The sequence below is a fragment of the Acinetobacter sp. ANC 4218 genome (assembly GCF_002135245.1).
Taxonomy (GTDB): Bacteria; Pseudomonadota; Gammaproteobacteria; order Pseudomonadales; family Moraxellaceae; genus Acinetobacter.
Genome location: NZ_NEGD01000003.1, coordinates 57,672 through 279,319, shown reverse-complemented (window position 1 = coordinate 279,319; position 221,648 = coordinate 57,672). Strand labels below are relative to the sequence as shown.

Annotated in this window: 211 protein-coding genes, 5 tRNA genes and 6 pseudogenes (1 of these 222 only partly in view); 137 read left to right on the top strand and 85 right to left on the bottom strand. The window is 41.5% G+C overall.

Annotation, left to right across the window (positions count from 1 at the left end; translation table 11 throughout):
* A partial coding sequence (locus tag B9T38_RS04610; protein WP_143222659.1) for a DUF4372 domain-containing protein occupies positions 1-167 on the bottom strand: 167 nt, incomplete at its 3' end.
* A 156-nt stretch (positions 168-323) separates the two neighbouring features.
* Between B9T38_RS04610 and B9T38_RS04605 the strand changes: the two genes are divergently transcribed.
* Entirely contained in the window at positions 324-995 is a 672-nt protein-coding gene (locus B9T38_RS04605; RefSeq protein WP_086195666.1) for a hypothetical protein, read from the top strand.
* 52 nt (positions 996-1,047) lie between these two features.
* Positions 1,048-2,010: a protease SohB gene (gene sohB, locus B9T38_RS04600; RefSeq protein ID WP_086195665.1), complete on the top strand. Its 963-nt coding sequence runs from the start codon at positions 1,048-1,050 to the stop codon at positions 2,008-2,010.
* Positions 2,011-2,260: 250 nt separating this feature from the next.
* Here the strand turns inward: sohB and B9T38_RS04595 are convergent, their stop codons facing one another.
* From B9T38_RS04595 to B9T38_RS04550, 10 genes are all read right to left on the bottom strand, one after another.
* The gene (locus B9T38_RS04595; protein WP_086195664.1) at positions 2,261-2,953 is read right to left on the bottom strand and encodes a DUF2238 domain-containing protein; all 693 of its coding nucleotides are present in this window, start codon (positions 2,951-2,953) and stop codon (positions 2,261-2,263) included.
* 144 nt (positions 2,954-3,097) lie between these two features.
* Positions 3,098-4,486 (bottom strand): adenylosuccinate lyase, encoded by a 1,389-nt coding sequence (purB, locus tag B9T38_RS04590; protein ID WP_086195663.1) that lies wholly within the window; start codon positions 4,484-4,486, stop codon positions 3,098-3,100.
* Between the two features lie 63 nt (positions 4,487-4,549).
* Complete coding sequence (hflD, locus tag B9T38_RS04585; protein ID WP_086195683.1) at positions 4,550-5,281, bottom strand: high frequency lysogenization protein HflD; 732 nt, start codon at positions 5,279-5,281, stop codon at positions 4,550-4,552.
* 16 nt (positions 5,282-5,297) lie between these two features.
* Positions 5,298-6,431: a tRNA 2-thiouridine(34) synthase MnmA gene (gene mnmA, locus B9T38_RS04580; RefSeq protein WP_086195662.1), complete on the bottom strand. Its 1,134-nt coding sequence runs from the start codon at positions 6,429-6,431 to the stop codon at positions 5,298-5,300.
* 4 nt (positions 6,432-6,435) lie between these two features.
* On the bottom strand, positions 6,436-6,921 hold the full coding sequence (locus B9T38_RS04575; RefSeq protein ID WP_086195661.1) for an NUDIX hydrolase: 486 nt from the start codon (positions 6,919-6,921) through the stop codon (positions 6,436-6,438).
* Between the two features lie 579 nt (positions 6,922-7,500).
* Positions 7,501-7,776 carry a hypothetical protein gene (locus B9T38_RS04570; RefSeq protein ID WP_086195660.1) on the bottom strand — a complete coding sequence of 92 codons (276 nt, stop codon included), beginning with the start codon at positions 7,774-7,776 and terminating at the stop codon, positions 7,501-7,503.
* Between the two features lie 183 nt (positions 7,777-7,959).
* Positions 7,960-8,502, bottom strand: coding sequence for a gamma carbonic anhydrase family protein (locus tag B9T38_RS04565; RefSeq protein WP_086195659.1), 543 nt, complete (start codon positions 8,500-8,502; stop codon positions 7,960-7,962).
* A 95-nt stretch (positions 8,503-8,597) separates the two neighbouring features.
* Positions 8,598-9,746, bottom strand: a complete 1,149-nt coding sequence (dacC, locus tag B9T38_RS04560) for a D-alanyl-D-alanine carboxypeptidase PBP5/6 (RefSeq protein WP_086195658.1) — start codon at positions 9,744-9,746, stop codon at positions 8,598-8,600.
* Positions 9,747-9,865: 119 nt separating this feature from the next.
* Positions 9,866-10,240: an MCR_0457 family protein gene (locus tag B9T38_RS04555; protein ID WP_373423515.1), complete on the bottom strand. Its 375-nt coding sequence runs from the start codon at positions 10,238-10,240 to the stop codon at positions 9,866-9,868.
* 245 nt (positions 10,241-10,485) lie between these two features.
* Complete coding sequence (locus B9T38_RS04550) at positions 10,486-10,860, bottom strand: MCR_0457 family protein (RefSeq protein ID WP_086195656.1); 375 nt, start codon at positions 10,858-10,860, stop codon at positions 10,486-10,488.
* A gap of 110 nt (positions 10,861-10,970) precedes the next feature.
* Between B9T38_RS04550 and surE the strand changes: the two genes are divergently transcribed.
* The 3 genes from surE (at position 10,971) to B9T38_RS04535 (ending at position 13,690) form a co-directional block, all read left to right on the top strand.
* Positions 10,971-11,741 (top strand): 5'/3'-nucleotidase SurE, encoded by a 771-nt coding sequence (gene surE, locus B9T38_RS04545; protein ID WP_086195655.1) that lies wholly within the window; start codon positions 10,971-10,973, stop codon positions 11,739-11,741.
* Between the two features lie 116 nt (positions 11,742-11,857).
* Positions 11,858-12,667, top strand: a complete 810-nt coding sequence (locus B9T38_RS04540; RefSeq protein ID WP_086195654.1) for a peptidoglycan DD-metalloendopeptidase family protein — start codon at positions 11,858-11,860, stop codon at positions 12,665-12,667.
* Positions 12,668-12,760: 93 nt separating this feature from the next.
* Positions 12,761-13,690: a LysR family transcriptional regulator gene (locus B9T38_RS04535; RefSeq protein WP_086195653.1), complete on the top strand. Its 930-nt coding sequence runs from the start codon at positions 12,761-12,763 to the stop codon at positions 13,688-13,690.
* 54 nt (positions 13,691-13,744) lie between these two features.
* Here the strand turns inward: B9T38_RS04535 and B9T38_RS04530 are convergent, their stop codons facing one another.
* Positions 13,745-14,956 (bottom strand): aspartate aminotransferase family protein, encoded by a 1,212-nt coding sequence (locus tag B9T38_RS04530; RefSeq protein ID WP_086195652.1) that lies wholly within the window; start codon positions 14,954-14,956, stop codon positions 13,745-13,747.
* 163 nt (positions 14,957-15,119) lie between these two features.
* Here B9T38_RS04530 and grxD point away from each other — a divergent pair, with 163 nt between their 5' ends.
* Positions 15,120-15,461 (top strand): Grx4 family monothiol glutaredoxin, encoded by a 342-nt coding sequence (grxD, locus tag B9T38_RS04525; protein WP_086175639.1) that lies wholly within the window; start codon positions 15,120-15,122, stop codon positions 15,459-15,461.
* Between the two features lie 66 nt (positions 15,462-15,527).
* Here grxD and B9T38_RS04520 read toward each other — a convergent pair whose 3' ends face one another.
* On the bottom strand, positions 15,528-18,167 hold the full coding sequence (locus tag B9T38_RS04520; protein ID WP_424623941.1) for a Lon protease family protein: 2,640 nt from the start codon (positions 18,165-18,167) through the stop codon (positions 15,528-15,530).
* Positions 18,168-18,350: 183 nt separating this feature from the next.
* On the opposite strand from B9T38_RS04520, the gene B9T38_RS04515 reads away from it, so the two are divergent.
* The 4 genes from B9T38_RS04515 (at position 18,351) to rpmE (ending at position 22,862) form a co-directional block, all read left to right on the top strand.
* Positions 18,351-20,513, top strand: a complete 2,163-nt coding sequence (locus B9T38_RS04515) for an AmpG family muropeptide MFS transporter (protein ID WP_086195651.1) — start codon at positions 18,351-18,353, stop codon at positions 20,511-20,513.
* Between the two features lie 294 nt (positions 20,514-20,807).
* The gene (gloA, locus tag B9T38_RS04510) at positions 20,808-21,209 is read left to right on the top strand and encodes a lactoylglutathione lyase (RefSeq protein WP_086195650.1); all 402 of its coding nucleotides are present in this window, start codon (positions 20,808-20,810) and stop codon (positions 21,207-21,209) included.
* 226 nt (positions 21,210-21,435) lie between these two features.
* Positions 21,436-22,434, top strand: a complete 999-nt coding sequence (locus B9T38_RS04505; RefSeq protein ID WP_086195649.1) for a bile acid:sodium symporter family protein — start codon at positions 21,436-21,438, stop codon at positions 22,432-22,434.
* A gap of 203 nt (positions 22,435-22,637) precedes the next feature.
* On the top strand, positions 22,638-22,862 hold the full coding sequence (rpmE, locus tag B9T38_RS04500; RefSeq protein ID WP_001200845.1) for a 50S ribosomal protein L31: 225 nt from the start codon (positions 22,638-22,640) through the stop codon (positions 22,860-22,862).
* An 87-nt stretch (positions 22,863-22,949) separates the two neighbouring features.
* Here the strand turns inward: rpmE and B9T38_RS04495 are convergent, their stop codons facing one another.
* From B9T38_RS04495 to epmB, 3 genes are read right to left on the bottom strand one after another with little or no spacing between them, the layout of a single operon-like run.
* The gene (locus tag B9T38_RS04495) at positions 22,950-25,064 is read right to left on the bottom strand and encodes an EAL domain-containing protein (RefSeq protein ID WP_086195648.1); all 2,115 of its coding nucleotides are present in this window, start codon (positions 25,062-25,064) and stop codon (positions 22,950-22,952) included.
* Positions 25,046-26,791 (bottom strand): cyclic-di-GMP receptor FimW-related protein, encoded by a 1,746-nt coding sequence (locus B9T38_RS04490; RefSeq protein WP_086195647.1) that lies wholly within the window; start codon positions 26,789-26,791, stop codon positions 25,046-25,048. Before B9T38_RS04490 ends, B9T38_RS04495 begins: the two co-directional genes overlap by 19 nt.
* 13 nt (positions 26,792-26,804) lie before the next feature.
* A complete protein-coding gene (gene epmB, locus B9T38_RS04485; RefSeq protein ID WP_086195646.1) occupies positions 26,805-27,821 on the bottom strand; it encodes an EF-P beta-lysylation protein EpmB in 1,017 nt (338 codons plus the stop codon).
* 70 nt (positions 27,822-27,891) lie between these two features.
* On the opposite strand from epmB, the gene efp reads away from it, so the two are divergent.
* From efp to B9T38_RS04445, 8 genes and pseudogenes are all read left to right on the top strand, one after another.
* Entirely contained in the window at positions 27,892-28,461 is a 570-nt protein-coding gene (gene efp, locus B9T38_RS04480) for an elongation factor P (RefSeq protein ID WP_086195645.1), read from the top strand.
* A gap of 173 nt (positions 28,462-28,634) precedes the next feature.
* On the top strand, positions 28,635-30,740 hold the full coding sequence (locus B9T38_RS04475; protein ID WP_086195644.1) for a carbon starvation CstA family protein: 2,106 nt from the start codon (positions 28,635-28,637) through the stop codon (positions 30,738-30,740).
* The gene (locus B9T38_RS04470) at positions 30,737-31,039 is read left to right on the top strand and encodes a YbdD/YjiX family protein (RefSeq protein WP_086195643.1); all 303 of its coding nucleotides are present in this window, start codon (positions 30,737-30,739) and stop codon (positions 31,037-31,039) included. The genes B9T38_RS04475 and B9T38_RS04470 overlap by 4 nt, the downstream gene beginning before the upstream one ends.
* A 108-nt stretch (positions 31,040-31,147) precedes the next feature.
* Positions 31,148-32,098: an AAA family ATPase gene (locus B9T38_RS04465; RefSeq protein ID WP_086195681.1), complete on the top strand. Its 951-nt coding sequence runs from the start codon at positions 31,148-31,150 to the stop codon at positions 32,096-32,098.
* Between the two features lie 24 nt (positions 32,099-32,122).
* On the top strand, positions 32,123-33,028 hold the full coding sequence (locus B9T38_RS04460) for a DUF58 domain-containing protein (protein ID WP_086195680.1): 906 nt from the start codon (positions 32,123-32,125) through the stop codon (positions 33,026-33,028).
* A 3-nt stretch (positions 33,029-33,031) separates the two neighbouring features.
* On the top strand, positions 33,032-35,041 hold the full coding sequence (locus B9T38_RS04455) for a transglutaminase TgpA family protein (RefSeq protein WP_086195679.1): 2,010 nt from the start codon (positions 33,032-33,034) through the stop codon (positions 35,039-35,041).
* A 31-nt stretch (positions 35,042-35,072) separates the two neighbouring features.
* Positions 35,073-35,149: transfer RNA gene (locus tag B9T38_RS04450), tRNA-Val, on the top strand.
* 175 nt (positions 35,150-35,324) lie between these two features.
* A pseudogene (locus B9T38_RS04445) lies at positions 35,325-36,250 on the top strand (tyrosine-type recombinase/integrase).
* A gap of 27 nt (positions 36,251-36,277) precedes the next feature.
* Here the strand turns inward: B9T38_RS04445 and B9T38_RS04440 are convergent.
* From B9T38_RS04440 to B9T38_RS04430, 3 genes are all read right to left on the bottom strand, one after another.
* Positions 36,278-37,117 carry an SPFH domain-containing protein gene (locus B9T38_RS04440; RefSeq protein WP_086195642.1) on the bottom strand — a complete coding sequence of 280 codons (840 nt, stop codon included), beginning with the start codon at positions 37,115-37,117 and terminating at the stop codon, positions 36,278-36,280.
* Between the two features lie 139 nt (positions 37,118-37,256).
* A complete protein-coding gene (locus B9T38_RS16950) occupies positions 37,257-37,424 on the bottom strand; it encodes a hypothetical protein (protein WP_251992206.1) in 168 nt (55 codons plus the stop codon).
* Positions 37,424-37,624, bottom strand: coding sequence for a hypothetical protein (locus B9T38_RS04430; protein WP_086195641.1), 201 nt, complete (start codon positions 37,622-37,624; stop codon positions 37,424-37,426). The genes B9T38_RS16950 and B9T38_RS04430 overlap by 1 nt, the downstream gene beginning before the upstream one ends.
* A gap of 27 nt (positions 37,625-37,651) precedes the next feature.
* Here B9T38_RS04430 and B9T38_RS04425 point away from each other — a divergent pair, with 27 nt between their 5' ends.
* A complete protein-coding gene (locus B9T38_RS04425) occupies positions 37,652-37,891 on the top strand; it encodes a hypothetical protein (RefSeq protein WP_086195640.1) in 240 nt (79 codons plus the stop codon).
* A 50-nt stretch (positions 37,892-37,941) separates the two neighbouring features.
* Positions 37,942-38,127, top strand: a complete 186-nt coding sequence (locus tag B9T38_RS17120; protein ID WP_353615844.1) for a helix-turn-helix domain-containing protein — start codon at positions 37,942-37,944, stop codon at positions 38,125-38,127.
* Positions 38,128-40,395: 2,268 nt separating this feature from the next.
* On the opposite strand, the gene B9T38_RS04415 is transcribed toward B9T38_RS17120, so the two are convergent.
* The gene (locus B9T38_RS04415) at positions 40,396-40,881 is read right to left on the bottom strand and encodes a hypothetical protein (RefSeq protein WP_086195639.1); all 486 of its coding nucleotides are present in this window, start codon (positions 40,879-40,881) and stop codon (positions 40,396-40,398) included.
* Positions 40,882-40,961: 80 nt separating this feature from the next.
* Positions 40,962-42,212 carry a YncE family protein gene (locus B9T38_RS04410; RefSeq protein ID WP_143222655.1) on the bottom strand — a complete coding sequence of 417 codons (1,251 nt, stop codon included), beginning with the start codon at positions 42,210-42,212 and terminating at the stop codon, positions 40,962-40,964.
* 352 nt (positions 42,213-42,564) lie between these two features.
* Here B9T38_RS04410 and B9T38_RS04405 point away from each other — a divergent pair, with 352 nt between their 5' ends.
* The 4 genes from B9T38_RS04405 to ahpF (B9T38_RS04390) all read left to right on the top strand — a co-directional run bounded on the left by B9T38_RS04405 (position 42,565) and on the right by ahpF (B9T38_RS04390) (position 47,263).
* Complete coding sequence (locus tag B9T38_RS04405; RefSeq protein WP_086195638.1) at positions 42,565-43,353, top strand: tellurium resistance protein; 789 nt, start codon at positions 42,565-42,567, stop codon at positions 43,351-43,353.
* Positions 43,354-43,373: 20 nt separating this feature from the next.
* Positions 43,374-44,507 (top strand): toxic anion resistance protein, encoded by a 1,134-nt coding sequence (locus tag B9T38_RS04400; protein WP_086195637.1) that lies wholly within the window; start codon positions 43,374-43,376, stop codon positions 44,505-44,507.
* A gap of 43 nt (positions 44,508-44,550) precedes the next feature.
* Positions 44,551-45,474, top strand: coding sequence for a hypothetical protein (locus B9T38_RS04395; RefSeq protein WP_086195636.1), 924 nt, complete (start codon positions 44,551-44,553; stop codon positions 45,472-45,474).
* A 223-nt stretch (positions 45,475-45,697) separates the two neighbouring features.
* Positions 45,698-47,263: an alkyl hydroperoxide reductase subunit F gene (gene ahpF, locus B9T38_RS04390; protein ID WP_086195635.1), complete on the top strand. Its 1,566-nt coding sequence runs from the start codon at positions 45,698-45,700 to the stop codon at positions 47,261-47,263.
* A 239-nt stretch (positions 47,264-47,502) separates the two neighbouring features.
* Here ahpF (B9T38_RS04390) and B9T38_RS04385 read toward each other — a convergent pair whose 3' ends face one another.
* The 3 genes from B9T38_RS04385 to B9T38_RS04375 all read right to left on the bottom strand — a co-directional run bounded on the left by B9T38_RS04385 (position 47,503) and on the right by B9T38_RS04375 (position 49,671).
* Complete coding sequence (locus tag B9T38_RS04385; RefSeq protein ID WP_086195634.1) at positions 47,503-47,757, bottom strand: YfhL family 4Fe-4S dicluster ferredoxin; 255 nt, start codon at positions 47,755-47,757, stop codon at positions 47,503-47,505.
* A gap of 13 nt (positions 47,758-47,770) precedes the next feature.
* Complete coding sequence (trhP, locus tag B9T38_RS04380) at positions 47,771-49,171, bottom strand: prephenate-dependent tRNA uridine(34) hydroxylase TrhP (protein ID WP_086195633.1); 1,401 nt, start codon at positions 49,169-49,171, stop codon at positions 47,771-47,773.
* Between the two features lie 71 nt (positions 49,172-49,242).
* Positions 49,243-49,671 carry a Cd(II)/Pb(II)-responsive transcriptional regulator gene (locus B9T38_RS04375; RefSeq protein WP_086195632.1) on the bottom strand — a complete coding sequence of 143 codons (429 nt, stop codon included), beginning with the start codon at positions 49,669-49,671 and terminating at the stop codon, positions 49,243-49,245.
* 82 nt (positions 49,672-49,753) lie between these two features.
* Between B9T38_RS04375 and B9T38_RS04370 the strand changes: the two genes are divergently transcribed.
* Positions 49,754-50,389 (top strand): cation efflux transmembrane domain-containing protein, encoded by a 636-nt coding sequence (locus B9T38_RS04370; protein ID WP_086195631.1) that lies wholly within the window; start codon positions 49,754-49,756, stop codon positions 50,387-50,389.
* Between the two features lie 60 nt (positions 50,390-50,449).
* Here the strand turns inward: B9T38_RS04370 and B9T38_RS04365 are convergent, their stop codons facing one another.
* Positions 50,450-51,229, bottom strand: a complete 780-nt coding sequence (locus tag B9T38_RS04365; RefSeq protein WP_005236496.1) for a ferredoxin--NADP reductase — start codon at positions 51,227-51,229, stop codon at positions 50,450-50,452.
* A 105-nt stretch (positions 51,230-51,334) separates the two neighbouring features.
* Here B9T38_RS04365 and tsaA point away from each other — a divergent pair, with 105 nt between their 5' ends.
* Positions 51,335-52,057 carry a tRNA (N6-threonylcarbamoyladenosine(37)-N6)-methyltransferase TrmO gene (tsaA, locus tag B9T38_RS04360; protein WP_086195630.1) on the top strand — a complete coding sequence of 241 codons (723 nt, stop codon included), beginning with the start codon at positions 51,335-51,337 and terminating at the stop codon, positions 52,055-52,057.
* Here tsaA and B9T38_RS04355 read toward each other — a convergent pair.
* A complete protein-coding gene (locus B9T38_RS04355; protein ID WP_086195629.1) occupies positions 52,054-53,304 on the bottom strand; it encodes an MgtC/SapB family protein in 1,251 nt (416 codons plus the stop codon). The two genes, tsaA and B9T38_RS04355, sit on opposite strands and share 4 nt — an antisense overlap.
* A 258-nt stretch (positions 53,305-53,562) precedes the next feature.
* Between B9T38_RS04355 and tfpB the strand changes: the two genes are divergently transcribed.
* From tfpB to B9T38_RS04335, 4 genes are all read left to right on the top strand, one after another.
* Positions 53,563-55,320 carry a type IV pilus assembly ATPase TfpB gene (gene tfpB / locus B9T38_RS04350; protein ID WP_086195628.1) on the top strand — a complete coding sequence of 586 codons (1,758 nt, stop codon included), beginning with the start codon at positions 53,563-53,565 and terminating at the stop codon, positions 55,318-55,320.
* A gap of 98 nt (positions 55,321-55,418) precedes the next feature.
* The gene (locus B9T38_RS04345; RefSeq protein ID WP_086195627.1) at positions 55,419-55,781 is read left to right on the top strand and encodes a NirD/YgiW/YdeI family stress tolerance protein; all 363 of its coding nucleotides are present in this window, start codon (positions 55,419-55,421) and stop codon (positions 55,779-55,781) included.
* A gap of 144 nt (positions 55,782-55,925) precedes the next feature.
* The gene (locus B9T38_RS04340) at positions 55,926-56,585 is read left to right on the top strand and encodes a response regulator transcription factor (RefSeq protein WP_086195626.1); all 660 of its coding nucleotides are present in this window, start codon (positions 55,926-55,928) and stop codon (positions 56,583-56,585) included.
* Position 56,586: 1 nt separating this feature from the next.
* Positions 56,587-57,930: a sensor histidine kinase gene (locus tag B9T38_RS04335; protein ID WP_086195625.1), complete on the top strand. Its 1,344-nt coding sequence runs from the start codon at positions 56,587-56,589 to the stop codon at positions 57,928-57,930.
* 63 nt (positions 57,931-57,993) lie between these two features.
* On the opposite strand, the gene hemP is transcribed toward B9T38_RS04335, so the two are convergent.
* Positions 57,994-58,164 (bottom strand): hemin uptake protein HemP, encoded by a 171-nt coding sequence (hemP, locus tag B9T38_RS04330; RefSeq protein WP_086195624.1) that lies wholly within the window; start codon positions 58,162-58,164, stop codon positions 57,994-57,996.
* Positions 58,165-58,303: 139 nt separating this feature from the next.
* On the opposite strand from hemP, the gene B9T38_RS04325 reads away from it, so the two are divergent.
* Entirely contained in the window at positions 58,304-59,203 is a 900-nt protein-coding gene (locus B9T38_RS04325; protein WP_086195623.1) for an NUDIX domain-containing protein, read from the top strand.
* Between the two features lie 50 nt (positions 59,204-59,253).
* Here the strand turns inward: B9T38_RS04325 and B9T38_RS04320 are convergent, their stop codons facing one another.
* A complete protein-coding gene (locus tag B9T38_RS04320; RefSeq protein WP_086195622.1) occupies positions 59,254-59,820 on the bottom strand; it encodes a hypothetical protein in 567 nt (188 codons plus the stop codon).
* Positions 59,821-59,835: 15 nt separating this feature from the next.
* Positions 59,836-62,229 (bottom strand): penicillin-binding protein 1B, encoded by a 2,394-nt coding sequence (mrcB, locus tag B9T38_RS04315; RefSeq protein ID WP_086195621.1) that lies wholly within the window; start codon positions 62,227-62,229, stop codon positions 59,836-59,838.
* A gap of 446 nt (positions 62,230-62,675) precedes the next feature.
* Between mrcB and B9T38_RS04310 the strand changes: the two genes are divergently transcribed.
* Both B9T38_RS04310 and B9T38_RS04305 read left to right on the top strand, forming a co-directional pair.
* Positions 62,676-63,581 carry an NAD(+) kinase gene (locus B9T38_RS04310; protein ID WP_086195620.1) on the top strand — a complete coding sequence of 302 codons (906 nt, stop codon included), beginning with the start codon at positions 62,676-62,678 and terminating at the stop codon, positions 63,579-63,581.
* Between the two features lie 3 nt (positions 63,582-63,584).
* Positions 63,585-63,857, top strand: a complete 273-nt coding sequence (locus B9T38_RS04305) for a YeaC family protein (protein ID WP_086195677.1) — start codon at positions 63,585-63,587, stop codon at positions 63,855-63,857.
* A gap of 273 nt (positions 63,858-64,130) precedes the next feature.
* Here the strand turns inward: B9T38_RS04305 and B9T38_RS04300 are convergent, their stop codons facing one another.
* Complete coding sequence (locus tag B9T38_RS04300; protein WP_086195619.1) at positions 64,131-65,135, bottom strand: glycosyl transferase family protein; 1,005 nt, start codon at positions 65,133-65,135, stop codon at positions 64,131-64,133.
* 428 nt (positions 65,136-65,563) lie between these two features.
* Here B9T38_RS04300 and B9T38_RS04295 point away from each other — a divergent pair, with 428 nt between their 5' ends.
* Both B9T38_RS04295 and B9T38_RS04290 read left to right on the top strand, forming a co-directional pair.
* Positions 65,564-66,910, top strand: a complete 1,347-nt coding sequence (locus B9T38_RS04295; protein WP_086195618.1) for a dicarboxylate/amino acid:cation symporter — start codon at positions 65,564-65,566, stop codon at positions 66,908-66,910.
* 150 nt (positions 66,911-67,060) lie between these two features.
* Positions 67,061-68,203, top strand: a complete 1,143-nt coding sequence (locus B9T38_RS04290) for an acyl-CoA dehydrogenase family protein (RefSeq protein ID WP_086195617.1) — start codon at positions 67,061-67,063, stop codon at positions 68,201-68,203.
* 93 nt (positions 68,204-68,296) lie between these two features.
* Here the strand turns inward: B9T38_RS04290 and B9T38_RS04285 are convergent, their stop codons facing one another.
* Positions 68,297-68,815 (bottom strand): type 1 glutamine amidotransferase domain-containing protein, encoded by a 519-nt coding sequence (locus B9T38_RS04285; protein ID WP_086195616.1) that lies wholly within the window; start codon positions 68,813-68,815, stop codon positions 68,297-68,299.
* 759 nt (positions 68,816-69,574) lie between these two features.
* Between B9T38_RS04285 and pheA the strand changes: the two genes are divergently transcribed.
* The 4 genes from pheA (at position 69,575) to B9T38_RS04265 (ending at position 74,603) form a co-directional block, all read left to right on the top strand.
* Positions 69,575-70,684, top strand: a complete 1,110-nt coding sequence (gene pheA, locus B9T38_RS04280; RefSeq protein ID WP_086195615.1) for a prephenate dehydratase — start codon at positions 69,575-69,577, stop codon at positions 70,682-70,684.
* Positions 70,685-70,759: 75 nt separating this feature from the next.
* On the top strand, positions 70,760-71,866 hold the full coding sequence (gene hisC / locus B9T38_RS04275; RefSeq protein WP_086195614.1) for a histidinol-phosphate transaminase: 1,107 nt from the start codon (positions 70,760-70,762) through the stop codon (positions 71,864-71,866).
* A gap of 3 nt (positions 71,867-71,869) precedes the next feature.
* Complete coding sequence (locus B9T38_RS04270; protein WP_086195613.1) at positions 71,870-74,116, top strand: bifunctional prephenate dehydrogenase/3-phosphoshikimate 1-carboxyvinyltransferase; 2,247 nt, start codon at positions 71,870-71,872, stop codon at positions 74,114-74,116.
* Between the two features lie 109 nt (positions 74,117-74,225).
* Positions 74,226-74,603 carry a hypothetical protein gene (locus B9T38_RS04265; RefSeq protein ID WP_086195612.1) on the top strand — a complete coding sequence of 126 codons (378 nt, stop codon included), beginning with the start codon at positions 74,226-74,228 and terminating at the stop codon, positions 74,601-74,603.
* A 110-nt stretch (positions 74,604-74,713) separates the two neighbouring features.
* Here the strand turns inward: B9T38_RS04265 and B9T38_RS04260 are convergent, their stop codons facing one another.
* On the bottom strand, positions 74,714-75,346 hold the full coding sequence (locus tag B9T38_RS04260; RefSeq protein WP_086195611.1) for an alpha/beta hydrolase: 633 nt from the start codon (positions 75,344-75,346) through the stop codon (positions 74,714-74,716).
* A 124-nt stretch (positions 75,347-75,470) separates the two neighbouring features.
* On the opposite strand from B9T38_RS04260, the gene yaaA reads away from it, so the two are divergent.
* The 5 genes from yaaA to B9T38_RS04235 all read left to right on the top strand — a co-directional run bounded on the left by yaaA (position 75,471) and on the right by B9T38_RS04235 (position 79,831).
* Positions 75,471-76,253 (top strand): peroxide stress protein YaaA, encoded by a 783-nt coding sequence (yaaA, locus tag B9T38_RS04255; RefSeq protein ID WP_086195610.1) that lies wholly within the window; start codon positions 75,471-75,473, stop codon positions 76,251-76,253.
* A 140-nt stretch (positions 76,254-76,393) separates the two neighbouring features.
* Positions 76,394-76,627 carry a hypothetical protein gene (locus B9T38_RS04250; RefSeq protein ID WP_171263168.1) on the top strand — a complete coding sequence of 78 codons (234 nt, stop codon included), beginning with the start codon at positions 76,394-76,396 and terminating at the stop codon, positions 76,625-76,627.
* A gap of 368 nt (positions 76,628-76,995) precedes the next feature.
* The gene (locus tag B9T38_RS04245) at positions 76,996-78,318 is read left to right on the top strand and encodes an NCS2 family permease (protein WP_086195608.1); all 1,323 of its coding nucleotides are present in this window, start codon (positions 76,996-76,998) and stop codon (positions 78,316-78,318) included.
* A 76-nt stretch (positions 78,319-78,394) separates the two neighbouring features.
* Complete coding sequence (locus B9T38_RS04240; protein WP_086195607.1) at positions 78,395-79,396, top strand: adenosine deaminase; 1,002 nt, start codon at positions 78,395-78,397, stop codon at positions 79,394-79,396.
* Between the two features lie 75 nt (positions 79,397-79,471).
* The gene (locus B9T38_RS04235) at positions 79,472-79,831 is read left to right on the top strand and encodes a hypothetical protein (protein WP_086195606.1); all 360 of its coding nucleotides are present in this window, start codon (positions 79,472-79,474) and stop codon (positions 79,829-79,831) included.
* Positions 79,832-79,909: 78 nt separating this feature from the next.
* Here the strand turns inward: B9T38_RS04235 and B9T38_RS04230 are convergent, their stop codons facing one another.
* Positions 79,910-80,464, bottom strand: a complete 555-nt coding sequence (locus B9T38_RS04230) for a cytochrome b (protein ID WP_086195605.1) — start codon at positions 80,462-80,464, stop codon at positions 79,910-79,912.
* Positions 80,465-80,697: 233 nt separating this feature from the next.
* Here B9T38_RS04230 and B9T38_RS04225 point away from each other — a divergent pair, with 233 nt between their 5' ends.
* Positions 80,698-81,090, top strand: a complete 393-nt coding sequence (locus tag B9T38_RS04225) for a hypothetical protein (protein WP_086195604.1) — start codon at positions 80,698-80,700, stop codon at positions 81,088-81,090.
* Between the two features lie 72 nt (positions 81,091-81,162).
* Positions 81,163-81,741, top strand: a complete 579-nt coding sequence (gene rnhB / locus B9T38_RS04220; RefSeq protein WP_086195603.1) for a ribonuclease HII — start codon at positions 81,163-81,165, stop codon at positions 81,739-81,741.
* A gap of 52 nt (positions 81,742-81,793) precedes the next feature.
* On the opposite strand, the gene csrA is transcribed toward rnhB, so the two are convergent.
* The 3 genes from csrA to alaS form a co-directional block, all read right to left on the bottom strand.
* Positions 81,794-82,057 carry a carbon storage regulator CsrA gene (gene csrA / locus B9T38_RS04215; protein ID WP_067723263.1) on the bottom strand — a complete coding sequence of 88 codons (264 nt, stop codon included), beginning with the start codon at positions 82,055-82,057 and terminating at the stop codon, positions 81,794-81,796.
* A gap of 248 nt (positions 82,058-82,305) precedes the next feature.
* Positions 82,306-83,586: an aspartate kinase gene (locus B9T38_RS04210; RefSeq protein ID WP_086195602.1), complete on the bottom strand. Its 1,281-nt coding sequence runs from the start codon at positions 83,584-83,586 to the stop codon at positions 82,306-82,308.
* A gap of 65 nt (positions 83,587-83,651) precedes the next feature.
* On the bottom strand, positions 83,652-86,345 hold the full coding sequence (alaS, locus tag B9T38_RS04205) for an alanine--tRNA ligase (protein ID WP_171263167.1): 2,694 nt from the start codon (positions 86,343-86,345) through the stop codon (positions 83,652-83,654).
* 431 nt (positions 86,346-86,776) lie between these two features.
* Between alaS and B9T38_RS04200 the strand changes: the two genes are divergently transcribed.
* The 6 genes from B9T38_RS04200 to B9T38_RS04175 all read left to right on the top strand — a co-directional run bounded on the left by B9T38_RS04200 (position 86,777) and on the right by B9T38_RS04175 (position 92,851).
* A complete protein-coding gene (locus B9T38_RS04200) occupies positions 86,777-87,805 on the top strand; it encodes a type I glyceraldehyde-3-phosphate dehydrogenase (RefSeq protein ID WP_086195600.1) in 1,029 nt (342 codons plus the stop codon).
* A 378-nt stretch (positions 87,806-88,183) separates the two neighbouring features.
* Positions 88,184-88,501: a hypothetical protein gene (locus B9T38_RS04195; protein ID WP_086195599.1), complete on the top strand. Its 318-nt coding sequence runs from the start codon at positions 88,184-88,186 to the stop codon at positions 88,499-88,501.
* 404 nt (positions 88,502-88,905) lie between these two features.
* Entirely contained in the window at positions 88,906-90,072 is a 1,167-nt protein-coding gene (locus B9T38_RS04190) for an ATP phosphoribosyltransferase regulatory subunit (protein ID WP_086195598.1), read from the top strand.
* Between the two features lie 69 nt (positions 90,073-90,141).
* Positions 90,142-91,461 carry an adenylosuccinate synthase gene (locus B9T38_RS04185; RefSeq protein ID WP_086195597.1) on the top strand — a complete coding sequence of 440 codons (1,320 nt, stop codon included), beginning with the start codon at positions 90,142-90,144 and terminating at the stop codon, positions 91,459-91,461.
* A gap of 190 nt (positions 91,462-91,651) precedes the next feature.
* On the top strand, positions 91,652-91,960 hold the full coding sequence (locus B9T38_RS04180; protein ID WP_086195596.1) for a hypothetical protein: 309 nt from the start codon (positions 91,652-91,654) through the stop codon (positions 91,958-91,960).
* A gap of 114 nt (positions 91,961-92,074) precedes the next feature.
* Positions 92,075-92,851 (top strand): M48 family metallopeptidase, encoded by a 777-nt coding sequence (locus B9T38_RS04175; protein WP_086195595.1) that lies wholly within the window; start codon positions 92,075-92,077, stop codon positions 92,849-92,851.
* Positions 92,852-93,042: 191 nt separating this feature from the next.
* On the opposite strand, the gene B9T38_RS04170 is transcribed toward B9T38_RS04175, so the two are convergent.
* On the bottom strand, positions 93,043-94,092 hold the full coding sequence (locus tag B9T38_RS04170) for an NADP(H)-dependent aldo-keto reductase (RefSeq protein ID WP_086195594.1): 1,050 nt from the start codon (positions 94,090-94,092) through the stop codon (positions 93,043-93,045).
* A gap of 185 nt (positions 94,093-94,277) precedes the next feature.
* Positions 94,278-94,985 carry a cAMP-activated global transcriptional regulator CRP gene (crp, locus tag B9T38_RS04165; RefSeq protein WP_086195593.1) on the bottom strand — a complete coding sequence of 236 codons (708 nt, stop codon included), beginning with the start codon at positions 94,983-94,985 and terminating at the stop codon, positions 94,278-94,280.
* A gap of 147 nt (positions 94,986-95,132) precedes the next feature.
* Here crp and B9T38_RS04160 point away from each other — a divergent pair, with 147 nt between their 5' ends.
* The 3 genes from B9T38_RS04160 (at position 95,133) to B9T38_RS04150 (ending at position 100,089) form a co-directional block, all read left to right on the top strand.
* Positions 95,133-95,555, top strand: a complete 423-nt coding sequence (locus tag B9T38_RS04160) for an OsmC family protein (RefSeq protein ID WP_086195592.1) — start codon at positions 95,133-95,135, stop codon at positions 95,553-95,555.
* Between the two features lie 453 nt (positions 95,556-96,008).
* Positions 96,009-98,591, top strand: coding sequence for an ATP-dependent chaperone ClpB (clpB, locus tag B9T38_RS04155; RefSeq protein ID WP_086195591.1), 2,583 nt, complete (start codon positions 96,009-96,011; stop codon positions 98,589-98,591).
* A 220-nt stretch (positions 98,592-98,811) separates the two neighbouring features.
* The gene (locus tag B9T38_RS04150) at positions 98,812-100,089 is read left to right on the top strand and encodes a DUF945 family protein (protein WP_086195590.1); all 1,278 of its coding nucleotides are present in this window, start codon (positions 98,812-98,814) and stop codon (positions 100,087-100,089) included.
* Positions 100,090-100,153: 64 nt separating this feature from the next.
* Here B9T38_RS04150 and rlmKL read toward each other — a convergent pair whose 3' ends face one another.
* The gene (rlmKL, locus tag B9T38_RS04145) at positions 100,154-102,361 is read right to left on the bottom strand and encodes a bifunctional 23S rRNA (guanine(2069)-N(7))-methyltransferase RlmK/23S rRNA (guanine(2445)-N(2))-methyltransferase RlmL (RefSeq protein WP_086195589.1); all 2,208 of its coding nucleotides are present in this window, start codon (positions 102,359-102,361) and stop codon (positions 100,154-100,156) included.
* 235 nt (positions 102,362-102,596) lie between these two features.
* Here rlmKL and B9T38_RS04140 point away from each other — a divergent pair, with 235 nt between their 5' ends.
* From B9T38_RS04140 to B9T38_RS04110, 7 genes are all read left to right on the top strand, one after another.
* Positions 102,597-102,917 carry a hypothetical protein gene (locus B9T38_RS04140; RefSeq protein ID WP_143222652.1) on the top strand — a complete coding sequence of 107 codons (321 nt, stop codon included), beginning with the start codon at positions 102,597-102,599 and terminating at the stop codon, positions 102,915-102,917.
* 156 nt (positions 102,918-103,073) lie between these two features.
* Positions 103,074-103,412 (top strand): hypothetical protein, encoded by a 339-nt coding sequence (locus B9T38_RS04135; protein ID WP_086195587.1) that lies wholly within the window; start codon positions 103,074-103,076, stop codon positions 103,410-103,412.
* 223 nt (positions 103,413-103,635) lie between these two features.
* Positions 103,636-104,652, top strand: a complete 1,017-nt coding sequence (locus B9T38_RS04130; RefSeq protein WP_086195586.1) for an aspartate carbamoyltransferase catalytic subunit — start codon at positions 103,636-103,638, stop codon at positions 104,650-104,652.
* A gap of 9 nt (positions 104,653-104,661) precedes the next feature.
* Positions 104,662-105,897, top strand: coding sequence for a dihydroorotase (locus B9T38_RS04125; protein WP_086195585.1), 1,236 nt, complete (start codon positions 104,662-104,664; stop codon positions 105,895-105,897).
* A gap of 163 nt (positions 105,898-106,060) precedes the next feature.
* The gene (locus tag B9T38_RS04120; protein ID WP_086195584.1) at positions 106,061-107,548 is read left to right on the top strand and encodes an OmpA family protein; all 1,488 of its coding nucleotides are present in this window, start codon (positions 106,061-106,063) and stop codon (positions 107,546-107,548) included.
* Between the two features lie 138 nt (positions 107,549-107,686).
* Entirely contained in the window at positions 107,687-108,469 is a 783-nt protein-coding gene (locus tag B9T38_RS04115; protein ID WP_086195583.1) for a Rossmann-like and DUF2520 domain-containing protein, read from the top strand.
* A 47-nt stretch (positions 108,470-108,516) separates the two neighbouring features.
* A complete protein-coding gene (locus tag B9T38_RS04110) occupies positions 108,517-109,191 on the top strand; it encodes a class I SAM-dependent methyltransferase (RefSeq protein ID WP_086195582.1) in 675 nt (224 codons plus the stop codon).
* A 169-nt stretch (positions 109,192-109,360) separates the two neighbouring features.
* On the opposite strand, the gene B9T38_RS04105 is transcribed toward B9T38_RS04110, so the two are convergent.
* The 14 genes from B9T38_RS04105 to B9T38_RS04050 all read right to left on the bottom strand — a co-directional run bounded on the left by B9T38_RS04105 (position 109,361) and on the right by B9T38_RS04050 (position 120,167).
* Positions 109,361-109,747, bottom strand: coding sequence for a hypothetical protein (locus B9T38_RS04105; protein WP_086195581.1), 387 nt, complete (start codon positions 109,745-109,747; stop codon positions 109,361-109,363).
* Between the two features lie 10 nt (positions 109,748-109,757).
* Positions 109,758-109,895, bottom strand: coding sequence for a hypothetical protein (locus B9T38_RS16725; RefSeq protein ID WP_171263166.1), 138 nt, complete (start codon positions 109,893-109,895; stop codon positions 109,758-109,760).
* 86 nt (positions 109,896-109,981) lie between these two features.
* Positions 109,982-110,158, bottom strand: a complete 177-nt coding sequence (locus tag B9T38_RS16720; protein WP_171263165.1) for a hypothetical protein — start codon at positions 110,156-110,158, stop codon at positions 109,982-109,984.
* A gap of 10 nt (positions 110,159-110,168) precedes the next feature.
* Positions 110,169-110,513 carry a hypothetical protein gene (locus tag B9T38_RS04100; RefSeq protein WP_086195580.1) on the bottom strand — a complete coding sequence of 115 codons (345 nt, stop codon included), beginning with the start codon at positions 110,511-110,513 and terminating at the stop codon, positions 110,169-110,171.
* 207 nt (positions 110,514-110,720) lie between these two features.
* Positions 110,721-110,858, bottom strand: coding sequence for a hypothetical protein (locus B9T38_RS16715; protein ID WP_171263164.1), 138 nt, complete (start codon positions 110,856-110,858; stop codon positions 110,721-110,723).
* A complete protein-coding gene (locus B9T38_RS04090; protein ID WP_086195578.1) occupies positions 110,855-111,874 on the bottom strand; it encodes a hypothetical protein in 1,020 nt (339 codons plus the stop codon). Before B9T38_RS04090 ends, B9T38_RS16715 begins: the two co-directional genes overlap by 4 nt.
* Positions 111,875-112,323: 449 nt before the next feature.
* Positions 112,324-112,707 carry a hypothetical protein gene (locus B9T38_RS04085; RefSeq protein ID WP_086195577.1) on the bottom strand — a complete coding sequence of 128 codons (384 nt, stop codon included), beginning with the start codon at positions 112,705-112,707 and terminating at the stop codon, positions 112,324-112,326.
* 428 nt (positions 112,708-113,135) lie between these two features.
* The gene (locus tag B9T38_RS04080; RefSeq protein ID WP_086195576.1) at positions 113,136-115,046 is read right to left on the bottom strand and encodes a VapE domain-containing protein; all 1,911 of its coding nucleotides are present in this window, start codon (positions 115,044-115,046) and stop codon (positions 113,136-113,138) included.
* Between the two features lie 96 nt (positions 115,047-115,142).
* Positions 115,143-115,481 (bottom strand): hypothetical protein, encoded by a 339-nt coding sequence (locus B9T38_RS04075; protein ID WP_086195575.1) that lies wholly within the window; start codon positions 115,479-115,481, stop codon positions 115,143-115,145.
* Positions 115,478-115,792, bottom strand: a complete 315-nt coding sequence (locus B9T38_RS04070; protein ID WP_086195574.1) for a helix-turn-helix transcriptional regulator — start codon at positions 115,790-115,792, stop codon at positions 115,478-115,480. Before B9T38_RS04070 ends, B9T38_RS04075 begins: the two co-directional genes overlap by 4 nt.
* Positions 115,793-115,804: 12 nt before the next feature.
* A complete protein-coding gene (locus B9T38_RS04065) occupies positions 115,805-116,029 on the bottom strand; it encodes a helix-turn-helix transcriptional regulator (protein WP_086195676.1) in 225 nt (74 codons plus the stop codon).
* A gap of 407 nt (positions 116,030-116,436) precedes the next feature.
* Positions 116,437-117,675, bottom strand: coding sequence for a tyrosine-type recombinase/integrase (locus tag B9T38_RS04060; RefSeq protein WP_086195573.1), 1,239 nt, complete (start codon positions 117,673-117,675; stop codon positions 116,437-116,439).
* 196 nt (positions 117,676-117,871) lie between these two features.
* Positions 117,872-118,588 (bottom strand): tRNA (guanosine(46)-N7)-methyltransferase TrmB, encoded by a 717-nt coding sequence (gene trmB, locus B9T38_RS04055; RefSeq protein WP_086195572.1) that lies wholly within the window; start codon positions 118,586-118,588, stop codon positions 117,872-117,874.
* 130 nt (positions 118,589-118,718) lie between these two features.
* On the bottom strand, positions 118,719-120,167 hold the full coding sequence (locus tag B9T38_RS04050) for a SulP family inorganic anion transporter (RefSeq protein ID WP_086195675.1): 1,449 nt from the start codon (positions 120,165-120,167) through the stop codon (positions 118,719-118,721).
* Between the two features lie 220 nt (positions 120,168-120,387).
* Here B9T38_RS04050 and B9T38_RS04045 point away from each other — a divergent pair, with 220 nt between their 5' ends.
* The 3 genes and pseudogenes from B9T38_RS04045 (at position 120,388) to B9T38_RS04035 (ending at position 122,112) form a co-directional block, all read left to right on the top strand.
* On the top strand, positions 120,388-120,999 hold the full coding sequence (locus B9T38_RS04045; protein ID WP_086195571.1) for a glutathione binding-like protein: 612 nt from the start codon (positions 120,388-120,390) through the stop codon (positions 120,997-120,999).
* A gap of 185 nt (positions 121,000-121,184) precedes the next feature.
* The gene (locus tag B9T38_RS04040) at positions 121,185-121,766 is read left to right on the top strand and encodes an NAD(P)H-dependent oxidoreductase (protein ID WP_086195570.1); all 582 of its coding nucleotides are present in this window, start codon (positions 121,185-121,187) and stop codon (positions 121,764-121,766) included.
* A gap of 26 nt (positions 121,767-121,792) precedes the next feature.
* A pseudogene (locus tag B9T38_RS04035) lies at positions 121,793-122,112 on the top strand (putative quinol monooxygenase).
* 59 nt (positions 122,113-122,171) lie between these two features.
* On the opposite strand, the gene B9T38_RS04030 reads toward B9T38_RS04035, so the two are convergent.
* The 5 genes from B9T38_RS04030 to B9T38_RS04010 form a co-directional block, all read right to left on the bottom strand.
* Complete coding sequence (locus B9T38_RS04030) at positions 122,172-122,957, bottom strand: thiazole synthase (protein WP_086195569.1); 786 nt, start codon at positions 122,955-122,957, stop codon at positions 122,172-122,174.
* Positions 122,958-122,968: 11 nt separating this feature from the next.
* Positions 122,969-123,166: a sulfur carrier protein ThiS gene (gene thiS, locus B9T38_RS04025; protein WP_086195568.1), complete on the bottom strand. Its 198-nt coding sequence runs from the start codon at positions 123,164-123,166 to the stop codon at positions 122,969-122,971.
* A gap of 16 nt (positions 123,167-123,182) precedes the next feature.
* A complete protein-coding gene (locus B9T38_RS04020; RefSeq protein ID WP_086195567.1) occupies positions 123,183-123,548 on the bottom strand; it encodes a DUF423 domain-containing protein in 366 nt (121 codons plus the stop codon).
* A 147-nt stretch (positions 123,549-123,695) separates the two neighbouring features.
* Complete coding sequence (gene rpoH / locus B9T38_RS04015) at positions 123,696-124,565, bottom strand: RNA polymerase sigma factor RpoH (RefSeq protein WP_086195566.1); 870 nt, start codon at positions 124,563-124,565, stop codon at positions 123,696-123,698.
* A gap of 140 nt (positions 124,566-124,705) precedes the next feature.
* Positions 124,706-124,939: a sulfurtransferase TusA family protein gene (locus B9T38_RS04010; RefSeq protein ID WP_086195565.1), complete on the bottom strand. Its 234-nt coding sequence runs from the start codon at positions 124,937-124,939 to the stop codon at positions 124,706-124,708.
* A gap of 382 nt (positions 124,940-125,321) precedes the next feature.
* Here B9T38_RS04010 and B9T38_RS04005 point away from each other — a divergent pair, with 382 nt between their 5' ends.
* Positions 125,322-125,534: a cold-shock protein gene (locus tag B9T38_RS04005; RefSeq protein WP_004648643.1), complete on the top strand. Its 213-nt coding sequence runs from the start codon at positions 125,322-125,324 to the stop codon at positions 125,532-125,534.
* Between the two features lie 99 nt (positions 125,535-125,633).
* Positions 125,634-126,785 (top strand): ATP-dependent RNA helicase RhlB, encoded by a 1,152-nt coding sequence (gene rhlB, locus B9T38_RS04000; protein WP_086195564.1) that lies wholly within the window; start codon positions 125,634-125,636, stop codon positions 126,783-126,785.
* A 126-nt stretch (positions 126,786-126,911) separates the two neighbouring features.
* Here rhlB and B9T38_RS03995 read toward each other — a convergent pair whose 3' ends face one another.
* Complete coding sequence (locus B9T38_RS03995) at positions 126,912-127,289, bottom strand: hypothetical protein (RefSeq protein ID WP_086195563.1); 378 nt, start codon at positions 127,287-127,289, stop codon at positions 126,912-126,914.
* Between the two features lie 227 nt (positions 127,290-127,516).
* Here B9T38_RS03995 and B9T38_RS03990 point away from each other — a divergent pair, with 227 nt between their 5' ends.
* The 14 genes from B9T38_RS03990 (at position 127,517) to B9T38_RS03925 (ending at position 140,712) form a co-directional block, all read left to right on the top strand.
* Positions 127,517-128,092 (top strand): nitroreductase family protein, encoded by a 576-nt coding sequence (locus tag B9T38_RS03990; RefSeq protein WP_086195562.1) that lies wholly within the window; start codon positions 127,517-127,519, stop codon positions 128,090-128,092.
* Positions 128,093-128,125: 33 nt separating this feature from the next.
* Positions 128,126-129,199: an NAD(P)H-dependent glycerol-3-phosphate dehydrogenase gene (locus tag B9T38_RS03985; protein ID WP_086195561.1), complete on the top strand. Its 1,074-nt coding sequence runs from the start codon at positions 128,126-128,128 to the stop codon at positions 129,197-129,199.
* Positions 129,200-129,270: 71 nt separating this feature from the next.
* Positions 129,271-129,726 carry a SixA phosphatase family protein gene (locus B9T38_RS03980; protein ID WP_086195560.1) on the top strand — a complete coding sequence of 152 codons (456 nt, stop codon included), beginning with the start codon at positions 129,271-129,273 and terminating at the stop codon, positions 129,724-129,726.
* A gap of 30 nt (positions 129,727-129,756) precedes the next feature.
* The gene (gene gspL / locus B9T38_RS03975; RefSeq protein WP_086195559.1) at positions 129,757-130,896 is read left to right on the top strand and encodes a type II secretion system protein GspL; all 1,140 of its coding nucleotides are present in this window, start codon (positions 129,757-129,759) and stop codon (positions 130,894-130,896) included.
* Entirely contained in the window at positions 130,896-131,375 is a 480-nt protein-coding gene (locus B9T38_RS03970) for a type II secretion system protein M (RefSeq protein WP_086195558.1), read from the top strand. The genes gspL and B9T38_RS03970 overlap by 1 nt, the downstream gene beginning before the upstream one ends.
* A gap of 90 nt (positions 131,376-131,465) precedes the next feature.
* On the top strand, positions 131,466-132,476 hold the full coding sequence (locus B9T38_RS03965) for a quinone-dependent dihydroorotate dehydrogenase (RefSeq protein WP_086195557.1): 1,011 nt from the start codon (positions 131,466-131,468) through the stop codon (positions 132,474-132,476).
* Entirely contained in the window at positions 132,473-133,057 is a 585-nt protein-coding gene (locus B9T38_RS03960) for a CvpA family protein (RefSeq protein WP_086195556.1), read from the top strand. The genes B9T38_RS03965 and B9T38_RS03960 overlap by 4 nt, the downstream gene beginning before the upstream one ends.
* A gap of 24 nt (positions 133,058-133,081) precedes the next feature.
* On the top strand, positions 133,082-134,620 hold the full coding sequence (gene purF, locus B9T38_RS03955) for an amidophosphoribosyltransferase (RefSeq protein ID WP_086195555.1): 1,539 nt from the start codon (positions 133,082-133,084) through the stop codon (positions 134,618-134,620).
* 129 nt (positions 134,621-134,749) lie between these two features.
* Positions 134,750-136,600, top strand: a complete 1,851-nt coding sequence (locus B9T38_RS03950) for a M48 family metalloprotease (protein ID WP_373423497.1) — start codon at positions 134,750-134,752, stop codon at positions 136,598-136,600.
* Positions 136,601-136,697: 97 nt separating this feature from the next.
* Positions 136,698-137,363 carry a hypothetical protein gene (locus B9T38_RS03945; protein ID WP_086195553.1) on the top strand — a complete coding sequence of 222 codons (666 nt, stop codon included), beginning with the start codon at positions 136,698-136,700 and terminating at the stop codon, positions 137,361-137,363.
* Entirely contained in the window at positions 137,360-138,328 is a 969-nt protein-coding gene (locus B9T38_RS03940) for a 2-hydroxyacid dehydrogenase (protein WP_086195552.1), read from the top strand. Before B9T38_RS03945 ends, B9T38_RS03940 begins: the two co-directional genes overlap by 4 nt.
* 85 nt (positions 138,329-138,413) lie before the next feature.
* Positions 138,414-139,853 carry a M48 family metalloprotease gene (locus B9T38_RS03935; protein ID WP_086195551.1) on the top strand — a complete coding sequence of 480 codons (1,440 nt, stop codon included), beginning with the start codon at positions 138,414-138,416 and terminating at the stop codon, positions 139,851-139,853.
* A 46-nt stretch (positions 139,854-139,899) separates the two neighbouring features.
* Entirely contained in the window at positions 139,900-140,268 is a 369-nt protein-coding gene (locus B9T38_RS03930; protein WP_086195550.1) for a GFA family protein, read from the top strand.
* A gap of 81 nt (positions 140,269-140,349) precedes the next feature.
* Positions 140,350-140,712 (top strand): hypothetical protein, encoded by a 363-nt coding sequence (locus tag B9T38_RS03925; RefSeq protein ID WP_086195549.1) that lies wholly within the window; start codon positions 140,350-140,352, stop codon positions 140,710-140,712.
* Between the two features lie 90 nt (positions 140,713-140,802).
* Here the strand turns inward: B9T38_RS03925 and B9T38_RS03920 are convergent, their stop codons facing one another.
* Positions 140,803-141,249 carry a GatB/YqeY domain-containing protein gene (locus tag B9T38_RS03920; RefSeq protein WP_086195548.1) on the bottom strand — a complete coding sequence of 149 codons (447 nt, stop codon included), beginning with the start codon at positions 141,247-141,249 and terminating at the stop codon, positions 140,803-140,805.
* 34 nt (positions 141,250-141,283) lie between these two features.
* Positions 141,284-141,499: a 30S ribosomal protein S21 gene (gene rpsU, locus B9T38_RS03915; RefSeq protein WP_001136722.1), complete on the bottom strand. Its 216-nt coding sequence runs from the start codon at positions 141,497-141,499 to the stop codon at positions 141,284-141,286.
* Between the two features lie 145 nt (positions 141,500-141,644).
* On the opposite strand from rpsU, the gene tsaD reads away from it, so the two are divergent.
* Both tsaD and B9T38_RS03905 read left to right on the top strand, forming a co-directional pair.
* A complete protein-coding gene (gene tsaD, locus B9T38_RS03910) occupies positions 141,645-142,661 on the top strand; it encodes a tRNA (adenosine(37)-N6)-threonylcarbamoyltransferase complex transferase subunit TsaD (RefSeq protein ID WP_086195547.1) in 1,017 nt (338 codons plus the stop codon).
* A gap of 148 nt (positions 142,662-142,809) precedes the next feature.
* On the top strand, positions 142,810-143,049 hold the full coding sequence (locus B9T38_RS03905) for a hypothetical protein (RefSeq protein ID WP_251992205.1): 240 nt from the start codon (positions 142,810-142,812) through the stop codon (positions 143,047-143,049).
* Positions 143,050-143,215: 166 nt separating this feature from the next.
* On the opposite strand, the gene B9T38_RS03900 is transcribed toward B9T38_RS03905, so the two are convergent.
* A complete protein-coding gene (locus B9T38_RS03900) occupies positions 143,216-144,088 on the bottom strand; it encodes an ATP-binding protein (protein ID WP_086195546.1) in 873 nt (290 codons plus the stop codon).
* Between the two features lie 187 nt (positions 144,089-144,275).
* On the opposite strand from B9T38_RS03900, the gene B9T38_RS03895 reads away from it, so the two are divergent.
* The 6 genes from B9T38_RS03895 to B9T38_RS03870 all read left to right on the top strand — a co-directional run bounded on the left by B9T38_RS03895 (position 144,276) and on the right by B9T38_RS03870 (position 147,183).
* Positions 144,276-145,787 (top strand): DUF3336 domain-containing protein, encoded by a 1,512-nt coding sequence (locus B9T38_RS03895; RefSeq protein ID WP_086195545.1) that lies wholly within the window; start codon positions 144,276-144,278, stop codon positions 145,785-145,787.
* The gene (locus B9T38_RS03890) at positions 145,747-146,604 is read left to right on the top strand and encodes a protein kinase domain-containing protein (protein WP_086195544.1); all 858 of its coding nucleotides are present in this window, start codon (positions 145,747-145,749) and stop codon (positions 146,602-146,604) included. The genes B9T38_RS03895 and B9T38_RS03890 overlap by 41 nt, the downstream gene beginning before the upstream one ends.
* Before the next feature lie 107 nt (positions 146,605-146,711).
* Positions 146,712-146,796 (top strand) — tRNA-Leu (locus tag B9T38_RS03885).
* Between the two features lie 34 nt (positions 146,797-146,830).
* Positions 146,831-146,904: transfer RNA gene (locus tag B9T38_RS03880), tRNA-Trp, on the top strand.
* A gap of 37 nt (positions 146,905-146,941) precedes the next feature.
* Positions 146,942-147,026: transfer RNA gene (locus tag B9T38_RS03875), tRNA-Leu, on the top strand.
* A 71-nt stretch (positions 147,027-147,097) separates the two neighbouring features.
* Positions 147,098-147,183, top strand: a tRNA-Leu gene (locus B9T38_RS03870).
* A 140-nt stretch (positions 147,184-147,323) separates the two neighbouring features.
* On the opposite strand, the gene B9T38_RS03865 is transcribed toward B9T38_RS03870, so the two are convergent.
* Entirely contained in the window at positions 147,324-147,527 is a 204-nt protein-coding gene (locus B9T38_RS03865) for a hypothetical protein (protein WP_086176023.1), read from the bottom strand.
* Positions 147,528-148,023: 496 nt separating this feature from the next.
* Between B9T38_RS03865 and B9T38_RS03860 the strand changes: the two genes are divergently transcribed.
* A complete protein-coding gene (locus B9T38_RS03860) occupies positions 148,024-148,296 on the top strand; it encodes a hypothetical protein (RefSeq protein WP_086195674.1) in 273 nt (90 codons plus the stop codon).
* A gap of 29 nt (positions 148,297-148,325) precedes the next feature.
* Here the strand turns inward: B9T38_RS03860 and gloB are convergent, their stop codons facing one another.
* A complete protein-coding gene (gloB, locus tag B9T38_RS03855; RefSeq protein WP_086195543.1) occupies positions 148,326-149,057 on the bottom strand; it encodes a hydroxyacylglutathione hydrolase in 732 nt (243 codons plus the stop codon).
* Between gloB and B9T38_RS03850 the strand changes: the two genes are divergently transcribed.
* The 3 genes from B9T38_RS03850 (at position 149,052) to B9T38_RS03840 (ending at position 153,031) form a co-directional block, all read left to right on the top strand.
* Positions 149,052-149,246, top strand: a complete 195-nt coding sequence (locus tag B9T38_RS03850) for a hypothetical protein (RefSeq protein WP_086195542.1) — start codon at positions 149,052-149,054, stop codon at positions 149,244-149,246. The two genes, gloB and B9T38_RS03850, sit on opposite strands and share 6 nt — an antisense overlap.
* Positions 149,247-149,303: 57 nt before the next feature.
* Positions 149,304-150,128 carry a PhzF family phenazine biosynthesis protein gene (locus B9T38_RS03845; RefSeq protein ID WP_086195541.1) on the top strand — a complete coding sequence of 275 codons (825 nt, stop codon included), beginning with the start codon at positions 149,304-149,306 and terminating at the stop codon, positions 150,126-150,128.
* Positions 150,129-150,262: 134 nt separating this feature from the next.
* On the top strand, positions 150,263-153,031 hold the full coding sequence (locus tag B9T38_RS03840) for a M16 family metallopeptidase (RefSeq protein WP_086195540.1): 2,769 nt from the start codon (positions 150,263-150,265) through the stop codon (positions 153,029-153,031).
* A gap of 136 nt (positions 153,032-153,167) precedes the next feature.
* Here the strand turns inward: B9T38_RS03840 and B9T38_RS16945 are convergent.
* Together B9T38_RS16945 and B9T38_RS03830 are read right to left on the bottom strand one after the other, a co-directional pair.
* Positions 153,168-153,617: pseudogene (locus B9T38_RS16945) on the bottom strand (amidohydrolase family protein); the annotation flags it as partial.
* 130 nt (positions 153,618-153,747) lie between these two features.
* Positions 153,748-154,149: a DUF3144 domain-containing protein gene (locus B9T38_RS03830; RefSeq protein ID WP_086195539.1), complete on the bottom strand. Its 402-nt coding sequence runs from the start codon at positions 154,147-154,149 to the stop codon at positions 153,748-153,750.
* A gap of 111 nt (positions 154,150-154,260) precedes the next feature.
* Between B9T38_RS03830 and B9T38_RS03825 the strand changes: the two genes are divergently transcribed.
* Positions 154,261-154,893 (top strand): hypothetical protein, encoded by a 633-nt coding sequence (locus B9T38_RS03825; protein ID WP_086195538.1) that lies wholly within the window; start codon positions 154,261-154,263, stop codon positions 154,891-154,893.
* 21 nt (positions 154,894-154,914) lie between these two features.
* On the opposite strand, the gene B9T38_RS03820 is transcribed toward B9T38_RS03825, so the two are convergent.
* A complete protein-coding gene (locus tag B9T38_RS03820; RefSeq protein ID WP_086195537.1) occupies positions 154,915-156,375 on the bottom strand; it encodes a CYTH and CHAD domain-containing protein in 1,461 nt (486 codons plus the stop codon).
* 183 nt (positions 156,376-156,558) lie between these two features.
* Positions 156,559-158,019, bottom strand: coding sequence for a CYTH domain-containing protein (locus B9T38_RS03815; protein ID WP_086195536.1), 1,461 nt, complete (start codon positions 158,017-158,019; stop codon positions 156,559-156,561).
* Between the two features lie 273 nt (positions 158,020-158,292).
* On the opposite strand from B9T38_RS03815, the gene B9T38_RS03810 reads away from it, so the two are divergent.
* The 9 genes from B9T38_RS03810 to B9T38_RS03770 all read left to right on the top strand — a co-directional run bounded on the left by B9T38_RS03810 (position 158,293) and on the right by B9T38_RS03770 (position 167,712).
* Positions 158,293-158,676, top strand: coding sequence for an Mpo1-like protein (locus B9T38_RS03810; protein WP_086195535.1), 384 nt, complete (start codon positions 158,293-158,295; stop codon positions 158,674-158,676).
* Between the two features lie 676 nt (positions 158,677-159,352).
* The gene (gene thiE / locus B9T38_RS03805; RefSeq protein WP_086195534.1) at positions 159,353-159,973 is read left to right on the top strand and encodes a thiamine phosphate synthase; all 621 of its coding nucleotides are present in this window, start codon (positions 159,353-159,355) and stop codon (positions 159,971-159,973) included.
* Between the two features lie 43 nt (positions 159,974-160,016).
* A complete protein-coding gene (gene hemL / locus B9T38_RS03800; RefSeq protein ID WP_086195533.1) occupies positions 160,017-161,324 on the top strand; it encodes a glutamate-1-semialdehyde 2,1-aminomutase in 1,308 nt (435 codons plus the stop codon).
* Between the two features lie 66 nt (positions 161,325-161,390).
* Complete coding sequence (locus B9T38_RS03795) at positions 161,391-161,810, top strand: GlcG/HbpS family heme-binding protein (protein WP_086195532.1); 420 nt, start codon at positions 161,391-161,393, stop codon at positions 161,808-161,810.
* Complete coding sequence (locus B9T38_RS03790) at positions 161,810-162,517, top strand: phosphopantetheine-binding protein (RefSeq protein WP_086195531.1); 708 nt, start codon at positions 161,810-161,812, stop codon at positions 162,515-162,517. Before B9T38_RS03795 ends, B9T38_RS03790 begins: the two co-directional genes overlap by 1 nt.
* A 132-nt stretch (positions 162,518-162,649) precedes the next feature.
* Positions 162,650-163,294, top strand: coding sequence for an RluA family pseudouridine synthase (locus B9T38_RS03785; RefSeq protein WP_086195530.1), 645 nt, complete (start codon positions 162,650-162,652; stop codon positions 163,292-163,294).
* 143 nt (positions 163,295-163,437) lie between these two features.
* Entirely contained in the window at positions 163,438-166,275 is a 2,838-nt protein-coding gene (gene rapA, locus B9T38_RS03780; RefSeq protein WP_086195529.1) for an RNA polymerase-associated protein RapA, read from the top strand.
* Positions 166,276-166,412: 137 nt separating this feature from the next.
* Positions 166,413-166,679, top strand: coding sequence for a PAAR domain-containing protein (locus tag B9T38_RS03775; RefSeq protein ID WP_086195528.1), 267 nt, complete (start codon positions 166,413-166,415; stop codon positions 166,677-166,679).
* A gap of 154 nt (positions 166,680-166,833) precedes the next feature.
* Complete coding sequence (locus B9T38_RS03770; RefSeq protein ID WP_086195527.1) at positions 166,834-167,712, top strand: alpha/beta hydrolase; 879 nt, start codon at positions 166,834-166,836, stop codon at positions 167,710-167,712.
* Position 167,713: 1 nt separating this feature from the next.
* Here B9T38_RS03770 and fabR read toward each other — a convergent pair whose 3' ends face one another.
* Positions 167,714-168,409: an HTH-type transcriptional repressor FabR gene (gene fabR / locus B9T38_RS03765; protein WP_086195526.1), complete on the bottom strand. Its 696-nt coding sequence runs from the start codon at positions 168,407-168,409 to the stop codon at positions 167,714-167,716.
* Between the two features lie 139 nt (positions 168,410-168,548).
* Between fabR and B9T38_RS03760 the strand changes: the two genes are divergently transcribed.
* The gene (locus B9T38_RS03760; RefSeq protein WP_086195525.1) at positions 168,549-169,619 is read left to right on the top strand and encodes a ferredoxin reductase; all 1,071 of its coding nucleotides are present in this window, start codon (positions 168,549-168,551) and stop codon (positions 169,617-169,619) included.
* Between the two features lie 14 nt (positions 169,620-169,633).
* Positions 169,634-170,728, top strand: a complete 1,095-nt coding sequence (locus B9T38_RS03755; protein WP_086195524.1) for a fatty acid desaturase family protein — start codon at positions 169,634-169,636, stop codon at positions 170,726-170,728.
* Positions 170,729-170,959: 231 nt separating this feature from the next.
* On the opposite strand, the gene B9T38_RS03750 is transcribed toward B9T38_RS03755, so the two are convergent.
* Together B9T38_RS03750 and B9T38_RS03745 are read right to left on the bottom strand one after the other, a co-directional pair.
* Positions 170,960-171,613: an HAD-IB family hydrolase gene (locus tag B9T38_RS03750; RefSeq protein ID WP_086195523.1), complete on the bottom strand. Its 654-nt coding sequence runs from the start codon at positions 171,611-171,613 to the stop codon at positions 170,960-170,962.
* Entirely contained in the window at positions 171,580-172,788 is a 1,209-nt protein-coding gene (locus B9T38_RS03745) for a DUF1615 family protein (protein ID WP_086195522.1), read from the bottom strand. The genes B9T38_RS03750 and B9T38_RS03745 overlap by 34 nt, the downstream gene beginning before the upstream one ends.
* Positions 172,789-172,870: 82 nt before the next feature.
* On the opposite strand from B9T38_RS03745, the gene dusB reads away from it, so the two are divergent.
* Both dusB and B9T38_RS03735 read left to right on the top strand, forming a co-directional pair.
* A complete protein-coding gene (dusB, locus tag B9T38_RS03740; protein ID WP_086195521.1) occupies positions 172,871-173,896 on the top strand; it encodes a tRNA dihydrouridine synthase DusB in 1,026 nt (341 codons plus the stop codon).
* Positions 173,897-174,180: 284 nt separating this feature from the next.
* The gene (locus B9T38_RS03735; protein ID WP_086195520.1) at positions 174,181-174,801 is read left to right on the top strand and encodes a hypothetical protein; all 621 of its coding nucleotides are present in this window, start codon (positions 174,181-174,183) and stop codon (positions 174,799-174,801) included.
* A gap of 63 nt (positions 174,802-174,864) precedes the next feature.
* Here the strand turns inward: B9T38_RS03735 and B9T38_RS03730 are convergent, their stop codons facing one another.
* Entirely contained in the window at positions 174,865-175,908 is a 1,044-nt protein-coding gene (locus B9T38_RS03730; RefSeq protein WP_086195519.1) for an NAD(P)H-dependent flavin oxidoreductase, read from the bottom strand.
* A 218-nt stretch (positions 175,909-176,126) separates the two neighbouring features.
* On the opposite strand from B9T38_RS03730, the gene B9T38_RS03725 reads away from it, so the two are divergent.
* From B9T38_RS03725 to B9T38_RS03715, 3 genes are read left to right on the top strand one after another with little or no spacing between them, the layout of a single operon-like run.
* Entirely contained in the window at positions 176,127-177,386 is a 1,260-nt protein-coding gene (locus tag B9T38_RS03725) for a putative DNA modification/repair radical SAM protein (RefSeq protein WP_086195518.1), read from the top strand.
* Positions 177,386-178,165 carry a TIGR03915 family putative DNA repair protein gene (locus tag B9T38_RS03720; RefSeq protein WP_086195517.1) on the top strand — a complete coding sequence of 260 codons (780 nt, stop codon included), beginning with the start codon at positions 177,386-177,388 and terminating at the stop codon, positions 178,163-178,165. Before B9T38_RS03725 ends, B9T38_RS03720 begins: the two co-directional genes overlap by 1 nt.
* A gap of 52 nt (positions 178,166-178,217) precedes the next feature.
* The gene (locus tag B9T38_RS03715) at positions 178,218-178,736 is read left to right on the top strand and encodes a putative periplasmic lipoprotein (protein WP_086195516.1); all 519 of its coding nucleotides are present in this window, start codon (positions 178,218-178,220) and stop codon (positions 178,734-178,736) included.
* A gap of 95 nt (positions 178,737-178,831) precedes the next feature.
* On the opposite strand, the pseudogene B9T38_RS03710 reads toward B9T38_RS03715, so the two are convergent.
* The 4 genes and pseudogenes from B9T38_RS03710 to ahpF (B9T38_RS03700) form a co-directional block, all read right to left on the bottom strand.
* Positions 178,832-179,017 (bottom strand): annotated as a pseudogene (locus tag B9T38_RS03710) (YeeE/YedE thiosulfate transporter family protein); the annotation flags it as partial.
* Positions 179,011-179,166: pseudogene (locus B9T38_RS16940) on the bottom strand (VIT1/CCC1 transporter family protein); the annotation flags it as partial. The pseudogenes B9T38_RS16940 and B9T38_RS03710, both read right to left, overlap by 7 nt.
* A 122-nt stretch (positions 179,167-179,288) precedes the next feature.
* Positions 179,289-179,633 (bottom strand): hypothetical protein, encoded by a 345-nt coding sequence (locus B9T38_RS03705; protein WP_086195514.1) that lies wholly within the window; start codon positions 179,631-179,633, stop codon positions 179,289-179,291.
* 188 nt (positions 179,634-179,821) lie between these two features.
* Positions 179,822-181,387 (bottom strand): alkyl hydroperoxide reductase subunit F, encoded by a 1,566-nt coding sequence (gene ahpF, locus B9T38_RS03700; RefSeq protein WP_086195513.1) that lies wholly within the window; start codon positions 181,385-181,387, stop codon positions 179,822-179,824.
* 263 nt (positions 181,388-181,650) lie between these two features.
* On the opposite strand from ahpF (B9T38_RS03700), the gene B9T38_RS03695 reads away from it, so the two are divergent.
* Positions 181,651-181,872: a DUF1653 domain-containing protein gene (locus tag B9T38_RS03695; protein ID WP_086195673.1), complete on the top strand. Its 222-nt coding sequence runs from the start codon at positions 181,651-181,653 to the stop codon at positions 181,870-181,872.
* Positions 181,873-181,934: 62 nt separating this feature from the next.
* Complete coding sequence (locus B9T38_RS03690; protein ID WP_086195512.1) at positions 181,935-182,525, top strand: O-methyltransferase; 591 nt, start codon at positions 181,935-181,937, stop codon at positions 182,523-182,525.
* A 48-nt stretch (positions 182,526-182,573) separates the two neighbouring features.
* On the opposite strand, the gene B9T38_RS03685 is transcribed toward B9T38_RS03690, so the two are convergent.
* Together B9T38_RS03685 and ahpC are read right to left on the bottom strand one after the other, a co-directional pair.
* Positions 182,574-182,780, bottom strand: coding sequence for a KTSC domain-containing protein (locus B9T38_RS03685; protein ID WP_086195511.1), 207 nt, complete (start codon positions 182,778-182,780; stop codon positions 182,574-182,576).
* A 382-nt stretch (positions 182,781-183,162) separates the two neighbouring features.
* Positions 183,163-183,726 carry an alkyl hydroperoxide reductase subunit C gene (ahpC, locus tag B9T38_RS03680; protein ID WP_086195510.1) on the bottom strand — a complete coding sequence of 188 codons (564 nt, stop codon included), beginning with the start codon at positions 183,724-183,726 and terminating at the stop codon, positions 183,163-183,165.
* Positions 183,727-184,276: 550 nt separating this feature from the next.
* On the opposite strand from ahpC, the gene hrpA reads away from it, so the two are divergent.
* From hrpA to B9T38_RS03645, 7 genes and pseudogenes are all read left to right on the top strand, one after another.
* Complete coding sequence (gene hrpA / locus B9T38_RS03675) at positions 184,277-188,098, top strand: ATP-dependent RNA helicase HrpA (protein ID WP_424623632.1); 3,822 nt, start codon at positions 184,277-184,279, stop codon at positions 188,096-188,098.
* Positions 188,099-188,126: 28 nt separating this feature from the next.
* Positions 188,127-189,236 carry a beta-ketoacyl-ACP synthase III gene (locus B9T38_RS03670; protein WP_086195508.1) on the top strand — a complete coding sequence of 370 codons (1,110 nt, stop codon included), beginning with the start codon at positions 188,127-188,129 and terminating at the stop codon, positions 189,234-189,236.
* Between the two features lie 11 nt (positions 189,237-189,247).
* A pseudogene (locus B9T38_RS03665) lies at positions 189,248-190,007 on the top strand (lysophospholipid acyltransferase family protein).
* Between the two features lie 181 nt (positions 190,008-190,188).
* On the top strand, positions 190,189-192,195 hold the full coding sequence (locus B9T38_RS03660; protein WP_086195507.1) for a hypothetical protein: 2,007 nt from the start codon (positions 190,189-190,191) through the stop codon (positions 192,193-192,195).
* A gap of 88 nt (positions 192,196-192,283) precedes the next feature.
* Positions 192,284-193,999: a DEAD/DEAH box helicase gene (locus B9T38_RS03655; protein WP_086195506.1), complete on the top strand. Its 1,716-nt coding sequence runs from the start codon at positions 192,284-192,286 to the stop codon at positions 193,997-193,999.
* A 110-nt stretch (positions 194,000-194,109) separates the two neighbouring features.
* Entirely contained in the window at positions 194,110-195,093 is a 984-nt protein-coding gene (locus B9T38_RS03650) for an ion transporter (protein WP_086195505.1), read from the top strand.
* 312 nt (positions 195,094-195,405) lie between these two features.
* Positions 195,406-195,768 carry a hypothetical protein gene (locus tag B9T38_RS03645; RefSeq protein WP_086195504.1) on the top strand — a complete coding sequence of 121 codons (363 nt, stop codon included), beginning with the start codon at positions 195,406-195,408 and terminating at the stop codon, positions 195,766-195,768.
* Between the two features lie 65 nt (positions 195,769-195,833).
* Here B9T38_RS03645 and metE read toward each other — a convergent pair whose 3' ends face one another.
* The gene (gene metE / locus B9T38_RS03640; protein WP_086195503.1) at positions 195,834-198,125 is read right to left on the bottom strand and encodes a 5-methyltetrahydropteroyltriglutamate--homocysteine S-methyltransferase; all 2,292 of its coding nucleotides are present in this window, start codon (positions 198,123-198,125) and stop codon (positions 195,834-195,836) included.
* Between the two features lie 178 nt (positions 198,126-198,303).
* Between metE and B9T38_RS03635 the strand changes: the two genes are divergently transcribed.
* Both B9T38_RS03635 and B9T38_RS03630 read left to right on the top strand, forming a co-directional pair.
* On the top strand, positions 198,304-199,224 hold the full coding sequence (locus tag B9T38_RS03635; protein WP_086195502.1) for a LysR family transcriptional regulator: 921 nt from the start codon (positions 198,304-198,306) through the stop codon (positions 199,222-199,224).
* A gap of 168 nt (positions 199,225-199,392) precedes the next feature.
* Positions 199,393-200,568 carry an MFS transporter gene (locus B9T38_RS03630; RefSeq protein ID WP_251992204.1) on the top strand — a complete coding sequence of 392 codons (1,176 nt, stop codon included), beginning with the start codon at positions 199,393-199,395 and terminating at the stop codon, positions 200,566-200,568.
* A 53-nt stretch (positions 200,569-200,621) separates the two neighbouring features.
* Here B9T38_RS03630 and B9T38_RS03625 read toward each other — a convergent pair whose 3' ends face one another.
* Positions 200,622-201,074, bottom strand: coding sequence for a DUF441 domain-containing protein (locus B9T38_RS03625; protein WP_086195501.1), 453 nt, complete (start codon positions 201,072-201,074; stop codon positions 200,622-200,624).
* A gap of 139 nt (positions 201,075-201,213) precedes the next feature.
* Here B9T38_RS03625 and B9T38_RS03620 point away from each other — a divergent pair, with 139 nt between their 5' ends.
* Positions 201,214-201,924: a pseudouridine synthase gene (locus B9T38_RS03620; RefSeq protein ID WP_086195500.1), complete on the top strand. Its 711-nt coding sequence runs from the start codon at positions 201,214-201,216 to the stop codon at positions 201,922-201,924.
* A 3-nt stretch (positions 201,925-201,927) separates the two neighbouring features.
* Here the strand turns inward: B9T38_RS03620 and B9T38_RS03615 are convergent, their stop codons facing one another.
* From B9T38_RS03615 to B9T38_RS03605, 3 genes are all read right to left on the bottom strand, one after another.
* Positions 201,928-202,371 (bottom strand): GNAT family N-acetyltransferase, encoded by a 444-nt coding sequence (locus tag B9T38_RS03615; protein ID WP_086195499.1) that lies wholly within the window; start codon positions 202,369-202,371, stop codon positions 201,928-201,930.
* A gap of 92 nt (positions 202,372-202,463) precedes the next feature.
* Positions 202,464-202,799 carry a type II toxin-antitoxin system RelB/DinJ family antitoxin gene (locus B9T38_RS03610; RefSeq protein WP_086195498.1) on the bottom strand — a complete coding sequence of 112 codons (336 nt, stop codon included), beginning with the start codon at positions 202,797-202,799 and terminating at the stop codon, positions 202,464-202,466.
* A 114-nt stretch (positions 202,800-202,913) separates the two neighbouring features.
* Complete coding sequence (locus B9T38_RS03605) at positions 202,914-203,819, bottom strand: pseudouridine synthase (RefSeq protein WP_086195497.1); 906 nt, start codon at positions 203,817-203,819, stop codon at positions 202,914-202,916.
* Between the two features lie 150 nt (positions 203,820-203,969).
* Between B9T38_RS03605 and tsaE the strand changes: the two genes are divergently transcribed.
* The 4 genes from tsaE to hfq all read left to right on the top strand — a co-directional run bounded on the left by tsaE (position 203,970) and on the right by hfq (position 207,969).
* Positions 203,970-204,446 carry a tRNA (adenosine(37)-N6)-threonylcarbamoyltransferase complex ATPase subunit type 1 TsaE gene (gene tsaE / locus B9T38_RS03600; protein WP_086195496.1) on the top strand — a complete coding sequence of 159 codons (477 nt, stop codon included), beginning with the start codon at positions 203,970-203,972 and terminating at the stop codon, positions 204,444-204,446.
* Positions 204,439-206,412: a DNA mismatch repair endonuclease MutL gene (mutL, locus tag B9T38_RS03595; RefSeq protein WP_086195495.1), complete on the top strand. Its 1,974-nt coding sequence runs from the start codon at positions 204,439-204,441 to the stop codon at positions 206,410-206,412. The genes tsaE and mutL overlap by 8 nt, the downstream gene beginning before the upstream one ends.
* Positions 206,413-206,418: 6 nt before the next feature.
* Positions 206,419-207,363 carry a tRNA (adenosine(37)-N6)-dimethylallyltransferase MiaA gene (gene miaA, locus B9T38_RS03590; protein ID WP_086195494.1) on the top strand — a complete coding sequence of 315 codons (945 nt, stop codon included), beginning with the start codon at positions 206,419-206,421 and terminating at the stop codon, positions 207,361-207,363.
* Between the two features lie 90 nt (positions 207,364-207,453).
* Positions 207,454-207,969 carry an RNA chaperone Hfq gene (hfq, locus tag B9T38_RS03585; RefSeq protein WP_086195493.1) on the top strand — a complete coding sequence of 172 codons (516 nt, stop codon included), beginning with the start codon at positions 207,454-207,456 and terminating at the stop codon, positions 207,967-207,969.
* Between the two features lie 210 nt (positions 207,970-208,179).
* On the opposite strand, the gene B9T38_RS03580 is transcribed toward hfq, so the two are convergent.
* Both B9T38_RS03580 and B9T38_RS03575 read right to left on the bottom strand, forming a co-directional pair.
* Complete coding sequence (locus tag B9T38_RS03580; RefSeq protein WP_086195492.1) at positions 208,180-209,490, bottom strand: peptidylprolyl isomerase; 1,311 nt, start codon at positions 209,488-209,490, stop codon at positions 208,180-208,182.
* Entirely contained in the window at positions 209,490-211,937 is a 2,448-nt protein-coding gene (locus B9T38_RS03575; RefSeq protein WP_086195491.1) for an LPS-assembly protein LptD, read from the bottom strand. The genes B9T38_RS03580 and B9T38_RS03575 overlap by 1 nt, the downstream gene beginning before the upstream one ends.
* A 120-nt stretch (positions 211,938-212,057) precedes the next feature.
* On the opposite strand from B9T38_RS03575, the gene B9T38_RS03570 reads away from it, so the two are divergent.
* The 11 genes from B9T38_RS03570 to B9T38_RS03520 all read left to right on the top strand — a co-directional run.
* Entirely contained in the window at positions 212,058-213,071 is a 1,014-nt protein-coding gene (locus tag B9T38_RS03570; RefSeq protein WP_086195490.1) for an aminoglycoside phosphotransferase family protein, read from the top strand.
* The gene (murU, locus tag B9T38_RS03565; protein ID WP_086195489.1) at positions 213,072-213,761 is read left to right on the top strand and encodes an N-acetylmuramate alpha-1-phosphate uridylyltransferase MurU; all 690 of its coding nucleotides are present in this window, start codon (positions 213,072-213,074) and stop codon (positions 213,759-213,761) included. It begins immediately after the preceding gene.
* Between the two features lie 84 nt (positions 213,762-213,845).
* A complete protein-coding gene (rsmG, locus tag B9T38_RS03560; protein ID WP_086195488.1) occupies positions 213,846-214,478 on the top strand; it encodes a 16S rRNA (guanine(527)-N(7))-methyltransferase RsmG in 633 nt (210 codons plus the stop codon).
* A 24-nt stretch (positions 214,479-214,502) separates the two neighbouring features.
* The gene (locus B9T38_RS03555) at positions 214,503-215,285 is read left to right on the top strand and encodes a ParA family protein (protein WP_086195487.1); all 783 of its coding nucleotides are present in this window, start codon (positions 214,503-214,505) and stop codon (positions 215,283-215,285) included.
* Complete coding sequence (locus tag B9T38_RS03550; RefSeq protein ID WP_086195486.1) at positions 215,282-216,169, top strand: ParB/RepB/Spo0J family partition protein; 888 nt, start codon at positions 215,282-215,284, stop codon at positions 216,167-216,169. The genes B9T38_RS03555 and B9T38_RS03550 overlap by 4 nt, the downstream gene beginning before the upstream one ends.
* Before the next feature lie 28 nt (positions 216,170-216,197).
* Positions 216,198-216,836 (top strand): MotA/TolQ/ExbB proton channel family protein, encoded by a 639-nt coding sequence (locus B9T38_RS03545; RefSeq protein ID WP_086195485.1) that lies wholly within the window; start codon positions 216,198-216,200, stop codon positions 216,834-216,836.
* An 11-nt stretch (positions 216,837-216,847) separates the two neighbouring features.
* Complete coding sequence (locus B9T38_RS03540) at positions 216,848-217,273, top strand: ExbD/TolR family protein (RefSeq protein WP_086195484.1); 426 nt, start codon at positions 216,848-216,850, stop codon at positions 217,271-217,273.
* Entirely contained in the window at positions 217,270-218,997 is a 1,728-nt protein-coding gene (gene msbA, locus B9T38_RS03535) for a lipid A export permease/ATP-binding protein MsbA (RefSeq protein ID WP_086195483.1), read from the top strand. Before B9T38_RS03540 ends, msbA begins: the two co-directional genes overlap by 4 nt.
* A 3-nt stretch (positions 218,998-219,000) precedes the next feature.
* On the top strand, positions 219,001-220,008 hold the full coding sequence (lpxK, locus tag B9T38_RS03530; protein WP_086195482.1) for a tetraacyldisaccharide 4'-kinase: 1,008 nt from the start codon (positions 219,001-219,003) through the stop codon (positions 220,006-220,008).
* 12 nt (positions 220,009-220,020) lie between these two features.
* Positions 220,021-220,782 carry a 3-deoxy-manno-octulosonate cytidylyltransferase gene (gene kdsB, locus B9T38_RS03525; RefSeq protein ID WP_086195481.1) on the top strand — a complete coding sequence of 254 codons (762 nt, stop codon included), beginning with the start codon at positions 220,021-220,023 and terminating at the stop codon, positions 220,780-220,782.
* Positions 220,783-220,795: 13 nt separating this feature from the next.
* Positions 220,796-221,648, top strand: partial view of a DNA polymerase III delta subunit-related protein gene (locus B9T38_RS03520; RefSeq protein WP_086195480.1) — the 5' portion only. 131 nt of this gene lie beyond the right edge of the window; the window shows 853 of its 984 coding nt (coding positions 1-853); the start codon lies at positions 220,796-220,798; the stop codon falls past the right edge of the window.

Genomic DNA, 221,648 nt, shown 5'->3' with positions numbered 1-221,648 from the left:
AAGCTTTGCCGACAAGAAAGTTGGGACATCAATATGGCAACAAACTGATCCCAGCGGGTGGCTGATCTTAATTTTTGCCCAGAGTGGTGCAGTTTAGCCAGACGTTCAAAATCTTGTCTTAAAATGGGTTTGAGTAATTGATGAAATACGGTATTCTGATGTGACAAAACCTGAGTCCTTTATAGTTAAAGTGTTTGTTTGCACTCATATTTTAACTATTTAGACTCAGGTTTTTTTATTTAAAGCAAACTATGGGACAGTAGTGCCGTAAGGCTCTTTTTTCGTTATAATTAACAGATTAAGAATCAAACCCGAAAAGAAGAATGCAGCCTACACTTGAAGAGCGAGAGCACGCTAAAATCAAACGTCGTGCCTTAAAAGAGGTGTTTCAAATCGTATTTGGCTCAGTGTATATAGATCAATATTTTGCTGTTTTCATGGTTGGGCTGAGTATAGTCATTGCAGTTTTGATCCTTGATTATGACGGCTTGTTTCTAACGTCGCAAAGCCGCAGCATGACAAATTACCATCGATGGCTTTATGATATTTTTGTGATTGTGTCGAGTTTGATGGGTTTTGTCCTTTATTTTTTATTGAAAAGACAAAAATATAATACTGAGTTTGGTCAAAAGTGGCGTGCCTACATTAGAGCAAATGCTGAATTTAAACTATATCGTTATCAAAAAGCTCAACAGAAAGGTAAATTCCCTTTGTTGCATACACGCTTTGGGGAGTATTTCTTTCTCATTTTTTTGATTATATTCTTTATTTTAATGTATTCATTAATCATACCAATTGAAAATTCAAGACGTGGTAATTTCTTTATTCAGACGTGGTGGCCAATCAATGCGGTCATTATAGGGGTGTTATATTCGGGATGGTTTTGGCTGTATTTTCGTTTATTCGCGGTGAAAGCTATTATGACACAATATAGGGGGTTGATTCGATGTGAACAAGCTAAACGCAATCGTAATAATACTATTGAAAAATGCTGAAATTGACCTAATCTAAAGATATAAACCGAATTAAACTGAGAATAGATTTTTTATGTTATTTCACAACCCCAAATTACCCGCTGAAATCCGTATCAACCATTTAAACGCACGTGTAAATGAACAACGAAAAAAAATTGCACAAGCGACTGCATCTAAATTGGAACAACTACATCTTGCCCAACAATTTTCAAAAGAAGCGCGTTTACGTAAAAAGAATAATCAAAAAATTTATGTGCTTGACTTCAAAGGTGACACAGCAGCCTCTGCCGTAGAAAACTTGCGTGAAGAAATTACCCTGATTTTAGCCACTGCAAAAGCAGGGTGTGATCGTGTTGTGGTGCGTCTGGAAAGCCCAGGCGGTATGGTACACGGCTATGGTCTGGCAGCTGCTCAGCTGGTGCGTTTGCGCGATGCCGGTTTTAACCTGACGATCTGTGTCGATAAAGTCGCAGCCAGTGGCGGCTATATGATGGCCTGTATTGCCAATCAAATTGTATCTGCACCATTTGCTGTGGTCGGTTCCATTGGTGTGGTTGCACAGGTACCAAACTTTAACCGTCTGCTGAAAGAAAAGCACATCGACTTTGAACTTTATACCGCAGGTCAGTTTAAACGTACCGTGACCATGTTTGGTGAAAATACCGCTGAAGGTAAAGCCAAATTTGAACAAGAGCTACAGCAGACGCATGAGCTGTTTAAGCACTTTGTTGAAAAGTACCGTCCGCAGTTGAATGTTGAAAAAGTGGCAACAGGTGAGCACTGGTATGGAAAAGATGCGCTTGAATTGAATCTGGTAGATAAGCTGCAAACTTCAGATGAATATTTACTTGCTTTATTGCCACAACATGAAGTCTTTGTGATTGAAACTCGACGTAAACCGACACTGGGTGAAAAGCTGGGTCTACAAGCGGCGCAAATAGCTGACGGTCTAGTCCCTGCAGTGATGAATAAAGTGATGGAATCATTGAGTAAAGCCAATGCAAATTTGCTACAAATGCGTGACCCTAAACTTTAATTGAAAGCTGTTTGCTGATTTTAAAATTGTGCTCTGATGAGCGCAATTTTTTTGACTGTAGCTTAATATCCGATTTAGTTTGATCCCCCCTTATGAGGGAATTAAAATAAATGAGCACAGGTTTTTTATGTTTCAGCATATCACCACTTCTGCAACGTATTTACTGATCCGGTTTCAGTATATTAAGATTAAATAGTATTCTGCTTGAAAAATGGCTGACAAAGTAGAGCTGGGGGAGACTGAAGCTGACTCATGGTTCCCTGTTTGCCTGAATGCTATCCTTGGACGTGTGGTCACTTTCTGGTTGCGGTATTTTAGCTAAGCTTTTATAACATAAATCAAGAAGGCCATAGCCTGCAGCGCCGACTGTTGCAAGCAGCATATCTTTATGTGCATCCCACATATCTCCCTGTTGCCCATTATAATTTTCTGCTTCTTCCGGTGATAAACCAATGGCAATCAGCCATTCAAGCCATTCATAAATTAAGCTGGTGGCCATGATAAACTGCACTACCAATAAAAATAGCGTGAAGGGTTTAGCCTCAGGCAGCCATACATGAAACAGCCGTAGTAACACTGGATAGAGCAGTACACCACAGGCAAGATGCACCAGACGGTCATACATATTGCGTGACCAGCCCATCGATTGGTTGAGGTCAAAATTGAACAGTTGAATCAGCCATTCGTTATAGGGAACATAGGAATAGAGGTAATGTGCACCGATAATATGGATCAGTAAAAAAACCAGATAGAGCACAAAACTATAAAAACTCATGCCAATTTTTTTTTGGGTAAACAATAACAGCACCAGCATAAACACGGTACCGGCTTGATGCAGTAGATATGCTTCAAATTCTAAAGGATGGATACTGGCGATGATTACCGCAATAGTGAGTACTGCAAGAGCAACCCAGTGTTTGATATTCAATTGATGTTCAATCATTATTTCTTGTATTGGCAAAGTTTTATTGGGAGTGCTGAAATTTTATCAATGGCTTATGTGGTTACAAACATAGATGAATTATCAACAGATTCTATTCTAATAAAAAAGCGAAGCCGAAGCTTCGCTTTTTAGATTTATTTCGAATTAAATTTTAGAAATTAAATCCTTAATCTGTTTCGCTTGAGTTGACGCATTACCTGTATAAGTTGCAGGAGTCATTTCAGCCAGACGTGCACGGTCAGCAGCAGGAACGGCTTCTAACTCGTTACCATTTACGAAGTTCACCATCATGTCGCGAGTCATTGCTTGACCACGAGTCAGGGCTTTTAATTTCTCGTATGGTTTTTCAACTGCATAACGACGCATTACCGTTTGAATTGGTTCAGCAAGCACTTCTTGAGCATGGTCAAGATCTTCCAGAATACGCTGTGCATTCAATTCAAGTTTGCCAATACCTTTAGAGCAAGCTTCGAATGCGATCAAGCTTTGCGCAAAACCAACCCCCATGTTACGAAGCACAGTAGAGTCAGTTAAGTCACGTTGCCAGCGAGAGATTGGAAGTTTTTCGCCCAAGTGTGCAAGAACTGCATTGGCAATACCCAGGTTACCTTCAGAGTTTTCGAAGTCGATCGGGTTGACTTTGTGCGGCATGGTTGAAGAACCCACTTCGCCTTCTTTCAAACGTTGTTTGAAGAAACCAAGCGAGATATAACCCCAAACGTCACGGTTAAAGTCGATCAAAATCGTGTTGAAACGACGTAACGCATCAAAAAGTTCCGCCATGTAGTCATGTGGTTCGATTTGAGTAGTGTACGGGTTAAACTGTAAACCTAAAGATTCCACAAATGCTTGTGAATGAGCAGGCCAGTTGATTTCTGGGTAAGCAGAGTAGTGCGCGTTGTAGTTACCTACAGCACCGTTGATTTTGCCTAGAAGTTCAACTTGTTTGAACTGTTTGATTTGACGTGCAAGGCGGTAAGCCACGTTCGCCATTTCTTTACCCAAAGTGGTTGGGCTGGCAGTTTGACCATGGGTACGAGACAACATTGGTTGTTCAGCATGAGTTTCAGCCAAAGCAACGATTGAGTCGATAATTTGTTGCATTGCAGCAACCAGTACGTCACGACCATTTTTTAGCATTAAAGCATGAGATAAGTTGTTGATGTCTTCAGAAGTACAGGCAAAGTGAATGAATTCACCGGCATTCTTCAATTCTTCGATATCAGCAATCTGTTCTTTAAGGAAATACTCAACTGCTTTAACGTCATGGTTTGTGGTACGTTCAATTTCTTTAATGCGGTTGGCATTATCTTCAGAGAAGTTGGCAACAATTGCATCAAGCGCAGCATTGGTTTCTGCACTGAAAGCAGGAACTTCAGTGATTTCAGGACGGTTTGCAAGCGCTTGTAACCAGCGTACTTCAACAGTCACACGAGCGTGGATTAAACCAAACTCAGAGAGGAAAGGGCGCAAAGCATCACATTTGCTAGCATAGCGTCCATCTAATGGAGAAAGTGCGGTTAAAGCGTTCATAGCGATTCCTTAAACTTTGGAATTAAACGTAAAGCGAATAATAAAAATTCGTTCATGATCAGGTTAAACTACTTGATACTGTAAACGGGCAAGATCTTGAATATCCTGGAGCAGTTTGCGCTTGCTAAAAATCATGCCCCATGAGCTGCCACCTAACTGACGCCATAAGTGCGCCAGTTGCAGGCCAGTAAACAGGGAAGCGCGAATTCGGTTGGTATGGGCACTATCTTTAAATGCTTCGGCATTGCCCTTAACCATAATCCGCGGATTAATTTGTCCGGCAGTGTCTATATAGGTTTGGGCAAGGTTAGCAATAATGCTGGGATGCAGATAGTTGTTATCGAAAAAAGACAGCTGTTTTAGAATTTTTTGTTGTGATTGTTCAATAATTTCAACAAATTTGGGATTGCTATAGACTTTTTTCTCTAACTGTAACAACGCCATGGCATAGCTCATTGGCAATTTGGCGTTGGAAAATTTCGGTAAACGTGATTTGGGAGAAGGATTAAAGGGTTGGGTAATGCTGCTTTCTAATGTTTTTAAGCCAAGGGAAATATCGGCCAGTTGATTAAAGAAGTCTAGGGTTTGACAGGATTCATTGGAAGTAGGGCGAATATTCAGGCTGGCTTTAATCAGTTGTTCTAAATAGAAGCTACCATTTTCACCAATACTGTGTTGTCCTGACATGGCTGTCATATGGGTCAGCTGTGTTGACTGGAACACAGCTGCCAACGCCAAAGCACGGTTCTGACGTACATTCAAAGTCCGAGGCTGTTGAAAGGGTAACTCAGCCATGCCTATCGCTTCCTTTTTAAATAAAATCAGGTTTTGGTGCATTGGTATGATGAATCACACCGCCACCTAAACAAACTTCATCTGCGTAGAACACTACACTTTGTCCTGGAGTCACCGCACGTTGCGGTTCGTCAAATTCAACACGTACGCCACTTGGCATATCGGCATCTTGATAAATGACACAAGCCTGATCCGGCTGGCGATAACGGGTTTTAGCCGTACAGCGGAAACCTGTTACTGGAATATTCTGCTCACCCGCGACCCAGTCAATTGCTTCACTCCAAAGTATAGTACTTTGCATTAGTGGATGCTCATGACCCTGACCAATAACAAGGCGATTGTTTTCAATATCTTTATAAAGCACAAACCAGGCACCTTCGGCTTCGCCTTTCAGACCACCTAAGCCGATACCGCCACGTTGACCGAGGGTATAGTACATTAAGCCGTGATGTTCACCAACCTCTTTGCCGGTATCCAGTAAAATTTTTCCGGGTTGGGCTGGAAGATATTGTTTTAAAAAGTCATTAAAACGGCGTTCACCAATAAAGCAGATTCCGGTGGAGTCTTTTTTCTTTGCAGTTGCCAGACCCAGTTCTTCAGCAATTTTACGTACTTGTGGCTTTTCAATTTCACCGACAGGGAACAAAGTCTTGTTAATTTCACGGCCATGTACGGCATGCAGGAAATAAGTCTGATCTTTGTTTTGGTCAAATCCGCGTAATAAAGGTGCATATTCTTCACCACGCGAGTTGGTCATGGTTTCACCACGACGGCAGTAATGACCTGTGGCAATAAAGTCTGCACCCAAGTTCACGGCGTGATCTAAAAAGGCACGAAATTTGATTTCTTTATTACATAAAATATCCGGGTTTGGGGTGCGACCAGCCGCATATTCAGCCAGGAAGTGCTCAAACACACGATCCCAATATTCCATGGCGAAGTTGGCTGTATGCAGTTTGATGCCGATTTTGTCGCACACGGCTTGCGCATCGGCCAAATCTTCCATAGCTGTGCAATATTCCGTGCCGTCATCTTCTTCCCAGTTTTTCATGAAAAGACCTTCAACCTGATAACCTTGTTGAAGAAGAAGTGCTGCAGACACAGATGAATCTACACCACCAGACATACCGACGATGACACGTTGTTGCATAGGATTAGGCATCCAAAGTTGTAAATAGGGGAGAATTTTGGTGCTCATAAACGAGCGATAAAGGATATTTTTGACCGGATAAGGCATCTTTGACGGCTTTAATCACCAAGGGACTACGTGCGCGTGCAGATTCTTCCAGTTCGTCCAATGTCATCCAGACGGCACCCACGATTCCAGTATCCAATTTTGCATCTGTATGATGATGCAGATCTGTGGCTAAAAAGCAAAAACGGAAATAGGTACGGTCAGGGAACATTGGTGGAGTATAGGTATATATGCCAAGCAGGTCTGTAATTTCTACATCATGCCCGGTTTCTTCCATGGTTTCACGAATGGCTGCTTGTATGAGCGTTTCGCCACATTCGACATGACCTGCAGGCTGGTTAAATACAGTATGTGTTACCCCTTGAGTATGTTCTTCAACAAACAGGAATTTTCCATTTTTTTCAACAACAGTAGCGACGGTAACGTGGGCAGTCCAAGCGGTCATAGAAAAGCACCATGGGATAAAAGGGGTATTCTACAAAATTTAGCGCGCGGTGGCTATGCTGATCTGAATTGAAACTTCAGTTGGTTAATTGATTTTAAATTTAGCCGCTAGTTCTTGTACTTTCTTAAGCAAGAATAAATTGCGTGATTTATTTTGAATTAAAGCCAGATATTCATTTCGAGCTTTGTCCAGTTATCCATATTCTGCATAAGTAATTAATTTAGCAAAAGGAATGCCTAAAATTATTTTGTTATTATTAAGAAAATAAATAAGTTTTTGTTTAGAATTGGTTTTTTCAAAAAAAGATAAATATTACCATCTAAATTTTCGACCCTTTCATTACTCAAGTCATTAAAATGTGTATTTTCAGTTAAGCTATACCGAATCTCAGCATTATTCGATCATGCAGTAATTCGGTAACCACAAGTATTCAGATTCAGTTGAAAAAGTAGAGATATTAGTATTTGAAAAGTTGTAGGCCGATAGTCAATATTCAGGTGAAAAAAATACCAATATATATCGTAAAATTAATTTCATCTTTAATATTTCATTAAATTTGACTTTTATTAGGTACTAAACCTAGTTTTTTTGGCATCTAAACTTTAATTCAGTAGAACCTAGTCTTGCAGGAATAGCGGATATAGTTTTTTCGTCCAGAATTATCATCGTTTGATTGTTTTTTTTACAAAAGTCATTAGCTTCTCTATATACAGAAGCTTTGTTTTCTAAAGATACTCCTAGCCCAGGTGTACCATCTTTTTTGCCAATAAAATAAGAATCTGTACCAATAGGGATGACTCCTGTACTTGCACAGCCAGTAATTAACAGTAACCCGACACAGAGAAAATGCTTCATATATTTCCTAAAATTAATCAACTCTAATAGTTATTTTGCACCTGTTTAAATATTAAATGGCATGCAATATAACCTATTGTTTATCATGTCTTTAATTTTTTGCATTCAAGACTAATAAATGTTCATTTAGTGATATCTTATTTTTAATGCTCATTAATTCTATCGGCTTCTATAGCTTAATAATTAATGTGTTTCATCTAAATAATTATTCGCCACTTTCACATAATGTCTTGCCGAATAAGGCAAAAATTCTTTTTCTTTATCGGTTAAAGGGCGAACTTTCTGTACCGGACTGCCGACATATAAATAACCACTTTCCAGACGTTTACGTGGTGGAACCAAAGAGCCCGCACCAATCATCACGTCATCCTCAATAATGACGTCATCTAAAACGATGGTGTTGATCCCCACCAATACCCGATTGCCAATGGTACAGCCATGTAAAGTCACATGATGGCCAATGGTCACATCTTCACCAATAATTAAAGGTGAACCTTCAGGTTTATCGGCTTTTTTATGGCTGACATGCAGCATGGCATGATCCTGCACATTGGAGTTTTTGCCAATATGAATATGATTCACATCACCACGAATCACGGCAAAAGGCCACACCGAAACATTTTCAGCAAGTACCACATCGCCAATGACGACTGACATATCATCGATATAACATGATTCATCAACTTGCGGTGCGGTATTTAAATAGGGACGAATGTTTTTAGCCATGTGAGGGTTTCAGTCTTTCAAATTTTCAAGCATTATAAAATAAAAAAGCACCCAGACCGAAGTGTGGATGCTTTAACTTAAGTCTAAAGCTGGGCTTAGAACAAGTTTGCGAAGAATTGCTTGATGTGATCAATCATTTTTGCAAAGAAACCAGCTTCTTCAACCGCCTGAAGAGCAACCAGCGGTTTTTCTGCAATCACTTTACCATTTAAAGTAGCTACATATTTACCTACCACTTGACCTTTTTTCAACGGTGCAGTCAGTTTAGGTTGTACGACCAATTGAGTTTTAATGGCATTGGCTTCGCCTTTAGGCATGGTCACGTTAAAGTTTTCTGCCAGACCAATTTGAACATCATTGCTTTTGCCATACCAAACTTTTGACTTGGCTAAAACCTGATTGGCAGGTTGAACCTTAACAGTTTCAAAGTTTGCATAACCCCAAGCCAAAATTTCACGTGTTTGTGAGGCACGTTCGTTCATGCTTGGTGCGCCAAAAATCACGGAAATTAAACGCATTGGGCCACGTTTAGCGGAAGTGGTTAAGCAATAGCCAGCTTCTTCAGTATGACCGGTTTTTAAACCGTCTACACTTGGGTCAGTATAAAGCAAGGCATTACGGTTACCTTGTTTAATGCCGTTAAAGCTAAATTCTTTTTCAGAGTAGATTGGGTAATATTTTGAACTGTCATGAATGATATGTTGCGCAAGTGTTGCCATATCTTTGGCAGTCGAGTAGTGACCTTCTGCAGGCATACCGGTTGCGTTGATGAAGCTGGTATTGGTCATGCCAATACGTTTTGCTTCCTGATTCATCATGTGCGCAAAGGTACCTTCATTGCCGGCAATATGTTCTGCCATAGCTTTAGAGGCATCGTTACCAGATTGGATGATAATCCCGCGCAGCATTTCCAGGGCTGTCGCAGTACCGTTAAGCGGGACATACATACATGATTCCGTGCTGCTACCACGACACCACGCAGATTCGTTCATACGAACTTTTTCATTTTCAGTGAGTTCACCGCTCAATAACTTTTGTTCGATGATATAGCTGGTCATCATCTTGGTCATTGAAGCAGGTGCTAATTTTTCATTTTCATTTTTTGATGCGAGGATTTGCCCTGTCTCATAATCCATTAAAACATAAGATTTATTATTGAGTTCTGGCGGTGCAGATAAGACAGTTGCTGCGTATGTAAAGCTCGGCAATAGTAATAATGCAGCAAGGGCGCTTTTGTGGGTCATTCTGGGTGGTTCCAATATCTTAATAATAAGCACAAAGAGCTTTGCATTTTAGGACAAAGCAAAGCTGACTTCTATGGGGGAAATCAGCTTATTTTCAAAAGTATTGTAACCAATTTGTGTTATTTGCTGTATGTGGTGAGTTCTTGGCAAATTTCCTGATTTTTTGCATCTCCAGCTTTTTTTGCATCGTTACGTGCTTCAGCTAAAACAGGCTCAAATTTTTTCTCTTGGCTGAGTTTAGCCAGGCTCGAAACCGCATTATTGTCGGCAGGTAAATATTCTTGTGCCAGCTTGGCATAACCTTGTTCAAATTGAGCGCGATCATTCACTAAATCTGGACATACTTCTGAAAGTACATAAATGGCTGCCAGCTCTTGCTGGGTGACTTTTTGTAGTGGCGTCACTTCAATATTTTCATCTGGTGTGGCTGCATGAATCATAGACAGGGTCATGGCAGCAGTGGTTAACAGTCCCAAAGAAAGCGGTTTAAGCATAGATAATTTCATTAAACAGACCTGAATGATTTAAAAACATCACAATAATAAAAATAAGATTAATGGTATTTTGGGTAATTGTAAGTACACAAATGTATTAAAGCTGTTGAAAATGATGACGTTCATCAAGAAAATATGAAAACAGCAAAGAATTAAAAAGGCATAAAGAGGAATCTGCTTTATGCCTGTGGTCATAATAAGATGTTTAATATTTTAGATAACTTATATAAAACAAGAGCGAATGATCAAACCTGATAATTTACAACATCTTCGCAAACCGATTTTTGTTCATCTTTACTGGTTTCTTTTGCAGCTTGGCGAGCTTCCTCCAGGACAGATTTATACTCTGAATCTGCTTGAATTTTATCAAAAGTCATCGACTGATCTGAATAGTCTTGCAGATAAGCTTTAATCAACAGCTGAATGTTTTGATCAAATTTTGCATTTTTACCAATAATGGCAGGACATACTTCAGCCATCACCTGAGTTGAAGCAAGGTCTTCTTTCACAATTGTATTGGCTTCTTCCAAAGATAAACCGTCATTGGCTAACACAGTAGAAGATAATAATGCCGCAATGCCTAACCCCAATAAGCCACGAAATGATATGCTTTTAGTCATTTTTAAATCACACTTTTTGAATGGATGTTGAGCGTCAAATATATATAATTTTCTATACAATTCAATCAAATGTTCTGATTAGTCATTTTTAACCGTTAAGAGATGTTTAAGTGAATATATTAATTGCCAATGATGATGGCGTTTTTGCTCCCGGTATTCAGGCCTTGGCTCAAGCTTTGGCTCCGCTTGGTCGTGTAGTCATCGTTGCTCCTGAAAGTGAACGCAGTGGTTTTTCCAGTGCACTTACCTTAGATCGTCCTTTACGACCTGTTCAAATTTCAGCAGATGTCTGGGCAGTCAATGGAACACCCGCAGATTGTGTATATCTGTCCATGAACGGCTTATTTGATTTTGAATTTGATCTGGTGGTCAGCGGAATTAACAGTGGGGCAAATCTGGGCGATGATGTGCTTTATTCTGGTACTGTCGGAGCAGCCTTCGAAGGCCGCCTAATGAAACAACCGGCTATTGCCGTCTCCATGGCCGGTCCCAATGTTCGTTCTTATGACAATCCAAATGATTATGCCGTAGCAGCAAAATGGGTACATGATTTTATTGCCCAGGGTTTGCCGACTTTACCGCCACGTCATATTTTTAACGTGAATATTCCAGATATATCTGAATTGAGAGGTTCGAAAATTACTTATCAGGGACGTCGCAGTCAATCTAAACCGATTACCAGTCATGTAGACCCTCGTGGACGTCAGGTTTATTGGATTGGTTTGTCAGGTGAGGCTGTCGCTGAACCTAAAAAAGGTTTAACTGAAATAGAATCGGATTTTTTTGCGGTGGCAAATGGCTATGTCAGCATTACGCCGATTCAAATGGATGCGACAAATTATGAGATTTTGCACACATTACATGCAGAGTTTTCCAAATAATGCCCAGTAGTGTTATAACTTTGTGAAAAAGCAGAATTGACCCTATTTTTCAGATGCTTTTTTGCTAATCTTAGTGCAAACCAATAAATAGACTTAATGTGTAGAGAGGAAGATTAATGCACTTGGTGTCACCATATCGCTTATTTGCTGCGCCTGCGGGTTTGTTGAAAACCATGGTCTTGTCTACAGCTGTTATTGCCACAGCCATTTTGAGTGGCTGTGCTTCAAAACCACAAGTTCATAATGCGACACGTTATGCGGCTGCACCGGATTACTATACGGTTCGATCTGGAGATACATTAAGCGGAATTGCTGCACGTTATGGTCTGTCTTATACCAGTGTTGCCGATATGAACGATATAGCGCCACCCTATCGCATTTATGTCGGTCAATCTTTACGTTTAAAAGATTCAGGCTCACGTCGCACCACCACTACACAAGCGGTGACCCAAGCCGCACCGATTCAGCGTCAAACCGTTCAACTTCCGACTACACCGGCTAAAACTACAGTTCCTGCAACCACGGCGACTGCCCCCGTAGCATCTTCGAAAGTCTCTGCTTTGCGCTGGGTAAAACCAAGTAATGGCGCAGTCATTGCAAACTTTAATGTGGCTGCAAATGTAAAGGGTATTCGTTATGGTGGTAATACTGGAGATGCGGTTTTTGCTGCGGCTGATGGTCAAGTGGTCTATGCGGCTGATGGTTTGAAAGAATATGGCAATTTAGTTCTGATCAAGCATATCGATGGCTACATTACCGCTTATGCCCACAACAGCAAAATGAATGTGAGCAGTGGCCAGAATGTGACAGCAGGGCAGAAAATTGCTGAAATGGGTTCAACGGGTACAAATCGTACTATGCTGGAGTTTCAGGTGCGTTTAAATGGTAAACCTATCAATCCGACCATCGTTTTACCAATAAATTAAATTTTACAAATACAAAACATAAATTTCGCCGTATAATACAATGAGTTGCTTTTATCGGAAAGATAAAGTAATTATAAGTTCAGAGGGAAATTTATGTTAGATCAACTTCGAGCAATGGGTGTGTTTGCTTGTGTTGTTGAAAAAAACTCGTTTAGCGGTGCTGCACGTGAGTTAGGAATCACGACCAGCGCCGTGAGTCAGCAAATTCGTTCTTTAGAAAATGAAATGGAAGTGACACTTCTACATCGATCTACAAGAAAATTGAATTTGACTGAAGCTGGACAGGCTTTTTTCCACAGCTGTCAAGAAATGCTTGCCGCTGCAGAGCGTGGGAAAATCCGTATCAACGAGTTACGCGATGACTTGGTGGGGGATTTACGCATTGCTACAACCCCGGAACTTGGTGCCAATCATGTTATTCCTGCATTGTCTCACTGGATGCAGGCACATCGTGGTTTAGCAGTCCATTTAGAAGCCGATAATCAATATATTGATATACTTGAAGGGCGTATCGATATCGCTTTACGCATGAGCCCAAAAATAGAAGATCATCATTTGAATGTGATGCCTCTGGCTGTGGTAGAGCAGGTGTTGGTGGCTTCTCCAAGTTATTTGAATCAGTCGGCGCCTGTATCGCGGCCTGAAGATTTAAACCATCATGACCTGATTCCAATCAATATTATGAAAAATTATCAACATTTTTCATTTCAACATGCGGCGTCAGATAAAACAGTGAATCTGGAAATGAAATCACGTTTAAGTACCAATAATGTCCTGGTTGCAAAATCATTATGTTTGCAAGGGCATGGTATTGCACGAATTTTATATCTGGATGTACAAAAGGATTTAATGAATGGTGCTCTGGTGGAGGTTTTACCAGAGTGGAAACTGGAAAATTTCACTTTATATGCCATCACGGCAAAAAAAGATCAGCAACCCATGAAGGTTCATCGTTGTCTGGATGCATTAAAACAATACTTTAGCCAGTTACCCGGCGGAAGAATTTACCAGGCAGTTTCATAAAAATGAAGCATAAAAAAGCCGCGATTAGCGGCTTTTTTAGACTGGATTGAAGGCTTAAGCTAAATAAGCCTTGATCATTTTAACCAGACGTTCAATCAACTGATCAGCCTGTTGTTGGCTAATGTTGAGTGGCGGTAATAAACGGATTACAGAACCTGCAGTCACATTGATAATTAAATGATATTCATCACGTGCCACATTGACCAATTCGCCACAGGCTTTTGGTAACTCAATACCAATCATCAGACCGAAACCACGAACGCTAATATTTTGATCAGCCAGTTGCTGGGTTAACTGCTCAACGATATAACTTCCCATTTTTGCGGCATTTTCAACCAGATGTTCTTTTTGAATGGTATCAATAACCGTATAAACCACACGTGAACCCAGAGCAGTACCACTATAAGTTGAACCATGGTTGCCGGCAGTTAAAACACCAACGCCACGGCCTTGAGTCATCACAGCACCAATCGGGAAACCATTGCCTAGCCCTTTGGCAGTGGTGAGTACATCTGGAACAATATTGGTGTGCTGATAAGCAAAGTATTTACCGGTACGGCCATTACCCGTTTGAACTTCGTCCAGCATCATCAACCAGTTATGCTGATTACAGATTTGACGGATCTCTTCCAGGTAGCTAAAACCTTGAGGTGCAGTATTGACACCACCTTCACCTTGAATTGGTTCAACTAAAATCGCAACGATATCTGGATGGTGAATTGCAGCTTCTTCAATCGCTTCGATATCCCCGAAAGGCACACGGATAAAACCTTCAACCAAAGGCGCAAAACCTTCCTGAACCTTTTTGTTACCCGTTGCTGAAAGGGTCGCTAGAGTACGACCGTGGAAAGAATGATCTGCAACAATGATTTTAGGTGTTGCTACCCCTTGCATATGACCAAATTTACGCGCAATTTTAATTGCACCTTCATTTGATTCTGCACCACTATTCGAGAAGAAAATTTCTTCCATACCTGAAACTTCAGCCAGTTTCTGTGCAGCAGCGGTTTGCCAAGGTACTTCAAAAATGTTGCTGGTATGAATCAGGGTAGCTGCCTGTTCAGCAATTGCTTCAGTTACCGCAGGGTGTGAGTGACCCAAGCCACATACTGCAATACCGGTCAATGCATCTAAATATTCAGTACCGTCTTCAGTATAAAGATAAGAACCTCGTCCTCGGACAAAGCTGATCGGCTGACGGCCAAATACCGGCATCAAATGAGATGGTTGATCAGTTTGCACAGGAGCAAGGGTAATGTTATTCATGACTAACTCTTATCTGTTAGGAGGGAAAAATAAAAGTTTATATAAGCAAAATCCAGGACAGATTAAAAGCCCAAATGTAAATAAAAATGGAATTATTGCTTTAGACATACTGTTTCCTCCAGTTTTGGGTATAATGCGATGCAGATTAGTTGAGGATTTATCAATGACTGAACAAGTACGCGATACTGAAGCGTTAATTCGTGACCAAATTGCTAAACATGCAGTATTACTTTACATGAAAGGTACACCACAATTTCCACAATGTGGTTTCTCTGCACGTGCAGTAGAAGCACTCAGTCAAATTGGTCGTCCATTTGCTTATGTCAACATTTTGGAAAACCCGGATATCCGTGCAACTTTACCGAAAATTGCTAACTGGCCTACGTTCCCACAATTGTGGATCAATGGTGAATTGATCGGTGGTAGCGATATCATGCTGGATATGTTCCAAAAAGGTGAGTTAAAACCTTTGGTCGAACAGTACAGCCCGGCACCTGAAGCTTAATTCAGTGATGTGAAGTTGAATTAAAAAAAGCGCCTTTAAGGCGCTTTTTTATATCTCAGAAAAAAATCATGCTTTTTCTGTGAGCGGGTCTTGCTCATTGGCTTTCAGCTCAACCGTTGCAGTGGTTACAGCTTGATTGGTAGATGCTTCACCTTTGGTTTTTTTCTTGTCTTTCTTCTTTTTTTTCTTTTTCTTCGGTTCTTCTTCCAGTTCAGCACCATCTTCAAGCGCCTGCCAATATTCTAATTGCGCCATGACTGCTGCATAAATGGAACCTTTACTGTAACGGCCTTTTTTATTCAGTGTGCCGACAGGACGTGCCATTAAAATTTCTAGAGCCTGGTCAATGGTTTCAATGGCGTGAATATGGAACTGACCTTTGGCTACAGCTTCAATCACATCATGACGTAACATCAGGTGTTCCATATTTTGATGCGGAATAATTACTCCCTGTTTGCCCGTTAAGCCTTGCAGCTTGCAGGCATCATAGAAACCTTCAATTTTGGCATTGACACCCCCAATTGGTTGAACCTGACCCAACTGGTTCATGGAGCCGGTAATGGCCCAGGACTGGTCAATCGGTAACTGGCTAATGGCAGAAATAAGGGCAGAAAGCTCAGCTACGGTTGCGCTGTCACCGTCGATTTGACCATAACTTTGTTCAAAGGCCAGGGCAGCCGAAAAATGCAGCATCTGTTCACGACCAAAATGCGCTTTCAGAAAACTCGACATCAGCAATATGCCTTTGGCATGCAGTGAGCCGCCCAGTTCGACACTACGTTCGATATCCAGAATGTCACCGCCACCTTGATAGACCGATGCAGTCAAACGTGAAGGCAAGCCAAATTCGACATCGGCATACTGAATCACCGACAGGGCATTAATTTGACCCAAACGGTGACCTTTGGTTTCGATTAACTGCGTGCCACGCGTTAAATCTTGCCAGTACAATTCACGTAAATAACCTAGTCGATACTTGCGATGATCAAGTGCGGTATTGATATGTTTTTCTGAGACGGTTTTATCACCGGCTTGCGCTGCATGATGATGCGCTTCCCGGATCAGATCTCCCAAAGTTAAGGCATGCAATGACAATGAACTTTGATCTTCCGCCTGACGGCTTGAGTCGGTGAGTAGTGCAGCTAGTGCAGAACGGTCAAAAGGTAACAGTTTGTCAGCCTGAACATAGTCTGCAATCAGTTGCATATAGGCTTGTTCGTTAATGTCATTACGTTGTAATGTATCGGTGAAATCGGCACGAATTTTAAACACGCTGCCAAGTTCAGGTTCCAGTTCTAAAATTTCATAATAAATTTCAGGTTCTGCAAGCAAAATCACTTTAATATTTAATGGAATCGCTTGTGGTTCGATGGAGATGCTGCCGGTTAAGGTCAGCATATGTTCCAGCGAGGACAGCTTTAATTTTCCGGATTTCAGGGCACGTTTTAAACCTTGCCATGCATAAGGCTGTTCCAGCAGTTGTTCAGCTTCGAGTATCAGAAAACCGCCATTCGCCCGATGTAGTGAACCCGGACGAATCAGGGTGAAATCGGTGGTGATGGTCCCATTTTGAGTAAGCTGTTCCACGTGTCCTAACAAGTTATAGTGGGTCGGGAAATCTTCAAAAATCACCGGCGCACCGCTATTGGGTTTGTAGGAAACAATGATGTTGGCCTGATAACGTGAAGGCACGCGACTGAAGATGCCTGGAGCAAAATCATCCTCTTCTTGCTCAAGGATAATTTCCACATTATTGATAATATCTTCCGCATAATATTGCAGATATTCTGTCAGGACATCGACATCGGGATATTTGTTCTGAATCAGATCAATGCGCGGCATCACCACCTGTTTAGCAATGTCACGGTTGAGATGCTGGACCTGATCGCGTGCATCATCTTCCAGATCACCTAAATGTAGGCCCAAGCGCTCCAGTTTTTTATTCATGTAGCGAATGTTTGCAGCAATTTCTGCGCGCTGTTTGCTATCCAGGGCATTAATGTCTTCTTTGGACATTTCCTGATATTCATTGTTTTTCAGATGAACCGGCACGAAACAGTGTTCATCATCTTGCGAAATCAGTTTTAAGTCAAAGTTTGCACCTTCTTTGGTCAATTCGACCAAGGCCGATTGCTGTTCATCGCCAGTTTGTTCGCGAATCATTTCAATACGATTGTGATAGGTTTCCGCAGTAAAGCGCCGTTCCAGCTGTTTTAAAATGGTTTGCCAGGTTTGATGCAGCAATGCCTGGAATTTAGGTGCTTGTCCTGGCGGCAGTTCAAGTGCGATCGGCTGACGCGGGAACTTGAAATTGTTGACATAGACCCAGTCATTCGGGGTTTGCATGGTCTTGGCATGCTGTTGCAGTAAACGCTTGATCATGGTGCGTTTACCTAAGCCTGCCGTACCGACTGCAAAAATATTATAGCCCGAGTAAGGCAAGGCGATGCCTGCTTCAACCGAGGCACGTGCGCGATCTTGCCCAAGAAAGTCATTGAGCGGTTTGATTCTTCGTGTTGACGCAGGAATTTTTTCAAGATTGGGAATATGCGTCAGTTGCTTGGGCTGAAGCTGTGTTTTGGTTAGTGTGTTTTGAATTTCCGGTTGATCGAATGCTGAAATTAAACTGCTTTGTAGAGGGTCTGGTTGAGTCACTGTAGTTGTTGCAGATAATGAAGAATTCATTTGATCGAGTTTTTGGGGCACTGTTTAAATCCAAAACTAAAATATTGCAATAGAGCTTTAAGGTATACAGGTTTAGTTGAAAAATTCAAGCGCGCAGGTCGTTTTTATCGACAAAATAAAATAATGATTTCACAATTATTGTTGAAACTGAACTTATTAAGCGTTTGAATAGCAGCATTCAGTTTTGCAGAAAAAAACAACGTAATGACAACACAATCTACAGGGTGGAAATCTGCCTTTACTGCTTTTCTCGATCGTCGTGCATTGATCATGCTGTTTTTAGGCTTTTCAGCCGGTATTCCCATTCTTTTGATCTTTTCCAGTCTGTCCTTATGGCTAGGTGAAGCCGGTATTGAAAAAAGCGCAGTAACCTTTTTTAGCTGGGCAGCCCTGGGTTATTCATTCAAATTTGTCTGGGCACCTTTGATTGACGAGTTGCCGGTGCCATTTTTGACCCAAAAGCTGGGGCGACGTCGGGCCTGGTTGCTGATTGCACAAGTTTTAATTATCAGTGCCATTTGTATGATGGCTTTTTCTAATCCAGCACTCAGTCAGGGCTATTTATATCAGATGGCAGCAGGAGCCATATTACTCGGTTTTTCAGCAGCGACTCAGGATATTGTGATTGATGCCTATCGTATCGAACTTGCAGAAACTGAAATGCAGACAGTGCTTGCCTCGACTTATAATGCAGGTTATCGCATCGGGATGATTGTGGCCGGTGCAGGTGCATTGTTCCTTGCGGCCTCGCTTGGAACGGCTAAGGGAAACTATATTTATAGTGCCTGGAAGATCACTTATTTAGTCATGGCGGCAGTCATGCTGGTGGGCATTATTACCACTTTAGTGATTCGTGAACCAAAGGTTGATCGTACTTATAAAGATTATAAGCGTAGTGATTACTATCGTCTGGTGGCCGTGTTTTTTGTTGCCGTGATTGGCTTTGTACTGAGCTATATTTTTTCCGGAACTTTAACTGAATCTGTTAAGACACAATTTGCAATTACCGATTCATTATTGTTGTTTTGCTTTGAAAGCTTACGTTTTATTGGATCTGCTGCGGTAGCCGTATTAGTTGGCTCATTACTGGTCAAAATGGGTGCGGTCAACAAGCAAATGGCTATGGAAACCTGGATCAGCCCGATTGTCGATTTCTTTAGACGCTATGGCTTAAAGCTGGCTTTGGTTCTGTTATTGCTCATCGGTTTCTATCGCATCTCAGACATTATTGCCGGGGTCATCTCCAATGTGTTCTATCAGGATTTAAACTTTAGCAAAGAGCAGATTGCGGAAGCGGTAAAAATCTATGGGGTGATTTTCAGCTTGGTCGGTGGTTTCTTGGGTGGCTTGCTGGCACAGCGTATGAACATTATGAAACTGATGTTTGTCGGTGCAGTGCTGGCCAGTTCAACTAACCTGATTTTTATTGGCTTGGTGAAATCTGGTCAGCCGACTCATGATGTTCAAGTCATGGTAGGTCAGCACAAGTATCAGGTTCAGTCGGATGAAGTGGGTTACTGGAAACTGAAAGTGCCGAGTCAGGTTTTGGCACAAGCCAATGCAGTACAGGTTCAAGTGCAATATCAAAATGATACACAACCCTCAGTAGTGAGCACAGTTCCCTATTTAAAACAGGATGCGCAACAGAAAGGTGCTCAATCAGGCATGATGCAAATTCTGCCGGTGACCAGCGATAATGTTATTGCTTCAAATGAACAACAGAACAGTCTGGTGGTACGGGGCCAGTATGTTGGGCAACCCTTGAATGAAACACAAAAAATTGTCCTAAGTTTGGACGGTCAAAAATTTGATGCCAATCTGGACAAAACAGGTGTATTTAGCACCGCTATTCCAGCAGAAAGCCTGGTAAATTCAGCATCAAAACAGCTTGTGGCTGAAGTGGTGGATCATGACAAAGCCACTTTAAGCGCACAGCATCGCTATACGGTCGATATGAACTCAACTACAGCCAAAGATCTGGATATTGATGTACAGCCTTTAGCGGCAATCGATGTTCAATCGGTTGACGATGTTGAAATTAGCGGTAAGGTGATTAAACCTTATAGTTCGCTGTGGTTATATTTTGCCATTATTGTCGATAACCTGGCATCGGGATTGGCAGGTGCAGCATTCATCGCATTTTTGTCCAGTTTAACCAGTGTATCTTTCACTGCAGTACAATATGCCATTTTCAGTTCGCTGATGACTTTAACGCCGAAGATTTTAGGCGGCTATTCAGGAACCATTGTGACCAATATCGGTTATCCAAATTTCTTCCTCATGACCACACTGATTGGCATTCCAATTTTAATCTTGGTGGTCTGGGTGGCGAAGCTGTTGCGTGAACATCAGCAACAGTCCAATTAAGCTCAAATTTTTAAAAAATGAATGAAAAACCCATTTTGTCTTGAGGATGAAATGGGTTTTTCTTTGGCTAAAAATTGCTGCAAAGGTTCAGTCTTATTTTTAAAATAGCCTAAGTAAAGACTCCATCATTAGGGTGTGCTGTACTGTTAAACTAAACAGAGCATTGATTTAAAAATTTAATAATAATGGGGACGTGGAACAATAAATGATATCAACTGCCAGATTGCTAAATTGAATTTTCCACGCTGAATCCCTATAGTGTCTATAAAAATGGAAAACATAGGAAACAGAATCATGCGCATGCTGCATACCATGTTACGTGTAGGCAATCTGGAACAATCTTTAAAGTTCTATACTGAAGTACTCGGTATGACTTTGCTTCGTAAACGCGATTATGAAGAAGGTCGATTCACTCTGGCTTTTGTTGGCTATGGTGATGAAGAAAACCATACCGTACTGGAATTGACGCATAACTGGGACACAGAAAGTTATGAGCTGGGCAATGGCTATGGCCATATTGCGATTGCGGTTGATGATGCCTATAAAGCTTGTGAAGAGATCAAGGCACGTAGCGGTAAGGTGGTGCGTGAAGCGGGTCCAATGAAGGGTGGTGTTACAGTGATCGCTTTTGTTGAAGATCCAGACGGCTATAAAATCGAGCTGATTCAGCAAGATGTCAATGCTAGAAATAACTAACAGACTTCTTTGCTCATTATTGACACTCTTTTTATTTTTTCCCCATAAGGATAAATAAAAGGAATTGATGACAGGAATCTCATCATAAAGTGATATAGATAAACTAAATATTCAACATTAAGTTGAAACACTGGCTTTATTTATTCAGCCCAGTAAGATGAAACTTTACCGCAAGATAAAATCACTTATTGGGTTTTTTATTGGCTGTCATTTACAGGACGTAATAATGTTAAAACTGTTGGCATTAGACCGCTTTACCATTTTGCTGGTAGTGATGGTAATTTTGGCCAGTATAGCTCCAGTAGCAGGCGGAGCTGCAGATGTTTTTGGAATTTTAACCAGCATTGCCATTGCAATCCTGTTTTTTTTACATGGAGCAAAACTGTCCCGAGAAGCGGTGATGCAAGGCATCATGCACTGGAAGTTTCATGTGGTGGTTTTTACATTTACTTTTGCATTATTTCCGATCCTTGGATTACTTGCACAACCCATTCTGTTACCTCTATTAGGTAAGGAACTGTATTGGGGCTTCCTGTTTATGTGCTTCTTGCCCTCTACCGTGCAATCTTCCATTGCGTTTACTTCGGTAGCAAAAGGCAATGTCGCCAGTGCAGTGTGTAGTGCTTCATTTTCCAATATCGTCGGTATGTTTATTACCCCGGTATTGGTCAGTTTCTTTATTCTAGGTCAGTCACAGCATGGTTTTGATCCAACTTCCTCGATTGTTCAAATCACCTTGTTATTACTTGTGCCGTTTATTTTAGGGCAAATCCTGCGACCATATGTTTATCCTTTGATGCTGAAAAAGCCAGGTATAGTTAAAGCCTTTGATCAGGGCACTATTTTAATGGTGGTGTATGGGGCATTTAGTGGGGCAGTGGTTGCCGGTTTGTGGCAAGAAGTGAGCTTGCAAACGTTGCTAGCTTTGACCGTGGTCTGTTCAGTCTTTTTGACTATCATCATGTTACTGGCTTTATATATTCCAAAATGGCTGGGTTTTAACCGAGAAGATCAAATTGCCATGTTCTTTTGTAGTTCGAAAAAAACACTGGCCAGTGGTGTTCCAATGGCGCAAATCCTGTTTATTGGGCAGCCTTTGGGCATGATTGTGTTGCCAATTATGATTTTTCATCAAGTTCAGCTTATGGTCTGTGGAGTCATTGCCAATTACTGGTCAAAACATCCTGTAGATGAGTTTAAAGAGATAGAAGAGGGTAAAGAATAATTCGCTATCTGTTATTTTTTCCCGTATAATTGCGCCCACTTGTTGTGCTTAGCTCTGACGGTATCCGTCTCGGTGGGCCAAAAGAATGGTCTGTTGTGGTGTTGGTCTGGCTTTTTCCTGGATCAAGCTTATTCCTCATGAATCATGAGAGTGATCAATTGCGATGACAGCATAAGCCTTTCTTAACTTAGGAGTAATCGACGATGCGCGCCGATATTCACCCAAAATATGAAAAATTAGTTGCTACTTGTTCATGTGGTAACGTAATCGAAACTCGTTCAGCGCTTGGTAAAGAAACAATTTACCTAGATGTATGTTCAGCATGCCACCCATTCTATACTGGTAAACAAAAGAATGTGGACACTGGCGGCCGTATCGACAAATTCAAACAACGTTTTGCAGGTATGTCACGTTCTATCAAACGTTAATACCCAAAATGAAAAAAACGGGCTTCTTGCCCGTTTTTTTATGTCCGTTATTTCATCAATGACTCAATTACAGACCTTGTACAAGACCTATTGGTCTTGTACATCAATCAAATGATCCAGTTTTTTCTGGAAATAATCGCCCTGAATAAAACGAGCATCCACGTTCCATGCATTTGCAAACAGAGTCATGTCATTGAGATCGCGCAGCATGATTTCGCTAGCTTTAATTTCCTGGAAGGCACTCAGCTTTTCCTGTAATTCTTGCGTCGATTTTTCTGTTTGCAGCATTTTGGTCAAATTCTGATGTAAAGTTAAACAATTTACATCAAGTTGACGTAGCATCGACTCGCTATAAATGCTATTACCAAAGTCTCTGAGGGAAACTTCAGCGCCAAATTGACGTAACTGGGCAATATACTTTTGAGCATCTGAGATATTTTGACTAATATCTTCTTCTGAAAATTGTAAAACTAATGGATGCTTCAATTTACTGCGGACAATGGTAATGAGTTTGGAAATGAATTCAGGGAAGCTTCGGTCGTGTAATAGTACAGCTTTATTCAAATTCACAATTAATTTTGCTTCAGGATATTGAGTAATGAAATTATGCAGTTGTTTACATGATTCCACTAATATCCAGCGATCCAGTTTAATGGATAACTCAGGATCGTCTGCAAGTTCTCTTAAGCCAGCCAGATCTTTCCAGGCATTTTCATAAATAAAACCGCTGGTGACTTCATAAGTATATAAATTAGTGTCTTGCTTATCGTAAAGTTGCTGATATTTAAGGTGAATTTCACCGCGATCCAAGCTTTGTTGCAAGGCTCTGAGTAGGGCTGCTTCAGGTGAACTAGGTACTGCCTTAATTTCGGGTTGCTGTAGCTCAATGCTTGGAATGTTTAACGGTGTTTCTAATTCAAGTGCAGGAGTCGGCTGATTTTCCGGTAAAGCAGTCTTGTAAGCTGTAGCAATAAATTGTTCAAAATGTTTTTCATCACGTATTTCAGTATCGAGCAGTGTATAGCCAATTCTGAGATTTAGCGGATAGGATGTGTGATCAATTGACAATAATTGCGGTTTAGTTAATGAACTTAAACCAATAAGTTTGGACTCTAATTTGGCTTTAGATTCGGCTTGGAACAAGCCCACATAAATACCAAAACTTGTTTGAAATAAGGGAGCATGAGTTTGCTCTTTTAAAAAATCCTTGATATTAGTGGAATAATTTTTGAGTGTATCCCACTCCTCTTTAAAAATATTATCAGGACAAGAAGCCAGGGAAAATACCACGAGGGCATTAATATCTGAAGGTTGTTGAGTGATTGTACGATTAATCAGCTGATAGGTATTGGACCTTGGAGCATCGGCTGTTGTAGATGTAGGCTGAGCTGATGGTGAGGATTCAATATCAATCGTAATTTGTACGGCATCTTCTTCATTCGTAGAAGGTAAAAACTCAACTTTAAGCGGGTTTGGAACAGATATTTGATGATTTAAGCTGTTGATTTCAAAACGCCCTAAATCAAACTGACCTTGTGAAATTTTTTTAAAACGTAACTTAAAGTCATTTAAATCTTTAGGCTGAAGTAGGTCGAGTAAGGGAAGTCCAACAATCTGATCTTCATTATTAAGACCAAAAAGTGCTAAATATTCAGGGTTCGCCTGGACATGAATACCTTCCTGAATCAGTGCAATCGCTTTGTTGCTCTCTTGAACTAAAGACTGGGCCTGGGTTTGAGCTGTTTCTAGCTCTTCCATTAAATGTTGTTGTGTCAGCAGCAAACGACTGAGTGAAAGGGCACGTAAAAGACCAATATAAAAACGATCTGGATAATCCAGATTAAGAATGTCATAAATCCCTTTACGAATATAACCTGCGTATTGATCGGCCTGATAATCATCAGGTTTGAGCAGGATCATTGGAAGGTTTGGTTGCTTGGACAGGCGGATTAAGCTTAACGCCTGTTCATATTTTAAGTCATAAGCACGACCAAAAATAACCAGATCCCAAGTGTGATGTAATTGCTTTTCGAAGTTTTGTAAATCATCCAGCAAGGTTGCATGTACTAAATGTTCACTGGATGTTAAAAGGTCACGAATTTGGTTAAAACGTATTTGATTATCATCGATAATGAGTAAACGTGTTTCAGTACGTTTTAACTTTTTAGACAATAATGGATTTCTCACTTTAATGCTTCCCATAAATCGTGATTCTTGACTTCATTCGTTTGCTTATTAATAAAGTTGTTGATCAAGTTTTCTTGTTGCTCATTCAGTAATTCGAACTCAAAACGGATAAAACTTTGTGTAATGATTTGTGCTTTGGTGAGATAAATTTTTATTTCTTCTCGTCCTAGGCGTAAATGAATAGTTTGTTTTTCCCTAAACATATGTGAACCAGACACGATCAGGCTGGTGGATACCTCATCAACTTGGCTAGACTGAACGATTAGGGCAGGCTGGTAATTATTGCTATGACGATCTGTTTTGATCATGACAGCACAAGGGAATAAATCTTGTGCCAAGACTTCTAGTCCCAGTTCCAGGCTTTTGGCTGTTGACTGCTTGATCCAGCGGATCACACCGCCACGCCATGGGCTATGGGTATTTTCCTGAATTAAAATAAATTCACCAGTTTTCAAATTCGAAGGTGCAGAGCCATTCCATTTAATTCTGTAACCATTGACACTGATGTCCAGAACTTCTGCAGAATAAATCTGTTTGGCTTCACGATCTAAAGTTTTTGCTGTGGTAATTTCGGCCGGGATATTCGAATTCATCGAATTAATAAAGCTGCTTTCATTATGGAATTGATAATTGATATCTAAATCCAGAGTTTCATGAAAGTTTTTGCCATTAGAGAGGTAAAAGTGTGCCACCAAAAGACTAAAACAGATTTGTAATTGTGCAGAATATTCATAACGTTCATGAAGGCGTTCAGTATTACTGGTAAGCAGGTTGTGAATATGAAAGTGCAGTGCCGGGGTTAAAAATAGCTTTTCATTACGTGATAAATAACCAGACTTTTTGGTTTGGGTTTCAGACAGATGATCTAATAAATTTTGTGTTGAAATATAGATAGTCGGTTTGTAAAGACTGGCCTGATTGATATTAAAAACAGGTGGATAGTCTTTATTGATATCGACAATATAGCGAGAAAGCGAAGTTTCTTTGGGTAATACATTAACCAGTTTGGCCCAGTCAAAACTGCATAAATATAAGCCCTGCATTTCAGAAGGCCGAATTTGATGGGTATTCAGAATTTCCAGCAACACCAGTTGTGAATAAGCCTGAGCAACGGTTTGTAAAGGATGCTGCGTGTCTAAAATCTGATTGATATTGGTTTGATAAAAATTATTTTTAATTGCACATTCAATCAGTTGATGTGCAATTAACCATTGTCCAAATAAAGGCGTGCTATAGAGCAGATGTTGTTGATAAAGCAATAAAGACAATTGCTGCAAAGCATAATAAGTAGAAACAATTCTGGCCGTTTGCAAACTCTTCTTTTGGTTGAATGCAAATAGAGAAAACTTTTGCATGCTGAGCTGGGTGTTGCAGCGTTTTGAAATATCGATATAAATTTTGGCAAAATGACTACGTAGAAGCATCGCTAGCTCAATGATCTGGTCGCTGCGGTCATTACTCATCAGCCCCTGATTGAAAAAATGCTTTTCCAGGCTGCCTAAAACATTATCCAGGGTAGGATGCAGGATTTGAATCAAGTCAAAACGCAACATTTCCGGACATTTAAGTTCTGATATTTCCAGCAAGGCATTGAAAAGTTCTTTGGACGAATTCCCCAATTGAAGAATGGATAAATTGCATACCCAGTCTTGTAAGCCTTTTGCATTGGTTGGGCAGAAGCTTAATTTTTCCAACTTTAACTCTGTTGGTGTTTGGAAGATATCTGAATTACTCATAAGCATCGTTATTATTAACTCAAAAAGTTGAAACCCCAAAAAGCGGTGTTTTATTTTTTTCGCCCGCTATTTCCCTAACGAGTTTAGGAACCAAATATCCCGGCAGGTTCTCTAAAACCTCTTTATATATCAGATTAATTTCTTCAGGACTTAAGTCAAAATGATGGGCACCTTTTACTTTGTCTAATACATGTAAATAGTATGGCATCACGCCCGCTTCAAACAGACGATAACTTAAGTCCACTAACGGCTGCGCAGAATTATTAACCCCTTTTAATAAAACTGCCTGATTCAGCACGGTAATTTGATGTTGAACCAACGCTGAAAGTTTGGAACAGGTAAACTCGTCCAGCTCAGCGGCATGATTTGAGTGTACCACTAGAATAATGCGCAGCCTACTGTTTTTTAATAAGGAAATCAGCTCTTCATCGACACGGTTGGGGATTACGATCGGAACCCGTGAATGAATTCTCAAAAATTTAATTTGCGGCATGGACTCAAGACGTTCAATCCACAGGGCAAGTTTTCGATTTGACAGGGTAAGCGGGTCACCACCGCTCAAAATAACTTCGTTTATATCTGGTTGATTTTGAATATATTGTTTAATATTTAGCCAATCTTCGTTTTTTGGCAGGTTTTCTTGATAAGGAAAATGGCGGCGGAAACAGTAACGACAATGAACTGCACAAGCTCCGGTTAAGGTGAGTAAAAAACGCGATTTATATTTATGTAATACGCCTGGCTGTTGATTGGCCTGTTCCTCACCTAAAGGATCGGTTACAAAACCAGGATGATCTTCAAGTTCCAGATGATGGGGCAATACTTGTAACAGCAAAGGGTCAAGCGGGTCACCAATGCTCATTTTTCCGACGAACGCACGGGGAACACGCAACTTAAACTTTTCAGAAGCCAAGATTGCCCCTGATAATAATTGATCAGGCGAGAGCTGAAGTGTTTCAAGCAACTCTAAAGGGTCCGTAATCAGGTCACTCAGTTGAGATTGCCAGTTTTGCTCTTGATACAAATAGTTTATCATGCCAGATGTTAAAAATAATGCTAGTCTAGCATTAATAGATTTAAGTTAGTAAGTTTGGAGCGAGCCTTTCATGGCCAATTATTCTACAAATGACTTTAAGCAAGGCCTTAAAGTAATGCTTGACGGCAACCCATGTTCAATCATGGAAAATGAATATGTAAAACCTGGTAAAGGTCAAGCATTCAACCGTGTAAAACTTCGTAACCTTAAAACAGGTAAAGTTTTAGAAAAAACTTTTAAATCGGGTGACTCTTTAGAAGCAGCGGACATCGTAGAAGTAGAAATGAACTACTTGTACAACGATGGTGAAATGTGGAACTTCATGGATCCTGAAACTTTTGAACAGATTACTGCAGACAAAACTGCAATGGGTGATGCTGCAAAATGGTTAAAAGACGATTCTAACGAACTTTGTACAATTATGTTATTCAATGGCGTTCCATTGACAGTAAGTGCACCTAACTTCGTGGTATTGAAAATTGTGGAAACTGATCCAGGCGTACGTGGTGATACTTCTGGCGGCGGCGGCAAGCCAGCTAAACTCGAAACTGGCGCTGTTGTTCGTGTACCATTATTCGTACAGCAAGAAGAAAGCGTTCGTGTAGACACTCGTACGGGTGACTATTTAGAACGTGCATAATGGTTTTAAAATAGACTATTATCGAAAGGGATGATCAAAATCATCCCTTTTTTTATGCCAAAGTATTAGATGAAAAGCAAAATATGAGGAGTACAGTCGCAAGGGAAAAAACAGCAGTATACCGAACAATAAAAAATGAAGGCTGATTTATGCATTAGATATGAGGGCTTTACATGGAAACGATTCAACCGAAGTTATCAATAACTTCCAAAATAGTGTGGCTTCTGGTGGCAGTTCTAGGTGCGGTGTCCTTTGGGATACTTGCAATCAGCAGAGGTGAGCATGTCAATGCAGTTTGGCTGGTTTTAGCTGCCATCTGTGTCTATAGCATCGCTTATCGCTTCTATAGCTTATTTATTGCCAATAAAGTTTTTGAACTCAATGCCAGACGTTTAACCCCCGCTCATCGTCTGGCAGATGGTCTGGATTATGTGCCGACCAATAAATATGTCTTGTTTGGACACCACTTTGCAGCCATTGCCGGTGCCGGGCCTTTAGTCGGGCCAATTCTTGCGGCACAAATGGGCTACCTGCCAGGAACCATCTGGTTGCTGGTCGGTGTTGTACTTGCAGGCGCTGTGCAGGATTTTTTAGTCCTGTTTATTTCGACCCGCCGTGATGGACGATCACTGGGTGAAATGGCAAAGCAGGAGCTTGGTTCTTTTGCCGGTATTATTGTGATGCTAGGTGCATTAGGCGTCATGATCATTATTCTTGCTGTGCTTGCCTTGGTGGTGGTGAAAGCCCTAACCAACAGTCCATGGGGTGTATTCACCATTTCAGCCACTATTCCAATCGCCTTGTTCATGGGCGTATATATGCGTTATATCCGTCCGGGAAAAATTGCCGAGGTTTCAATCATCGGTTTTGTGCTGATGATGCTGGCGATTGTCTATGGCGGTAATGTGGCAGCTGATCCGTACTGGGGGCCCATCTTTACCCTTTCAGGTACGCAGTTGACCTGGTGTCTGATCACTTATGGTTTCATTGCTTCTGCATTACCGGTCTGGCTGTTGCTAGCTCCACGTGATTACTTGTCTACCTTCTTGAAGATTGGCGTGATTGCCGGTCTGGCCGTGGGCATTATGGTGGCATTGCCTGAAATGAAAATGCCGGCGGTAACGCATTTCGTGGATGGTACAGGTCCTGTCTTTGCCGGTTCGATGTTCCCGTTCCTGTTCATTACCATTGCCTGCGGTGCCATTTCCGGTTTCCATGCCCTGGTTTCTTCAGGTACGACACCTAAACTGGTTAATAACGAAGTGGATATTCGTGTGATCGGTTATGGTGGCATGTTGATGGAATCTTTCGTTGCGGTCATGGCAATGATTTGTGCCACCATTCTTGAACCAGGTGTATATTTTGCCATCAATGCACCTGCTGCGGTACTCGGTACAACGGTGGAAAGCGCGGCAGAAGCGGTGCGTACTTTGGGCTTTGTGGTGACACCTGAAGCCTTGACCCTGCTTGCTCAGGAAGTAGGTGAGAGTTCAATTCTATCGCGTACCGGTGGTGCTCCAACATTTGCCATTGGTATGGCGCACATTATTACGGAAATTTTCAATAACCGTTCCATGATGGCGTTCTGGTATCACTTTGCCATTCTGTTTGAAGCATTGTTTATTTTAACAGCGGTAGATGCCGGTACACGTGCTTGCCGTTTCATGGTTCAGGATACTGTCGGTATTGTAATTCCTGCGGTGAAACAATCGCATAATTTCTTTGGTAACTTGTTGGGTACCGCAGTCGCTGTTGCAGGCTGGGGTTTCTTCGTTTATCAAGGTGTGATTGATCCACTGGGCGGGATTAATAGTTTATGGCCACTATTCGGTATTGGTAACCAAATGCTGGCAGCTATGGCACTGATTTTAGGTACAGTCATTCTGTTTAAAATGAAGAAAGAAAAATATGTATGGATCACGATTGTTCCTACCATTTTCCTGTTCATTACCTGTATGACTGCTGGCTGGCAAAAAATCTTCCATGAAAATCCGAAAATTGGTTTTCTGGCACAGGCCAACCGTTTCTCTGATGCCATTGCTCGTGGAGAAATCTTAAAGCCAGCCAAAGACATTGCTGAAATGCAAACGATTGTGTTCTCTAATCAGATTAATGCGGTACTGTGCGGTTTCTTCATGATTGTGGCAGTTGTGATGCTGTTTGCTGCGATTGGTGTCATTCGCCGTGCATTGGCAAATCCAAATCCGACTGTGCACGAATCTGAAGCCATTTACAGTGATGAGATTAGCTCAAATGAAGTGGCAGGAGAGGTGAAATGAGTTTAAAAGATCAAATTCGCCAAAAACTGGCCTTGGGTAAAATCATTAAGTTTACGGTATTGGCTCAACCGAAAAAGTTTTTGATGTTGAATGGCATTAAAACCATTCAATTGATTTGGCAACGTCTACAGCAAAGCTTTCGCTTGATGGTGGGGGTTCCGGATTATCAGACCTATTTGGAGCATATGGAAAAGAATCATCCGGACTTGGTGCCGATGGATGCAAAAACATTTTACCGTCACTGCGTGGATGCACGTTATCCAAGCGCAAGCGGTGGAATGAAAAAATGTCCCTGCTAGCCTGAAGATATCTTTGTCTGAAATCTTCTGATTTATTTGGAAAAACCGGAAAACGGTGTATGTTAATCATGCACCGTTTTTTATTGGGGAAAGAGTGTGATTTGGGGTATGAATAAAGTTCAAAAACAGGAACTCACGCTAGCGCAACAAGAGCTGAATTTTCAGGTGGAATCTTATGCTGCAAAAATTCAGGCATTCTTGACTCAAATCAATCACATTATTTTGGATAAAGAACAGCAAACCAAACTGGCTTTATGTTGTTTGCTATCCGGTGGACATGTGCTGTTTGAGGATTTACCGGGGCTGGGTAAAACCACCTTGTCCAGTGCCTTGTCGCATATTGCCGGATTAAAGTTTCAGCGTATTCAGTTTACCAATGACATGCTCGCCAGTGATGTGATTGGGGTGAACATGTTTAATCAAAAAGAGCATCAGTTTGAGTTTAAGCGTGGACCCATTTTCACTCAAATCTTGCTGGCTGATGAAATTAACCGCTGCAGTCCCAAAACACAAAGTGCTTTACTGGAAGCCATGGAAGAAGGTCTGGTGACGGTAGATGGGGTGCGTTATGATTTGCCGCAACCGTTCTGGGTCATTGCTACCCAAAACCCGCTGTTCCAAAGTGGAACCTATAGCCTGCCCGAATCGCAGCTCGACCGTTTTTTGATGCGTTTGTCACTGGGCTATCCATCACGTTCTGCAGAAAAACTGCTATTACAGCAAGATTCCCGCTATGCCTTGATTTCAACCTTGCAACATGTCTTTAATGAAGATGAAGTTTTGACGATCCAGCAGCTGGTGACGCAGGTTTATATTGCCGATGCAGTGCTGGATTATCTGCTGGATCTGGCTGCTGAGACCCGTAAAAGCCCGCATGGTTTATCGACCCGTGGATTATTGGCTTTGAAAAAAGCTGCTCAAGCGCATGCCTTTATTGAACAGCGTAGTTATGTGACTCCAGATGACGTGCAAGCGGTGTTTACTGCCGTGGTGTCGCATCGTATAGGCTTAAGCGAAGCAGAAACCTTGCAGCTGATGCAGCAAGTTAATATCAGCTAAAGGGTGATTGAGTTGACTACACCTTTGACCAAGCCTTGGCAAAAATGGTTGGCGAAACGCTTCCAGTTTAAAAAAATCAAACAGCTCTCGCAAAAAGACATTCTGATTTTTATCTATCAGCAGGGATACCTGTATCTGGTGTTGATCTTGCTGACCTTCATTGCCGGGGTAAATTATGCTAATAACCTGATTCTGGGTTTCTGTTTTCTGGTCAGTGCCATTTTATGTATCAGCTTTTATTTAACTTTTAAGCAGCTGCATGGGCTCAAGGTTGAGATTTCAGTCAATGAAGTTGGACAGGTGGGGCATCAGCTGGATTTGCAACTCCATTTCCAGCAAGCGCAGAAGCAGCCACGTTATTTGTGGGTTAAAACCGGTCAGCATCTGGAAAAAATATTCATTTCCGAATTGAGGCAAAACATGACCTTATCTTTTTTTACTGAAAAAAGAGGGAGGTTTGATTATCCAACTCTTCAGGTCTATTCAGTTTATCCTTTTGGGCTGGTGCGGGCCTGGACCTATTTTTACTTGAAAGAATATTCGTGGGTGGCACCTAAAGCTGCCTTTTATAATGCGGAAAACAAGCAGCATCAGCACAGTTTTGAACCGGATATGGATGAATTCCGTGAACTGCGTAATTTCAAGGCTGGAGATAGCTTGCAAGCCGTATCATGGAAGCAGGCAGCACGCGGCCAAGGTTTATATATCAAAGTCTTTGAACAGCACAATGAGCAGCCGAATATTGAAATTAATTATCAGAATATGCCGAGTACTCAACATGAAGAAAAACTGAGCCTCATGATGGGCTTAATTGAACAATGTGAGCAAATGCAGTGTGCATATGCAGTTTTTTTGCCGCAAGCTGAACTGGCTGCAGGTTTGGGTAATAGCCAGTTATTACAGGCTAAAAAACTTTTGGCACAGGCTTAAATGATGATTGATACACAGATCAGAACCTCGATACTGATGACCCTGTCATTGATACTTCTGGCACAGGTTGTGTTTAATCCGCTGCTATTGAGCCTTATTTTTGCCCTGATTATCTTTTTTTTATTTTATAGCTTAAAAGATCAGTCCAAGGCTTTATCCAGAATGTGGACCTTTGTGCTGACTTTAGTTGCCTTGGCTGCAATTTATTTTAACTATCAAACTTTTATTGGTATAGAAGCCGGTGTTGCCATTTTATCGACTTTTTTATTTGCCAAAGCCTTAGAAAGCAAAAATAAACGCGATGTCATTATCCTGTTTAATTTTGCCATGTTTGTCAGTGCCAGCTCCTTCCTGTTTAGCCAGTCCATCTGGATGGCGCTGATGGTGCTGCTCTGTTTACTCAGCTGCCTGATCGGCCTGTATCGTTTACAGACCCATGAATTTAGACAGTTACAAAATTCATCTGGCGCATTGCAAACTGATGCCAAGCATGTAGGTAAATTCCTGATTCTGGCTTTGCCTTTTTTTATCTTGCTGTTTGTATTTTTCCCCCGTTTGCCGCCGCTTTGGGCAATTCCGATTCCGGTACAAAAAAGTGTTACCGGGATGAGTGACAGCATGTCACCAGGGGATATTGCCGAGTTGTCACAGTCGACCAGTCTGGCATTTCGAATTATTGGCGATATGAATCAACTGCCCAGCCGTGATGATTTATATTGGCGAGCAATGGTTTTAGACCAGTATGACGGTAAAACCTGGACCAGTAGCTTGGTCAATGAAAAACCGATCGAAATTCAAAATCTAAAGAACGGAAAATACAGTTTTAATTATCAGTATTTAGCTGCTGATCCTCATGTGATGTGGGTGATGGGACTCGAACAATCACGACCATTACAGCAGCACTATCAGTTAAAACAGGATGGCCGTATTACGCCGGTACGACAAATTTTGCAGAATCAGCCGATTGCATTGCGATGGCTGGGCAATGCTCAGTCGCAAGAACAGACTTTATATAAAACAGGATTTTTGCAACAGATCAATACTAAAATTCCAGAGCGCTTGGATGAGCAATCACGCCAGTTTGCATTCGAGATGTTCAAGCGGAGTGGACAGCAACCTGAACGCTATGTCAGCAATATTTTGCAGTGGTATAAAAATAATGGTTTTGCTTACACCTTGAATCCCGGCTTGCTGGGAGAAAACCGGATAGATGAATTCCTGTTTCAATCACGTCGTGGTTTTTGCGAACATTATGCCTCAAGTTTTGCTTTGCTTATGCGTTATGTCGGCATACCTGCACGTGTAGTAGTGGGTTATCAGGGTGGACAACTTGCTCCTGATCGAGCCAGCTGGGAGGTGCGACAGCTCGATGCACATGCATGGACCGAAGTCTTATTGCATGGAAAATGGCAAAGAATCGATCCTACAGCGATTATTGCACCACAACGCATAGATGGGGGAATGCAAAATTATATTGAAAGTGATCGCAGTATTTTGGGCAATAAAGAACAGAAATGGAGATATCGCCAGTTTGCAGTGATGAAAAACCTGCGAATCTGGAGTGACTATGCGAGTTATCAATGGCAAAGCAAGGTGGTGGGCTATGATGCCGAAAAGCAGCAAGGCTGGTTGTCCAAGCTGGGTATTAAAAATGCTTATGCCAGCAGTATCATCATGTTATTGAGTATTCTGCTGGTGGTGGTGGTTTATTTTATCTGGATTTTTTATCGAAACAGTCGGTCGGTTTCAGCTTATGAGCGTGCCATTCAACAATTTTCCAAACAATTGGAACTCAGCTTGCGCAAGCAGCCTGCAGAAACTTTTTATAGCTGGATGCTTCGTTTGGCTGAACGGGCAGAACAGGATCAGCAACAGATATTTACTCAAACAGCACAATATTATCAGCAACAGCACTATTCTTTAATGCAAAATCATCAGCAAATAAAGCAATTTAGGAAAATGCTTAAAACATGTTCAAATACTTTAAAAAATAATAGAAAGCACTTGTCTTAAAAAATAAAAGTGAATATGATTCAAACCACTTAGGTGTATAGCTCAGTTGGTTAGAGCGCTACGTTGACATCGTAGAGGTCAGCAGTTCGAGTCTGCTTATACCTACCAAGATTCCAAACGTTATGTTATAAGGGTTTTAAGCGAAATCAGTAGCTTAAAACCCTTTTTTGTTGTCTTGAATAAAGTCTACCCTTAACAGCACTATCTTTAAAATCGCTATTTTTTGCCGATAATGTCGTTAAATTTAGACCAAGATTAGACCAAGAATATAGAGTTATAGACCATGAAAATGCCCAAACCGATCAAGCGCGGTGAAAGCTATAGAATTAAAATAATGATTGCTGGAAAAACATATTCAGCAACTAGAGATACCGTAAAAGAATGCGAGCAATGGGCCGCGCAAAAATTACTTGAGGCAAAAGCTAATAAGCTTGCGGAAGACCAGGGTATAAAACAGCATTACCCATTCAAGACACTTTTTCATAAGTATTATGATGAGCATGGGCGAAAGCTTCGTAGATCTAAATACGTGAAAGAACAATTAGGTCCTTTTGATGAGAAATTTGGTGCACTGGCAGATATGTCTATTCATGACATCACACCAAAGCATTTAACAGCCTGGCGAAATCAACGCCTAAAATAGGTTGGGGCTATACAGTGCTCCGCGAAATCGCTCTTTACTCATCTGTATTCAGTTATGCCGTAAAGGAACTATTTCTGCTTGAGACAAACCCATGGATGGGTTTAAGAAACCAGCAAAGCCTAAAGCTCGTAATCGCCGTATTCGTGATGATGAAATTGATTTAATTCTGGAAGGTTTAGGTTACCAGCAAGGGCAGGTGCCAACATTGCCAGAGCATTATGTTGCCTGGGCATTTTTATTTGCCTTAGAAATGGCGATGCTCGTAATGTGCCACTGACTAAAAAGGCTTTAGTTTTGTTGGATCTGATTGATCATGATGGTGATAAGTTGATTCCACAGAATGAGAATGCTTTCAGGTTGATGTGGGAACGCCGTAAAGCGAAAGTAGGGCTATCGGACATACATTTCCATGACACACGCCATGAAGCGATTACTCGGTTCGTGAATAACCAAAAATTACCAGTGGAAGTTCTGGCCAAGGTGACAGGACATAAAATATTAAAGTTTTGGTGAATACTTACTACAACCCAGATGTTGAAGATATTGCAGATATGATGGATGCTTGAAAAAGCCCTCATAAGAGGGCTTTTTCATTATTTTAATTGACCTACACCAGTGAATTTGTCTGGAACAATTACCATAGTATTCAGTGTTCCTTTTTCAGCAGCTTTGAGCAATGCTTCAGCTTTAGTTTTTTCGGCTTCTGCACGTAGTAGATCTACATATTTTTCAGATGCATTTTCTGCTAAAACTTTTTTTATTTCAGTTTCAACACGTGCAGTTTCTAATTCATTTTTCTTTGTCTTTAAAGCATTTTGAGAATTAACAATTGCTAATGATGAATCTAAAATAGATTTAGGTGGTGAAACTTTTAAAATATTAATTTCATTAACTTTGACAAACTTATCTTTGCCTTGAGCTTTTAATTTAGTATTAATACTGTTCTTTATTTCAGTCTCTATGACCGCTCGATTGTCATTTACAGCTAAAGCTTTATATTTACTCACAACATCATTGATTGCCGAGTTTGCAACGTATTGTACATATTGACCTAGCAAATATACATCACCATCATCTGTAATAATGTGCTGTGCTTTTTCGGTCTTATAAGCGATTGCAGCATTTGATGGCACAATCCCGTAATTCACTTTTAATTGAAAATCTTGCATTGGAATCTTTTCGACTACAATGGGTTGAGATTCAACATTAAGTACAAGATTTCGCTTTGATACTTTGATTACATCACCGACCACGGTTTGATGTAATCCTTGCCCCAGTACGGTATCTTCAATTTCACCGCTGAACGTTTGACGAATACCAACATCTGCATCAGTGATGCGCGTAAAGCTTGCAGGTATAATAATTAAAGCCAGAATAATTGCGACGATGATTGTGGCTACTATGCCAACAGTCCTATATGGCTTTTTTTCCATGTTTTACCCCTTTATCAAAAAATAATTAATTTTTTCTACTGCGCCCACGTTTAGCCACAGGCCTAGCCGTTAAAATCAAGTTCGCCTGTTCTGGATCATAAAGACATTTTCCTCGAGTACCTTTATTGATCTCAGCACATCAATCACGGACCGCATCAACACTAATTCCATATTGTTGAGCCAATTCAGAAGCTGATACTAATTTAGGGCTTACATCCTTAATCGATACGATCTTTGCACCGCCTACCTCAGAGCCTACAAATAGCTGAGGTGCTTCACCATGTACGGTGATTTGAAAAACTCCCATTATGGCATCTCCCGCAAACTCTGCAAAACTTCAAAAGGCAATTTCACATTTGGCTCATCATTCCGCATCCAAAAATCAACAGCGATATAATAAAGTGCAGATACTTGCTCAGCTGTAAGTGTTCTGACTGTGCCAGTTTGACTGGTTACATGCGGTGCCAAGTCCTCAGCAAAGTCTTTTGCAATTTCTAGAATATCCATCACGCCACCTCTCGTCTGACATTAGATATGGTAGTTAAACTCGGTAACTACAAGGAAGGCCTAGATAAAGCAGGTCGTCATGCTAAAAAATCAGGCAAGGAAATCGAAAGTGGTTTAAATGTTGGTTCATTTGCAATTAAAGCTCTAGGTGGAGCCACAAAATTTCAAAATTATTTAGTATGTACTCTGTGTGGTAAGTGCAATATTTTGCACTTAAAGCTACTTTTTGCTGATTATGTACAAATTAATGTACTTAACCACATGTAACGCCAAATTTACATCAACAAAAGGAAATCGCATATCTTTGTAAAGGTCTTATGAATGTCATCAAAGATATGCAATTTCATCGCAATGATTTCCCTGTTTCAATTGCTGAGGCCTTAGGTGATAGGCTCAAACGTGCACGTCTCAATAAAAACTTAACTCAGAATGAAGTTGCTCAACTTGCATGGATATCGAGACGAACAGTGCTCAATTTCTTATATCACCACGTGTATCACTGAATTTTTTAATTAAAAAATATATAAAAATCAAAATTTTAAAAATGTGTTCGGTAAAGGATATCCCTATCAAGATTCCAAACGTTATGTTACAAGGGTGTTAAGCGAAATCAGTAGCTGAAAACCCTTTTTTATTGTCTTGAGGAATGTTCACCGTTATCTGCACTATCTTTTTTATAATTGCTACTTTTTACCGATATTGCAGATAAATTTAGACCAAGATTTTTGGAATTTACGTCATGAAAATACCTAAGCCAAGAACGTGTGGTTTACGCCATAGCCGTGGTGGCTTAAACCTGCTTTGGTGTCGCTTAGCAGAACATGCCTTAGAGTAAAAACCTCGCACGGGTGTGACAACTCAAACAAAACTTAGAATGAAAGCAAGTAAAGCAGATCATGCATGTTAGGTTGGTGTGATTGTGAGTCGCTATGGACCACAGCATAGAACTTCTGTGGTGATCAATTCAAAATCAGATCAGCTGTGAAATAAACGTGATATTTATCAAAAAATTACGAAATAAACTGATTGATTAAATAGCAAATACCGGGTAATTTTTTATCAGGTTAGACGAAGTTATATATCGCCTAGCTGGGAAAAACGACTGACACTCGGAAAGACGAGAAGCACCATAACTGCTCACAGCAATGTGAGCGTTTTTAATGCCCTGAGAAATGTTTTTTGTGTAAGCAATATCAGGGCACCCAGATTAGATTTTAATAATTATTATTGTCTAACAAAAATCAAAAATAACTTAAAGTAACCGAACAGAAACTATTTATGCATATTTTTTATACTTTGTAATTTGCTTTAGAGTGATAATTTTTAACTACATCAAGAGAGCACAGCATTAATAAAAATAATAAAATGGTTATCAAAGACTTCACCTGCTTAATCACATCCCCAGATTAAGCGGGTTTTTTAATATTTAATATATTATTAATCAAGTCTTTCTAAAATTTTGATTAAATTAGTAATATTTTAATTTTTGGTATATTCCGCCACTGAATGTTACTTGAATAGTGTACAAAATAGTCAATAGAAACTGCTAATGGTCTTTCAAGATCCTTAGTTTATAAGCCCACATAGTCTTTCCATGTGTGGGCTTTTTTTTGCATGGAGAAAAGTAATGCTTCATTGTTTCTTAAGGCGTTTATTTGGTCTTCATGATGCGACTGAAATTGAATACACGATTGATGGTAAAGAAATTAAGTTATGCCGTTATTGCTTGAAAGAAGTGAAGTAATCACTGATCAAAAAAAATGCGATTAATTAAATTAATAATCATATTTTTTTATTTTCACAATGCTGAAATAATTTAATCTTATATTCACTGAAAACAAATAATAACTCCAAAAATTCTAAGGTATTGGCGCAATTAAGCCTGTTTAATTTTGGAGAGTTAAGCAGGCTTTTTTATTGAAGATTTTTATCTTTTGTCGAAAGTATTACGACATATAAGCCTCGTCATTAATATGTCGGGGCTTTTCTTTATCTAGAATATGTATAAAAACTAAGGCATAAAAATACTCTGGTTTTTATTTATAAAATTTCATCTTTTATAAATTTTGGTAGTTTTTGATATTCATATATTTTAAATACATATTTAGAATGCGCCAACAAATTGAAACGCTGTAGTTTCTCTGGTTTTGGTCCTATGCATCCCTCGCATGGGACTTTTTTTTGGAAAAAATTATGCTCCAATTCTTAATGTGTTTATTTGGCCTGCATGGTGCTACTGAAGTTGACTACACGGTTGATGACAAAGAAATCAAGGTGTGTCGGGATTGTTTGAAAGAGATTGGTTAAGGCGGTTTTCATTTTTTATCATGCTTTAGATAATCAATTTTTAGAACTTAATAAGAATGAAAAATGCATTGTAAGCACATTGGCTGAGAAAGTAATTAGATCAAAATATCAAAGGTGAAAATCTTGATGTATTGGGATTGGTAGTTCCCTCAAGTTTAGAATAAATTGGATTGTAGGGTCTTGGGCTTTCCTTTGCTAAATGTGCGAAAGTTGTAAATGATCATCTATTTAGCAAAGCCTTTGAAAAATTTTGTCAAGAATTAAGAGGATTGACACCTGAGCTGCAAAAATGATTGGACGAGTACACTATTTATTAATATTGGACGAAATAGATAAGGCAACATATTTTAATGTTTCAGACTATATTAAATTTTTCCATACTTGATAAATCGTCTTTATTTTTCTCTCTTCATAGGAAGAAATAAAAGGTGCTGATGAAAGAAGTTCATTAATGTTATTTATCATCACGACTGTAATTTTTGTATAGCACTACGCTTAAGCTGTTCTAACTCTATAATATTTTGGTCAATCTGACGTTCCATTGCCGGTAAAATCTGCCTTAAAAACTGGCAATATGAAATAGCTTCATTCGCAGCAATCGTGCCTGTTCTGACCAGCTGTTTTTGCTGTTCCAACATTTGGCTCACCTGACGTAAATCGGGCTGCTGTCCATGACTTAAAGCGTCGCTAATGGCTGCAAAATTTTTATATAGCTGGTCGCGTTGTTGAAGTAATGCTGTCTGATTTGGCACCGATACGGTATCTGTTTGAACGGGTGTGGTAGATATAACTTTTTTTTCAACAGGAGCTACTACAAGAGCTGGAGTGGGTTTTGCTTTTGCTATATCTACCGGTGGAGAGGAAAGCGGTTTAAATATATAAACCACCACGAAGAGTGATAGGGTCACCATAAAACCAATGATAAGACCAAATTTTATGCTGCGATCCATGCCGGAAATCCTATTCATGCATTTAAATGAAAACAGACCCAATCTTCAGATCAGGCCTGTACGATTTATAAATTAAACAGTTAAGGGGTAGACCAGCCCGCAGGTGCATAACCGATACGAACCCGTTGTGGGTGATTTCCAACAGGAACACTCAGTACTTTTTCACCCGTTGCGAAATCAATCACGGTAACCACATCAGCCGCACTTTCAGAAATTACACAGCTTTTCCCATCTGGACTTTGTGTTGCCCAATAAGGCTTGCCTGCAGCAATCAGCTTTCCGGCTTTCAGGGTTGAGCGGTTGACAATGGTTGCATAGTCATCCATGGTTCCGGCGACACATAGTTTTTCACCATCAGCACTAATTGATAATCCATGATGACGCGAGTCATTTACATATTTGGTCCGGTCAGACGGAATAGTCGAACTACCTGGGAGTTGACCAATGCGAGTCACTTTATTCTGATTCAGGTCATATTCGATCAAGCCATTAAAAAATGAAACTTGGGCATAAATTTTACTTTCATCATTACTCAGGACTATCGGACGTACAGAATTGGACAGATCTTTACGGCCAACTGCATCGAGTGCTGGACGGAAATCAATGGTTTTGAGGACTTTAAAGGTATTGGCATCGGCAATGGTAAGGAGTCGTTTCCCTTTGGTGAAATCTTGCCATGCGGCATCCATGGATGTTTCCACATTACCAATGGCTGAGTTTAGAATTTTTGTGCCACCGTTAAAGAAAATATTTTCATGTGGTTTGTCGCCAGTTGCAAAGCGTCCCAATTCTTTACCGGTATTGATATCCAGCACCTGAACCACATTGCCTGAAGATGCCGATACCGCTAAGCGCTGACCATCAGGAGAAACTGCCATATGATCGGCACGGAAGCCTTCTACAGGAGTACGCCAGTTGATTTTACCCGTCGCAATATTAATCGACACTACATCGGCAAAACTTGGGCGTGATGCCACCACAGATTTGCCATCTGGTGTGGAATACATATCATCCACCAGCTGATCATGACCTTCTCCAGCAGTGGACTGAATGTAAGTATAGGCAATCAGTTTAATTGGATTGAGGTGGATTTCCGTCAAACGCTCTTTGCGATCAGGAACCATGTTGATCACACCGATTTTACTAAAATCACCCGATGGACGAATGACGGTTACCGTTCCATCCCAGTTATTGCCCACAAAAAATACCTGTTGGCTATTCGCCGGGGCAGGCATTGAAGATGTCGTGGCATGGCTATTCAGGGATGTGAATGCGATTGATGCAAATAACGCATTTACACTCCATTTGAGGAAAAGATTTTTGTTTTTCATCTCATTATTCTCCGATTCAGATCCATGAAATCGATTTTTTATTTGAATTTTCATTGCCGCTGAATACTCCTGTATTCGCTGAAGCATAGAATAAAGAATTCAACTATCAAATCTTGGATAATCCGATAAAAACACGCGCTAAAAATGACCTGAAAGTGTCTTTTATTTTATAAACATTTGAATAATAAATTTATTATGAGTACAGAGCAGATTGTTTTTCCGACGGATTGCCAAACCCTATTTTAGCTTTTAGCCACATCTCTGATGGAGGTACGGAAAAATTGCAAAACACTACATGATCTTTTATACAAAAGTCGTACTATAAAAATGATTTTGTTGAGTTTCCAATATTATGTCCCAGATAGATGTACTTGTTAATTTGGCTGATATTGAAGTAAATCGGACTGAACTGCTTTCCATTCAGCGTAATGATTTGGTCCCTTTGCTTCAGGATCAATATCGTCTGAATCATTATGCCGATTCAGTCATTCAGGCTCAGTCAGTGTTATTAAGTGGTGTCGATCCACATCTGACCCAGCAATTAAGTAGCACCATAGAACAGCTGATTCAGGCGTTGGCCGATTCAAAAAAATACTTAAAAACGCGCAAGTTTAATGCGCTGCAAAAGTGGCTGGGGATTGATCTGGAATATGGTTCTGGGCAGGTTGAGTATTATAAAAATCTGGATCAACTGCTCAATCGGGCCAATCATTTAAGTCAAAAATTGCAGATTGAGATACAAAAGTCGCAGGCACGTTTCCAGCAGTTAATCGGGCATCGTGAGCAAATGGCGAAATACATTCGGGCTGCACAAGAATTTTTGCTGGAATATCCAAATTTCGTTAAGAACATACATCCTCTGGATAATTTTTCAGAAAGATTGTCAAAGAAAATCAATTCATTACAAACGCTACAAGCCAGTAATGATATTGCAATTACACAGATGCAATTATCGCAGCAGCTTTCTTTAACTTTGCTGGACCGTTTTAAAGAAGCACAGCAAGTATTGATTCCTGCCTGGCAATATCATGTTAAACAAAGTAACCAAAGCAGTTCACACATTGAACTGGAAAAGCTGGATCATAGTAGAGAGAATTTAATTCATACTTTAAGAAAATCACTCGAGAAACCTATACATTAAACAGACTATTCAGGTGAAGCATGACCGATTTTGAACACAAAGATCTTCCTGTTGAAGTGAACACTGATATGGTTCAGCAAAAATTTCAGCAACTGAATTTACAAGAAATGGGTTTGCAGCATTCAGACTTTAATGAAGTGATGAATGCCCATAAAGAACTGGCTGCAATGAACCATACCGCAGTGGCAGAATATGGCAAAAATATTGCCACAAAGACTTCGAGTTATACCGATGAACTGCTGAATCTGGTACAAAATAAAGACCTGGATACGACCGGTCAAAAACTGAATCAGGTAGTGCAGGTTGCCCAGCAGTTGAATAGCAGCAGTATTTTAAACCAGAAAAAGAGTTCCAGTTTCCTGGGTGGCCTGATCAGTAAAATGAAAGGGGCCAAGCAGAGCTTTAATCAGCATTTTAATAGCACCAAAGAACAGATTGATGTACTGGTCAAAGAAATTGAAACGTCCCAGTCGGGCTTGAAAACCCGTGTGGACACTTTGGATAAAATGTTTCAGGGTGTGCAGGAGGAATACAGACAGCTGGGTATCTATATTGCAGCGGGGAAATTAAAAGAGCAGGAAATTCAACAGCAAATCGCACATTTAACGGCCAAAACCCAAGATCAGCCTACGGTACAAAAGGTCTATGACCTGAATCATCTGGCCAATAATCTGGAAAAACGGGTCAGTGATTTACAGGTTTTACAGCAGTCTGCCATGCAAACCTTGCCGATGATCCGGATTATTCAGTCCAATAACCTGATGCTGGTGGATAAGTTTTATGCCATTAAAAACATTACCTTACCGGCATGGAAAAACCAGATCAGCTTAGCTATTTCCCTGCATGAACAGAAAAACAGTGTCCAGCTGGCGAATAGTATAGATGATGCCACCAATGATCTGTTACGCCGTAATGCCGACTTGCTGCATCAAAATTCGGTGGCTACGGCCAAAGCCAATCAACGTTCAGTGATTGATATCGAAACGCTTGAACATGTGCAGAATACCCTCATTAAAACAGTGAATGACGTGATTCAGGTACAAAAAGAGGGAATGCAAAAACGTGCTGAAGCGACAACGCGTTTACGTGCCTTGCAGGAAAATCTGAATCATCTGGTTATAGAATCAAGTAGTAGTGGAATGAATAAATCTTAACCCTTTGTTTAAGTTTAATGTCAGCACTTTTAGGAGAAAGCGTTTGCCTCCCTTGGATGAATATGCTGTGAATTCGCAACAGATTGAAAATGGTGTGGTGATGCTGAAGAAGCGTCAACGCAATGTGATGTTATGGGCGATCACCAGCAGCACTATTTTCCTTGCTTCAGTGGTGGCTTTTTTTCTACAGCATGATTTTGTCTATAGTTTTTTCGGTATTACCACGGAACTGAAGCAATTGCATATACCGCTCAGTGTAGATGCAAACCTTGCTGAACTTGGCCAGCATCGTGATTATTTTAGCAACCTGTTGTCATGGTTTGGCTGGCTGATTCTAAAGCTGCTTGTTTCTTTTATGGGCGCATTTTTTGTCATTCATTTTCTAAAAAAAATCCGCTTTTTCTATGTCCGTTTTCAGTCTTTTATTTTGAAGTTTGTGGGCTGGATCATTGCTTTTATTATGCTGTGGTCAGGTCTGACCTGTCTGCAATATGATTTAAATAATGAAGAGAATGATGCCTATAGGGAAGCGATTCACTATGATAAAAATATTCAGCAAAGCGAGCTGGCACAATATTTACAGCGTAGTGAAGTCGATGAACCAGTCAAAGCTTATCTGCTGGCGCAGACAGCGTTACTACATCAACCGATAGATAAGGATTCCGCTATTCCACAAGTTCTAGCTTTAGTGAAAGCGGAAAAAACAGATCCTGATTTTTTTGAATATGGTTTTAAGCCTGAACAGCTTTGGACCATGCAGCATCAGCTTTATGGGCAAAGTCTAACGCCAATGGCAAAAATTGTTTCCAGACAGGTGACTCAGGCAGAGCAGATGAGTTCAGTGGTGCAAATTTTGATTATTGCTGCTTCCATACTTTTCGGAATGTTAAGTGCAATTCTATTGCTGCTGTCGCAGCATTTAAAAAGGCGAATATTCAGGGTTGAGCAACGTATGCAACTGAAATGATGCAATACAAAAGCCCGAGAAGGGCTTTTATTATTTTTGTGATACCTTCTTTTAGTCAGATGATTTTAGTCATTCTTAAGGGCAGGATACACCAAAGCAGGATAAAATCCATTTGATTTGATATTTCGATTGTAATTATAAAAACAAACTGTTTTACCTATTTAAATATTTAGCCTACTATAGCTTTATTAAATAAGCATTTACTCCCTTGGAGACGTTAGCCATGTTAGACCAAAATACTTCAGCACAACTTAAAACATTATTGGAACGTCTGGAAAGCCCGATTGAACTGGTCGCGACTTTAGACACTTCAGATAAGTCTGACAAGATTAAAGAACTGGTGACTGAAGTTGCAGCTTTATCTGATTTAGTGACTGTACGCTTCGACGGTACAAATAAACGTGCCCCAAGCTTTGGGGTGGCAAAACAAGGTGAAGAACCGCGTGTCTTCTTTGCCGGTTTGCCGATGGGACATGAATTTACTTCTTTGATCCTAGCTTTGCTACAAGTGTCAGGTTATGCCCCAAAAGTGTCAGATGAAGTCCTAGCACAGATTAAGGGTTTAAATTTAACGGCTGATTTTGAGGTGTTTGTCTCGCTCAGCTGCCATAACTGTCCGGACGTGGTACAAGCCCTAAACTTAATTGCGATCTATAACCCGGGCACCACGGCCACCATGATTGATGGCGCATTTTTCCAGGATGAAGTGGAACAGCGCAAGATCATGGCGGTACCAATGGTGTTCCAGGACAACGCCCACATCGGTCAGGGCCGCATGACGCTGGAAGAGATCATTGCCAAACTGGACAGCAATTCTGCAGCCAAAGATGCTGCAAAGTTAAATGCCAAAGACGCCTTTGATGTGCTGGTGATTGGTGGCGGCCCTGCAGGTAACACCGCAGCGATCTATGCCGCGCGTAAAGGCATTAAAACCGGAATTGTGGCAGAGCGCATGGGCGGTCAGGTCATGGATACCATGGACATTGAAAACTTCACTTCCGTGCAGAAAACCCAGGGTCCGAAATTTGCCGCCGAAATGGAAGCGCATGTACGTGAGTATGGTGTGGACATTATGAACCTGCAACGTGTATCCAACATCAAAGGTGCGGATGAAACGGCCAACGGTTTAGTTGAAGTCACTCTGGAAAATGGGGCGAAGTTAGAATCGAAAACCATCATTTTATCGACTGGTGCACGCTGGAGAGAGATGAACGTTCCGGGTGAACAGGAATACAAAACCCGTGGTGTAGCATACTGTCCGCACTGTGATGGTCCACTGTTCAAGGGCAAACGCGTTGCGGTGATTGGTGGAGGTAACTCGGGTGTTGAAGCGGCGATTGACCTGGCCGGGATTGTAGAGCATGTAACTTTGGTGGAGTTTGATACCAAACTGCGTGCCGATCAGGTGCTTCAAGACAAGCTTAACAGCTTGCCAAATACCACCGTGATCAAGAATGCGCTGTCGACTGAAGTAGTCGGTGACGGTTCACAGGTCACTGCACTGAAATACAAGGACCGTACAACGGATGAAGAACATACGATTGAACTGGCGGGAATTTTTGTACAGATCGGTTTGTTGCCAAACACGGATTTCCTGAAAGAAACCGCTGTTGAACTGACCAATCGTGGCGAGATCGTGATTAACGAACGCAACGAAACCAATGTCAAAGGCGTGTTTGCTGCCGGTGACTGTACCACCGTGCCGTACAAGCAGATTATTATTGCTACAGGTGAAGGTGCGAAAGCATCTCTATCTGCCTTTGATTACATTATCCGTTCGGGACAGTAACTAAAAAAGCCAAAGTGGCTATGTACATTGACATAGACACTTTGGCTTTAGTTCCCCAAGTTTTTGTTTTACCCTGTTTATAGGAACTCAGCATGCTAACTCTGGGTTCCTTTTTTTATTATGACCATTTCCATGGTTATTCTGTTCTTCTGCATTTTTTGTTTTGCCTTTTTTATTGTTCTTTCCCCAAACTTGTTGTATTTAATTAAGCAATTTTAATGCCATCTCCAAAGATTTTTTTAAGATTTGAATAAATTCAAGTCCTTAAACTTCTGCATCAACTGTTCTTGCGTCTCCATATGTTCAGGATGAGGAATAATGCACTCAATTGGACACACGGCTACACAGGTTTGGTGCTCATAAAAGCCGACACATTCTGTACAGCGCTTCACATCAATTTCATACACCTTGTCACCCTCATAAATGGCCTCATTCGGACATTCAGGCAAACACATATCGCAGTTGATACATTTGTCAGTAATCAATAGAGCCATGTTGTATGGATACTCAAACAGCTTGGTACGCTAAAGATGAAGCCGAGATGTCTGCTGTTGAATTCGGTAAGTTGCGAATCAACAGGGCATAGTTCATGTCAACATCGGCAGGGACAGGAATATCCACGATATGGCCTGAACCTTTGGCATCCTCAATCAGATTACCTTTTTTATCTTTCATTTCTGTTAAAGTAAAAGTGATATTGCCTGAAGTGGTCATCAGCTCAAGCGAGTCACCCACTACAAAACGGTTTTTCACATCAATCTTGATGTAGTCACCGTTACGCTCTAACACTTCACCGACAAACTGCTGGTGGTCAAAACGCGATGAACCGGTTTCATAATTTTGATATTCAGTATGTACATGACGACGCAGGAAACCTTCCGTATAACCACGATTCGCCAGGCCTTCCAGCTGAGTCATCAGGGATGGATCAAACGGTTTGCCCTCTAGCGCATCATCAATCGCTTTACGGTAAATCTGTGCAGTACGTGCGCAGTAGAAATATGATTTGGTACGACCTTCAATTTTTAAGGAATGAATACCCATTTTGGTTAAACGGTCGACATGCTGTACTGCACGTAAGTCTTTAGAGTTCATGAAGTAAGTGCCATGTTCGTCTTCTTCAGCAGCAAACATGTCTTCTTCATTGCGTTGTAATAAAACCGGTTCGCCAAATTGGTGTTGTTCTAGGGCGTGTTGCTCATCGGCATCTTTGTTTTTGCAGCATGATGATGATTCTTCAATTTGTTGAACTGGAATCACATCTCCAGTTTCATCTTCAGCTGCTTCGTGAATTTTGTAGTCCCAGCGACAGGCATTGGTGCAGGCGCCTTGATTAGCATCACGTTTATTCATATAGCCAGAAAGTAAGCAACGACCGGAATAAGCCATACATAATGCACCATGCACGAAAACTTCAATTTCCATGTCAGGAACATTATTTTTAATTTCTTCAATTTCTTCGATAGAAAGTTCACGTGACAGAATGACACGAGTGAGTCCCATGTTTTTCCAGAATTTGACTGTTGCCCAGTTGACAGCATTGGCTTGTACAGACAGATGTACCGGCATGTCTGGAAAATGTTCACGCACCATCATGATTAAGCCTGGGTCGGACATGATCAGCGCATCCGGATTCATGGCAACCACAGGTTCCAGGTCACGAATGAAGTTTTTTAACTTGGAGTTATGCGGCTGGATATTCACCACCACATAAAACTTTTTACCTACGGCATGGGCCTCGGCAATACCAATGGCCAGATTGTCATGATCGAAAGCATTGTTACGCACACGTAAACTATAACGTGGCTGACCTGCATATACCGCATCTGCACCATAGGCAAAAGCATAGCGCATGTTTTTTAGTGAGCCGGCAGGTGAAAGAAGTTCTGTAACGTGAGTAATGCTCATGACAAAATTAAAGGCATATTAAAAATATGGCTTAATTGTATGGATTTAAAAATTAGATTCAACCCAGTAAATTAGTTGGATATTTCCTTATTTTCGGCTTCAAGTTGTTTTAAAATCTGGCAACTGTCAATGGTTTTGGTGCTACTGCAAGAGGCGCGTAGCCGGATGAGCTGTTGTTGAAATTTTTGTAATTCTATAATTTTATCAGTGACTTGTTTAATATGTTGTTCAATTAGCTGATTCACTGCATGGCAGCTTTGGGAGGGCTGCTGTTCTAGTTCAAGCAATGCTTCAATCTCGCTGAGTGAAATATCGAGCGTGCGACAGCGTTTAATAAACATCAGTCGTTTGAATGTATTTTCATCATAATAGCGATAATTATTGTCGCCACGAAAGCTGGATTGGAGCAGATTTTTCTTCTCATAAAAACGGATCGTGTCAGTGCTGAGCTGGGTTTTATTGGCTAATTCTTTAATTAAATAATATTTAGGTGTATTCATACTTGACCTTGGAGTTGCTCCATAGTTTTGAATAACAATAATACAAACAAGGTTTTAAATAAAGTCATAGAGGTGGTGAAAAATGGCATGTAGTTGCAGTCATGAACCTGCACCGCAAAAGCCACATAGTAAATTTCGGACTGCTTTGTGGATTGCGCTCATTATTAATATTGTGATGTTCATCGTGGAATTGATTGGGGGAGCATATGCCCATTCATCGGCACTGTGGGCAGATTCCCTCGATTTCTTTGGGGATGCGGTGAATTATGGCATCTCACTTGCCGTATTGGGTGCAAGCCTATACTGGCGTGCTACGGTGGCGTTGTTAAAAGGCGTGACCATGGCGCTGTTTGGTTTCGTGGTTATGGGTAAAACTATTTATGCCTATCTACAAGGTATTCCGCCTGAAGCCATGACTATGGGGGCAATTGGTCTGCTTGCTTTAATTGCCAATGTCACTGCGGCAGTGATTTTATATGCCTTTCGTGATGGTGATTCAAATATGCAGTCGGTCTGGCTGTGTAGCCGTAATGATGCCATTGGTAATGTCGCGGTGATTTTGGCTGCCGTCGGTGTGTTTGGTACAGGGAGCATGTGGCCTGATATTGTCGTCGCTTTAATTATGGCAAGTTTAGGTTTAACGGCAGGATATCAAGTCATTCAAAAATCTTTACAAGAGCGCAAAGAGAATAAGCCTTTTGTACATGCATCTGAGTAATTAAATGAAAAAATGAAAAAACCGGGCTTTTTAGCCCGGTTTTTTATGATTTAAAGCATCTTATTTTTCAACGAATGCACGTTCAATTACGTAGTCGCCTAAAACGCCCATACGTGGAGATTCTTTTAGACCATGCTGATCAAGAAGAGCAGCTACGTCATCAAGGAATGCCGGGCTACCGCAAAGCATGGCACGGTCAGTTTCCGGGTTGAAACGTGGCAGACCGATTTTTTCGAATAATTGACCAGATTCAATGGCAGTGGTTACACGACCTTGAGTATGGAACTCTTCACGAGTTACAGTTGGGTAATACACCAGTTTTTCTTTAGCACCTAACTCACCAAAGAATTCATGGTTTGGAATTTCGTTGAGAATCAAATCTTGGTATGCCAATTCTGAGATGAAACGTGTACCGTGAACCACGATGATTTTTTCGAAACGTTCGTAAGTTTCAGGGTCACGAATTACAGACAGGAATGGAGCAAGACCAGTACCAGAAGAAAGAAGGTACAAGTTTTTACCCGGGTTCAAATCGTCCAGAACCAAAGTACCTGTAGGTTTTTTAGAAACCAGAATTTCGTCACCCACTTTTACTTTTTGCAGAATAGAAGTTAAAGGGCCATCTGGAACTTTAATAGAGAAAAACTCGAGTTCTTCTTCGTAGTTAGCACTTGCAATTGAATAAGCGCGCATTAAAGGCTTACCATTCACTTCAAGACCGATCATCACAAATTGTCCGTTTTTAAAACGTAATGCAGTATCACGAGTTGTTTTAAAAGAGAATAAAGTGTCATTCCAGTGGTGGACGTGAGTAATCTTTTCGACGTTGAAAGCAGCCATTAAAGGTCTCAATAAGTTATCAAATTAGAACAGCTTACTATTCTAATCTAAAAACATTCTCGATAAACTGAATATATTTAATTGAACTTATCAGAAAAAGTGATTATGACTGAGCTTAAAATGCCAATAATCGGGTATATGAGATCGCCCTATAAAGAAAAATTTGGCATTCCACGCCAACCCAATCTGGTACAGGTTGAGTCCTATATTGAAATGGTTGAACCTTATAATGATTTGTCTGCTTTTGAAGGGATTGATGAATTTAGTCATCTCTGGCTGTTGTGGCAGTTTCATGAAAATAAAAATCAGCAAGAAAGTCAAAAATTTAGACCACAAGTTCGTCCACCGCGTCTGGGGGGAAATACAAAAATCGGGGTATTTGCAACACGCAGTATGTACCGTCCATCACCGATAGGTCTATCCGTTGTCCACCTGAAGACAGTGAAAAAAGTTGGCAAGTCTGTACGTGTGTATGTGACAGGGAGCGATCTTCTGGATGGCACGCCGATTGTGGATATTAAACCTTATATCCAATATTCAGATGCTGTAGTTACGGCGCAAAGTGGTTATGCACAGGATGAACCTGAACGACATTCTGTGATCTGGACAGAAAATGCCGAACAGCAAAAGCAAGATTTAATGAAAGGCCGTAGGTTAAATAGTCAAATTGTGAGTGAACTGGAACAGGTTTTATCGCTCGATCCAAGGCCGGCTTATCAAAATGATGCGGAGCGGATTTATAAAATGAAGTTTGCCGATTTTGATATCAGTTTCAGGGTGGAGGTAGAGTGCATTACAGTCATGGAAATTGTTGAGCTTTCTGCTTAACGCTGTACCAGCCACCAAAGTACACCGATCAAAACAGCCATATGCAGAATTTGTATAGGTGCAAAATAAAGTGCAAATTTTAATCCTCCGCTTATGGCTGCATTAATGCATTTAGAAACGGCATGAGCACCCAGACCTAACATCATTGCATAGAGTAAACTGCTATTTTCAGGTTCACCTTGAACAACTACAGCGGCCGCAGCGGCATGAATTTCAAACAGTGAAGCCAGCAGTGTACCTGCAATTAAACCGGAATCACCCAGTAAAAGTTCCAAGCCATGCACACCCGCCTGAATGACCGTTAATGTCCCTGCAATAATCGCTGCTTCCTTTAGGCTAAACATGGCACTATCTACAGGTTCTGTTTCTTCGACAGGCCCTGCTTTACGTAAAAGCCAGTAAGCGCACAGTGCTAAAATGCTGATTGCAATGAGCGAGGGAAATATCAGCAGCTTTAGCCAGATTAAGGAGACTCCTCCTACCACAATCAATAAAAGTACCAAAGTGGATATACATGACATCAGTGCTGCACCGGCATTGGATCGGGCATCGGCTTCTTCATTGCGTACTTGTATACCTAAATGTGCAATCATTGCTGTACTGGAAACAAATCCGGAAGCAATTGCAGAAAGTATGAGAGCTTTCTTACTTGAAAGTAAACGTTTGGCAATGTGTGCCAATGCTTGCACGACAAGAATCAGGGTGAGCAGTTTTAAAATAATATGCGGATTAAGCACGTTGCCCCATAAAGGCGTATCAGGGGTCAGCGGTAAAGCGATTAAGATTAGGGCCAGTAAAAATACACCATCTTTAAGTTCTGCCCCGGTAATCCATTTTCCAGCAATCCCGTGCATGGACTGTTTCATCATTAAAATGAAGGTCAGTATCACAGAGAGACTGGCAGCCAGCGTAATATTCCACACACACAGCGCACCAATGAAATAAGTCATGACAAAAGCCAGTTCGGTGGTCACCCCGGGATCTTGCAGCTGGTTCTTCAGGGAGAAAATACCGATACCCCCTACAATCAGCGCACCAATCACGCCAAAGATATCGCCAAAAGCAAAACACAAGGCACCCAGTAAAGCGCAGATTGCGAATGAGCGAACCCCGGCAAAGCTATGCTGATTTTCACGTTGCTTGCTACGTTCACGTTCCAGACCAATCAGCAAGCCACAGCCCAATGCTGCTGCCATAATCATCAGCAAGGCTTGAAATGATGTACTTTGAAGGGGCAGATTCAGCATATTATTCACAGGGAAAATCCAGTTATCGGGTTATGCATATTCAGCTGCTGAATTAAACAGCATATTCGGCATTATTGGCTATAAATGTCCGAAAGTAAAAGCATAATGCTGATGAAAAACAGCTATAGTTTATTTTGCAGTAAACGGTTGTATAAATCAGTTTAGAAAAAGATATGGGGATATCTTTTTCTAACAACGGACTGAAGCGGGATGATCTTTAGTTTGTTATAGTGTGTGAATGTTTTGGGGCATATAACAATGAAGTTTAATTTTGAAATGGATACATCTTGGTGTCTGGAACAACTACAAAAAGACGGACGTATTACCGAACGTAACAAGCTGCTGATCCAAACCACACACCGTCAACGTGAGCAACTGAAATGGCATCCCTTGCAGTGGATCGCACATTTTAATCTGGTCGATCAGGCGCATCCGCAATCGACCTTAACCTTAAACCGCTTGTGCCAGTGGATTGCAGACAAAGCCAAGATTCCTTTTTATATTATTGATCCCTTGAAGGCCGATGTTGGTGCTTTGACCAATATCATGTCGCAAGAATTTGCTGTGCGTAATAAAATTCTGGCCGTTGAAATACAGCCGGACAAAGTCCTGATCGCCACCGATCAACCGTTTAAAACGGAATGGGTGGCCAATCTTGAACATAGTATTGCCCCGAAAAAAATTCAGCGTGTACTGCTCAGTCCGGATCAGTTGCAGCGCTATCTGGTGGAATATTATCAGGTGAGCCGGGCGGTTAATTCATCGCAAAAAAACAGTGCTTATGACCGTGATAACAAAGGCGTAGAAGCACTATTGCAACTGGGCGATACGCAAAACCCGGATGCCAATGATCAACATATTGTCAAGCTGGTGGATTGGGTGTTGCAGTTTGCCTTTGAACAGGGTGCCAGTGATATTCATCTGGAACCCCGTAAAGATACCGGCAAGGTGCGTTTCCGTATTGATGGGGTATTACATACCATTTATAAAATGCCGGCCAATACCCTGACTGCCGTGATTTCACGCATTAAAATTTTAGGCCGCATGAATGTGGCAGAAAAACGCAAACCGCAAGATGGCCGTTTAAAAACCCGTACGCCTAAAGGACAGGAAACTGAGTTACGTCTATCCACCTTGCCGACCGCTTTTGGCGAAAAAATGGTGATGCGTATTTTTGACCCGGAAGTATTGGTACGCAGTTTTCAGCAGCTCGGTTTTGAAGGCGGGTTACTGAATGATTGGCAGGCTTTAACTGCACACAGTCATGGCATTATTTTAGTCACGGGTCCGACCGGTTCAGGTAAAACCACCACGCTGTATTCGTCGCTGAAACAGTTGGCTACTGAAGAAGTCAATGTTTGCACCATTGAAGATCCGATCGAGATGCTGGAACCGAGCTTTAACCAGATGCAGGTGAATCAGGGGATTGATTTAGGTTTTGCTGATGGGGTACGTGCGCTGATGCGTCAGGACCCGGATATTATTATGGTCGGCGAAATTCGTGATCAGGATACCGCCAATATGGCGATTCAGGCTGCATTAACCGGTCACCTGGTGTTATCGACCTTGCATACCAATGATGCACCATCCAGTCTGACCCGACTGCATGATTTAGGGGTACAGCCATTTTTAACTTCAGCCACGATTTTAGGTGTACTGGCACAGCGTCTGGTACGTAAGCTTTGTCCGCATTGCAAACAGGAGACCTTTATTAATGAGCAGGAGTGGAAGCATTTAACCTTTGATTATGCACTGGAAATGCCAAACTTCGTATTTCAGGCGGTGGGTTGTGAAGAATGTCGCCACACCGGCTATAAAGGACGTGTCGGCATTTATGAGTTTATGCCTTTAAGTCTTGCGACCAAACAGCTGATTGGTGCAGATGCGACTTTAAACCAGCTCCGTGATCAGGCGAAAAAAGAAGGGATTGAGCCGTTACGTATCGCGGGGGCGCGCAAAGTGCTGGCAGGGATGACCACGCTGGAAGAGGTGTTACGCGTTGTTCCACTGAATTGAAATACTGTTTGAAAATGAAGCTATCTTAAGATTCACCTCATCTTGATTTGTTTTAATCATGCTATTGAAATGAGCAACAACTTAATGAGGGTTTGAGCATGAACATGATTTCTAAAATAGCTTTAATGACTGCTTTGGTCGGTGCAACAACATTCGCCGTTGCAAATACTACCGTAAATCAAGCTGCAATTGCACCACAAAAAGCCACTACGGTTAAACAGGCTTTAACTTTAAAAGATGACAGTAAGGTACAGCTTAAAGGCTATGTGGTAAAAGCAGTCGGGGATGAAAAATACCAGTTCCGTGATAATACCGGCACCATGACCGTCGAGATTGACGATGAGTTATGGCAAGGTAAACCCGTAAATGCCAAAACGCCAGTGACCATCATCGGTGAAGTTGACATCGATTACAAACCGGCTAAACGCATTGAAATTGATGTGGATGCCATCCGTTTTTAAGTGATGCCATGATAGATCAAGATGTAAGAGATTCTTCCTGATTTCTCCCCAAAACCACATGCATGTCATGTGGTTTTTTTGCAATCATGTGGTTTAAAAAACTGTTATCTTAAACAAAAACATATCCAGACATGAGAACAAGACATGCGAATCTTACTGGCAGAGGATGATGCTTCCCAAGCAGAAAGCATCAAAACATGGTTGGAAATGGATGGCTACAATATTGACTGGGTGGAACGTGGCGATCATGCCATTTTAGCCATTGAACAGCATCAATATGACTGTATTCTGCTCGATCGTGGGCTACCCAAAGCCAGTGGCGATGACATTCTTAAAGCTCTACGTGCGCATCAGCAACAAACCCCTGTGATTTTTATTACTGCACGGGATAGTATTCATGACCGTGTTGAAGGGCTGGATTTGGGTGCCAATGATTATTTGGTCAAGCCTTTTAGCCTGGAAGAACTTTCTGCGCGTGTACGTTCGCAATTACGCCAGCATCAAAGCAGTGCCGGACAATATCTGCGCTATGCAAATTTAGTCCTCGATCCACAGGCCAAAACGCTTATTCAGGATGGAAAGACCGTCAATTTAACCGCCAAAGAGTTTCAGATTTTACATAAACTAATGCAAAAGCCGGAGCATGTAATTACCCGTGAACAGCTGGAAGAATCACTTTATGCCTGGGGCGATGAAATAGAAAGCAATGCCATAGAAGTGTTTATCTATCAATTGCGTAAAAAGATTGGCAGCCAGTATATCAAGACCCTTCGTGGTTTGGGCTATCGCATGAGTCAGGGTTAGTATGTCAAAAGCCATTTCTCTACAAACCAGGTTAATCAAGACCTCATTATTCAGTTCCATGTTGGCTGGGGTTTTGGCCTTGCTGCTTTTTGTGGGGATTTCCCTGTACCAGACCATGCAGGTACAAGACCAGATCATGGATGAAATTGCAGATATGCTGTTGATTTCAGATGTAAGTACGAGTTCAGGACAACAGGTCGATGAACTCAGTGATGAATTTGATATTCAATACCAGTTAAAAGATCAGCAACAGCTGCTGAGCGAATCAGAAAATTTCCATTTGGACCATCTGTCTTCAACGTTCAAAAATAATGCCGATGAAGGTTATGATCTGATTTGGCACGATCAGCAGTTGTGGCGTATCTACACCTCGCAAAATCCTGAACTGAATACGTCGGTATTGCTATTGCAGCCGATGGGAGAGCGCTTTAAAGCTTTGGCTCAAAATGTCATGGGCTATGGCCTGATTTTAATTGTGCTCTGGTTCATTCAGTGGCTGATTTTACACTTTGCCGTGAAACACCAATTTAAAGTCATTCATCAACTGTCCAGAGAAATTTCAGCTAAAAGTGCGGATGATCTCGCACCGATTCAGCAGCAAGTACCTGAATTAAAAGAATTACAGCCGATGGTATGGCAACTGAACCAGCTATTACAGCGGCTTGAACAATCTCTGGTGGCAGAACAGCGTTTTACTGCGGATGCTTCGCATGAATTACGTTCGCCCTTATCGGCTATTCAAATGCGTTTGCAGGTACTGAAACGTAAATATCCGGAACTCGACCAAGACTTGGCGAGTATTCAAAATGATGTCAACCGTGGTACACAGGTGTTAGAAAACTTGCTGTTACTGGCACGACTGGACCCGGCCCATACGGGTCAACTGCCCAAGTCTGAAATGGATATGAACAGGATGATCAATGAGGTCTTGCAAGCCTTACAGCCCTTTGCAGCCGAGAAAAATATTCAAATCCAGACACAATTCGCCGAAAATCTGGTGATTACTGGCAATGACAAACTCATTTTCAGTTGCCTGCGCAATCTGCTGGACAATGCCATCCGTTATGCTGGGCAAAATGGTCATGTATGGATTGAGATGCAGCACAAGCAATCATACATCAGCATCGTGATTGAAGATGATGGACAAGCTGTGACAGAAGAAGTTTTACAACGACTGGGTGAGCGCTTTTATCGGGCATTGGGTACTAAAACCCAAGGTTCAGGATTAGGGCTGTCGATTTGTAAAAAGATTATTGAATTACATGCCGGTGAAATTCATTTTTCTCGGTCCGCACATAGTGGATTAAAAGTTGAACTGCAATTTCCATTGCATATCCAGCGTTAAAAAGCAGTATGTTTGTGCTCATACTGCTTGTTTCCACGTTTATTATTGTTGAGTGAATTATTTTTATTTGGTCAGAATAAGACGATTGTTACGGGTTAAACGTAGACGGTATTCTTCTCCAGCATGCATAATCCGAATTTCTCGTCCAAGAGCAAACAGGTTGTTCGAGTGCAACATGGGAAGTGAGTGAGCTGCATCGTTATTACGGGTAAATAGGCTAAATGGTGCGTTCATTCCGTCGATTCCGTGGTATGTATTAAATTATTTAAATGATAATCATTATCAAATAATTCTGTCAATTAATTATTTAAGATTTTATAAAAAACTTAAATTTGCTTACACTCTGTAATATTTTCATGCCGAGGAACAGGGAATGTTTAAACCCATTATTGATGTTGCCATTGCAATTTTACTCCATCAGAACAATGTGCTGGTCGGCTGGCGTGAAGCGAAACAGCATCAGGGCAATAAACATGAATTTCCGGGAGGAAAAGTGGAGGAGGGTGAAACGCCTTTGGCGGCATGCCGCCGTGAAATTTATGAAGAAGTGGGCATTGGTCTGCATGACTGGCATGCCTTTGATGTGATTGTTCATGAATATGATGATGTAATTGTCAAGCTGCATTTATTTCATGCCGTTGTACAGACTGCTTTATTGAATGAAATTCAACAGCCGTGGAGCTGGTACAGTCGTGAAGAATTGTTGAATCTAAATTTCCCTAAAGCCAATTTAGCCATAATTCAGCGCCTGTATTGGCCCCATCAGATTAAAATTTCAGTGCAGCTGGATGAGCTTGCACAGTTAAAACAGGATCAGTTGTTATATTGGCGTGTCGAGGGAACTCAGCAGCAGCTCATGGAACTGGCTAAGCGCAGTGTGGAGCATTTATCTCGTCTGATTGTCAATGTTGATATTTTTGAACAATTAAACTCGATTCAACAGCAAGCCATTTCCGCCATTCATTTAAAACAGCCACAACTGATGGCATTAAAGCCGGGTGATTTGCAGATCGGTAAACGTTACATTGCGGCATGTCATGATTTGGCTTCAATGCAACAGGCGCAAAATATCGGTTGTGATGCAATCTTGCTGAGTCCGGTTCTGCCTACAGCCACCCATCCAGAGGCTGTAGCATTGGGATGGGAACAGTTCAAGTGCTGGGTTTCACAGGTCGAGATACCGGTTTTTGCCTTGGGCGGCATGCAGGCGGGTGATCTTGCCATTGCCAAAGAGCAGGGTGGTTATGGCATTGCCGGGATGAGATTTTTATAAAACAAAAACAGAGGATGTATTGAGACGATCAGTTCAATATATCCTCAAGTTTATAAGCCTTGCAGGGCTTTTTGCGCCTGTTGAATGGTTTTTTGATCTTTTTGCTGTTGTGCAGCTTTTAAAATGACCTGCCAAAGCTGTTTCTTCATGGCATTGGTTTGTGCATAACTAAGCCCGCGTTGTGCCAAAGCTTGAGCATTTGCCGGCCGATTCTTTTTATTGGCAATCAGGGCCAGGTACAAGAAGGTTTCAGCAGATTGCGGCGCAAGGCGTTGAGCTTGCAATGCCGCAGCCTCAGCTTCATTCCATTGCCCTTGCTTATAGGCGAGTTGAGTTTTTTGCATGAGCTTTTGAAATGCAGGTAGCTGGCGGCCATCATCAAACTGCTGTTTGCTCTGTTGCTCAGGAACAATCACCTGCATCTTTTTACGTTGAATTTCTTCACGTTCATAAGGGGTAATGACCACGCCCGAGGGTGTTTTAATGTCCTGTTTTTGTGTAGATGCAGGCTTCGACGGCTGTTTGGTCTCAGGGGCAGGCAGGCTTTGACAGCCCACCAAACCGATCAGGATCAGGGCGATTAGCCCGTGTTTATGCCGTTTAAATTGCCCATTCATGCTTAACGTTCACCCTTAATTGTCAAAACTACCGCTTGAAATGACCTGATTGGTAGAACCATCGTTCTGGGTTTCAGTGTCACTTTCACGAATATAGTTACCAATACTATCGTTTTGATCGACGGGTGTCTGATTGTTTTCAGTATCAGGTGTGTCAGCAGGTTCTACCTGATAATGCGGTATACCACAACCGGTGGCCTGACGTGGCATGTTACTGCGTAGTAATGGAATGTACATCGCACCTTCACAGCCTTGTGCGGATAGATGACCCGTCGAACGGTCAATCCATTGCCATTGCACACTGTCAGTTTGACGCAAGTTAACCGGTTTTTGACGCAACTGTTTCATGACATTAATCCAGACCGGAAGTGCACCTGAAGAACCAGTTAGACCAGTCACCTTGTTATTATCCAAACCCAACCAGACTACGCTGAGATAATTGCCTGAATAGCCTGCAAACCATGAGTCACGGGTATCATTGGTGGTACCTGATTTGCCTGCCAGTTTCAAGTCGGCAGGGAAAGCGCTATAAGCGGCACGCCCCGTACCTGAGCTCATCACTTGTTGTAGGCCATAGTTTAAGATATAAGCTGCAGAAGCATCGATGGTTTGTTGTGGCGTCAGACCATAACGATCGAGCAGGCGTCCATTGGAATCGACCACTGAGCGAATGGACTTGATAGGATATTTGAAACCGCCGGTTGCAAAATTGCCGTAAATACTCATCACTTCCATCGGTGACATATCAATTGCACCCAGGAAGATCGACGGATAGTTTGGAATATTGGCAGTCACGCCAAATTTTTTCAGATGATTGCTAAAGGTGGAAATACCAAATTCCTGACCCAAACGTACTGCTGCGAGGTTATACGAGTTTGCCAGGGCTTCCGACATTGGAATAACACCGTGTGCACCACCACTGTAATTCCTAGGTGTCCAGTTTTTACCTTCACTTAAGATGCTGATGGCACTATCTTCAATGGGGCTGGCCCAATTATAGCGTCCAGACTCGATTGCGCTTAAGTAAATGACCGGTTTAAGCAAGGAACCGACCTGACGTTTTGCATCCAGCGCACGGTTAAAGCCAGTAAAGTCCTGAGTCGAACCTAAAGCGGCAACCAGTTCGCCATTTTCAGGATGAGAAATTAAAACAGCACCTTGCAAATCTTTTAAACGTTTCGGGTTGGCATTGGCCAAATTGGAAACAGAGGCTTTAAATGCTTCCTGTACCTTGCTTTGGGCAATCGGGTCCAGCGTGGTAAAGATTTTTAACCCTTGATTGGTCAGGTCGCCTTCCTGATATTCGGTGCGTAGCTGTCGACGTACAATATCCATGAAATCCGGGAAGCGGGCAGGTCCCAAAGTGGGTTTTGCAATGACATTTAATGGTCGTGCAACTTCTCGTTCATACTGTTCTTGGGTCAGATACCCCATCACCAGCATGTTGTGTAACACGATATCGCGACGTTTTTTTGCACCTTCCGGATTTTTCCATGGATTAAACAGGGACGGTCCTTGTACCAGACCGACTAAATAAGCCTGCTGGGCAATATTCAGTTCACGTAGCGGTAAGCCAAAATAAAACTGTGAAGCCAGACCATAGCCATTAATTGAATAATTGCCATTTTGCCCCAGATTCACTTCATTTAAATACGCTTCCAGAATTTCATCTTTGTCATAATGAAGCTCAATCAGCATGGCCATCAGGGCTTCATTGACTTTACGTTTTAAGGTTCTTTCTGGACTTAAATAGAAATTCTTCACCAGCTGCTGGGTCAGGGTAGAACCGCCCTGACGTTTGCCACCAGTGAGATTGCTGACTACAGCACGCGCTGTACCACGAACAGATATGCCATGATGATGATAAAAATTACGGTCTTCTGTTGAGATCAGGGCTTCAATGAGCGGTTTAGGCACATTATTAAGCTTAATCAGCACACGGTCTTCATTATGTTGCGGATAAATTCCGCCAATCAGTAAGGGTTCTAAACGTGCAATGCCGGTAGAAGAAGGTTTGGTTGCACTGACTTCACCAACCTGATTATCATTAAAGGTAACTTTTAACACCTGCTCAGGTTCAACGCTGTCGCCAAAGTCGAAGCCGCGGGTATGCACATAGATTGCATCACCGGAGCTTACATAATTGCCAGATTGGGCATAGCTATCAGAACTTTTATAGCCCAGCAGTTTGAGTTCCTGAGTGAAGTCTGTCTGGTTGACCGGCGCATTGCTATAAATCTCCAAAGGACGGGCAAAAACTTTTGCCGGAATGTCCCAGCGTTGACCTTCAAATTTATTGCGTACAATATTATCCATTCGGATTAAATAGATACTAAAAGCTAAGAAGATGCCAATGACTAATATTGAGAAAATAAGGGCCACTAAACCGATACCGCGTTCAGACTTCATCAATGATTATAAGATCCAAATAAATTGTGCTAATCATGCGAAGCTTTTTATTTTTTTGCAATAATTAATCTGTGAATGAAGAGAAAATATAACAATAAACCGCACAAAATATTTGTAATGAGTCTTTGATTTTGTAAAAGATATTATTTTTAGTATTCAAACCGTATTTGCAAATAAATATGTTCATATTAAAGCAAGTGAACAACACTACACCTCTGAGTTATTCTGCTCAAAGCAATTTTGTAAACTAGGTGGCTTTTAGCATAAAAAATCAGGTTGATTATGGTTTTAAGTCCATGCAAGGTGAACAGCTCTGAAGAGCTGGTTAAAATCAGGTTTAGTTTTTGAAATCGCTGGATGGTCAATGCAATCAGAACTTAAAGTTTTTTAAAATGAACAGGGTTAATGCTATGATAGGCAGGAATCGTAGCGGAGCGATGACCTAGGTGCAAATTTCACATAAAACTTTTCGTAACATTGGACTAATAGGACGTCCAGATAAATCCTCCGTCGTGGAAACTTTAAGTCTTATTCATGACCATCTTTTAAGTTTGGGTTTACATCCTGTTTTTGATTCGGAAACAGCAGCCCTCGTCCCTTATAGCAATACGCAAACGGTAAGCCGCAGCTTACTGGGTGAAGTGGTGGATCTGGTCATTGTGGTCGGTGGTGACGGTTCTTTACTGCATGCCGCACGTGCCCTAGTCAGATATAATACTCCTGTCATTGGGGTCAACCGGGGTCGTTTGGGTTTTTTAACCGATATCAAACCGACCGAGGTTATTTTTAAGCTGGATCAGGTGCTCAAAGGCGAATTTCAGCTCGACCGCCGTTTCTTGCTGGAAATGGAAATCCGCTCCAAAGGTGAAAGCATTTATGATGCGATTGCCTTGAATGATGTGGTTTTACATTCCGGCAAGTCGGTTCATATGATTGACTTTGAACTGAATATTGACGGTCAATATGTCTATCGTCAGCATAGTGACGGTTTGATTGTTTCGACGCCTACCGGCTCTACCGCTTATGCACTTTCTGGTGGCGGGCCAATTGTCCATCCAAGTATGGATGCCATCTCTTTGGTGCCGATGCACCCGCATACCTTGTCTTCACGCCCGATTGTGGTCGGTGGACATAGTGAAATTAAGATTATCATTCGTGAAAACCGTGTCTTACCGATGGTCAGTGCCGATGGTCAACACAGTGTTTCACTCAGTGTTGGGGATAGTTTGCATATCCGCAAACATCCATTTAAATTGAATCTACTTCATCCACCCGGTTATGATTTTTATATTGCTTGTCGTACCAAGCTGGGCTGGAACCAAGATTTTGACTCTTTACAACAGCAGGATTAAATGATGAATATTGAACAAATGCTGGCCGTACTCGATCCTGAAATTGTTGCGCGTTTAAAGACAGCAGTGGAAATTGGTAAATGGCCGAATGGCGTAGCACTTACGCAAGAGCAACGCCAAATTTGTATGCAAGCAGTTTATGCTTGGGAAATAAAAAATTTACCTGAGACTGAACGCAGTGGCTATATTGATCGCGGTACCAAAGAAGAAGATGAACACTGCGATTCACATGATCCGCAGCAAGATGAAGAATTCAAGCCGATTCGTTTTGTTTAAATATTTATTTGTAATAAAAAAGACACTGCGGTGTCTTTTTTTATATTTTAATTTTTTGAAAGGTACGACGGATGTCTTACCGATAAACCTCAATTTATAGAAGCTCATCTTGTTACTTTGGATAAGCCCAAAGTAACCAAAGGCATTGCCATCCGCAAAACTCGTTCCATACTATCATTTGATGAATGTTTCGCAGAACCATTTTTATCAAATGAAGTCTTGCCTCGAACAATTGCGAATGGCTTTGTCACGTATCATCTATTCTGCATCAAATCAGATTTTAGACTGGCGATTTAGCCATAGCTCTTTGGCTTTTAACATCGCCTCTTCATAAGAAGCACATGCTCCCATCGTGTATAAAGCAATTCCCATGGTTTCAGTGACAGCAATTTCGCCATATTCATGATGTTGTTTGCCTTCCCAAACCGCTTTAAAAACCGCTAAATCCAGTTCTTCTTCAACAGGACTACGGTTTTCAGTTAATTTCGGTAATTCATGTTCGTACAGCTCGCCATTTTTAATCCCACAGATTAAGGTTTTAGCATCCGGATTCCGTTCAAATTCACCACCTTCACCCTTAATCACCGCACTATTTTGATAGCCCAGTTTAAATGCGGCCTGCTGGTGTGAAGTACGATAAGCCGGATGGAAAATAGCCTGCACTGTAGCTTTGGCATTAAAAGGATTGATTAAACGCGCTAAAGTATGAATAGGTGAGCGCAAGCCCATTACATTACGTAAAGAAATTAGATCGCTCAAAATAGGTGAAATTGCTGCTAAGGGCATATAAGCAAAATTGCGTTGTTGCAACTGCTGTTCCACCTCGCTGTCATTCTGGCAAATTGGATAACCCAGATATTCCAGAACCTGTTCAGTATAAAGGCGGTTAATGGTATGTCCAGATGCGCCATGCATCACGACTTTATAGCCGTGTTGTGCCAGGGTCAGCGCTGCCAATAAGAACCAGGGATAATGTTTGCGTTTGCCAGCATAAGATGACCAGTCCAAATCCACATCTAAAGCTTTAAAACTGAGCTGATCACGGGTGGCTTGTACAAAACCGGCCAGCTCATCGACAGACTCTTCTTTAACACGCAGTAGCATGAGGAAAGCCCCCAGTTGAACATCCAAAACCTCATTTTTCAGGATCATGCTGAATGCCTGATAGGCTTCGTCAAAAGTCAGCGAACGGGCACCGTTTTTTCCTTTGCCTATAATACGGACATATTGTGCGAAAGGGTGTTCAGCATCTTTGTAGATATTTCTTTTGGTTTGCATAAGGAGTATTTCTTGGCAAAGGAAAATAGGATGGATAATAGTTTATAAAGATAAGGTAAATATTTCAGCCTAATTTAAATAAAAGTAACTTTAGTTATTTCGACTAATGTCTAATGAGTGGCGATGGTATTTTAAACAAACTTAACAATATAGACCGCATCAACAAATAAAAATTAGGTAAAATTTAACATTAGGTAAAATTATGTAGATTTGCTTATCAGCATGTGTGATCGAATAGGTGGATTTTTTATAAATTCAATTCATTCATGATGATAAGTTTATGATTTTTTTATATCCCAGTATTTGAGCTTACTCAATACTTTTTGTATGTTCTTTTGTGATGAATACAAAAGGATTAAAGGCTGTGTATTCGTAAGAATAGGCAAAACTGAATATTTCTAGTCTGAAATATCTAAAGAAGTAATGTTATGGCTAAGAAACCAATTTATAAGTCACTGTATTTTCAAGTGATTGTTGCCATTATTTTAGGTGTGATTGTTGGGCATTTTTACCCAAGTTCATCTGTAATCGTTGATGGCGTTAAGCAAAGTGTTCCAGGCTTGGGCGAGCAATTAAAACCATTAGGTGATGCTTTCATTAAGCTCATTAAAATGATTATTGCACCGGTGATTTTCTGTACTGTGGTTAGTGGTATCGCAGGTATGGAAAGCATGAAATCTGTGGGTAAAACCGGTGGTATCGCGCTGCTTTATTTTGAGGTTGTCTCAACACTAGCATTAATTATCGGTTTGCTGGTGATCAATATTGCAAAACCGGGTGTAGGTATGAACATTGATCCTGCATCTTTAGATACTTCAGGTATCGCCAAGTATGTGGAATCCGGTGCTTCACAATCGACCGTTGATTTCTTTATGAACATCATCCCGAATACGGTGGTGGGTGCCTTTGCCGAAGGTGAAATTCTTCAAGTCCTTTTATTTGCATTGCTGTTTGGTTTTGCGTTACATAAATTGGGCGATGCAGGTAAACCGGTCCTTAAATTCATCGATCAAATTTCGCATGTATTCTTCAATATCGTAAACATGATCATGAAACTTGCACCGATCGGTGCGTTCGGTGCGATGGCATTTACGATTGGTAAATATGGTATTGGTTCACTTGCTCAGTTAGCTCAACTCATCATCTGTTTCTATATTACCTGTTTGCTGTTTATCTTCATTGTATTGGGTAGTATTGCGCGTTTCAGTGGTTTTAGTATCCTGAAATTGATTCGTATGATTCGTGAAGAACTCTTGATTGTCCTGGGGACATCATCTTCTGAATCCGTACTTCCACGCATGTTGAAAAAACTGGAAATTGTCGGGTGTGAAAAGTCAGTTGTGGGTCTGGTGATTCCTACCGGTTATTCATTTAACCTGGATGGTACTTCAATCTATTTAACCATGGCTGCAATCTTCATTGCACAGGCAACTAATACTCAGCTTGATTTAGCACATGAAATTACACTTTTAGCGGTGTTGTTGATATCTTCTAAAGGTGCGGCAGGTGTAACAGGTTCTGGTTTTATTGTCATGGCGGCAACATTGTCTGCTGTAGGAAATATCCCTGTCGCAGGTCTGGCATTGATTCTGGGTATTGACCGCTTCATGTCAGAAGCACGTGCCTTGACGAATCTGGTGGGTAACTCATTGGCGACCATTGTCGTTGCAAAATGGGTGGGTCAATTAGATACAGTTAAATTAAATGAAGCATTAAAAAATCCTGAAATGGTTGACCAAAAAATGCAGGAAGAAGCGGCTCAAACACACGCTTAATCGATGCAGATTTAAAAAGGAAGCTACGGCTTCCTTTTTTATTGACCCTAAGGTCATAAAATATAAAGCCTATACGACATGACAGATATCTATAAAGTGGATAGCATGAGAAAGGGACAGAACTACAACAACTCAATATAAGGATGCCGTATGTTGGCTTATGATGCTGATTTAGAATTATTCCGCGACAATTTCAAACGCTTTATGAATGAGCATATTGCTCCACATTATGAACAATGGGAACAGGAAGGCATTATGCCACGTTCAGTCTGGAACTTGCTGGGCGAAAACGGTTTCCTGTGCGTGGATGTTCCTGAAGAATATGGCGGTTATGGCGTGCCAACCCATTATTCACTGATGCTGGTAGAAGAATCGGCACGTGCCGGATTTAGTGCGCTATCCACCGGTATTTCCTGCCACTCTGAAATAGCAGCACCTTATATTTTGCATATTGGGACAGAAGAACAAAAGCAGTACTGGTTACCCAAAATGGTGACGGGTGAAGTGGTAGGGGCGATTGGCATGACGGAGCCGGGTGCCGGTTCCGATTTGCAGGCCATGCGTACCAATGCCATCCTGCAGGAAGATCACTATCTGCTCAATGGTTCCAAAACTTTTATCTCGAATGGTCAACATGCTGACCTTGTGGTACTGGCGGCTAAAACTGATCCGCAAGCACGGGCAAAAGGCGTGTCTTTATTGCTGCTGGATACCCATCTGGAAGGTTTTAAAAAGGGCACCAACCTCAACAAAATTGGTTTGCATTCACAAGATACTTCAGAACTGTTCTTCGATAATATCAAGGTGCCTAAAGATCAGTTGCTGGGGCAGGCGGGGCAGGGTTTTGCCTATTTAATGCAGGAGTTGCCACGTGAACGTACTGCCATTGCCGCAACGGCGATTGGTGCCATTCGTGGTTCAATTGATGTCACCATTGCTTATGTCAAAGAACGACAAGCCTTTGGTCAGCCAATTAGCCAGTTCCAGAATACCCGTTTTGTTTTGGCTCAGGCGAAAATTGAGGAACAGGCGACTGCTGCTTTTTATAACCAGAACGTTGAGTTATATATGCAGGGTAAACTGGATGTGGAAACGGCAGCAGCTTTAAAAAGTTTCGCAACCGACATGCAGATGAAAATAGCGGATAAGCTGTTACAGCTGTTTGGTGGCTATGGCTATATGACAGAATATCCAATTTCACGTTTCTTTGTGGATGCCCGTATTCAGCGAATTTACGGCGGAACCAATGAAATTATGAAAGAGATTGTAGCGCGTAGCTTATTGGGGCGTTAATTCATGAATAAGACGCTACAATAAAAAAAGAGCTGAATAAATAGAGAGGCACCCTAAAAGCTGGACACCAGGTCTGACTTTGCAGGGTGCTTTTTATTGATTCAAAACCATTAAGCTTTCTTCTATAAACGCAGGTAAATCATCAGGAGAGCGTGATGAGATATACAGATTATTATCGTTGACCACACCAACATCATAATAGACTGCGCCGGCATTAATCAGATCCTTGGCAACCGTTTTAATGGTGGTCATTAAGCGGCCTTTGACGACTTTGGCTGTAATCAGTAACTGCGGACCATAACAAATGCTCAAAATGGGTTTTTCTGCATGGGCAAATTTACGTACAAAATCCACGAAGCGGTCATCGCCACGGAGCCGGTCTGGAGAATAACCGCCAGGAATGAGCAAAGCATCAAAATCATGCACGGTGACATCATCTATACTTTGGTCAATGGTGACGGCTGATTTTCGCTTATGACCATAGACAATATTGCCTGCTTTGTTTTCAATATTTAAAATACTATGCCGTGCTGCACGAAAGGCTTGCACAGGTTCAGAATATTCGACATCTTCAAAATCATGGGTCACTAGCACGGCGATTCTTTTGGACATTATTTTTCTCCGAATTGCTTTGTTCACAGACTATAAATTAAACATTAAACTTTTGTGATGGAGTTTGGTAAAGGACTCTTGCATCTGTAAAATATCTGTAAGTTTACCTAGATAAGTGTTTTCAAGTATTTGTAAATATTAAAAAATTAAACTAAAAACTTTTGTTTCTACATGTGTCAAATGGTCAGCATGCAGAATTTTTCCGATGATTGATTTTGTTAATTATTTCAAAATGGCTGTGGATTCTGCGACTTTGTATGCGGTCAGATGGGCTTGATTGCGTTTTGTGACGTTATTCATTGCGAGATGAAAAGCTATCCTGGCTATCCAGGTTTGAAGCGGCTCCTGAATGTGTTGATCTACAATACCGATCACTGTTGCTTGCAGAACTTGAAGATATTCGACCAGAATCGCTTAATCGAATCTTTTAAAACAAGAAAAATGGCTAAAAATAATTCAGTATTAAGTGTTTTAAACGATGAGCTTATTTGCAAATAGTAATAAATTTATTGAATGAAATGACATAAAATTGCGAGCCAGATTGCTGAATTACAGATGTATAGCCGTGGTGTCTTTTTTAGCGAATTGGCAAAAGCTCAGCAATTTAAAATAATCAGGACAAAAACATCAGCAATAAAATTGCTGATTAAATCAACTGTATGTTTTTAAGACTGAATCAATCAAAGTCTTATTGCGTAACATTTGAAAGCTAACTATTGTTATACTGTTTGCATAACGTTTTTGAAGGGCAACATAACAATGATCAACGACGATCAAAACACATCGACTTCTCTTGATCTGGCTCAAATCCGTCAGGATATTGATTCTGTAGACCAACAGATTCAACAGCTTATCAATAAAAGAGCAAAACTGGCTGAAGCTGTCGCAAAAGCAAAATTTGCTGCTGAAGAGAATCCATTGTTTTACCGTCCTGAACGTGAAGCACAAGTTTTACGTAATGTTATGCAGCGTAATGAAGGCCCATTGTCTGATGTCACCATGGCGCGTTTATTCCGTGAAATCATGTCGGCATGTCTGGCATTGGAAGCACCACAAAGTATTGCATTTCTAGGGCCTGTGGGCACTTATACCCACTCGGCAGTACTTAAACATTTTGGTCAGGATGCTATTGTCCGTCCATTGCCTACCATTGATGAAGTGTTCCGTGAAGTCGAAGCAGGCAGTGCACATTATGGTTTGGTGCCGGTCGAAAACTCATCTGAAGGTGTGGTGAACCATACTTTAGACTGTTTTAAATCTTCGCATTTAAACGTGATTGGTGAAGTGGAACTGCGTATCCATCACCAGTTTCTGGTGTCCTCCAATACCCGTAAAGACAGCATTAAACAGATTTATGCCCATCAGCAGACCTTGGCACAATGCCGAAAATGGTTAGATGCCCATTATCCAGGCGTGGAACGTGTTGCCTTAAGTTCCAATGCCGAAGCGGCACGCCGTATTCGCAATGAATGGCATTCCGCAGCGATTGCGTCAGAAGTGGCTGCCAATATTTATGACCTGGAAATCCTGCACAGCAATATTGAAGATAATCCGGAAAATACCACCCGTTTCCTGGTAATTGGCCGTGAAAAAGTACCGCCAAGTGGCAATGACAAAACTTCATTGCTGATTTCTGCACATGACCGTGCCGGTGCATTACTGGAAATTCTGGCACCCTTTGCCAAACACAATATTAGTCTAACCAGTATTGAAACCCGTCCTGCATTGCCGGAAAAATGGGCTTATGTATTCTTTATTGACCTGGAAGGCCATATTGAGCAAGAAAATGTGAAAGCGGCAATTGAAGAAATTCGTCCTTTGGTCAAAGAAGTTCGCGTATTGGGTTCATATCCGATCGCAGTTTTATAAATCATTCTGGTGATCGGCTTGATTTTTTAATTTTAGGCTGATCCCTTTTATCACTTGAAATAGCGGAAGAGTAACATGTCGTTTGTCCCTGCCAATGAAGGCATCTCAAAGTTAAAGCCTTATCAACCAGGTAAACCTATTAGTGAACTTGAGCGCGAGTTAGGGATTACTGATATTGTCAAATTAGCCTCAAACGAAAATCCGTTGGGCTGTTCTGAAAAAGTCAAACAGGCTGTGGCGGCTGAACTGGCAGAAATTGGTCGCTATCCGGATGGTGGCGGTTTTATCTTGAAAGACCAGATTCAGGCACAATTTGGTGTAACTGCTGACCGTATTACTTTAGGTAATGGGTCAAACGACTTACTGGAAATGTTTGCCCGCGCATTCGTTTCAGAGAAAGACTCGGTAATTTATAGCCAGCATGCTTTTGCCGTATATGCTTTGGTGACTCAAGTGATTAATGCAGAAGCGATTGAAGTGCCGGCCAAAGGTTTTGCTCACGATCTGGATGCTATGGCAGCGGCAATTAAAGACAATACCAAACTGATCTTTATTGCCAATCCCAATAACCCGACGGGAACCTGGTTTGAAGAAGCCGAATTTGAAGCTTTCATGCAAAAAGTTCCGGAAAATATCATTGTTGTTCTGGACGAAGCTTATGTGGAATATTTCCCGGAAAACTTCAACAGCCTGAAATTCCTTGAGCAGTATCCAAACCTGATTGTCAGCCGTACCTTGTCTAAGTGTTATGGTCTGGCTGCACTGCGTGTTGGTTTTGCCTTGGCATCGCCAGAAGTAACAGATTACCTGAACCGTATTCGTCAGCCATTTAACGTCAATCATCTTGCCATGGTAGCTGCGGTTGCTGCACTGAAAGATGAAGCATTTATCGAGAAATCTCGTGAAGTGAACAAGGCGGGTATGGCTCAGCTGGAAGCTGGTTTTAAAGCTTTGGGTCTGAACTATGTACCTTCTCGTGCCAACTTTATTTTAGTCGATGTACAGGCTGATCCTGCGCAAACGTTCAATGCCTTGTTAAAAGAAGGCGTGATTGTACGTCCTGTGGGTATTGCAAATCACCTGCGTGTATCGATTGGTACGGAAGCGGAAAATGCTAAATTCCTGACAGCACTGGCGAAAGTACTCGATTTAGCTCCTGATGCGGTAGAGGAAAAAGCCTAAGCCATGTCTCAGCCACTGTTTGAAAAAGTTGCTTTTATTGGACTTGGGCTGATTGGCTCAAGTCTGGCTCGTGTCATCATTGCTGAAAAACTGGCAAAGCAAATTGTTGCCTCAACGCGTTCGCAAAAAACTCTGGATGATGCAAAAGCGCTTGGACTAATTCAAGAGGGCTATAGCAATCCCGTAGATGCGGTGCAAGGTGCAGATCTGGTGGTTTTGGCTTTACCTGTGCGGGCAACGCAAAAGGTGTTAGAAACCATCAAGCCTTATCTGTCAGACAACACCATCATTACCGATGTGGGCAGTACCAAAGGCAATGTAGTGGATGCAGCCAAAGCCGTATATGGTGAAAACCTGCCGGCAGGTTTTGTTCCGGGTCATCCGATTGCAGGTGCGGAACATACTGGCGTACATGCAGGTAAGGTCGATTTGTTTGCTAATCATAAAGTCATTTTGACGCCATTACCAAGCAGTGCTGACTGGGCTGTGGATAAACTGATTCAACTGTGGCAAGCTGCCAAGGCAGAAGTGATTTGTATGGATGTGGACAAGCACGATGAAGTGCTGGCCCATACCAGTCATCTTCCGCATTTAATGGCCTTTAACCTGGTTGAGCAACTGGCCAACCGGGAAGATAATCTGGATATTTTTCGTTATGCCGCTGGGGGCTTTCGTGATTTTTCCCGAATCGCGGCGAGTGACCCGCAAATGTGGCATGACATCTTTTTTGCCAATAAAAAAGCCATTTTGAATGCTGTAGACGGTTTTGAGCAGCAACTGGCTCAAATTCGAAAACTGATTGAAAATGAAGATTCCAAAGCATTGATTGGACTATTAGAGCATGCACAGGCAGCACGACAGCATTTCAATCATATGCTCGCTAAAAAACCTTTGATGGAGAACGATAACGTGACACAACAATTTACCATTTTGCCGGGTGATAAGACATTTAAAGGTAAATTTACCGTGCCAGGTGACAAATCTGTGTCACATCGCTCTATCATGTTTGGTGCGATTGCTGAAGGAACTACCCATGTTACTGGTTTCCTTGAAGGTGAAGATGCATTGGCAACACTTCAAGCATTCCGTGATATGGGCGTGAGCATTGAAGGGCCTAAAAATGGTGAAGTGACTATTCATGGCGTAGGAATGAATGGTTTAAAAGCTCCTGTAAGTGCCTTATACATGGGTAACTCGGGTACTTCCATGCGCCTGCTTTCCGGTATGCTCTGTGCACAGAAGTTTGATTCAGTCATGACCGGTGATGCGTCATTGTCTAAACGTCCAATGGAACGGATTGCTAAACCGTTACGTGAAATGGGAGCACAGATTCAGACTACAGGTGAGCGTGGTACGCCGCCTGTTTCCATTACCGGCAATCAAAAGCTCAAAGGTATTTATTACGACTTACCAATGGCTTCGGCTCAGGTGAAATCAGGGATTTTACTGGCGGGTCTTTGGGCAGAAGGGGAAACATCGGTGACTGAACCGGAACCGACCCGTGACCACTCCGAACGTATGCTGCGTGCCTTTGGTTATGAAGTAAAAACCGAGGGTAACCGTATTTCCCTGCAAGGTGGCGGTAAATTGGTCGGTACTGATATTCAGGTTCCATCTGATATTTCATCCGCTGCATTCTTTATGGTGGGTGCTGCCATTACTGAAGGTTCCGATGTCACTTTGGAAGCGGTAGGAATTAACCCGACCCGTACCGGTGTCATTGAAATCCTGAAACAGATGGGTGCAGATTTAACGGTTGAAAATGAGCGTATTGCAGGTGGTGAACCGATTGCAGACATTCGTATTCGCGGCACACGCACCTTAAAAGGCATTCATATGCCTGAAGATCAGGTGCCATTGGCCATTGATGAATTCCCAGCTTTATTTATTGCTGCAGCTTGTGCTGAAGGTCAAACCATTTTAACCGGTGCTGCCGAGCTTCGCGTAAAAGAATCTGACCGTATTCAGGTGATGGCAGATGGCTTGCAGACTATGGGCATTGACTGTACGCCAACCGATGATGGCATCATCATTGAAGGTAAGGGCAAGTCTGGTGACTGGTCTGCAATTTTCACAGGTGGTGAAATTGAATCGCATCATGACCACCGTATTGCCATGAGTTTTTCTATGGCGGGCTTGCGTACTTCCGGTGAAATTAAAATTATTGGCACCGAAACTGTAGCAACCAGTTTCCCAACTTTCACTGAGTTGGCCAATCAAGCTGGTTTAGCCATTCAAGTCAGTGAATAATTAGTCTAATTTTGTGTATTTGTTAAACAACAGCCAAGCTTTTGCTTGGCTGTTTTGTTTTTATTGCTTATGCTAAAACCATACAACAATAATGTCTTTGGATACACAGATGAGAAAATTACAATTTACTGCAAACTGTGAAAAGCATAATCATGTGTCACAGCAAACGAATGACTGCCATGTGACTCAGGAATATGTTGCAGATTTATTGTCTAAAGAACTCGGTCAATACGGTTTCCAGACCTTGTCGCAAAGTGGTGATCAGGTTGCGGTAAGTGTAGACAATCAATCTTTGCCATTATCTGTCACCTGCCAGAGTCGTGATGCAGAAGGGCACCTGGTCTGCGAGATTACTTCTTACCCAGCTGAAGATCAGGACTGGCTAGATCGTATTACGGAACAAAGTTTATTGAATCAATTGGCCCAAGCAGTAGAAAATACCTTAAAAGAAGACGAATCTTTTAGTGGTTTTACATGGAAAGGTTAAATATTTATTTTGACCTGATGAGTAAAATAGGAGGAGGGCTTAGCCTCCTCTTTTTATTTGCAGCCATGCATAAACCATATATAAAATAGATGCTCTATACTGCTGTCAGCTTATTCGTCTACAAGAAAGCGGGAGATAGCAACGCGTAATTGCTTTAAATATCCAGTAAAGAAATGATTTGCACCGGGTAAGATGGTTAGTAGATGGCGTTGCGGTTTGGCCCATTCAATCAAGTCGGACAACAAGGTTACTTCGTCAGCTTCACCATGCAGGAACAGAATATCACCTTTAATGTGTGGTGTAACATAATGACGTACACCTGCAACTGTTGCAGTCGGTAGTCCACATAAAATCAATTGTTTGGGTTTAATTTCATCGGGCAATACATGAAAACACTTTGCCATGACATGGGCACCAAAACTAAAGCCTGCTGCATAAAAAGGCAAATTGATATGCTTACAGCGAATCTGTTGAATAATTTCTAGAATATCATCCGTTTCGCCATGGCCTTTATCGTGCTCACCCGTACTTTGGCCAGAGCCTCGGAAACTTGGACGATACACAATACAGCTGCGTTCAAGAAACATCTGAGCAAGCAGAACTGGAACTTTATGCTGCGGAGTGCCGCCTTGTAGGGGGTGAGGATGACATACCAGCGCAAATCCTTTCACTTCACCCTGTGGATAATCAACAAAAACTTCCAGTTGACCTGCAGGACCTTGAATGAAAATTTGCTCGGACATGTAATAACCGACTCATGACAGAAGAGAGGGCTATTTTAGCGTTAAGACCCAGTAAAAACACAGATTGGCAATAAGACAATGCTACTGTTATAGTCTGTTTAATTGTTTTTTGACCAGGTTATTCATGCTCGCCTTAATTTCTCCAGCCAAGACTTTAGATTACGAATCTGCACTTCCAACCGATGCACATACACTGCCAAGATTACTAGAACATTCACAAGAACTTGTAAATGTGAGTCGTAAGCTTTCTGCAGCAGATATCGCCAATTTAATGAGCGTGAGTGAAAAAATTGCCAAGTTGAATGTCGAGCGTTTTAATGATTGGCAGCCAGAGCTGAGCTTTTCTAATGCGCGTCAGGCTTTATTTGCCTTTAAAGGGGATGTGTATACCGGACTGGATGCTTATGCGCTGAATGATCAGCATATTGCCTATGCACAGCAGCATTTGCGTATGTTGTCTGGACTGTATGGTTTGTTGCGTCCTCTAGATTTAATGATGCCCTATCGCCTAGAAATGGGAACCAAGCTCAAAAATCCACGTGGTCATCATCTTTATGATTTTTGGGACAATATCATTACTGATTTGATTAACCAGGATTTAGCCGAGGTGCACTCAGAACTATTGGTGAATCTTGCTTCGGATGAATATTATAAATCGGTCAAACCAGGCAAAATTAAAGCCGAGATCATTAAGCCGGTTTTTCTGGATCAGAAAAACGGCAAATATAAGGTGATTAGCTTCTATGCAAAAAAAGCACGCGGATTAATGGCACGTTTTATCATTGAAAATCAAGCAGAACGTGCTGAGGACTTAAAATCATTTAATCTGGATGGTTACTATTTTGATGCAGAGAGTTCGCTACAAGGTGAGCTGGTCTTTAAACGCGACGAGCAGCAAGCTGCTTAAATGAGAGTAACAAGGTAAAAATCCCGATAAATTTCGGGATTTTTATTGCGAAAAAATAAACAGGATTTTGAAATATTTTATCATTATATTTTAATTCATGTTTGTTAACATCATGATGAATTGTTGAACAATAAAATTTTATGATGAAAAGATTATTAGTTCCAACCTTTATTTTTGCAGTGGTTTTACTGGGGTACGGGGTTTATCGCGACAGTCAAATGAAAAAAAGACAGGAAATGGATCAACTGATTCAGGATGCGCATCAATCTTTGAAGGCTGTAGAAGCAAATCCAAATAATAGGGTGGTAGAGCAGAGTGAAACTTCGGATCCCCATTTTGCAGCGCCCTTGCATGTGAAATCCAGCAAGTTTTAACGCCTGGGTTTTTACTATATGTTTTAAATATATTGTTAAGTTATTTAAATTTAATTAAAAATAAATTTTAGAAACAATAAAAAGCATTGTGTTATAATTTACCAAGATCTGAATTCTTATATTTACATTGTAAGTGTTTGACTTTCTATCTCAGGAGGCTGCATAAAAGTTATGCGGCTTTTTTGTTTATGGTTTTTGTTATCCGGTTGTTTTGTCGTCTACGAAACATTGTAGAAAATATTTGTTTTTAATGAAAATATTGGCATATCGATTGCTTGGACATCTATAAACTTAATGGTGATTTGAGAAACGGATCATTAATTTTATAGCGTGCTGATAGCATAAAGTTTACTTACAGGGGTAAAGTCATGACGACTCCTAATCCATCTTCAGAGAATATGCTAGAACGCTTATTTAAGCTCAGTGAAAACAAAACCAGTTTTCGCACAGAAGTTCTTGCAGGTGTAACCACTTTCTTAACCATGTGTTACATCATTATTGTCAATCCAATGATTTTATCCGAAACCGGGATGGATCATGGGGCTGTTTTTGTTGCAACCTGTCTTGCAGCTGCAATTGGCTGTCTGGTGATGGGGCTTGTTGCAAATTATCCGATCGCGCTTGCACCGGGTATGGGGCTGAATGCCTACTTTACCTATTCGGTGTGTATGGGCATGGGCATACCTTGGCAAACTGCACTGGCTGCCGTGTTTGTCTCGGGACTGGTGTTTATTGCCATCAGTATGTTTAAAATCCGTGAAGCGATTGTCAATGCCATTCCTATGTCGCTGAAATTTGCGATTGGCGGCGGCATTGGCTTGTTCCTTGCACTGATTGCATTAAAAAATTCAGGCATTATTGTTGATAATCCGGCCACCCTTGTAGGCTTGGGTGACTTGAAACAACCGACAGTATTGCTGACCTTGCTGGGTTTCCTGATGATTGTAGTAATGCATCACTTTAAAGTCCGTGGGGCCATTATTATCAGTATCCTGGTGATTACCGCGATTGCTACAGCAATGGGGCTGAACGAATTTAAAGGTGTTGTGGGTGCCATTCCATCGATTGCTCCAACCTTCCTGCAAATGGATTTTAAAGGCCTGTTCACGGCCAGTCTGGTTGGGGTCATCTTTGTATTTTTCCTGGTGGATTTATTTGATTCGACGGGTACGCTAGTGGGTGTTTCACATCGTGCCGGCCTGTTAAAAGATGGCAAATTACCACGCTTGAAAAAAGCACTTTTTGCTGACTCGACTGCGATTGTAGCGGGTGCAGCATTGGGTACTTCATCTACAACCCCTTATATTGAATCTTCTGCGGGAGTTGCTGCAGGTGGTCGTACAGGTTTGACCGCTGTGGTTGTTGCCGTGTTGTTTGTACTGTGCTTATTCCTGGCTCCTTTGGCGCAATCGGTTCCGGGTTTTGCTACTGCACCTGCATTATTGTTTGTAGGTGTGCTAATGATTCAAGGGATCGTCAACATTGAATGGGATGATATCACTGAAGCAGTTCCTGCATTTTTAACCATCGTATGCATGCCATTTACCTATTCAATTGCCGACGGTATTGCGATGGGCTTTATTAGCTACGCATTAATCAAGCTGCTGACTGGGCAAGCGAAAACTGTACCTTATATGGTCTGGATTGTTGCGGCTCTTTGGGCATTGAAATTTGCTGTATTTGGCGGCTAATTCACCCCATTCAGAATAGGGTGTAAACTTGGTTTGCACCCTTTTTTATTTTTGAAAAATTTTATAAGGATAAGATATGAATCAACTTGAGCTTATTCAAGCCATGCCAAAGGCAGAGTTACACGTCCATATTGAAGGGACTTTTGAGCCTGAGCTGATGTTCGCGATTGCTCAACGCAATCATATTGATATTCCGTATAAATCTGTTGAGGAAGTAAAACAGGCGTATAACTTCCATAATCTACAGTCATTTTTAGACATCTATTATGCGGGTGCCAATGTCCTGATTCATGAACAGGACTTCTATGATCTGGCCTGGGCATATTTTGAAAAATGCGCTGCAGATAAAGTTGTGCATACTGAAATGTTCTTCGATCCGCAAACCCATACCGATCGTGGTATTACTTTTGCAACGGTGATTAAGGGTTTAAAACGTGCCTGTGATGATGCGCAAAGCAAATTAGGCATTAGCTCGCATTTAATTATGTGTTTCTTGCGTCATTTAAGTGAAGAAGCGGCATTTGAAACTTTAGAACAGGCTATGCCGTTTAAAGATCAAATCATTGCTGTCGGTCTGGATTCAAGCGAAGTGGGGCATCCACCATCTAAGTTTGAACGGGTATTTGCCAAAGCGCGTGAAGCAGGCTTTTTAGTGGTGGCACATGCAGGCGAGGAGGGGCCGGCAGAATATGTATGGGAAGCTTTGGATTTGCTTAAAGTGAACCGAGTGGATCATGGTGTACGTTCTGAAGAAGATCCGAAACTGATGCAGCGTTTGATTGCAGATAAAATGCCTTTAACCGTGTGTCCTTTAAGTAATTTAAAACTCTGTGTGGTTGATGATATGGCGCAGCATAATATCCGCCGTTTACTGCAACATGGCCTACATGTGACGGTCAATTCAGATGATCCATCCTATTTTGGTGGTTATATGAATGATAATTTCATTGCAATTACAAAAGCTTTAGACCTGTCAAATGATGAGCTAAAGCAATTGGCGAAAAATTCGTTTGAAGCTTCATTTATCTCTGATGCTGAAAAGCAAAAATTGTCACAACAGATTGATTCTTTGGTGTAATCCATTCCTTTGAAAAATGCTTTTGGATTGGGCAGATTGATATATTGATCTGTTCAATAACTATTAGGTTCTAATGTGAAAAAGTTTTTTTGCTGGGTATTTGCAGTCGTTTTATTGATTGGCTCTGTATCAGTTTTTGCGACCGATAAAAACTCTACTTTAACCCAGAAAATGTTGAAACCAGTGATTGAACAAGGCTGTAAAAGTGAATTGAATGCTTCAAAAGTGTGGCAATCCGCAGCTTTGTTCATGAGTTCAGAGCGGCAATTAACCGTACAAAAACAAATCTGTGGTTGTGTGGGTGAACATGCCTTGCAGGATATCTCGGCCAAAGAGTTAGCTATGGCATCGATGAGTGAATCTGCAAAAAATAGCCTGATTAAACAAGCGGTGGTGAACAGTGTTAAAGGTTGTGCTCAGGACGCTCTGCAATAACTTATCACTATAAATTGAATTATAAAAAAGCCGCATCAGTGTCACACTAGTGCGGCTTTTTTATGGCGACAAAATTGATTATTTTGCTTGTCGGGTCATGCTGCGCAAGATGTTATCTTTATCGATGAAATGATGTTTTAATGCCGCGGCAATATGACCAATGACAAGTAAGCCTGTAAACCAGGACAAATAAATGTGTACAGGTTTTACGATGGCTAAAAGGTCGGGATTATCCTGGACCAAACGAGGAATTTCGAATAAATACAAAACAGGTGTCGGATGTCCTGCACTCCAGCTAAATAAGCAGCCGGTAATCGGTAAAGCCAGTAACATGAGATATAAAGCTAAATGTCCCAGATGTGCCAAAACTTTCATCAAAGGTGACATACTGTCGGGTAGTGTTGGAACAGGGTGGGTATAGCGCCAAAATATACGAATCAGGACCAGAAAGATAATAGTGGTGGCGATGTTCTTATGTAGCGTAATAACTTGACCTTTAAAGCCTCCATCGACCTCATAACTTAGAAAATTTCCGCTATAAAAACCAATGCACCATGCTGCAATAAAAATAGCAGCCATGAGCCAATGCAGCATTTGTGCTGTACGCGTATAGTATTGTGAGGTACTTTTCATGTTATACCCATGTATCCATATGTCATTTTCAAGTCTGGGTATGCTAATTAAAAAGCCTATATTTAAAAATGATGGATATGGAACGAAGCGTGTGCTTCTTGCAACACTGAAAAGGATGCCGTTTTTTTAAGCAGATTATCCGGATGTGGAAAATTCAACTGAAATATAGATTTCTTCCTTGGGAAAGTTTCGGCAAAATATGCCCAACAGATTTTATAACTCAGGATAATACTGTGAAAAAATTAATCGCTGTGCTTGCACCTTTAACTTTAGCGCTTACTGCATGTGTATCAACTGGCACAACTACAGGTACAACTGGTGCAACAGGTACTCAATCGGCAACTCAACAACTCGGTATGGCTGCAATTAAAATTGCAATTAATGCCAAATGTACCACCGAGCTGAATACTATTCCAGCATGGCAAAATGCAACCAAGTTAATGACTGCAACTCAAAAGCAAAATATTCAGACTGAAATCTGTGGTTGTGTCAGTGAAAAAGCACCACAAAATGTAACTGCAGTTGATTTGGCGACAGCTGCAATTGATCCGGCTGCACGTAATACCATTGTTTCAAATGCAGTGACTAAAACCATTAATGCTTGTGTTGCTGAAGCCATGAACTAATAGAACTTTAATTCATGTTAAAATTAAAGAGGTTGATGTGATTCGGCCTCTTTTTTTGTAGGTACAGTATTAATGAAAATTGCCGGTGTAGATGAAGCGGGGCGTGGCCCCTTGGTGGGTTCGGTGGTAGCGGCAGCAGTTATTTTAGATCCCAATAATCCGATTGAAGGCTTGAATGATTCTAAAAAACTCAGCGAAAAAAAGCGTGAAAAATTATTTGTAGAAATACAAGAGAAAGCCTTGGCTTGGGCCATTGCTGAAGCTAGCCATGAAGAAATAGACCAGATCAATATTCTACAAGCCTCTTTATTGGCTATGCGCCGTGCTGTAGAAGCTTTGCATCTTCAGCCGGAACATGTGCTGGTTGATGGCAATAAAGTTCCGCAAGGCTTAACCATGAGCTGTGATGCGGTGGTCGGCGGGGATGCGCTGCATGCAGAAATTTCAGCAGCCAGTATTCTGGCAAAAGTGACCCGTGACCGGGAGATGGTGGTGCTGGATCGGCAATATCCACATTTTGGCTTTGCCAAACATAAAGGTTACCCAACCAAAGCCCATTTTGAAGCGATTGCTGAGCATGGCGTGATTGATCAACATCGCCGTAGTTATGCACCGGTTAAAAATGCATTGGCCTTGCTGGGACAAAAATAAGCAGCAGATAAATTTAAAGCGGCCATATAGCCGCTTTATATTAGAACAACCTTTAACGGTTAAAGTCGTTCTGGGTATTTTGTGGGAAATTATCTTCTTCAAAAGAAGGCTGATAATCCTGATCCAGGTGTTGCAGATGTTCATGCATAGCGCGTTCATGTTGAATTCGTTGGTAGATTTCTTCACGATGAACAGATACTTCTTTTGGAGCATTTACGCCAATACGAACCTGATTACCTTTTACGCCAAGCACAGTTACACTGACTTGATCCCCAATCATTAATGTTTCACCGACACGTCGGGTTAGAATCAGCATGTTTATCTCCTTGCAAAACGCTAAACGTGCAATTGATTTTAAAATTTAAAAAGACACAACCTTAATATTATAGAAATATTATCAAAACAATCTGTCAAGAATTTGACTAAAATAATTCTGTTAATATTTTCAAAATCCTCAGTTATAAATATAACAGAGCCACTATAAAAAAAACTATAGTGGCTCTGTTCTTTTTGTAGTATTTCGCAAATTTTGTTCAACAAGGACTAAATTTGTTACTCTACATATTAAGCGCGTGCGCTTGATTCGCCAGATTCACGGTCTAAACCGAAAGCTGTGTGAAGCGTGCGCACGGCAAGCTCTAAATAATTTTCTTCAATGATGACTGAAATTTTAATTTCCGAAGTTGAGATCATCAAAATGTTAATGCCTTCTTCTGCAAGAGCAGTAAACATTTTGCTTGCTACGCCTGCATGAGAGCGCATACCCACACCTACGATTGATACTTTCACGATGTCTGAACGGGTCGCAACTTCACGAGCACCAATTTCTTTTGCAGTTTGTTCCAGAATTGCTTTTGCTTTATTGAACTCACCACGGTTGACTGTGAATGTGAAGTCAGTGGTACCGTCTTCTTCCACATTCTGGATGATCATGTCAACTTCGACATTCGCTGCACCAATTGGCGCCAGAATTTTGGACGCAATGCCAGGCAGGTCAGGTACGCCCAAGATAGTCAATTTTGCTTCGTCACGGTTAAACGCGATACCAGAGATAATTGGCTGTTCCATGTTGTCTTCCAATTCAGTAGTAATAAGAGTTCCGACGTTGTTTTTGAAGTCTTCGTCAAATGCGCCATCATCGTCGTTATCGAAGCTTGATAATACGCGTAAAGGCACTTGGTATTTGCCAGCAAATTCAACTGAACGGATTTGCAGGACTTTCGAACCAAGTGATGCCATTTCCAGCATTTCTTCAAAAGAAATACGATCAACTTTTTTCGCTTTTGGTGCAACGCGTGGGTCAGTGGTATAAACGCCATCTACGTCTGTATAAATCTGGCATTCATCTGCTTTAAGTGCAGCTGCAAGTGCCACGCCAGAGGTATCTGAACCCCCACGACCTAAAGTTGTTGTATTGCCCAATTCATCAAAGCCCTGGAAACCGGCAACCACAAGTACGCGGCCTGCATCCAGGTTTTCAGTTAATACGTCAGTATCAATAGATTCAATGCGGGCTTTGTTGAATGCGCTGTCGGTTTTAATGCCAACCTGGCGGCCAGTCAGTGATTTTGCTTCTACTCCAATCGAGTTGAGCGCCATCGCTAACATAGAAATCGTAACCTGTTCACCCGTAGACACCATCTGGTCTAATTCGCGTGGATCAGGGGTTTCGGTAATGGCCTTCGCTAAAGCAAGCAAGCGATTGGTTTCGCCACTCATTGCTGATACAACAACCACAACCTTGTGGCCGTGGTCATGCCAGCGCTTTACACGACGAGCAACATTTAAAATGCGCTCGGGAGTACCCATAGAGGTACCGCCATATTTTTGAACGATTAATGCCATAGTTGTTCCATATAAACCATGACCCTGATTTTCCGATCAGGGTCAGTTACACAAAAGGTGAAGTTTTATTTTGCTTCAAGCCAAGCAGTCAAATCTGCCATCACTGTTGCAAACTTCTCGTTAAGTGGCGCGCCACCTTGTGCCAAGTCAGGTTTACCACCACCTTTACCACCGAGCTCGGTTGCTAGGTGTTTGATGATGTCACCTGCTTTAATAGAAGCAGTAAAGTCTTTTGCTACAGAAGCGAGAAGGCTGACTTTATCACCTTCTACAGCAGCAAGTACAATCACTGCATGATCTAATTTAGATTTTACACCGTCGTGCAGGTTGCGAAGCGATTTCGCATCCATGTTTTGTACAGTAGTAATCAATGTTTGACGACCAGCAACAGTTTGAACTTGGCTTAAAAGTTCAGCTGCCTGGAAGTTTGCCAATTTCTGGTTCAACTGCTCAATTTGTTTTTGCAAACTCGATGCGGTATTCGCTAGAGCTTCCACTTTTTCTAAAGTTTGGTCTTTTTGCGCTTTTAAAACATCATTGATTGCATGAATGTCACGATCTGCTTTTTGTGCAGCTTCAATCGCTTTGGTACCTGTGACTGCTTCGATACGACGTACACCTGCTGCTACACCACCTTCTGAAGTGATTTTAAACAGACCGATATCACCGGTACGTTTGACGTGAATACCACCACACAGTTCGATCGAGAAGTTTTTCTCTTCAATGATTGAACCCATGGAAAGTACGCGAACTTCTTCACCGTATTTTTCACCGAACAGCATCATCGCACCTTTGGCTTTTGCTGATTCAATGTCAAGAAGTTCAGTAGAAACGGCAGTATTGGCAATGATTTCACGGTTTACAATGCGTTCAACTTCCTGTAGTTGTTCAAGTGAAACCGGTTGGTCATTGGCAAAGTCAAAACGTAAAATGTCAGATGCAACCAATGAACCTTTTTGCTGTACATGTGAACCCAACACTTGGCGAAGGGCAGCATGTAACAAGTGAGTTGCTGAGTGGTTGCGTGAAGTTGCTTCACGGATGTCTGCTTTAACAATCGCTTCAACAGATTGAGCGGCTTTCAAGCTACCCATGGTCACAATACCCTGGTGAACGAATGCACCACCAGATTTTTTCGTGTCTTGAACTTCGAAGATACCGGTATCGTTTTTGAAGATACCTGTATCACCGATTTGACCACCGCTTTCCGCATAGAAAGGAGTCTGGTTCAATACGATTAAAGCTTCATCGCCTTCATGAACTTCATCAACCTGTTCGCCATCTTTATAGATCGCAATAATTTGACCTTGAGCTTGAGTGGCTTCATAGCCTTCAAACAGGGTTTCACCTTCAACTTTTACAATGCTGTTGTAGTCGATGGCGAATTTACCTGCGTCACGCGCACGTTGACGTTGTGCAGCCATCTCTTTTTCAAAGCCGGCTTCATCAATGGTCAAGTCGCGTTCGCGTGCGATGTCAGCTGTTAGGTCAGTCGGGAAGCCGTAAGTATCATAGAGTTTGAAGACTGTTGCACCTGGAATCACTGAACCTTTCAGTTGAGCTAATTCACCTTCAAGCAATTTCAGACCTTGCTCTAAAGTTTTAGCGAATTGTTCTTCTTCTTTTAAAAGTTGTGCTTCGATACGTACTTGGTTGGCTGCAAGTTCAGGATATGCAGCACCCATTGCTTCGATTAATGGCTGGAGCATTTTATGGAAGAATGAACCGGTTGCGCCCAGTTTGTTACCGTGACGAACGGCACGACGGATAATACGACGCAGTACATAACCACGGCCTTCATTCGAAGGGTTGACACCGTCAGCTATCAGGAAGCAGCATGAACGTGCATGGTCAGCCACCACTTTAAGGGAAGCAGGGTAGTCAACTGGCTTACCTTCAGCTTGGGCTTTGGCTTCAAGTTCGGACGTGTCTAAACCAATAATTTCAGCCGCAGCTTTTAACAAGTGCTGGAACAGGTCAATTTCGTAGTTTGAGTTGACGTGTTGTAAAACTGCGGAAATACGTTCCAGGCCCATACCTGTATCTACAGATGGTGCTGGAAGAGGATGCAGTACGCCATCAGCAGTACGGTTGAACTGCATGAATACGTTGTTCCAGATCTCGATGAAACGGTCGCCATCTTCTTCAGGTGTGCCTGGTAAGCCACCCCAGATGTGGTCGCCATGGTCAAAGAAGATTTCAGAACAAGGACCACAAGGACCGGTATCACCCATTGCCCAGAAGTTATCCGATGCGTATTGACCGCCTTTGTTATCGCCAATACGGATGATGCGAGATGCATCTAAGCCAATTTCTTTGTTCCAGATGTCGAAGGCTTCGTCATCTGTATGATAAACAGTGGCATAGAGTTTGTCTTTTGGTAAGCCTAGCCATTGCTCATTAGTCAAAAAATCCCAGGCAAATTTGATCGCATCACGTTTGAAATAATCACCAAAAGAGAAGTTACCTAACATCTCAAAAAAAGTATGGTGACGTGCAGTATAACCGACGTTGTCCAAGTCGTTGTGTTTACCACCAGCACGGACACATTTTTGTGAAGATGTTGCGCGAACATAGTCACGTTTTTCAAGACCCAGGAAGCAGTCTTTAAACTGGTTCATCCCAGCGTTAGTGAACAATAATGTTGGGTCGTTGGCAGGAACCAGAGAACTCGACGCGACACGTGTATGCCCTTGCGATTCAAAATAGCTTAAAAAAGCTTCGCGAATTTCAGCTGATGTCATAAAACGAGTACTCACAACCAAGTCACTCCATAAATCTTGTATTTGGCTAATAGCACGTCAAGCAAGTCTTACTTTTATAAAGCTGGCTTGAGATACTGGCTTAAAATTTTAAAACGCTAAAGTATAACGGAAAAAGCCGCATGCACCAATCACTTTAAGGCGAATTAATCACAATTCTATTTAAGCGGTATTAGGTTTCATGTACTGAATTAATCAGCCAAATTCTGCTTTATGCATAAGATATAAAGTAAGTGAAAAGTGAAGTAAATATTTTAAGGCAATCTGGTCTGAATAAAATTTGCGACAAAATAAGCTTAAAAGCAGCAGGCTGAACCCTTTGTTGCGAGATATTTTATAAATACAGCAGCAGAAATGGTATCGGTATCTGGTTAAAATCCATTAACATAGAGCGGTGTTTACATCTACCCAAGAGTTAAGGATATCTGATGCAACGAGTAGCCATTAATGGTTTCGGGCGAATTGGTCGCAATGTATTACGGGCTTGGTTTGAAAATCCTAAGGATTTTCATTTTGATATCGTGGCGATTAACGATGTTGCAGATGTAGAAACACTGGTGCATTTGTTTAAATATGACACCACCCATGGTCGCTTCAAAGGCAAGGTCGAAGTGCTTTTGCAGGATGAACAGATTTTTTTGCATATTTCTGCAGGTCTGGCGCAATTAAAAGTACAGGTTTTTAGTCAGCAACAGCCTGAAAGCTTGCCTTGGAATAAGTTAAATATTGATGTGGTGCTGGAATGTACCGGTTTATTCCGTTCACGTGCAGCAGCCACAGGACATGTTACTGCAGGGGCGAAGCGGGTCATTATTGGTGCTGCACCCTTTGACACGGTGGATGCCGCCATTGTGTATGGGGTAAACCATCACGAAGTCAAAGCTACGGACCAAATTATTTCCAGTGTATCCTGCACCACACAAGCCTTGGTTCCTTTAGTTAAAATCATAGATGATGCTTTTGGCATTGATACCGCACTGATGACAGAAATCCATGCAGTTACGGCAGATCAGTCAGTACTGGATCATGCCCACCGTGATTTACGCCGTGCCCGTGCTTCAGGACACAATATTATTCCGACCACATCTTCAGCTCTGGGGGCTTTAAAACGGGTGATGCCAAAAATGGCAGAGCGGATAGATGGTTATTCCATACGCGTACCGACCATTAATGTGGCTGCTATAGACCTTACTTTTGTTGCGCAGTCGCATGTCACAGCACATAAAATTAATGAAATCCTGATCAAATCGGCACGTCAGGATTATGTGGAAATTATGGATGTTACCGATGAACCTCTGGTTTCATCAGACTTTAACCATTCGCCTTATTCATTGATTGTGGATTTGAGCCAAACTATGGTGGTGGGTCATCAGGCTAAAGTTTTTGCCTGGTATGATAATGAGTGGGGTTATGCAAATCGCTTGCTGGACCTGTGTGAATCTTTTACTCATAAATAGCGAACCTTATTTAAAAGATGAGGTGGAGATAAGCTATTGAATGATGCGATTTCCGAAAGGGATCGGATTTCGCAGGGCTTAGTTTATTAAGTGTGATCTGTAGCTCAATTATTATTAAATTGTTCGGGTAGTCTGTTAAATCTTGAGTAAATGCATGGTCTTCAGTAGGATGGATAGACTGCCAGGAAATGCTCTATGGACAGTAGCAGTGGATAATCGACCCAGAAAAATGCTTATAATAAATATTCTCTAGCTAGACAGAGTTAATTTTACAGTCACTTTTTAATTGTTATACGAAAATTATAAGTCTTTTTAATTTAATCACCTCGATTCATGATAATAATTAAGTCAGGAATCAATAACATGAGCAGCATACCTATGTTGATATTTATATGGGGATTTATATTCCTTTTGGCCATAGCAGTGATCTTTTTGATTTGGGCACAATTTACCAACCAAGGCGCTGCACTCAGTGAAATTCAGTTGAATCAACAATTGGAAAAAAAAGTGGTTCATCTGGAAGAAAACCTTAAAAAAACGCTGGAAATTATGCAGGACCTGGCGAAGAAAATGCATATTCAGCAAGAAGTGATTGATAAAACCACGACTAAACTGAACCAGGTGGAATCGCAAAATGCTGAATTGGTTGGACTGCTGGCAAAAACGGTTCACTCAACAGACAAACCTTCAGTCTAATTTTAAGGTGAGCTTATAGTATTCTTAAAACAGCTGTAGAGCGATCTTTCAGCATATGCGACTAAACCAGCTTTGGAAACGTTGCTATAAAAGGGCCTGACTCGTCACTGGTTTTTTTGGAAGAATGGCTTTGTACAAATAGCCTGGATTGGCGTTTACTGTTTTAGCGGATTCCAGTATTTTTTATTTTACAATGGTTGAATTTGCGAGAGTGCTGATCAATCGTGAATGATTCAGCTGATTCAGTTTTTTAAACGGCATAAATTAGTTGGTAAAAAACGAACAAATCTGCAAAAAGTCATGTGCACAGCTAAAGTGATCGTGCTAGACTAGGAGAAATCGGGTGTGCTCCCGATTTTTTTATGCGGATTACTTCCGCGCTGACAAGTATTTAGGTTTACAACATGCCCATTTCAGAGACATGGTTATTACCTGATGGTGTAGCTGATGTATTACCAGAACAAGCGCAAGTAATTGAAGCTTTGCGCCGTGAAGCATTGGATTTCCTCGCATCTCGAGGTTATCAGCTGGTGTACACGCCATTTATCGAATACATCGAATCTCTTTCTTCTCTCTCAGAATCGAATCAAGATTTAGACTTGGCCACTTTTAAAGTCATCGACCAGCTCTCTGGTCGTTTACTTGGTGTGCGTGCCGATATGACACCGCAAGTGGCCCGTATCGATGCGCATGTACATCCGGTCGAAGGCGTAGCGCGCTATTGCTACGCTGGCACGGTTTTACACACCAAACCTCAAGGTTTTAATACCACGCGTGCACCGCTGCAACTGGGTGCGGAACTTTTTGGTTCAGACAGTATTGATGCTGACGTCGAAATGATTGACGTGATGCTCAACTTATTAAAAACAGCAAGTTTTGTAGATGGCATCCATCTTGATTTAGGTCATGTCGGTTTATTCCGTAGTCTGGTTAAACACGCCGGTTTAAGCAAGGCGGAAGAAAGTCAGCTTTCGGATCTTTATCAACGTAAAGCATTGCCTGAACTTGCTGAATTTACACAAGAATTGAAATTTGGTGCAGATTTTTATGCACTGGGTCGTTATTCCAGTGATTTAGATGCTTTAGAAGCCAACCTGAGTGCTGAAATTATTGCAGACCCGGCATTCAAACAGGCATTTGACGCAGTAAAAACCACACGGTCTGAAATTCAGGCACGTTGGCCAGGCTTGCATATTGGTATTGATGTTGTAGAGCTTCGTTCATATTACTACCACACCGGTTTAATGTATGCCGTCTATGCACCAAACCGTGCAGCCCCCCTGGCTCAAGGCGGTCGTTATGACGGTATTGGTGAACATTTCGGGCGTGCGCGTCCTGCAACAGGCTTCTCTTGTGACTTATATGCACTCAGTGCAGGTCAGTTCAAGCAAGTTCAAAAAGTGGTTGCACCGAAAGGGACAGACAAAGCATTACTTGATGCAATTGCTGCTCTGCGTGCACAAGGCTTAAGTGTTATTCAGTTATTAGGCAATGATGATTCAAACTCAATTCCGTTTGCGACTCACCAATTGGTGAATGTAGCAGGGGAATGGAAAGTCGAACAGATTTAATGACCTGAATCAGTATTGAGTCACTGATTCAAGTTTTCAATTTTAACAGCATGATGCAATGAGGCTATTATGGGCAAGAATGTTGTGGTACTCGGTACCCAATGGGGCGACGAAGGTAAAGGTAAAATCGTTGACCTGCTCACAGATCAAGCGGCAGCGGTCGTTCGTTATCAAGGCGGACACAACGCAGGCCATACTCTTGTGGTTGGTGGTAAGAAAACTGTATTACACCTCATTCCATCTGGTATTTTACGTGAAAATGTACTGTGCTTAATTGGTAACGGCGTGGTTCTTTCACCTGAAGCGCTTATTAAAGAGATGGATATTCTTGAAAAAGAAGGCGTGCCAGTACGTGAGCGTTTACGTATTTCTCCAAACTGTCCGTTAATCCTTCCAAACCACATTGCACTTGACCAAGCACGTGAGAAAAAACGTGGCAATGCAAAAATTGGTACAACTGGCCGTGGTATTGGTCCCGCTTACGAAGATAAAGTTGCACGTCGTGCAATTCGTGTTGCTGACCTGGTACGTGGTGGTGAACATCTTAAAGCTCAACTTACCGAGCTTCTTGAATACCATAACTTCCAATTAACTCAATTCTACGGTGTAGAAGCAGTTAATCTTGAAGATGTACTTGCTCTTTGCGACCAATGGCGTGAAGTTGTTGCTCCATTAGTTGTGGACGTAACAGGTGAACTTCATAAATACCGTAAAAACGGTGATAACATCATGTTTGAAGGCGCGCAAGGTTCACTTCTTGACGTTGACCATGGTACATATCCGTATGTAACTTCTTCAAACACGACTGCTGGTGGCGTAAGTTCTGGTTCTGGTCTTGGTCCATTACACCTTGACTATGTATTGGGTATCACTAAAGCGTACACAACACGTGTAGGTGCTGGTCCATTCCCAACTGAGCTTGTTTACGATGCTGCGAACGATGTGGGTGATGCAATTGGCAAACACTTGGGTACTGTAGGTTCAGAATTTGGTGCGTCTACTGGCCGTCAACGTCGTTGTGGTTGGTTCGATGCTGAAATTCTTCGCCGTTCAGTAGAAGTAAACTCACTTTCTGGTATCTGCTTGACTAAACTTGACGTTCTTGATGGTTTAGAAGAAGTGAAAATCTGTGTCGGTTACGAAGCTGCTGATTCTGGTTGTGTAGGTTCTTCTGATGCGCTTGCATTCGAAACTTTAAAGCCAATTTATGAAACTATGCCAGGCTGGTCTGAGTCTACTTTTGGTGCTAAATCAATTGATCAGTTACCAGAAGCTGCACTTAACTACGTAAAACGTCTTGAGCAATTGATTGAATGTCCAATCGACATCATTTCAACTGGTCCAGACCGTGAAGAAACAATTATTCTTCGCCATCCATTCGAAGCTTAATCTGCCAAGAATTAAGATGTACAAAAAGCCTCGCATTTGCGAGGCTTTTTTTGTCCATTTCATTTGGAAAATATATCTACGACCAGTATGCAGACTGTTTTGCCCGACTAAAGTTGCATCAGAGAATACTGTTTAATTTATTTGCGCTTGCTAGAATGTTAAATATAAAAGAAATACAAGGTTGTGCATGATGCATAAAAATATATCAGCGACGATGTTTTATTCATTACTCTTCGCAATGGGGGGAGCTCCTACTATTGCCATGCTGATTATTCAAGCGCAAACACAAGATCCCGCAATTATTAATGCAGCACTTATTGGATTAAGCGTTATCATTGCCTGTATTTTGGTCCCCATTGTTCTGATTCAAAATGCATTTTTATTTTTTAAGCGCAAAAATGAACAACTGGAACAGAAAATTAAACCCCTTTCCCAGATATACTTGGGGCTAAATGTTTTATGTTTGCTTTATTGGCTTAGTTTTCAATTTCTTAAATGACCTTGTTTACATAAATGATATGATTGTGAAGAGAATATCAATTTAAAGATTATTCACTATTTCATATAATCTCCCTGAAAAGAGATATCTAGTTTTAAGGCGGAGATTATTATAATGAACAGCAAGCTGATTTTAAGTTTGTGTGCAGCGAGTGTAATCACTATTTCAGGTTGTACCACTGTGGCGGATATGGCTGGGGCAGATTCATCCACATTAAATGTTACTGCTGCGCAGGGCTTTAATAAAACTGTTCAGGAAGCAAGTGCCAATAAAACCTTAGATACTTCATCTACCACTTATAAGCGAATTAATTCGGTATTTTTACGTCTAAAACCTTATGGTGATCAAATCAACCAGACAGGCCAAAAGTTTGACTGGCAATTGGCTGTGCTGAAATCAGAACAGGTTAATGCCTATGTGGCACCAGGGGGGAAAGTGGTGTTTTACACTGGTATTGTGAATAAACTCAATCTAACCGATGCTGAAATTGCAGCTGTGATGGGTCATGAAATGGTGCATGCCCTGGAAGAACATTCCAAACAAAAAATTGGTGCACAAGCTTTAACTGACCTAGCTTTAAACATTGGTTTAGGCTATGCAGGCAATAATGTCGGTCAATTGGGGGCAGCAGCAGCTCAGTTAGGCGCACAAGTGGGTGTGGGTTTGCCATATTCACGTAGTCTTGAAAGCCGTGCAGACCAAGGTGGTTTAATGCTAATGGCACGTGCAGGTTATAACCCGCAAGCCGCGATTACCCTTTGGGAAAAAATGAACAAGTTAGAAGGTGCAGGTGGTACATCATTCCTGTCGACTCACCCTTCAAATGGTCAGCGTATCGAAGCAATGCGTAAAAACTTGCCTGCAGCTCAAGCTATTTATAACAGACGCTAATTGTTGTTTTATTCATAAAAAAGGATGCCTATAGCATCCTTTTTTGCTTTTACTCCCTCTTCCTATGGGGGATGAGCATCCTCAGAATATATTCTGAGTGCGCAAGGGAAGATGGTGTCAATAATTTCGAAGTGATCGAATATAAAGCTTTAACTTTTCTAATTTCATTTTAAGCAGTACTTAAAATGAAATTAGGGTGCTGGATTTGGCTGCTGGCGGTGAATATCTTCAATACCCTGTAAAACTTCTGCTGATAAATCAATGTCAAAAGCCTGAATATTTTCTTTCAGTTGATCCAGGTTAGTTGCGCCAATAATGGTACTGGTGACAAAGAACTGCTGCTTAATAAATGCCAATGCCAGTTGGGTTAGGGTTAAGCCATGTCGCTCTGCAAGCTGAGCATACTGTTCGGTTGCCCATTCACTTTCAGGATTGCTATAGCGGCTAAAACGGGAAAATAGGGTGACCCGTGCATTGGCTGGACGAGCACCATGACGGAATTTACCGGTCAAGTAACCAAAAGCTAAAGGTGAATAGGCAAGTAAGCCGACATTTTCATAATGGGCAATTTCAGACATGCCAATTTCATAAGTCCGGTTTAGCAGGCTATACGGATTTTGTACACTGACAAATTTTTCCAGACCTAATCTTTCAGCCAGATGTAAAAACTTCAACGTTCCCCACGGAGTTTCATTGGACAGCCCAATATAACGGATACGGCCTTTTTTTATTTCATCACTTAAGGCACTCAAGGTTTTTTCTAAGGCAGTGACTTGCTGTTGATTGTGCGCTTCTGTATTGCTATAACCCAATTTTCCGAAGAAATTGGTTGGGCGTTGTGGCCAATGCAATTGATACAGGTCAATATAATCGCTTTGCAGGCGTTTTAACGAGCCATCAATTGCCGAGCTAATCTCAGCTGCAGTAAAGCGTGTTTGGCCATCACGGATATGGCTGCCGCCTTGTGAGGGACCGGCGATTTTTGAGGCAATGAACAGCTGGTCACGCTGACCACGTTGTGCAATCCAGTTGCCCAGGATGGTTTCAGTTGCTCCTTGAGTCTCAGGTTTTGGCGGGACCGGATACATTTCTGCGGTATCCCAAAAAAATAACCCCTGATCCAATGCATATTCAAGCTGTTGAAAGGCCTCTGCCTGGGTATTTTGTTCACCAAAGGTCATGGTGCCTAAACAAATTTCAGGCACAAGAATCCCTGTATTGGCTAAAGGTTTGAGTTGCATAGAGGTTGATCCCTTAATTTTTATCAAGTTTAACATTGTGCATTAGGCTAACTGATTTTTGCATCAGGGTTAAATCATGAATTGTTTTAAAGTTGTCATAAAAATTTAAAAAGAACAGGTTGCAAATTACGGACATAAAAAAAAGCAAATCTTAGGATTTGCTTTTATGGTGAATGGAAGAAAACTTATTCTTCATCATCCTCGTCTTCTAAAGATGCATTGCTATCTTCAGCAGAAACATCATAAATCAGGATGGCTTTACCATCAGTCTGGATCATGCCTTGTTCTTCCAGTGTTTTGAGGACACGACCGACCATTTCACGGGAACAACCAACAATACGGCCAATTTCCTGACGGGTAATACGAATTTGACGTCCATTCGGTAAAATCATGGCTTCTGGTTGAGAAGACAGGTCAATCAGGCAGCGTGCAATACGGCCAGATACATCAATAAATGCCAGGTCAGTCACTTTACGAGTGGTATTTTTTAAGCGACGTACAAGCTGGGCAAATACGGCATAGCTCAGGTCTGGATACTGTTTGCTTAATTCGTGGAAGTTTTCATAGGTGATTTCGGCAATTTCACATACGTCGCGTGTACGAACTTCTGCAGTACGTTGTGGATTTGCTTCAAAAAGACCCATTTCCCCAAAAAAGTCTCCAGCATTCAAATAGGCAACCACAATTTCACGATCATCATCTTCACGTAAAATAATGGATACCGAACCTTTTAAAATCAAATAAAGCGATTTTGATTCTGAGCCTGCATCTACAATTGCAGTGCGTTTTGGATAACGATTTATATATGCACGTTTTAATAATGCTTTTACTGACTCAGGGAGTTGACCAGGAGACAGCGCATCAGTGCTAAGTTGTGAAAAGTTTGAAGTCATGCTAACGGTTCCGAATATGGATAATTAATAGATCGCACAAGACCTAAAGTGAACTTGTCACACAGAAGAGCTGAAATTCCTTATCAACTCAATTTATGTTAGTGTACAGGTACGTCGTAAATTTATAGTTTTTTTCAGGTAGTTGCAATGCAAACAAGCGTTCATTGGCTAGAGAATGTTGCTTTTGAAGCAAAATCGGAAAGTGGTCACCAAATTGTAATGGATGGGGCCGAGGCATATGGTGGTCAAAACCGTGGACCACGTCCTATGGAGTTGATATTAATGGGACTTGGTGGGTGTGCTTCCTTTGATATTGTGACTATTTTAAAGAAATCTCGCCAAGATGTGACGGATGTTGTATGTCAGCTCAAAGCTGAACGTGCGGATAGCATCCCAGCAGTGTTTACCAAAATCCATTTACATTTTGTGGTAACGGGTAAAGCAGTCAAAGAAAAACAGGTCGCTAAAGCAGTTGAACTTTCAGCTGAAAAATACTGTTCTGCAAGCAAAATGTTATCGGATGGTGGGGTGGAAATTACCCACGATTTTGAAATTATTGAAGTTGAATAATGAAATCCAGATGGCAATCCATTTTTGGATTGCCATTTTTATTCTGCATCACAATTAAAAATGTATAAAGTAAAAACGAATTTCACTCTAAGAGGGATTCAACAGTAACCCATTATACTTTTGATGAATCCTGTCTTCTAAACATGCATTTCTAGAATATTCATCAAGCTGATTGATGTATTCATAATCACAATAGTTTTTTAAAAGCTTTGATGATTCCATTCCTTATTAAAAGATACAAAATGCCTAGGGAAGAGAATTTCATACATAAATGATTACAATACGCTTGAAAAAATTAGCTTAAACACCCATATTATAACTAACATCCAAGCTTTATATTAATTTGGTTTAGTTGTTGAAAATTAAAAATATTTTTTAAAAATGTTATTGAAAAATATCAAGCCATTCCCATCTATTATCCAAGTACAAAATTTGTTGTGAGGAAAAATAAGAATGCGTTTTGAAAAATTTACAAATCGCTTGCAGCAAGCCTTATCAGATGCTCAGTCTCTGGCCATGGGTAAAGACCATACTGCCATCTCAGGTATTCACATTTTATCTGTGTTACTGGAAGAGCCTGCCAATATCAGCCTGTTTCAGCAAGCCGGAGCAAATCTGCGTGATCTGCAAACCAAAGTGCAGCAAGCGCTTCAAGATGCGCCGACCATCGCTAATCCAACTGGGGACATCAACTTAAATCCTGAAGCGGTACGGGCTTTAAATCTGGCGGACAGCTATGCCCAAAAAGCCGGGGATGAGTTTTTATCTACCGACTGGGTGCTACTCGCTTTAGCGGAAACTGGTGCAACCAAAACTTTATTAAATAATGTCGGCGTAACTACTGAAAGCTTACGCAAAGCGATTGAAAAAATTCGAGGTGACGAAAAAGTCATGAGTAATACCCATGAAGATCAACGTGATTCACTTAATAAATACACCATAGACTTAACTGAACGTGCCATGTCCGGCAAACTTGACCCTGTGATTGGTCGTGATGAAGAAATCCGACGTACCATTCAGGTCTTGTCACGCCGTACCAAAAATAATCCGGTACTGATTGGCGAGCCTGGAGTGGGTAAAACGGCAATTGTGGAAGGCTTGGCACAACGCATTGTCAACGGTGAAGTTCCGGAAGGCCTGAAAGGTAAACGGGTTTTATCTTTGGACTTGGGTTCATTGCTGGCTGGTGCAAAATATCGCGGTGAGTTTGAAGAGCGATTAAAAGCAGTTCTGAAAGATTTGGCCAAACATGAAGGCGAAATCATCCTCTTCATTGATGAATTACATACCCTGGTGGGCGCAGGTAAGGGCGAAGGTGCCATGGATGCAGGCAATATGCTTAAACCTGCATTGGCCCGTGGTGAGCTGCGCTGTGTTGGTGCAACCACATTAGATGAATACCGCCAGTTCATTGAAAAAGATGCTGCCTTGGAACGCCGTTTCCAGAAAGTATTGGTCGATGAACCGAGCGTTGAAGATACTATTGCAATTCTGCGTGGCTTAAAAGAGAAATATGCGACCCATCACGGGGTACAGATTCTGGATTCAGCGATTATTGCCGCAGCGAAAATGTCGCACCGCTATATCACTGACCGTCAATTGCCCGATAAAGCCATTGACCTGATTGATGAAGCAGCTTCGCGGATTAAAATGGAAATTGACTCCAAACCTGAGCCACTCGACCGTTTGGACCGTCGCCTAATTCAGTTGAAAATGCAGCTGGAAGCGGTGAAACAGGATGCAGATTCGGTAAGCAAGGCAGAAGTCAGCCATCTGGAAAAACAGATCGAAGAAGTACAGCGTGAATACAGCGATCTGGAAGAACAGTGGATTGCTGAAAAACGACTGGTTGAAGGCACCAGCCAAGCGCAAGTTGAACTCGATAAAGCGCGTACTGCGTTTGAAAAAGCCCAGCGTGAAGGTGACTTAGCCGAAGCAAGCCGTTTGCAGTATGGGGTTATTCCTGAGCTGCAAAAACGTCTCGCTGCTGAAGAAGTTGCTGAAGAAAACGGTGAGGAACCGAAACTGATCCGTACCAAAGTTACGGAAAATGAAATTGCCGAAGTGGTCAGTGCTGCAACCGGTATTCCTGTAGCGAAAATGCTGCAAGGTGAACGTGAAAAATTGCTGCATATGGAAGAATTCCTGCATAACCGTGTAGTTGGGCAAGATGAAGCCGTAGTAGCAGTCTCTAATGCAGTACGTCGTTCGCGTGCAGGATTGTCTGATCCGAACCGTCCAAGTGGTTCATTCCTCTTCCTTGGACCAACCGGGGTGGGTAAAACCGAATTGACCAAAGCCTTAGCCAACTTCCTGTTTGACAGTGATGATGCCATGGTGCGTATCGATATGAGTGAGTTCATGGAGAAACATTCGGTCAGCCGTTTGGTGGGTGCACCTCCGGGATATGTTGGTTATGAAGAGGGCGGTATCTTGACTGAAGCGGTACGCCGTAAACCTTATAGCGTAGTGCTGTTTGATGAAGTGGAGAAAGCACATCCAGACGTATTTAATATCTTGCTGCAAGTACTGGATGATGGCCGCTTAACTGACTCGCAAGGTCGTGTGGTGGACTTTAAAAATACGGTAATTGTGTTGACGTCAAACCTGGGTTCACAAGATGTACGCGAACTTGGTGACAGTGCAACCGATGATGAAGTTCGTGCAGTGGTGATGGCGGCTGTATCTCAACACTTCCGTCCAGAATTTATTAACCGTATTGATGAGCTGGTCGTGTTCCATTCACTGAAAAAAGCGCAAATTCGTGGTATTGCCGATATCCAGCTGGACCGTTTACGTGCACGTTTAAGCGAAAAAGACATGCATCTTTCAGTGGATGATACTGCATTTGATCAGTTGATTGATGCCGGTTTTGACCCTGTGTATGGTGCTCGTCCATTAAAGCGTGCTATCCAGCAACAAGTAGAAAATACATTGGCGCAAAAAATCCTGAGTGGTGATTTTCTGCCAGGAGATACCATTTTCGTGAAAGGGGAAAATGGTCATCTTGAATTTGAAAAAATGAAATTAAGTTAATTTACTGTAAATAGAAAAAAACCTGGCTTCGGCCGGGTTTTTTTACGCCTGACAATTTCAGTCGAAAAAGTGAAAATTTGGGTAAAAAATTGACATAATTTCTAATGTTTTTGTGATTCTTTATGCATATAAGTTGTTAATATGCAAAATAATTATCTTTTATTAAAAAATTTACTTATACTTTTCTTTAATAAAAACACATAAATCTAGAGCAGATACTATGTCAAAATTAACTTGGGGTCTGGGAAGCATTGTGGTATTGGCAACAGCGGTCATAGGAGGGAATTTATATGCAGACAAAAGTTTAACTTCCTATTATCAACAGCATCAAAAATCAAATTTCATGTCGATTCAGTATAAAAATTTTAATATGGGTGCGATGCAGGGTTCTGCTGACTGGACGGCCGAATTTACTCTTGATCCCTGTAAGCCTAAAGATATCCTGATGATTAGCGGGCAAGATGAAATCAAACGCAGCTGGAATGGCTATCAGATTCAATCAAAAATCTCCCTAAAACAAGGTGATGCAACCTTCCAACGTTTACTGAAGCAACCGTTAACAGTTCAAACCAAAATTGATTGGTTGGGAAGAATGCACACTTCACTCGTCACTCCGGTGTATGAGAAAAATGATGCAGATATACAAACTCGCATTGATCCCATGACTTTTACAATCCTTGCCAAATCAAAAGATGACCAATTCGATGTGTTGAATGTAAAATTTCAAATTCCGAATATGACGGTGAATGATAAATTGGGCCATGTACAGATGCGTGATTTAGAGTTTGAGACTAATCAGGGCTTAAATTCTGTTTTGGATGAAGGGAAAACTCGATTAAATATTGCTTCAATTCAGCGTACGGATAGAAATGTGCAGCAGTTTGGCAGTGGTGAATTAAAAGGCTTTGCTTTGCGGGTAAATACTCAGCTCGATAAAACCAAGGTTGCTTTTGATACTCAGGTCAAAATTGATGAAATGACCATGTATAAAACTCCTAGTTTTCATGATTTTGAAATGAACTTTAAGCTGGCTGCTCTTAATCGACAAAAAGTGCAGAATTTTTTTGATTTATTGGAAAAAAGTAGTGCAGCATGTATAGCAAAAGAAGAACTCAATCAGGATATGGCGAGCAGTTTCCTGGCGATTGTAAATGACGGTTTTGCTTTTGAATCGCAGAACAATCAAATTAAGGTGGGTGAGGGTTATGCCAAAGCCAGCCTGACAGGAAAGGTGATGCCGGGGCATCAATCCTCTTTTGAAAGCTTATTGAAAATGGCACCGAATCTGGTCGAATATCAGGCCAATCTTGAATATGATAAACAGATCATGAAAACCATCATGAAAAACTATCTGCAACAGGGCGGTAAAACCTTATCTGATCAAGAACTTGAGCAAATGCTGAATGGTATGCAGCAGTCGCTGCAAGCTAAACGGGAGGGCGATATCCTCAAGGTTGGCATTGAATATAAATACGGTGAAAAGAAATTTTTAAATTAACATATGTAAAAACAAAGGCTGCCAGATAGGCAGCCTTTTTAGTTAGTGCAGTATCTAAAATATATTAGCCATTTTGTGGATGCTGGATTTTCCAGGCACGGTGAATCTTGGTATTACGCTTGAAGTCCGGGCCAATGGTTTCATTGGTAATTTCCTGAACATCAAAGAATGCCAGAATTTCCTCATCCATCTCAAAACCACGATAGTTATTCGAAAAGTATAAAGTTCCTTCTGTAGTCAGGCGGTTCATGGCACGTTTAATCAGCGATAAATGGTCACGTTGTACATCGAAGGTACCATGAAACTTTTTCGAATTCGAGAAGGTTGGCGGATCGATAAAAATCAGGTCATATTGTTCATGACCTTCTTTTAGCCATTCAAAACAGTCACTGGCAAAGAACTGGTGTTGTTCATCGGCATGATCCACTGTTAAACCGTTCAAGACAAAGTTTTCTTTTGACCAGTTCAGGTAAGTGTTGGATAAATCGACACTGGTGGTACTGGCAGCGCCACCTAAAGCTGCGTGTAGGCTTGCTGTAGAGGTATAACTATACAGGTTGAGGAAATGCTTTCCTTTCGCTTCTGCTGCAATACGCAAGCGCATTTGACGATGATCCAAGAACAGGCCGGTATCCAGATAATCAGTCAAGTTGACTAAAATTTTGGCTTTGCCTTCCTGTACGATAAAACGTTTAGACGCAGTACTCTGTTTGGTGTACTGGTTTTTACCTTCCTGACGGGCACGGGTTTTAATGAAAATGGCATCACGACCTAAACCGGTCACTGCACGAATGGCTTGTAAGGCAAGGTTAAAACGCTTTTTAGCTTTTTCCGGATCGATGGTTTTTGGTGGTGCATATTCTTGCACATGTAAACGGTCACCATATAAATCTACCGCAACATTAAAGTCAGGCAAATCGGCATCATATAAACGCAAACAGAAGATATTTTCTTTGACCGCCCATTTTTTTAGATTCTGCATGTTTTTTTGCAGACGGTTGGTAAAGTCCTGAGCACCTTCAATCGGCTCGAACTGCTGGGGTTGCCAGTGTGCCAAGAACGGTTCTGATACCGGTGCAGGTTTAATGATGCCGAAACGCACATAAATCGGAAGTTTACCATTCATCAAACGCAGAATTTGCGGTTCATTAAATGCTAGCACATCGGCTTGCTCAACCTGTGCAGCAATCACTGCAGCATACTGGTTCGGGAAATTTTTTTGTAGCAGCGCAGATAAACCTAAATATAACGCACGGTTAGAGGCTTTATCCCCTAAACGTTCACCATAAGGCGGGTTGGTGACAATAAATGAGGTTTTACCTTCGGCTTTAAAGTCTGGCCAATCTGCCAATGTGCGCTCTTCAATTTTGATATGGTCAAGCAGCTTTTCAAAACCGGCTGCAATGATGTTTTGCTTAGTGGCTTTGACCGCTTCCCAGTCTGCATCATAAGCATAAAACTGCGGTAAAGGCTGTTGCAATGCTATTTGATGACGTTCTGCGGCTTCTGCCTTAATCGACATCCACAGTTCATGGTCGTGACCATTCCAGCCATTAAAGCCAAAGCGACGTACCAAGCCCGGAGCACGGTCAGTCAGCATCATCAGTGATTCAATGATAAAAGTACCCGAACCACACATCGGATCTAAAATAATGTCTGGTTTGCGTTGTTTTAATTTGGCTTTTTGCAGAATGGCTGCTGCCAGGTTTTCTTTAATCGGTGCATCGGTCATGTAATGACGATAGCCACGTTTATGTAAAGAATCGCCAGATAAATCTAGGCAATAGGTATGCGCAGTTTTGCCAGCAAGCACATAGAGGGTAATTTCTGGCTGTTTGATGTCGATACTTGGGCGTTTACCCACAGCTTCCATAAAGGAATCCACCACACCATCTTTTACCCGTAAAGTTGCAAATTGTGTATTGACCTTGATTTCACGTTCTACATGTAAACGAATGGCAAATGTACTTTGTGGTGCGAAAATGAGTGACCAGTCAAAGTTGATTGCACCTTCATAGAGCTCTTCTGCAACATCACGTGCGTCATGGGTAAATTCAAGTTCATGAACATGAATAGGGGTTAACACACGTGAAGCTAAACGAGACCACATGCAAATACGGTATGCATCTGTCAGTGTGCCTTTGAAAATCAAACGACCCGGTAACTGTTCAATATTTTGAACACCTAAACCTTCAATTTCCTCGCGGAGTAAGGTTTCAAGACCATCTGCACAGGTGACCCAGTAATTGCTTAAACGTGAAGAGGTATTCATAAAATAGAGAGACCGAAAAAAATAAAATAAAAACTTGTATAAGTTTAACTTATTTTAGTGCTGAAAACTTTTTATATTTTGAAAACTTCAAGCGACTTAGGTCAGTGTATTAATTATAAAAAGCTCTAAATGTTGGAATAAAAAGCCAATTGAAAATTCAGACGATATGTAAAATTACATTGCGCTTAAAAGTAAGTTTTAAAGTTTAATGAATGGATTTTATTGAGGGTAAAGTGTGAATATTACAGCAAAAAAGGATGATATTTTTTCAGTCGCGACATTACTATATGCACGCTTAAGGAAAGTGAATAGTCGGGTTATTGATGTCATGTATTTAATGCAGGATCGTTCCTATGCATATCATGTGGTCACACTTGCACTTGAGACAAAGGATCCAGAGCTTGCAAGCTATGTGGAGCGTTTGCGAGTGCTTTTAGACTTACAGGATGATCGTGAACTTATAAATGGAGAAGATCAACAGATTCGTCTTTCGAAGGAAAATAATGCCAATAAAAAAGTTTTTGACGAAGGCCATGTAAGTTTTAGCCTATTCTAAAATATAATAAAAACATCATTTTAAGAGAGCTCATATGTTGAATCATGTGAGCTTTTTTTATATTGGTACAGATATTGCTGCATAGCCCAGTGAGGCTGCTTGATCAAGGAAAGCACTTGATGCCTCACTTTCTTTTTTTAGAGATGGGAATGACAAATGTCAGAAAGTGTAATCATTACAAATGAAGTTTTTTCAGTGGCAACACTTATTTATGCACGGTTAAGACGGGTATCAGGGCGTGTGATTGATGCAAGCTATCTTACAGAGAATGTCGAATATGCCGAACATGTGATGGCAATGGCGAAACAGACACAAGACCCTGAATTACTTCGCCTGGTTGAACGTTTGACTAAAGTGCTGGGACTAAAAACTGATGAAGAGCCTGAAAATGAAATTCAGTTCACGCAACATGAAGAATTAATTTCGGTTGAACCCACTCAAGAAGATATAGAGCGTGCACAAGGGGCAAACCGCTACATTGGGGCTCTACGTTAGTTGCCTAGGGTAACTCGTAATCAGGCTGAGTTACCTGTTTTTATTTTTAAAATCAGATGGCTAAATCATTGAATGGTTAATTTATCTTATTGAAAAATTAAATTGGAATTATATTTTTTATTCCAAATACCGAGCTGCTTTTTAGACAAGTAAGATCAAGCTGAACTATTTAAATCGCTTAAACTCTGTATAATACGTTGACTTAACGTATAAGGAATCTCTCATGCACTTGGCGGCATTGCATACTCCGAGCCAGATTCAACTCAACCAAGATGGTAACTTAAAACACTTCCTCACCATCGAAGGTCTTTCCAAAGAAACCCTCACAAAAATATTGGACACAGCGCAGTCCTTTTTTAATGACCAAAATCAGCTGATTACCAATAACCTGCTCGAAGGTCGTACGGTGATGAACCTGTTTTTCGAAAACTCGACCCGTACTCGTACCACCTTTGAAGCTGCAGCAAAACGTTTGTCAGCCAATGTGCTCAACATTGATATTGCCCGTTCAAGTACTTCCAAAGGCGAAACCCTGCGTGACACCTTGTGGAATCTGGAAGCCATGGCAACCGACATTTTTGTGGTGCGTCATTCATCTTCAGGTGCGCCGCATTTTATTGCCAAAGATGTCTGCCCGAATGTTGCCATTATTAATGCCGGTGATGGCCGTCATGCACATCCGACACAAGCAATGCTGGACATGCTCACCATTCGCCGTGAAACCAAAAAGAATTTTGAAGATATCAGCATTGCCATTATTGGTGACATCAAGCATTCACGTGTAGCACGTTCAGATGTTGCGGCACTGCAAACTTTAGGCTGTAAAGATATCCGTGTGATTGCACCAAATACCTTGTTGCCTTATGGTTTTGCTGAATATGGCGAAGGTGTCCGTTTATTCAATAACATGGAAGAGGGTATTAAAGATTGCGACGTGATCATTACCCTGCGTATTCAAAACGAACGTATTGATTCACCGGCGCTATCTTCACAAGCTGAATTTTACAAAATGTACGGTCTGAACAAAGAACGTCTGGCTATGGCGAAACCGGATTGCATCGTGATGCACCCGGGTCCAATGAACCGTGGTGTAGAAATTGATTCCAGTATTGCCGATGGCACCCAGTCAGTGATTCTGCATCAGGTGACCAACGGTATTGCAGTACGTATGGCGGTATTGGCTCTGGCAATGCAAGGTCAGTTGCAAGAAAAAGGTTTGTTAGAAGCGGTTGCGGGATAAGGGAAAGTCATGAGTATTGTAAAAATTGAAAATGTACGTGTCTTGGACCCCATCAACAAAACCGACAGCGTACAGACTGTATATATTGAAAATGGCAAACGAGTTGCTGAAACTGCTAATGTCACTGAAACCATTGATGGTCAGGGCAAATGGCTGATGCCAACCATGGTGGATCTGTGCGCTCGTTTACGTGAACCGGGTCAGCAGCAGCATGGGACTTTAAAGTCCGAAGGCAAAGCTGCCCGTGAAAACGGTATTCTGCATGTGTTTACCCCACCAGATTCAAAACCGATCGTACAGGATAATGGTGCACTCATTCACGGTCTGGTTGAAAAAGCCATGCTGGATGGTGGCATTTACTTAGAAGTGATTGGTGCGCAAACACAAGGCTTGAAAGGCAATCAACCTGCCAATATGGCTGGCCTGAAAAAAGGCGGCTGTACTGCAGTTTCCAATGCCAATGCACCGTTTGCCGACGATGATGTGGTGATTCGTACCCTGGAATATGCTGCAGGTCTGAACATGACCGTGGTGTTCTATGCGGAAGAACCACAAATTGCCAAAGACGGTTGTGTGCATGAAGGCTTTATTGCTTCACGTCAGGGTTTGCCGATGATTCCAGCTTTGGCTGAAACCGTTGCGATTGCCAAATATTTGTTGATGATTGAAGCGACTAAAGTCCGTGCCCACTTCGGCTTACTGTCTTGCGGTGCTTCAGTTGAACTGATTCGTATCGCAAAAGAAAAAGGTTTGCCGGTAACTTGTGATGTTGCGATGCACCAGTTACATCTGACCGATCAGCTGATTGATGGCTTCAATTCGCTTGCCCATGTGCGTCCACCTTTACGTTCCGAACAGGACAAAGAATTGCTGCGTCAAGGTGTGAAAGAGGGCGTCATTGATGCCATTACGACTCACCATGAACCACTGAGCAGTTCTGCAAAAATGGCGCCATTTGCTGAAACTCAACCGGGTTTCACCGCATTTGATACTTTTGTACCGTTTGGACTTCAGCTCATTCATGAAGGTTTGTTTGAGCCTTTAGAGTGGGTGGAAAAAGTCACGGTCGCTCCGGCAAAAGTGGCCAACATGTTGGAACGCTGGATTGAAGAAGCGGGCTGGGCTTTGCTTGATCCTCAACTTGAATGGACGATCAGCAAAGAGAGCATTGTGTCTCAAGGTAAAAATACCCCGCTGATTAACCAGAAAGTGGTTGGTAAAGTAGTTAAAACTTTCGCAGCTTAAACGATTAAATCGTTTTTTAAAAAATTAAAAGAGTCAGCTTCGGCTGGCTTTTTTATTGTTGAAAAATAATAGTATTCAAATAATACAATTTATTACACTGTCTAAAAAATGAACGAATAGACTAAAAAAGGACATGATAAAAAGACAATAAGAGGAATACGCAATGAATCTTGATTTGATTGATTTATTAAAGCAGAAAGTATCTGCAATGGTTCTTGAGGGAGACACAGCATATCTGAGTGAAAAGAGTCAGGCATTAAGCAGTTTTCTACCCATTTTATTATCTATCTTCAAATCTAAACCCGATCTTATTGTAAATTTACAGAATCAATTAAATCCGAGACTGGGAGATATCTTCAACATTAACCCTTCTTTAAAGCAGGAGTTTTTGCAACAGGTTTCCGGCACGGTGCCGACCGAAACAATCGAATCAACTCTCAATCGTTCTATAGCACCCACCTTGGGGGTATTGGAAACTGAGGCTGGATCTTCCGAACCCAGTGCCATTACCCATCTGATTGAAAGCCATTGGCCTACCGTAACTAGTGCCTTGCCACATTGGGCTCCTGCACTCCTTAGTGCCTTAGGGATCAGTACGGCATCAGGGCAAAGTCTACATCAAGCGCCACCCGTTGACCCTTATCGGGTCACTGAGGAAAAGAAGAAATCAGGTTTTTTAATTCCCCTGATTGTTTTCCTTATTTTAGCTGCGCTATTGGCATTTATTTTTAAGTCGTGTTCAGATAAAAAACAGATCACCCCAGCAAGTGGAATACCTGCTGAAACTGCAAGTAGTGAACCGGCAAAATTGCAGTTGAGTACCGGTTCGACAGGAGACTTAACCACATGCCAGCTCTATTCTGGCAATGCAAATTATATTGAGATTCTGCAACAGGAAATTAAACAGATTTTTAATCACAACACGGGTTGTGGTGTAGAAAACAATAGCCGCTATCATTCAGAATTTATCGATCAAGATGTCATTCCAAGCATATTAAAACTGGTTAAAGGTGTGCCCAATGCCTCATTAACCTGGGTGGGAAATCAGCTCTCCATTCAGACCGCTAATCCGGCTGATGCTGAACAACTTGCAGCTAAAATTCGCCCCCTGGCGAAAAACATGACTGTGCTGACTCCGGCTGGAATGAGCAGTGCATCGGCAGCTGTAGATACCAATACTGCTATTACTGCCGGCAATAGCAATGCAGAAAAAGCATTGGCGGAAATTAATCCGGATCAGATTCGCGCACTGGATATCGCGACCGCATTGAATATGCAGATTATCAATTTTGATACCGCAAGTGCAGAGATTCCAGATGCCAATAAATCTATTCTGGATCAGGCTGCTGCATTGATCAAACGTGCGCCCCAAGTCCAACTAACTGTAAAAGGGCATACAGATGCTGTAGGGAATGCTGAAAAGAATAAAGCACTATCTCAAAAACGTGCTCAAGCCGTTGTGGATTATCTGGTCAAACAAGGTGTTGATTCGGCCCAGTTGCAAGCGGTAGGGTATGGTTCAGAACAACCTGTAGCGGATAATGCAACGCCTGAAGGGCAATTTAAAAATCGCCGTATTGAGTTTGAAGTGTTAAATACAGAAACAGGCGTGATACGTGAAGTGGATGAGCAGGGCGTAAATAAACAGTAAATAAATTAAAGGTAGACCTTATCCCAGTTTAAAAAAGTTTGCCTAACAGACCCTAATAGCAATTAAATAAAAGGATGAATTGATTCGTCCTTTTATTATTGGCATGCTTGTACAGAATTGTAAAACGTGAACTTAGCTATGCGAATTAGTTTTATTGGTGCGGGACGCGTGGCGCATCATCTGGCTACTGTGTTAAGCCAAAATTATCAGATTGTGCAGATATATAGCCGTACTCTAGAACATGCTCAGACTTTGGCAAGTCAGGTCGCTGCAAGGGCTACGGTCAATATTGCAGAACTTCAGTCCGATGTTGATTTGGTGATTATTGCGGTGAGCGATCAGGCGATTGCCGAGGTCATTAAAGAGGTACATGCACAATTCGCCGATGTCTTGATTGTGCATACCTCAGGCAGTACCGATATTCAAGTTCTGGCCGAGGTTCATCCACGTGCCGGGGTATTTTATCCTTTACAAACCTTTAGTTTGGCGCGTGAAGTGGATTGGCAGGCCACACCATTGTTTGTGGAGGCAACCCAGCCCAATGACCTGGCGCAATTGACCCGGTTGGCAAATAGCCTAAGTTCACGTGTCTATCAATATTCATCGGCACAGCGTTTGAGCTTACATCTGGCAGCGGTATTTGCCTGTAATTTTAGCAATTATTGTTATGACATGGCGAAGCAGATTGTTGATGCCAAGCAGGTCGATTTCTCGCTGCTTTATCCTCTGATTTTAGAAACAGCCCATAAAGCCGTACAGCATGACCCTAAGCAGATGCAGACCGGGCCTGCAATGCGAGGGGATCAAAATATCCTGAATATGCATCAGCAGATGCTGGATGATGCCAAGCGGGAAGATTTGAAAAATGTTTACAATTTGATGAGTCAGCAGATTTTGCAATCGCATCATGTTGAAGAGTGACTTAAACTTAAACAAATTAAGATCATGCATTGCAAAAGGAGGCGCGTATGGCAAAGGATTTTAATAGTCAGTATGTTGTGGATGGCTATGATGAACATATCCGGAAGCTCATTCCCGGCTATGAAGTGGTACATCAACAAATTCGGGCTTTATTAAAAACGTATGTGGATGAATATGCACATGTGCTGATTGTTGGCTGTGGTACTGGCTATGAGCTGGGGCATCTGGTTCAGCTGTTTCCTGACTGGACCTTTACTGCAACAGAGTTGTCGGAAAACATGCTGGATAAAGCCAGACACCATATCCACGCCTTAAATGCAGCGCATCGGGTGGAGTTTGTCCTGGGCAATGTGGATCAGTTAAAAACAGGTCCAACTTATGATGCGGCACTTTCTATTCTAGTCACGCATTTTGTGGACTTTGCAGATAAGCCCAAGTTCTTTAAGGCCATTTCTTCGCGTTTGAAATCTCAAGGACTATTCATGACTTTTGACTTGACCAAAATCAAGTCCGATCAGGAGTTGCAAACGCTCAGATATGTATGTGAGGCAAATGGCTTAACGACTTCGCAGACCGCAGTCATGGTGGATCGTTTAGATGATGATTTTTATCCACTCTCGGAACAGGAAACCTTTGAACAGCTTAAAGGCGGTGGTTTTGATACTGTAGAACGGTTTACGCAAATTTTATCCTATCAAGGTTATATGGCGATAAAAGCTTAAACTTTGAGCATAAAAAATGGCTCATTAATATGAGCCATTTTTTATGCTGTCGATTAAGGTTATTTGATTTTCTGAACAGAAAGTCATTCTGTATTTAAGTTTATGTATTTTAAATATATATTTATTTTTGACTATATTTTTGACTATATTTTGACTTACTCCGTGAAAGTCACTCACGGATTAAGATTTTGAGAATTGACCTGGGATTCATGCCAAAAAGAACAGCTAGGGTTTCAATATCAATTCCTTCATTAAATTGCTCACGCACAGAGCGATGTAGAAAATCGGTTGCCATTTGCCTGCACGACTCAATACTAATGGTTTCCCCATTAAAAACCTGTGTCAGCTTACATGCGTCGGCCCAACCGATGATTTGAACAAGCGGCGACTTCGGGTTAGGTACTTTTGGGATGTATAACCAGCAACGAAGTCTTGTTCTACCGTCGGCTTTTGTCTGTGGTGTACGCTTAAGTTGTCCCACTAAGGCCAGCGCCTTGTCTTTACCAATGCAATCTGCAATCGCTCGCACGTTCTGCGGTAAGGGATAGTTGGACATTGCTGCACCTTTATTTCACTGAAATTTTCTTCAACTCAACCGACAATTTTTTTAAGGCATAGGCCTGTTCGAAAGTCATATCTTGGCTATCAAGGATATTCTTTAGCAAGCTCTCGACTTGTAACAAAGTAGTTTGTATATCTGACATAATATTTTATCCAAAAAAATTGGCAGCATTTCATTGAACAGGGGCTGCCTAACCTGCAAACACTCACCGAGGAAGTGAACTTAAAATTACTTTTCAGGCATCAATTGCTTGCGTAAGTAAGCGGAGATCATCCGCGACATTGGTGGAATAAAACCCATCTGTTTCGCGATACGGTTCTGTTCATCTTCTAGTACTTTCATCACGGATGAGGGTACAGAAATTGTGATTTTTACATGTGGATCATCTGCTGTTCCAAGTTGCATAAATTACCCCTTACCAGCTGCGAGCTGGCTTCCAACCAGCATAAGAATTTTCAGCATTTGCTCGTCGTGCTTCAGCGCGTGCTTTACGCTCAGCTTTGGCTCGGACAGCTGGAAGTGCTGCAAGGTATTGAGCTGCTTTCTGGCCTTGTTCATCACTTAATCCATAATGATCAGCTAAGCGTTTTGCAACTGGCTCAAGGTCATCACTAAGGAAAAACGAATTTTGTCCGGGTAGCATAATATGCTGACGATTTAAATCACCGGTGCTGCGGTCGTAAATTTCAGCCAGATTAAGCTCTGCCATTACCTCAGCTGGGATTAAAACGGTTTTGGCTTTTTTTTCACGTTTAGGCATTGTTTAAGCCCTCAAATAGTCGGCGTGCAATTTGTTCAGCCTCGCGGATACTTACATCAAAGTTTCCCGCGATAGTAACCGCCAATGATGCCTCACCATTTAGGATTAAGAAGGGCTGGCAATCAGGCAAAGTAAGCACGAGCTTTGATCTGTCCTGCATGGCACTGCAATCCGTTAAGGTCGCAGCTTGTAGCATTTCTTTTGTTTTTATCTCTTACCTTCTAAAAACGCCATACCAATTTTTTGCATCTGGGAAACAGTAATTTCAAAATCACTGTAAAAGATGATCGTTATTTCTTTGCCTGGTACGCGAAAAAACATGCACCATGGGTTTAGGCTGGTCATGCTACCTTCCAGAATGCAGACTCGCTACCTTGTGGGATAACGGCTTGAATGTTGGCGTAAACAATGATGTTCAAATCGCTCTGTGCGTTCATACGCTCAATCACGACACGAACGTCAGGATGAATAGCGATGGCAACACGATTGAACGCGCCGATCAATGTTTTATCCGTTCCAGCAGTAAGCTCGGCATTGACAAGGCCGCCGGCAAATAATTTACCTTCTTGGACTGTAGCACCTGTGCCAGTCGTACCCACGAACCCAGACAGTTCAGCAAAAGTGATATTTCGTGCAGCAGCAGCGCCGATGGTAAACGCTGAAGGGTTTAGCGCAGCAATAGCTTGGAGTAAAACTCGGTCAGCTGCTTTAGCCAGACCGTGCACGATCGCAGTAAGCACATCATATTCAAGGGTCTCACCCCCAGTATTTTTGCGAGCGCGGCGAGATACCTTTACGCGGAAAGCTTCATGGCTAGTTTCATCGCGCCAAGACACAACACCATCGGAAAACGGCAGTGCTGATTCTGAAACGTCTGAACCAGACGCAACAGATGCGAAGTCTGCGGCTTCGATAGCGCGGAAAATTGCACAGTCTGAATTGAAAACGTGCATACCACTTGTACTGCCGATGTATTTTTCATCCGCAACGATCAATGTAGAACCGGCTTGTACAGTACGCGCAGCTTGAGCTACTACAGCCTGAAGCGTGAAAGCCTCATTGCTCACCAGATTGATATTTCGCTCGATAGAATCGGCTTGAGGAATAAGTGGCGCGTAATCAGTGCCCAGATGAAGCGTGATGCCAGACATAGCAGGCTTGGTGCCAATAACTTTTGGCTCGAACCCAGCAGATTGATGGGTAACTACTCCGAGTTCTTGCTGTGCCTGAAGGACTGCTTCAGTAAGTTTATCCTGGGCTGTCACTAGATCTGATTTTAGTGCAGGCGCTGGCTTATTAAGGCCTTGAATAAACTCAGCCAGTTCGCGGCTAAACTTTAATAATTCGATGTCATCGTTCATTTTTATGTATTTATCCCTTGTGGAGTAAGGACATTCTGCATTGGATTAAAAGTATTTCCCTCCGGCCTGGTTTCCACTTTCTGCAATGGTAGTAAGTTCAACATTTTGAAAAATAACAAAAATTTTTTTACGTGGTCTATATTTTGTTAAAAAAATTCTGCACAAGCTAATAGTAAGTTGTAAATCAATAACTTACGCTGATATGAAGCGTGGCGAGTTTAGATACCCGCTGCTTGATTATGCTGGAAAGTACCTTAATTTATTTTAAATCAATGACTTATTGATATTGTTTGTCTTTTTAATGTCAATATTGATGATGCATGTACGTGAATGGCTAGGGTGATTACCTTGTTCAATTCATTTTCATTCACGTACACACGTCAAAGCTGTAAGCAGTTGGTGAGTATGCCACTGCTTTAGTCATGGGAATAAGAATGAGACTGTTTGTTCTATTTTATGGGTTGCATGGATTCTGAGTAGGTCCACAGCCCATTTGAATTCGTATTTTGTGCATTTATTATTTCGATTTTACTTCCTCTAACTGATAAAACTTTAAATTTCTCAGTTTCTGGGATTTGAACACAATCATAATTATCAAACATTGCAGAAGCTTTAGTTTTTTCTTCACGAACTAAGTGTTCCATTAATTTGTCCAAAAGCTCAGATGAAAGACAAGCGACTAAAAATTTATCTTTGATAGGTGAAACGATCATTTCTGCTTTTATTATAGGCTTTTCACTAACGGCACTCTTAGGTTCCTCTGAACAACCATACAAAGTGAGTGATGATGTGAACACTAATAATAAAAATATTTGTATTGTAGTTTTATACATAGCATTTCTTTGATGTGGTTTTTTTTAGAACATTGAAAATACAATAGATATTATTTATTTACTAGATGGGGATGTTAAATAAAGTGGGGGTATCTATGGGGGTAATGGGGGTATAAAAAGAGCACAGAAAAACTTACCCCCATAAACTAAGTATATAATAAACAAAAGATATTTTTAGAAAATAGGGGTATGGGGGTATGTGGGGGTATCTTTTCAATAGATGAAAGGGCATCTTTTTATTCTTATGTATTTATATATGCTCATATTTAAGTTTATAAATAGTTACCCCCATTACCCCCATATATAGCTTAAACCCTTATATATCCATGCTTTCATCATGGGGGTATCTCTATAAAAGTTACCCCCATGATACCCCCAGTTACCCCCACTTTTAGATAATAAAAAACCCGAACAAGTCGGGTCAGTTATTAAAATGGGTACGTATCACCTGGATCATGTTTCATGGGGACTAAATATTGTTGAACCTTATGTCGTGTCCTGCACTCAACCCCTAAATCACGCAACGCCTTAGAAGCTATATTCCGTTGGGCCTTGTTTGGGGTTCGATAGCCAAGCGAAATTAGCACATCTCCAGCAATCATCCATTCTTTGCTTTGATGCAGCGCCTCAGGTGAGCTACATCGTTCAATTATCTTCTCGGTGATTGGATCAATCTGTTCATGGCTTTCATTGATTGCCCTAAGCTCCGCTTGTTCTTCATGCGTTAAATGCCAGACCTCACCATTTTTAAACCACTCGTACACCTCAGCCCAAACTTGCTGCATATCAATATCATGTGTGTAATTGATTGCAGCGCAGGGGATTGTCCACCAGCGACGGTTCCCAGTGGTATCGACAAGATAATCACTCTGATTTACTGAAGCGCAAAATACAGTCCGTCGGTCGCGTTCGTCATCCTCTTGTTCAAAAGGTTTACGAAATTTATCCACGCCTTGAGTAATGAAAGCCTTAAGTTTTGCAATGTCTGAGCGTTTGAATGTTGCATCAAGTTCACCAAGTTCAACGATCCAGTGCGATAGTGCTCTGATCGTGGTGTCCTTGTTGTCTGTGTCAATAAGTGCCCCAGTCAAAACAAGTTCACGTCTTAAATCTGGCGTAACCAGTTTATTAAACCAAGTTGTTTTTCCTAAACCTTGACCACCAACTAAAACTAAGGCCCCGTGTGATTCAAATCCACCGCTATTGTTTGCAGCAGCCACCGCAGAAATAAGCCACCGTTTAAGCAAAATATCGCGCATTTTAAGTGAATAATGACTTTCTGGAGTGATAGTCGCACATAAGTCGCTAAAACGGCTCATACCGTCCCACGGCTTTGATTTAATCCATGTTAAGACGGGGTTGTATTGGTGTTGGTCGCCAATAATATCTAAATAAGGACGTATCTCGGTTTTTGGCATGGAATTAATAGCGCAAAGACTTGTAATCAATGCCAGTGATGCTTTTTGCTTATTATCAATTGTCGCCTCGAAATCTGGTATTAAGATTTCGTTCTTTTTCCGAATGACGTTATACCGGACATTAATGCCGTACTCACTGAGCAAATATGCCAGGTTCTCCCATGTATTTAATGGTTTGCCTTGTGGTGTTTTGTGTGGAAAACCAAAAGGGCTAACGCTTCCAGATAATGGGACACGGTCATTTTTGATGACATCAGGTGTCATTTTGATAGCTTGATCGAGAAAGGCTTTGACTGTTTTTGTATCGTCATATTGGCTCAGTTCGATTAAATCTGATCCTTCCGCATCTTCAATATATTGATTCAACAGTTTTACACTCGTATTTTGTGCAAGTTTTTGGAATTCTGGCTCTCCGATATATTCTGGTCGAACAGGAATATAAATTTGCATAAACCCAGCATTTGATAGCTGATTGATAACAAGTTGAATTTTCTTAAAATCTGCCGACTTCAGTTCTGACGGATTTGTATTACAAAGGTTGGGCAGAATTGCCAGCACAACTGCATAGCCTGTCTGTGCAATCTTAAAGAATGCCTCAAGGTTGTAAGTCACGATGACAGGTTTGTCATGCTTTAGATCGCCAAAACATGCAAAACCTTTAACATTTAGTTCTGGATATGTCAGGACAGGCTTTCTATCCTGCATGAATGCACATTGAACAAGCTCAAGCCGTTCGTTTACGATGCGCAAAATTAAAGGTTGTTTATACTCAATGTCGCCGATTGTGACGGTTCCAAAATCAATATGAACTGGATGCGAAGGAAGTCCAAAGCGTTGCGCAATTGGGTGACTGGGAGCTTCAATTAGGGGCGCATTGTGTAGAACTTCTAATACACTTGGATAGGTAACAGAGCTATTCATGAAAAATCACCTCAGTTACCTTTTGATCAATATTCATCAAAATTGAGTTGTCTAGATGAATTGTCAAAGCTATAATCAGTGACATGAAAAATGTATTCATTGGCGATCACCATTGATAATTTTTTCAAAAGGGAATGACCGCGAATCGTTCCCTTTATTTTTTTCTGAAATATAAAAATCGGTCATAACTCTCCATACTTCGAGTTGATCCATTCGAATAGCTTTTTTCCCTTTGTTTGCATGCTTCCTTGCATATTCAAAGCAAGCAAATACTTCATTCATTCCACAAGGTGTCCAGTTGTTTGGCGAAGGTGTGGAAGCTCTGAGATATTCCCGAATTAAATTCATGCGCTCAGTTTTGGTGGATGCATAAGTGATTTGCATCAAAAGAGTGCCAGCAGCTTTGCTATAAATAGTGGTACTTTCAAGGCTCATGCTTGCACCTCACTTTTAGAATTTTGGATACGTTCGTTAATCCATTGTTCAATGTCAGATTCAAGCCAAGCTGTGCGAATTTCTGTAATTCTTATTGGTCTAGGAAATTCACCCTTCCGCATCAAGACATACACTGTATTTTTTGACAGTGATGTCTTAGCGGTAACCTGGGCTAAATTCAATAATTTCATTTTGCGAATCTCGATCTGTTCATTATTCGCATACGGTAATATTTCGTCTTTTTGGAATCCTCCGGCCCGGTTTCCATTTCCCGGGCTGAAGAATGCAAAGTTATTAATGAGTGATTTCATAGCAAACACCCTTTAAATTGCACGGGCATTTTTAATTTTTTGAGCGCACCAGTCTTGAACCTCAGAGAGAATCCAAGCCACACGACGATCTCCAATAGAAATAGACTGAGGAAATTTTCCTTGAGCCATTTGTATGTAGATAGTTGGTCGACTTAAAGAAGTAATGCGCTGTACTTCTTTGCCTGAGATTAGGATCTGGTTGATATTTGAATTTGTATCGGTTGCATATTGTTGCATGATCATTTCTCGCAAAAAGATAGCCATGCACATAAATCGAGGGTGTAGAACGTCACCATGAAATCATGGAAGAATTTAGACTTTATTGAAGCAATGAAAGTTAGCTGTTAAACTTTAAAAGTCAAAATTTCTAGTTCTACATTTTAAACCTCGTTTAAATGTGCCTTAGATGGGCTAGTGTTTTGATAATTGCAATGGTGGTGGTACACCGTTGCACCTAAATGCCTTAATGTGGTGGTACACATTTAGGCATTTTTTTAGCTATTTGCTAATATCCTTACACATTAATAGACGTTCTTGACTCAGTCAAATATTTAACTTTTAAAAAACATATACTTAGATTATTTATGGTGATCTCAAGTGATTTGGCGTGAATATTGAGAAAAATAAATAATAAATAAAATCAGTTAGATATAGAATTCTAAAATTGGAACGTTTGTTTGTATAAAATTTGACCAATCAAGCAAGATTTGTTTTCTATGTTCTTTGTATTTTGATTTGTCGTAAATACCCCTTACACCACTTTTCTTATGATTAAGCATTGCGTCAACGACTTCACCGTTATGTCCAAGTTCATTCAAATGTGTAGCAGCGGTATGGCGTAGCTCATGCACAGTGAAATGACGCATATTTAAGCCGCTAGTAATTCCATCAATTGCTGTGTTGAATAGGGTTCTGGATATAGGGTAGTCTTTCTTTTTACCCGGAAAAACAAAGTCAGAATTACCTGAAAGTTCCTTTAGATGGAGTAGGATTGATTTAACTTGAGGTGTGATAAAAATATCGTAAGGCCTTCTCATTCCATTGTAATCTGCTTTAGGATTTGGGACATGCCAGTTATTATTTTCTAAATCAATGTCTGACCATTTAGCTTTTATAACTTCGGATTTGCGTGCAAGGACTAATAATGAAAGTAGCAAGCCGTATTTTGTCGCAGTCGCCGTATTAGACTTAAATAATGCGGTGTAAAAAGTTCTTATTTCATCAAGTGACAATTCGTTTTTTGCTGGGGCAGTATAAATCGTTTCATTGAGTATGATAGTTTTCCTAACAGGTGAACGATTTATATATTCTAAATCAACAGCATAATCAAAAATTTTGCGTAATATTTGGCGTAATTTATCGGCAGTTGCGGCATAACCTGCATTCACTTTTGTTTGAATTATATTTTCAATGTCATTAGTAGTTATTGACTGAATAGGTTTATCAGCAATTGCGTTGCCAATATCTCTATCAATATAAGTGGCAATTGTCCCTTCATTCTTAATTTTTCCTGTAACAAATCGCTCTTTGTATTTTTCAGCAAAGTCTTTAAATAGAATATTTTTTTTTGCATCTTCTTCAGCCTGCTTTTGCAACTCTATTTTTTCCAGTTTAGGATTAATGCCTTTTTGGACTTTCAGTGCATATTCATCACGGATTATACGAGCTTCAGATAATGATAAGTCTGGAAATTGACCAATCTTAATACGATCTTGATGTTTATTTACCGTAAATCGGAACTGAAAAGTTTTTCCACCGTGTGGTGAGATTTCAACGAATAGACCAGAATTTTCAGCATCACGAATCCAGTACGTTTTTGCTTCAGGTTTTAGATTTTTTAGCTCTTGATGAGTCTTGAATGTTCTTTGGGCTGGTTTAGGCATAAGTCAATCATTATGGTGAGTATTGATGGAAAGGAGTTTTTGCCTTTATTTGACTTAAAATAGTGTAGAAGTAGTGGATGATAAAAACAATATTAGATTTAATTAGAAAAATAAAAAAGTCCTTAAGCTATTAAAACTTAAGGACTTATATTTAATAATTTATCTTATTAGACATTATTAAACATTATGGGAAAAGTTATTGGATTTTCTTAAACAGAAAATCATTAATTTTATGACCTTCTTCTAAACCACGACGTTCAAACTTGGTTTGCGGACGCCAGTCAGGGCGAGGGTAGCTATTGCCTTTGCCTGCCATATTTTCAAGGTTTGGACGATTGTCCAAAACATCCAGCATCCACTCAGCATACGGTTCCCAGTCAGTTGCAGAGTGGAAGGTACCGCCCATTTCCAGTTTTTGTTCAACCAGTGGCATACGGTCATGTGATACAAAACGACGTTTGAAATGACGTTTCTTTTGCCAAGGATCAGGGAAGTAAAGTTGTATCGCGTTAATGCTATTGTCTGGCATTTCACGAAGGACCTGAATGGCATCGGCATCCAATAAACGCAGGTTGGTTAAGCCTGCCATACCGGCTTCATACACACATTGTGCGATACCCGGAACATGGACTTCAATGCCGACATAGTTGCGTTCAGGATTGGCTTTTGCCATGAGTACCAGTGAACGCCCCATACCAAAACCAATTTCCACCGTAAGTGGGCGTTCAGGATGTTCAAAATGCTGACGCAAATCACCCACCGGATATTCCAAAATTAGCTGACCATATTGTTCAAGCGCAGTACGTTGAGAGGTATTCAGCGGAGATGAACGGCGCATAAAAGTAACAATTTCGCGATGTTCATTCAAGTTGTCCAGCTCTACGACTTGCTGGTCTAATTGATCGTTCGACATAACTTTGGCAAATGTAAAAAATTCGAATGCGGTATTTTAAGTCCTGCGCCTAACAAGTCAAACTTTTCTCTGTTTTTTCGGTCGCTAAAAGCAACTTTAAAAATAAAAGAACATGAGAGCTGTTTATCTTTCATGAGGATTGATTGTATTGATCAATCAAGGTACTGCTGGCCTCATTCAGGCCTATCACTTCAACCTCAATATTTTGATCTTTAAATTTTTGCACCACGTTATTCAGCATATTCACTGAAGTAATATCCCAGACATGGGCATGACTCAGATCAATCACGACTTTGGAAACATTTTCTTTAAAGTCAAAAAACTGGAAAAATTTTTCGGAATTGCTAAAGAAAATCTGACCATAAATGGTGTAATGACGCATATTACCCGTACAGCTAGATACAACTTTCACCGCACTTTCCAGCTTGTTGATAATAAACAGCGCAGACAGCAGCACACCAGTTAACACGCCCAAAGCCAGGTTATGCGTTGCCAGTACCACAATCACCACAGCAATCATCACCACATTAAATGCAGCAGGATGTTGACGGAACTGTTTCACTGAATCCCACTGGAAAGTGGTGAAGGCCACCATCAGCATAATCGCCACCAATGCTGCCATCGGCACATAAGCCAACCAGTCTTTGAAGAAAACGACCAAGCAGAGTAAAAATACCCCAGCCACAAAAGTCGAGAGTCGGGTACGTGCACCTGAAGAAACGTTAATAATCGACTGGCCGATCATGGCACAACCCGCCATACCGCCCATAAAACCGCTGACAATATTGGCAATCCCTTGGCCACGACATTCTTGATGGCGGTCAGCCTCCGTTCCGGTGACTTCATTAATCACCGTGGTGGTCATCATGGTTTCCAGTAAACCGACTGTGGCAAGGGTGATGGAATAAGGAAAGATGATCTGTAGTGTTTCAAAGTTCAGCGGAATGTCTGGAATCAGGAAAATTGGCAAAGTATCGGGGAACTGTCCTAAGTCACTCACAGTACGCATGTCGGCACCCAAAAATACTGCTAAAGCACTCAGCACAACAATACAGACCAAAGGAGAGGGAATGGTTTTGCCAATTTTGGGCAGATAAGGAAACAGGTAAATAATGCCTAGTCCCAGCACCATAAATAAATAGCCTAAGCTATCCATTTTATTAATTTCCGGCAGTTGTGCGGCAAAAATCAAAATGGCGAGAGCATTTAAAAAACCATACACCACAGACTGCGAGACAAAGCGCATCAGTTTTGCGACTTTAAAATAGCCTGCAATGACTTGAATGATGCCGGTTAAAATCGTCGCTGCCAGTAAATATTGCAGTCCATAATCTTTCACCAAGGTAATCATCAGTAAGGCCAGAGCACCTGTAGCAGCAGAAATCATGGCAGGACGACCGCCAAAGAAAGCAATCGTTACCGCTATACAGAAAGAGGCATATAAGCCCACTTGCGGGTCAACACCAGCGATAGCCGAAAAAGCGATAGATTCGGGAATTAAGGCTAAACCGACCACCAATCCGGCCAATACATCGCTATGGATATTGGAAAACCATTGTTCTTTTTTAAGGCTAATCACACGAATTGATTTCATCAAATTTTAAAGGTGCGTATGGTAAAACAAGTTCAGTCAAAAAAGCATATGAATTTTGACTTGAAAATATGCGAAATTTAGACAATATTCAGAAGGTAAATGATTTTTATATATTTACGCTTTTTTGCAATTTACAGGTTTGATCACTTGAAAGTTTGTTAGAAGCCATTTAAAACAGTGAATAGACATATAACAAGGATCAGGTATGAAGCTTTATTATTCTCCAGGTGCATGCTCTTTAGCGTCTCACATTATTTTGAATGAAATTAATGTAGATTTTGACTTGGAACGCGTTGATTTAAAAACACACAAGACAGAAAAAGGGGCTGATTATTACGAGATTAATCCTAAAGGTTATGTTCCGGCTCTAGAAATTAATCCAGGTTTGATCCTTACTGAAAACGTTGCCATTTTACCTTTCCTTGCTCAGCACGACCCTAAACAAGATTTGATTCCGCCATCCGGGCTAGGACGTGCCAAAGTTCTCGAATGGTTGGGATATTTAAACTCAGAATTACATGATGCTTATGCGGTTTTCTTTGGTGCTCCCCTGGAGAAAGAAGCAAAAGAAAAAGCTTATGCAGAAATCGACCGTTTATTGACTTATATCGATAAAGTGATTGGCGAGTCGGATAATGATTATCTGGTCGATGATAACTTTGGCCCGGCAGATGCGTATCTATTTGTATTAACCAACTGGTCGAATGGTATTGAACATGACTTAATGCCATACAAGAACATTGTTGCCTTGCGGAATAAAGTGGCAGAACGTCAGTCAGTACAGATTGCCATGCGGGACGAAGGTCTTATTCCTTAATTCTTTATATTTATTTGAAAAAGCACCTGAAGGTGCTTTTTTTAGGTTTAAAAATTGGTTGGTAGAACAATCTATAATTTTATTATTGATTTTTTATCAATAGTATTTTGCAAATTCATGAATTTTTATCAATAAGATATTTGAGTATATTGGCCTTATGAAAATATATGATTCAAGGCGAATAAATGAGTAATATCCTGATTGTGAATGGTGCCAAACAGTTTGCACACTCGAATGGTGAGTTAAATGACACCTTGACTGAATTGGCAAATACTGTGCTTGGCGAACTGAGGCATAGTGTTAAAATTTCCCGTGCCGATAGCGACTATAAAATTCAGCAGGAAATTCAAAAATATGTCTGGGTAGATGTGATTATTTATCAAATGCCAGGATGGTGGATGGGTGCGCCGTGGACAGTAAAAAAATATATAGATGGTATTTTTACGGCAGGTCATGGCATTTTATATACCAGCGATGGCCGATCACGTTCGGATGCATCGAAAAAATATGGTTCAGGTGGCCTCATCCACGATAAAAAGTATATGCTATCCTTAACTTGGAATGCACCCATCGAAGCGTTTAATGATCCTGAGCAATTTTTTCATGGCGTTGGGGTCGACGGGGTATATCTACCCTTTCATAAAGCCAATCAATTTTTGGGTATGCAAAGTTTAGAGACTTTCATTGTGAATGATGTGATTAAAATACCCAATGTTGCTCAGTACGAACATGACTATCGTCAACATCTGATGGATATTTTTGCTTAATTGATCGGTTGTTTAAGGAGCAGGTTATGTTGATTGTGATTGCCTATATTCAGATTCGCCCAGGTGACCAGCATCGTGAAAATGTATTAAATGCATTTAGAAAAATAACACCTGTTGTTTTGCAGGAACCGGGCTGTCATGGCTATGAGTTGCTGATGGATCATGAATTGGACGTCGATTATCAGACCAAAATTCCTGATTCAATTACCATGCTAGAACAGTGGCAAAGTCTTGAACATTTAATGCACATTTACAGACTCTACATATGCAAGCCTATCAGCAACAGGTTAAAGATGACGTGCTAGATGTAAAAATTCGGATTATGCAAAAGGGCTTAGTCAGTTAAGTACATTTTTCTTAACATATAAAAAAGGACTCCTCTGAGTCCTTTTTTAAATTCTAACTTTATTTAAAGAAATAACCGGTTTCAGGTGAACTGGCATTGGCCATACGTTTACGCGGCATACGGCCTGCAAGGAATGCTTCGCGACCCGCTTCAACCGCTTTTTTCATCGCAGAGGCCATTAAGATAGGATTTTGCGCCGCAGCAATAGCAGTATTCATCAGCACGCCGTCACAACCCAGCTCCATGGCAATCGCGGCATCACTGGCTGTACCGACACCGGCATCCACCAATACTGGAACTTTGGCATTTTCTTTAATGATCGAAATGGTATGCGGATTTAAAATTCCTAAACCTGAACCAATCAGACTGCCTAGAGGCATAATGGCTACACAGCCCATACTCTCTAATTCTTGGGCAATAATCGGGTCATCTGAGGTGTAGACCATAATATCGAAACCATCATCAATTAAGGTACGTGCTGCTTTTAAGGTTTCGGTAACATTTGGGTAAAGGGTTTTTTCATCGCCCAGTACTTCCAGTTTTACCAGGTTGTGCCCGTCCAGTAGTTCACGCGCCAGCATGCAGGTACGCACGGCACTGTTTGCATCAAAACAGCCTGCGGTATTAGGCAGAATAGTATATTTTTCTGGTGGAACTACAGAAAGTAAATTCGGCTGATCAGGATGCTGGCCGATATTGACCCGACGGATTGCAACGGTGACAATCTCTGCACCGCTGGCCTGAATGGCTAAATCGGTTTCAGCTAAATCTTTATATTTACCTGTACCAACCAATAAGCGTGAATTAAAAGTACGAGAACCAATTATAAGTGGGGTGTCTTCCATGGGAGCTCCGATTAACCGCCACCGACGGCATGAATAATTTCAATATGATCTTCAGCGCAAATTGGGGTCTGTGCCAACTTGCTTTTGGAAATAATCATTTCATTCTGTTCTACAGCAAAACGTTTACCTTCAAGTTCAAGCTCTTGAATTAATTCTAGTAAATTAGTGCATGAGGTGTTTTTTTCTTCGCCATTTAAATAAATCTGCATCGTTAATTCCCTTATTCTATTTCACGTATTTAAAGGCATTCCATGCCAGTACCAGCCAGCCTGCAATCATTAAAGCACCGCCAATGGGGGTAATTGCTCCTAAACCGCGGGGTAGGCCTAAGGCCATGACATAGAGTGAACCACAGAAAAAGAAAATACCGACCTGAATCAGGATAAAACTGGCTTTAATGGGAAGTTGGGGAATGACTCTGGCTAAAATGGCCAGCGCCAAAAGTCCAAGCGCATGATAGAAAAAATAATCAGTTGCGGTATGCCACCACGCCAATTGAGCTTCTGTTGCACGTGTTTTTAAGCCATGTGCACCAAAAGCACCAAGCATGACAGCAAAAGCTAAATTGAGGGCTGAAATTGCAATCCACATAAGCAATGACTACCTGAATAAATTTGCCCCATAACTTAGCATATTCTGGTACTTGCACGGAAGGCAAAAAGCAACATTACTGCAGCCTGCATATGAAAAAAGAGCACTTGGCCCTTTTTTCGAAATACCTTGCATATGTTCGGTCATTTAGTTGGAAGACATGGCCACTTTAATTTTTTCCATGGCGTTTTTTTCAAGCTGGCGAATCCGTTCCGCAGATACGTTATATTCCGCAGCTAGCTCATGCAGGGTTGATTTTTCATCATCCAGCCAGCGACGCTGTAAAATGTTGCGTGAACGGTCATCCAGTTGATCCATGGCATCATGCAGGGCAGAAGTACTTTGTTCTTCATAGTCGTCTTCTTCAGCCAGGCGTGCCGGGTCATAACGGTTATCTTCCAGATATAAGGCTGGAGCAACATGGGTTGAACCTTCATCATCATCATCGCCTTGCGCTTCAAAAGCAGCATCGTAGGCGGTCAGGCGGCCTTCCATTTCCAGCACCTGTTCAGGTGTGACATTCAAGTCATTGGCAATGGATTGTGCTTCATCCAGGGTGAGTTTTTTACTGGATTTTTTTAAACTGCGTAGATTAAAGAATAATTTACGTTGAGCTTTGGTCGTGGCAATTTTAACAATACGCCAGTTACGGATCACGTATTCATGAATTTCAGCTTTAATCCAGTGTACGGCAAATGACACCAAGCGCACGCCCATATTTGGGTCAAAACGTTTCACTGCTTTCATTAAGCCCAAGTTGCCTTCCTGAATCAGGTCGCCTTGCGGCAAACCATAACCGGCATAACTGCGGGCAATATGAACCACAAAACGTAAATGAGACATCACGAGCATTTTCGCAGCATCTAAATCTTGGTCGTAAAAGTAGCGTTCGGCCAACTCTTTTTCTTGTTCAGCCGTTAAAATAGGAATCTGATTGACAGTACTTATATAAGCACCGAGATTTACCCCTGGTGCCGATAATGACAGGGGCATCAATTGATTGCTGCTGTCACTCATGTGTTCTCCTTGAGAGTTGGATGACATAACCATCTTAATAAATTTATCTTAATCCAATATTTCAGCGAGTTTAGGAAATTTGGGTAGAGAAATGTAATTTTTTATGCACATTTGAAACGTTCTAGTTTAATTGAAAATAATTAAGATTCAATTAAGTAGTGATATTCAAAATCAGAAATTTTAGTCATATTGCAGTTCATTTGATGCATTGAACAATAACGCGTTACATCTTGCTGACTATGTGGATCTGAAGATTTGAGTAAAAATATGCCGCCTGATTTGTTCTTGATCGCTCGCTTAAGCATCAATAACGGCATGGGGCAAGGCTTACCCCTGGCATCAATGATTATTGCTGAATTGGTCAGATCATTCATCGCATTTAATATCTAATTCAATTTCGATAAATATTAGCAAATTTAGTGCCAAAGCCCAATAAAATTATAGAACTTCAACATAAAAGTACTTATCTAAAATAAGGAAATAATTAGTAAAAAAGAAGCCGAATCAAAAAGAAGATTAATCAAAAAAAACAGTATGAATTGTCATAAACCCGTGTTAAGCTCGTTGCGTATTCAAATTTATGACAGCATTTTAAATGTCTTAAAATTGAATATTGCAATGGATGTAACCGGGATTTTGTTAATAGTAATACAGAATGATTACAAGCTTAGAAATAATAATTATTTTTAAACCTTGTTTACTCTGCTGTTTGCAACACCGGGTGGTCCTTTAATTAAATACAATGAGGATTAACTTATGACAGCTCGTGAACAAGGCGTAGTTAAATGGTTCAACGACACTAAAGGCTTCGGCTTTATTCAACGTAACGGCGGCGACGACGTATTCGTTCATTTCCGCGCTATCCAAGGTGACGGTCACCGTTCACTTCGTGACGGCCAACGTGTTGAATTCAGCGTAGTTAAAGGTCAAAAAGGCTTCCAAGCTGAAGAAGTACAACCTTTAGACTAATCGCCTGATTATTCATGAGAACGCCCCAATGTAATTTGGGGCGTTTTTGTTTATAATAGATTCCTATTTTTTCTGATCATTAAGTTAGAGCACATTTATATGTCATCTGGTTTTGAAACCTTAAATTTACATCCGAAACTGAAACAGGCGATTGATGCTTTAGGTTTCAAAGAAATGACACCTATTCAGGAAAAGGTTTTAAAATTCACTCTGGCTGGACATGATGCCATTGGTCGTGCACAAACAGGTACAGGAAAAACGGCGGCTTTCCTGGTGAGTGTGATTAATGATTTGCTCAATAATCCGATTAAAGAACAACGCTTTCGTGGCGAAGCACGTGCGCTGATTCTTGCGCCTACACGTGAGCTGGCTTTGCAGATTGAAAGTGATGCCAAAGAGCTTACCAAATTTACCGATCTGCATCTGGTGACTTTGCTGGGTGGGGTAGATTTTGATAAGCAGAAAGCGCAGCTGGATAAAAATTTTGTCGATATTATTGTGGCGACACCAGGACGTTTAATCGACTTTGTTGAACAAAAAGAAGTCTGGTTGGACCAGATTGAATTTTTGGTGATTGATGAAGCAGACCGTTTGCTGGATATGGGGTTCATTCCATCGGTAAAACGTATTGTGCGTTTTTCTCCGCGTAAAGAACAGCGTCAAACCTTAATGTTTTCTGCCACCTTTAGCTATGATGTATTGAATCTGGCGCAACAGTGGTTGTTCGAACCGGTGACTGTGGAAATTGAGCCGGAAAAGAAAACCAATGCTGATGTGGAACAGCGCGTTTATATGGTTGCCAAAACTGATAAATATAAATTGTTGCAAGAAATCTTGCGTGATGAGCCGATTGAAAAAGTCATGATTTTTGCTAACCGTCGTGACCAGGTACGTAAGCTTTATGATCACCTGAAAAAAGACGGTTATAAAGTGGTGATGTTGTCAGGTGAAATTGCACAAGACAAGCGCCTTAAAATGCTGGATCAATTCAAGAACGGCCAACATAATATTATGATCGCGACCGATGTTGCAGGTCGTGGTATTCATGTGGACGGTGTTTCGCATGTAATCAACTTTACCCTTCCTGAGCAGTCTGACGACTATGTGCATCGTATAGGCCGTACCGGTCGTGCGGGAAGTAGTGGGGTAAGTATTAGTTTCCTATCTGAAGATGATGCGTTCTATCTTCCAGAAATTGAAAAAGCCATTGGTCAGAAATTGCCTTTAACCCGTCTTGAAGGTTATTGTTAATTTTCAAGATATTTATCTCAGCATTAAATAATGCGATAAACAAAAAAGCCGCTTATTGAAGCGGCTTTTTTTGCCCTGGATAGTTGTATTGAATAAATAAGATGAGGCAGGCTGTGATTTGGTTTCTTAGTTGGCTCGGCAAGTGAAGGTCAGTACGGTTTGATAGTCTTCATCACGTGCCAGACTGCCGCTTTTGCCAGCCAAGGTACTCAATACAGTAGTTGCAGCCTGAATCATTTGTCCGGTTTTTTCATCGACGACACCTTTTAAGGCACCGTTGTATTCAGTTTTTTCATTCACGATAACAGGCGTGGCTTTTTTACCACAGGCATTATTGGCTGCAGTAATCGCATTATTTTTAGAAATTAAACTGCTTTTACCGATACCCGTCACTTCATATTGATTATTTTCTTTTTGAGTCGCTAATGAGGTGGTTGGATTGGATGCACAGGCAGTTAAGGCGACAGCAACGGCAACAGAAGCGAGTGCAAAAACTTGTTTCATCTTTTTCCCCTAGGATTGTTTTAAAAAGAGTTTGAGTTATTTGAACATGATTTTTTGAATGATTTTTGAAGGACTTGTATGAAATATGCAGCTTTATATGAACTCTCTGTGACTGAAAGTTGGTTAAGTTAGCTATTGTGGAGTAGACATTCACTCAACGCTCTAGAGTATCTAAACAAGATTATGCTAATCTTGATGAAATATTTAGTACAAAGATATCAAAGTCAATGACGGATTCAGCGGTAGATACGGTTCATCAAAATATTCATCAACGTCAGTCGATTGGGCATTTGGTTGAGCCTGCGCCGAATGCAGAGCAACTGGAGAAAGCCTTTCAGGCGGCTTTGACTGCACCAGATCATCATCGTTTAAAGCCTACCCGTTTTGTGGTGATTCCGAGTGATCAGCGTGAAGCTTTTGGTGAGTTGCTGTCCAGAGCTTTGGCGGATTTGGGTGAAACTGATCCCGCTCAATTGGATCGGGTAAAAAACCATCCATTTCGTGCACCGCTGCTGGTTTTGGCATTAACCCAATTTCAGCCCCATCCTAAAGTGCCTAATTTTGAACAAACCTTAAGTTCAGGTGCAGCAATAGAAAACTTCTTGTTGTCTTTACAGGTACAAGGCTTTTCAACCATGTGGCGTAGCGGAGCGGTGGTTGAGTCGCCGTTGTTTAAGCGAAGCCTGGGACTATCAGAAGATGATTTAATTTCTGGAATTATTTATATTGGAACGGCAGCGAAAGCGATTCCAGCGCGTACAGCAGTGGATACACAAAACTATGTCAGTTACTGGAATAAGTAACTGTATTGAATCATGAGTTGAGATATAAAAATAATGTCAGAGTTGAAATTTTCAGATCTTGTTGAACCGGTTGTGGTTGATCAAAAAACGGCCTTGCGTGTGACCGTATTGGGCGGTGGCAGTTTTGGTACGGCAATGGCCAATACTGCTGTACGCAATGGTTGTGATACCATTATCTGGATTCGTGATGAGGTAGCGGCAGCAGAAATTAATCAGATCCATATCAATAAACGCTATTTACCCGATTTTGTTTTGGAGCCGGGTTTAAAAGCGGTATCGGATTTAGAAACAGCTGTCTGTAATCGTGACATTATTTTGGTGGCTATTCCTAGCCATTCTTTTCGCGATGTACTGAAACAAATTAAGCCTTTTATTAGCTCACAGGCGGTGATTTCCTTAACCAAAGGTATTGAAGCGAAAACTTTCCATTTTATGAGCGATATTATTCGCGAAGAATTGCCTCAGGTTCCCTATGGTGTCCTTTCAGGACCGAATCTGGCTAAGGAAATTATGGCCGGGCAACCTGCAGGAACTGTGATTGCCAGCCAATCGGAACTGGTGCGTTATGCCGTACAGCAAGCGTTGCATAGCGCATTGTTCCGTGTTTTTGGTAGCGATGATGTGCATGGTGTGGAGCTGGGTGGGGCATTAAAAAATATCTATGCTGTTGCCATGGGTATGGCTGCTGCTTATAAGGTGGGTGAAAACACCAAGAGCATGATTTTAACCCGTGCACTGGCAGAAATGAGCCGTTTTGCGGTGAAACTGGGTGCAAACCCTCTGACTTTCCTAGGATTGTCTGGCGTGGGTGACTTGTTTGCAACCTGTAATAGTCCGCTCAGCCGTAACTATCAGGTGGGTTTTGCCTTAGGTTCGGGTAAGACCCTTGAACAGGCCACCCAAGAATTGGGCCAAACTGCGGAAGGGATCAATACCATTGTACAGGTGCGTAGCCGTTCGGAAGAATTAGGTGTCTATATGCCAATTACCAGTGCATTATATGATGTGATTTTTGAAGGTGCACCGCCTTTAAGCATTGCACTTTCACTCATGAAAAATGGTCACCGTAGCGATGTGGAATTTGTTTTACCTCACAATGAAGTGTAATTTTAAATCATATTATTGCATTTATAAAGCTTGGTTATAATCGCTGCATATTTGAAAATAAGGAATTTTTTATGCAACTTATCTTAGTCCGTCATGGTGAAGCCGCTCCAGCGGTGCATGGCAATGATGATAAGCGTCCTTTGACCGAGCGTGGACATGTGCAAGCCCAACTCACTGCAGAATATTTAAAGGATATCATTCGTCCTGATGCTTTTGTGGTGAGTCCTTTATTGCGTGCGCAGGAAACCCTGGCACATTTACAACATTATTTTCGTGATGTACCGGTACTGGTGTGCAATAAGATTAAGCCGGATGATGATGCAAAATTGGCAGTAGACTGGCTGTCTCAGCTTCCTTATGAGTCTATTGTGGTGGTGTGTCATATGAATGTAGTGGCGCATATGGCATCATTGTTGACCGCAGAACCTTCTCATCCGTATGCTCTGGCTGAAGCGCGGATATATGAACAAGCAGTGATTGCAACAGGATTATCAACACAGTTAAAAAGTTTTATTCCAAATGTATAGAATATTAATTAAAACGGCAGAAAAATATTGATGTTGTATTTATGGATGCCTGAAGCCAATGGGGTTTGGCACTGGTCAACTGGAGAGAGTTGGTCTCAGGCCTTTAGTCTTGAACAATTAATTCAAGATATTCAAGGCTATCATGGACAAGAAGCTGTGGTATTTTTTCCCAGTCGTGATGTACAAATGCTGCAACAGAGTCTATCCAGGCCCCAGTACAAGAAATTGGGTACGGATGGGGTTAAATATTTATTAGAAGAATTTGTGCTTTTGCCCATCGATTCCATGAAAATATTGCATCATTTTCAAAATCCCGATCAGTTAATCATTTTGGGTGTGGCAAATAGTACGGTTGAAACCTTGCAACATGCTTTGAACTTAATCCCGGTTAAAGTTGCTTCCTTATTGCCCGATTTTCTCATTTTACCAGCTCCAGAAGTGGGGCAGATCATCATTGCGAACCTGTCCGGGCGCTTGCTGGTGCGTGAAAGTGAATTTATGGGCAATTCGGTGGATGATCTGGCACTGTTTTTAGATTATCAGCCTTCGGGGCAATCTTATAAAATCAGTAATTTTACCGCTGAACAAATGCAAAGCCTTGAAGCCATGGTGACGCAGGAACAGATTGAATCTTTCCATTATGAAATACCGGTATTAAAAAAAGCGCGACTTCATCCTTTTAATATTCTACCTAAAGCTAAAAACAGTCAGGCTATGTCCGGTTATTGGAAAGCCTGTGCTGCTGTCTTGGTTGCTGCTATTGTTGTCCAGTTTGGCTATGATGCAACATGCTGGTATAAATATAAAAAAGTGGCAGACCAGACTGCGTTGCAAGCGATTGATCAGTATAAGTACTGGTTTGGACAGAGTAGTCGTGTGACCGAGCAGAATTTAAAAAGCCAGTTTGAAAGTCATGTACGCTTAAATAAAAGTGCCAATACTCAAGCTTTACAGCTGCTAAGCCGGATTGGTCCAGTGCTGATGCAAAATCAGATCGTGGCTAATCGTATCAATTATGAAGCTTCTATTTTAAATATGGAATTGAAAGCCAATTCTGCGGCTGCTTTGCAAAATTTAACCCAGCAGCTCAATCAGCAAGGCTTTAAGGCAGAATTAGGCACTGTTCAGCCCAATGGTCCAGGTGCAATTGGATTGGTGAAAATACAATAATGAATACATCAGAAAAACTGCAAAACTCGATTGATCAATTCATTGAAAGAGTCACGGATTATCTGGACCAGCTGTCGCAACGTGAACGTTATATGGTGATCTTTACCACTATTTTTGTTGTGATTGCGGTTATTGGTTCGGCACTCTGGTATATGCATGCCGCTGCGAATAAACAGCAGAATCGGGTCAATGATCTTAAGGATATGATTGTATGGATGCAAAGTAATGCAGTCACCATGAAACCTGCAGATGACGTGCAGTTAACTGCTGCAGAAAAGGTTCAGCGTGTTGCCCAGCAGCAGGGATTATCGGTGGCTTCCCAGCAAACGGGTGAGCAAATCCAGATTGTTGCGGCACATGAAAATTATGCCATCTTGGCAAATTTTTTAACCCAATTAGTACAAATGGGTCTAAGCCTTGAGAAAATAGAACTAATTTCTGATGCTGGTCAGATTAAATTAACAGCGACAGTGCAATAAAGGGTAAAAATAAAGATCTGTGAAGCATGGCGTTTTCTGCGGGCTATGCCTATAATATGCCGACTTAAAAAGCAGTAGACTTTTATAGATATGTTGTATTCTCTTGCCCGCCCTTTGTTGTTTTCTTTAGCACCAGAGCGTGCACATGAGCTCACACTATCGTTATTGAAATCAGCTCATCGCATGGGCATGATGCGTCAAAACGTAGCGTCCAAACCTGTGACCTGTATGGGAATTGAATTTCCCAATCCGGTAGGTTTGGCAGCTGGTCTGGACAAAAATGGCGCTTATATTGATGCTCTGGCTGGGCTGGGCTTTGGTTTTATTGAAATTGGAACCATTACACCACGTCCCCAATCGGGCAATCCACATCCCCGTTTATTCCGTTTGCCTGAAGCCAAGGCCATTATTAACCGTATGGGATTTAATAATGACGGTGTAGACAAGCTGATTGAAAATGTCAAGGCAGCAAAATTCAAAGGTATTTTGGGCATTAATATTGGTAAAAATGCCGATACCCCGGTTGAAAATGCTGTAGATGATTATCTGATCTGTCTGGAAAAAGTCTATAACTACGCTTCCTATATCACGGTCAATATTTCATCGCCGAATACTAAAAATTTGCGCAGCCTGCAAAGCGGCGATGCGTTAACAGAATTGCTGCAAACCTTGAAAAAACGTCAGCTTGAACTGGCGGAAGAGTATCAGCATTATGTACCTTTAGTGCTTAAAGTTGCTCCTGATCTGACCGACGAAGATATCCAGTTCATTGGGAAACAGTTAATCCAGTTTAAAATTGATGGTTTGATTGTGACCAATACCACCTTGTCTCGTGAAGGGGTGGAAAACCTGAAATATGGCAATGAAGCGGGTGGTTTGTCCGGTGCGCCTGTATTTGAAAAAAGTACCGCTTGTCTTGCTGCTTTTGCTAAAGTATTAAAAGGTCAGATTCCATTGATCGGGGTAGGCGGGATTTTGTCGGGCGAACAGGCTGTTGCGAAACAACAGGTGGGTGCCAGCCTTGTACAAATTTATAGTGGCCTCATATATACAGGTCCAGCCCTGATTAAAGATTGTATTGATGCTTTAAACACACCATGAATACACTGGATATCTTTATACTGATTATCTTGCTCATTGGAGGGCTCAACGGTTTGCGACAAGGATTGGTTTCAGCCTTTGCGAACTTGGTAGGATGGGTTCTTGCGCTGGTCATCGGTGCAAAATACGCAGCCATCCTGGCACCTTCGATGGTCTCGCTCAGTGTAGATCCAGTGGTACAAAAAATAGCAGCTTTTGCATTTATTGTATTGGTCATGGTGGTGTTAACCTGGATTGTCACCGCATTTCTGAACAAAGTATTGAAGAGCCTGAAACTCGGCCCATTGAACCGTTTGGCAGGTGGTGCTTTTGGCTCTTTAAAAGGTTTATTGATTGTACTCATCACCATGCAGGGCCTGGGTCCCTGGGTGGAAAGTTCTCCGCACTGGAAACAGTCTAAATTTGTACAACTCCTTATTCCGTATGCGCCCTGGGCGACCGAACTTTCTAAAGAAGCGGCGCAAGGGGCACTTGCTCATATCAAGTCTGAAGACGCAGCGTCATCTTCCGACTCATCGTCTGAAAAAACGCAGAAGCATGCAGCGCGTACAGGCGAATCAACAAATAATCCTTTTTATTAATCCTAGCTTGTTTGCGAGGTTGCTATGTGTGGAGTAGTTGGTATAGCTGGTAAGTCACCCGTTAACCAAATGTTGTTTGATGCATTGACGATGTTACAGCATCGTGGTCAGGATGCAGCCGGAATAGTAACCTGTCATAAAGGGCGGCTATTCCTGCGTAAAGACAACGGTATGGTGCGAGATGTCTTCCATACGCGTCACATGCGTGCACTGCTAGGTAATTACGGTATTGGTCATGTGCGTTATCCGACAGCGGGTTCTTCGAGCAGTGCAGAAGCACAGCCATTTTACGTGAACTCGCCTTATGGAATTACCCTGGCGCATAACGGTAACTTGACCAATGCTGAAGAAATTCATGAAGATTTGTTTAAAACAGATCTTCGTCACATGAATACCGATTCGGATTCTGAAGTACTGTTAAACGTTTTTGCTCATGAAATGCAGAAAAGTGGCGAGTTGAATCCGTCGCCGGAAGATATCTTCAATGCGGTGACACGTGTACATGAGCGCTGTAAAGGTGCTTATGGTGTAGTTGCCATGATTACCGGACATGGTCTGGTGGGTTTCCGCGACCCAAATGGTATTCGTCCATTGATTTATGGTTCTCGTGAAACGGAAAAAGGCCTTGAATATATCATTGCTTCCGAGTCTGTAGCGATTACCGCTTTAGGCTTTAAAGTTGAACGTGATATTGAACCAGGCGAAGCCATTTTGATTACTTCAAAGGGTGAGCTGTTTAGCAAGCAATGTGCTGAAAATCCTGAATATCGTCCTTGTATCTTTGAATATGTGTATTTTGCACGTCCAGATGCCATCATTGACGGCATTTCAGTATATAAAGCACGTTTAAAAATGGGCGAAAAGCTTGCCAGCAAAATTATCCGCGAATGGGGTGATGAGCACGACATCGACGTGGTGATTCCAATTCCGGATACTTCTCGTACTTCCGCTTTGGAACTGGCAAATAGTTTGGGTGTTAAATTCCGTGAAGGTTTTGTGAAAAACCGTTATATCGGACGTACCTTTATTATGCCGGGTCAGCAGCAACGCGAGAAATCGGTACGTCAAAAGCTAAACCCGGTTGAACTGGAGTTTAGAGGCAAAAACGTTTTACTGGTGGATGACTCGATTGTACGTGGTACCACCTGTAACGAAATTATTCAAATGGCACGTGATTCCGGGGCGAAAAAAGTATTCTTTGCTTCGGCTGCACCGATGGTAAAATATCCAAACGTGTACGGTATTGATATGCCAGCAAAAGCGGAACTGATTGCCTCAAACCGCAGTGTTGAAGAAATCCGTGAAATTATTGGTGCAGACCGTTTGATTTTCCAGGACCTGGAAGATCTAAAAGGCGCAGTTCGTACCAACAAGGTACCAGCATTACAGGAATTTGACTGTTCGGTGTTTGATGGTGTGTATGTAGCGGGCGGTATCGATGAAGCTTATCTGGAGGAACTGGAAAGTAAGCGTAATGACTCTGCTAAAAAAGCTCAAGATGGTTATATTGATGTCAATATTGATGCGGCGTCAGTGGACTTGACTGGCGTGAAAGAAGAATAAATTCTTCTTGCATGCGATGAAAAGCGGGAAATTCCCGCTTTTTTAATTTATGATGAGTAGATAAATACAATGTAATAAAGGAACTTTACATTGAAGAGTGCGGGTTATTCTTTTATTCAAAACAAAAATATGATTTGGTCTGCAAGTATCTGTGTACTCGCGGTGTTGCTGACATTATTTATTTTAAATACCATTTTGGGGTTGAATGTTTTTTATTTTGATCAAACTCAATCCATCTTCTGGCATGTGTTAAGTCCCTATTTGATTGCTTTATTACTGAGTGTGATGGCTGTTTCTATAGGGTATGAGTTCTATGTTTTTCGTTCTGGTGGACATTCACTGGCGAAACAGATGGGGGCTCGTCGTTTAAATTTAATCGAAAGTATTCCTGAAGAAAGCATAGCCCTAAAAATTACCGAACAGCTGGCTGAAACCTTTTTAATTGATACACCTACGGTATATGTGTTGCCTGATGAAGTTGGGGTAAATGCACTGACAGCCGGATTTTATCCACGTGATATTGTGATCATTTTAACCTGGGGTGCTTTGCAGAATCTGGATGAATTAGAACTTTATGGTTTGTTAAGTCATGAATTCAATAAAATTTTATCGGGTGAAACAGCTGAAAATACGCGTCTAAAAATTCTTTACAGCAGCCTGACGACTTTGAGCCAGTGGGGCAGTAAAATTGCCAAATTAGGCTTTACCAAGCATGGTCGGGCATATAGGCATAAACTTGCGACTTTCTTTGTAGCTATGGGTGGGCTGATCTGGTTGGTTGGGAGTTTAGGGGTTTTGATTACCCGTTTTATTAAATATATTTCACTCGGTAGCCGCACTTTTAAGAATGATCAAAAAACCAGGCGTCTGATTCAAAATGATGCCAATGTGCAAACCTTATTGAGAATTCATGTACATCATTCAGGATCACAAATTCATAGCGAATATGCAGAATCCATTTCGCATATGTGTTTTGCTAATTCTTTAGGTCCACAAAACTGGATGAATATTCATCCGCGTATTGATCAACGTATTTATGAGTTGAATCCTGGTCTGGTGCAGGATTTACAGCTTGAAAATTTGAAGAAATTACGCAATCAGCCCTTATTTAGCCTGTTTCGTTCGCTTGAAGAGCTGAACAGTGAAGTTTATATACCCTGGAGCTCCCCGCAACCCTTGCCATTGCTGCGTCTATCACCGATCAGTTTTGCCCTGAAGGATGCCATTAAACCCTTAAATCCAGAAATTCGAAACAATATGCAGCGTCCTGAATTAATCCAGCGTGCATTGCAGACTGCTACGGGTTCACGGGAAGTGATGGTGGCCATTTTAATGATTCGGCAGTACCGTGAATTTATTCCGGCTGAAGCCGAAGTCAGCCGTGCCATTGTGGATTCATTACTGCATTTAGATGGACGGGTTCATATCTCGATCTTTCGCGAGGCATGTAAAAATATTGGCTCTATGCCAGCGACCATTGCACGCCAGTTTTTGATGAAACTGGCGCGAATTATTCAGGAAGATGGTGAAATTGGTTTATTGGATGCTTTATTGCTTGAATATGTGAAACATGAATTGAATCTTTTACCGATTCATACTCCAACGTCTTTGGATGAGGTGAAACCGCATATTGTGCGTTTGATTGATGCCTTATTGCATGTGCAGCAAATTAATAGCCACAATCAGCTTGATGTGCGTGAAAAAATCCTGAAACGGGTATTAACTGTAAAAGAACTGGAAATTTATGCTGAAATTTCGGATGAGCCGATTGATTTAGCCGAAATTCTGAATGATATTGCGGGTTTACTACTGCGTGACCGTCTGAGTATTTTAGGCATTGCAGAATTATGTTTGTGGAATGATCGTATTATTACCCAGGATGAACTGGATGTTCTGGAGCTGTTGTATTGGCGTTTTGGTTTTGAAACTGATGAAATTGTCGAGTTGATGCAGAAGAAAAACAGTTTGATGATTGTCTAATCCCCATACGATAAAATGCCGGATGATTCAATAAAAGCCCAGCAAAAAATCGCTAATCTCGTTAGAATATCCACTATTCAATTGGTGATGAAAAAAGATGATAGGGCATCAGCGTGACATATTGGCAACTTTAGGAATCGATATCTGGGTTCCTCGGAATGTTGTATGTCAAAAAATGCCATCTTCATCGCTGTGGCGAGATCAGGCCGCAGCTGAATATCAGACTGAAATTGTGCTGGCAAAAGCACCAGCTGTACTACCACTAGCCCTTAAAGCAGACCAAAGGCAAGAGCCTGAATGCACCGAGTCTTTAATCTCTCCAATTGCAGCAGTAGAAGAAAAAATTGACATTGTCGCCGAGGAGATAGCAACACGTCCGGCACAGCAAATTTCCCCTTTTCAGCTGCAAGCATTGGCTTTGTCACACTGTGTAATTGTAGTGGACACAACAGAAATCACCGCTGAGCAGCAGCAACTTTGGCATAATATTCAACATGCAGTATCGGGTGAATATAATGAATTGCAGTGGCCATTTCCTTTAATGGGTTTTCAGGATGGTCACGGTGCGGAAAGTTATGTACAAGGATTTTTAGATGCAATCAGTGCAGATAAAAATATTATTTTTCTGGGGCAGAGTGCTTATTTAAAACATTCAAAAAGCATCAATCTGGCGGGTTTGCAGGAAATGCTGAATCAGCCCTTATTGAAAAAACGCTTGTGGCAGTTTATGCAAAAATCGCCTCAAAACACGGATGGAACATGAACAAGAAAGTCGTGGTTTTTAGCCAGTTAGATCAGGATATCCTTCAGCGTTTGCAACAGCAATATCAGGTGGTCATCATTAACCCGAAACAGGGTAATGTCAACCAACAGATTCTTGAGCAAGTTAAAGATGCCGATGCAATGATTGGTGCAGGGCGATTACTAAATGAAAATAATCTGGCAACGGCACAGCAGCTTAAAATTATTTCCAGTGTCAGTGTGGGTTATGACAATTACGATCTGTCCTATTTAAACCAGCAAAAAATCTGGTTATCTAATACCCCGCATGTATTAACCGAAAGCACTGCCGATTTGGCATTTAGTCTGCTGATGAGCGCAGCACGTAAAGTTCCGGCTCTGGATCAATGGACCAAGCAGGGCAACTGGCAACGTACCGTGGGGACAGCGCAATTCGGGCAGGATGTTTTTGGTAAAACTTTGGGGATCATTGGTTTGGGCAATATCGGCGCTGCGATTGCACGCCGTGGCTTTTATGGTTTCAACATGAACATTGTTTATCATAACCGCCGTGAAAAACTTGAACTGGCACAGCCGTTAAACGCCCGTTATTGTGCCTTGGATGAATTATTGCAGCAGTCTGATTTTATAGTTGTTGCTGTTGATCTAAATGCGGAATCTCAGGCCTTGATTGGGCAGCACGAGTTCGATCAAATGCAGTCACATGCGGTTTTTGTCAATATTGCCCGTGGTTCTGTGGTGGATGAGCAAGCACTCATTAATACACTTAAAGCCGGCAAAATTTTTGCTGCTGGACTGGATGTTTATGTAAAAGAGCCTTTGCAGGAATCAGAACTTTTTGCTCTGGAAAATGTGGTAACTATGCCGCATGTCGGTTCTGCGACTGCGGAAACGCGTAAAAAAATGGCTGAGTTGGCCTATCGTAACCTGGTGGATGTGCTGGAAGGCCGTACACCGCCTTATCTGGTGAATCCGGCCTTTGCTTAAACTTTGATAACACTTCATTGCAAATTGCTCCAATTTTCAATGTTATAGTCAGGTGAATTGAAAAAAGCAGTTTGAGAACATCACATTGAAACGGTTTTTATGGGCGTGTAACCTGACTTTGATTTCAGCAATCACATTAACGCACAGTGCAAATGTCAATTTAACCTCACAATTTAATGTTCCGGAAATTGGTAGTGGTGTTGGTCTGATTGACCAGCAAAAAGAAAAAATGATTGGTGAAAAGGTCTTTCGTGAAGTCCAGCACCAAATGCCTGTCTTGCAGAATCCGTGGCTGGAAGATCAGTTGGGGAGTGTATTTTCACATATTTTAAGCCAGACCCAGCTGGGTCAGCCCATAGGGCTGGTGATTGTCGATGATCCTCAAATTAATGCTTTTGCCGTTCCGGGTGGATTATTTGCCATCAATACTGGCTTAATCACTTCTGCCCGAAATATGGATGAAGTGGCTGGGGTGATGGCTCACGAAGTAGCCCATGTATCACAACGTCATTACAGTCGCTCACAAGAGGCGTTTAAGGGGCAGGGCCTGTTAACTGTGGCAGGATTACTTGTAGGCGCGCTAATTGCTTCTCAAGCTGATGGTGATGCTGGAACTGCGGTAATGCTGGGTTCTCAGGCGGCATTGATGGATAAACAGCTGAACTATAGTCGGAATCAGGAGCGTGAAGCAGACCGGATTGGCATGCAGTATATGTATAGCGCAGGCTATAACCCGCAAAGTATGGCGGACTTTTTTGAAGTCATGGACCGGGCAACCAGTAAAGTCAGTTTCTTGCCTGATTTCTGGCTCACCCATCCGCTCAGTACAGAACGGATGAGTGAAGCGCGTTTAAGAGCTAATCAATTCCCTCTGGTAAAATCAAGCTTGCATGATGAAGATTTTGAAATACTGAAGTGGTACAGCAAGGTCATTTCTAACCAGACCACAGAGCAACAACTTCAGGTTTTGGCGAATCGCAATAATTTTGCCGGCCAGCTGGCATTGGCTGCATTTTATTTAAAACAGGGCGATTATATTCTGGCGCAGCAGGTTTTAGATCGGGCCAAAAAACAGCAGTATTTAAATAATCTGCTGGTTCTTATTCAAACCGATATTTATTTGGGACAAAATAAAACCGAGCAAGCTTATCAGGCCATTCAATCAGCAGCACTGATTATGCCGGAAAACAGGGCTTTGGCTTTTAAACTGGCGGAAGTCTATATCCGTCAAAAAGAGCCTGCACAAGCTTTCAGTCTGATCCAACGCTTTATCAATAAAAATCCGCGTGATATTCAGGCTTGGCGCCTGATGCAGCAAGCTGCAAATATCGATCATCAATCCCCAATTAGAACGGTGAATGTGCTGCGTTATCGGGCAGAAGTAGAATACTGGTCGGGTTCGGAAGAAAATGCGATTAAGTCTTTATTGCATGCACAGCGCTTGGCTAAAGATAATGCTGTGTTAGCTGCAAAATTAAAAGTACGGATTCAGGAAATGCAAAAAGAGCGACAGCTCAGAATTTAGTTGTATATGATTATGTTGCAGTGATAATAAAAACAAGGAGTAACACATGCTAGAAGGTCAATGCTTATGTGGAAGGGTGAAATATCGTTATCAGGGTGAAATTGAAAAAACCATCATCTGTTACTGTAAGGATTGTCAAATGGCGCAAGGCTCAATCTTTGCCTGGAACAGTCCGTTACAGCAATCAAAATTTGAAATTACCACTGGACTTAAATTTTTAAAAGAATATTTCCATAGCCCGAATAAAGCATGGGTTTTTTGTCAGGAATGTGGTAGTCCAATTTATTCTTATCGGGTCGATTTGCCTGAAATTATTCGTTTACGCTTAGGGACGGTAACTTCGGGTGAATTACTGGCACCTACAGAGCAAGCTTATATTAAATACAAGCCATCTTTTCTGCATATTGAAGAATAAAATCTACATCTAGAAACTTGAAGTATATGATAATCTTAGGCTGCATTTGTATTTCTGACGATGAACAATATTGATTGAATGATGAAAAAAATATTATTTTCCTGTTTTTTAATGGGGTGTGCGACATCAAATGTTGCCTTAGCAAGTGTTGAGCAATACGTGGCAGCTGTGGATCAAATTTCTGAGCAATATAAGCAAGAAACCAGGAATTTTTTTAGTAGTTTGGATGCTCAGCAAACCAGATTTACTTCACAGCAACAAGCGAAATTCTGTGGAATCGTGGGTAATTATGTAGATCGGTTATATCAGGCGGCAGATCAGAACAGGGAGTCTTTGGATCGTCAATTTAGACACATGACCAGGCAAGACGTCATTAATAAAGTGATGTCATCAAAAGAAATGCTGATTTTGAAAAAATATAATATTCAGTGTGATCTGAAATAATCGGGAATGTTTATAAGAGATTAGATGAAACATTTGAACTGTCTTTGCTTAAAGGCAGTTCAACGATAAAGAACGATTTTAGAAGTGGGGTTAGCTAAGTTTAGCTTTAATTTTAGCTGAAACTTGTGCAGGATCGGCGCGCCCGGCTATGAGCGGACGCAGAGAATTCATCACCTTACCCATATCTTTCATGCTAGTAGCTTCTTGTGCAGTAATCGTCTGCGCAATGATAGAATCAAGCTCTTCCTCAGTCATAGCTTCTGGTAGAAATTGAGATAACACTTCAATTTCGGCTTGTTCCTTACTAGCTAAATCATCTCGGCCAGCGCCTTCAAAGGCTTTAACCGATTCTTTACGTTGTTTAATTTGCTTTTCAATGACCGCAAGAACTTGAGCGTCGTCAAGCTCTTTGCGCTCATCGACTTCGATTTGCTTAATTGCTGCCTGCAGACTACGAATAACCGTCAACTTATTCATTTCTTTAGCACGCATTGTTGCTTTCAAAACTTCAGTGATTTGGTTTTTTAAAGTAGTCATTTATTTAGTCCAGGCAGTCAATCACAAATTAATCTTAGTAAAGGCGTGTAGTACGAACTGATTCGCGAGCCAATTTCTTTTGGTAACGTTTAACAGCAGCAGCTTTTTTACGTTTACGTTCTTGAGTTGGTTTTTCGTAGAATTCACGTTTACGAACGTCAGCTAAAACACCTGCTTTTTCGCATGAACGTTTGAAACGACGGATAGCTACGTCTACTGGTTCGCCTTCTTTCAATTTAACTTGTGGCATGAAGAATCCTCATTAAGTTATGGATAAGATCTAGGCTGAATTGCCTTCGATCACAAGTGAAGTGCAGTATTTTACTCATTTACATCTCATATCACAAGTCTATAATAGCTTTAGCAATATTTAGATACGGGTAAAAGGCAGTTTAATGATCGTTCTGGGCTTGGAAACTTCTTGTGATGAAACTGGGTTAGCACTCTATGACAGTGAAGTTGGCTTAATAGGACAGGTGTTATATAGTCAGATTAAACTGCATGCCGAATATGGTGGAGTGGTCCCGGAACTGGCTTCACGCGATCATGTGCGTAAGTTAATTCCTTTAATGAATCAGTTGCTTGAACAAAGCAATATTAAAAAATCAGACATTGATGCCGTCGCCTATACACGTGGTCCCGGCTTGATGGGAGCGCTTATGACTGGTGCACTGTTTGGTCGTACCTTGGCGTTTGCTTTGAATAAACCGGCCATTGGTGTGCATCATATGGAAGGTCATATGTTGGCGCCTTTGTTGTCTAAAACTCCGCCAGAATTTCCGTTTGTCGCTTTATTGGTCTCTGGCGGGCATACTCAGCTCATGGCAGCTCATGGCATTGGTCAATATGAATTGCTGGGTGAATCCATTGATGATGCTGCCGGTGAAGCTTTTGATAAAGTGGCAAAGATGATGGGCTTGCCTTATCCAGGTGGTCCGAACATTTCAAAACTGGCTGAGCAGGGGAATCCAGAAGCCTTTGCTTTCCCGCGTCCAATGCTGCATCAAGGTCTGGATTTTTCATTTAGTGGTTTAAAGACGGCAGTTTCCATTCAATTGAAAAAAGTGGAAGGTCAAGGTCGTGAAGCTGATATCGCAGCGAGCTTCCAGGAAGCACTAGTAGATACACTGGTGAAAAAATCGGTAAAAACACTGAAACAGACCGGTTTAAAACGTTTGGTGATTGCAGGTGGTGTAAGTGCCAACAAACGTTTACGTGAACGTCTGGAAGCGGATTTGGCTAAAATTAAAGCCCAAGTCTATTATGCAGAACCCGCGTTATGTACTGATAATGGTGCCATGATTGCCTTTGCCGGTTATCAGCGTTTAAAAGCAGGGCAGCATGATGGCTTGTCTGTGACGACTACGCCACGTTGGCCAATGACAGAGTTGACCAATCCAAGCGAAGCTTAAATATAAAGAATTAAAAAAGAGGCGAGAGAGTCTCTTTTTAATACTCAGTTGAAGGGGTTGGGGCAAAGTATAATTTGATATATGCGGATTTATATTCAGAATCAGTTTTACCTATGTGCTCAGAAATACTGCACACAGTAATGATATTGTGGCTCGTTTAGGTAGGGATGAGTTTGTGATTTTAAGTGTAGAAAATGATGAGGCAGGAGTAGTAGAAGTACTCTTGAGTCGCCTTATACAAGCTTTAACACAGGAAAAAATTGCTGCGGCGATTGGGGGCGGCGTCATCCTTCTCAAGGACTGTTTAAAGCAGCTGCTGAAACAGATAGAAAAATGTTTGAGTATAAACGTCAACTCAAGTCTGAAGCATAAAATCGGGCTAGAATGACTTTGAACGATTTTTCTCAATAAACTGATTAAATTGATCTTTTACTTCCCGATACTCGTTATGTATTTTTGCTTTCTTTTTATCTTGTGTTTCCGCTTTAAAAGCCAAATTTCTATAAAAGAACCAGCTCATTTTAAGCTGGTTTTTATATGAAACTTGATCGGATTTAAAGTGCTTTTAACTGTTGTGATCCAATCCAGTGTTTTGAGAACTGATACGCTGCACGCCCTGAACGCTGTCCACGTGCCTGACACCATCTTAAGGCTTCGGCGCGTACTTCATCTGTCATGGACATACCAGCTTTTGCTAAATAGTGCTGCACGATTTCCAGGTACAAGTTCTGATCCATCGGATAGAACGACAGCCACATACCGAAACGGTCAGACAGTGAAATTTTTTCTTCAATGGCTTCTTGTGGGTGTAGCTCCGTGTATTGAGGAACATCCATACGCGTTATCGGGGTGTTTTCATGCATAAATTCCGGCAATAAATGACGGCGGTTGCTGGTGGCATAAATAATAAAATTGCTTGAACCGGATTGTAATGAACCATCCAATACACTTTTTAAACTGCGATAGTTTTCATCTTCTGCGTTAAAAGCCAGGTCATCACAGTAGACAATAAATTTTTCAGGACGATTTTCAATCAATTTCTGAATCATCGGCAAATCGGCCAAATCATCACGTTCAATTTCAATTAAACGCAAGCCTTCAGATTCATACTCGGTTAATAATGCACGTACAATTGAGGATTTCCCTGTGCCGCGTGAGCCAGTCAGTAGCACATCGTTGGCAGGCAAGCCTTTTAAAAATTGCCGGGTATTTTGAATCACTTTTTCTTTTTGTTTTTCTATACCTTTTAAATCGTCCAAATAGATTTTTTTAGGCTGCTGAATGGCGTTTAATTGTTTATTTTGCCACTTATAAGCCGAAGCTTCAAAGTTGGTTTCTTGTTTCAGTTCAGGTAGGTTTTGCTGTAGCTGTTGGAGTACAGTCGAAAGAACTTGTAAGATATTGTCAGGTAAATCAATTGTTGCCATGATGGTTCAGCTTATACGGATAAAGTGAAAAGGTCATTTTACATGGAAACTGTATATCAAATAGCCATAGTTTGCCAATTGAATAGGCGGTATGATGATGGATTAATCACTTGTTGATTGTACAAAGATGATGTTCGATACCCGATCAGGGACAGGAAATAACAATGAAAGTGTTTGAGGGATAGATATGTTATTTAATGAGTTCACGACAAATATTAATCCACATCAAGCATACCGTATAAAAAAATTAAAAAGTCAGCTCGCTGCGGCTGAAACCTATGAAGAATGGAAAAGCATTGCCCTAAAAATAGATGAAGAATCCGGTGCTCAAGAATGGAAATTGGATAACTGTTCACCTTATTTTGATGCCGAAATTATTTCTGAGCGATTAAGCAGGTTAAAACGCTACCGTTTTCAAAAACGTACCCAAGATCTCATGTATATATTGCGTGAAGGTTTAAGCTACGATATCGCAAATATTGCACATCCCATGCTTTTTAATGCTACCTATGTGGGCACTAAAAAAATTATTGAAGATTATGTGGAAGAAGTCAGTGAAAGCCTGGCTTACATTGCTTCGAGCAACTGTACTTGCTTGCCTATGGAAAAAAAAATAGAGTTCTTTCAGCAGTGTAAAAAAGCTTATGGCCAGCCTGCTATCATGTTTTCAGGTGGAGCAACTTTAGGACTGTTTCATACCGGCGTATGTAAAGCACTGCTTGAACAGGATTTAATGCCTAAAGTGTTATCCGGTTCGAGTGCCGGGGCAATCATGACCACCATGCTCGGTACTTCAAAACCTTCAGATATTACCGGTCTTTTAAATGGTGAAAACTTTTTTACCGAAGCTTTTCACTTTCGTAAATTTGGCGACCTTTTAAAGGGCAACGGTGGTTTTGCCGATGTAAAATACCTGAAAAAATTCCTGATTGAAAATTTGGGTGATGTGACATTTGAAGAAGCCTTTAAAACTTCCGGTTTACATATTAATGTCGCTGTAGCACCTTATGACACCTCACAACAAGCCCGCATCATGAATACTTATACTTCGCCAGATTTACTGGTTTGGAGTGCGGTGTTGGCATCCTGTGCTGTGCCCATCCTGTTTCCACCGGTTAAGCTCACCAGTAAGCGTTACGATGGCAAATTGACCCCTTATATGTCCAATACCCGTTGGGTAGACGGCAGTGTAAGAAGTGATTTCCCGCAAGAAAAAATGGCGCGACTGTATAACTTAAATTACACCATTGCCAGTCAGGTGAATCCACATATTGTGCCATTCATGCAAAGTGATGTAGAACGCTATCGTCAAGATATGATGAGCTGGCCAGAGCGGATTGTTCGTCGTCAGGGCAAAGTCATTACCAAAGGAATCATGGATTTTGCCCGTGGTCGGGTCGGCATGTTTCCCCCTGTACGCCGTTTGCTTGATCATGGCTATGGGGTGATTGATCAAGGTTATTATGGGGATGTGAATATCGTAGGTGATTATAGCCTGCGCCATTATAGTTACATGTTTCAGAATCCACGCCCGTATTTGTTCAAGTTATTGCAAAGAGAAGGGGAGCGGGCAACCTGGCCGAAAATATCTTCTATCGAAACCCATGCCCGTGTAGGTAAAACCATTCAGCACTGTTTAGAGCTTTTAAGTTATCAGCATGATCCAGAGAAAAAAACCGCAGAATTTATTGCAGTTTAAAGATGTGGATTTTTCTAACATCCATTTAATGTTAAAGACCAAGCCCAAAAGTTTAACTTTTGGGCGTTGTTTATATACCTTTGAATATCAGCAACAACACTATTGGTTAAAAACCCAAAGCTTAAATAGCCATCCAAGTGTTGAAGCCGGGTTTCGAAATGAACTGCTTTTTTATCAGCAATTTTTAGCTCAAGCCAATTCTGCCAGCAGCCAGCCTGATTTTTTATTGCCTTTTCAAATGATTTCTAATTTTAAAAGCCTGGCTGAATCACACATGTCGGGCAGTGCAGCATTGATTCTAAGCGACGCAGACTTATTGCTTGGTAATTGTGCCGAGATGTCACTACAACAGATCAAACAGACTTTTTTGAAGCTTTTAGATGCCGTGGATCAGTTGCATCAGTTGGGCTGGATTCATGGTGATTTAAAACGTGAGCACTTGGTTAAACATCAAAACCGCGTATGTTTAATTGATTTTGAGCAGGTACAAAAAATCAATGCAGTCCACAATCCGAAAAATCTAACGGCAACACCACGCTATATGGCACCCGAACTTTTTCAGGGTGCCGAAAAAACCGTGCAAACGGATATTTATGCGTTGGGTATTATTCTGTATGAATGGTTGAAAAATCAGCGCCTGAGTGCAAAAAATTATCACGATTGGGCCTATTTGCATTGCCAGCAGCTAAATATTGAACTGCCACAACCTTATTTAGCGTTTGAACAGCTTTTATGTGGCATGTTGGCGAAGCAAAAACAGCAGAGATTTACCGACATTGCTACAATAAAATGCTGCTTAGTCACTGAAAATGCTTAAGAAAAATACAGAAAAACGGTTTTTGTTTTTTATTTAAACAAACAAGTGGATTTTTCATAAAAAGGTCTTGTCATCAGGAATCGATCTCTATAATATACACAGCCATTGGGGACGTGGCGAAATTGGTAGACGCACTGGATTTAGGTTCCAGCGCCGCAAGGTGTGAGAGTTCGAGTCTCTCCGTCCCCACCACTTAACTATCAGCATAGTTTGATAATTAGGTTATAGAGGATTGGTGTAATGGTAGCATGACGGTCTCCAAAACCGTTCGTCAAGGTTCGAATCCTTGATCCTCTGCCAAGCTTTAAAAAATCCAACATCAAGTTGGTACCCTGATGGGGACGTGGCGAAATTGGTAGACGCACTGGATTTAGGTTCCAGCGCCGCAAGGTGTGAGAGTTCGAGTCTCTCCGTCCCCACCATCATATTAAGGCAAGGTAAGCTACCTTGCTTTTTTGTTGTAAGAAAAATCCAGCACTAAGCTGGTCCTGATGGGGATATGGCGGAATTGGTAGACGCACTGTGTTCAGGTCGCAGCGCCCTCTGGGCGTGAGAGTTCGAGTCTCTCTATCCCCACCATATTAAAGCAAGGTAAATAGACCTTGCTTTTTTATTGCCTGTAAAAAGTGAACATAAATAAAAAGCCCAAAAAATGGGCTTTTAAAAATAGATTTAAAATTATTATTGTTTTGTCCTAATCCAAAATGACCGATACTCTTTTAAGCTTTTAAATGATCTTCGAATTCTTCACCAAGTTGCATGGCAAGCGCATTACCTGCTAAATCACATGTGACCAGACCATATTCTTTTTTGAAGCTAAAGGTAAACCCACGATTATCAGTCAATGATTTTACTGAATAGCCCAATTTTTCTAACCAGATACGAAATGCAATTAAATTTTTTGCCTTAACAACTTTCTTCACGAGAGAACTCCTTGTGTATTAGATACTGACTGCTATTAAATAATTAATAGGGATGCAGATATTTTTTTAAAGGGTAGCTTGAACAGGTTTTTTATAAAATAAATATTTTGTATTTTTTTTATGCAAGAAATGCGTAAATAATAATTAAATTGCGGATAAAAACTAATCTTGTATTCAAGGAATTATTTTACATATTATTGATTTTTATTTATTTTAGCCTATTTTCTTGATTTTTTGAAATGGAAATATTTAAACACAATTTTAACTAGAGCATGAATGTTTTTATCTTTGAGCAGTTTTGGGGAAGAATAAATTGGGGGGGAGAATACCGCACTGAAGTGGAACAGCCATGTCATTTTATTCACAAATCAATAGCCGCCAAAAAATGACAGTGTCATATATTTTAAAAAAAGATAAAATATATGGTATTGTACCAAGAGAATTTATTGAATTCTGGCAGGTGCAAAATGTTGATCAAGATGAAGACAGAATTGTAATGACCACAGAAACCATTGAACAGAATGTAAGCAAGCAAATTCAGCAGATGCAGCAACAAGGTCAGGTACCTGTTGCTGTTATGCTGGGCCATGAGGACTGGCTATTTTTCGGCGAACAATCCAAAGTGTCCTATACGCCTTTTGGCAGCGCCCGTCGTTATCAACTGGCTTTAGGTGGGTTACTGCTAGTTCGTGTGGACGAGATGCATGTCACCAAAGTGGTGACGCAAGCCGAGCTTGATGCTTATACCCAAACCCATCAAATTTTATAAACTGTCATCGCTGCTACATACTACACCCATTAAAAGTTATCTTTTAACTGTCGTATGTGCCGAAATTCTTCCACGCTGTCCACCCTTAAAAAGGGATTGGTTTGCAGTTCCAATTCAATGCTACTTGGTAAGGTACTTTGACCGAGCATACGCAGTGCTTCCACCTGTTCGAAGCGCTGCTGAATCGCCAGGTTGTCAGGTTCGACATGTAAAGCAAACTTGGCATTGGCCAGTGTATATTCATGGGTGCAGTAGACTTTGGTACGTGCTGGCAAAGCAGCCAGACGGTTCAGCGAATGGTACATTTGCTCATATGTTCCTTCAAACACACGGCCACAACCCATGGCAAACAATGTATCGCCACAGAAAAGTACATCCAGCGCATCAATAAAATAAACGATATGCCCCAGTGTATGTCCAGGTACGGCAATAATCTCAATATTTAAATCATGAAAACTAAGATGATTTTCATGTTGTAGGGGATGAGTGATAAAAGGAGCTTTGCTTAATTCTTCCCGTGGACCATAAACGGGGATATGACGATTTTGTAAAAGCTCTGGCACACCGCCAATATGGTCTTTATGCCAATGTGTCAGCCAGATCTGAGTCAGCTTTAAACCTTTCGCTGCACAAACCTCTTCGACCAGATGTGCTTCCGTAGGGTCAACTGCAACGACTTCTTTACTCGGGATATGTTCTAATAACCAGATATAGTTCTGCAATTGATTTTTTACATCAATCATATGGACTTGAAAATGCATAAGATAGAAATCAATGATATAGATATGAATAAGCTAGCCTTAAAGCCAGGTTTTTTCCAGGGGAAAATCGCAATTAATAGGCTAGTATTTATACATAAAGTTGCTGATCTGCAGGCGGATACAAAAACAGTCTTTCTAGATCAGCTTTTTATTTTTAAAAAGCACGCTATGGAATACTTGCAGCAATAATGTCTGTATTACATTTAGAACATACAAAGTGCTGAATCTAAAATTGGGCAAATCAATATGAAAATGTATCAGGTAGATGCCTTCACAACGGAACTATTTAAAGGAAATCCTGCGGCAGTGATTGTGACTGAACACTGGCTGGATGAGGTCTTGATGCAAAATATCGCCTTAGAAAATAATCTGGCGGAAACTGCGTTTGTGAAAATGCTTGATGCAGAAAACTATGAAATCCGCTGGTTTACCCCAACCACAGAAGTGAACTTTTGTGGACATGCAACGCTAGCCAGCAGTTTTGTACTATTCAAAGATTATACTGCTGCGAAAACCCTTCGGTTTCATGTTAAAGAGCTCGGCATTTTTGTGGTAAGCCAAGAGGTGGATGGCAAAATCAAAATGAACTTTCCGATTCGCCGTGCAAAAAAAATTACCCATTATCCTGAAGTTTTAAAGCAAATTTTAAGCAAGCCATTTAAAAATGTTTATTTAAATCATCAGGCCTACATTATGGAATATGCAAATCCACAAGATGTACGGGATGAGAAGCCCAATCTGGAATTATTCAAACAATGGACACTCAATCAAGCCGAGAAAACCCAACCCAAGCGTGTTTTGGACCTGGCCATTACTGCTCAGGCTGCTGTGCCTTATGATTGTATATCGCGTTATTTTGCTCCAGCTAATGGCATTGATGAAGATCCGGTTACCGGTTCAATTCATACCGCGATTGCGCCACTTTGGGCAGAGAAATTGGGCAAAAAAGATATTCTGGCTGATCAGGTATCTGCACGTGGGGGAAAATTATATTGTGAACTGCTTGAAAATGAACGGATTGAAATTTCAGGTTATGCAAAATTATATATGCATGCAGAGCTACATTTGTAACATCTGGATATAAATGAACGACAAAGCTATTGAAATAAACGGTAATGCTTGCAAAAAGTAACTACTCAACATCATGATCATTTTCTAAGATGTGATGCTTAAAAATTCATATGACTGAATAAATTGGAATAATTATGCTCATGCGGTTCAAACAACTTACTATCTCATTATTATTTGTTGGTTTTAGTGCAACTGCCTGGGCACAACCGATTTTGGTTAAATCTGAGCAGAAGATTGAAGAATATACATTAGACAATGGTTTTCGCGTGGTTCTGGCGCAAAATGATAAAGAAAATAAAGTCTTTATGAACACGGTCTATCTGACCGGTTCACTCAATGATCCGCAGGGCAAAGGCGGTTTGGCACATTTGCTCGAACATCTGGCATTTAAGGGTACACAGAATATCAAAGGTGAAGAATTTCAGCGCCGTCTGGATCAATACACCTTAATGACCAACGCCAGTACGGATTATTATTCCACCAAATATACCAATGTGATCCGTCCTGAACAGAATGCCATTAATCAAGTGATTCATCTTGAAGCTGAACGTATGGACAAGCTGGTACTGCAAGAAAAGTTTGTCCCTTCTGAAATTGCCATTGTGAAACGCGAACGTGAAGTTCGTATGGATCAGCCTTTTGCAGTGATGATGGACCAGATGTGGAAATCGGCTTATGGCAATAAGTATCTGGGACGTTTGCCGATTGGCGATTTAAAAGAATTGCAGTCCATTAAAATGGATGAGCTGAATAAATTTTATCGAACCTGGTATGCACCGAACAATGCCGTAATGATCATTTCCGGTAAATTTGATAAAGCCGCTGTGTTAAAACAGATTGATCAACAGTTTAGTCCAATAGCAACTCGTCAGGTTCCAGTACAGACCAAAGTTCCTGTGCTGGACTCAGCCAAAATTCAGCATAGAAATTTTGTTGTAAAAAAGGGCAGTGATCTGGCTAAATTCAATATTTACCTGAATGGCAAAAATGAAAAGATCAAATCTGCTTTGGCACTGACACCTTATTTATATACCATGCAACCGAGTGGACATCTTTATCAAAGCATGGTGGAAACCGGTTTAAGTACCGGCGTTCAATCTACTACCTGGCTAGATCAGGACTTTAATCTGGTCTTTATGGGTGCCATTTATGCACCGAATCATGATGAGAAAAAAGTGCAATCCGAACTTATTGCGGGTGTGGAAAAAAGTCAGCCATTTAATGAGACCGAACTAAACCGGGTAAAAAATCTGATTCAGAATCAGGCAGACAGTGTACTCAGTAATGCTGCCGCTTTGGGGGGGCGTTTAAGTGATTATTATGTGGCTTATCAGGGAGACTGGTCGCAGTACTTTACTGATTTGAATAATGTGAAGCAATTGAAGCTTACTGATGTCAATCAAACCCTGACCCGGTTTTTAGTGCCAGAACATCGCATTTCTGGAGATATTAAACCGACCCCGGAAGATCAGAAAAAAGCAGTGCAACAACAGGCTGCCGAGCAACCTAAAACCTTAGATCAGGCCAGTGTGCAAGAAGAGCCGCTTAAAGACAGCAGTGCCTATAAGCAGGAAGTCGCGGAATACGTCAAAACCTCAAAGCAGTATTTGATGGATACTGAAAAGAAAATCCAGCGCGGAACGTTGAAAAACGGTATTGCATACGCTTTATATCCAACCTCTACCCGTGATGATAAAACCTATGCCACCATTTCTGTTGACTTTGGTACGGACAAATCTTTGTTTAATAAAGGTGAAGTACTGGATTTGATGGCCTATTTACTCTTGCGTGGCTCAGATCAGTATAGTTTGCAGGATATTGCAGACAAATCGATTGAAGCGGGTGGTGGAGCAACGGCTACAGCATCTGCAAATAGTATTGCCATTCAGATTGTGGCAAAAAAAGAGAAATTTGATGATTATTTCAAATTTATGCTTGATGTTCTGAAAACACCGAAGTTTGAACAATCGCAATTTGACCTGATCAAGTCACAAAGCTTGTCGAGCCTAGATCGGCCATATACGGAACCTGAAACGGTTGCCGCATTGACCATGACGCGCTTATTGGAAACCTATCAGCCAGGAGATTTACGCTATCATTTTGAACCTGAGCTGTCTAAACAGCAGCTTAAAGCAGCAACAGTTGAGCAAGTGAAAAAATTATATCAGGATTTCTTTATCAGTCATCATGCACAAATTGCCATTACCGGTGATTATCAGGCTCAGCCCATGCTAAAACTGCTACAAAAAGAATTCTCTGGATGGAAAGCGCAATTGCCTTATCAACGCTTAAGTTCTGATTATCAGGCGTATAAGGCACAAAAAATCCATGCTTTATCAGAGCAACGTGAATTTGGTAATTATCAGGTCATTTTGACCTTGCCGGTGGGTTCGAATCATGCCGATGCGCCAGCCTTAATGGCGTTTAGTTATATTCTGGCTGATTCGCAGCTGTCGTCACGTTTAGCCCAGGAACTCCGTGAGAAAAATGCCCTGGTGTATGGATTTGGTAGCAATCTGGATCTGGATGAATGGATTGATTCAGGGGCACTTACCATAGAAGCCAATTATACGGCAGCGAAGTCGGCGCAAGTATCGCAAGCCGTGCATAAGGTACTGAATGATTTACTGACTAAAGGGGTGACTGAACAGGAGCTGGAAGCGGCCAAAGCCAATATTCTGAAAAAACGGGTGACTGCTTTGGAAGATGAACGCAGTATTCACGCAATGCTTTTGCCGCAACTAGAACATAATCGCGACTTATTATTCCGTGAAAAGCGTGATCAGGCTTTTGCAAAACTTAGCAAAGCAGATGTGGATGCCGTAATCAAGAAATACATCAAACTGGATCAGTTGGTGGAAGTCATGGCAGACCAGTATGGAAAGCCACAAAATAAGTCATAGTTCTTAATCAGCTCTATCATTTAATTTATTAGTGCCACCAATCTATTTGTTTTAACATTCCCTCTCCTTTTAGGAGAGGGTTAGGGAGAGGTTATTTTTAATGATTATACTAAACTGTCCTTAAAGAAAAGCCCATTTAAAGCTGATAAAACTGCTTCGCGTTATGATAAAAACTTGTTTCAGTGCATTCGGATCATAGACCCCCACTAACCACATCACTAAAGGCATTAATGATGTTCAGCAGTGATGTACTTAATGGGAAAGTTGAAGGCAAATATGACCCGGTAATTGCCAAAGTGCCGCAGTATATGGCTAATCAGTGGAAAGGCTAAATCATAGATTTCCTGTTTGCTGGCTAAGCGATTCTGCTTGTGAAACTGATGACTCAATATCGGCATAAACAACAGGCCAGACATCTTGATATAAACATTTGGATACCTTGCCAGTTCGGCAATATCCTCCTGCCAGCGAACTAGAATATTTCCCGTACAACTTTGGTCAGTCCGCTCTGTACTCCAACTTGACCAAAAAGACCGGCAGGCGTGCCAAAATGGTCTAGCACAATCGAAGTTTCCGGAAACTGTCTCCAGCTGTTGTATGGTCAGTCTTTGGTTCAGTAAATCTCTGTCATGTCACCATACACTAAGGTATTTTGGCTTTGGATGACCTTTCATCCAAAAACTTAGCACATAAAAAAAGCCCCGTAGGGCTTTTCATTAATGATCGTGATTGTGGTCATGATCATGCTTGTTGGTATGAAATTCTTCGTTACGACGAAAGCGAAGATAGTTTTCAAACTGTTCGCAATATTCGTCATAGTTGTCTTCCAGCATCATCTGGAACTGCTGCATGATGTACGACATCACCTGATCTTTGGCATCACGCATTTCATTACCATCTTTAAAGTTATTGGCAGCCACCCAAGTATTAAAACGGGCAGTAGCAAACAGCATGGCAGCGCTGACTTGTCCGCGCATTTCAGCAGGTTTCACGGCTGAACCTTTTTCGACACGGCAAAATTCGTTGGCCTGTTTAATAAATTCATCAGCACGTTCAAAAAAAGCAGCATTTAACGCTTCTTCTTCGGTTACATCTGTTGCTTCAATCTTTTGAACCATGAACTTTTCCTGCAAAAACGATCTAATGGCATATATTATAGGCAAAGCCTTGCAGAAACTAAACCTTTGGATTAATCTAAAAATAGCCTAAGCATAAAAATGGATACTCCAATGCAAGATGCCATTGCCGTACAAAGTTTAAAAAGTGACATCGCCTTATTGCGTCAAAATATTTGGCCGCCTGCAAATTTGGCCAATGTTGAAGGCTTACCTATTTATTATGGTTCTAAAAAAGAAGTCGATGAATATTACCGGCAATGGATCGGGTTAATTGAACGAGCACAAGATCTATTCCAGCCTTTTATGCAAGATGAAACACTCGATGCGGTGCATTTACCCAGCCATTTGAATCTGCCGCTGTTCTATTTTCATGTTGACCGCATCCGAATTAATAAAACCCGCGCCAAAGAGTCGAAAACCTTTCGCGGTATTGCCAGCTTATTAGATAAGTGCGGAAAATTTGAACCTGAGCAGATTCAGGCCATGAGTGCTTGGTTGGAAAGTGATGATACCGCAGCTTTGGTGGCTCATCGTGAATTCATCGATTTGCGCACTTATGTATTTCAACATGGGCAAAGTGAGTATACGCGCACGCGGTTTTATGTGAATGGTATTGTACTCAGTACAGAGCCACATTTTGAACTGGTCGATGCACGTGATAAACCGCGCAAACAACGTAATGACAGTTATAGTGATCCACTGGCGGATAATGGAACCTGGAAAATATTTGGCAAATATCGCTAATATTAGCTTTGCATTTTCTACTTACCAGAAAGTATCGGTTTTAGAATAATCGTCTAAATGCTGCTGAGCCTGTTGCAGAACGTATTTTTTCTCACTGGCAATCCAGCCCAAGGCAAACCACAGTTTTTGTTTACGCTTTACCATGTCCTGAAACAGTGCTTCTGCCACCATCAAATCGTTATATTGTCCTAAACTTTCCTGGGCAGGTTTTAAATCTTTGAGATAGTGTTTTACATCTTGAACAGGATAAAGCGAAGCCACGAATTCTACACAATAACGCAAGCGTTTGACCCGTTTGCGGGTACGATGCCGGGATGGAATATCCAGCTGTAAAAATTGATCGGCATCTTTGCAGATTTGTTGATGCATTTTTTGCAGTTTTTTGGCGATATCTTTTTTTAATCCGGATTTTTTCTGTTCTTTACTTGGCTGATCGACAAAGCGCAGCAGATGAAGAATCAATTCTACAAAGTCTGAAGAACGTAATGATTCATCAATGGGAATGCCGGATTGTTCAGGCGTATCTGGAACCTGAACAAAAGGGGCACCTGCCTGTTCGAGCTGAGGTAAAAGTCCTTCACTCAAGGCATCGCGATCACGGGTTGAACCCAGTTGGCGGAACAGATGAGTCAGCTGCTCTTGCCAGTCTGGATGGACATCTTTTGACCAGTCCTCAAAAACACGTAAGGCACTTCTTAAACGGCGAATGGCAACCCGAGTCTGGTGCACATGTTCGCTATCATACTGTCCGGAAGCGATGGTTGATGCATTCGGCAATAGGTGCTGCAAGGTATTATTGATGATCTGCTTTAAAGCTTGATCTGTTGAGTCCTGTGGATTCAGCTTGAGTGAGCTTGCAAATTGAGCAGCAGGATTTTTTAAACTCCGTGCCAGCAAATCGCCGCGTTGAGCTTTACTTCGCACATCTAGCCATAAATGATATCGCTGCACCCAGGGGTGAATAAATTTGATCAGGTCTTGTATGGAACCTTGTTTAAGCTCAAATTCAATTTCATAAATTGACACGCTCTGATCGTTATGACGAATCTCGCCGCGATCCAGACTCACTTCAATTTTTGAACGGTTAAAATGAATCACATGTACCAGACGTTGAACGACTGTTTCATATTGCACAATCAGGTTTTTAGCCTGTTTGCCCAAAGCCTTTTGCAGCAATTGTTTTGCTTTCGAATCGGATTGATACATCTTAAGATCTAAATCCGGGTCTTTTAGCTTGCCTAAATCACTTTCCAGTTCAAAACGTTGTAAGGAATGATCGCTGGGCGCTTTTAAAGTTTGTATCCAGTGATCATCTTCAAGACGTTGCCGTAATGAAATATTTTTTTCAGCTAAATGCCGTTCGGGCGTGTCATAGTATTTTGCGTATAAAGAAATCAAGCGAGCATTCTTGTTCAAGAAGAGCTGATAGAGCTTTTCTTGATCTGATGCGGGGATCTGAAATTTTAATTCTACTTCAAGCATGTTAAAACTCCTGACGCTTCATCATCCGATAGGGCCATGACTTTCATTGTAAGCCAGTATCAAAAAAAGAGTAGGGTTTTGCCAGAAAGTAGATCAAGCGTATGTCGCCCCACTCATTGGTGTGCATTAAAAGATCATGCCATACGCTTTGATTTGACTGGTTTAATTTTGTCGCTTTATTTGTTACTTAATAAATTTACGACTCACCAGGAATTGTTCTGTCGCTTCAAGCAGGTTTTGTGCATACACTTCCTGTTTTGCTGTCAGCCAGCCCAACACAAACCAGTCACTGGCTTCAAGTTCAGTTTGCTGAATATATTCGGCAGAAGAGGCCAGAATCTGATATTCACTGGCTGCAAGTTGAGCATCATTCAAGGCTTTGCTGTATTTTTGCAAATTTTTGACATCATAAATCGAGGTTAGAATCGGGAAGCTAAATTTCAGTTCATGAATTTTAGTGGCTAACTCATCCAGACTTTCGAAGTTGGAAATATCGGTATTTGCAAGATGCTCTTGGAGCTGTTTATATTGATTTTGCAGGGTATTTTGCGCAAACCATTTTAAGTCATGCGCTTGGAGCTTATCCTCATGGTCCAGGCCAAACATCAATAATTCCAGATAATGATGTACGTTTTGTGTGGAACGTACCAGATTGGCCAACTTTTCTTTAGCATACAAAATATCTTTGGCTAAATTTGATGCAGTATTGGGATTCTGTAAAAATGCGCCTAAAGTCGACTGCATGTGCTGCAAATGCTGTAAATGATCAAACTGATGCTTAAATGCACCCAGCTGCACCGCCCATTTGTCGGAAACTGCCTCATTCCAGTCTTTAAATAACGACAGGGTCAAATGTAAATGATCCAGGGCAATTTGTGCCTGCTGAATATGGGTTTGCTCGGCAACACCTGCAGCAATAGCTGCGATATTTGGCAGTAAATGCTGTAACTGCTGGGCAATCAGCAGACGCAAGTTTTTATTGGCGGGGTCTTTTTTACTTAAATGAAATTCCTTGGCTAATTTTGCTGGACTAACGGGTTGCTGGATGGCCAAAAGATTGCCGATTTCGGCCTTACTGCGTACGTCCAGCCAAAGATGATATTTTTTCACCCATTCAAAGCTAAAGGCGAGAAGAGATTGGACAGAACCTGATTTAAGTTCAAATTCAACTTCATGTACTTCACTCTGGGCTGTTTCGGTACGCACTTCACCAACATCTAGACTGACTTCTATCTCAGTTTCTTCAAAATGAATGACGCGAAAGGTACGCTGTATATCGGTTTCAAACTGTAATTTAAGTTGATCTTGTGCCTCACCCAAAGCATTTTTCAGGATGTGTTGTGCTTCAGCATCCTGCTCATAAATAGATAAATCCAGCTGTGGTGTCTGTTCCAGTTCACCCAAGTCATGATTATGCTCAAAACGATGTAAGTGGCTTTTCCCGGCAGCTTTTAAGGTTTGAATCCAGCGCGTGCCTTCCAGACGTTGTCTTAAGGCAACACCATGCTGTGAGAGTAAGCGTTCTGAGGTGTCGTAATATTTGGCTTTCAGTTGAATAATTTCAGATTTTTTAGGATCCAATGCTTTTAGTAAAGCATTACGTCTTGCTTCAGGAATTTGAAATTTTAATTCAACTTCAACCATGATTTTTCATCCTAATTTTTTGATGCGATGTCAGCAATGCAAACATTATCTATAGCTTACACATGCGTTATGAAATCTGTTCTTTTATAGCGCCGGAAATAGCATTGTTCATTCTAAGCTGATGATTGTAGCGAAAATGATTTTTGATGTAAGACTTGACGAACGGATTCTTGACTGGTTGCTTTGCAAATGATCAATAAAATGATAAAGGTGGATACTTTAATTTGGCTGAAATATGAGCTAACTTGAATCAAAAGAGGCAGGACTATGACCATGAATACAACAATCCAGCTCAAATTTGAACATCATCCAGAACCGGAATTTCAGCTGCCGATTCAAAACTATCATGAATTCTATCGGTTTTATCTAACTGAGCATCGTAATATCATGAGTCGCCGTTTGCACATATTCGGCAGTAGTGTCGGGGCCTGCCTATTAAGTCGTGCCATTGTAAAAAGAAAGCCAAAGTATATGGTTTATGGTTTATTGTTTGGCTATGCTAGTGCATGGGCAGGTCATTTCTGCTTTGAAAAAAACAAACCGGCCAGTTTTAAACAGCCGCTCTATAGTTTTATTTCAGATTGGCGCATGTTTTCTGATGTGTTGCGTGGGAATTTAAGTTTGAAAGATCGTTCCCTGGATAAAATTCCCAGTTAGTTAAAAAATCACTTATATTATGTGAATAGTGTTTAAAAAATTTACCTAAAAATAAAATATTTGTAAATTTACGGAATGTAGACTTGCAATGGTAGAGTGAATATTCTATTAATAGAACAGGCATTGAATAAATTTATTTCTTACTTCGAGCGTCCTAATTTTAAAGTTTTCCAAGCCTAGAGCGACCTTCTCTAGGCTTTTTTTATTTAAGGAAGGTTTTATTTAACGAAGGTTAGATAAAAGCTAAAGTTTTTGAATCAAGATTAAAAAATAGGGAATTAAAAATTTACAAAAAATGCTTTGTCAGAGTTGAGGATATTACCCAATTTTAGCGGAATAAAAGATTTAAATAAAAATAAGACGACTTCCTAATCCTTCATTCGCTTCCCCCAAGCGCATTTTATAATCAAAGATCAGGAAGTCTTTTCATTGCTTCAAGTTTTTGTTTTTATCATTATTATTTATTGTCATTTTGTGGTTTATTTAATCGTTTAATTTTCAGATGATCTATCCCTGAAAATAGGTATTTTCACATTATTTAACTCAAAGTTGCTACCGTTTAAGTTTTCTAATTTTTGATATTCATCTGCTGTAATTTTAAGGAATTAAGACAGTTCCGCTGAATCTTGTCCCTGATATGCCTATAATAAGGCAGTTTTAGTTTTGGCAGTTTGTTATGCGCGGTTTATATCTGATCACCAATGATGATCCTTTAGAACTTTTATTGGCTAAGCTTGAAGGTGCAATGGCCAATGGTGGTATTTCAGTATTGCAATACCGTCGTAAAAAAGTCGCCAAAGAAGATCAATTTTATGAAATTGAGTACATGAAAGCCATGTGTGCTGAATATCGCGTACCTTTCGTGATTAATGACGATCTTGAAATTGCAGTTAAATACGGTGTAGGTGTGCATCTGGGCCAGGATGATGGCTCTATTGTCGATGCGGTTGCGCGTTTGCCAGAAGGTGTCCTGATTGGTCGTAGCTGTAACAATTCTCTGGAATTGGCAGAACAGGCGATTGCCGATGGTGCAAATTATGTGGCATTTGGTGCAATTTATGCGACTGAGAGTAAGCCTGAAGCTGGAAACATTGGTCTGGAAACCTTGAAACAGGCTAAAACACAATTGAATGTGCCGATCTGTGCCATTGGCGGGTTAACCGTTGAAAATTCAAAGATCGTGGTGGAATCTGGTGCAGATTATTGTGCAGTGATTAGTGATATATTAGGTCGTCCTATGCATGCCATTCCTGAGCGTCTTGATGAGTGGTCTGCACTTTTTCAAGACAACCTTTAATAATATAGATTTAGATTGATTTAATTTTGAGTTGAGTAAATTCATGAGCCTATCTCCAAAGCAAGAACAATTGTTTAAACAAGCCAGCAAACATATTCCGGGTGGGGTGAATTCACCGGTACGTGCGTTTAATGGGGTGGGTGGTACGCCTGTATTTATTGAAAAAGCCAAGGGTGCCTATTTATACGATGTCGATGGTAAACGCTATGTGGACTATGTCGGTTCATGGGGACCGATGATTTTAGGCCATGCCCATCCTGACATCATTAAAGCCGTACAAGAGGCTGCTATTGATGGCTTAAGCTTTGGTGCACCAACAGTACATGAAACCACGCTTGCAGATATTATTTGCGAGATCATGCCATCGATTGAACTGGTTCGGATGACCAACTCAGGTACGGAAGCAACCATGACAGCGATTCGTTTGGCACGTGGTTATACAGGCCGTGACAAGATTGTGAAATTTGAAGGCTGTTACCACGGTCACTCAGACTCGCTTTTAGTTAAAGCGGGTTCAGGCATGTTGACTAGCGGTGAAGGTGAAGCGACTTCAGCGGGTGTACCAGCTGATTTTGCCAAGCATACCTTAACGCTGCCGTACAATGACATTGCAACCCTGAAAGAATGCTTTGCCAAATTTGGTCATGAAATTGCGGGTGTAATTGTTGAACCGGTTGCAGGCAACATGAATCTGGTGAAACCGATTGATGGTTTCCTTCAGGCGATTCGTGATGTATGTGACGAACATGGTTCAGTCTTTATCATTGATGAAGTCATGACTGGCTTCCGTGTCGGTTTGGGCGGTGCGCAGGCGCACTATGGCGTGACTCCTGATTTGACCACTTTGGGTAAAATTATTGGTGCAGGTTTACCTGTGGGTGCTTTCGGTGGTAAACGTGAAGTGATGGAGTGTATTGCGCCACTCGGTAAAGTGTATCAAGCGGGGACATTGTCAGGTAATCCACTTGCGATGCGTGCTGGTATTGAAATGTTCAAGCATTTACGTACCGAAGGTTTTTATGAAAAATTAACTGCGCAACTCGAAAAATTGCTTGCCGGTTTACAAGCGGCTGCGGATGAAGCAGGAGTACCATTCAAGACTCAACAAGTGGGCGGGATGTTCGGTTTGTACTTTACCGATCAAGAAGACATCACCAGTTTTGATTCCATGTTGAAATGTGATGTGGATGCCTTCCGTAAATTCTTCCATGGCATGTTGCAGCGTGGGGTGAATTTTGCACCTTCTGCATTTGAAGCGGGCTTTATTTCAGCAGCACACAGTGATGAAGATATTGAATTTACTATTCAAGCTGCAAAAGAAACCTTTGCAGAAATGAAAGCATCCGCTTAATTTTGAGCATGTAAATGAAGCCCGTTTTATAGCGGGCTTTTTTATAAAGAATTTTTGAGAGCGAATATGAAAACCAAACATTATTTGACTTTAAGCGATGCGGAATTTTTACTAAATTCAGCTTATGAATATGCACTTCAACATAGTTTTAATGTCAGTATCGCCGTTGTAGATGAAACCGGAAATTTGTTAGCGATGAAGCGTATGGATGGGGCCGCGCCGATGACTGCTAATTTAGCAATTGAAAAAGCCAAATGCTCGGCAATGAGCCGTCGTCCATCCAAATTGTTTGAGGATATTATAAAAAATGGACAAATGGGTTTTCTGACCATGGAATCATTTTCAGGAATGCTGGAAGGTGGCGAGCCGATTATGTATGAAGGGCAGTTGGTCGGTGCGATGGGCGTATCAGGCGTGAAGTCGTTTGAAGATGCGGAGATTGCACAGGTAGCGATTGAGAAGTTTTTAGCGCAGGTTGAGGCTTAATGTTTTATCCATTACCCAAAAAGATCCAACTCACCCCCTCCCAAGCCAAATGGCAGCTTTCAGCAACTGAATCGGTTTTAGTGTTGGTGGGATTGCACAACCTAAGGATGATGGCAGGCATACAAGACAGCGACCTCATGACCCATCTTGTTCAGATCACTAATAAAGCCAAAGCTTTAGATATTCCGATTGTTGATTTGTATGGTGATGACCTGATGCAGGGCATGCAGCAACTCGGTGAATATGCATCATCGCATCCACAACTGATTTTTGCCGGGCAGGTCACGCCGATGCTCAAGCAAATATTGCCGCATCTACAAAGTGTCACCGAGCAAATCTGTGTAGTGGACGATGCGATTTTATTGTCGAATCAAGACCAGCATATTCAATGGATTGATAACATTTCGATACACGGCTTGCATCATATGAATAGCTATAGTTTGACTAGATTATGGGATTTAAGTGCGCCATCCAATTATGTGCTTTCCCCCAAGGGAATTATGCTTGCGGTTGCAGAGCAACTGAACATGGATGCTCTGGAAATTGATCCTGATCTTGATCTGAAACAGTACGGTTTGGATTCTGTTGCTATTGTCACTTTAGTGGGGATTTGGCGAGCGCATGGGGCAAACATTACTTATGAAGATGTCCTAAAACACAATTCACTACATGCGCTGGTCAGCTTTGTATTGCAATCAGCACGTTGATAACACGGGATTGAAATAATTTTTGAGCAAAATCGGAAAATCCGTCACCAATTCGAATATTGTGCATTGTAATTCTGCGCCAAGCTTTCTATCATTGCCGCCTTGTTTGCGCGATCAGCCTGGGATTGAACATTGAGTAATTTTCTAACCGAACATCTGATACATCGTGATGAAGATTTTATGGTCATCCATAAGCCTGCAGGTGTACTCACCGTTCCCGGCAAAACCGAAGATTTACAAGATTGCGTGATCAACCGATTATTAGAAATAGAACCCAAAACACTACTGATTCACCGCCTGGATCGTGATACTTCAGGCATTCTGGTGTTTGGCCTGAGCAGATGGGGGCAAAAAACCATTTCCCGCCAGTTTCAGGAACGTCAAACCGACAAAACCTATCAGGCGCTTGTAGCAGGGCATCTTGAAGGGGAAGGCACGGTTGACGTACCTGTCGTTTATGATCCTGAACATCCACCTTTACATATTGCCGATCCCCATCATAACAAGCCTGCACTGACCCATTGGCAGGCTATTGAACATTTTGAAATTCAGGGACAGGCGGTGACGCGGGTCAAACTTAGCCCGATTACCGGCCGTTCCCATCAGCTACGCGTGCATATGCAATATCTGGGTCATCCCATTATTGGTGATACTTTATATGCGACTCCTGAGCAGCAACTGATGATGCCGCGTCTGTGCCTGCATGCTGAAAACTTAAGTTTTTATCATCCGCAAACAGAACAGCTGATGGAGTTTTATGCTCCAGTTCCTTTTTAAAGTAAAAACTTTTTAATCCTCATAGATTTTGCGCACTTTTTAGTGGGCTTTATGTCAAAATATATTGCTTAAAGACCTGGTTTTTTGCTCAAATACCAAGCAGATTTTGGGCTTGAAATTAGTGTCCTCATTTTTAGATAAAGGTGGAAAAATTGCATCAGTTTGCTATTGGTCAGCGTTGGTTATCAGACACGGAAACAGAACTCGGTTTAGGGGTTCTTATAGACGTAGATGAAAGATCGGTTAGCATCTTATTCCCAAAAAGTGATGAAACACGTGTCTATGCACGTAACAATGCACCTTTATCACGTATTGTGTTCAATGTGAAGGATGAACTGCAAGATCAGGAAGGTACCCAATGGACGGTTGAGTCTCTAGAAGACCGTCATGGTGTGGTGCGCTATAATGTCGTGCGCAATCTGGAAGATGGCTCAGAAGAACGTAAGTCACTCAACGAAACCCGTATCGGTGCGACCATCCAGCTGTCTAAACCGCTCGACCGTTTGCTGGCCAGTCAGGTTGACTATAAAGAATGGTATGACCTGCGTATTGAAGCTTTACTGATGCAAGCCAATATGAAGAACAGTCCTCTGCGCGGCATGGTCGGTGCGCGTGTAGGCCTGATTCCGCACCAGCTTTATATTGCCCATGAAGTGGGACAGCGTTTTGCGCCGCGTGTCTTACTTGCTGACGAAGTTGGTTTGGGTAAAACCATTGAAGCGGGCCTGATTATTCATCAGCAACTCAAAACATCGCGTTCTGAACGTATCCTCATTCTGGTGCCAGATTCACTGCAATATCAGTGGATGATTGAAATGCGCCGCCGTTTTAATCTGGAATTTTCACTGTTCGATTTGACTCGTACTGCATCCATCAAGGAACATGATCCTGATCTAAACCCATTCCTGACCGAGCAGCGCATCATTGCTTCTGTTGATTTGATGGTGGATCACGAAGATTTACGTGAACAGGCTTTAGAAGCTGGTTTTGATCTGCTGGTGGTGGATGAAGCACATCACCTGATGTGGAGTGAAGAAGAAGGCGGTAATGACCGTTATGACCTGGTTGAAGAACTGGCGGAAAAAACCCCGGGTGTGTTACTGCTCACGGCTACTCCAGAACAGCTGGGTGTAGAAAGCCATTTTGCCCGTTTACGTTTGCTCGATCCGCAACGTTTCAGTTCACTTGATCGCTTCCTTGATGAAGAAGAGCAGTATCATCAGACTGCAAAAATTGCTGAAGTGCTGATGTCAGACCTGCCTTTGGAAGAAGGGCATTTAAAAGCGATTGAAGGTTTGTTGGGTCATAGCATTCAGGATGAGCCGGAACAGCGTTTCCGTGCTATTCATGAATTGTTAGACCGTCATGGTACCGGTCGTATCTTATTCCGTAATACCCGTGAAGCGATTCAGGGTTTCCCGGGTCGTGACTGTCAACCGGCACCTTTACCAGCACCTGCAAACTGGTCAAAAGATGGTAAGCTACGTGAACAGATGTGGCCGGAAGAAGCACAGCTGGATGGCGCATGGATGGAACATGATCCACGCGTGATGTGGCTGATGGAAAAGCTGCGTACTGATCTTAAACACAAAAAAGTCTTGCTGATTGCGCGTAGTGGTCCTGTAGTGGAAGCACTGGAAAATGTGCTCCGTTTACATGCTGGTATCCGTACTGCCATGTTCCATGAAGGCATGAGCCTGCTTGAGCGTGACCAGGCAGCAGCTTATTTCGCTGAAGAGTCTTATGGAGCACAAATTCTATTGTGTTCTGAAATTGGTTCTGAAGGTCGTAACTTCCAGTTTGCCTCTGACCTAGTCTTATTTGATTTGCCTGCGAACCCGGATGTGCTTGAACAGCGTATTGGTCGTCTGGACCGTATTGGTCAGGAAAACCGGATTCAGATTCATGTGCCTTATTTAGTGGGCACTGCACAGGAACGTATGTTCCGCTGGTACAACGAAGGTTTAAATATTTTCAGCAATATTTCCCCGACTGCACAAACCTTGCAAGAAAACTTCATCGTGAAGTTAAAAGACTGTTTATTGGCAGACCTAGGCCAGCAGTTTGAAGATTTGCTGGAAGAAGTCAGTGTTCAGCGTGAAGCGCTGGAAGCAGAATTACAGGAAGGCCGTGACCGTCTGCTGGAATACAACTCTTGCCGTCCAATTGTGGCGCAGGAAATTGTGCAGGCGCTTGAAGATTATGACGACAACACCACTTTGCCGATGTTTATGAAACGCTTTATGGCGTCGACCAATATCGATTTTGATGAGCAAAGTAACGGTACGGTGATCATCAAGCCGACCGATCAAATGCAGGTACAAGGCTTGTCTTTAGATGAAGAAGGCATGACTGCGACCTTCTATCGTGATCAGGCGCAGGTTCGTGAAGATGCACAGTATTTAACCCTTGAGCATCCATTCACTGAAAGTGTGATGGAAATGATCAATACTCAATCTTTTGGTAGCACCAACGTTGCAGTATTAAAATCAGCAGCCTTGCCACAGGGTTCGGTATTGATTGAAGTCTGGTTCAAGGTGGATGTGGTTGCACCGAAGGCATTGAACCTGCCATCCAGCTTGCCACAACAGTTGATTCGTGTATTGCTTAGTGAAAAAGGTCAGGACCTGTCTGAAAAGATTGCTCCGGAAATCCTGAAACCTTATTTACATCATTTAGATGGCAATAGCTGCCGTCAAGTGGTGAAAGCACGCCGTGAAGTGATTGAGCAGCGTTATGCACAAGCCTTGGAGATTGCCAAATCTGCATTGCCAAACTTCAAGCAGCAGGCAAAAGAAGTTTATGGCAATAAATGGCAATATGAAATTGACCGTTTAACTTACCTGAAGCAATTCAACCCAAGTATCCGTGAAGATGAAATTTCACGCTTACAGAAATTCCAGAAAGAAGGCTTGAGCTTGTTGGATGGCTTATCTGTTACACCGGAAGCGATTCAGGTGATGGTTGTGGTTAAACCATAATTTGGAATTGAAACAAAAAGCACCTACGGGTGCTTTTTATGTTTAAGATGAAGGAGTTCTGACTCATCTAGATTAAAATTTAACTCATGCTAAAATAAGAAAATAATTTTTATAAAGAAAGTACAAGAAGAATAACAATGGCTCAGCCTTTAATAACCCTCGGTTCTACCACCTCGCATGGCGGTATAGTTTCGGAATGCGATTCTTCTTTTATCATAAATGGAGTGGCTGTGCATTTGCATGGCATGAAGCATTATTGTCCTAAATGCCAAACTGTTGTGTCCGCGATTGCTGCTGAACAGTCAACTACTGTGAAAGGACGTGGGGTGGTGATTGCAGGTGATAAGACAACTTGTGGAGCAACTTTTTTAGGCAGTCAGTTTCTGGTGGTTTCGCGAAAATAAACCGCAGTAGCCAAATCATTTGTTGCACAGAATTCTGTAATTAAGCCATCTGACTTGCAAGTCAGGGAGTTAAGCATTTAGTGATTTCATCCAGGCCTGCTTTTGCTTAAGCTATTGCACTATTACGGGAACAATTTTAACAAGAGTAGCTTGTATGGCAGATGAATTATTCAGAAAAAATGCGATTCATTTTACTCATGCCAATGGTATTCTTTCGGCTAGTTATCAGAAGTTTTTTCGCTCTTTTGAAGAAGAATTTGATATTAAAGCTATTCCAGTGATTGGAATGAGTCCTGAATATCCCGTCACTTATACATGGACACATCTGGTGGATCAGGTGATTGCCGACATTGAACAGCAGTTTCCAAACCAGCAGGTGATTGGCTTGGGTCACTCATTTGGTTCTTTGCTCACTTTAATGGCGGCCTATAAACGCCCTGATCTGTTCTCACAACTGGTGATTATGGATCCACCTTTTGTGATCGGCAGCAAGTCAGCTATTTTTGAAGGCTTGCAAAAGCTCAGGTTAAAAGCCGTTGATAAAATCACGCCTGCAGCGATTACGCTTAAACGCAAAGATCATTGGCCCAGTTTTGATGAAGCGTATATATCTTTACGCAATAACCGGCTGTTCAAAAATTTTGATCAGCAGTGTTTCGATGATTATTTTGCTCATGCTATTACAGAAGATCAAAGCAGAGGAGGCGTGACCTTAACTATTCCTAAAGCCATTGAAGCAGAAATTTTCAGAACCGTTCCAGCCTGGTGGTGGCGTACACCACGTCAAGTACCGCAAATGCCTGTACATTTAATTACGGCAGAACAGAGTCACTTTTATAAACAGGGCTTGCCGCAAGGAATGAAAAAAATCTATGGAATTCAATTTAGTGTGGTTGAAGGCGGGTATATGTTTCCTTTAGAGCAACCTGAAAGCATATCCCAATCTGTGAAAAAAATTATTTCAGCACAGCAAAATATTGAATGCATAGTGAAGAATCAATATGTGTATTCTTCACGAACAATAAAATTATAAATTACCGGATTTTCGCTTCATCCAGATGGCGTGCACCTTCTAGAATCATCCGAATCATGATCATGGTTTGTTCGGCAATTTCCTTACGTTCCTTCGCAGAGATATCAATCACTGTTGCACCCATATTAAATACCAGCTGGGTAATGGCTTTTGCGGCGATATCGGGGTGAGAAAGCCTGTTGTTATTGAGGCGTTCCAGGCGAATGAGATCTTCCTGTAATTCTTGCTGGAAATAATTTAACTGGCGTTCAACCGCTAATTTATAGGAAGCGGAGCCAGTATAGGCTTCACGCAGCAATAAACTTAAATTGCCTTCATCTGCATCTAACTGTTCAATAAAAACTTCGACTGAACTGCGAATAATGCTGTTTTGCTTGGAGGCCTTTAAGCGCGCTTGGTGCAAAATTTGACGCAATACAATCCCGGCACGATCAATCAGCTCAATCGCAAGTTCATCTATATCTCTGAAATGCCGATAAAAACTGTTGGGCGCAATGCCGGCTTCACGCGCAACTTCACGTAGGCTCAAGGAAGAGATGCTTTTTTGCGGTCCAATTAAGTTCAATGCAGCTTGAAACAGCTCTTCTTTGGTGATGGTTGCTTTTCGTCCTACAGTACGGACGGTCACCGGTTCATGAACAACATTCTGTTTATCAACAGGAGCATCAATATTTTTTTTGATTGAAGACGGGTTCATATTTTTCAAGGGATTAGAGATACGAAAACATTATAACGGTTGCATTGCAACTTGGGAAATGAATAGAAACAATACAAATATATATACAAGTATATATACATGTGTATAATAATTAAAAATCGATCGCGTGGTACTGACTATGCATGTTGTAGAAAAAATGAAAAAATCTCCCCTAAGTTCATTGGCTGAAAGCGTTATTGACCAGTACGCAGCTGATTTCTGGTTGCAAAAAATCAATCCCCTTTGGTCAGTCAATCAGGCCTTAGGTAAAATTGTCCAAAAAGAAAATTCTGCGCAAAATATGATGAGTTTAACCATTCAGGTGAACCGTCATTTTAAAATGGGGCAAGCAGGGCAGCACTATCCGGTTTTTGTGGAAGTGAACGGTGTTCGCTATGAACGTAGCTATAGTCTGACGCAGCTTGATACTCAACATGTCTTATTAACAGTTAAAAAAGTTGATCAGGGCAAAGTCAGTTCCTGGCTGGTTGAACATGCTCAAGTTGGCGATATTCTTGAGTTTGGTCAGCCATATGGGGACATGCTGTTACCAGAACAGGCTCAACCGATGATATTGCTTGCGGCGGGTAGTGGTATTACCCCAATGCTAAGTTTACTCAAAGCACTCTCTAAAACAGATCGCATGACTGAAGCACCGATCCAGTTGTTGTATTGGGTTAAGCAATATGCTGATGTTGCTTTTAAAGCACGTTTTGAACAACTGGCTGAACAATATCCGAATTTTTCTTTTCAGGTTTTTTATACCCAGGAAGAAGATGAGGGCAAACGTTTAAACCAAGAACACCTGGCTTTGGTGAATAATATTGAAAATAGTCTGGTGTATGCTTGCGGTCCATCCGGATTTGTTGCAAAGGCGGAACAGCTGTTTGCAAATGCACAGAGTTTCAAAAGTGAAGCTTTTAGCATGACACCTGTTGAAAATTTGGATATTGGCTTTGTGAATATTACTTTGCTGAAATCCAATAAAGTACTGGTCATCCCTAAAGGTCAGTCTATTCTGAGCAGTCTGGAACAACAAAATATTAAACCTACTCATGGTTGTCGCATGGGCATTTGTCATAAATGTGTGTGTAATAAAGTTGAAGGTTCAACTAAAGATCTAGTGAATGGTAGTCAAAATTCCGAACCTGGTAATTTATTAAAAATCTGTGTCAATTCAGCACAGTCTGACCTTGTCATTGATTTATAAGTGAGATAAATATCATGAATATGCCTGTTAAAATAGAATATTTTAAAAATCCGAAAAATGGTGAGCTCACACAATCTCAATTAGATGATTTGGCTCGTGAACTGGATGCGATTAAACAAGAAGTGCTTGATGATATCGGAGAAAAGGATGCGAAATATATCCGCCGAGTTTATTCAACCATCCGTTATGCTTCCATTGCTGGACGTGCCTGTTTATTTGCAGGCTGGTTCCCGCCAGCATGGGTATTAGGTACCGGTTTACTGGGCTTTGCCAAAATCATGGAAAATATGGAACTGGGGCATAATGTCATGCATGGTCAATATGACTGGATGAATGATCCTAAATTCTATGGTCCAACGTTTGAGTGGGATATTGTCGGGACAGCAGATAACTGGCGCCAAACCCATAACTATAAGCACCATACCTATACCAATATTAAAGGGATGGATGATGATATCGGTTATGGTTTACTTCGTCTGTTTCCTGAGCAGCGCTGGAAGCCGGGTTATTTATTGCAGCCAATTTATAGCATTCCATTTTGCCTGCTGTTCCAGTGGGGCGTAGCCATCCAGAATCTTGAAATTGGTAAGGTTTGGAAAGGACGTAAATCTAAGGAGCAGGCCAAGAAAGAATGGCAACCGATGCAGAAGAAAATCGGCAAGCAATTGTTTAAAGATTATGTATTCTTCCCGTTGATTGCCGGTCCAGCAGCGTTACCTGTATTTACAGGTAACCTGGTGGCAAATGGTATCCGTAATATCTGGACATTCAGTATTATTTTCTGTGGTCATTTTACTAAAGATGTGGAAGTGTTCCCGAAATCGGTACTGGAAAATGAAAGTCGTGGTCATTGGTATATGCGCCAGATTCGTGGTTCATCAAACTTGACAGGTTCAGAAGCATTCCATATTTTGACCGGCCACTTAAGTCATCAAATCGAGCATCACTTATATCCGGATATTCCGGCGCGCCGTTATCGTAAAATGGCGCCTAAAGTTCAGGCAGTTTGTGAAAAATATGGTTTAAATTACAATAATGCCAGCTTGGTTAAACAGTATGGCAGTGTGCTTAAACGTATTGTTAAATATGCGTTCCCGTTTAAGAAATAATCTTGTATTCATAAAAAGCCACTTCTATTCAAGTGGCTTTTTACTGATGTATATAAGCTTTAAGTGTTTTTGTTAATTTCATGTAATTTCCATTATTTGCCATAGTCATGACCTGACAAATTTCCTGTTGAGTCCAGCTTTTACGACTTGCTTAATAATAAAATAAGGACAATAGAACAAATGAATTTTCGCCAAAACGGATATCTATACCTTTGAATAATTTTGCAGCTCTTAAATGGCGATTTGTTGTATCTTTTTTGGCAATGCAGGAATAGTCTCATTGATACCCACCATGTAAGCATAATGGGCCATCGCAAGCATTTCCTTATCTTCATGACTATTACCATAGGCATAAATTACAGCATAATCAGCTAAATGATATTTTTCTAAAATTCGTTGTCTTTTCTGTTCCGAACTGCAATCGGGTGTGGTGTATTGTCCCGTATAGATATTATTGACTTGTTCAGTATGGGTACAAATTAAATCAATATTTAATAACTCACAGACAGGCTTGAGATAGACATCGACCGATGCCGAAACCAATACAACATCATCGCCTAAGGCTTGATGCTGTTTAAGCTGGTTAAGTAAAGGCTGATTTAATTGATTCATTAAATTTGCTGCATATTCCTGTGCCATTTGTTGCAGTTCTAAAGCATTGGCATTACTAAACATGGCACGAAACAATTTGGAACGCATGGCTGGTGCAGAATAGACATTCAAATAATACGCTTGAATCCAGGGCAGAATTTTTATGCCTTGTTTGACAATATGACGTTTAGATAAGGCGTAAAAGATAAACCCCGTGAAACTATCCTTTTTACACAGGGTTCCATCAAAATCAAAGAGCGCTAAATTTTTATTCTTTTTGCTCGTTGCATACATGATTGATATCTTCCGTTTACGCGCGTTGCAAACCAGTTGGTATTATAATCACGACTCAGTTTAGGACCTGAAATGACCACTTCAGGCATAATAGCATAAATTGGCTCTTTGCCTGTTTTCTCTTGGTAGAGCTTGGTTACCGCACGATAAGTTGCCGTATCTTCGAAACTTTTCTCTTTTTCTTTTTTTAAGTCAGAACGAATCTGTCGTGGTGTTACCAGAATATTGTTGGCTGCAAATACACTAATCAGTTCACGTTCGGACTGACTGGCTGCTGAACGGACTGAGCCATCTTTAGTGTAAAGCAACAAATCACCATCAAGGTCAAGTTCTGTTGCCGTCAAGTCATTGAGCATGCTTTGAAAAGCTGCGTTGCGACTTGAATACATGCCAGAGTTATAATCTGCAAAACGATAAATCGCTTTATCATAATCGGCAGGGTACATCATCAAACGGTGGATACCGTAATACAAGCCACCATATTGACTATATAAGTCAGTACGTAATTCGGCCATGTTGCCACCTTGACGTTTGTGTTCTTTGGCATAGCCAATATGAACCTGCATGGAACCTAAAGTGGTAATCGGATTTAATTTTTCGCCCATGTCTTGACCGACCAGTTTGGCTGCACCAGTTAAGGTGCTGACATGATAATGTTTTGACATATAGTCAAAAATTTCACGATAGAGTTCATCTAATTCACGCTCTGTTTTGACACGACGCATTTGACTTAAATAATTATTTTCAGGGGTGGGCTGATTTTTCAGAACCTGCTCAAAATAACCGGCCATGGTTCCGCCCAGAGTATCGCCCAATTTATCTTTAAATTTTTCATCCAGACGATCTTGAACTTCCTTCACTGCTTTTTCACCTAAACCAGGAACTTGCGGGTCAGCAACGAAGTTGGATTCCTGATCCACCACAGCCACAATACTGCAAATATTTTCTTTGGTTTGAGGAATACCGAGCTGATCGGTAATGTCGTAAATGTCTTTGGCCCAAGAACTACTGTCATTAACACGTGGTGGGATAAGACGTTTGACTTGATCTTCTTCTAAGGTGGGTTCATTGTTTTTTGACCACCACGAGTTATCCCCACATGCCACTAAGCTAAGAGACAAAGCCAGAATACTCAAAGATTTAAACCGAGATGAAGTAAAAAGAGTTTTTTTCATAATGATGAAAACATGTTCCAAAAGGATGAGCCCATACAGCAGATGCAGTATACTATGCCGGTCGAAAAAGTGATGAATTTATATGTATATTGGTCCATATCAACTGTCAAATAATTTAATTGTTGCTCCCATGGCAGGTGTTACGGATCGTCCCTTCCGGACGTTGTGTAAATATTTTGGTGCAGGTCATGCCGTCAGTGAAATGATGACTTCGGACCAGACCTTACGCATGAGCAAGAAAAGTCTGTACCGTGCCAATTTTGACGGCGAACTGGCGCCTATCTCTGCGCAGATTGCCGGTTCTGAACCCGGCGAGCTGGCAGAAGCGGCACGCTATCAGGTGGCGAATGGTGCACAAATTGTCGATATCAATATGGGATGCCCGGCCAAAAAAGTCTGTAATAAATTAGCAGGTTCTGCATTATTAAAAGATGAAGATCTCGTGGCACGAATTTTAGATACGGTGGTTGCGGCAGTAGATGTTCCTGTGACTTTAAAAACCCGTTTAGGATATCTAAATGGGCATGAAAATATCCTGCGGGTTGCCAAGCGTGCTGAAGAAGCCGGGATTGCTGCATTGGCACTGCATGGCCGTACCCGTGAAGATATGTACTTGAATACAGCACGTTATTCTTTGATTAAAGAAGTTAAAGAAATGCTGAATATTCCAGTCATTGCCAATGGCGATATCGATAGCCCTGAAAAAGCCAAATATGTGCTTGATTATACGGGTGCGGATGCTGTGATGATTGGACGTGCAGCACAAGGTCGTCCCTGGATTTTCCGTGAAATAGCACATTATTTAAAAACAGGTGAACAGCTGGCTGCACCCAGTATTGCTGAAGTGAAAGATGTGTTATTGGGACATTTATCTGAACTGTATGATTTTTATGGTGAATACTCAGGTTGCCGTATTTCGCGTAAACATATTGCCTGGTATACCAAAGGTTTACGTTCAAGCAATGAATTCCGCCAGAATATGTACAAGGTTGAAAGTACGGCTGAGCAGTTTAATGTGGTGGAAGACTATTTTAACCAGCTCCTTGCTCAAGGTGAAATTATGAGTGACGTACAGGTGGATCAGGTGAATTTGCTCGAAACCAGATAATTTTTATTGCTCCAATTTAAATAGATTACTGCTCTTTATTGCAAAGAATTTCATCAAAAAAAGAGTAGTAACTTTTTCTTTATCAAAACTTTTTTTCGTAATTTGTATAAAACAATATTCAAAGAATTACATGTGAAAACATCTCATCACTCAATCAGGACACATATAAGACAGAGCGGGCCGTAAATTATCCTATGCTGAATTCTTCTGAAGCTTGTTAAAGCTGTTTATCTAAAATTATCCAAAAAACTTGATGATATGGATCTGATAGAAGGAGAAAGAAAATGGTGAATACCAAGCGTCCAGTTCCAGATATTAATCCTGCTTCAACAAGGCTGTCTCCAGAACAGAGGGATGTATTAAATAATGGTTCACTGAAATTTAGCCCGCCTACGGCTAACAGTGCATGTCCTGAGCTGAATTCACCAGCGACGGAAAGCCATCGGGTACCAGATATAAATGAAGCTGGCGATCATTTGGTTGCGACCAGTGTAGGTACTTTAGGTGGCGCAGCTGTAGGAGCGACTCTGAGGATGGTCGGTGGTCCTCCTGGTGCAGTAGTTGGAGGGCTTGTTGGGGGCATTGTTGGTGGAATTGCCGGTAATGACATCGCAGATAAAGCTAATTCAGCCGAAGAAGATGCTTATTGGAGAGAGCAGCATCGTGACCTGCCATATTTCCATGAAAGCCGAAGTACCTATGATGATTTAGATTATGACCGGGATTATCGCAGTGCCTATGAGGTGGGATATAAGAATCGTCCTTTGTTCGACAGTGATACACATTTTGAACAGGTCGAAACTGAATTGCGAACCCAATGGGAAGCAATCAAAGGTCAATCCCGTTTAGATTGGGAGCAAGTAAAATATGCTGCCAAAGATGCATGGCTTCGTGCTCCATGCTAGATGAATGTTGAACAAAAAACCTCTCAACTGAGAGGTTTTGTATCGAATATATACGCCAGTAAATTAGGCTTGACTAATTTCCAGAACCAGCTGATTAATTAAATCCGCAGCTTCCATCTCCCGAATTTGGGCGACATTGGTTCCCGCCCAAAAGGCTCCAAAACCATGGTCACCTTGTGCAGCGGCTGCGGCATGCAGTTGTTTACCCAAGTCATAGCAATAGGGGTAAGTGGCAACTGGAGGACGTTCAGGTCGATCGATTTGGGTATGCCAGTGGTTAATTAGACCGCGAGCAGGTCGTCCCGAAATGCTGGCAGTCATTTGGGTAATTGGTTTGCTAAACAGGGCTTGTCGATAGGCCGTGTTGGCATTGGAACTTTTGCACTGTACGAAAGCGGTGCCCAATTGAACAGCTTCGGCACCTAACTGGATTAAGAGCTGAGCCTGGGTGCCATTCATGATTCCGCCCGCAGCTACAACAGGCTTGCTACAGTACTGTTTTAACAATTGTACCAGATCAGAAGTTTTGACTGCGCTGTCAAATGTTTCATTAAAAATGCCACGGTGCCCACCGGCTTCAATGCCTTGCGCAATAATGATATCAATCCCAGCCGCTTCAATCTGCAGTGCTTCAGCCAGATTAGTCGCTGAAACCATCGTCATGATACCGGCCTGTTTTAAGGCCTGAATTTGATGAGGATGCGGAATGCCGAAGTGAAAACTTACTGCCTGAGGTCGAGTTTCTAAAACAAGGTTTAAATAGTCATCGTTATCGAGAAAGCTGGGATAGATACATTTTAATTCTGTCGGCGGAGTTGCATGATACTTCTGAAATTGAGGCGTTAAATATTCAATCCACTGATCTGCTACATTTTTGTCGAGCGTGGCACTTTGATGACAGAAGAAATTGACCTGAAATGGTTTATGAGTAAGTGCTTGCGTTTCTAAAATTTGTTGACGCGCTGCTGCAACTGTACTAGCACCCAAACCCAATGAACCCAAACCGCCTTGATTGGAAACCTCAGCCGCCAGTTGAGGAGTAGAAACACCTGCCATCGGTGCCAGGAAAATAGGATGTTTAATTTCAAGTTGTTCTAATAAAGTCATATTTGGCTCCTATGCATATCATCACTTTGCCCAAGCCCTATAAATTAAGCAAATAATATTCGTTATTTTTTATGAAATAAAAAGTTTTTTACACCTAAAAATAAATGAAAATGCAGTGATAAATAAAACGTCAAACCATGTCGCATAAAAGACCGGTACCCATGTGGTTTGAGTTAAAAATTTTATAATACAGATTCATTTTTTAACGCTGATTACACATGTCTGATCGTATCCGTGAAAAGCTACAAATTTTAGCCGATGCTGCCAAATATGATGTCTCCTGTTCCTCAAGTGGCAGTAACCGAAAAAACAAAGACAAAGGGCTAGGGAATACCGGCTCCGGTATTTGTCATAGCTATACTGAAGATGGTCGCTGTGTATCACTGCTTAAAATTCTATTTTCCAATGTCTGTATTTATGATTGTGCTTACTGCGTGTCACGTCGTTCCAATGATGTAAAACGGGCGGCTTTTACCGTGCAGGAAGTGGTCGATTTAACCATGAATTTTTATCGCCGCAATTATATTGAAGGTCTGTTTTTAAGTTCGGGGATATTCAAGTCGGCAGATTACACCATGGAGCGGATGCTGCAAGTGGTGAAAAAATTACGCCTGGAAGAAAATTTTAACGGTTATATTCATTTAAAAACCATTCCGGGTTCCTCACCGGAAATCATTACTGAAGCTGGGTTATATGTCGACCGGATGAGCATTAATTTAGAAATGCCGACTGAGGCAGGCTTGCAGAAATTCGCCCCCGAGAAAACCCATGCCGAAGTGCAGAAAGACTTGGGTCTTGTGCGTGACCGTTTAATCCAGTTTAAAGATGAACGCAAGATGATTCGCTCAGTTCCTACATTTGTTCCTGCAGGGCAAACCACGCAAATGGTGGTCGGAGCGCATAGCGAAAGCGATCAAGACATTATTTTAATGGCAGACCGGCATTACAAGGAATTTAAACTGAAAAGGGTGTATTACTCGGGTTATATTCCAATTAATGATGAGGAAAAAGCCTTGCCGGCGATTGGTTCAGCACCACCCTTATTAAGAGAAAATCGGCTTTATCAAAGTGACTGGCTGATGCGTTTCTATGGTTTTAAGGCAACAGAACTGGTTGATGAAAAACATCCGAATTTAGATTTAGATGTTGATCCAAAACTGAGTTGGGCATTACGGCATCCTGAACAGTTTCCTGTCGATCTGAACCGTGCAGATTACCGCATGATTTTACGTGTTCCGGGTATTGGCGTGCGCTCAGCGAAAAAAATTGTCCAGGCGCGTCGCTTTGGCAAAATTTATCTCGATCAACTGAAGCGTATGGGCGTTGCATATAACCGTGCGCAGCATTTTATCCACTGTGCCGATACGCCAAAATTTATCAAGGAGCAGTTGCCAGGCCAGATTCGGATTCAGATTTTGCAGTCGGGACAGTCCAAATATGTGCAGCAGTTATCGCCACAACTGGGTTTCGCTTTCTAATGGCAACTTACTGTTTTGATGGCAGCATGACCGGCCTGTTGAGCTGTGTATTTCGTGCCTTTCAATTTAAAGAGTTTCGGGTGCAGGTGACCAGCAATTCGCATGCGCAAAGTGGCCTGTTTGATGATTTTATCCAGGTGGCATCGAATGAAGAACATGCACAGCGGGTCTGGCAAGGATTGAAGCAAAAAACATCGGGCCAGAGTCAGCGTAATTTTTACTATAGCTTTCTTGCAGAAAGTGAAACAGCTTATCAGCACCTGTTTAATTATTGTCTTTATGTTTTTCAAAGTCGCTACAAGGTCGATGAAAACTATGGGCATGCTGATGTGCTGGCTTTATCGCAATGGGCAAAGCAGGTTGGTCGTGAAAAGCATCGTATGGAAGCCTTTGTACGCTTCAAGAAATGTCAGGACGGTCTGTTTTTAAGTCTGGTTCGGCCTGATTTTAATGTGTTGCCGCTGATTGAACGGCATTTTAAGGCACGTTATCAAGATCAACGCTGGCTGATTTATGATGAAAAGCGTAAATATGGCATTTATTATGATTTGCAAAATGTGCATCAAATTGAAATGGACGCTCATCAGGTCGATGTCACATTCGCGAGTGGTTATAGTCAGGCATTTACTGTAGAACTGGATGAACAGGAATTACTGTATGATCAGCTCTGGAAAGATTATTTCCGCAGTGTCAACATTCAGGTTCGGCAAAATATGAAACTGCATATTCAGTATGTGCCGAAGCGTTACTGGCGTTATATGAATGAAAAATCAATGTAGCTGCATATTTCAGGCATACTATTGCAAGATTTAGTGATGAGGACAATTTATAATGAAGCCGTTCGTTTTGGCGACTTTAATTTTAAGCGTAGTACTTTCAGCATGTTCATCTTCCGAACAGCAAAAAATCCAGATTGATCCTCAAAAATATAAGGTGCAGGATGCAGCCTGCTTGCAGCAGCGCTTTGAAAGCTTAAATCAACAGCTATCTAAAGATTATCAGGCTTTTAAAAAAAGCAACAATATTGCCTTTTCAGACCAGTCGCTACTTGATGTGAATCAATTACAGACTTTAAATCTGCATGCGGTGAGCAGCACTTCCTTAAAACCGGTCAAACAGGCATATTGTCAAATGATGAATGGCTATTTTGCCGAGATGTATCAGTTGGGGCATCAAAACCTGAACATTATTGGACAGGTGAAATTACCCCATGCGCAGGGTGAAAACTTAAGCAAAAATTTTGCGGATGCAGACCAGTTTTATGATTTTATTTTAAACCATTATACCTCATACCGTCAGGCTCAAGAAATTATGGGTTTTGGTTGTAATTTAAAAGCAGCGCTGTATTAATTAAAAATAGGATAAACAAAAAAGCCCATTCAATGATGGGCTTTTTTATAGGCTGAAATTCGGATTTAACAACCAGTTAATTTTCCAGGTTGTGGTCATTCGTCCGGAAAGAAAATGGGACGAAGTTTCACGCCAATACTGTTACCCAGGAAGGCAAAGATCAACCATAACCAGCCATGCAAACTCCATGAGGCAATCCTGCTGAAGTAAGCACCAGATATACAGTCATATGTGAGATGGACACCGTATCCGAGCAGTAATCCTCCAACTAGCGCAGCAATAAAGTATGCAGATATGTACTACTGGTAGTCATACCCATAATTAAGCTGGTCACGGAAATAATTCCGTCATTTTCTCCTAATACTACAGTACGTAATAATCTACCTGTTCTTTGAACATAATATTTTTCATGACGATATGAATATGGTATGTGAACATGCTTTTAATCATTGTTTCTTGCAACTATCATCGATAGTAATGTGCATAAAAAGTCATATTTTTCAATAAAAAAACTCCTTTTTAAAGGAGCTTTTTTTATTTCAACCATTCACATTATTGTTGAGCTTTTTCTCGAACATTCGAAGCACCTTCTTCCACAGCACCGGCAGTTTTTGCAGTAGCTTCTTTCGCTGCATTTTTAATATCTTTTGCTGCGGCTTCAGTTTTAGCAGCAGCTTCATCACCTGCTGCCTCAATTTTAGAGCTGGCTTCATTAGCAGCAGCTTGAGTTTTCGCTTCAGCTTCCTTTGTGGCATCAGAAATATCATGACCTGCTTGATTGGCTGCATTTTCAAGATGTTCGCCAGTAGTTGCACCTGTTTCTGTTGCTTCTTGTTTATTACAACCCACCAGGGCAACGCTAGCAGCAAGACCTAAAGCAATAAGCAATTTATTCATTTTCATTTCCTTCTAATTGTGGCACCCACCTAAATAGGGGTATTTTGAATATAGCTAAAAAAACGCACAAATTATGAGCTAAAATTGTTAATTAAATGTAATTATTTTTTATGAAAAAATGAGGGAAAAAAAAGGCTTATACCACATTGTGATATAAGCCAGATCAAACTATTTATGCTGAATATAGATTACTGTCCCGAACGGATAATGTAATCAAAGGCAGATAGCGATGCCTTGGCACCTTCACCTGTAGCAATGATGATCTGCTTGTACGGTACGGTAGTACAGTCACCGGCAGCAAACACACCCTTCACGTTGGTTTCGTTGCGTTCGTTAATCACGATCTCGCCACGATTGGTCAGTTCAACAGCGGTTTCTTTCAGGAAATCCGTGTTTGGCAACAAACCGATCTGTACAAAAATTCCCGCCAGTTCAATCGTATGTTCTTCATCCGTTGCACGGTCCTTGTATTTCAGTGCAGTGACCTGTGAACCGTCACCGACTACTTCAGTCGACAGCGCATTCTTGATCACGGTGGTATTTGGCAAGCTGTTAAGCTTGTCTTGTAAGACCTGATCGGCACGCAATTTGGTGTCAAACTCCACCAAAGTTACATGCTCTACAATCCCGGCCAGGTCAATCGCCGCTTCAACACCCGAGTTACCTCCACCAATCACCGCAACGCGTTTGCCCTTGAACAGTGGACCATCACAGTGCGGACAGTATGCTACACCACGGGTTTTGTATTCCTGCTCACCCGGAACGTTCATCTCTCTCCAGCGTGCACCGGTTGAAAGAATGATGGTTTTGGACTCTAACTTCGCCCCATTTTCCAGAGTGACTTCAACTAGGCCATTCGCCGTTTCATCCGCACCTTTGATGTTGGATACACGTTGCAGGTTCATGATGTCCACACCATACTCACGTACATGTGCTTCCATCTCGGCGGCAAATTTCGGACCCTGGGTTTTCTGCACGGAAGTGAAGTTTTCAATGTCCATGGTATCCATGACCTGACCGCCCATGCGCTCTGCCACAATTCCGGTTTTAATGCCTTTACGCGCGGCATAAATCGCTGCGGTGTTGCCGGCAGGACCGCCACCAATCACCAGCACATCAAAGGCGTCTTTGGCATTTAACTTGGCTGCATCTTTGGCTGCAGAATTGCTATCCAGTTTGGCAATGATCTCTTCCAGCGTCATACGGCCCTGACCGATGTGGGCGTTGTCTTGGAACACCATTGGTACCGCCATGATCTTGCGCTGTTCCACTTCATCCTGGAAAAATGCACCGTCAATCATGGTGGCCGTGGTGCTTGGATTATAAATGGCAATCAGGTTGAGGGCCTGTACCACGTCCGGACAGTTATGGCAGCTGAGCGAGACAAACACCTCAAAATCAGCCGTTAAATTTAAACCCTTGATCTGTGCTAGGACTTCATCTGACACTTTTGGGGCATAACCCGACACCTGTAACAAGGCCAGAATCAGGGAAGTAAATTCATGTCCCATCGGCAAACCGGCAAAGAAGACACGCGGTTCTTCACCTTGTTTTGCCACCCCAAAGCTTGGGGCCCGTTTATTTGTACCGTCGAAGCGTGCAGTGACTAAATCAGATAAGGCTGCAACTTCAGTCACCAGTTCTTTAATCTTGTCAGATTTATCCGATCCATCTAGAGTTGCAATCAGTTCAATCGGGCTTTCCAGACGTTCCAATAATGTTTTAAGTTGTGCTGAAGTATTTTGGTCTAACATGGCTAACGTCTCCAAGGGAGTAAATGCTTATTTAATAAAACTATAGTAGGCTAAATATTTAAATAGGTAAAACATTTCATTTTTATAAAAACAATCGATTTAATAGATTGATAGGTTTTTTACAAAAATACTGTCTTAAGTAAATGCTGATTTAGTGTGAATATTCAAGTATTAAGTGGAAATTAGAGCATTTTTAATAAATTGCTGCATACTTCTGGGTAATTTTGATTATGATGACCCTATGTTTTAACAAGGTCATAAAAATGCAACTCAAATCCGGGATTTATCAACACTACAAAGGCAAGTTATATCAGGTTTTTCATGTAGCTACCCATAGTGAAACAGCTGAGAAACTGGTGGTATATCAATGTTTGTATGGCGATTATTCAATGTGGGTACGTCCCTTGGAAATGTTTCAGGAAATGGTCACACTTGATAATGGTATAGTTGTTCCACGATTTAAATTAATTCAAGCAACTTCATGAACTAGATTAACGACATCGATAAACGCTAGACTCAACAGAATAACAAGACAGGAATAGCTGTGATGAGCATGAGTGAAACATTCCAGAAGCGAATGCAAGAGTTGCATCAAAGTTTTATTAAATTTGATGCCTTACAAAAAGACCGTATTCAGCGTTATCGAAATATAGAACCGGATTCTGCATTATTTTTAGCCATGCAAGTGCGCATCCAACAATCTAAAAATATTTTGGAGATTGGCACTTCAACAGGTTATTCGACTTTATGGCTGGCGAATGCGGCACAGACTTCACAAGGTCATGTCACTACTTTGGAAATTGATCCGGCACGTAGCCAGCAAGCTCAGCAATATGCCAATGAACTACAATTGAGTGAAGTGATTGATTTCTGGGTAGGGGATGCACAAAGTTTTCTTGAAAAGGCCGAACAGCAATATGACTTTATTTTGTTAGATGCCGAACGGGATGCCTATATGGATTACTGGCAGTATTTGCCGCATATGCTGCATCCTAAAAATGGCGTCATGTTTGTCGACAACGTCATATCACATGCAGCAGAAGTTCAGCAATTTATTGCACTGGTGAAAAGTGATGAACGTTTTATGAGTATGACTTTATCGATTGGCTCAGGTCTGTTGATGCTTTGCTATAAATAAATTTGTATGAATAAAAATATCTGTGAATCAGGGCAGAGCCCTGATCATTCAAGCCATGGAAATGCGAGTAAAATGTAAGTCATATTCTAAATATTTATGTACAAAAGCAGCCTTGTCATGACATCGGAGCATGTTGTTATAAATAAATTCCGGAACTGGATGGTACAGTTCTGCTGAACCATTGTTATAAAAAATTTTAAGATAACGTGATGAAGAACTGTAAGTATAGGAAGTTACAGTAAGTATTGATCCCATAAGCACTCCTTTTTTATATTATGTTTCACAGATTTTGTCTGTCATTTGACGTGAAGCTATAGAGGTTGTGCGCTGAAGAGCAGAATTGTAAAACATTCATCACACACCTGTATAAGACTTACATTACAATAAAAAGTGACAAAATATAATAGAAATAAATATATTAAATTGATGAATTATAGATAGATACATTTTGTATTGAAGAATAGGGTTGTACGCTATTCAGCTTTTTATTATTGAAGTAAAAAATATAAATTCTGTTATGTTGACAATTATAGGAAATACTAAAGGTTAAAGGTATTTGAAAACAGTGTTTTATTCAAAATGTAAAAAACCACGCAAAAGAGCGTGGTTTTTTACATCAGTTCAATCTAAATAGAGATTAGATTTTACCTACTAGGTCGATTGAAGGAGCTAGAGTAGCGTCGCCTTCTTTCCATTTAGCTGGGCAAACTTCACCTGGGTGAGCATGAACGTATTGAGCTGCTTTAACTTTACGAAGAAGTTCTTGAGCATCACGGCCAACACCACCAGCATTGATTTCAACGATTTGGATTTTGCCTTCAGGATCGATAACGAAAGTACCACGGTCAGCAAGACCAGCAGCTTCGATTAATACGTCAAAGTTTTTAGCTAGAGTCCAGTTCGCATCACCCACCATTACATATTCAATTTTTTTGATTTCTTCTGAAGAATCGTGCCAAGCTTTGTGCGTGAAGTGAGTGTCAGTAGAAACTGAATAGATTTCAACGCCTAATTTTTTGAATTCAGCGTAGTTGTCAGCAAGGTCACCCAATTCAGTTGGGCAAACGAAAGTAAAGTCAGCTGGGTAGAAGAATACAACAGACCATTTGCCTTTAAGATCAGCTTCAGTCACTTCAATAAATTGACCGTTTTGGAATGCAGTTGCTTTAAATGGTTTAACTTCAGTATTAATTAAGCTCATCATTGTCTCCATGATTGAGGTTTGTATTTGATTTCCAAAAGGATAGCGAATTTTTTCTTATTGCTGAAACAGTATTTTTACATTATTGAAATCGGAAAAACCGAATTAACTAATATAAAGTCTACAATTCCACCAAATCTGACTGTTTATTTATTCAATCATTTAAAGATGATTATTAAATGACAAATATGCAGTTTTTCAGCTCGCCTAAGAACATGAAGGTTGCGGAAGTAAAATTCAAGGGTAAATTTTTTTAAATTAAATTTATTTTTGACGCTCGAATCATTTTTAGGCTGAGTAATGGTGATCAGAAGAGGTGTGTGAACATCATTAAAGATGGTGAATAGTGTAACTCTTGTTATATGTGGCGGATTTTAGCGTGGTTGATGATCTATTTTCCATGCTTTTGAATATTCTTTACCTCAAATGCCATGAATAAATATTTGCCTGTCTTTCTCTCTGCGGCGTTACAGCGTAAAATATTCAGTTCAATTTTTTGTTTTGGGATAAATTATCTGTGTTAAGTCATTTAAATGTAGATCAATGGGTCATGGCACGTGACCGTCATCGTTTAAATCGACTACGCAAAGGTAAAGATGCCAACGAGAAACAGTATCAAGAATTATTAGAAAAATCGAATCATAAAGTGCGTGAGCGCCTGTCCCGTGTTCCGAACATCAAACTCAATCAAGACCTGCCTGTTACCCAATATAAAGACAAGTTGATTGAAGCGATTCAACAACACCAGGTGATTATTGTGGCAGGGGAAACCGGTTCAGGTAAAACTACACAATTACCACAAATTGCCATGCTGGCCGGTCGCGGTTTAACCGGAATGATTGGTCATACCCAACCGCGTCGACTGGCTGCGCGTAGCGTATCGCAGCGTATTGCCGAAGAAGTGGGCGAGAAGCTGGGTGAATCCATCGGTTTTAAAATTCGTTTTAACGAACAGGGTTCGCAAGACTCGATAGTTCGTTTGATGACGGATGGTATTTTACTGGCGGAACTGGCCAATGACCGTTACCTCACGAAATACGACACCATTATTATTGATGAAGCGCATGAACGTTCATTGAACATCGACTTCATCATGGGCTATTTAAAACAGCTTCTACCACGCCGTAAAGATTTAAAAGTCATCATTACTTCCGCAACCTTAGATGTAAACCGTTTTAGCAATTACTTTAACGGAGCACCTATTTTTGAAGTGGAAGGGCGCAGTTATCCGGTAGAAGTGCGTTATCGCCCAATTTCGGAAATGAGCATTGGCGGTAGTGATGACGACGAGTTTGATGACTTTGAAGAAAACTTGCCGCGTGCAGTGGTACAAGCGGTAGAAGAATGTTTTGCCGATGCACAGCAAAAAGGTCATCCTGAACATGCCGATATTCTGATTTTTGCCAGTACCGAACAGGAAATTCGTGAATTGCAGGAAACCTTGCAAAAGCATGGTCCACGGCATACTGAAATTTTGCCTTTATATGCGCGTTTAGCCATAGCTGAACAGCAAAAGATTTTCAATCCTGGCGGTGGTGGACGACGCATTATTATTGCCACCAACGTGGCTGAAACAGCTTTAACCGTACCCAACATCCGTTATGTAATCGACAGCGGTTTTGCCCGTATTTCACGCTATAGCTACCGTTCACGGGTGCAGCGTTTACCGATTGAGGCAGTATCACAGGCGGCTGCCAACCAGCGTAAAGGCCGCTGTGGCCGTATTGCGCCTGGTGTTTGTATCCGGCTGTATAGTGAGGAAGATTTCCAGAGCCGTCCTGAATTTACCGAACCCGAGATTAAAAGAACCAACTTGGCTTCGGTCATTTTACAGATGGAAAGCCTGAATCTGGGCAGTCTGGAAAGTTTTGACTTTATTGAGCCACCAGATCATCGCTTGGTGAATGATGGCCGTAAGTTGTTAATTGAACTGGGTGCTTTAAACGAGAAGAAATCAGAACTGACAAAAATCGGTCAGCAAATGGCAAAAATGCCAATCGACCCGCGTTTAGCGCGAATGATTTTAGGCGGCGCGCATTTTGGTGTGCTCAATGAAGTCCTGATTATTGTCGCAGCTTTGGCCGTGCAGGATCCGCGTGAACGTCCTGCTGATAAACAGATGCAAGCTGACCAGAAGCATGCCTTGTTTAAAGAAGGTGACTCTGACTTTTTGTTCTACATCAAGTTATGGGAAACCTTGCAAGCTAACCGTGCCTCGATGAATGAGAACAAGCGTCGTAATTTTGCACGGCAGCATTTTTTAAGCTGGTTACGTTTACGCGAATGGAAGAAAACCCATGAACAGTTGACGGAATTGGCGCAAGGCTTAAAACTTTCCTTTAATGATAAAAAAGCCAGTTATGAAAACTTGCACCGTGCCTTATTGACCGGTTTGCTTTCCTTTATTGCCAATAAGACCGATGAACGCAATGTGTTTATGGCCGTTCGTCAGCAAAAAGCCCGTATTTTCCCGGCATCGACTTTGCATAAAACCAATACGCCGTGGGTGATGGCCTTTGAGATGGTGGAAACCTCACAGGTTTATCTGCGGACACTTGCAAAAATTGAACCGGAATGGATTCTGCTAGCTGCGCGAGACTTACTGAAACATCATTATTTCGAACCGCACTGGTCGAAAAAGGCCGGTGTGGTGAATGCCTATGACCAGATTTCCCTGTTTGGCCTGATTATTGAGCCGAAGCGTTTGATGAACTATGAGAAAGTCGATCAGGTTGCGGCACACGAAATCTTCCTGCGTGATGCCTTAACCACAGGTAATCTCGGCATTATGCCGCCATTTTTGAAGCATAATCTGCTCAAGCTGGAAGAAGTGGAACGGGTAGAAGATAAGCTGCGTCGTCGCGATCTGGTGGTGGATGAAGAAACCATCTATCAGTTTTATGCCGAGAAAGTACCGCCAGAAGTGGCGAGCCGTCGAAGTTTTGAAGACTGGCGTGCGACAGTTGAGCCGCAAAATCCGCGCTATTTATTTGTCGAAGATGATGCGCTGTGGATGAATGACCGTCCGACCACGCAGCAATTTCCAGATTATTTGCATAATGGCGCTTTGCGTCTGGCAACTAGCTACCGTTTTGATCCAAGCCATGATGAAGATGGAGCGACGGTCAAAATCCCGCTACAGGCCTTGCCACAGGTCGATGAAGGTATCTGGTCATGGGGCATACCCGGCTGGCGTGAGGACTTGATTGAAGCCTTATTGAAATCCTTGCCTAAAGACAAGCGCCGCAATCTGGTGCCGATTCCGGATACTGCACGCAAACTGATGAAAATCATTGATGCAGTTCATTTACGTGAGCATATCTTCAAGTTTTTTGCTTTCCAGTTGCGTGGCGAACAAATTAGCGAAAAAGACTTTTCCTTTGAACGGATCGAGCAGTATTTGCTGCCGTTGATTAAAGTGATTGATGAAAAAGGTCGGGTGATTGAAAAAGGTCGTGATCTTCCAGAACTGAAAGCACGTTGCCGTACCGAAACACATAGTCCGGTCAAGCAGCTCAAAGGCGAATTTAAAGTTTTCCCTGAGAATTTCACTTTTGAAGCTTCACAAAAAGTGACCGGTGTTGTGGTAAAGCAATATCAGGCGCTGGTACCGACTAAAGCATTTGCAGAACTAGATGCCAAAGATGAATCTGGTGTGGTGATTCAAACCTTTAATGATCAGGCTGAAGCGATTAAACAGCATCGGGAAGGAATCATTCGTCTAGTCTATATGCAATTGGGTGATCTAGTGCGCCAGCTGAAAAAACAGATTTCCAAACCGCTGGCTTTGGCTTATTCGCCTCTGGGAGATAAGGCCCAACTGGAGCAAATGTTGGTTTATGCTACCCTTCAGATGACAATAAATGAGCTTCCTGTCAATGCTGAAGAGTTTCAAAACTTGCTTTTAAATGTAAAAAAATCTTTCCTAACGCATGGTCAAGTGGCATTATCTATACTGAGCGATATTTATATTCAATGGCAGGATATTCGTCGGAAATTGTTGGTTTTAGACGATTCTATCTTTGGAAAAAATATTGATGATCTTGAAGATCAACTTGATTTAATGAGTCTTTCCAACTGTGTGTATGTCAAATCTTTTGATATATGGCAGGAGTTTCCACGCTATTTAAAGGCTTTGGTCTTGCGTTTAGAACGCTTGCCAAATAACCTGCAAAGGGATAATTCTGCCATTGAGCAAGTTGACCCATGGATGGAAAAATTGTTTAAGTTTAAAAATGACGCTCGCCTGAAAGATTTGTACTTTATGGTCGAAGAATTTCGTATTTCCCTGTTTTCACAACCAATGAAAACAAAAATGCCGGTTTCTCCAACCCGCCTGCAAAAAGTATGGCATCAATTGGGCATTAATTAACAGAGCGCAAAATTAACGGGAGTTTTACATGGGCATTCGTATTACCGGTACCGGTCTTTATCATCCAGAAGAATCCATTAGCAATGATGAATTGGTTGCAAGTTTAAATGCTTATGTGGAACAGTTTAACCACGACAACGCGGACAAAATTGCAGCGGGTGAGATTGAAGCGCGTCGCGGTTCAGATGCAGAATTTATTGAAAAAGCATCCGGTGTTAAAAGTCGCTATGTTGCTGAAAAGTCAGGTATCCTTGATCCGAAGCGTCTATATCCGCGTTTACGTGAACGTAGCAATGATGAACTTTCCATTCAAGCCGAATGGGGTGTGATTGCTGCTAAACAGGCGATGGAAAATGCAGGGGTTACAGCTGAAGATATCGACGTTGTGATTCTTTCATGTTCAAACATCCAGCGTGCTTATCCGGCTGTTTCAATTGAAATCCAAACCGCTTTGGGCATTCAAGGTTATGCTTATGACATGAACGTTGCCTGTTCTGCTGCAACCTTTGGTTTAAAACAGGCTGCGGATGCAATCAGAAGCGGTGCACGTCGTGTCTTATTGGTCAATGTAGAAATTACCTCTGGTCATACCGATTTCCGTTCACGTGACTGCCACTTTATTTTTGGTGATGTGGCGACCGCATCGATTATTGAAGATACGACCACTAAAACAGGTTTTGACATTTTAGATACGCATTTGTTTACGCAATTTTCCAACAATATCCGTAACAACTTCGGTTACTTAAACCGTAGTGAAGATGCAGTGGTGGATGACAAGCTGTTCCGTCAGGACGGTCGTAAAGTGTTTAAAGAAGTGTGCCCGCTGGTTGCAAAAATCATTACCAAACAGCTGGAGAAAAACAACATTGCACCAAGCAATGTGAAACGTTTCTGGTTACACCAAGCCAATGCCAGCATGAATGACTTGATCTTGAAATATGTAGTCGGTAAAGATGCTGACCGTGCGCTAGTACCTATTATTTTGGATGAGTTTGCCAATACCTCTTCTGCAGGTGTGATCATTGCATTACACCGTACCGCACATGAAGTGAATGATGGTGAATATGGTCTGCTTTGTTCATTCGGTGCGGGTTATTCTGTTGGCTCGGTTCTGGTGCAAAAACACGTTGTAGCATAAGGAATTATCTATTGCAGGTTGAGCATGATGCCAGATGGATTAAATGCCTCAGTGCGTTGTCCAAACTGTATTTCACCCCAACCTTTTTTAGGGGCTGAACAGATTGATGCTACCAAACCTGCAATGTATGTCGGGAATCACACCCTATATGGGGTGTTTGATTCACCAATCTTGATTGATTATTTATATAATCATCATAAAGTGGCTGTGGTCAGTGTTGCTGATCATGGTCATTTTTATTTGCCAGTTTGGCGTACCCTGTTTAAGAAATTCGGTGCGGTCGATGGCGAGAAAGCCTATATTCGTGCAGCAATGCAGCAGGGTTATTCGATTCTGGTCTTTCCTGGAGGCGGGCGGGAAGTTTTAAAAAGAAAGGGCGAAGCTTATCAGCTGATCTGGAAACAGCGTTATGGTTTTCTAAAACTCGCGCAAGAATTTAACTATGAGATTGTCCCTTTTGCGGCTTTAGGAGGCGATGAAGTTTTTGAGCTGGGATTCGATGCCAATCGGATTATTGAAAGCGCGTGGTTTCAAAAATTGTTAAAGTTGCCGCAACTGGATAAATTGTTGCGTCATGGTGATGTCATTCCATCCTTGCCTAAAAGTATCATTCCGAAGCGTCTGCCTTTTTATTTTCAATTTATGCCGCGACAAAGCTTGATGAATATCAAAAATACGGAACAATTAAAAGATTTTCGTGATCAGATTCAGCAGCAAATTTATACGGGTTTAGAATATTTAAAACAACAGCGTGACCACAGAAAAGTTTGATTAGGTTGGGCCTGTATTTCATTTCCACAAGTATAAATGGATGAAGCAGTGATTGAGTTTTAGCAATTGATCAGGCAAATTTGCTTAAATTTTGAACTCAGCATACAGTATCTTTACTAGATTACTATATGATTAAAATGATTAAATTCATCTTAGGATGATTATTCAATTTGAGGCGAGTATGGAACAGGATCGTTTAGTACCGCAATATCAAGGGATTGCGAAACAGTTACTCAGAATTTCTAAAAGTCTAAATGACATTCTTCAAGATCAGCTCAAGATTGTCAGTGGGCTGAATACACAAAATATGTTTCGTATTGATCAGGAATGGCATACGGTACAAGTGGCCAATGGTCTGTTTCAGTTACAATTTTATGCCCCTGACTCTGCGCAGAAAAGCATTTTGCATGGTGATTTTACTTATCTTGGACAAAAAGCTGAACTGCTGGAAGAGTTTATCCTTCATGATCTGTACTTTCTCACCAATGACTTAAAGCCGCAACATTCTTTGTACCTGCGTCAAAAAGCCCAACAGCTGCGGCAGATACTGCTTGATCAGGTGTATCTGTGGGTGCATGGTGCGGAACGGGTGCGAGCCTATCTGAAAAATCTTTCATTGTTTGAAGCTGAAATTATTGATCAGCTGATGATGAAGGCAAACATTTATTCTTTTGCTGTTTTAACAGATTATGTCATGAATAGGACCGCATTGCCTGAAACGCTCATCCAGTTTTTACAAGAGATGTGTTCTATTCAAAAGGTGTACGGAAATGAATTTTTACCCTTGCAACCTTTAATGGAAGCGCTGGATGAGTTTTGTTTTAGCGCTGCGCAGTTTTTACCTGTGGCCATGTACCGCATTATGGCACTTTCATTTGAAGAGCGTTTTAACTTGCATGAGTTAATGGAACATCAGGATGATATCCATTTGCTCTATCGGCATGCCCAGGAACAACCTGCCTTGCTTGGCTTTGTGCGTTTAATGCGGCGTGAACTCTGGCAGCGTGATAATTTACTCTCAAAACATAATTTTCTGCATTGCTCGACTGTGGTCTGGCAAAAGAAAGTTGCAAAATTACCGTTATTTGATTATCCGCGAGCGGTAAACTGGCTGTTTAAACAGTCTGCCGAGGTTTTGGACTGGCTGAGCCGTAATATTCAGCACAGCAGTGTCCGGGTAGCAGTCACGGCATTCAGTTTTATCGATAGCAGTCAGGCTCACCCTCAGGTTATTCTGGCAACTTTACAGTACTTTCAGCATTGTTCAGCACGCATGTTTATTCATAGCTGTCATTATTTTGCCATGCAGGAAGCCTGGTTTGAGCATGAATATAATCAGAGTATGATGCTTAAAGGGCAGAGCCAGTCTCTGGAAGACCATCGCATTGCCATCAGTCCTTCCATTTTGTATCTGGATGAATGGATGGACTTAATGCGCAATGTCACACAAGGCAATGAGCAAATAATAAAGAAAATCTATTTGCGTTTAAGTCGGGTGATGCAGGCTTATATGTTATACCTGCACAAAATAACCCGGGGTTTCGGCAATGATTTAATGGCTTATATCCGACCGGAAACCCATCAGAATCGCGAATTTTATAGCGTATTGCAGCACTACAAAATGCGGCAGGATGAGTTCCGGCAAATTTTTTATCTGCGTGGTCGAAATATCCGGGTGTCGGTGTTCGACTCTTATGTGCGAGATTATCTGGTTGAATTTTTTAAGGATAATCAGCCTGTAGCGAAAAATACCAGCTGGATCGGGTTTTATCATCAGGCCACGGATTGGCATAATCACATCCAGAAGCGGGAAATTATCAGCCAGCTCAGGAAAAATTATGCGGTGTCGGTATGGCAACCTTTGATGCCGGAAAAAGTCATGCACTTTTCCAGCTGGAGCTTTGAAGAATTGACAGATCTGGACCGTCTTATTGAAGAGTCACAGAGATGTCAGAATTGTCTGGCGACAAGCTATGCACAGCGGATTATGGAAAGAGAGTATGTGGCTTTTCATATGGTTTCGCAAACCGGCAAGCTGCATATGACCTTAGGCTGCTACCTGCGCGAAGGTCAGCTCATCTATGACCAGTTGGAATATCCGCATAATAGAAAAACCGAATATCTTTTTGTCAATATTGCGTTGCAATTTATCTCTTGGTTAAACCAGCAGTTTGCGCCGTTTAAGTGACAGTGGCTGTCGCTAAACTTTTTTCTGGGCTTAACTTTTAGGGAAAAAATCGGTAGGCTATAGCCGTTAATTTACGGTTATAGGTCTTATGAAACAAGAAACTGCACTCAAGCTTTTGAAAGCGGGCGAAAATGTCTTTTTAACAGGTTCGGCTGGTGCAGGGAAAACCTATACACTCAATCAGTACATCAATTATTTAAAAGCCCGTAAGGTGCCTGTGGCGATTACTGCATCAACCGGGATTGCTGCAACGCATATGAATGGCATGACCATTCATACCTGGGCGGGAATCGGCATCAAGGATTTTTTATCCGATGCTGACCTGAAAAACATGAAAGAGCGCAAGTACCTTAAAGAGCATTTAGAAAATGCCCAAGTACTGATTATTGATGAAATTTCCATGCTGCATGCCAAGCAGCTGAATCTGGTCAATCAGGTTTTAAAATATTTTAAAGAAAGTGATGAAGCCTTTGGCGGGATTCAGGTCATCGTTGCTGGCGATTTTTTTCAGTTGCCACCGGTAGGTAAAAATGAAGAACGTAACCGGGATAAATTCTGTTTTATGTCGGATGCGTGGGTGGAAGCAAAATTCCGGGTTTGTTATCTGACCGAACAGCACCGTCAGGGCAATGATTATTTAAATGACATTTTAAATGCCATTCGCAACCAGAGTATAAGTGCCGAACATCTTCAGGCTTTGGAGCAGACCCGCCAGCAGAACGTGGGAGAAACCTTTACCCGTTTATATACCCACAATATGGATGTGGATAGCATCAACTTTAAGCATCTGAATGCTATTGATGCCGAAAGCAAGCAGTTTGATGCCATCTGTGATGGCAATGACAAGCTGATTGAAACTTTAAAATCTTCCGTTCGTGCGCCTGAAAACCTGACTTTAAAGAAAAATGCCAAGGTCATGTTTGTCAAAAACAACTTTGATATGGGCTATATCAACGGCAGTCTGGGCGAGGTCATTGGCTTCGAAGAAGATGATGAGTACGGCATTTTACCCAAGGTAAAATTAACCGATGGTACGGTACTGCTGGTGGAACCTGAAACCTGGTCAGTCGATAACGATGCCGGTAAAACTATTGCCAGTTTTCAGCAGATTCCATTACGTCTGGCTTGGGCCATTACTATTCATAAGTCACAAGGCATGACGCTGGAAGCAGCCGAGATTAATCTGGCCCATACCTTTGAGAAAGGTCAGGGTTATGTGGCGTTGTCGCGTTTAAAAGCATTAAGTGGCTTAAAGCTGCTGGGTATGAATGAACAGGCTTTGGAGCTGGACAGTTTGGCCATCAAGGCTGATCGCCGTTTTCAGGAGCTGTCGGAAGAAGCGGAAAATCACTTCCAACTGATTGATTTAACACCGCAGCATAAAGCGTTTATCCGTCACTGCGGTGGTACCTTGAATGAAGCTGAAATTCAGCGTCACGAGAAGAAAATTGCCAAAAGTGGCGGAAAAACCAATTATGCGACAGCTACACTGGATGAAACTCGTGAATTGTTTGAAGAGGGTTATGAAATTCAGGATATTGCCGTTGAGCGTGGCTTGACTCCTGCGACCATTATCAATCATTTGGCGAAATTACATAAAGAGCAGGGCTTGGACATTTCCGTAGCTCATCCGGGGGATGAAGTGGTGGAACAGGTGCGTAAAATTTATAAACGCTTGATGAAACGTCAAAGTTCTGAAAACTTTAGTGAGGATGGTGCAATTAAGCTGCGTCCGATTGTAGAAGCGACCAGTCCACGTATGGGCTATGACCAAGTACGTTTAGCTTTGCTTTTTGTTGAATAAATTGAAGTAAAGTAAAATGAATGCGTGATGAGGGCTTCTTGGCTTGTCACGCATTACATCTTTTCCAACTTGGGTTAAACTACAGCCTTTAAATTACAATATGTACGGCTATGGCATTTAGCACGTGGTATACACTAAGAAGATTTGTTTATAACAACTTACATAATGAAGACTACGAAACCAGGTTTAGTCGGACGATCAACTATTTTTTAATTTTACTGATCCTGGGCAATGCGGCAGCCATATTATTGGAGTCGGTAAATGATGTGTATCAATCCTATGCGGCATTTTTCGATTTTTTCGAATATTTTTCTATCTTCATTTTTTCGCTTGAATATTTACTCCGTTTTTGGTCAGTTGCCGAAGAAAATCCATTTTACAGTGCCTGGAAGAATCGCCTGAACTGGGTCAAAAGTGGTGCAGCAATCATTGATTTATTTGCCATCTTGCCGGCTTATATTAATTTCTGGGTGCCGATTGATTTACGCTTCCTGAGAATTTTACGGCTCATGCGACTGTTAAAGTTGACACGTTATTTTGTCTCCCTACAAATTCTATTGCGCGTGATTGAACGTGAAAAAGGGTCTTTTCAGGCGGTCCTCTTTATTTTAAGCATCATGATTGTGATGGCTGCTGCCTGTATTTACGTGGTCGAAAGTAAAGCTCAACCTGAGGTGTTTACTTCAATTCCGGCATCGATGTGGTGGGCGGTAGTGACCCTGACCACTGTGGGTTATGGAGATGTGACACCGATTACTCCTTTGGGACGTTTTTTGGGCGCAATTATTACCATTTTAGGCGTGGGACTGGCCGCTTTACCGGCAGGTATCTTGGCAACAGGCCTGACCTATGAACTCGAACAGCGTAAGCAGAATCTGGAATTAAAATTTAGAGAGTTATTGCAAAGTTCTGAAATTGATCTATTCAATGATCAGGAAAAAATAGAAAGTATGCGTAAAGAGGTGGGACTCACTTCAGAGCAAACGCGCAATATTATTTTCCAGTTGCTGCGTGAACAGCGGGAAGAAGCATTGAAGCAAGAACGAGAGCAATATGCCTATTGCCCACATTGCGGAAAAAAATTACCAGATTAAAATTAAGAGTTTATAAATCATTATTTACGGTCCTTTTGCATGCCTAAGAGGGGTCAAGCGGAAATCTTCATCCAGTTTAGAGTTGTCTTTATTGCTGAATTGAGGTGTACATAACAAATTTGAATACCTGATTTTCATTGGGTATGAACAAGAAAATGACCAAAGGGTAGTCTGATTAAATATTATTTTGAGCTGGAAAAATAGTTTGTTATGGTGTTTGGGGAATCACAACTATTTAAATAAGTTTTAAAGTTAGAAAATAGGATGATTTTTTGACTGACGAAAAAGAATAAAAATGAAAAGGAAAAATATATGCGACAGTATCAGCGAGCGGCTTTGGCTTTGGTGGTGGCCAAGCTGGAATTCGGCAATCATAAGTCAAATATTTATGATTACAATGAAAGTGCCTATTCTCAAATCCGCGGTAATGTAAATACGCATGAAGCTAAACTTTATGATTATCAGCGATCAGCCGTTTTTGAGGGGCGAAACACCGGCCGGGAGTTTAACCTGTATGATTATGGTCATAGCGAATTTATCAGTTTAAAAAAGAAAGGCATAAAAAAATACGAAGGCTATCATTATGGCAACTCAAGTTACTACGAAATTACCATTTCTGGCTCGACCATAACGCTGTATGATTTTAGTACAGCACAATATTATAATTTTAGTTAGTTCATCCTGAATTGGATGCTAAAAATAGCTCCAATAAAGGAGCTATTTTTACTGTGCGATCTGGATTATGCAGCTTGCAGCTCTTTACGTACTTCTTTGGCCATTTTCACTAGCGTTGCCAGTGCTATTTTCGTCTCAGCCCAACCACGTGTTTTTAAGCCGCAGTCCGGATTGACCCATAAACGTTCAGCAGGAATGGTTTTTAATGCACCATCAATCACGGTACGCATGTTGTCACTGGTAGGGGTACGTGGACTGTGAATGTCATACACACCTGGACCAACTGCATTGGGATAACCTTGCTCGTGGAACACGTCTAACAGCTGTAAACCTGAACGGGAAGTTTCAATCGTGATGACATCTGCATCCATCGCTGTGATTTGTGGCAGGCAGTCTTTAAAGTCTGAATAACACATGTGGGTATGAATTTGCGTATCCACACGTGCGCTGCTTGAACAGTGTTTGAACGATTTTACCGCCCAATCCCAGTATTCAGCCTGATCGGCTTTACGCAGGGGTAAACCTTCACGGAATGCCGCTTCATCAATCTGGATAATTTCGACACCAGCATCTTGCAGATCAAAGACTTCCTGACGGATTGCTTCAGCCAGCTGTAAACATACTTCACGACGAGTCCGATGCGCAGGAGGGAATGACCAGTTTAGAATAGTAACCGGGCCGGTCAACATGCCTTTGACAATCTTGTCAGATAAGGTATTGGCATACTCAATCCATTTCACTGTCATGGCATTTGCACGAGTGATATCCCCCACGATGATTGGCGGGCGAACACAGCGACTACCGTAAGACTGAACCCAACCAAACTTGGATAACCAGAAGCCGTCCAGCAGACCTGCAAAGTATTCAACCATGTCGGTACGTTCGGCTTCACCATGTACCAGAACATCTAGACCAAGTTCTTCTTGCTGTTGAATCGCATATGCGATTTCTTTTTTCATTGCTGCTTCATAGGCATCGTTGGTCAAATTTCCGTTATTCCAGGCTGCACGTGCTGCACGAATTTCAGTAGTTTGTGGGAATGAACCGATGGTCGTGGTCGGGATCAAAGGCAATTTCAGCTTTTCTTGTTGGGCCTTGAAACGAATTTCAAATGGTGCTTGGCGAGATTGGGCCACTAAATCAAATGGTGCATCCACAGCTTTAGAAAGTTTTTCATTTACATAAATGTGACCGTTTGCTAAGGCGACAAGCTCCTCTAGTTTTTGGCGGGCAAAAGCAAGTTTGCCGTCTACTTCAGCAGGAATAGTTTCAGAACGCAGATCAACCGGCACGTGCAGCAATGAACAGCCCGTAGCAAGCCATAAACGCTCACCTAAAGATTTTTGTGCTGTTTGAACAATATCATTCAGGGCCACTAGGTCACTTGCCCAAACACTACGACCGTTGATTAAGCCCAAAGACAAGATTTTGTGTGTGGGTAATTGGTCAATGACTTTTTTCCAGAAAAACTCACCCACTTTTTCACGGGTAATGTCAATGTGTAAGCCTGCAACTGGAAGATTGACAGCAAGATTTAAATTGGTACCTAGAGTTTCAAAATAACTTGCCACAATCAATTTTAAACAATCATGACGTTGTAACAGATGATAAACCTGTTCAAATGCAGCTTGCCATTCTGGTGCAAGATCAAGTACTAAAGCCGGTTCATCGACCTGTACATATTCTACGCCGCGTGCTTCGAGTTCATCGAATAATGCTGCGTAAATTGGCAGCAATGCATCTACAAATTTTAAATTTGCCTGATCTGCGCTTATGTCAGCATGATCATTTCCACATTCACAGGCATGTTTTTCTGCTTCTGCTGTATTTGCATCGACAATACGGGATAAATACAGAAAGCTGACTAAACCAGGGAGTACCACTTTAAGCGGTTGATTCAATGCCTTGGCGCGATCGACTTGCGCCAGTAAATCAGAAAAATCAGCTTTAAACTGTTGTGCTGAATTTAATTCAGGTACTAAGTAGTGGTAGTTGGTGTCAAACCATTTTGTCATTTCTAGTGCAGCAACATCGGTGCAGTGGGGTGCACGACCCCGTGCCAAATAGAACTGTTGATCAACTTGATTTAGCTTTTCAGCTTCTTTAAAGCGGGCTGGAATTATCCCTAAACGCACGGCATGGGTTAAAATACTGTCATAAAATACAAAGTCACCCACAGTCACCAAAGATAAGCCGGCATCTATTTGTGCTTGCCAGTTACTTGCTTCTAGCGCTTGGGCTTTTGCTAAAAATTCTGCTTGAGTTATTTCACCTTTCCAATAGCTTTCTTCTGCAAATTTAAGTTGACGTTTTGCACCAATGCGTGGGTAGCCCAAAATATGTGTAGTTAAAGTCATGATATTTCCAGGGAGATAGATGATCTCATTTTGTTGCAACTATCATCGAACAAAAATAAAGATGAATCAAACTCATTATTTTCATGTTAAAATTATTTTTATTCATTATATGATTTTCTGCTTTTGGGCTTCACGTACAAGGGCTCAAAAATTATGCTCTGTTGGAATGACTATTAATATGCTAGAAATTCGCCATTTAAAAACACTGACTGCTCTGCGTGAACATGGTTCACTGGTGGCTGCTGCCAATGACCTGTGTTTAACACCATCGGCCATTTCACATCAGTTAAAAGAACTCGATCACTGGTATGGGGTAGAGGTGGTCAATCGCCGTAGCCGACCGGTCACTTTTTCTAATGTGGGGCAGCGTTTGCTCAAATTGGCAGATGATGTACTGCCACAAATTCAGATTACCCAGACAGATATTACCCGTATTGTGCATGGCCAGACTGGGCGTATTATTTTCTCCTCTGAATGTCATAGCTGTTTTGACTGGTTAATGCCATTGCTCAACCAGTATCGCCACTTATATCCAGATGTAGATCTGGATTTTGCTTCCGGCTTTGAAGCCAATCCACATGAACTGCTGCAAAATGCCGAATTTGACCTGTTAATTACGGCAGATCCGATTGCCTTAAAAGGCATCGAATATTTTCCGATTTTTGAATATGAATCACGTCTGGTCTTGTCGAACACTCATCCACTGGTTCGTGCAGAACGTATTACCGTGCAGGAATTGGCAGAGGAAACCCTGATTACTTATCCGGTAGATAAGCACCGTCTGGATATCATGGCGAAACTGTTTATTCCTGCCAATATTCAACCCAAACAGATCCGGACCACGGATTTAACCCAAATGCTGATTCAACTGGTGGCCAGTGGGCGAGGTATTGCTGCGCTTCCAGACTGGGTGGTGAATGAATATGAACAAAAGGGATGGGTGACTTCGCGCCGTTTGGATTGCGTTTCTGCGAGTGGTTTGCGCCGGACCTTGTATGCGGGTTATCGAACTGAAGAAAAAGAAAAAAGCTATTTTGAAGGTTTCCTGAAACAACTGGAAAAATTCTCGCAAAAGCGTAATCCGTATTATTCTGCTTAAAAAATCGTGCTTGAATCCTATATAGAATCAAAGCCTTATAGGGGTTTTTTTCATGATCTGAGTCAATGCTAGATTGATTGTTACAGGCTCTTAGCTTATTCAAATCAACGATAAATAATCGTTTTTATTCTTGCTAGTCTAACGCTGGAATTGCCGAAGGAGAAGGTTGTGAGTGCCGTGCGTTGGCTCAGCAAAGATTTATGGATTATTGCAGCAGGATTTGTCGCTGCCATGCATGTAGGCAAGTTGCCACCCGCGGTTCCTGTACTCCAAGCCGAGTTAGGCATCAGCTTGGTGCAAGCCGGTTTTTTATTGTCTCTGGTACAGGTTGCCGGTATGTGCATGGCACTCGTGCTGGGTAGTTATACCGCTAAAATTGGCTTAAAACGCTGTGTACTATTGGGCTTGAGTTTACTCGCATTCGCCAGTTTCACTGGTGGTTTTGTGCAGGAATTCCCGGCGTTGCTGGCACTGCGTGTGGTTGAAGGTTTCGGATTTTTACTGATTACCTTAAGTGGTCCTGCTTTTATCCGCCAACTGGTTCCGCTCGAGCAGTTACAAGCCAAGATGGGGCTGTGGAGCGCCTATATGGGAGGCGGAATGGGAATAGGCTTACTGTGTACGCCATTCCTGATCAATAGTATGGGCTGGCAAGGGGTTTGGATGTGTTTCGGGATATTATCACTGGCTTTGGCAGCTGTGATTTACAGGGTTATTCCCGCAGTGCAGACCCATACCCAGTCGGTTGCAATATTTGATTTAATTAAACTGACTTTAAAACATCCTCCAGCCTGGATTCTGGCCGCTATTTTTGGTGTATATGCCGGACAATGGTTGAGTCTGGTGGGATTTTTGCCCAGCATTTATCAGCAATATCAAATTCCTTTAGCCGTGGCAGGAGCCTTAACGGCAATCGTGGCGATTGCCAATGCTGTTGGCACCTTTGTGTGTGGCTTACTGTTACAGCGTGGTTTGCGGCCTCAAACTTTAGTCCAAACCGGTTTTGCCACCTTAATGGTCTGTGCCCTGAGTTTTTATCTGTTACGCGAATTCTTGCCCTTTATTCTGCAATTTATATTGGTTTTGAGCTTTTCATTATTTGGCGGTTTGGTCGCAGCGGTCGTATTTTCTCAAGTATTAAATTTTTCCGCAAAGCCGATTGCCATTACCACTACAATAGGATTGGTCTTGCAATTTTCCGCCACATCTCAATTTCTGTTGCCGCCTTTGATTGCCTCAATTGTACTGGCCACAGGTGGATGGTTTTGGGTGGGAATTTTAATGGCAAGCATGTCCCTGATTGGCATGCTTTTAACCAGAATTTTATTTCGAAAAGCTGCATAAATTGTGCAGATCAAGCCTGTCAATCATCCGTTGTCAGGCTTAAGAATAAAAAATCAAGAATGACCAATAAACAGGGTTAATATTCCAGTAGCGATCAAAGGGCCGACAGGAACGCCGTGCAATACTGCCACACCTGCGACCGTACCAATCAGCAAGCCTGCAACCACGTCAGGTTGGGTGCTCATCAGTTTGACTCCGCGTCCACCCAGCCAGGTAACCAGTACGCCAATGGCGATGGCAAGTAAGGATTTAAAACTCAAGAAGGATTTTAAAATGGCATCGCCGGGAATTTTGCCACTGGCAATCGGAGTCAGAACGCCAATAGTTAAAATAATGATGCCAATATTTAAACCATGTTGTTGCAGATAGGGAAAATATTCACTCAGCGGGGTAATGCGAAAAACGATTAGTACACCTGCAGCAATCGTTACGGCACTATTATGGCTAAAGATACCACAGGCCAATAAAACCAGCAGGACAATCAGGTTTAAATCTAGATGGGACATTATTTAAAGGGAGAAATTTATAAATCATCGCTATTGTATAAGGTTTTGATGGAAGATTTGCCCGAAAAAGCAGGAACAATAAAAATACCCCTCATTTCAGTATAGAATGCGCATTCCGTGAGAGTAAAAGGTTAGGTCTATGGTGTTGGAAAAGATGTTGCAATCCCAGGGTTTTGGTTCGCGTAAGCATTGCCAGCAGCTTATTAAAAACGGAGCGATTGCCATTCAAGGTGAAGTCATCAGCAATCCAAAACATAAACTGGATTTAAATGATTTAACTTTTACGGTCTATGGTGAAACATTTGATTATCGGGGAAAGGTGTATATTGCCTTAAACAAGCCGCAAGGTTATGAGTGTTCCCATCAGGCCACCCATCATTTTAGCGTATTCGATTTGTTTGATGATGTGTTGATGAATCGTGGCTTGCAGTGTGTGGGGCGTCTGGATCAGGACACCAGCGGATTATTGCTACTCACGGATGATGGACAATTTCTACAGGCCTTAACCCATCCGAAAAAACATGTGGCCAAAGTTTACCGTATGCAAACCGCTGATGCTGTAACGGAAGAGCAAATTCAGCAGTTAAAGCAGGGGGTGGAATTGCGCAATGAATCGGGTATTTTTGCCGCGACTGATACCATTCTACTGGCTGAACATGAATTGCAGCTGACTATTCATCAGGGCGTTTATCATCAGGTCAAGCGCATGCTGGCCGCAGTGGGGAATAAAGTAGAGCGATTGCATCGTCAGCAAATTGGCGCTTTGGAGTTAACAGATTTACAAGAAGGGCATTGGATCTATTTAAGCCCAGAACAGGTGGAATTAGCCAAGACAAGAATGACAGCTTAATTGTTATTTCAGGAAACAATGATAGGTTTGGAATTCATCATCTTTGACAAAACCCATTTTTTGATAAAGCTGATGGGATTGATAATTATTCTTTTGCGTCTGTAGGCTGATACGTTGAGCATTTTCATGACGTGCAAATAAAATCGCAGTATCGATGAGCTGTTTGGCTGAACCCTGACGACGAAAAGTCGGGGTGACGTAAACATCATCCAGAATGTAATAGGTGCTACAGGCGACTGATGAAAAGCCGAGATATAATAAAATAAAACCGGTAAAAATATCATCTTTTACATGAATGAAAATGATGCTTTCCTGATTTTGAAATCGCTGCTTTAAAAATTGATAAGATACATCCAGATTAGAAGAAGCACCATAAAATTGACGGTATTCATCAAATAAAACAGCAAGGGGGTGTAAATCTTCTAAAGAGGCGCGTCGTACAATCATGCGATACTCCATGCTTTTTTATAGTCTTTGCATGAAGCATACCTAAGTTTTTATGAGAATTTTTCTAAATTTTGTTTGTAAATGCGACAGTGTTAAGTTTTGTCACTTTCACCCAAAATGGCATTCAGTTCTTCAAAAAGGTCAAGATGGTCGTCATCCAGATCAAAGTCCTGATCATGAGAAACAGCCTGTTCTGTAGAGGTGTTTGAAAGGTTTTGTTGTTGCTTTAATTTTCGGATTTTTTGCAGTTGATCAAGGTTAATATTCTGATTTTCAATAGAAAATGGAATAGATTTTGTTAAAACAACTTGTTTGAAAAATAGTCGGACTGCTTGTGCTGGCGTAATGCCCAATTGTTTAAATACTGCAAAAGCATGCTTTTTTTCTTGGGAATCCAGTCGTATTTGATAAACTTCGGTTTTTCTCATGATTTTTAAATACGTCTAATTACTTAACTTTTCAGCATTTATTTTAATCAAATTGAATGTAATTTCAATATTCATACGTTCGATTTACCAAAATATTTTGTAATGACAAAGATATTACAATGTTAGGTCAAAATGGGATGAAAAAGTCATGTTCTGTCCACTCAAGGGGTCAATAAATGCAATATGTTTGGCTAACAGTTGCAGTGGTGCAGAAAAATCATCTTCTCTTTTATGTTGTACTGTTGGATAAAAGGGATCGTTTTTAATGGCAATGCCTAAACTACTTAAGTGCAGTCGCAGTTGATGTTGCTTGCCAGTGGTTGGTCTTAGCTCATATTTTCCCCATGCTCTATCATGTTCGATCAGATTAATCTCTGTTTCACTATTTATTTTGCCTTCAACCACTTGCATGGTATAGAAGGGTTCACCTTTTTCCATACGATAACGTGTATAACATGGAAATGTTAAAGTGGCATGAAACGGTGCAATAGCGTGATAGGTTTTTTTCACCTCACGTTTGGCGAACATCTCCTGATAGATTGCACGGCTGGCAACCTGTTTGGAGAATAAAACCACACCGGCAGTTTCGCGATCTAAACGATGAATCGGGGTTAGAAATTCATTGCCGGTCTGTTTTTTTAATCGTACCAGCAGGGTTTCCTGTACGTATTGCCCCGTCGGACTGATGGTTAAAAAATGTGGTTTATCGATGACCAGCAAATGTTCGTTTTCAAATAAAACTTTATGTTCAAACGGAACGGGTATTTCATGGGCTAAAAAACGGTAATAGAACACATGACTATTTTCATTATAAGGTGCATCAACCGTTAAGATATTGCCTGCGGCATCATAAATTAAAGCGTCAGTAAAACGTTGTTGCCATTCAGCAGGCTTGATATGCGGAAATTGTTGACAAAGATATTGATATACACTGTCTGGTGCAGGAGAGGTTTTAGGAAGAAAAATTTTACTTGCGCTAACACCATCAATCATGGGCGGAAGAAATTCAGTACTGGTCATGTGATTTGTCGTAGATCAATCTGCTGTGCATAAAATCACTGCTATTTACAATGAAATGCAGGAAAAGTTCCATATTTGGAAGTGTGAACATGGGCAATAAAGCGGTGCGATGCTATCATAATTGTTCTTTTGAATCTTGTCGTGAGTAATATGCAGTATTCATTTAATTTGGCTTTAAACAATGAAGACGATACCCAAAATTTAGCACAGGTTTTGGCGCAGCATTTTACAACGGGTGTAATTTATTTAATTGGTGATTTAGGTGCCGGTAAAACCACACTGACACGCTATTTTTTGCAAAGTTTAGGCCATCAAGGTGCGGTAAAAAGCCCCACTTATACCTTGGTGGAACCGTATAATATTCATGGAAAAGATATCTTCCATTTCGATTTATACCGTTTAAATGACCCTTATGAACTGGAGCTGATGGGCATTCGTGACTATTTGGAAACGCCGAATGCGCTATTTTTATTTGAATGGCCATCCAAAGGTGGCGATGAAATTCCACAGCCTGACCTGATTATCAATATTGAAAAGTCTGAAGATGAACTGACGCGTACTGCGAGTTTAAGTTTCTCTTCTGCAGCATTAAACCAAGCATTAGAGAGCCATTTTAACAATGCGTGATAATTTAAGCGAACGTCGTATTCATACCCTTAATTCTGCACTGGCGAACCAGATTGCAGCAGGTGAGGTGATTGAACGTCCAGCATCAGTGGTGAAAGAATTATTAGAAAATTCAATTGATGCGGGTGCGACGGAGCTTGTTATTCGGGTTGAGCAAGGCGGCAGTACCCTGATTGAAATCATTGACAATGGTCATGGGGTTCATCCTGACGATTTGGCTTTGGCCGTCATGCGGCATGCCACCAGTAAAATCCAGACAGCAGATGATTTACATGCCATTGTCAGCTTGGGTTTTCGTGGTGAAGCTTTGGCATCGATTGCTGCGGTGTCACGCCTGACCCTGATTAGCAGTCAAAATGATGAAGGCATCGGTTATCAGGTTGAAGTAAACGGCACCGCTTTTGATCATCACGAAATTCAGGCGGTTGCAACACAAAAAGGCACCCATATTCGGGTACAGGATTTATTCTTTAATGTACCGGCGCGTCGCAAGTTTTTAAAGAAACAAGGCACCGAATTTGGCCACATTGAAGAAATCGTGCGCCGTCTGGCACTCACTCATTTTGATATCCGTTTTGTCCTGGAACATAACAACACGATTCGTTTGAATTTGCCGGTTGCAGATAGTGGTGAGCTGCGTTTCCAGCGTGTGCAACAGCTTTTGGGCCGACAATTTACCGAAAATGCGTACTGGATTGATGCTGACAGTATCAATATGCGCTTGTCCGGATGGTTGGGGCATCCCTCAGATGCGCGTGCTCAAGCCGATTTGCAATATGTGTATGTGAATGGTCGGATTGTCAAAGACAAAACGATTTCACATGCCTTGCGTATGGCCTATGATGGCATTCTGCATGGTCATCAACATCCGGCGTATTTGCTGTTTTTAGAAGTTGATCCTGAAAATATTGATGTCAATGTGCATCCAACCAAACATGAAATCCGTTTTTTAAACCAGCGTGAAGTACATGAGTTTGTACGTCATTTTGCTAAAGAAAAATTGTCTGAATTTCAAACGGCCACAGCAGAACTGGCTTCGGCCATGAAAAGGGATGAAGCAGACCAGATTGCTGCGCTGCAGCCGCAACCACGTTATCAGGAACAATTTCAACTGCATAAAGTGGTAGATGCGTATACGCCACAACCGGAAGCGCAAATTTCCACCGATTTGCTCAGTGATTTTAATGCCAGCAGTCCGCAAACGGTACATTATGCTTCATCTCCGGCTGCAAATAGCTATGTGGGTTCACAACAGCTGAATAATGCCCTGAAAAGCTATCTGGCACCGTTAAGAGAAGAAATTGATACTGTTTCTTCTCAAATAAATAGCCTAAGTAATGGTGATAATATTGAAAAGCTGCAATCGACCTATGTAGATGAGCATCCACTCGGGATTGCAATTGCACAGTTACACGGCATTTATATTCTGGCACAAAACTCTGAAGGCCTGATTATTGTCGATATGCATGCCGCACATGAACGCATTGTGTTGCAGCAAATGAAAGCCGCATGGGATAAGCCTGAATTCTGGACATCACAACAATTGCTGATTCCTAAAGTAATTAGTATTAGCCGTATGCAAGCCATGCGGGTGGATGATTTAAAAGAACAGTTGGCACGTTTGGGCTTGGAAATAGATCAATATGGCGATGAGCAGGTGATTGTGCGCGGAGTTCCTGCCATTTTGCACAAGGCAGATTTTGCTGCTTTGGTTCCTGAATTGCTCAATGATCTCGATCCCAATGACGAAGTACAGGGATTGTTGCAAAAGCGTGACCAAATTTTAGCAGGTATGGCCTGTCATGGTGCTGTACGTGCGCATCGTATTTTAAGTCTTTCGGAAATGAATGCTTTACTGCGGCAAATGGAACAAACCGAATTTGCCAGTCAGTGTAACCATGGACGTCCAACCTGGCGTGCATTTCCACTTTCACAATTAGATAAACTTTTTGCTCGAGGAGAGTAGTTGTACATGTCGAATCAATTGCCGGTCATCAATTTAATGGGACCAACTGCAAGTGGTAAAACCGCTTTGGCATGTGAGCTTTATGAGCAGGGTCATTTTGAGCTGATCTCTGTTGATTCTGCACTGGTCTATCGAGATATGGACATTGGTACCGCGAAGCCAACGAAAGAAGAGCAGGCACGTTATCCGCATCATCTAATCGATATTATCACTCCATTAGAAGTATATTCGGCCGCCCAGTTTGTAGAAGATGCCTGTAGCTTAATTGATGATATCCATGCACGTGGTAAAACACCTATTCTGGTGGGTGGTACCATGCTGTATTTCAAGGCTTTATTAGAGGGATTGTCAAGTAATTTGCCCAGTGCCGATTATGCAGTACGTGCAGAAATTGAGGCTAAAGCAGAGCGTGAAGGCTGGGAGTCAGTTTATCAGGAATTATGTGAGGTTGATGCTCTGGCGGGGCAGAAATTTAAGGTCAGTGATAAACAGCGCATCATTCGTGCTTTGGAGGTATTTAAGCTGACCGGACAGCCAATTACAAAACTACAAGCTGAACAACCCAAAAATATACCATATCGCTACACATTTCATAATCATGCCTTATTACCTGATCGTGTAGAATTACACAAGCGTATCGAACAACGTTTAAAAACCATGTGGGATATCGGATTTTTACATGAAGTGGAAGGACTGATTGAAAAATACGATTTAAATGATAATTTGCCATCCATGCGTTCAGTTGGTTATCGTCAAGCTCTAGAATTTATACAAAAAAGTGATCTAAGTATCAAAAAACGACAGGAAATGGAGGACAAGTCTTTATTTGCAACACGACAACTGGCAAAACGTCAATATACCTGGTTAAGATCTTTGCAAGAATCGCATAATTTTAAAACATATTTGACGGTCAAGCAGGCTCAAGAAGACTTGCGAAAGTGTTACGGATAAAGCAAAATTTAATAACTATCTTTTTTATAATTTTTATTGAGAAATAAAGATAGTTTTTTGCGCTGATTTTTAATTTTTTGGAGTTATAACATGTCTAAAGGTCAAACTTTACAAGATCCGTTCTTAAATTCTCTCCGTAAGGAACGTATTCCTGTTTCTATCTTCCTTGTGAATGGTATTAAATTACAAGGTCATATTGAATCATTTGACCAATATGTAGTTTTGTTAAAAAATACTGTAAGCCAAATGGTTTACAAACATGCGATTTCTACAGTTGTTCCTGCACGTAATCCACGTCCTGCTGGTGCTCCTGCTGGTGCTCAAGGTGCTGGCGGTTTTGGTGGTGGTCAGCCTCAAGGTGGCTTCGGTGGTCAAGGTGGCTTCGGTGGTCAAGGTGGCTTCGGTGGTCAAGGTGGCTTCGGTGGTAATCAAGGTGGTTTCGGTGGCCAAGGTGGTTTCGGTAGCCAAGGTGGCTTCGGTGGACAAGGTGGTTTCGGTAGCCAAGGTGGTTTTGGTGGTCAAGGCGGCTTCGGTGGTCAAGCAAACCCAGGTTTTGAAGGCGAAACAAAATTTGAAGATTCTCAAGACGATGAAAATAATCGTTAATTGTTAATTCTTAAAAGCCTCTCTTTATGAGAGGCTTTTTTATTTTGAAGCAAATGAATGGACTAAAGACTGTAGACAATTCATCTATGCTTGCTCAATTTGGGCATAAATTTATATATGAAATATCAATAAACCTTAATCAGTATTCTTGTGGGTAATAAAAAACCAGTTGCTTAAACAACTGGTTTTTTTGCTCAAATCAATTGAGGATTATTTATTTTTTTTACGGTCCAGATTTGGGTCTTTGACTTCTACAAAGGCATTACTACGAATTTCACGTAACCAGCTATCCAGTTCAGCATCGAATTGACGTTCACCCAGAATTTGACGTGCCATGCGTTGTTGATATTCACGCGTCATATCTTGTTGGCGCATATCTGTAACCTGAAGAATGTGCCAGCCAAATTGAGTCTGGAAGGGTGCACTGATCTGACCGACAGCCGTGTTTTTCATTTGCGCCTCAAATTCAGGTACCATAACGCCCGGGTTCACCCAACCTAAGCTGCCGCCATCACGTGCAGAACCCGGATCATTGGAAAAAGTTGATGCCAATACGGCAAAATCTTCACCCGCTTTTAAGCGGTTATAGATACTGTCAATTTGTTGTTTGGCATTTTCAGGACTTACTACTTCCGAAGGCTGAATGAGAATGTGACGTGTCTGGTATTGCGATACGATTGCTTTTTGCGCACCACCTTTACGTTCAATCAATTTTAACACATGAATACCGTCTCGCACTGGAATCAGGTCTGTAGTCTGACCTTCTTGCAGCGTACTTACACGGGCTGCCAGTTCAGCCGGGATATCAGACAGGCTTCTAAAGCCCATATCTGCACCCTCCACTTTAACTGTCTTGGTAGTGAACTTTTGGTCAATCGCTTTAACATCATTGCTGTTATTCAGTTCAGCTTTGACAAGTTTTGCAGTTTTTTCTAAGGCTGCTTGGTCATCACCAGATACACGGATATGAATAACATGCGCTTGGTTCCCTAAAGCAGCTTGACCTTGTGGCGTCTTTAAGAAGTTTTCTACATCCTGATCGCTAATTTTAATACGGGACATCACCACTTGTTGACGCAGGCGATTAATTGCTAAATCTTCTGCAATACGATTGCGCAAGGATTCGTAAGTCCCTGGTGCAATACCGTCAAGCTTTTGCTGGAAGGCTTCTAAACTTTTGCTTCCAGATTGATCTGCGACCTTAAGCACCGCTTCATTCAGTTCTCTTTCATTTGGCTTGATATTGTAGCGTTTAACTTGTTCAAGTTGTGCTTGACGAATAATGAGTTGGTCAAGTACCTGTTGCTGTAAATATTGTTCTGGTGGCAGCTGTTTTTTTTGTGTTTCTAGTTGATGTTTGAGTTCTGCGATACCTTGTTCTAAATCACTTTTTAAAATGACACTGTTATCTACCACTGCAACCACTTCATCTGAGGATTGAGCAAATGTAGTCATTGATGAAGATAAGGCTAAAGCAAGTGCAGTCGCTTTAAAAAAATGTTTTAACTGTATTGTCTTCATTAACGTTGTGTCCAAGATTGATTAATATTATTGAAACCTAAAATACGGTTTTCTAGTAAAGATGAAAGCTTGTTGTTGAAACCGCCTAAGCCTTTGAGGCTAATTTCCGCCATAATGGCACGTTTAGGTGAAACACCATCATCATTCACGTTGTCTAGGTCATTATAGTAAGAGCGGCCATACACTGAAATGCCCCAGCAACAGGACTCATAATTTACACCGAGTAAATACTCGCGAGCGACATTATTGTCCATGTCATATTGGGCATGACCTAAAATACGCCAGTTATTTGCTACAGGTTGAATGAATGATGCGACAACCTGATCATACTGGTCTTGACGGTTCGGAATGTCTTTGCGGTAGAAATAACCCAGATTATAAAGATTTCCCTGATTACCTGTGTAATACAATTGCAGATCACGCTGTGCATTATCGCCATTCGACATCCATGCGGAATTTGCACCAACGGTGAAATTTTGTGACAGTTGGCTAGATACACTTAAAATAGGGCCGGTACGACGTTCAGTATCAAACTGATCAGTTTCATTTTCTAGCGTTACCCGGCGATCTTCAAAAAAGAAGCTTTGACCCACGCTGGTTTTCAAGCGTTCCAAACCTACTTCATCAAACAGGCTATAACTTAGTCCTAAAGACAGGAAATTATTGTCTTCTAAACGGTCATGTCCATAGAAACGACGTGGACTGAATAACTGATCATAATTGATGGATGCAGGAGCCGAGTCAAAGTTTGGATGCCCATCCTGGTTTTTATACGGTGCATAGGCATAAAAAGCGCGAGGAGTAAGTGTTTGCAGATATTTACCTTCTTTTTCAAAGGTTAAACCGGTATCTAAAGTGAATTGGGGGACGGTGACGGTCTTTGTTTCATCTGATGAGCTAATATTCTGAGCAGCAATTGTATTTTGATCATATACGGTATTTATATTGCGCAGTGAAATCTCAGGAATCATAAATGACCAAGGAGTACGATAGTTGTAACGCACTGCAAAATCATTGTAAATACGGGTACCGCTTGGTTCGTTGTTTGGGCTATTGAAATCAGTAATATCTTTTTTAAAGTAAGCGGTGTCATTATTGAATTCATATTGCAAACCTAAGGGATTGCCAGTTTTATAATTCAATAAAAATTGTGGCAGACGTGCATAAGGGCGGTCTACAGATGAAACGGTATTATCGAGCGTTTGGAAATTTTCAACTTTGAGTTGTGCAGATAATCCTGGAATTCCATTGCCGTAATTGAGCTGCCAGGCACGGCGCAAGTTTAATTCTGTTTTTGAGTTGGGATTGTTATTTAAATCAGAGAAATAGTCTTTATCTGAAACATAGTTATATTCAATATTGGTAGAAAACTGGTTGTTGATTTGCCAGTTATGTAAGAATTGTAAGCCTTTACGGTCTTGGTCATTGTATTCGTTATCTGCAGCCAAGTAGCCGCCCGATACTCTGCCAGTGCCGTAATTTTTTGTTAAATAGCGGAATTCGCCTTCAAGCATTGCGCCTCGATTACCGATATAGCGCGGTGTAAGGGTTGCATCGTAATTAGGTGCCAAGTTTAAATAAACAGGAACTGTAAGTTCTACGCCACCATCGTTGGTAAATCCAAAACCTGGGGTCAAAATACCGGTAGTGCGACGGTCATCAATCGGGAAGTTGAAATAAGGTACTGCAAGCACCGGTACTTCTTTGACATAAAGTTTGGTGCCGCGCGTTTCACCGCGTCCGGTTTCTTTATTTAAGGTAATTTTATCAGCCTGAATTTTCCAGCCTGGTTTTTCATCGGGTGGACAGGTGCTGTAGGTGGCGTTATTCATCACCACTACATTTTCTGAAGTGCGGGCAATTTTTTCTGCACGGCCATGTGCATGCTGCTCTTCAGAAATATAAAAGCTGTTATTTAAATCGCCTTGCTGGGTCTTTAAGTTGTAATTGATCTGGTCACTTTGTGCCAGTAAGCCGGCTTGTGCCATTTGCACGCGACCTTGTGCATTGGCGTAGGTTTGGGTCTGGTCGATGGTGATTTTATCGGCACGAATTTGGCGGCCTTGCTGGTCAATTAATACATTGCCTTCAAGAACAGAGTCGCCATTCGGGTCAAAATGACCATAATCTGCAGTCACTGTAGATGTGGCATTGTCTGGATCTGCAGCTTTGGTCTCCGGACTGATTGGTGTAATCCAGGCACCTTTGCAATAAGCAGAGCTCAAATACTGCCCTTGACGTTGTTGAGCTTCAGGTGCTGATTTGTCTACATAGTATTGTTCAAAAAATTGTTGTCCAGGATATGACTCCTGAATACTGTCTTTCATTTTTTGGTTGTCGACAGTCGAAGCTGGAATTGTAGATTCAGCATAGCTTGAGATCGAGCTGCCACATAAAAGGGTTAAAATAGCAGTCGCTAAAGGATTAAATTTAAACTGATGCTTCATTTGTATCATTAACCAAGTATGCTTAATCGCAATTAATTATTCTCGCATCATAGAGAAAAAGTTGATAAGTGGCTACACTTAGCACTTTAAAAACTCAGCCTGTATTAGAATTTATCGCAAATGAATACACAACGTGAACAATTGATACAAACATGGATTACATCTGTACTTGGTTCAGATCAATTTGAGACGCATTTTTTGGCAGGCGATGCAAGCTTCCGTCGTTATGCACGAATCAAATTGAATAATAAAACATTTATGCTCATGGATGCACCACCAGAAAAAGAAGATTGTGGGCCTTTTGTGACGATCGATGAATTTTTTGATAATAATGGTGTGCGTGTGCCGCATATTGTTGCCAAAGACCTAGAGTTGGGCTTCTTGCTACTGGAAGATTTTGGTGATGTCTTACTTTCGACTTTGCTGAATGAGCAAACTGTAGATGCTTATTATGCGCAAAGTTTTAAACAGCTGATTCAATTACAAGCCATTGATGGGACAAATCATTTTCCAAATTATTCTTATGAAAAACTGATTTCTGAAATGGAACTGTTGACCGACTGGATGTTGCCGTCATTGCAGATTCAGCCAACAGCAGAAGAAAGTGCCTTAATTAAACGAACCTTTGCCATTTTAGCCAACGCGGCTTTGGCCCAACCGCAAGTCATTGTACATCGCGACTTCCATAGCCGTAACCTGATGAAAATTGCAGGCGAAACCGATCTGGGGGTGATTGACTTTCAGGATGCTGTGATTGGCGCAGATACCTATGACCTGATTTCAATTACCCGCGATGCCTATGTGCAATGGAATGCTGACCGTGTTTATACATGGTTTAAAACCTTCTATGATCTGTTGCCTGAATCGGCAAAACAGGACCGTGATTTTGAGCAGTTTAAAAAAGATGCCGACATGATGGCGATTCAGCGTCATATCAAAATTTTGGGTATTTTTGTGCGTCTGTTTGAGCGTGATGGAAAATCAGGTTATCTCAAAGATTTACCGCGCGTGATGTGGTATTTACTGGAAGAAAGTCAGCCTTATGCAGAACTGCAACCCTTTATGCAGTTTATTCAAACTCAGGTGATGCCGAAATTTGAAGCCAAATATGGTCGTTATGAGGTTGCTGCATAAATGAAAGCCATGATTCTTGCTGCGGGGCTGGGTAACCGCATGCGTCCACTAACCCTGCATACGCCAAAACCCTTGCTGGAAGTGGGTGGCAAACCGCTTATTGTTTGGCATATTGAAAAACTGCAAAGTATTGGTGTCACTGAAATTGTCATCAATACGGCCTGGTTGGGCGAAAAACTGGCCTCAGCTTTGGGAGATGGTGCCCAGTTTGGCGTCAATATCTTGTGGTCACATGAAGGTGAAGGACTGGAAACTGCGGGGGGGATTATTAATGCCTTACCGCTTTTGGGTGAAGAACCTTTTATCCTGGTCAATGGTGATGTCTGGACCACCATGGATTTTGCGACCTTATTTGATGTGAAATTGCAGGACGATCTTGCTCATCTGGTGTTTGTTGATAATCCGGCTCAACATCCCAAAGGTGACTTTATCCTTGCTGATGGCCGAGCTTATACTTTTGATCAAGCACAGCAAGGTGAAGCACTGACCTATAGTGGCGTTGCAGTGATTCATCCTGCGATGTTTGCAGGCCTGGAAAATGGTAAACGACCACTAGCACCTTTATTAAAGCAAGCGATGCTTGAACAGCAAATTTCTGCATCCAAAATGCAGGGTGTCTGGGTAGATGTTGGCACTCCCGAGCGATTAAATGTACTGGATCAACAAATTAAGCAAGGCTTGTACGATTAAGTGCATATTCACTAAGCACAAGCTACTGTGACTTGTTGTATAAATCGGTATACTTCCATTAACTTTTCGAGACGTTATTTGTATATGCACCAGTTTTTCAAAGAACTTAAGCAGGGTAGTCAAGCTTTGGGTTTGGAGCTTAGCGATGAGGCTTTAAATTTATTACTCAAATACCAGGATGCTTTGGTACTGTGGAATAAAGCATATAACTTGACCGCGATTCGTGATCCGAAAGAGATGCTGGTCAAGCATCTGCTGGATAGCTTGAGTATTTTGAAAGATTTGCCTCCAGGCCGCTTGCTGGATATCGGAACTGGTGGAGGTATGCCAGGCATGATCATTGCATTATGCCAGCCTGAACGTCAGTGTGTGTTGCTAGACTCGAACGGTAAAAAAATCCGTTTCCTGAAACAGTTTATTGCCGATTTAAAACTACAAAATGTTATTGCTGTACAGACGCGCGTCGAAAACGAAGAAAGCATTCAGGAACTGGGTCAGTTCGATGTCATTACCAGTCGGGCATTTGCCTCTTTAACCGATTTTGTCACTGCTTCTAAACCTTTTATGCATGCGCACAGTATTATTGCATCGATGAAAGGATTAATCCCTGCGGATGAAGTAGAGGCTTTAAAAAATGAATTCAGTTTTGAGATTATTGAACTGAAAGTTCCGCGTTTAGACGAACAACGTCACTTGCTTTTATTGAAACATATTTAATTTTTTCGAAGGATTGGGGTCACCATGGCACAAATTATTGCGATTGCGAACCAAAAAGGTGGCGTAGGTAAAACCACAACCGCAGTAAATTTGGCAGCATCGTTAGCTGTTTTGAAAAAGCGCGTTTTACTTGTGGATATGGATTCACAAGGCAATGCCACGATGGGGTCCGGGATCCAGAAAAACGATCTTCTATATTCGGTTACTGATGTGTTGTTGGGTGAAGTTCCGATTGAGACTGCAATTACCAAAGCAGAAGTCGGTTATAAAGTTCTCGGGGCTAACCGCGATTTGGCGGGTGTAGAGCTGGCGATTGCCGAACAGGATGGCCGCGAATATATTTTGCGTGAAGCATTGCAAGAAATTGAATCTTCTTTTGATTATATTATTGTTGACTGTGCGCCCAGCTTAAGTCTGATTACGGTGAATGCTTTGGCAGCAGTGCAGGGCGTCATGATTCCGATGCAATGTGAATACTATGCTCTGGAAGGTTTAGCGGATTTAACCCAAACCATTGACCGTATTCAGCAAGCCCTAAATCCGGATCTGCAAATCGTGGGCGTTTTGCGCACTATGTACGATGCACGTAATGCTTTAACCCGTGATGTTTCAGAAGAGCTGGAGCAGTATTTTGGTAAAAAACTCTACGATACGGTGATTCCGCGTAATGTACGTTTAGCTGAAGCTCCTGCACATGGTTTGCCGATTATCTATTTTGAAAAAAGCTCCAAGGGTGCAGTTGCTTACCTGAATCTGGCAGCTGAAATGTTAAAGAAAAGTAAAGTAAAAAAAGGAAGTAACGCATGACCACAAAAAAACGCGGATTAGCAAAAGGTCGTGGTCTGGATGCCTTGCTTGGCTCAATCCAGAAAGAAAAATTACAAATGGAAGCTCAAGCGTTAGACCATGGTCAGCTGAAACAGATTAATGTCCATTTACTCAAGCGCGGTGAATATCAACCGCGACGTTTTATTCATGAGCAAGATCTTCAGGAGCTGGCAGCATCGATTGAAAAGCATGGGGTGATGCAGCCGATTGTGATTCGTCCAATTGATGATGAAAAGCATCCCTATGAAATTATTGCCGGTGAGCGTCGTTGGCGCGCAGCACAACTGGCGGGTTTGACAGAAGTTCCGGCAATTGTTCGTGACTTGAATGATCAGGTTGCCATTGCCTTGGCATTGATTGAAAATATTCAACGTCAGGATTTAAACCCGATCGATCAGGCGATGGCCTTACAGCGTTTTCATGAAGAATTTGGTTTAAGTCATCAGGAAATTGCCGATACTGTCGGTAAGGCGCGTACTACAGTCAGTAACTTATTGCGTTTACTGACACTGGCTGAATCGGTAAAAGACTTCATGCAGCAAGGTTTGCTGGATATGGGACATGCGCGTGCTATTCTGACTTTAAAGGCTAAAGATCAGCTTAAGGTTGCAGAGCATGTGATTGAGAAAAGTTTATCTGTACGCCAAACCGAACAACTGGTGCGCGACTTGAATACGCCAAAACAAGAAAAACCGAAAGCTGAAATTGCACCCGATATTCAGCAACTGACACAGCGGCTGGCAGAGCGTTTCAGCGCAGATGTGAAAATTGATCATAATAAACAAGGCAAGGGGAAACTTGTCATTCAATACCATTCACTTGATGAATTGGATGGGATATTAAATATCTGCTTTGCAGAATAATTTTTAAAATTTTTATTGGGGAAAACATATGTGGGAATTAGTTAAGGCGGGTGGGTGGCTCATGCTTCCCCTTGTTTTATGTTCAATTTTTACTCTGGCGATTACGATTGAACGCTTTATTCGCTTAAAAAAATCAATGATTTTGCCTAAGGCATTGTTGCTAAACTCTGCGCAAAATACTGATGCAGTTATCCAGCAGTTACAGCAGGATAAAGCCTTGCAAAGCAGTACTTTGGGGCGCATTTTTATGGCGGGTTACCAAAGTAAAAATCAAAATGAACAATTTGCCCGTGCACAAATGGAAACCACTGCTTCCCAAGAAATTGGTTATCTGGAAAAAAACATCAACTTCTTGGGAACCTTAAGTGCGGTAGCACCATTATTGGGTTTGTTGGGTACCGTACTGGGCATTATCGAATCCTTCTTGGTGATTGATTTAGGCACCAATAGCAATCCTACTTTAATGATTCCTGGTATTTCCAAAGCGTTGATTACCACGGCAGCAGGGATGTTTATTGCCATTCCTGCACTGTTTGCCTATCGCTTTTTTCAGCGTTTAGTACAAGAATATATTGCAGAGCTTGAGCAGCAATCGACCTTATTTCATGCAGCACTTTTCTATCAAAATTCTACAGATCAAGAACAAGATATTAGAAAAGCAGGTTAAGGTGGTGAAAAATGAAATTCAAACGCACACAAGTTGAAGATATTCATATTAATTTAACCCCCATGATTGACTGCTTGCTGTTTATCCTGGTTTTTTTACTGTTATCTACCACGTTCAACCAGTTTAGCCGCATGAATTTAACCTTGCCTGATGCGCAAGGCGTGCCCCCTAAACAGTATGATCATAAAATTGAAGTAGTAGTGGATGCTTCTGGTCACTATTCCATTAATGGACAATCAATTGCCAGCAAAGATGTTGTAGATTTAAGTACTGCAATTAAACAGATTTCCAATGATCGATGTGATTTAATGTTTGTTATTGCTGCGGATGCCAAGGCAACGCATCAGGATGTAATTCGTGTGATGGATGTAGCAGGACAGTTAGGTTTTGTTAACGTCAATATTAGTACCAAAGTTCCGTCTAGGGGTTATGAGTGAAGCAGGATTTTAAAGTCTATCTACGTCTTTTGGGCTATCTGAAGCCTTTTTGGGGTGTAGCGATACTGGTTTTTATCGGTTTTGCAATTAGTGCGGCAACGGAAGTATCTATTGCAAAATTACTGGAAAAAATTATTACCGCTATCCAGAATCGAGATCAAGGCTTTACTTCTATATTTCCTTTTCTGGTTATTTTATTGATGTTCTTTCGCGGTTTAGGTTCCTTTGTTGGGGGCTATTATACCGCAGTCATCTCTCGGAATTTGGTATTTAATATTCGTCAGGAAGTTTTTGCCAAACTGCTTAAGCTTCCATCGCAATATTATCTGGATAATACCAGCGGGCATATCACCGCTAAAATCATGTATAACGTGGAGCAATTAACGGCTGCTTCATCTGAATCTCTAAAAACCATTGTACAACAAGGTCTGATTACCCTCGGATTGTTAGGGTATCTGCTATATAGCAATTGGCGACTTACTTTTATTATTCTGATTTTTGCTCCACTGATGGGGTTGCTGGTTCGTCAAGCCTCAAAACGCATGCGTAAATTATCCCTGCAAGTTCAGGATACTATGGGTGATGTTAACCATGTGGTACAGGAAACGGTGAATGGGAATTTAATTGTTAAAGGTTTTGGCGGACAAGACTACGAACAAACGCGTTTCCGTGACAATTCGCTGGAAAATTTAAGACGCGGTTTAAAAATGGTGGTGGTACAGCAACTGAATAGCCCGATTGTACAGTTGATTATGTCGATCGCCATGGCAATTATTATCTGGATTGCGTTACGACCAGAAATTTTACGTGATACCAGCGCGGGTGAATTCGTTGCTTATATTACTGCAGCAGGGATGTTGAGCAAGCCAATTAAAGCTTTAACCGATGTCAATGAAAAATTACAACGTGGCATGGCCGCAGCACATTCCGTTTTTGAGTTGCTGGATTTGTCGGAAGAGCAAAATACCGGTACGGCTACGCCAATGCTGAAAGGCAATATCCAATTTCAGCAGGCTAATTTAATTTATCCAGATGGTCATCATGCGATTCATGATTTTAACCTTGACGTCAAGGCGGGTGAAACCATTGCCTTGGTGGGGCGTTCAGGAGCAGGTAAGACTTCTCTGGTCAATTTGCTGGTACGTTTTCAGGAGTTGAGTTCAGGCAATATTTATTTAGACCAGTATGCCATCCAAGAGCTGGAAATTAATACTTTACGTACACAAATTGCCATGGTGAACCAGCAGGTGGTGTTGTTTAATCGCACTGTACGTGAAAATATTGCCTACGGGCAGCTTGAAAATGCCACTGATGCAGAAATTATTGCAGCTGCAAAAGCTGCCTATGCACATGATTTTATTATGGCTTTGCCACAAGGTTATGATACGCAACTTGGCGCACAAGGCCTGAATCTTTCAGGTGGACAGCGCCAGCGTATTGCCATTGCACGTGCCATTTTGAAAAATGCACCAATCCTGATTCTGGATGAAGCCACCAGTGCACTGGATAATGAATCAGAGTATTTTATCCAGAAAGCATTTGATGCAGCCATGCAAGACCGGACAACGATTGTGATTGCCCATCGTTTATCAACCATTGAAAATGCAGATCGCATTGTGGTAATGGACAACGGTAGAATTGTCGAGCAGGGTACGCACGCAGAATTGATAGCCCAACATGGGGCTTACTATCAGCTGCATCAGCGTAATTTCGAGGAAAATTGATCTATGTCATTTGCACAATTTATTCAAGATGCTTGGAATAGACAGGCCAAGTGGTTGATTGTGCTTAGACCTTTGTCATGGATTTATCGTGGTGGTTTTTTACTGAATAAAAAACTGTACCAATGTGGCGTTAAAACCAGCTATCAATCGCCAGTTCCGGTGATGGTGATTGGCAATATTACCGTTGGTGGCAGCGGTAAAACACCATTGCTGATTCAGCTGGTCAATTATCTACAAAGTCAAAATGTTCGTGTCGGTGTCATCAGTCGCGGTTACGGTGGAAAAGGACCTTTTCCTGCTTATGTGGATTTGGAGTCAGTTCCTGAAGTGGCAGGGGATGAACCCTGTCTGATTGTGCAGTCTACCGGTGTGCCCATGGTAGTGGGATCAAACCGGCAGCATAGTATCGAATATCTGTTGTCCAGACATGAGCTGGATTTAATTATCAGTGATGATGGTTTGCAACACTGGGCTTTAGCACGACAAATTGAGTGGATTGTGCTGGATCAGAGTCGTGGTCTGGGTAATCAGAAGTTATTGCCTGAAGGATATTTACGCGAACCGCCAAGCCGCTTAACCACAGCAACCGTTATTGAGCATGCCAGTCAGCCAAATTCTGCGCTGAATATGCATTTAGAAATTGCTGCGCCTTATTTGCTTAATGATGCGGTAGATGAAAGATCTTTTAATCCGACGGATAATTTTTATGCCGTGGTTGGTATCGGTTTTCCACAGCGTTTTTACAGCACTTTAGATTCCATGGGGATTCATCAGTTTCAGTGCCATGAATTTCCTGATCACTATGATTATGAAATTACGGATCTGCAGTTTGAAGATAACAATCCCATTATTACCACGGAAAAAGATGCAGTAAAACTGCTGCCATTATTAAAGCAAAATCCAAATTTTAAACGGGAAATCTGGGTGGTTCCTGTTGAAGCAGTGCTTTCGCCACAGTGCTATGATGTTTTGCATCAACAGTTACAGCAACTCGGTATTCAAATTTCTTAAGGTTCATTGTTTATGAAACATATTGTTATTCCAGCACGTTTTGCAAGTTCCCGTTTGCCGGGCAAGCCGCTATTGGAAATTCACGGTCGTCCAATGATTCTACGTGTAGTGGATCAGGCAAAAAAGGTGGCTGGTTTTGATGATTTATGTGTTGCAACCGATGATGAGCGTATTGCAGAAGTTTGCCGTGCAGAAGGCGTGGATGTTGTTATTACAAGTGCAGATCATCCTTCTGGTACCGACCGTTTAAGTGAAGTTGCCCGCATTAAAGGCTGGGACAGCGAAGACATTATTGTCAATGTACAAGGTGATGAACCTCTGCTTCCGGCTCAATTGGTGCAGCAGGTGGCGCAATTACTGGAATCACAACCTGAATCTTCCATGTCGACACTCTGTGAGCCGATTCATAGTCTGGAAGAGTTTCAGCGCGACAGTATTGTAAAAGTGGTTATGTCCAAATATAACCAGGCTTTGTATTTTAGCCGTGCCACGATTCCTTATGACCGTGATGGTGCCAAACAAGAAGTTCAGCAATTACATCAGCAGGCATACCGTCATTTGGGGCTGTACGCTTACCGTGTGAATTTGCTGCAAGAATATGTGTCCTGGGATATGGGTGAGCTGGAAAAACTGGAAAGTCTGGAACAATTACGTGTACTGGAAAATGGTCACCGTATTGCCATTGCCGTTGCAGAAGCCAACTTGCCACCGGGTGTCGATACACAGGCAGATTTAGACCGTTTAAATCAGATGGATGTTTCTTGCTTCGAATAAGGTGGACTCCTCCATGCAAAATAATGTTGCGGCACAAGTCTACCCATGGCAGCAAACGGTTTGGGAGACCTTGACCGGACGCTTTCCCAAACTGGGGCATGGCCTACTTTTTTATGGTAAAAAAGGCTGTGGCAAGGAAGCTTTTGCACAATATTTTTTGGCTTGGGTGCTATGTGCCAATCGTCATGAAAATAATGCCCCTTGTGGTGAATGTGGCAGTTGTTTGTGGTTAAAGTCTGATACCCATCCCAACTATGTTCATATCAGCACAGATGAAGACAATAAAAAGCAGAATGCCAAAATCAGGATTGAAAAAATCCGTGATTTATTGCCCTTTGTGCAGCAAACTGTAGATGGCTGGCGTGTGATTGTGATTGAACCGGCAGAAGCTTTAAATATCGCCTCTGCCAATGCATTACTCAAAACCTTGGAAGAGCCGGGTGATCGGGTAGTGATTATTTTACTGGCTGATCATTACTTAAAACTTCCAGCCACGATTCGTAGCCGCTTGCAGCATTTTGCGCTGGACCGTATTTCTTCTTCGCAAGCAGATGCGTATTTAACCGAGCATTTACCCAATTTAGATCAAATGCAAAAACAACTGTTGATGAATTTATCTAATCAGATGCCATTACAGGCGATGCAGCTGGCTGAAACGGAATGGTTAAATAAGCGACAAGAATTTTTAACGGATTGGCAAAAACTGGTCACGCAAAAAAATATGCCGATGGCGATCGCGACCAAGTGGAATAAAGTCTTAAATTTTAGTGACTTTGCGCAAATGTTTGAATACTTGTTGTCAGATTTAATTTGTGTCAAGCTCAGTCAGCAAGTTAAAAATTCCGATCTTGATTTGAGTGTATTAT

What these genes read in the sequence shown, in the direction of transcription:
- B9T38_RS04605 (WP_086195666.1), top strand. Translation starts at nt 324, where the DNA reads ATGCAGCCTACACTTGAAGAGCGAGAGCACGCTAAAATCAAACGTCGT.
- sohB (WP_086195665.1), top strand. Translation starts at nt 1,048, where the DNA reads ATGTTATTTCACAACCCCAAATTACCCGCTGAAATCCGTATCAACCAT.
- B9T38_RS04595 (WP_086195664.1), bottom strand. Translation starts at nt 2,953, where the DNA reads ATGATTGAACATCAATTGAATATCAAACACTGGGTTGCTCTTGCAGTA.
- purB (WP_086195663.1), bottom strand. Translation starts at nt 4,486, where the DNA reads ATGAACGCTTTAACCGCACTTTCTCCATTAGATGGACGCTATGCTAGC.
- hflD (WP_086195683.1), bottom strand. Translation starts at nt 5,281, where the DNA reads ATGGCTGAGTTACCCTTTCAACAGCCTCGGACTTTGAATGTACGTCAG.
- mnmA (WP_086195662.1), bottom strand. Translation starts at nt 6,431, where the DNA reads ATGCAACAACGTGTCATCGTCGGTATGTCTGGTGGTGTAGATTCATCT.
- B9T38_RS04575 (WP_086195661.1), bottom strand. Translation starts at nt 6,921, where the DNA reads ATGACCGCTTGGACTGCCCACGTTACCGTCGCTACTGTTGTTGAAAAA.
- B9T38_RS04570 (WP_086195660.1), bottom strand. Translation starts at nt 7,776, where the DNA reads ATGAAGCATTTTCTCTGTGTCGGGTTACTGTTAATTACTGGCTGTGCA.
- B9T38_RS04565 (WP_086195659.1), bottom strand. Translation starts at nt 8,502, where the DNA reads ATGGCTAAAAACATTCGTCCCTATTTAAATACCGCACCGCAAGTTGAT.
- dacC (WP_086195658.1), bottom strand. Translation starts at nt 9,746, where the DNA reads ATGACCCACAAAAGCGCCCTTGCTGCATTATTACTATTGCCGAGCTTT.
- B9T38_RS04555 (WP_373423515.1), bottom strand. Translation starts at nt 10,240, where the DNA reads ATGCTTAAACCGCTTTCTTTGGGACTGTTAACCACTGCTGCCATGACC.
- B9T38_RS04550 (WP_086195656.1), bottom strand. Translation starts at nt 10,860, where the DNA reads ATGACTAAAAGCATATCATTTCGTGGCTTATTGGGGTTAGGCATTGCG.
- B9T38_RS04540 (WP_086195654.1), top strand. Translation starts at nt 11,858, where the DNA reads ATGCACTTGGTGTCACCATATCGCTTATTTGCTGCGCCTGCGGGTTTG.
- B9T38_RS04535 (WP_086195653.1), top strand. Translation starts at nt 12,761, where the DNA reads ATGTTAGATCAACTTCGAGCAATGGGTGTGTTTGCTTGTGTTGTTGAA.
- B9T38_RS04530 (WP_086195652.1), bottom strand. Translation starts at nt 14,956, where the DNA reads ATGAATAACATTACCCTTGCTCCTGTGCAAACTGATCAACCATCTCAT.
- grxD (WP_086175639.1), top strand. Translation starts at nt 15,120, where the DNA reads ATGACTGAACAAGTACGCGATACTGAAGCGTTAATTCGTGACCAAATT.
- B9T38_RS04515 (WP_086195651.1), top strand. Translation starts at nt 18,351, where the DNA reads ATGACAACACAATCTACAGGGTGGAAATCTGCCTTTACTGCTTTTCTC.
- gloA (WP_086195650.1), top strand. Translation starts at nt 20,808, where the DNA reads ATGCGCATGCTGCATACCATGTTACGTGTAGGCAATCTGGAACAATCT.
- B9T38_RS04505 (WP_086195649.1), top strand. Translation starts at nt 21,436, where the DNA reads ATGTTAAAACTGTTGGCATTAGACCGCTTTACCATTTTGCTGGTAGTG.
- rpmE (WP_001200845.1), top strand. Translation starts at nt 22,638, where the DNA reads ATGCGCGCCGATATTCACCCAAAATATGAAAAATTAGTTGCTACTTGT.
- B9T38_RS04495 (WP_086195648.1), bottom strand. Translation starts at nt 25,064, where the DNA reads ATGGGAAGCATTAAAGTGAGAAATCCATTATTGTCTAAAAAGTTAAAA.
- B9T38_RS04490 (WP_086195647.1), bottom strand. Translation starts at nt 26,791, where the DNA reads ATGCTTATGAGTAATTCAGATATCTTCCAAACACCAACAGAGTTAAAG.
- epmB (WP_086195646.1), bottom strand. Translation starts at nt 27,821, where the DNA reads ATGATAAACTATTTGTATCAAGAGCAAAACTGGCAATCTCAACTGAGT.
- efp (WP_086195645.1), top strand. Translation starts at nt 27,892, where the DNA reads ATGGCCAATTATTCTACAAATGACTTTAAGCAAGGCCTTAAAGTAATG.
- B9T38_RS04475 (WP_086195644.1), top strand. Translation starts at nt 28,635, where the DNA reads ATGGAAACGATTCAACCGAAGTTATCAATAACTTCCAAAATAGTGTGG.
- B9T38_RS04470 (WP_086195643.1), top strand. Translation starts at nt 30,737, where the DNA reads ATGAGTTTAAAAGATCAAATTCGCCAAAAACTGGCCTTGGGTAAAATC.
- B9T38_RS04465 (WP_086195681.1), top strand. Translation starts at nt 31,148, where the DNA reads ATGAATAAAGTTCAAAAACAGGAACTCACGCTAGCGCAACAAGAGCTG.
- B9T38_RS04455 (WP_086195679.1), top strand. Translation starts at nt 33,032, where the DNA reads ATGATTGATACACAGATCAGAACCTCGATACTGATGACCCTGTCATTG.
- B9T38_RS04440 (WP_086195642.1), bottom strand. Translation starts at nt 37,117, where the DNA reads ATGGAAAAAAAGCCATATAGGACTGTTGGCATAGTAGCCACAATCATC.
- B9T38_RS16950 (WP_251992206.1), bottom strand. Translation starts at nt 37,424, where the DNA reads ATGGGAGTTTTTCAAATCACCGTACATGGTGAAGCACCTCAGCTATTT.
- B9T38_RS04430 (WP_086195641.1), bottom strand. Translation starts at nt 37,624, where the DNA reads ATGGATATTCTAGAAATTGCAAAAGACTTTGCTGAGGACTTGGCACCG.
- B9T38_RS04425 (WP_086195640.1), top strand. Translation starts at nt 37,652, where the DNA reads ATGGTAGTTAAACTCGGTAACTACAAGGAAGGCCTAGATAAAGCAGGT.
- B9T38_RS17120 (WP_353615844.1), top strand. Translation starts at nt 37,942, where the DNA reads ATGAATGTCATCAAAGATATGCAATTTCATCGCAATGATTTCCCTGTT.
- B9T38_RS04415 (WP_086195639.1), bottom strand. Translation starts at nt 40,881, where the DNA reads ATGGATCGCAGCATAAAATTTGGTCTTATCATTGGTTTTATGGTGACC.
- B9T38_RS04410 (WP_143222655.1), bottom strand. Translation starts at nt 42,212, where the DNA reads ATGAAAAACAAAAATCTTTTCCTCAAATGGAGTGTAAATGCGTTATTT.
- B9T38_RS04405 (WP_086195638.1), top strand. Translation starts at nt 42,565, where the DNA reads ATGTCCCAGATAGATGTACTTGTTAATTTGGCTGATATTGAAGTAAAT.
- B9T38_RS04400 (WP_086195637.1), top strand. Translation starts at nt 43,374, where the DNA reads ATGACCGATTTTGAACACAAAGATCTTCCTGTTGAAGTGAACACTGAT.
- ahpF (WP_086195635.1), top strand. Translation starts at nt 45,698, where the DNA reads ATGTTAGACCAAAATACTTCAGCACAACTTAAAACATTATTGGAACGT.
- B9T38_RS04385 (WP_086195634.1), bottom strand. Translation starts at nt 47,757, where the DNA reads ATGGCTCTATTGATTACTGACAAATGTATCAACTGCGATATGTGTTTG.
- trhP (WP_086195633.1), bottom strand. Translation starts at nt 49,171, where the DNA reads ATGAGCATTACTCACGTTACAGAACTTCTTTCACCTGCCGGCTCACTA.
- B9T38_RS04375 (WP_086195632.1), bottom strand. Translation starts at nt 49,671, where the DNA reads ATGAATACACCTAAATATTATTTAATTAAAGAATTAGCCAATAAAACC.
- B9T38_RS04370 (WP_086195631.1), top strand. Translation starts at nt 49,754, where the DNA reads ATGGCATGTAGTTGCAGTCATGAACCTGCACCGCAAAAGCCACATAGT.
- B9T38_RS04365 (WP_005236496.1), bottom strand. Translation starts at nt 51,229, where the DNA reads ATGGCTGCTTTCAACGTCGAAAAGATTACTCACGTCCACCACTGGAAT.
- tsaA (WP_086195630.1), top strand. Translation starts at nt 51,335, where the DNA reads ATGACTGAGCTTAAAATGCCAATAATCGGGTATATGAGATCGCCCTAT.
- B9T38_RS04355 (WP_086195629.1), bottom strand. Translation starts at nt 53,304, where the DNA reads ATGCTGAATCTGCCCCTTCAAAGTACATCATTTCAAGCCTTGCTGATG.
- tfpB (WP_086195628.1), top strand. Translation starts at nt 53,563, where the DNA reads ATGAAGTTTAATTTTGAAATGGATACATCTTGGTGTCTGGAACAACTA.
- B9T38_RS04345 (WP_086195627.1), top strand. Translation starts at nt 55,419, where the DNA reads ATGAACATGATTTCTAAAATAGCTTTAATGACTGCTTTGGTCGGTGCA.
- B9T38_RS04340 (WP_086195626.1), top strand. Translation starts at nt 55,926, where the DNA reads ATGCGAATCTTACTGGCAGAGGATGATGCTTCCCAAGCAGAAAGCATC.
- B9T38_RS04335 (WP_086195625.1), top strand. Translation starts at nt 56,587, where the DNA reads ATGTCAAAAGCCATTTCTCTACAAACCAGGTTAATCAAGACCTCATTA.
- hemP (WP_086195624.1), bottom strand. Translation starts at nt 58,164, where the DNA reads ATGAACGCACCATTTAGCCTATTTACCCGTAATAACGATGCAGCTCAC.
- B9T38_RS04325 (WP_086195623.1), top strand. Translation starts at nt 58,304, where the DNA reads ATGTTTAAACCCATTATTGATGTTGCCATTGCAATTTTACTCCATCAG.
- B9T38_RS04320 (WP_086195622.1), bottom strand. Translation starts at nt 59,820, where the DNA reads ATGAATGGGCAATTTAAACGGCATAAACACGGGCTAATCGCCCTGATC.
- mrcB (WP_086195621.1), bottom strand. Translation starts at nt 62,229, where the DNA reads ATGAAGTCTGAACGCGGTATCGGTTTAGTGGCCCTTATTTTCTCAATA.
- B9T38_RS04305 (WP_086195677.1), top strand. Translation starts at nt 63,585, where the DNA reads ATGAATATTGAACAAATGCTGGCCGTACTCGATCCTGAAATTGTTGCG.
- B9T38_RS04300 (WP_086195619.1), bottom strand. Translation starts at nt 65,135, where the DNA reads ATGCAAACCAAAAGAAATATCTACAAAGATGCTGAACACCCTTTCGCA.
- B9T38_RS04295 (WP_086195618.1), top strand. Translation starts at nt 65,564, where the DNA reads ATGGCTAAGAAACCAATTTATAAGTCACTGTATTTTCAAGTGATTGTT.
- B9T38_RS04290 (WP_086195617.1), top strand. Translation starts at nt 67,061, where the DNA reads ATGTTGGCTTATGATGCTGATTTAGAATTATTCCGCGACAATTTCAAA.
- B9T38_RS04285 (WP_086195616.1), bottom strand. Translation starts at nt 68,815, where the DNA reads ATGTCCAAAAGAATCGCCGTGCTAGTGACCCATGATTTTGAAGATGTC.
- pheA (WP_086195615.1), top strand. Translation starts at nt 69,575, where the DNA reads ATGATCAACGACGATCAAAACACATCGACTTCTCTTGATCTGGCTCAA.
- hisC (WP_086195614.1), top strand. Translation starts at nt 70,760, where the DNA reads ATGTCGTTTGTCCCTGCCAATGAAGGCATCTCAAAGTTAAAGCCTTAT.
- B9T38_RS04270 (WP_086195613.1), top strand. Translation starts at nt 71,870, where the DNA reads ATGTCTCAGCCACTGTTTGAAAAAGTTGCTTTTATTGGACTTGGGCTG.
- B9T38_RS04265 (WP_086195612.1), top strand. Translation starts at nt 74,226, where the DNA reads ATGAGAAAATTACAATTTACTGCAAACTGTGAAAAGCATAATCATGTG.
- B9T38_RS04260 (WP_086195611.1), bottom strand. Translation starts at nt 75,346, where the DNA reads ATGTCCGAGCAAATTTTCATTCAAGGTCCTGCAGGTCAACTGGAAGTT.
- yaaA (WP_086195610.1), top strand. Translation starts at nt 75,471, where the DNA reads ATGCTCGCCTTAATTTCTCCAGCCAAGACTTTAGATTACGAATCTGCA.
- B9T38_RS04250 (WP_171263168.1), top strand. Translation starts at nt 76,394, where the DNA reads ATGATGAAAAGATTATTAGTTCCAACCTTTATTTTTGCAGTGGTTTTA.
- B9T38_RS04245 (WP_086195608.1), top strand. Translation starts at nt 76,996, where the DNA reads ATGACGACTCCTAATCCATCTTCAGAGAATATGCTAGAACGCTTATTT.
- B9T38_RS04240 (WP_086195607.1), top strand. Translation starts at nt 78,395, where the DNA reads ATGAATCAACTTGAGCTTATTCAAGCCATGCCAAAGGCAGAGTTACAC.
- B9T38_RS04230 (WP_086195605.1), bottom strand. Translation starts at nt 80,464, where the DNA reads ATGAAAAGTACCTCACAATACTATACGCGTACAGCACAAATGCTGCAT.
- rnhB (WP_086195603.1), top strand. Translation starts at nt 81,163, where the DNA reads ATGAAAATTGCCGGTGTAGATGAAGCGGGGCGTGGCCCCTTGGTGGGT.
- csrA (WP_067723263.1), bottom strand. Translation starts at nt 82,057, where the DNA reads ATGCTGATTCTAACCCGACGTGTCGGTGAAACATTAATGATTGGGGAT.
- B9T38_RS04210 (WP_086195602.1), bottom strand. Translation starts at nt 83,586, where the DNA reads ATGGCATTAATCGTTCAAAAATATGGCGGTACCTCTATGGGTACTCCC.
- B9T38_RS04200 (WP_086195600.1), top strand. Translation starts at nt 86,777, where the DNA reads ATGCAACGAGTAGCCATTAATGGTTTCGGGCGAATTGGTCGCAATGTA.
- B9T38_RS04195 (WP_086195599.1), top strand. Translation starts at nt 88,184, where the DNA reads ATGTTGATATTTATATGGGGATTTATATTCCTTTTGGCCATAGCAGTG.
- B9T38_RS04190 (WP_086195598.1), top strand. Translation starts at nt 88,906, where the DNA reads ATGCCCATTTCAGAGACATGGTTATTACCTGATGGTGTAGCTGATGTA.
- B9T38_RS04185 (WP_086195597.1), top strand. Translation starts at nt 90,142, where the DNA reads ATGGGCAAGAATGTTGTGGTACTCGGTACCCAATGGGGCGACGAAGGT.
- B9T38_RS04180 (WP_086195596.1), top strand. Translation starts at nt 91,652, where the DNA reads ATGCATAAAAATATATCAGCGACGATGTTTTATTCATTACTCTTCGCA.
- B9T38_RS04175 (WP_086195595.1), top strand. Translation starts at nt 92,075, where the DNA reads ATGAACAGCAAGCTGATTTTAAGTTTGTGTGCAGCGAGTGTAATCACT.
- B9T38_RS04170 (WP_086195594.1), bottom strand. Translation starts at nt 94,092, where the DNA reads ATGCAACTCAAACCTTTAGCCAATACAGGGATTCTTGTGCCTGAAATT.
- crp (WP_086195593.1), bottom strand. Translation starts at nt 94,985, where the DNA reads ATGACTTCAAACTTTTCACAACTTAGCACTGATGCGCTGTCTCCTGGT.
- B9T38_RS04160 (WP_086195592.1), top strand. Translation starts at nt 95,133, where the DNA reads ATGCAAACAAGCGTTCATTGGCTAGAGAATGTTGCTTTTGAAGCAAAA.
- clpB (WP_086195591.1), top strand. Translation starts at nt 96,009, where the DNA reads ATGCGTTTTGAAAAATTTACAAATCGCTTGCAGCAAGCCTTATCAGAT.
- B9T38_RS04150 (WP_086195590.1), top strand. Translation starts at nt 98,812, where the DNA reads ATGTCAAAATTAACTTGGGGTCTGGGAAGCATTGTGGTATTGGCAACA.
- rlmKL (WP_086195589.1), bottom strand. Translation starts at nt 102,361, where the DNA reads ATGAATACCTCTTCACGTTTAAGCAATTACTGGGTCACCTGTGCAGAT.
- B9T38_RS04135 (WP_086195587.1), top strand. Translation starts at nt 103,074, where the DNA reads ATGTCAGAAAGTGTAATCATTACAAATGAAGTTTTTTCAGTGGCAACA.
- B9T38_RS04130 (WP_086195586.1), top strand. Translation starts at nt 103,636, where the DNA reads ATGCACTTGGCGGCATTGCATACTCCGAGCCAGATTCAACTCAACCAA.
- B9T38_RS04125 (WP_086195585.1), top strand. Translation starts at nt 104,662, where the DNA reads ATGAGTATTGTAAAAATTGAAAATGTACGTGTCTTGGACCCCATCAAC.
- B9T38_RS04120 (WP_086195584.1), top strand. Translation starts at nt 106,061, where the DNA reads ATGAATCTTGATTTGATTGATTTATTAAAGCAGAAAGTATCTGCAATG.
- B9T38_RS04115 (WP_086195583.1), top strand. Translation starts at nt 107,687, where the DNA reads ATGCGAATTAGTTTTATTGGTGCGGGACGCGTGGCGCATCATCTGGCT.
- B9T38_RS04110 (WP_086195582.1), top strand. Translation starts at nt 108,517, where the DNA reads ATGGCAAAGGATTTTAATAGTCAGTATGTTGTGGATGGCTATGATGAA.
- B9T38_RS04105 (WP_086195581.1), bottom strand. Translation starts at nt 109,747, where the DNA reads ATGTCCAACTATCCCTTACCGCAGAACGTGCGAGCGATTGCAGATTGC.
- B9T38_RS16725 (WP_171263166.1), bottom strand. Translation starts at nt 109,895, where the DNA reads ATGTCAGATATACAAACTACTTTGTTACAAGTCGAGAGCTTGCTAAAG.
- B9T38_RS16720 (WP_171263165.1), bottom strand. Translation starts at nt 110,158, where the DNA reads ATGCAACTTGGAACAGCAGATGATCCACATGTAAAAATCACAATTTCT.
- B9T38_RS04100 (WP_086195580.1), bottom strand. Translation starts at nt 110,513, where the DNA reads ATGCCTAAACGTGAAAAAAAAGCCAAAACCGTTTTAATCCCAGCTGAG.
- B9T38_RS16715 (WP_171263164.1), bottom strand. Translation starts at nt 110,858, where the DNA reads ATGACCAGCCTAAACCCATGGTGCATGTTTTTTCGCGTACCAGGCAAA.
- B9T38_RS04090 (WP_086195578.1), bottom strand. Translation starts at nt 111,874, where the DNA reads ATGAACGATGACATCGAATTATTAAAGTTTAGCCGCGAACTGGCTGAG.
- B9T38_RS04085 (WP_086195577.1), bottom strand. Translation starts at nt 112,707, where the DNA reads ATGTATAAAACTACAATACAAATATTTTTATTATTAGTGTTCACATCA.
- B9T38_RS04080 (WP_086195576.1), bottom strand. Translation starts at nt 115,046, where the DNA reads ATGAATAGCTCTGTTACCTATCCAAGTGTATTAGAAGTTCTACACAAT.
- B9T38_RS04075 (WP_086195575.1), bottom strand. Translation starts at nt 115,481, where the DNA reads ATGAGCCTTGAAAGTACCACTATTTATAGCAAAGCTGCTGGCACTCTT.
- B9T38_RS04070 (WP_086195574.1), bottom strand. Translation starts at nt 115,792, where the DNA reads ATGAAATCACTCATTAATAACTTTGCATTCTTCAGCCCGGGAAATGGA.
- B9T38_RS04065 (WP_086195676.1), bottom strand. Translation starts at nt 116,029, where the DNA reads ATGCAACAATATGCAACCGATACAAATTCAAATATCAACCAGATCCTA.
- B9T38_RS04060 (WP_086195573.1), bottom strand. Translation starts at nt 117,675, where the DNA reads ATGCCTAAACCAGCCCAAAGAACATTCAAGACTCATCAAGAGCTAAAA.
- trmB (WP_086195572.1), bottom strand. Translation starts at nt 118,588, where the DNA reads ATGTCGAACGATCAATTAGACCAGCAAGTCGTAGAGCTGGACAACTTG.
- B9T38_RS04045 (WP_086195571.1), top strand. Translation starts at nt 120,388, where the DNA reads ATGAAGCTTTATTATTCTCCAGGTGCATGCTCTTTAGCGTCTCACATT.
- B9T38_RS04040 (WP_086195570.1), top strand. Translation starts at nt 121,185, where the DNA reads ATGAGTAATATCCTGATTGTGAATGGTGCCAAACAGTTTGCACACTCG.
- B9T38_RS04030 (WP_086195569.1), bottom strand. Translation starts at nt 122,957, where the DNA reads ATGGAAGACACCCCACTTATAATTGGTTCTCGTACTTTTAATTCACGC.
- thiS (WP_086195568.1), bottom strand. Translation starts at nt 123,166, where the DNA reads ATGCAGATTTATTTAAATGGCGAAGAAAAAAACACCTCATGCACTAAT.
- B9T38_RS04020 (WP_086195567.1), bottom strand. Translation starts at nt 123,548, where the DNA reads ATGTGGATTGCAATTTCAGCCCTCAATTTAGCTTTTGCTGTCATGCTT.
- rpoH (WP_086195566.1), bottom strand. Translation starts at nt 124,565, where the DNA reads ATGAGTGACAGCAGCAATCAATTGATGCCCCTGTCATTATCGGCACCA.
- B9T38_RS04010 (WP_086195565.1), bottom strand. Translation starts at nt 124,939, where the DNA reads ATGAATGATCTGACCAATTCAGCAATAATCATTGATGCCAGGGGTAAG.
- B9T38_RS04005 (WP_004648643.1), top strand. Translation starts at nt 125,322, where the DNA reads ATGACAGCTCGTGAACAAGGCGTAGTTAAATGGTTCAACGACACTAAA.
- rhlB (WP_086195564.1), top strand. Translation starts at nt 125,634, where the DNA reads ATGTCATCTGGTTTTGAAACCTTAAATTTACATCCGAAACTGAAACAG.
- B9T38_RS03995 (WP_086195563.1), bottom strand. Translation starts at nt 127,289, where the DNA reads ATGAAACAAGTTTTTGCACTCGCTTCTGTTGCCGTTGCTGTCGCCTTA.
- B9T38_RS03990 (WP_086195562.1), top strand. Translation starts at nt 127,517, where the DNA reads ATGACGGATTCAGCGGTAGATACGGTTCATCAAAATATTCATCAACGT.
- B9T38_RS03985 (WP_086195561.1), top strand. Translation starts at nt 128,126, where the DNA reads ATGTCAGAGTTGAAATTTTCAGATCTTGTTGAACCGGTTGTGGTTGAT.
- B9T38_RS03980 (WP_086195560.1), top strand. Translation starts at nt 129,271, where the DNA reads ATGCAACTTATCTTAGTCCGTCATGGTGAAGCCGCTCCAGCGGTGCAT.
- gspL (WP_086195559.1), top strand. Translation starts at nt 129,757, where the DNA reads ATGTTGTATTTATGGATGCCTGAAGCCAATGGGGTTTGGCACTGGTCA.
- B9T38_RS03970 (WP_086195558.1), top strand. Translation starts at nt 130,896, where the DNA reads ATGAATACATCAGAAAAACTGCAAAACTCGATTGATCAATTCATTGAA.
- B9T38_RS03965 (WP_086195557.1), top strand. Translation starts at nt 131,466, where the DNA reads ATGTTGTATTCTCTTGCCCGCCCTTTGTTGTTTTCTTTAGCACCAGAG.
- B9T38_RS03960 (WP_086195556.1), top strand. Translation starts at nt 132,473, where the DNA reads ATGAATACACTGGATATCTTTATACTGATTATCTTGCTCATTGGAGGG.
- purF (WP_086195555.1), top strand. Translation starts at nt 133,082, where the DNA reads ATGTGTGGAGTAGTTGGTATAGCTGGTAAGTCACCCGTTAACCAAATG.
- B9T38_RS03950 (WP_373423497.1), top strand. Translation starts at nt 134,750, where the DNA reads ATGATTTGGTCTGCAAGTATCTGTGTACTCGCGGTGTTGCTGACATTA.
- B9T38_RS03945 (WP_086195553.1), top strand. Translation starts at nt 136,698, where the DNA reads ATGATAGGGCATCAGCGTGACATATTGGCAACTTTAGGAATCGATATC.
- B9T38_RS03940 (WP_086195552.1), top strand. Translation starts at nt 137,360, where the DNA reads ATGAACAAGAAAGTCGTGGTTTTTAGCCAGTTAGATCAGGATATCCTT.
- B9T38_RS03930 (WP_086195550.1), top strand. Translation starts at nt 139,900, where the DNA reads ATGCTAGAAGGTCAATGCTTATGTGGAAGGGTGAAATATCGTTATCAG.
- B9T38_RS03925 (WP_086195549.1), top strand. Translation starts at nt 140,350, where the DNA reads ATGAAAAAAATATTATTTTCCTGTTTTTTAATGGGGTGTGCGACATCA.
- B9T38_RS03920 (WP_086195548.1), bottom strand. Translation starts at nt 141,249, where the DNA reads ATGACTACTTTAAAAAACCAAATCACTGAAGTTTTGAAAGCAACAATG.
- rpsU (WP_001136722.1), bottom strand. Translation starts at nt 141,499, where the DNA reads ATGCCACAAGTTAAATTGAAAGAAGGCGAACCAGTAGACGTAGCTATC.
- tsaD (WP_086195547.1), top strand. Translation starts at nt 141,645, where the DNA reads ATGATCGTTCTGGGCTTGGAAACTTCTTGTGATGAAACTGGGTTAGCA.
- B9T38_RS03900 (WP_086195546.1), bottom strand. Translation starts at nt 144,088, where the DNA reads ATGGCAACAATTGATTTACCTGACAATATCTTACAAGTTCTTTCGACT.
- B9T38_RS03895 (WP_086195545.1), top strand. Translation starts at nt 144,276, where the DNA reads ATGTTATTTAATGAGTTCACGACAAATATTAATCCACATCAAGCATAC.
- B9T38_RS03890 (WP_086195544.1), top strand. Translation starts at nt 145,747, where the DNA reads ATGATCCAGAGAAAAAAACCGCAGAATTTATTGCAGTTTAAAGATGTG.
- B9T38_RS03860 (WP_086195674.1), top strand. Translation starts at nt 148,024, where the DNA reads ATGACCACAGAAACCATTGAACAGAATGTAAGCAAGCAAATTCAGCAG.
- B9T38_RS03850 (WP_086195542.1), top strand. Translation starts at nt 149,052, where the DNA reads ATGCATAAGATAGAAATCAATGATATAGATATGAATAAGCTAGCCTTA.
- gloB (WP_086195543.1), bottom strand. Translation starts at nt 149,057, where the DNA reads ATGCATTTTCAAGTCCATATGATTGATGTAAAAAATCAATTGCAGAAC.
- B9T38_RS03845 (WP_086195541.1), top strand. Translation starts at nt 149,304, where the DNA reads ATGAAAATGTATCAGGTAGATGCCTTCACAACGGAACTATTTAAAGGA.
- B9T38_RS03840 (WP_086195540.1), top strand. Translation starts at nt 150,263, where the DNA reads ATGCTCATGCGGTTCAAACAACTTACTATCTCATTATTATTTGTTGGT.
- B9T38_RS03830 (WP_086195539.1), bottom strand. Translation starts at nt 154,149, where the DNA reads ATGGTTCAAAAGATTGAAGCAACAGATGTAACCGAAGAAGAAGCGTTA.
- B9T38_RS03825 (WP_086195538.1), top strand. Translation starts at nt 154,261, where the DNA reads ATGCAAGATGCCATTGCCGTACAAAGTTTAAAAAGTGACATCGCCTTA.
- B9T38_RS03820 (WP_086195537.1), bottom strand. Translation starts at nt 156,375, where the DNA reads ATGCTTGAAGTAGAATTAAAATTTCAGATCCCCGCATCAGATCAAGAA.
- B9T38_RS03815 (WP_086195536.1), bottom strand. Translation starts at nt 158,019, where the DNA reads ATGGTTGAAGTTGAATTAAAATTTCAAATTCCTGAAGCAAGACGTAAT.
- B9T38_RS03810 (WP_086195535.1), top strand. Translation starts at nt 158,293, where the DNA reads ATGAATACAACAATCCAGCTCAAATTTGAACATCATCCAGAACCGGAA.
- thiE (WP_086195534.1), top strand. Translation starts at nt 159,353, where the DNA reads ATGCGCGGTTTATATCTGATCACCAATGATGATCCTTTAGAACTTTTA.
- hemL (WP_086195533.1), top strand. Translation starts at nt 160,017, where the DNA reads ATGAGCCTATCTCCAAAGCAAGAACAATTGTTTAAACAAGCCAGCAAA.
- B9T38_RS03795 (WP_086195532.1), top strand. Translation starts at nt 161,391, where the DNA reads ATGAAAACCAAACATTATTTGACTTTAAGCGATGCGGAATTTTTACTA.
- B9T38_RS03790 (WP_086195531.1), top strand. Translation starts at nt 161,810, where the DNA reads ATGTTTTATCCATTACCCAAAAAGATCCAACTCACCCCCTCCCAAGCC.
- B9T38_RS03775 (WP_086195528.1), top strand. Translation starts at nt 166,413, where the DNA reads ATGGCTCAGCCTTTAATAACCCTCGGTTCTACCACCTCGCATGGCGGT.
- B9T38_RS03770 (WP_086195527.1), top strand. Translation starts at nt 166,834, where the DNA reads ATGGCAGATGAATTATTCAGAAAAAATGCGATTCATTTTACTCATGCC.
- fabR (WP_086195526.1), bottom strand. Translation starts at nt 168,409, where the DNA reads ATGAACCCGTCTTCAATCAAAAAAAATATTGATGCTCCTGTTGATAAA.
- B9T38_RS03760 (WP_086195525.1), top strand. Translation starts at nt 168,549, where the DNA reads ATGCATGTTGTAGAAAAAATGAAAAAATCTCCCCTAAGTTCATTGGCT.
- B9T38_RS03755 (WP_086195524.1), top strand. Translation starts at nt 169,634, where the DNA reads ATGAATATGCCTGTTAAAATAGAATATTTTAAAAATCCGAAAAATGGT.
- B9T38_RS03750 (WP_086195523.1), bottom strand. Translation starts at nt 171,613, where the DNA reads ATGTATGCAACGAGCAAAAAGAATAAAAATTTAGCGCTCTTTGATTTT.
- B9T38_RS03745 (WP_086195522.1), bottom strand. Translation starts at nt 172,788, where the DNA reads ATGAAAAAAACTCTTTTTACTTCATCTCGGTTTAAATCTTTGAGTATT.
- dusB (WP_086195521.1), top strand. Translation starts at nt 172,871, where the DNA reads ATGTATATTGGTCCATATCAACTGTCAAATAATTTAATTGTTGCTCCC.
- B9T38_RS03735 (WP_086195520.1), top strand. Translation starts at nt 174,181, where the DNA reads ATGGTGAATACCAAGCGTCCAGTTCCAGATATTAATCCTGCTTCAACA.
- B9T38_RS03730 (WP_086195519.1), bottom strand. Translation starts at nt 175,908, where the DNA reads ATGACTTTATTAGAACAACTTGAAATTAAACATCCTATTTTCCTGGCA.
- B9T38_RS03725 (WP_086195518.1), top strand. Translation starts at nt 176,127, where the DNA reads ATGTCTGATCGTATCCGTGAAAAGCTACAAATTTTAGCCGATGCTGCC.
- B9T38_RS03720 (WP_086195517.1), top strand. Translation starts at nt 177,386, where the DNA reads ATGGCAACTTACTGTTTTGATGGCAGCATGACCGGCCTGTTGAGCTGT.
- B9T38_RS03715 (WP_086195516.1), top strand. Translation starts at nt 178,218, where the DNA reads ATGAAGCCGTTCGTTTTGGCGACTTTAATTTTAAGCGTAGTACTTTCA.
- B9T38_RS03705 (WP_086195514.1), bottom strand. Translation starts at nt 179,633, where the DNA reads ATGAATAAATTGCTTATTGCTTTAGGTCTTGCTGCTAGCGTTGCCCTG.
- ahpF (WP_086195513.1), bottom strand. Translation starts at nt 181,387, where the DNA reads ATGTTAGACCAAAATACTTCAGCACAACTTAAAACATTATTGGAACGT.
- B9T38_RS03695 (WP_086195673.1), top strand. Translation starts at nt 181,651, where the DNA reads ATGCAACTCAAATCCGGGATTTATCAACACTACAAAGGCAAGTTATAT.
- B9T38_RS03690 (WP_086195512.1), top strand. Translation starts at nt 181,935, where the DNA reads ATGAGCATGAGTGAAACATTCCAGAAGCGAATGCAAGAGTTGCATCAA.
- B9T38_RS03685 (WP_086195511.1), bottom strand. Translation starts at nt 182,780, where the DNA reads ATGGGATCAATACTTACTGTAACTTCCTATACTTACAGTTCTTCATCA.
- ahpC (WP_086195510.1), bottom strand. Translation starts at nt 183,726, where the DNA reads ATGAGCTTAATTAATACTGAAGTTAAACCATTTAAAGCAACTGCATTC.
- hrpA (WP_424623632.1), top strand. Translation starts at nt 184,277, where the DNA reads ATGGCACGTGACCGTCATCGTTTAAATCGACTACGCAAAGGTAAAGAT.
- B9T38_RS03670 (WP_086195508.1), top strand. Translation starts at nt 188,127, where the DNA reads ATGGGCATTCGTATTACCGGTACCGGTCTTTATCATCCAGAAGAATCC.
- B9T38_RS03660 (WP_086195507.1), top strand. Translation starts at nt 190,189, where the DNA reads ATGGAACAGGATCGTTTAGTACCGCAATATCAAGGGATTGCGAAACAG.
- B9T38_RS03655 (WP_086195506.1), top strand. Translation starts at nt 192,284, where the DNA reads ATGAAACAAGAAACTGCACTCAAGCTTTTGAAAGCGGGCGAAAATGTC.
- B9T38_RS03650 (WP_086195505.1), top strand. Translation starts at nt 194,110, where the DNA reads ATGGCATTTAGCACGTGGTATACACTAAGAAGATTTGTTTATAACAAC.
- B9T38_RS03645 (WP_086195504.1), top strand. Translation starts at nt 195,406, where the DNA reads ATGCGACAGTATCAGCGAGCGGCTTTGGCTTTGGTGGTGGCCAAGCTG.
- metE (WP_086195503.1), bottom strand. Translation starts at nt 198,125, where the DNA reads ATGACTTTAACTACACATATTTTGGGCTACCCACGCATTGGTGCAAAA.
- B9T38_RS03635 (WP_086195502.1), top strand. Translation starts at nt 198,304, where the DNA reads ATGCTAGAAATTCGCCATTTAAAAACACTGACTGCTCTGCGTGAACAT.
- B9T38_RS03625 (WP_086195501.1), bottom strand. Translation starts at nt 201,074, where the DNA reads ATGTCCCATCTAGATTTAAACCTGATTGTCCTGCTGGTTTTATTGGCC.
- B9T38_RS03620 (WP_086195500.1), top strand. Translation starts at nt 201,214, where the DNA reads ATGGTGTTGGAAAAGATGTTGCAATCCCAGGGTTTTGGTTCGCGTAAG.
- B9T38_RS03615 (WP_086195499.1), bottom strand. Translation starts at nt 202,371, where the DNA reads ATGATTGTACGACGCGCCTCTTTAGAAGATTTACACCCCCTTGCTGTT.
- B9T38_RS03610 (WP_086195498.1), bottom strand. Translation starts at nt 202,799, where the DNA reads ATGAGAAAAACCGAAGTTTATCAAATACGACTGGATTCCCAAGAAAAA.
- B9T38_RS03605 (WP_086195497.1), bottom strand. Translation starts at nt 203,819, where the DNA reads ATGACCAGTACTGAATTTCTTCCGCCCATGATTGATGGTGTTAGCGCA.
- tsaE (WP_086195496.1), top strand. Translation starts at nt 203,970, where the DNA reads ATGCAGTATTCATTTAATTTGGCTTTAAACAATGAAGACGATACCCAA.
- mutL (WP_086195495.1), top strand. Translation starts at nt 204,439, where the DNA reads ATGCGTGATAATTTAAGCGAACGTCGTATTCATACCCTTAATTCTGCA.
- miaA (WP_086195494.1), top strand. Translation starts at nt 206,419, where the DNA reads ATGTCGAATCAATTGCCGGTCATCAATTTAATGGGACCAACTGCAAGT.
- hfq (WP_086195493.1), top strand. Translation starts at nt 207,454, where the DNA reads ATGTCTAAAGGTCAAACTTTACAAGATCCGTTCTTAAATTCTCTCCGT.
- B9T38_RS03580 (WP_086195492.1), bottom strand. Translation starts at nt 209,490, where the DNA reads ATGAAGACAATACAGTTAAAACATTTTTTTAAAGCGACTGCACTTGCT.
- B9T38_RS03575 (WP_086195491.1), bottom strand. Translation starts at nt 211,937, where the DNA reads ATGAAGCATCAGTTTAAATTTAATCCTTTAGCGACTGCTATTTTAACC.
- B9T38_RS03570 (WP_086195490.1), top strand. Translation starts at nt 212,058, where the DNA reads ATGAATACACAACGTGAACAATTGATACAAACATGGATTACATCTGTA.
- murU (WP_086195489.1), top strand. Translation starts at nt 213,072, where the DNA reads ATGAAAGCCATGATTCTTGCTGCGGGGCTGGGTAACCGCATGCGTCCA.
- rsmG (WP_086195488.1), top strand. Translation starts at nt 213,846, where the DNA reads ATGCACCAGTTTTTCAAAGAACTTAAGCAGGGTAGTCAAGCTTTGGGT.
- B9T38_RS03555 (WP_086195487.1), top strand. Translation starts at nt 214,503, where the DNA reads ATGGCACAAATTATTGCGATTGCGAACCAAAAAGGTGGCGTAGGTAAA.
- B9T38_RS03550 (WP_086195486.1), top strand. Translation starts at nt 215,282, where the DNA reads ATGACCACAAAAAAACGCGGATTAGCAAAAGGTCGTGGTCTGGATGCC.
- B9T38_RS03545 (WP_086195485.1), top strand. Translation starts at nt 216,198, where the DNA reads ATGTGGGAATTAGTTAAGGCGGGTGGGTGGCTCATGCTTCCCCTTGTT.
- B9T38_RS03540 (WP_086195484.1), top strand. Translation starts at nt 216,848, where the DNA reads ATGAAATTCAAACGCACACAAGTTGAAGATATTCATATTAATTTAACC.
- lpxK (WP_086195482.1), top strand. Translation starts at nt 219,001, where the DNA reads ATGTCATTTGCACAATTTATTCAAGATGCTTGGAATAGACAGGCCAAG.
- kdsB (WP_086195481.1), top strand. Translation starts at nt 220,021, where the DNA reads ATGAAACATATTGTTATTCCAGCACGTTTTGCAAGTTCCCGTTTGCCG.